Here is a 218,130-nt window from a genome sequence, read left to right as displayed (position 1 = left end):
AAACTGGTACATGGCGTTGAAGGCATCAACTGCAACTTTTTTCCCACGAAGGTTTTCCAGCTCTATCTCCTTCCTCGGCACGAGCTCACCGATCTGAACTCCCATGCTCACCACCGAAAAAGATAGGGAAGGGAAGTATTTAGCCTTTGCCTCAGCCTACCGGATTGCTCCTCACCGCTCGGGGAGGGGAAGGCTCATCATCGGTTTAGCCCGTGCTCTACGATGAACTTCTCCTCTTCCGAAACCCTCCGCCTTTCCTGGACGTATATCCAGCCAAGGACGAATATCAGGGCGGCCATTCCAAGCATGACTTCCCAGCCGAGGGATTTATAGTCAACGGTTATCACGAGCTTCCTCACCAGGGCAACGACGCCCAGCTCGGCCACACGGCGCATGCTCACGTGGTGCTCCTTTATGTAGAGGGTGAGAAGCTCAAACAGCTCGAGGAGTATTATGACGAGAAGAAACTCATGAAGCGCCCCCTCGACGTCAAAACCATGAAACATGATTCCAACGAGGTCGCATATCGCATAAACCACATACGCCATCGTGAGAAGGGCCAATACTATCACAACGAAGTCAAAGGAAAGGTTCATCCACTTAAGAGCCATGCTCTCGAGCGGCGTTGGCTCTTTCTTTGGCTCGGGTAGTATTGCCACTAGACCACCCTAATTTTTTTGCCGGTTTGCTTTTAAAGATTTTCCTGCGCCTGGCTCTCCGGATTATCGGGGGCAGCCCAACTGATTTCAGTAGGCTAAAACTCATCTTCAGTGTTTTAACGTCTGCCGAACCTTCAATCGGCAAAAAGGGAAGAGAAAGGTTTTAACTGCATTTTACAGACGTAAAAGCGCGAATGTCATCAGGGGTGATAACAATGGCTGACCCGAAAATCGAAGCCCTTTTCAGGCCGAGAAGCGTCGCAGTTATAGGCGCTTCAGATAAGCCGGGGAAGATAGGCTATGCCATCATGAAGAACCTCGTCGAGTACGGCTATGAGGGGAAGATATACGCCGTCAACATTAATGGCGGCGAGATGGAGATCAGCGGAAGGAAGTTCACCGTCTACAGGAGCATCCTCGAAGTTCCAGATGAGGTTGACATGGCCGTCATAGTTGTCCCAGCTAAGTTCGTGCCGCAGGTCGTTGAGGAGTGCGGACAGAAGGGCGTTAAAGTTCTCCCGATCATCAGCTCGGGCTTTGGTGAGCTTGGTGAGGAAGGCAAGAAGGTGGAAGAGCAGCTCGTCGAGACGGCCCGCAAGTACGGGATGAGGATCCTTGGCCCGAACATCTTCGGTGTAGTTTACACCCCCCAGAAGCTCAACGCAACCTTTGGCCCAACGGACGTTCTCCCTGGGCCGCTTGCTCTGATCAGCCAGAGCGGAGCCCTGGGAATAGCCCTCATGGGCTGGACGATACTTGAGAAGGTCGGCCTCTCCGCAGTTGTTAGCATCGGAAACAAGAGCGACATCGACGACGCCGACCTGCTCGAATACTTCGAGGAGGACGAGAATACCAAGGCCATCCTCATCTACATGGAGGGCGTCAAGGACGGGAGGAAGTTCATGGAGACTGCAAAGAAGGTCAGCAAGAAGAAGCCCATCATCATAATAAAGGCCGGAAGGAGCGAGCGCGGTGCAAAGGCCGCCGCAAGCCACACCGGAAGCCTTGCTGGAGCTGACAGCATTTACACCGCGGCATTCAAGCAGAGCGGTGTTCTCAGGGCCTTGACAATTGGGGAAGCCTTCGACTGGGCCAGAACGCTCAGCAACCTGCCAGAGCCAGAGGGCGAGAACGTCGTCATCCTCACCAACGGCGGTGGGATAGGCGTTATGGCAACCGACGCCGCTGAAGAGGCTGGCTTGCACCTCTACGACAACCTGGAGGAGCTCAAGGTCTTTGCAAAACACATGCCGCCCTTCGGTTCCTACAAGAACCCGGTCGATCTTACCGGTATGGCGGGAGCTCAGAGCTACGAGGGGGCCCTCAGGGACGCTCTGGCCAACCCGAACATGCACAGCATAGCCGTCCTCTACTGCCAGACGGCCGTTCTCGACCCGCGTGACCTGGCCAACATCGTCATCCGCGAGTACAACGGGAGCGGAAGGAAGAAACCGCTAGTGGTAGCTATCGTCGGTGGAATAGAGGCCAAGGAAGCCATCGACAGGCTCAACGAAGAGGGCATTCCTGCCTATCCGGAGCCGGAAAGGGCGATAAAGGCCCTGGCGGCGCTCTACAGATGGAGCAACTGGAAGGCAAAGCAGAAGGGGAAGTGAGCCCCTCCCTTCCCTCTTTTCATTCGCTGGTTCTCACAGGTAAGTGTTTTAACATAGGCTTCCCATACGGTTTTGGGAAGTGCCATGATCATCGCCCTAATCTCTGACATCCACTCCAACCTTGAGGCCCTTCAAGCTGTGTGGAAAGAGATCAAGAAAGCGGATGCAATCCTCTGCATGGGGGATTTGGTTGGCTACGGCGCTTCTCCAAACGAGGTCGTTGAGTTCGTGAAGAAAGAGATGGAGAAAAGGACTTTCCTCTGCGTTCGCGGAAACCACGACAACGCCGTTGCTTTCGGTGCCAACTGGGGCTTCAACCCTTATGCGAGGGAAGCTGTGAGGTGGCACCAGCGGGTAATGAGCACCGAGAACCTTGAATTCCTGAGGAGGCTCCCCGTGAGGCAACTCTTCACCGACGACACCGGGAGGAGTTACCTTCTCATCCACGGCTCACCGAGGGCGCCCCTTGATGAGTATCTCTTCCCCTGGCTCCCGGATAGCGAGTTCCAGGCCGTTCTCAACTACATCACGCAGGACGACCTGCTGGTGGGCCACACCCACGTACCGATGCTGAAGGTGATGGTGAAGAGAGTAATAAACCCCGGAAGTATCGGCCAGCCCCGCGACGGCGACTGGAGGGCGGCGTACGCTGTTATAGACACCGAAGAAGAGCCCCCTAACAACGTTGAATTCCACCGCGTTGAATACGACGTTGAAAAAGCGGCGAGAAAAATAATCGAGGCGGGCCTGCCAAGGTTTCTGGCCGAGAGGCTTTTCGAAGGTTATTAAGGAGTTTTGAGTTCAACTCAAAATTTTTAAAGCCCATGATTAAGGACGGAATGATAACCGTAGAGCCGGTTATAGTCGCGTGGGTGGGAAGTTCGAAGAAGACGCAGTCAGAGATTTTGGATAATTTTCATAAAATTGGAAAAATTTTTAGTGAATATTAAAAATCCCACAATTTTCGGGAAAAAGCTTATATACGATGAAATCAAAAATCCAGCGGGTGGGTGGCACCCCCGTCTTGAATATGGAGGTTAAATCACCCCGCTGTAAATAAGGTCCGACCCTCCGGGAGAACTGAGTGGAAGGGGATGTGCATTTTGTGCCACTTTCTTTCATAATTGTTACTGTGAAGATGGGAGACAAAAGTTTTAAAAGAACAAAAATAATAAAACAGGGGGTTACCTAAATGCCAGAGCTCGACTTTGAAATACCAGTGCATTCACTAAACCCGGCAATGAACCTCCTGGTTGAGAAGGGGATTTTTATTCGCTGGCTCTTTCTAAACGAAGATAGGGGCACTTTTTCAATCAGACTTGTAGTCCCCAATGTTGGAATGGAGGAAATCCTCCTCGATCTTGCCAGAATTCTCAACGAGAACGTTGAAATAAGCATAGTCCACATAGTTTACGGCGAGAAACACTTAGAAAAAATTGATCAGGCTTTTCTGGTTCCCCTCGAGATTGGAGACTCAAAGTACCCCGTTGTTGTTTTTATGGAGTTTGACTTCAACCCGAGGGTTCCCTCAAAGGTTGTTATCATAACAGAAAAGGAGTGCTCAGAGGACATCATCAAAGCTATCCTGAGATCTCAAATTGGCCCCTTTACCCTGGAAGACCCCTCGAACATCAAGATAGTTAATGACTCCAACATGGTTAAGATAATCGTAAAGTCCTCCCCGAGAGCACAGCCAGTTCAGAGTAGGTTTTAAATGTTCCTTTCCACACTCTTCTATGGTGGTACCATGTTACACCACGTCAAACTCATACATGCCTCTAAGAGCAGAAAGCTGGTTGGAAAAAAGATAGTGCTTGCAATTTCTGGGAGCATAGCGGCAGTTGAATGCGTTAAGCTAGCAAGGGAGCTAATAAGGCACGGTGCTGAGGTTCACGCAGTCATGAGTCCAAACGCAACCAAGATAATACATCCCTATGCCATGGAGTTTGCAACTGGAAATCCCGTTGTTACAGAGATAACCGGGTTTATCGAACATGTAGAACTGGCCGGAGAGCATGAGAACAAAGCCGACCTAATCCTCGTCTGTCCCGCAACGGCAAACACGATCTCAAAGATAGCCAGCGGAATAGACGACACACCCGTTACAACCGTTGTGACAACGGCTTTTTCCCACACGCCGATAATGATAGCCCCCGCGATGCACTCCACAATGTACGACCATCCCATAATAAAAGAGAACATTGAAAAGCTCAAGAAACTTGGCATCGAATTCATAGGGCCGCGTTTTGAGGAGGGAAAAGCAAAGGTTGCGTCAGTAGACGAGATAGTCTACAGAGTCATCAAAAAGCTCCACCCAAAACCCCTGAAGGGAAAACGCGTCCTCGTCACGGCTGGAGCAACAAGAGAGTACATTGACCCCATAAGGTTCATAACGAACTCGAGCAGCGGCAAAATGGGCGTTGCCATAGCGGAGGAGGCCGAACTGAGGGGGGCAGAGGTAACGCTGATAAGAACCAGAAGCAGCGTTCCAAGCTTCGTCGAGAGGCAAATAGAAGTGGACACAGTCGAGGAAATGATGAGCGCCATAGAATCCGAGCTCGGCTCAAGGAAGTACAATGTCGTTGTTATGGCTGCAGCGGTCAGCGATTTTAGGGTTAAGGAGAAAAGCAAGGTAAAGATCAAGAGCGACCAGGCTCTAACCCTTGAACTTGAACCGGCCCCCAAAATCATCAGCAGGATAAAGGAACTCCAGCCAGAGGTTTTCCTGGTAGGGTTCAAGGCGGAGGCTGGGTTAAATGAAGAAGAGCTGATCAGTGAGGCCCGGAAACAGATATCCAGGGCAGGAAGTGATTTAGTTGTGGCCAACACCCTCAAGGCCTTTGGGAGCGATGAAAACGAAGTTATCCTCGTCGACAGGGACATCCACAAGAGACTCCCAAGAATGAGCAAGAGGGAGCTCGCAGAAAGACTCTGGGAGGAGATAGAGAATCTACTGAGTGCGGGAATATAAAAGAAAAAGCTCAGTAGGAGAGGTTTCTCCCCTTTCTCCATTTGTGGGACCAGCTGTATTTTCTCATCCTTCTGCTCCTGCCGAAGCCGCAGGAGGCGCAGTAGCCCTTCCTGACGTTGAAGGCCTTCCTACCGCAGCGCCTGCACCTTATGTGGGTCGGAGTTTTATTGCGCTTGCCCTTTGCTGCCGTCCCCGCTCCCATGGTATCACCTCACGAGGGTTCACTCAATGTCAACCGGGGAAATTGCCAGAACGTTGTCTCCCCTAACGACAATTTTACCGTACCTTTTAACGACCTCGCCGTCCTGAATGTAATCGGCATCGGCGAGGACAACATTCAGGTGGATGTCATAACCGATGAGCTTCCCCCTGAACTCCCCTCCTTTCTTTAGGAGCACGAGCACGTCCCTGTCGAGGGACCTGTGGATAATGTCGAGTGGTCTTTCCGCCATTTTCACGCACCTCCAAACAATCAAAGCTCATAGCGATAACGAGGAGAACGGTTTATAACTCTTTCCGTTCTTCCCCCATTTTCGGAACTCCTAGGTCTGAGAGGGTACAAGTCTGTATCACCGGGGGTGTAAAGAACGGCAAGATAATCTTTTCTCGCGCTGGGGTGAGTCTCTCCGCCAGTTCCCAATTTCCTTGACAAACTGACGATAGCGTTCCCAAAAGCTTTTTATGAACTGGCCATACTCCAGTCTCAGGTGGTGAGCGATGGGAGAAAAGCCTGACAAATACGAGGTTCTGCAGGATTTGATGAGGAGGAGAGGCTTCGCCTGGAGTAGCTTTGAGATATACGGTGGTTCACGCGGATTCTATGACTACGGCCCGCTTGGTGCGACGATAAAGCGTAAAATCGAGCAGAAAATCAGGGAAGCCTTCCAGAGGGAGGGCTTCTTCGAGGTTGAAACTCCCGATATAACACCTGAAAAGGTCTTCATAGCGAGTGGCCACGTTGAGAAGTTTGTTGACCCCCTGGTTGAGTGCAAGAAGTGCGGGACAAGGTTCAGGGCCGACCACGTCGTTGAAGAGGCCTTGGGCATAGACACCGAGGGCCTCTCCGCGGAGCACCTCACCCGGCTCATCAGGGAGCACGACATCCGCTGCCCCGAGTGCGGGGGCGAGCTTTCCGACGTCTGGTACTTCAACCTCATGTTCGAGACAAAGATAGGCCCCTACGGGGACCAGAAGGGCTATCTAAGGCCCGAGACTGCCCAGGGCATCTTCGTCAACTTCAGACGCTTAAACGCCTTCGCGAGAGACAGGCTCCCCTTCGGCGTCTTCCAGATTGGAAAGGCCTATCGCAACGAGATTTCTCCGAGACAGGGAATGCTTCGCCTCAGGGAGTTCACACAGGCTGAAGCTGAGATATTCTTCAACCCAAACGAAACGGAGCACCCACACTTCGACGAGGTTAAAGACGAGGTTCTCAGGCTCTACCCGATAGAGCACCAGCGCAAGAACCTTGGAATGGTGGAGATTACAGCGGAGGAGGCCGTCAGGAAGGGCTACATCATGAATACCTTCTTTGCTTACTACATGGTCATGGTCAAGCGGGTTCTCTTGGATATCGGCATTCCGGAGGAGAAGATAAGGTTCCGCCAGCAGCTTCCAGAGGAGAGGGCCCACTACTCGCGCGACACCTGGGATGCAGAAATTCACAGCGAGCGCTTCGGCTGGGTGGAGTGCGTTGGAATAGCCAACCGCGGCGACTACGACCTCAGCAGGCACATGCGCGAGAGCGGGACTGACTTAACGGTTCTCATCCACTACGACGAGCCAAAAATCGTGAAGAGACTCGAAGTGGGCCTCAACATGAAGCGCGTCGGGCCGAAGCTCAAGAATGACGCCAAGAGGATAAGCGACCTTATACTGGGCTGGGGCAAGGAGAAGAAGCGCGAGCTTGTGGAGCTCCTTGAGAGGGAGGGCAGGGTTACAATCGAGGGCTACGAGCTTGAGCGGGAAGACTTCATAATCAGGGAGGTCGAGGAGACGATAACAGGGGAGAAAATAGTCCCGCACGTCCTTGAGCCGAGTTTCGGCATAGACAGGCCCTTCTACCTGCTCCTGGAGAACAGCCTCGTCATCGAGGAGGACAGGACTTACCTCCGGCTCAAGAAGGACATGGCGCCGATTGAGGTTGCCGTGCTTCCTCTCGTTGCTAAAGAGCCGCTCAAGAGCATAGCCTACGAGATCTTCAGAACCCTCCAGAAGGCCGGCTTTATAGCTATATACGACGAGAAGGACACGATAGGGAGGCGCTATCTCCGCTACGACGAGATAGGAACACCTTACTGTGTAACGGTGGACAACCAGACTCCCGAGGACGGCACCGTTACAATCCGCGACCGCGACACAAGGGAGCAGATGAGGGTGAAGGTCGAGGAGCTTCCTGAAAAGCTGAGGGAGCTGATCTTCGGGAGCTAGCCCTCCTTCCCGATGATTTTCTCAATTCCCTCTTCGATTAGGCATGACCAAATCCTCCTTAAGTGTTCTCACGGCCCTTTCCTGCCATGGTGGCGTTTTTGCAATTAACTCTACGAGCATAGCCCTGTATCAATGGAAAAAACACCGGCATCCTTCCTGCCGTGAAGACGAAGCCCCCAAGAGGAGAAATACCAACCGAGGCGGGCAAAAACGCCATTGTTAAACTCAATCAGCCAGCTTTTTAACCCCAGCTGTCTACTTAAATTGGAGTCCAATGACGGCCAAAATCCACCTCGTCTACAAACGCATCCCCAACCGCATCCTCGAGCGGGACGATGAAGTAATAGCAGATCTTGGAACCATAATCGTCGCCAGATCCCGCTTTGAGGGCATGCTCGCGCCTTTGAAAGTGAAGGGCGTTAAAGTTATAGACAACGGCTATGGAATGGTCTACTTCGCATTCATCGGGGAGAACTATGACATCCTCAAGGTCTACGATGAAGAGGGGAACTTTAAGGGGCTCTACATTGACATTTTGGTGTACACAAAACGCGAAGGGAACACCTTAGAGATGCTCGACCTTTTCCTCGACATCTTCGTCTTTTCTGACGGAGAAGCTTTCCTCCTCGATGAAGACGAGCTTGAGATGGCCCTGAACTACGGGTTAATAGACAAGGGAACCTTCGACCTCGCCCGCTCAGCTGCTCAGGGAATCCTCGAGAGGCTCAAGCGGAGGGAGTTTCCACCGGAGATCGTCTGGAGGTATTAGGGAGGATTTGGAAGGGAGTCGAGGAAGATGTTTACGTAGGCAACGACGTGCGACGCGAGGTAACTTTTTCTCCCAACGCTTACCCTCTCGGCTATGCCTTCCAAAAAGGCCTCGTCTTCCCTGCTCAAGCCATTATGGTCGCCAAGGACGAAGGCAACGTTCTGGGGGAAGCTCAACTCACCTATTGACCTTCCCTCCTCGTGGAGGTAATAGAGCGCGGAGTTCTTCACGGTCAGTCGTATCACGTCTTCAAAGGTTCTGTTGCTCACGGAGAGGCCGGGGTAAACCTCAACCTCTTTTCCAGGTTCTCTGAGGTCTTCACCGGCTTTCAATGCCTTCATTATCAGCTTGGCCGTGCTACCCTCGTCCGGGTTGAGGCGGACCCTTAGCTTAGGCCCATCAAACCGTATCGCCTTGGGAGGATCCGGCGGGCCGTAGAGGAGAAGCCAGACCCTAACGTTCCTTCTGAAGCCGTGGGAAAGGAGAAAGGCAGAGTTCAGAACCCTGCAGAGGAGGTCGATCCTCCCGCTTGTCCCGGGAAGGTCATCTAACCTGAAATCCGCCCTCGTATGGGCCTCTTTCGCCTTGATTATGAAAGTCCTCATGGAGGAAGCTAAGGTAAAGGGGTTTAAAGGGCTTAACCTACCCGGGAGTGGTGATGAGATGAAGTTCCTGAAGGAGGGAAAGGATGGGACTCTACTCTTCATCCACGTCCAGCCGAATGCAAAGGAGAACGCTATCGAAGGGGTAGACGAGTGGCGCGGTCGCCTGAAGGTCAAAATCAAAGCTCCACCCGTTGAGGGGAAGGCGAACAGAGAGGTAGTGAAGTTCTTCTCGAGGCTTCTTGGGGCAGAGATCGAGCTCGTGAAGGGCGAAGCGAGCAGGGAGAAGGACTTGCTCGCGAAGGGTTTGAGCGAGGAAGAGGTGAGAAAGAAGCTCGGGCTTTAGCGCTTGTGATCCAACGGATAGGTTTGTTTCTGGGGTGATTTTTCGAAAGTAGGGGGTGTAATGCATTACAACCTGCTTAAAACTTATTCCTTTAGACCGTTGCTTTATTTACTGTTCGAAATGCGTAAAGCTTATAAGCTTTGTTACGTACAATTAATGCCTGCAATCCTGTAGGGGGAAGACGAATGGGGAAGAGAAACTATCTGGCCGTGTTGTTCCTCGGGTTTGTTGTTTTAGGACTCATAAGCCCGGTGGTGTCTGCAGGAATCCCCGGCAGCGTGACCCTGAAGATACAGCAGAAAACGTGGTTTGCTGAGGCATATGTGTACGCCACTATTAACTATTATGTCCAAATAAACCAGTATGGAGTCGCAAAGTTCGATCCGCTTGGAAGCCCCTACAACTACATCCACCTTGGAAGCCACTCGGGAACCGGTAGCAATGCTTACTGGAAATCTGTGGATACCTCAACTTCAAATTATGCTCTCGAGGTATCAGGTTGGTGGCATGTAGATGCACTTTGGAACTCCAGAGACGGCACTATGAAACTTTCAGTGGGCATTGCATATGAAGGTCCTTCCCCACTCATTAACAAGGAAATCGGAGTTCAATCCATAGGAAGACCATACCTGCTGGTTAGGTACGCTGTGGACGATTCCGGGGGAAACCAGCTCGCAAATGAACTGAAAAACATTGCGATAGGTGCAATTGAGAGTTATCTTGTTTCAGCATGAAAATGAAGGGTGATCAGAATGAAAGCCAAACGGAAGACATACCTCATCGTTGCCCTTTTCTTTTTAGTTCTCACTGCCGTGATAACCCTCTATCCGGTGATTTCTTATGCGGCAGTCTACTTCTCATCCCCCCACAAACTTTCGGAAGCAAATGTTACGTATGCGGGGGACATACCTGGGTCAGGCTACGTGTTTGTTTACCATTTTGAGACCCTTGAAAATGGAAGTTACAATTTCACAGGAATCCTGTATTTTGTAAAATCAGCCTCGTGGGGCCTTTATTCTAGGGACTCGGCTCCATCGAACTGGAGAATACCATTTAAAAAGGCTGAGGGCCTTAAGAAAGTCGATGAGGTCAACCTGATACTATCACCCAATGAGACCCTGGTGGAATTTTTCTTTCCACGGGAGAGCGTTTATCTCTTAAACGAGACCCGTCCTCTTGTTCCTATTGCGGACTACAATGAAAGTGGGACTCCTAATTGGTATTTCTTACCAGGATACTTTGGCTTTCCTCACCTGTATGCACCCAGGGGTTTGGATGCATACAACCGCAGTCTGGCCATAGAACTCAATGATAGTGCTTACTTCCCCGCGGCCAGATATCTGAGGGCAGAGGATGGTTACTACCTCTTCAGTGCAGCAGTCGACACAAAAACTGACATTGATAAATTTGAGTTCGATAGATTCTTCCCCCGGTATGTTAACACGTCCATACTCAAGGAGTTCTATCAGGTGGTGCATGGTACTGTCACACTCCAGATAACAAACATCCAGCCGCTGTCTCAGGATTGGATCAGGGCCATAAAGCACAGCTACACTGATTATAACGCTCCAATAACGTATGTCTTCACCCTAACATCCATAATCCTCCTGATTTTAGCGGGGAGGGCAGGGGGATGAAGGTTGAGGCGAAAAACCTCGGCGTAAGCTATGGCACTGTGTGGGGTATAAGGGGCGTGACCTTCAGCGCTGAGGCAGAGAGACTGGCCATTGTCGGTCACAACGGGAGCGGAAAGACCACTCTCCTCTCTGTTCTCTCCGGTCTCAGGAAACCAACCGAGGGCGAGGCGAGGGTCAATGGAAAAGAGCCCTACGTAAGGGACGACAAGTGGGTCGCGATAAGGTATTCCTTTGAGAAGCCCCAGTTTTCGATACCCGTCAGGGTTAGGGATCTCGTGGAGACCCTCCGCGCTAACCCCCATTGCCAGAGGGTTGATGAGCTCGTTGAGGGGCTTGGAATAAAGGAGTTCCTAGACCACCGGCTTGATGGCCTCTCCAGCGGCCAGGCCCAGCTCTGCAATCTTCTGATGGCGCTGTCCTGCGACGCCGAACTGGTCATTCTCGACGAGCCCACGGCCCACCTCGACTCCTACAGGGCTGGCGTTATAGACGACATGATATCGCGGCTGAAGGGGCTCATAATAGCGACCCATGATCCTGAAGAGGGTGAGGCCGTAGCTGACTACTTCATCATAATGAAGGAGGGAAGAATAGTGTGGCAGGGCGGCAGAAGGGATCTGTTCTCCAAAGGAGTCTACGAGATTACCCTCTTTGATAAAGAATCCGAGCTTCCCACGGGTCTCGATATTCTCCACAGCCTCGGGGCGATTGTGATAGCTAGAGCAGACGAGGAGTTTCTGAGCGACCTCTTCAGGAAGGGACTGATAGCAGGCTTCAAAAGGGCTGGGTTGCGTTATGCTTATGCGGAAAGCCGTTAAATGGTACTCAAGGGGCCTCTTCCCGCCTGCGGCAACAACGGTGCTCCTGCTGCTGACCTTCCTCGCGGCAGAGACCTCAATAAGCGCAATAAAGACCGACGGGCCGAGCCAGTTCATATCCCTTATGGAGTACATATTCTTCCCCGTCTACGGGATACTCATAGGTTCCCACGTCTTCAGGGACTCTAGGACGACGATCTTCGAGCTCAGCATTTTCAACGGTCCCAGAACCGTCTTCATGGCCAGAACCACCATCGTCGCACTCGGCCTTATCCCCGGCATAGGTGGTGTGGCCCTGCTGGCGTGGTGGAAGGGTCATCCTGAATTCGTCGTGCCAACCCTTATTAAGATCCCGCTTTACACGGCCTTCATAACGGCCCTCATGGTTTACCTCGACTCTCTCGCCGGAACCCTGACCCTGTTCATCATCACCTCAGCGATCCCAATGTCCTTCAGCGTTCTCCTCGGAAAGCCCGGCGAAGGGCCCGTAAACGTCCCCATGACGGCCCTGGCCTATGTGTTTTCCCCGATGCTCTGCGTCAGATATGAAAAGGTTCTCTCGTTTAGCAGTATAGAAGGTTCAATACTCGGCTTACTTGTCTCGGCTGGGCTTTTCCTGTGGGGCTACTGGGCCTTCTCAAGGAGGGAATTCACCCCCTGACCTTTTTTCATCTGTACTTCAGAAACGCCATGTAGAAGAACGCCCCACCCGTTAGAGAGAGCCCCGCGGCGAAGGCGTAGATATAGTGAACCCCCTTGTAACGGATCTCGACGGTGTAGCAGTTCCCGTCTTCGGAGTAGGTGTAATCCAGCCACACCTTTCTGAGGATGAGCATATCTTTCCATGCGACGAAAACATCGCCGCTCTGGGAGGAGACCCTCAGGTAGCCGCTGGAAACGCTCACCAGGTAGTCGCCGAGCCTTCCGGACTGCCCATCGCAAAACGTTCCGCTGAGCTGCTGGCCCGGCATTAAAAGGGTGGCGAGCGCGATGGCGATACCAGCTACCATAAGTAACTCTTCGGCGTCCATATTCCTCATCAGAAAAAAAAGGATAAGGGGTTTTAACCTTTTCAATCCTCACTTCAAAATTCCAAGGGAGCGGTTGGTCTTTCTTATGCTCTCCCACTTCTCTGCCAGCTCGAACATGGCCCTTATTGCATCGACGTTCTCAGGAACCACGTCGCTCTCCTGGTGCACCGCCTGGATGTAGAAGAGCCTCTTACCCTTCACGCTGACGCTCTCCCTCCAAACAGCGATCTCATAGAGGTTGTTCCACTCGCGGTGTAAATCCCTGGCGAACTCTATGATCTGCGCCGTGCTTTCAAAGCCCTTCTCTTTCTCGAAGAGGAGAACCCTGGTGGTGTTCTCGAAGATGTCAATGACGTCCTTCTCGGTCAGCGGCTTCTTCAGCTCAACCATTATGCTGTGGACGTGCATCAGAGTCGTCGGCACGACGAAGGCGGAGGTTTCGATGTTTATTGGAATGACCGTCTGCACATCGGGCCCGTGATGCGAGGGAACTGTCACGCTCGGCGTTATCGCGTCCACCGGGCCGCGCTTGGAGTCGTTCGGGTCTGCTGCACGGCGTATCATCACGGCATAAACGTAGTCTATGTACTCCTGTAGGGCAGAGAGCGTTCTGGTTAAGCCGGTCGTGTTGCAGGAGACTACCCGAACGTAGTCTTTTCCGAGGGCCTTCTCGTAGTTGGCCTGAGCGACAAAGGAAACCTCAGCAACGCTCGCCTTTTCACCGCCCTGGAAGATAGCTTTAACGCCGGCCTTCTCGTAGAGCGCTTTATTCTTGGCCCCCATTCCCTCGGGCGTTGCATCAACGATGACGTCAACCTTCTCCAGGAGGTCGTTGAGAGTTCCGGCAACCTCAAAGCCGGCGTTCTCAAACGTTGGCAGGAACTCCTCGCCCGCGGCGTAAACCGGGATTGCCCTCTCTTTAGCCAGATAAGCTTCAAAGTCCGGCTTCGTCTTTGTTATCCCAACGAGCTCCATATCGTCCTGCTTTGAGACCGCGTAGGCAACGCGCTTTCCAATGGTTCCGTAACCGTTGACACCGACCTTAACTCTCATGCTCCCACCGGAAATTTTATGGCGATAAAATACTTAAGCCTTGTTTTCACTGGCGGTGAAATAAACCCCCGTTCACCAAGGAAAAAGTGATAAACCGGACATCCAACTTATCGAGGTGTTCGGACATGCTGCCCGACGAGGTCAAAATGATAATAGAGGAGATGAAGGCCGAGAGGATACAGGGTGCCAGCTGGCTCGCCAGGAAGGGTGCTGAAGCCTATCGCCTTTTAGCGGAAACGATGGAAGGGGACGAACTTAAGAAGGCCCTGGAGGAAATCGGAGAGGAGATAATCAACGTCAACAGGACGATGGCCTCACTCTACAACCTAACCAGGTTCATCCCGATAACGGGCAATCCTGCCATCGTAAAATCCAAGGCCGAAGAATTCATACGGCTCTCCGAAGAAGCGAAGCGGGAGATCGGGAACATAGGAAGCGAGCTCATCGACGAGAACGAAGTGATAATAACCCACTCGTTTTCATCCGCTGTTTTAGAGATACTGAAATCGGCCAGGAGAAAAGGAAAGGGGTTCCGGGTTATCCTGACGGAGAGCAGCCCGGACTACGAAGGAATCGCCCTTGCCAGAGAACTGGAAAAGCTCGATGTTCCCTTTGAAGTTATAACCGATGCCCAGGTTGGGCTGTTTTCAAAGAGGGCAACCCTCGCTTTAGTGGGGGCTGACACCATCACCCGGGATGGAGCGCTGATAAACAAGGCCGGGACGTACCCTCTGGCGCTGGCGTGTCACGACAACTCGGTACCGTTTTACGGGGCCGCCGAAAGCTTCAAAATCCACCCGGAACTGGAAAGCGAAGAGGTCGATATTACGGAAAGATCTTACACCCGGCAGGGCTTCCGGATTAGGAACTACCTCTTCGATATAACCCCCTGGAAATACATCAGGGGGATAATAACGGAATTCGGAGTTCTGATCCCACCAAAAGAGATATAACTCAACCCGCCAAACGCTGCTTTAGCAGGCCTTTGAACCGCCTCGCATCGTTGCACATACTTGAGTTGTTGAACAGGACAAAGCTCTCCTCCCTGTTCCATCCAAGGACCCTTTCGAGGGCCTTTTCAAGCTCCTCATCCGTGTAGGTGTGATTGTAAATGATCCTGCCGTTCTCATACCTCCCGTGGAGACGGTAGTAGTTAACGTTCCCCCTGTGAAGGGGCACCCTCACCAGAGGATCGGTGACGTCTATCACATCAAATTCCCTAACAAAGCGTTTTACTCCCCTTTCACTCCACCCCCTGAGTTCAACCCCTATTTCAAAACCTCCCCTGTCGATCGTGCTGAAGAACCTTTCCGCGTTGGCAAAGCTCTCTTCGGTCTCCTTAAAACTTCCGGGAAGCTGTATCAGAACAAACCTGGCCCCAAGGACTTCCGCTTCCCTCAGCGTCAATCTCCAGAAATGAAGAACCGTTGAGTTCGGCCTCAAAAGACCAACATCCCGCGAGGGCCTTACGTTACTCCTTCTCCAGGTCGGGCTGGTGGAAGGGTGTGTCACCCCCTGAAACGCTTTTACGGAGAAAACGAAGTCCTCAGGAGCTTCCCTTTTCCAGTTTCCCAGGGTTTTCTCATCAATGAGACGGTAGAAAGTCTGCTGAACTTCAACGACATCGAAATCGAGGAAGTATCGTTTCTTAGCCTCGCAGAAGCCGCAGGTTCCAACCCTTATCATGCCACCACCAAAAGCTTTTAGAGACAGGGTCTAAAACGCTATCGGTGGGAACAACCGGCAAGTTGATGGCCCGATGAAGATCTACTCCCGTCTGACCGGTGATGAGCCACCTACCGACAGAGGGCTAAAATCTTTTTAACGAATAAGTATACCAGTTCTGGAGGGAAATCGATGAGCTGGAGGAGGGGAGCGTATCCCGAATTCACCCTCGAAGACTTCATAGCGTCGATATTCATGCTGATGGAACCGGTTGGCAGAAAGACAATGGCAGAGACCCTGGATCTCGGGGAGGGCAGTGTAAGGACGCTTCTTAAGAAGCTCGAGGGTATAGGCATCATAGAATCCGCCCAGAGGGGACATTTACTGAACAGAAAGGGAATTGAACTCGTGAAAAAACTGAAAGAACTCTTTTCAGAAGCCCACTTTGTGGGTGAAGTGGAGAACATGCCGGCATATGCCCTGGTCGTGAAGAACGCCCCCGAATTCAAGAGTATAGACCTGAGAGACGAAGCCATCAGATTCTTTGCAAGGGGTGCCATGATACTCAGGGTAAAAGGAGAGGAAATAGTATTCCCCGAGGACAACAGGCCTCTGAAAGAGACCATGGGGGAGCTTGCGGGGAGAATCGAAGAAGTTCTGGATTTTTCGGAGGGCGATACAGTGGTTGTAACCTGGGCAGAGAATCCTGCAGATGCCATCAAAAGTGCCTATCACGTCGCGGTTGTCCTCAGGGGAGAGGAGATCCCTGAAGAGATCAAATCGCTGGTGAGGTGAACACATGAAGCGACTTGTTTTAGCCCTCGATGTGTACGAGAGGGAGAGAGCGCTTGAAATAGCCAGAGAAACCTCAGAATACCTGTGGGCAATAAAGGTGAACTGGCCCCTCATTCTGGGGGCGGGAGTGGGCATCATCAAAGAGCTGAAAGAGACGGCAAACTTACCCCTAATAGCTGACCTCAAGCTGGCCGATATTCCCAACACCAACAGGCTTGTAGCGGGTAAAGTCTTTGAGGCCGGGGCCGACTATGTGATAGTTCACGGTTTTACGGGAAGAGATAGCGTAAATGCCGTGAAAGAACTCGGAGAAGTGATAATTGTAGTGGAGATGAGCCATCCCGGTGCCGGGGAATTCATTCAGCCAGCTGTGGACGGGCTCATCAAGCTGGCCAACGACGTCAGGCCATTCGGAGTAATAGCCCCGGCCACACGGCCCGAGAGAATATCATACATCCGCTCAAAGCTTAGGGGCGAAATAAAAATCCTAACACCGGGTGTTGGGGCGCAGGGAGGAAGCGCAAAAAAGGCCCTTGAGGCCGGGGCCGATTACGTAATAGTCGGCCGTTCAGTATACGAGAGCAGGAATCCGCGTGAAAAAGCCAGAGAATTACATGAAGAGCTAATGGGGGCGATATAATGGAGCTCAAGGTCAAACACCCCCTCAGCAAGAAGGAGGTAAGGGAAATCCTCAAAGAGATGAGCGAGATATTCGGTGAGGAGATAGCTGAGAAGATGTTAAACAGGAAGGATAATGTGGAGGTCGCCGAGTTCGATAAAACAACCGAGATACTCCTGGTAAACGGGAAACCATTCTTCATAAGACGAAAAGACCTGGTGTTCCCCCTGGTGATAGCGCTCTATGAGCTCTCCGGCCAGGACGACCTAAGGAAGTGGCCGAGGCGTGTAGTGGTTGACGAAGGTGCCGTTCGGCATATCCTCAATGGAGCCGACGTTATGGCCGCGGGAATAACGGACGCAGATGAGAACATAAAGGAGGGAGACTTTGTATTCGTGGTCGAAGAGAACTACGGAAGGCCACTTGCCATTGGAATAGCGCTGATGGACGGAAAGACCATGAAAGAAAAGCCCAAGGGAAAGGCCGTCAAGAACATCCACCACGCGAAGGACAAGATCTGGGAGCTCACGGTGGGATGAAATGGAGGAAATGAAAGAGAACGAAAGAAAAAAGATACGGGTCCTTGTGGGCGGAGTATTTGACATCCTCCACGTTGGCCATATTCATTTTCTGAAACATGCGAAGGAACTCGGGGACGAACTCATTGTTATAGTTGCCCACGACGAGACTGTCAGAGCGCAGAAGAGGCGCGATCCTGTAAACCCCGCCGAGGACAGGGCAGAACTTCTCAGGGCGATTAGATACGTGGACGAGGTCTACATAGGAACCCCCGGCACGATAGACCTGAGCCTCGTCAAGAAGATAAACCCAGACGTCATAGCAATCGGCCCGGACCAGAACTTCGATAGCGAGAGACTGAAGGAGGAGCTCAGGAAAAACGGAATCAAGGCAGAAGTAATAAGGATACCCTACCTCTACAAGAGCGATAGGGCAAAGACGAGCAAGATAATCGAGAGAATAATAGAAGAGTTCTGCGAATAATCAAAAATCAGGTGCGGAAACGCCCCATATAATCTCGGAGGAACTCGGGGTCTTCCCTCCTAACAGCGCTCATGAGCTCATCAAACTTCTTTTCGCCCAGGGCCTTCTTAAGGTAGTAGTAGAGGTTAACTGCGTCCTCCACTATTATGCTCTGCCTCCTCCCCTCCTCGCCGTACAGCTCAATCAGCTTTCTGTTGATGTCAAGGCTTATATAGAGGGTTTTCTGCTTCTTCTGATTCTTGAGATCGTCGCTTTCTTTCTCCTTCCGGGGTTTAGATGGCCTGGTCAGGTCGTTAACCGACCCAGCAAAAAGCCTGGGGATCTTACCTTCACTCTCCTTCGACAATGGAGATCACCTCACTGGTAAGCTTCTCAAACGCACGGGCAGCCCTTCCTCCAGGTTCGTAATCAAATATACTAACCCCCTCCCCCTGGGCTTTCTCCAGGGATATGGCCCTCGGGATCGTTGTGAGTATGGGAGCATCTGGATACGTTTTCCTGAGTTCCTTAAGCCTGGCCTGGGGAACCTTGGTCTGGCGAGTGAACTTGTTGGGGACGAGACCCATAAGGGTTAGGTTCTCATTGGTCTCCTCCCGGATCATTGCCATCAGGCCAAACATGAGCTGCATGCCTATAACGCCGAAATAGCTGAGCTCCAGGGGAATTAGAACGTAGTCAGAGACCGTCAGCGAGTTAACGAGGAATATCCCCATGCTCGGGGGATTGTCTATGAGGACATAGTCGTAGTCGGGGAGAACGGGGCTTATAGCCTTTTCAAGCCTTCTCTCGCGGTTGTAAGCATTGATTATCTCTATCTCCTTGGCAGACAAATTGAGATGACTGGGAATGAGGTGGAGGTTTTCGGTAATCTCGACTATCGTTTCTTCCACGTTGCTCTCCTTTGTCATCAGCGTTCCAACGTTGTTAGTCTCGTAGTTTAGGACGTCCATTCCAATGAGCCCAAAAGTTAAGTTGAACTGGGGATCCACGTCTATCAGAAGGACTTTCCTGCCAGTCCTTGCAAGCCCGTAACCGAGGTTTAAGGTCAGAGTTGTTTTTCCAACGCCGCCCTTCTGATTGGCAACACTGATCACAGCTGCCATCCTACCACCCGACCTTCGGGACTGATTCCTTTGAAGGTTAGTGTAGAGGCAAAGGGAACAAAAAGGCGAAAAGAATCAGAACTCGTAAGGCTCAAAGAGCTTATTTAATCTCCTTCTGGTTTCAGCCTCAGGATTAGAGCCGGCTGGATTTTCCTGCCTTGAGATGATCCTGTATATATCATCGGAGGTCGCTTTCTTTTCAAAGGGAATGGGCCCGGATTTCGGGACGATTACGTTGGACTCAGTCTGAAGTGCATTCTGCCCGCTGAGTATGTGCGGGCTCTCAACACCTGTCATTATGACCATTGCCCTGACGACCTTACCCATGTCCTCGTCTACCCTGGCACCCCACTTTATTTCGGACTTGGCGCCGAGGTTGCTGTAGACTACCTCCATTGCCTCGTTGATCTCCCCGAGGTTAACGTCCGGACCAACGGTGAAGTGAACCAGGGCCTTGTTACCGCTTCCAAACTTAACGTCGAGCATCTTGTTCTCAAGGGCGGCCTTGACGGCCTCAACAGCTCTGTTCTTGGAGTCGCTCTCGCCGATTCCTATGAGGGCAGCACCACCTTCCTTCATGACGCTGTAAACATCGGCAAAGTCAATGTTCACCATGGAGGGGAGCTTTATGGTCTCGGTTATGCCCTTGACCATTCTGGCTATTATCTCGTCGGCAAAGCGGAAGGCGGCGTTTATCGGAAGATTCGGCACGAGCTTGAGAAGTTTGTCATTCTCAATTATAACAACGGTGTCCGAGTAGTGGAGGAGAGCCTTTATACCGGCCCTTGCCTTTTCCACCCTGACGGTTCCTTCCGTCTTGAATGGGAACGTGACGACACTGACAACCAGAGGCTCCCTGAAACGGCCGTTGTGTCTGGCACGTTCCTTTATCACCTTTGCGACGACTGGGGCGGCTCCGGTCCCAGTACCGTTGCCCATTCCGGCAGTGATGAAAACAAGATCCGCATCACCGATAGTTTCAGCTACCTCATGGGCACTCGCTTCAGCAGCCCTGTAGCCGACCTCTGGATCGCCGCCGGATCCCTTACCCTGGGTTATTTCCTTTCCGAGGAGAAGCTTCTTGTGGGCCTTAGCGTGCCTGAGGGCCTGGGCATCAGTATTCATCGCTATTAACTCCGCCCCCTCAACACCCAACTCATAAAGCCTCGTTATGGTGTTGTTTCCGGAGCCACCGACACCCACAATTGAAATCTTTATGAGGTCCTCATCAAACTCCTCACCAGCGAAATCCTGCTTCTTCTCTACCTTTTTTTCATCCTCCAAATCAAGTTTAATCCCGGCCTGTTCCAGGAGTTTAAACACCATCCTCTCTACCCCCTCCAGATCTAAAGACGGAAGTTCACTTTATGATGTATCCGGGAACCTCGTCCTCTGGGATCTCTGAGTTGAGCTCTCTCTTGAGGAATTCCCGGAGGGCCGTGCGAATCACCTCGCTTCTATTGGGGTAAAGCCCCCTCCTTACGAGCTGGTCCATGGCATTTATGTAACTCTGGGGGAGCTGAACGCTTATTATGCGCATTTTTGGCATGAGATGTATCACCCTGTGGAGCAGTCACTACTTTAGTTGGTGGTTTAATTAGTTAAATACTTTGCGGTCGCATGGTAATATGCCAATAATATGTTTCTTAAAAACCTTTTAAATATATGTGGCTAGCTCAAAAGTTATTTTAGAACCAAGGGAGGCAAGGATTATAACATAGCCGCACACGGAAACAGAAAATAGGGTGATTCAATGGAGGAAGTAGTACCCGGGATAGTCGTGACTGCGGTCTATGTTGATGAAGTTGAGAAGCTAATACCTCATCTTGGATCCGAAATTCAGGCAGTGAGCGGGCCCTGCTTTGAAGCAGTTGCACACTCGGCTATATTGGCGAAGAGATCCTTCGAAAGGGGAACAAACCGTGCAAAAACTCCTGGAGGAGAACTCCTGATACGGCTCGCCGGATCACCCCAGATAAAGGAAGCGATAAAAAAAGTGGGGCTCACAAAAGGCGTTAACTACCTCGTTTTCTTTGGATCAAAGGGAGAACTCAAGGAAATACTGGAGAAGCTGGGATTAAAAGAAGCACCCATGCAGAACTGCGACCCCGAAAGGGCGAAAAAATACTTTGAGATTTCCGCCCTTGTTGAAGCCCTTTAGTCCAAATCGCAGACAAACTGACAATTAATCGGGTTAAGTTTATAAAAGTGCTCCAAGAGCTTTGTTACACCGGGGTGGTATCCGTGAAGTATAAAAAGCGGAAATACTTCCTGGTCGACAGGATAAACTTGATTCAGCGCTCCAAGATACGCGAACTCTTCGAAAAGGCAAGAAAAATGGAGAACGTGATCTCCCTCGGGATTGGAGAGCCCGATTTTGACACTCCTCAGGTAATAAAAGACGCCGCCAAAAGGGCTCTTGACGAAGGCTACACCCATTACACTCCGAACGCAGGGATACCCGAATTACGGGAGGCAATTGCGGAATATTACAGGGAATTCTACCAGGTTGATGTCGACCCCAACAACGTAATAGTCACGGCCGGTGCTTACGAAGCCACATATCTGGCCTTCGAATCCCTTCTGGAGCCGGGGGATGATGTCATAATCCCGGATCCGGCTTTCGTCTGTTACGTTGAGGATGCAAAGATTTCAGAGGCTGGAATCCTTCGCATCCCCCTGAGGGAAGAAAACGACTTCATGATAAACCCCGATGAGCTCGTTGAGACGATAACCAAAAGGACCAGAATGATAGTCATGAACTATCCAAACAACCCGACCGGTGCCATCCTTGACAAGAAAACGGCCAAAGCGATTGGGCAGATAGCGGAGGATTATAACATATACGTCCTGAGCGATGAACCCTACGAACATTTCCTCTACGATGATGCAAAGCATTATCCAATGATAAAATACGCCCCGGACAACACAATCCTCGCGAACAGTTTCTCCAAGACCTTCGCAATGACGGGATGGAGACTTGGCTTTACCATAGCACCGGAGCAGGTCATAAATGGTATGACAAAGCTCCACGCGTACATAATTGGAAACGTGACATCTTTTGTCCAGATGGCGGGCGTAACAGCCCTCCGCGATAAGAGAAGCTGGGAAGCCGTTGAAAATATGAAGAAGACCTATGCCGAAAGGAGAAATCTGGCCTTAAGGCACCTATCCGAGATACCTCACCTGAAAGTCTTCAAACCGAAGGGAGCGTTCTACATATGGGCAAAGATCGACCCTGAGCTAAACATGACGAGTGAGGACTTCGCCAACTGGCTCCTGGAGGAGGCAAGGGTGGTGGTGATACCGGGAACTGCCTTCGGAAAACAGGGAGAGGGCTGGATAAGGATAAGCTACGCCACAAAAGAGGAACTCCTAACCGAGGCCTTTGAAAGAATAAAGAGGGCAATGGAAAAGCTGTGAGGTGGTCGGGATTGAAAAGTGCAATCCTTTTGGTTTTTGTTACTGTCTTTCTTGCGGAAATGGGGGACAAGACGCAGATAACAACCATGCTTTTTGCAACAAAGTACGGATGGGAAAAAGCTTTTATCGGATCCGCACTCGCTCTCGTCCTGGTCAACCTTATTGGGGCATTAATCGGGGAGAAAGTTGGACATATAATTCCCCACGGGCTTCTCCAGAAGGCGGCGGGGGCTATTTTCATAGCCTTTGGGATACTCCTTATAAGCGGGAAAATATGAAGGGTGATCCCGATGAAAGCCATAGGAGCCAAACATGCGGTTTTCCTCTCATTTCTCATGATTTCGACATACTTTGGCGGAATAACTGCGCTCTCAATAAACGATAGACTGCAACTTGCAGGGGGTGTGTTTATTACATCCCTCCACCTGCTGGTACTGATCGGGCTCTGGAAAGGGACGGAATGGTCTCTATCAGCGGGGAAATATCTGATTTTTCTTGATCTTCTGTTTTCGATACTGTGGATGATGCTGGGTGTTCTGGCCCAGGGGGCAACGCTCTTTGCGCTCTCCTCCCTCGTACTGCTACTCCTCTCAGATCCTGAAGTTGAGGTGCAGATACTGGGGAGGACTTAACCGTAGGACCCTTCAATGGCCACCAAAACAGAAATTCTGGCGGGCCGGGCGGGATTCGAACCCGCGACCTTCGGCTCCGGAGGCCGACGCCCCATCCTGGCTAGGCCACCGGCCCAGCCCGGAATCAGTAGGGAAGAGCGTTTAAAAATCTAACTAGCGGCTAAGTTTTTAAGACTGGTGTACAAATTCGATGGAGGTGGATTGAATGGCAATAGTCGACGTTAGGATTCTCGTGGAAGGGGCGAGCGACGTTGAAGTCATCAGCAAGGCCCTCCAGGGGCTGGCCCTCGGGAGTGAGTACAACATAACGGTCTCTTCGATAATCCCTACGACCAACGTTGAGATAGCCAAGAGCGCCGCCGCCGGGGCCGACCTCCTCATAATAGCCACTGACGCAGACAGGGTCGGTAGGGATCTCGCCGAGGCGCTCTTCAACGAACTCGGCCAGATGGTTGGTCACATAGAGAGAATGAAGCTTCCCCTCGGGCACGATCTTGAAAACATAGACGTCGAGCTGGTCAGAAAAGAGCTCAGGAATACCCTCGTGAGGGCCGGGCTCAAGAGCCTCCAGGTTCTCCCTGAGTACATGGAGCTAAGGAAAGAGCTCCTGGACGTCAGGGGAAGCTATAACAACCTCGCCAGCCAGTACGAGGCCCTCAAGAAGGACTACGAGGAACTCAGGAAGAGGTACGAGGACCTCAGAAGTGAATACCTCAGGATAAGGCAGGAGAATGAGAGCCTCAAGGCGCTCCTTGAGAAGAGAACGAGGCCCGTGAAGATAGAGGAAGCATGGAGGGCCCTCTTCCCGGCCGAACCGGTTCCACCGGAGGAGTACATTGCCATGGCAGTCGATAAGCTCGGCCTAAATGGGAAGATACTCGTGGGGCAGGGATTCATATACGCAGAGGAAGAGGAGGCCATTAACGAGCTCCTCAAGACGGTCTACCTGGGCATCGCGATCTCAGAGAAGCTCGCTGGGAAAAGAGAGGAAACGGGAGAAGAAACAATCCTAAGTGCCGGCAGAGAGGGCTGAGCTAGCTTATGTCAAATGGGGAAATCGACGCGATAGTTGAGGAGTTCGCAACCTATCTTGACCTCGAGGGAAAGAGCGGGCACACGGTTAGGATGTACTCCTACTACGTGAAGCGCTATTTGGAGTGGGGTGGAGAGCTAAAGGCCCGCTCCGCCCTCAGGTTTTTAGCGTCCCTGAGGAGGGAGGGTTATTCTAACAGAAGTCTAAATCTTGTTGTGCAGGCCTTACGGGCATACTTTCGCTTTGAGGGGGAAGAAGAGGAGGCGGAGAAGCTGAAGCCCCCAAAGGTTCCGAGAAGCCTTCCGAAGGCCCTCAACAGGGATGAAGTCAGAAAAATCCTCTCGGTTATCCCCCCAACGAGGAAGAGGGACCGGGTGATCTTTCTCCTCCTTTACGGTGCCGGTTTGCGCGTCAGCGAGGTCTGCAACCTTAAGAAGAAGGACGTTGACTTCGAGAGGGGATTCATAGTCGTCAGAGGCGGCAAGGGGGCTAAGGACAGGGTTGTTCCGGTTCCCCAGTCCCTTCTTGACGAGGTAAAAGCTTACCTCTCCACCAGAACGGACGACAGTGAGTACCTGATCGTCGAGCTCAGGAGGGGGAAGAGGGACAGGCTGTCATCAAAGACCGTCTGGTACCTCCTGAAGCGCTACGGTGAGAAGGCTGGGGTCAGGGTCACGCCCCACATGCTCCGCCACAGCTTTGCCACCCACATGCTTGAGAGCGGTGTGGACATAAGGGCCATCCAGGAGCTCCTGGGCCATTCCAACCTCTCGACGACCCAGATTTACACAAAAGTTACCGTGGAGCACTTAAGAAAGGCGCAGGAGAAGGCAAGACTGCTAGAAAATTTAAAAGAAGTATAGCTCAGTCTTCCCAGGGCTCCGTGTACTTGAGGGCCCAGCCGAACTCCTCTCTAAGAATGTCTATGGCCGCGTAGGGCGGGATTATGCCGCGCTCTGTTATTATGACGTCCACGTATTCAGGAGGAGTAACATCGAAGGCAGGGTTCCAGACTTCTATGTTCTTCGGCCAGGTTTTTAGCTCCTCCTCGGGAATGACCTCCGTAGGATCGCGCATCTCTATCTCCACCAGCTGGCCGAGCATCGTCTCCGGGTGGAACTTGTAGGTTTCAGCCGCTATCATCGTCCAAACCCTGTGCTCTTTGGCTGCCAGGGCTATGAGGGCTGTCCCAATCTTGTTTATCACAGCCCCGTTTACGGTTATGCTGTCGGCGCCCATAACTACTTTATCGGTCATCTTCATGTAGTGCCTTGCCGCTGAATCCACAACATAGATTACCGGGATGCCGTGGTCGGCGAGCTCCCTCGCCGTTATCTTGCCCTGCCATTTGGGCCTAGTTTCAGTGACTATGACCTTTATGTCCTTTCCCTGCTCAAATGCCGTCTTCATGACGCTTATTGCAGCCTTGCTGTGGCAGTGGGTCATTATAACATCCCCGTCCTCTATCCTCTTCGCGCCAAACTCTCCTATCCTCTCAACGGCCTTCTCGGAGTTGTAGGCGAACTCCTTGGCCGCGTTGATGACCACGAACCTCAACTGTTCAAGATCCACTCCGCTGGAGTACGCAATCTTTCCCCTGTGCATAACGTAACGCAGAGCGTTGGGAAGGGAAACCGCCGTCGGTCTGGTCTCGTAGAGAATCCTTGCCGCTCTTTTGAGCTCATCCCACAGTTCATCGGACGTTTGCGCCTTACTTTTCTCCGCTTGAAGCTGGAGCGCATACGCAGCAGATCTGGCGATCTTACCAGCACCGCGGATCTCCATGTTTTTGATTTTTTTCGCTATCTCAAGGACATCCCTGATTACCTCACCCATGGTCACTCCCCCCTACTGGTAATCCGGATGTTCCCCGGCCAAGTTTATATCATTTGCGCAGGGGAAGATTTTTAAACCGCCCACTGAACTTGTGGCGGGAAAGGGCTGGGCCCAATGAATCCCGCTGATGAATGGAGGTGGGAGGAAATGGCGACTTTCAAGCTTGTGCTCTCAAACCCAAAGAACGGGATAGCGAAGCAGATAGAGATAACGGGTGAAGTGGCCGAGAAGTTCATTGGGAAGAGGATAGGAGACGAGATCCCGGTGGGCGAGCTCGGCATGAACCTCAACGAGATCTTCGGAGAAGAGATACCGGGAAACGCGAAGATAAAGATCAGGGGCGGTACCGACAAGGACGGCTTCCCCATGAGGCCTGACATACACGGGCCAAAGAGGGTTAAGATCCTCCTTTCAACGGGCCCGGGTTTCAGGCCCAAGGAGAGGGGCGAGAGGAGAAAGAAGACCGTCCGTGGAAACACGATAAGCCCCGAGATAGTGCAGATAAACGCGGTCCTCGTCTTCTGATGCTCCCCTCTTTCCTCTCAATATTCTTCGGTTGTATTTCATTAAAACTCCCATAAGTATCCGAAAACCCTATCCGGAGAGGGCTTTACCTTATGAACCAGTTGAGAGGGGAAAGGCGCGGCTGCAGACAGGTATAAATAGGTGCACAACAAAGAACTAATCATGGAAGTCCATCCCCTGCTGAAGGCCCTCTCAAATGAGACGAACCTCCAGATACTCACCCTACTCGGATCGGGATCGTTCCACCCGAGGGAACTCGCCAGGCTACTCCAGAAGGATGAGACTGACGTTTCTCGGAGGTTAAAACAGCTTGAGAAGCTCGGGCTTGTGGCAGGACGCTGGGTTCGCGTCGGGGACAGGAACGTTAGGGTGTACTCCCTCCAGGCGGGCGAGATAAGGGTTGAGCTGAAGCCCGGGGAGATCAGGATCCACACAGGGGAAGAAGAGTTCGATGAGACCCTCCTGAGGCCCAAAAGAATGCCCCAGGTAGAAAACTTCGTGGGGAGAAAGGAAGAGCTCGACCTCCTCCTGGGCTCTAAGGGGGTAGTGGTGATATACGGAATGGCCGGCATAGGGAAAACTTCTCTCGCGGCCAGGGCCTTCCCCTCGGCCTGCTGGTATTCCTTCACCGGCCTCGAGGACTTTTACTACCTGACCTGGCAGTTCGGTCTTTTTCTGAACTCCCTTGGGTGGGATGAACTGACCGAGTACCTGAGGGGCGGGGGAAGGAGTGAGGTGGACGTTTTTGAGCTGATAACCGAGGGACTTGAGGCCACCAGGGGCACCGTCGTCCTGGATGACCTCCACAAGTGCGAGGACGAGAGAGTTCTCAGAATGCTCACCTACCTTGCCCCCAGACTTAGGGAGGGAAGGGTTGTTGTTACAACGAGGGTAAAGCCAAACCTTGGGGCGGACGGGGTTACGTACCTCGAGCTTAAGGGGCTGAAGCCGGAGGAAGCTTACGAGCTCGTGAGGATGAAAGGGGAGAAAATAGAATTGGAAGAGTTCGCGGGTCTCTACGGGCTGACTCTGGGACATCCTTTAGCGTTAAACCTCCTCCTGGAAGGCCAGATCAGGGAAAAGAGGCAGGAAAACCTATTCGACTTCCTCTTCGGGGAGGTCTACAAGGAGCTGGGTGAGGACGAAAGACTGATGCTTTCCATCCTGGCCCTCTTTGACGAACCTGTGGAATACGAGGCCATTAAAGCCCTCTACAGGAAGAAAAACGCGTTTTCCGTCCTGTATTCTCTCCTGAGGCGGGGGTTGATCGAGAGGAAAGGGGACGGGTATTCAATCCACGAGCTCCTGAGGGGCTTCTTGAGGGAGGTCTCAAACCTGGAGAGCGCGCAGTACTACGGGGCTTACTCCGACTATCTTGCAGGGAAAGAAACTCCAGCCGACTTCCTCAGGGCAATGAAGTACGCCATCGCCTCCGGAGATCGCGAGAGGGTCAGGAAGCTCGTGGCCTTTAGGATAACGAAGATGAAACTTTTAATAACCGACTTCCCAACGGCGTACCTTCGGATCCTCTCCCCCCTGTCGGGAGAGCCCACCGTGAAGCTCGAGATGGGCATGGTGTACTTCCAGAAGGGTCTCTACGAAAAGGCAAAGAAACTGTGGCTTGAGGCCGAGCCGGGGCTTGAGGGAGTGTTTAAAGCCGAGGTTGAATCCCTTTTGGCTGACCTCTCAATTGAGCTCGGCGACATGGAAAGTGCCGGAGAATACCTGGAAAAAACGAGGAAGCTGGCGGAAGAGCTGAATGATTTGTACACATGGCTCTCCTACTACATGGAGAAGACAAAGTATGACTACCGCAGGGGAGACGTTGAAGGGGCCCTGAAAAGCGCCTTCAAAGAGCTCGAAATTGTGAGGGAGCTGAAGGACGTCCAGGAGGAACCACTGGTCCTGCTCCACATAGGGGACATATACACTGGTATGGAGAGCTATGAGAGGGCGGTAACTTACTACGGGGAAGCACTGGAGCTTTCAAAGGCCTATGGAATACGTTTCCTGGAGCACGCCACCTATATGGAGCTCGCCAAGGCCTACTACGGACTTGAGGACTACGAAAAGGCGGTGGAATACGCCACGAAGGCCGCGGAGTACTTCCTGAAGTTGAGGAACTACAGGAGGGCCGCGGATTCAATAGCCTACAGGTGCGTGTCTTACCTTGCCCTCGGTGAGCTTGAAAAGGCCAGAACAGACGCCTGGGAGCTCGTGCGCATCGCGGAGAGCACCAACTACCCCCTCGGCTGGGCCGGTTACCTCTTCCTCGGCGCCGTTGAGAGGCTTGAAGGAAGGGAGGGAGAGGAGTACTTTGGTATGGGGAGGGAAAAGCTCAGGGGAAACGAGCGGCTCTACGATGCTGTCCTTGGAGAGCTGGAGAAAATTTTGACAAGTAAGGTTAATAAGGTACCACCGGGAAGTCCACCGGGCGATGAAGATATTCATCCCTCCTGACGGGACTGCTCCCCCGGGATGAAGAGGCGGTCCCCCCTCGAGCCCTTCTGGGAGGTGGAGGAGGTGAAGGAGCCCCCGCGCGAGCTTGTGCCTGTTGAGATTCCTCCCCACACGGTAATGCTCCTCGGAATCGCGTGGGACTCCAACCTTTACTTCGTGCGGGACAAGGGAGAGGCGCTGATAATCGACACCGGCACCGGGGTGAACTGGCACGTCTATACCAGGATCTGGGAGAGTTACCTTGATGGAATAAAGAGGGCGATCATTTTCAACACCCACGAGCACTTCGACCATGTGGGGGGAAACGGGCCTCTGAGGGAGTGGCTTGAAGGAAAAGGCATAGAAGTCCTCTTCGCGGCCCACGAGATAACGGCGGAAACGCTGGAGAAAGGAGACGATTACGTTATCCTTGCCTATTACTACGGGCGAAAGTTTGAGCCGCAGAGGGTGGATTTAAGGCTAAAAGACGGAGACAAGGTCAGAATCGGCTCTCTGGAGCTCGAGCTTATCCACACCCCCGGCCACACCGCCGGAAGCTCCTGCCTCTACCTGGACGATGGAGAGGCAAGGCTCATGTTCACGGGGGACACGGTCTTCAAAGGTACCGCCGGGAGAACCGACCTCCCCACGGGAAACGGCCGGGAACTGAAGGAGAGCCTTGAGAGACTTTCAGAGTTCGATGTTGATTTTGGCCTCCCCGGCCACGGAAATTACATAGACGACTGGAAGAGGAACCTCGCGGAGATACTGGGGTGGTTCCAGTGAGGAAGGGCTCCGTCAAGGAGGTTTTGGCTAAGATCAAGTACGACCCACGGGAGAATGAGGGCGATTACTACATCCTCATCGAGCACAGGGGAGCTTACGGGGACGTCAAGAGGATCCCCGTTGAGATGATAGAACTCGGACACGGATACTTCTTCGTTGGAGAAGCCCAGATACCCTACCACAGGATTCTGAAGGTCGTAAGGAAAGACGGAAGGGTGATCTGGGAGACGCGGAAGATCTGAGCTATTCTATTACTTCAAGCTCCGACTCCAGTATGGCCCATTCCCTCCTGGAGAGGGCGTTCTTCTTGGCGTGAACGAGAAGGTAAGAGCCCGAAACCATGGCCACGTCCCTGAGGATGGAGACGAGTTCAAGGGCCTTGGGGAACCCCTCACTTGCGACTATTGCCTCAAAGTTTTCAATCAGAATGATGGCTTTTTCCTCCCTCATGATCTCCGCCAGGCTTTCCTTGGAGTTGACGAGGGATTTGGGGGTCATTGCTCCCTTAACGGGCGCTGGGCTTACCCAGACCGCGTTTATATCACCGCGCTTGAACCACTCAAGGAGCTTCTTCGGAGGATCCCTGCTGAAGACGTAGGGCTTAAGTCCTTTTCCGATCAGGTCAAGGAGCATGTAGCGGGCCTTAATTTTGTCTGGAAAGAGGTATCCCCCAGGCGAAATGTCCTCAGGAAGCATCTTTTTGGCTTTGAAGCTGGAAAGCAGGCCATAGGCCTTTTTTAGGCGTTTGTAGTGGTTGTTCTCGATGCTCGCGAGCTGGGCAAAGAAGACTTTCGACTCCTCGTGTGTTGCCTTCTGGGCAAGAATCGCGTAGGTTTCCTCGGCGAACAGCTCGCTCTGCATGCAGTACTCCAGGGCCTCGAGGTAGTCATCCACAGTCTCGAACTTCGGGTAGAAGGGGGCTACCTCAACGGGCGGGGCATCAACTTTCACCGGCTCCTCTTCCGGGTAAAGCTTTTTAAAAAGCGAGTAGAGCTCGTCGTGGTGCCTCTGGCTCTCGTCGGCCATCTGGGTGAATAACACCTTCACACTCTCCCTGCCCGCCCGCTCCGCGAGCTTGCGGTAGTATTCAACCTCCTCTTTCTCATTGAAGATGGCGTAGCTCAGCACCTCCTTAACGGGCCTATCACGGAGGGCCTCGATGACCTTCTCCATGTATTTCTTGAGTTCAGGCGGTATGCTTGACATTGTACTCCCCCAATGAATATGCCACTTCGCCAGAAAAGCTTTTCTACCCTCTACCAAACTCGCCACCATGATAGACGCCCACGCCCACGTTGAGATGTTCAAGGGAGAGGCCGGAGAAGTCGTGGAGGAGAGCAGGAAGCGCCTTAAAGCGGTCGTCGATTCCATAACCGAATACCGGAAGTTCCACGTCTGGAAGAGCTGGGAGCTCCTGGAGCCTTACTTCGGGTTTATTTTCCCAACACTAGGCTACGCGCCGAACGAAGCGAGGAGGGGGAACTGGGAAAAGGTCAGGAACGTTGAAGCCTTCATCCGCGAGCATGCGGGAGAAATAGTCGCCCTCGGGGAAATAGGGTTAGATTTTTACTACGCGGAGAGTGAGGAGGAAAGGAGGAATCAGAGGGAAATTTTCCACCACTTCCTCAGCCTCGCCGTCGAGCTGGATCTCCCGGTCGTTCTCCACGCGAGGGAAGCGGAGCGGGAGGTTTTTGAAGCCATTCAAAGGGCCGGCGTTAGGGCCTATTTCCACTCGTATAGTGGACCAAGGGATTTGGCCCTCGAGATAGCGGAAAACGGCCACATGATCGGCATAAACACGGGAATAGACTACATTCCTGCCGTTAAGGAGGCGGCCGAGGCCCTGCCGCTTGAGAGCATCGTCGTGGAAACCGATTCCCCTTACATGAGCCCGTACAGGGGCGAGAAGAACTACCCGTGGAACGTCGAGTACGTTGTTAAAAGGATAGCGGAGCTTAAGGGGCTGGAGCCGGAGGAAGTTGAGAGGGCAACGGAGAGGAACGCTATAAAGTTCTTCGGGCTTAAACTATAGGGGGTGACGAAATGGCCGTTGACGTTCCGGAAGTTGAAGAAGTCAGGAAACTGCTCGAAGAGCTGAATGAGAAAGCCCTCGTCGCGAGGCTCGACTCCTTTTTGAGGCTAAACGAAGGCCTGGAAAGCAAGAAAGGAAAGGACTTCATAGAGGTCTCTGTACTCGGCTTCCTCGAGGGCGTCCTGACGGTTCTCAGGGCCAAATATCCAGGAAAAGAGAAGGTGGAAGCGCTATACGTGAGGGTCAAAAGCAGGAGGGAAGAACTGGACGAACAGTTCAGGAAGCCGGGGATACCACTGGAAGAGGAGTAAAACCACCCGGCGTTTCCTCAGAGACGTTTTTTTATTCTATTCTCAACTCCAGTAGAACTCCCCGAACAGCTCGGCCTCTTGAGCATAGCTCCTCCTCAACTTCAGGGCGGTCTTAGCCTTCTCCAGCTCGCGGCCAAGGTAAAAAGCATGCCTCGGGCTTATCCCGAAGTGCTCCAAAATCGTGTCTATTATCGCGTTAGGCTCCTCCCCGGTTACGGTGAGCACTGTCTCGGCACTGCGGTATGCGTTTACCCAGATTTTTCCTTTTTCCACCCATATCCGGAAGTAAACCGGCTCAAGCTGGACGGGCCTTTCCTTTGCTTCGATAATGTTCTCAGCCGGCTCAAACCTCCACTCGCTCTCGCGCTTCTCCTTGAGGAGCAAAAGGTCGAAGCCGAGGTCTTTTGGCATGTCGAAGAGGTTCATATCTATCGCCCTTCTAAGCTCCCTCACCGAGCCCTTCGCCTTTGCGCTGACCTCTGTGGTGAGGAGCAGGCTTATGGAAAGTTCCTTCGCGATTCCAGCAAGGAGGGCGTTCATTCCAGCACTGTCAGCATCATAGAGCTCAACCACGTTGCCAGCGCCCGCGAGCAGGACATCGTCGGGGTTCCTCTCGCGGTAGAGCTGGAAAGCGGTTATGGAGCGCGCGAGATTGGGCACGTGCTCGAGGATTGGGTCAATGATAACCCTTTTGTAGCCCAGATTCAGGGCCTTCTCCTTGAGTTTTTCTAAAAACTCGACGCGTTCTCCAGGCTTTGTCGGAAAGAAGCCCTCCCTCTGGTTCGTCGGGATTAGAACGACGGGCTTTTCAGTTATTAGCTCCTCGAGGTTTCCAGCATCAACGCTGAGGAACAGATCAGCGTGGTTCAAGGCCTTCTCAATCTCGGCGGTGTTGAGAGAGTCGAAGCTTATCGGGACGTCGAAGCCTTTCTCCTTGAGTTGCTCCCTGATCTCCGGGATTTCCTCAATGAAGTCGAGGTTGGTCTCTCCAGAAACCATGCCGATGTCGACTATATCGGCCCCTTCGCGGAGGTAGTAGAGGGCCCTCTCGACGGTCTTTTCAACGCCGAGCTTTGGGGAATCAACAACTTCACCGAGTATCCTGGCCGGAAAGTCCCTGCCGGCGGGAAGGTTGCCTATGAGAATATTCCAGGGCCTCTTCAGGGCTTCCTCAATGTAGGCCCTGTTCCGGGTTCTGTTCCTTATGTCTTCAACCTTCTTGAGCGCATCGACCGAGAAAAGCTCATCCGCTGGTTTTTCCTTGCTCAGCCTGAAGCCCTCGCTTAATGCCTTGAGGGTCTGCGGCAAGTCCATCGCGTTCCTCGGCCCCTTGAATGCAGGGATTCCGAGCTCGTCTTCAATGATCTGGGCAGAACCGCGGACGAGGCCGGGGATTAAGATTAAGTCGTAGTCCTCACTCCTGATCCCGGCCTTTTTGAGGTAGTGAGCTATAAGCTCCGGCGTGAGGAAGGCCGCAACGCTGACCGGGGTTACAAAGACGTCGCAACCTTTACCGTACTTCCTCACGAGCGGCTCGGCAAGCCTGCCCGTGACGAGGAGGATTCTTCTGGCAGTCTCCATGGTGAGGTTTTGGGTATTGAACCTTAAATGCCCTCCGCTGGTAGTTGGCCAGGATCATTGAATCCAGCCACCTGAGAAGCCTTTCAAGAAAAGAGAAAGGGGCAGGTTCAGACCCCTTCCCCAGGTTCCAGTGTGTGCATATGGATCTTTTCCGTGTGCACTCCATGCCATAACCGGCTCCGGATTGCAGCGGTAGTGCCACACATCCCGCCGGAGGTTCTCCCGGTGGCCCTGGGGAGCATATCCCTGAGGCCCTCGAATATATTGAAGTAGACGCCCCAGTAGGACCTCGGAGAGCTCGCCTCAGTATTCGACCCGCTGTCTTTCTTCATCAGGATCTTGACCACCGACTCCCCGTAGGTGACGACGTAGACGTAGTCCCCCAGAATTCCGTAGTATCCAACACTCCTGTTCGGGTTGGTGTCTAACGGATATGAAGTGCCTTCCTTCCAGACGAGAACACCGGCAACCTTCATGCCTCTTCTCGGAACCATGAGTACTGCGTATCCGTCTTCCTCGCCCTTTATCTTCGCCCTCACCAGCCGAATTACAGAGCGTTCACCTGCGTCGTTTATGTCCCTTGATATATCCTCGACCCGTTCAAGTTCGGCCGAACTTCTGACCAGGAGCCATGGCCTATCAAAGATTCTCTCATCGATGAAGAGTCTCTGGCTCTTCGGCAAATTAAACACTGCCCTCCATCCGGCTCCAACAACCGTGACTGTGACGGTCTCGTTTGATACCTGGACGTCGCTCTCAAGTTCGCCCGGTATAGTGATAACCTCAGTTCCGTTGATGTACTGTACCCTGATGCTGGTGTTCACCGTGAAGTTAAGGCTCGCCTTTCCAACGTTGCCCCAGACGTCCGAGGCCATAACAATGAGTTCGTGCCACCCCTCGCCTATGCTCACTTTGGCGACCCAAACTCCATCAACGAATGCCAAGCTGTAGGGAATGCCGTCTATCTCGGCCCTAACCCAGGCTATCTCCGATTCATCCGTCACGTTGACCCTTATCTCAGTAACGTTCGACCCGTATACCGTGGCCTTTGGATAGAGTATGGTTATCTTCGGCGGTTCTGAGTCATGGATGTGGCCCGCATGGGCGAACAGGTTAACGACCTGGTGGAGATAGAGGGTCGTCATGTTGTAGCCAATGAGGCCCCTTATCACAACCGTCCTCAAGTAGGTCGCGTTTATCCAGCCCGTCTGCGAGCCTATTGCAAGATCCTCGCTCCAGCTTAGGAGGCTCCAGTTCCCCAAGCTAACGCTGAACACCTCGTCAAAGCCCTCCGTTGAGACGCTTACCGTGGAGAGAATCTCCGTGCTCCACTCTTCGAAGTCTCTCCTGAATGGCTCCCATGAGGTTGTGTTGTAGAAGCCAAAGTCCCTGCTGAAAGCATAGCTCTCGTTTTTGGCAAAGCTCACGTTGAGGTAGCCCCTAACGACTGCGCTAAGGTTGTTCACTCTGATGGTGTGCTCGCCGGCCCCGTTTATCCCCAGGGTAAAGGCGAAGAGTCTGCTCTCACCCGGTTCGATCACCGAAACGCTCCATGCCACCGGGCTCCCGTCGAGGTAGAGGGTGGCGTTGTAGGTTCCCGGAGCATCACCGAGGTTGGTCACGTTGAGGTAAACGGAGACGTTGAAGGGTATCACTCCCCACTCCGGGCTTATTCTCAGGCTAACTGCAAAGGAAGCCCCTCCGTAGACCCTGATCTGCCTGGTTACCGAGGCGTTGGCCCCTTCATCGTCCCATACAGTTAGGGTGACGTTGTAGACGCCTGGCTCTGTGAAGGTGTAGTCGACCCTAACACCATCAAAGGTCTCGTTGCCTATGCGCCAGAGGTACCTCACGACCTTTCCGTCGGGGTCGTAGCTCAGAGACCCGTCAAAGCTCACAGTCCCGTTCACCACGAGTGGCTCGCTGTAGCTTATCACCGGCACTGGCTTCCTGTTGCTCTTCAGGACGTAGAAGTCCGCCGTTCCGAGGTCGAGGATGTGGAGCTTTTCGCCCTCGATCCACTGGGCCACGGGCTCCTTCCCGTCGCTCCTCATAGCTCTCGTGTATCCCGTCACCGGGACGCTCATGTAAATCCAGCCAGAGCTTCTGATAAGCGGGATTACCTTTACAAAGCCCCTGCCTGTCTCGTTCGTGAAGTTAACCGACAGAACTGTGTAGTCCTCTCCGCTGGAGTCGAGTATCTTCTCCGGTATTCCATCCCTGTCGTCGTCAACCAGGAAGTCGAGCATGCCGTCGTCGTTGGCCGTGTTGTTGAAGGCCTTCAGGAGGAAGTGCGTCCTGACCTCCCTAATAAGAGACGTCTCGTTGCCGCCAAGCTCGTCGCTGTGCCTGAAGGTGGCGTTGTAGTAGGTGAAGTCGCCGGTTACCTCAACGCTCATTATCCAGGCAGCCGTTGAGCTCTCTCCGGGCCTTAAGTCGCCGAAGTTAATTGTGAGGCTGTTCGGAACCTTCCTGCCGTTAACGAGGGTTCCAAGTATCCTGAAGTCGATGTAGACGCCAGGATAGCTTGCCTTCTCTATCCTCGGCTGGGCCGAGGCTATGCGGAGGTTCTTGGCTACGCCGTAGCCGATGTTCTTGACCCTGACACCGAAGACGAAGGGAACCGGTGGTTCTTTCTCCGGCGTGTAGGGGTCATCACCGTAGACCTTCGGCGGGATAACGTAATCAAGCTCAAGCTGAGGAACGGGTTCGACCTCTATCAAAACGGGCCACGTCTCGTAGACGAGCGTCGTGTTGCCAACTTTAGCTGTTATGTTGGCCATAACGTAGTAGCGCGTCCTGAACTTCTCCGCCGCACCGACCTTCGGAATTATCAGCCACCTCATCTTCGCCTGCCCCTGGGGCGGCAGTGTGTCGCCGGTTAAACCGCTCTCCTCGTCGAGTCTGACAAAGAACCTGTCGTTGGCCGGCTTGCCCCCGCTGTCGAAGAAGAGCACGCTGACGTTGACGTTGCTAAGGCTGTAGTTGGCGTTGGTGTTCGTGAACTTCAGCGAGGCCCTGAAGGCCTGCCTCTCGAAGGTGAGCCTCTGCTCGATGGTTATGACGAGGTCAACGCACATGTGCAGTGTGTTCCCAGGATCGTCTCCGCCTCCGCCGTCGGTTAAGGCCCCCTCCTCACCAAGCTGAACGGCCCTGCATACCCTCCCTCCTGCCACGCTTCCGGCCTTCTCAAAGGCCTGGATGGAACAGGACGGACAGCTCTGCGTGCTTGAACCCCCGCCTGAGCTCCCGGGACTTCCCCCGCGGACGGTTGGTAGGCCTTCACACGTGAACCTGCCGACGCTGATCCCTCCTCCACCGTCGCCACCAACTCCAGGAGAGACATAGCTGTAGCCACCGAGGGAGCCGTAGTAGATGAGCTGCGCAACGCTGGGTTCCCCACTCTGCGGAGGTGCACAGTTGTTGTGCAACAGACAGACCCCGCAGTTTATGCCCGCCTGCGCCAGGTAGGGAGTCATGTCGCTCACGACCTTGTCTATGAGCTGGAAGATGTCAAGTGCTCCAACGACGCTTGACCCAACGCTTCCGAGCTTTGAAAGCACTCCCGAGACCAGGCTGGTCGCTATAGAAGTTACCTTCTCCCAGTCAACCGTTACCTGCCCGTCCGTCACGCTCACCGTTCCCATGGCGTAGACGTAGGTCGGGTTCTTAGTTATGGTCATTCCAAAGCCGACGATGTTGCCGCTGGAGTCCTTAACTACTGTGAGCTGGAAGGAGGATATCCGGTTGTAGACCTCCTGATACAGCAACGGGTCCGTGGCGAAGGGGGACGCCAGGAGCTGGGCGAGGTTGTTCTTGACTGAGTTGAATGTCTCAACGAAGTTCTCGTAGTTTTCTGGTGTGGGGTTCATGACCAGCCCGGCGTAGGCGTCGTAGAGGCTCTCCAGGTTATCCTGTGCCTCACCAGCTATGGTGTTGGCCAAGTTTGTGTCGTCTATCTCACCGAGGATGTCCCCTATAGCCTGGCCCAGGACAAGGAACCCTACCTTCCCCCCAACCAGTGCCAGGGACTTCAAGCAACCCTCACAGGTGGGCTTGACAACTATCTGGTGAACCTTCTGGGCCTCCAGGGTTATCTTTCCGGCCTCTTCAACGCATATAACTCCAGCTTTGAGCTTGAGCACGGTGGTCTCGTGGAAGCAGGGGTTCATCGGCGGCGAGCGCTGGTAGTAGATCCTCACAACGTAGGGAACGACGACGCTCTCCCCGGGCTTCAGCTCGTCTATCCTATCTACCGCGAACTCGACATCGATGTAGTGGCTCCCGCTGCTCTCAAAGGTGACGTTGAAGACCGAGACGTATGGGTGGGTGTTCGTAACTATGAGCTGGCCGCGGAGCTCCACAAAGCCTGCCTCTGCGAGCTTCTTGTAGTCCACGTAGACCTCAAGGTCGCCACCGGAGCTCGTTATCTCCGGCGCCGGGACGTGGGTGGAGTAGCCTATCTCGTGCCTGATTATGTAGACGTCCTCTATCGTTACTGGCACTACCTCCCACTCGACCTGGAGGATTGAGGGCATCAGCACAGCCGTTACGTTCTTCTCAGAGCCGGCCTCGACGGTTACCTTCCTGCTCACCGTGTAATAGCCCTCCTTCGAGACGAAGAGGGTGTAGTCACCTATCGGGACGTCGGTGAAAGTTATCGTGCCCTTCTCATCGGTATCTCCCTCGAAGTGGGCGTAGCCGTTGTAGAGGACAACTTTTGCACCGCCGAGCCTCGTGGCGTTGGGATCCATAGCTATGACTGTGACAGCTCCGGTGGCGTTCGGCGTCACTGTGATCCTGAGCGGAATGATAACATCGCGGTAGTTGGAGGAGCCCACCTTTATTCTGCCCTCGAAAGTTCCAGTTAAGTTCGAGGGTGGCACTATGTAGAGGGCTATGCTCTCGGCTCCCTTAGGAGCAAGCTGAGCGAAGTTGCTCGTTACTTTAACCCAGCTGATGGAGCTCTCAACGGTAACGTTCCTAAGCGTCTCGAAGCCGACGTTCTTTATGGTTATGCTCCTGCTCGCGGTCTCTCCAGTGACTACTCCAACCTCAAGGGCCCCCGGCTCAACGACGATTATCGGTTCGGGCGGGAGAACGATAAAGTTCAGCGTGAGGTTCCTCTCTATGGTCAGGCCGAGCTGGGTCGTTCTGAAAGTTATCGTCGCCGTTCCGTTCACGGCGTTATTGCTCGAGAGGGCAACCTCAACCATGTTAACGCCGGGCCTCAGGGTCAGGATCGATGGGATGGTGAGGTTTAGCCATGCCGGAGCGCTCACGGAAACGGAGACGTTGGACTCTTCCCAGTAGTTCACGAGGGTTATCTCGATCTTCCCGCTGAACTCCCTCGTGACCCTGAGGGCGTAGACGTCCGGTCTCACGCTTATGCCCACTATGTCGAACTCGGCGTCCCTCTCAAGGGTCAGGACTCTCGGGTGTGTCGCGCTCACGACGAAGTGGCCCGCTTCCCCTGGATAGGGCCTGAAGGTCAGTCTGAAGTGGCCGGTTCCGTCTGTCATGACGGCGTACTCCCTCACGAAGTCGCCCCTCGCTATTGCAACTCTCACCGTAACGTTCGGGAGCAGTCCACTGGCGTTGTAGGCGAAGCCTTCGATGGTGATCTCTTCACCGGCCTCAAAGACCCTACCAACGGTGACGTTGGCGTTGTAGGGAGGCTCTTCCGTTGAAACGGTGGCTACCCTCGTGAAGTCTCCAACGTCGGTTCTGACCGTTGCTTTGATGGCCATCTCCTTCGGCGCGTCGGCCGGGACAACGTAGTCGAAGGAAGCGGAGAAGGAAAGGTTCGGCGGGACGGTTATTGAGAAGCTCCTCTCCATCCCGAGAACGCTAACGGCCCTGACGGTAAGTGGAGCAGTTCCCGTGTTCCTGAATGTTACGTAGACCTTTGCCCTTCCACCCTTGACAAAGCCCTCGGTGGAGAGCATTACTGGGTTCGCCACGGGGTCCCTGACCTGGATCTCTTTAATGGTAACTATTCCACCAAGCCTGAAGGTCAGGTTGTAGGTTCCCCTTCCCCCAGGAACGACCCGGTAGCTCAGGGTCGCGCTCTTGCCTGGCATTAGAACTGGCAACAGCGAAATGGGCTCCCCTGTGGCGTTCCCGAGCTTTAGCGTTGCAGTTGAAGTATCGAGCGGTGCCGAGCCGTGGTTGGTCAGCTTTACCTCCACCAGCGTCGGGAGACCGGTTCTCGGGCTGTGCACGGTGATCTCTGGGGCCCCGGCCTCGGTCGGTCCCACGGGGAGGAGCACCTCGGTCGAAGAGCCGCGGACGGTAAGCGAAGCCCTCAGAGAGCCGAGGCCCTCTGGAACGGTCGCAACAAAGGTCTCGGTGGTGTTGCCAGGTAAGAGTTCGACCCCCCTCTCAAGCCGCTCAATAACGTTTCCGAAGGTATCCACCAGCTCAAGGGCCAGCCTTCCGGTGGCGGCGCCGTCGTAGTTCTCAACTGTGACTTTGATGGAAGCGGGATAGCTGGTCACGAGCTTTCCAGGCGTTATGGTCAGCCTCGCCGGGAAGAGGTAGGCTGGCTCGCTCTCGAAGCCGGCGAAGTCGACCGCGGTTACGCTGTAGTTGAGGCTTCCCGAGTAGAGGTCGCGGAAGCGGGTAACCTCAACGGGCTCGTCGTTTAACCTGACTCCATCGCGGTAGACGTAGTAACCAGCTATGTCGGAATCCCCGCTGGGGAGCCAGCTCAACTCGACGTAGGAGCCGTTGAGCCTGACCGTTAAACCGCCCGGCGGGTGCGGGATGCCATTAACTGTGAAGGTAACCCTCAGCTCGGCTTTGTTGCCGGCCTTATCCACCGCCTTAACCTCGAGAGTGTAAGTTCCGTCCACCTGTATGGCCTTTCCAGTGAAGGGCCTTCCGTTGACCGTTACCGTGTAGTTCTCCAGGTTCTCGTCAATGACCTCAACGCCCGGAACCACTCTCCCGTTGTAAGGCGCTCCATCCGTGACGTTCGTCCTTATCTCCGGTGCCTTCCTGTCGAGGACGAAGCTCCAGGCGTAGGTCCTGTAGTTCCCTGCCCCATCGTATGCCGTGGCCACCGCCGTGTAGTTCCCGTCCTGGAGAGGCGTCGAGTTCTGGAAGACCAGCCAGCCGTAAATGAAGGCTGATGAGCCGTTGACCGGGTTCCCGTTGAGGTAGAGCCCGAGCTCGCTCCTGAGCAGGTCAACCCCTGAACCGTCGTCCCATAGGAGAATTCCAACGGCGGGCTCGTTGGTGAAGCTCCCGTTGGCCGGGTAAAACTGGACAGGGTAGGGGGCTTTCTCGTCGATTATCGTCACTGATACGTTCTTCTCGTTGTTGGTCTCGTCCAGTTCGCTGACCTCCTTGAATGGATCAGCAACCGCCCTCAGGGTGTAGGTGCCATAGCGGGCCTTCCAGGCGTTGGTGAAGGTCAGGGTTACGTTTTCCCCTCCACCCAAGCCGCGGACGAGTTCCACGGCGACGAGCGTGCCGTTTGCGTATATCCCGACGTGGAAGGGAAGCATCGTTGTGCTTCCCATGTTCTTGATGGTAACCGTGAAGTTGATGTAAGCCCCAACGACCTCGCTTCCTGAGTAGGCGAATGAAGTAACGACCAGATCCGGAGCAGGGACGGTGACCTGGACGGCAACCTCGTTGTTCGTCTCGTCCCACTCGCGGATGACATCTTCCGGATCAGCCACCGCCGTGAGGTTGTAGCTTCCGGAGTCGGTCGTCCATGCCACAGTGACGTTCTTCTCTTCGCCGGGGGCTATGCTCGGGGCGTAGGCCCTCCCGAGGATTTTTACTCCATTGCGAATCACAATAAAGAACGCTCCTGTCTCGTAGTCGCCGGTGTTCCTGAGGGTAACCGTTGCGCTGGCCGTTTCACCGGAGTAAGTGAAGTTCCCCGGCGAGAGCGAGACTACCTTTATGTCCGGCGCCCTAACGTGGACAGAAATAGAGTACTCGTTGTTGGTCTCGTTGACCTCTACAACGTAGTTCCCCGAGTCTGCAATGGCCTTCAGCGTTGAATCGCCCGGATAGGGCCTTATCCAGACGGTAACGTTCGCCTCGCCTCCGGCGGGGAGAGAGCCAACCCATGCCCATCCGAGATATCTGCCGTCCTGGTAGACCACAACCGGGAAGCCCCTCCCGATGTCCTGGTTTCCGACGTTTCTAACGGTTATGTTTACCAGGAAGAAAGCATTGGCGTGCATCTCCGGGGTGCTTATGGAGGTAACCACGATGTCGGGCAGTTCGATAGTAACTTCAGTGTTGACCTCGTTGTTCGTTTCGTCGCTCTCCGGGATGTAGTTCCAGGGATCAACGACGAGCTTCACCTCGTGGGTTCCGCCGACGTTGAAGCGCCAGGAGATTGTTTTTTCAACGGTCTTGCTATCCATAAGCGAGCTGACCCAGACCTCCCCCTTGAACTCCCCGTCTACATAGAGGGCCACGTAGAAGCCCCTATAGGTGTCTCCGGCGAGGTTCGTGACGTTCACGCGGTAGGTGAGGTAGCCCTTCGCCAAATCAGCCTGAACCCACTCGTAGGAGCTTATCGTTAAGTCGGGGGGCTCGATGTAATAGCTGCAGGAAACCTCGTTGTTGCTCTCGTCGGATTCTATTATCCCGTTGCCCGGATCGGCCTTTACGGTAATCAATACCTCCCCAACTCTATCGGCGTACCACCTGAAGTTCAGCCCAACTGACCCGTTTGCGCCGATGCCGTAGACGGTTCTGTAGTAGAGTTCCCCGCTGATGTTGAAGAGCACGCTGAAGGGCCTGTAGAGGGCCTGGCCGAGGTTCCTTAGAGTGACGTTTACGTCGACCCACTTTCCGTAGGCGAGCTCACCGACGCTCAGGTTCTCGAGCTCGAAGTCCGGCGTCCCGATCGAGCCTAAGTATGCCGTGTACTCGTTGTTGCTCTCGTTGAGCTCGGGAATGTCGTTGTAATAGTCCACGATTACCTTAACCGTCAGGTTGCCTGGCCTGGCGTTGTACCACGTCCACGTGAGGGTCTTTGTGGCGTTTGGGTCAAAATACCAGTCGGATGGATACGCCCAGCCGTAGGCTATCCTGCTCGTTCCGTTCCAGATCTCTAACCTCGTCGAGAAGCTCCTGTAGAAGGCCTGCCCGAGGTTCGTGGTGTAGACCGTAAACCTGACGTTCTCACCCGAGGTGAAGTTGTAGGGTTCCCACGTCACGCCGAGGGGCTGGAGTTCCGGCAGTCCAAAGGACGTCTGGAAGGTTCTCCTGTTGTTATCCTCGCGGCCCTCGGCCCACCAGTTGGATCCGTCGACAATGACCGTTACGTCGTGGCTTCCCGGGTCGGGGTAGTAGTAGAGGGTCACGGTTTTGGTCTCACCCCTAGCAAGACCACTTATCAAGTCTGAGGACTCGTAATGGTCATCCTCGTAGAGGAAAACGGCGAGTGTGCCTCCGAAGTCCCCACCGAGGTTTGTCACGTTCACCCTTATCTCGTAACCCTTCCAGAGGTAGGCCGAGCCGTTGAGAACCTCACCGGGAACAGAGAGTCCCGTTATCGCGAAGTCGGGCTTCTCAAGGGTGAAGCTCACCGAGTCAACGTTGTTGCTCTCGTTCAGCTCCGCCCAGGTGTTTGAGTGGTCGAGTTTTACTGTTATGGTGTTCAGGCCGCCCTGGGCATTGATCGTTGCCGTCCTTGTCAGGTTTCCTCCCGGTGGAATCAGCCCATAAAGGGTGAAGTACGATTGAGATCCCCCAACCTCCGTCGTGTGATTCAGGTGCACGGACAGTCCTGGGCCCCCAGTGCCGTTGAAGGTGGCGTTTCCCCTGTTGAACACCACCACCGTTACGATAACGTTATCCCCAGCTTTAAAGCCCTCGGAGAGGATCAGCCCTGGCACGAAGTCGGGATAGCCGGTGGTGTAGTTGAAGACCTTGGAGTTATCCGAAGAGGCCTCGGCTATTCTGCCATTCGAGTTCACCGTAACGTTAACTGTGCCCCCGGGCGGGTACACAACCACGGAGAACTGCAGTAAAGCGCTCTCCCCGCTCTCAAAGAGGTTCCCAACGGTGTACCTGTTGATGTAGCTGGTGTAAGTGCCCCATGGCAGTTTGAAGAGGACCGGTACGGAATATTGCGTAACGTTGTATGGCGCCCCCAGGTTTGTAATGTTCACTTTAAAGATAACGTAGCCAACGGTGTTGGTGGGCATGCTCACGTTTGTTACAACAAAATCAGGAAGGGGCACGCCGATGGGGAATTTGTACTCGTTGTTGCTCTCGTTCAGCTCGGGAATGTAGCTGTAAACGTCCGCCTTGAACGTGAGGTTGTAGCTGCCACCGTTGAGGATCGGCCTAAGGATCACCCACTTGCTCTCGTTTTCGGCAAGGCCGCCTGAGATATACTCAGAATCATCACCCAGCGCCCCCCTTGTTCCAACGTAGAAGCCCCCTGTGAAGGACTTCCCCATGTTCTTCACCGTTACGTTGAAGGTGGCTTCGCTTCCTGCAATCCCATCGAAGTTCAAAAGCGTGACCTTCGTTATCACTAAGTCTGGACCGCTCACAAAAACGGTCTTTGTCAGCTCGTTGTTGTCCTCGTTCAGCTCGGGAATGTAGTTGTACGGGTCAACGATAACCGTTAGGTTTATCTCACTGACATAAGAAGGCGTCCACCCAAGAGAAACCCTGGTGGAACCGTTGACCGTCGTGTAGGCGTAGCTCTCGTAATAGTCGTTCTCGTAGAGGTTCACCCTGACGTTTCCGGCATAGCAGCCGCCGAGGTTTTCGATGGTGGCATTCACTTGGTAGGTGTTTCCGGTGGAGACGTTCGCCGGGACTTCAATGGATGAGACTGTGAAATCAGGTTTTTCGTAGGTTCTTGATACGGGAACTGTGAGGGAGTTGTCGCTCTCATTTGACTCCACGACTTTTTCGTAGGGGTCAATCTCTATCCTGACTCCCGTAACGTTGCCCGGCTTCACATCTAAGCCCAGGGTTACCTCTTTAGTCTCTCCAGCGTTCAGCGAGATCGTCTTGAGGTAGCTCACCGTTGTGTTGTCCCCGTAGAGAACCGAGGCCCTTACATCAACCCAGCTCCAGTTAGCCCCTCCATCGTTGGTGACGTTGACCAGAATGAGCGCCCTCTCACCGAGACAATCGGGGAGTCTGATCGTGTAGTTAGCTATCCTGAAGTTGGGCAGTGGGAGGTTGTATTCCCCGAGGAAATAGGCGTTGTTCGTTTCGTTGATGTCCAAGTCTGCCCTCACAACAAGTGCGAGGTTATAGTTCCCTCCTTGGGCGAACCAGCTTACCCTTCCAGAGGCGGTACCGTTTTTGAAATCCTTCCCGTAAAGATTCCACCGTCCCTCGACCTTTCCGTCCCGCAGGAGCTCAACCACTGCGCGGGGGTTCTTCGATGTGCTCCTGACCGTGAAGTTGATATCCACCCACTTGCCAGGCGTGACCTCTCCGATGGTCGCGCTCTCCACCCAGTAGTCCCCTGGCCATATCCCGAGCTCCGCTATGTTATCACCCCTGTAGGGGTCGTCAAGAACTTCCTCATCGTCCGCTATGATCTTCACATAGTACTCCCCCAGGGGGAGGGTAACCGAGACGTTTGTGCTTCCCCCCTCAGGCATTCCCGAGACCTCAACACGTTTTACCGTCGGAGAACCAGAGGGAACCTTCAGCTCGAAGCTTTTGCCCGCGGCCTTTTCGAAGCCGACGGTCTCCCCGGTGACCTTGGAGTAGTAGCCGGTGAAGAGGTCATAGCTATATGAGGAATACTCAAGCAGGCGGTAGCTCCACCTTATTGTCCCGTTGGCGAAGATGACCACCTGGAAGTTCAGGGGGTTTGAGAGGGAGTTCCTGTCCCGGTATGTTGAACCGAACCACTCAACCACCACCCTGTCAGGAAAGCCGACCACGAGCAGATAGCCGTTCCTGGTATCGAGGTCGTCATCGAGGGCGAATATGATGTCGCTCGTGGAGTAGTCTGCATCCATGTGCACACCAAAGGCTCCACCAAAATTCGGTTCCTCCCACTTGCCGAGCAGCTCAATGTAGCCGTTTGTACTGACCGAGATGTTGGTTATGCTCCTCCCGAAGAAGTTCAGCTTGAACGGAAGTTTGTAGATTAAGTAGCTGTCGTCACACCTTAGAACCGCGCTCCCGTTCTCGATGTAGTCCCCGTCATCTGCAACCACCGCATCTTTGAGGTACTCCGTGATGTTTACCCACTTGAAAGACACCTCCACTGCAGGAGGTGGGCCCATGGGGGTGAAAACCTCGAATGTGACGTTGAAAGGCCCGCTGGCCCCTCCATAGTTTTTCAGCGTGGCGTTGATGATGATGTCCCCCCCTGAAACCTTATAAGCGGTATCCACGATCCCAACATCCGCGGCCTCTTCAGCCTGAGCGTGGACCATTCTCACCTTAACGGCCCAGGGAGGCACCATTGATGTCAGCAGGACAACAAGGAGGAGAAGGGCCATCGTTCTTTTCAACTTTCCTCCCTCCCGCTCCTCTCATTTTTGAGGCTTTTCTCGACCTGCATGACAAAGAAGGACTCCTCGGCTTGGAGAGCCTTAATTATGGTCTCCCTGTCAATGCCCGTCGTTTCATGTATGTACTCCACGAGCTCGCGTCTTATCTCCCTGAGCATTACAACACCCCCGGTGAGTGCCTCAGGGAGAAAGCCAGTTCATAGCTTGGTCGTGTTAGAAAAGTTTCATCTGCTCCAAACTCCCCTCCAAAGTAACCCGGCCCCCTGGAGGGGGCAGTGTTGGGATCTCCCATCAATACCACCAGAGAAGAATACTCCAAACCTCTACTTACCATTTCGGTTTGACAAAAATTATCAAAGCCGACATCCAGTCGAGCATCGGTCACTTCACAGTGAAGCCAGAGAAGCTACGTGCAACCGGCGAGCGAGCAGGTAAGCTGAGCGATATTGCTCATTTAGGAGCAAAAAAGGGAAAGACACGGGGATTCACCTTTTCCACCAAGGCCTTCCAGGGAGTGACTCCCTTTAAAGGGCTATCGGGAGAAAAAGTAAAGGCCTTCAAAGCCACCTTGGCTTGAGCCCTGCCCAGGTGCGCATCTTTTCATAGGCAATGATGCGCGGTATGTTCCTGGCCTCCTTCGGCCCCGGGTTCTTCATGTAGAAGGCGTTGACCTCGTAAACCGTTCCAAACTCCTTCCTGTCAACGGCCATCTTTCCAAGCCTGACGAGGTCGACGAGGAGACCGGCCAAAGCCGGGCTGTCGTTTATCCTCCCGGTTACGACGAGCTCGTCGTGGGCACCGTTGAAGGAGACGTATTCAATGTGCATCGCTATGAACTTCTTATCGTCGAGCGGCTCAAGGTAACCGGTGGGCTTGATGTAGTGCGGGGCGTTGTAACCGAGCAGATCCTCAACAACGCTCGACTTCGTGAACTCCTTGCTCCTGTTCCTCTCCTGGTCTGTCAGGGCGAGGAAGTCCTGGTTTCCGCCGATGTTGAACTGCGCTATATCTAAGACGTAGCGGTTCCTCTGGGCGAGGTGGCTGAGTATGTCAGCTGTGAGCGGCGTTGCACCGGTCGCTCCATCGTCACCGAAGACAACGAGGTTGCTCTCCTTCGCGAGCTCAACGTAGACGGGGTCGTTGGCTATTAAAGTGGGAATCGCGTTGACGAAGGCCGCCCCTCCAACCTCCCTGGCGTACTTTGCCGCAGCATAGACATAAACCTGAGTTGCCGTGAGCCTGTCCTTTCTGTCCCCGGCAATGGCCTTCTCGAGCTCTTCCCTGCTATTGAAGGGGACAAAAGCCTCGGTGGTGCAGACGTTGACGAAGACGTCAGGCCTGAGCTCCTTCCACTCGCTGACGAGCCTCTCAACGGCCTCCTCGAGGGTCATCTCGTCGTCGAGGCCTGTAGCTTTGAGCGGGAGGTTTCTCAGGCTCCTCAGGTGGACGCCCTTCCTGACGGTTATCCCCCTGAGGCTCTCCGGGGCTTCCGGGTCGTAGGCTTTAACAACTTCGTAGAGGTCTTTTCCTACTTTACTCGCGTCTACGTCGTAGGAGCCCACTATCTCTATGTCCTTGATTTTAATCGGCAGCTCATCGGTAAGTGGCACACCGTAGGGCTCAATCTTTCCTGCCTTTATCTTCTCCAGCCCGCTCGCGAAGATGCTGGCAACGTAACCCTGTCCGAGTATGACAACCCTGACCATTCCCTACACCTCCTTTATTGGGGTAGGATATTTTACAGTGGTTAAATAGTTTTCGCTCATGAAACTTTTTTGCTATCAGATAACGGGCAGGAGGACCAGGTTCGCCGGAATTGCGAGTATCATCGCCTCCCCAACATCACCTTTTTAAGCGCGTTTTAAGTCCGTGTTACGGTGGCCACGGGATGCGCGTCGCTGTGCTGTATTCGGGGGGAAAAGATTCCAACTACGCCCTCTACTGGGCGCTCAAGCATGGGTTTGAGGTTAAGTACCTTGTCAGCATGGTGAGCGAGAGGGAGGACAGCTACATGTACCACGTCCCGAACATCCACCTCACCGAGCTCCAGGCCAAAGCCATAGGGATCCCCCTCGTCAAGGGCTTCACGAGAGGCGAGAAAGAGAAAGAGGTAGAGGACATGAGAGCGGTTCTCGAGGGGTTAAAAATTGATGGCGTCGTTTCAGGGGCCCTGGCGAGCGAGTATCAGAAGGAAAGGGTTGATAAGGTTGCTGAAGAACTTGGCCTTGAGAGCTTTGCACCCGCATGGCACCGCGATCCCGTTAGTTACATGCGCGAGCTCGTTGGGATTTTTGACATTGTTATGGTCGGTACCGCCGCCTACGGCCTCGACGAAAGCTGGCTCGGGAGGAGAATTGACGATAAAGCCTTGGGAGAGCTGATCAAACTCCACGAGAAGTATGGAATTCACATAGCTGGGGAAGGCGGAGAATTCGAGACCTTCGTGAGGGATGCTCCCTTCTTCAAGGCGAGGATAGTCTTTGACGAAGTCGAGATGAAGTGGAACGGGTGCAACTACTCGGGCGTTTTGGAGGTAAAGAGGGCGCACCTGGAGCCTAAGTAACCGAGCAATGAAGAGATTCCGGGCAGGATCGGGAGTAACCGATAGTTCCGCTCTAACTTTTGGCACCCTCCTCTTCTCCCGCGAAGAGGGCCCAGAACGTTGCCATTGAAATGCCGTAGAGGGCACCAGTCAGCAGGAAGGGCAGGGTAAGAGAGCGGTCGAATATGAGGCCTCCGAGGTATTGACCGAGCCCGAAGGTGGCGGTCCATGCGAGATCCCTAAGGGCTAAGGCGTTGGAGCGCTCCTCCGTTGAGAAGAACCTCATCAGGAAGGCGTCCCATATGGGGTTGACGATGTTCATGAGGATTGTCCTGACCATGTATACCAGCGCCGCTAAGGGAAAGGTCGGGAGGAAGGGCATCCCAGCTATGAGGAGCGTTGCACCCCCGTTGAAACCCACTATGGTCTTCACGCTCCCCATCCTATCCGCTACAGCCGGAAGGAGGAACATCCCGAGCCCCATGACGAACTGCTGGATTGCAAAGAGGCTCCCGATGCTCTCAAGGCCGGTGCCAAAGCGTTTGTTAAACCACAGGCCCACGTAGGGAATGGTCACTCCCGCGCCAAGGCCGATGAGGGCGTTCGGAAGGGAAAACCTGAGGATCTTTACGGCAGTTTCTCTCATGAAAGCTATCCTCTTTCCCTCCCTTTTGATTATCGGGCGAACGAGCGATATTAGGCCCATCTGTATGAATATGAACGCCGTGGAGAGGAGCAACGTCTCCTTGTAAGGGGAACCACCGCTGAAAACTCCCGGTAAGAAACCACCCAGGAGGGTTCCGAAGGCCGCCCCGAAAGTCCCCACGGCGGAGTTAAGGGAAAAGAGGTAGTGTCTGTTCTCATTGCTCGCTTCCTCGCTCAGGAGGGAGATCAGGGCTGGCCCCTCGAGGGCCGTGGCAACGCCGAGGAGGACCGAGGCCACCATTAAGAATCCCAGCTCGGGCAGGAAGACCTGGATGAGCCTTCCGGAGGCGAAGAGGGAGAGCGCCAGCAGGATGCTCCGCCTGTGCCCGATCCTGACGATTATGGATCCGGAGAACAGGAGCAGCGCAGCCTGGGCGGCTGTTGAGACCGAGAAAATGAAGCCCATCCTTGAGTAGTCCATTCCCAGGGATTTGAAGTAAAACGGGACTATGAATCCGGCCATATTGCCCCCTAACCAGCCAAAAAAGGAGTAAATCACGATTAGATAAGCGTCGCGGCCGAAGGAAGCGTAGGATCTCATGGTTCCCCGTGGGGAGAGTCCGTTTATAAACTTGTCGAAACGCTCAGATCCGCGGCAGCGACAGCTATTTATTCTTTCTCACAAAATTTCCGCGGGTGGTCCCATGAGGAACTCCCATCTTTTGGCGGGAATTCTAGCTCCAATTGTGGGGTTGGGTGGCGTTTTTGCGGCCATCGTGATAAACCGCAGCTGGTGGAGGCTCACGGAGAACGCGATAAGCGATATGGGGAGGGTTGGCCTGAAGTACAACTGGGTGATGAACGCCTCCCTGGTTCTGGCCGCGCTTCTCGGCATATACTACGCGACCTGGCTTATCAAGAGGAGCAGAAACGCCCTGGAAAGGGCCGGGATTGTAATCTTTGCCATCGGCCTGGCTTTTCTTACAGCTATAGGAGTCTTCCCGGAGGGGACTTCGCCCCACTACTACGTCAGCTGGGCCTTCTTTCTGACGGCAAGCCTCGGACTGCTCATGGCTGGAGCTGGCATGGGAATTGCTGGAAACAGGGAAATCCTCTACTCCACAATAGCGATATTTGCACTCGCATGGATCCTCGCCCTCTGGGCCAGGAGACACTTCAGGGGCGTTGCCGTGGCTGAGTTCATAGGGGTTTTCGCGATAGTCTGCTGGCACTACCTGGTGATGTTGAGAGTCGCGTCTGCGGAAGCGACAGCGTAAGCTTCAAAAAGAGAGCCGTCAGGCCCTTTCCAGCGTTACTTCGGCATGGCTCCTCGGGTCTTCCCATACTCTGACCTTTATCTTTCTTACGTTTTCCCCGGCCTTCTCAGCTATTCTTTCTGCAAACCACTCGGCAATGTACTCCGCAGTAACGTTTGGCCTGTTGAGGACGACTACCTCATTTTCCGGAAGCTCTATCCTCTTCCCGTTCTTCTCTATTATAAGCTTTCCTTCTCCCCTCTGGGAGACCCACTCCTCGCTTACCAGGATTCTGTGATCGAGGAGCTTCACGAGGTTGCTGAGGTGGTTGAAGTCGAATATCATGCCGTTCTCGTTTAGCTCGCCCCATATTTCCACGTCAACGTTGTAGGTGTGGCCGTGTATGCGGAGGCACTTGCTCTCGTAGGGCAGGGCAAGAAAGTGAGAACTATCAAAGTCCTTGTGCCAGCTTATCTTCCTCTCGCTCACTTTGAAGGCCATCTTCCCCACCGGGAGGACTTGGGCCAGGTCATTATAACTCTTACTGCACAAAAATGGTTCAGCAGGTAACGTGGAATATCGCCAGAACCCTTTTCTTCCCGCTCTCCTCGCTGAAAACCTTCACCGCTTCGCCAGTCGGGAGTTCTATGACCTCCTTCCCCTCAGCCAGCTTTCTGCTCTCGGGGAGAAGGGAAAGCTTCCCGTACATGCCGGTTCCAACGAGCAGCAAGTCGAAATCCTCGGTAAGGTATTCCTTTAGCTCCTCTGGATCAAGTCTGTGGCTGGTACCGTGTTTCTCCTTGCTTACCCACTTCTTCCGTCTTTCAACTCTCCCGCTTGGATAAACCACAATATCGTGACCATAGGCGTCTCCTTCCACGGTTATCCTGCCAAAGGAGGGGTACTCAACCCTCAAGGCCAATCCCTCCAAGGGCATCCCTCAGAATTTCTCCGTGATCAAAGGCCAGGGGGAGCTTCAAAGCCTCATCCACGGGAAACACAAAGACTTCCCCGGCATCGTCACCGGCCTTCAGTTCTCCTTCTCCAACGCAGAGAAAGGCCACGGTAACTGTGTGTCCCCGGGGATCCCTTTTCGGATCGGAGTAAACCCCAACCAGCTTAATTGGCCTAACGTTCAAACCTATCTCCTCTCTGGCCTCCCGCACAACCGCCTGCTCCACGGTTTCTCCGTACTCCACGAAGCCCCCGGGGAGGGCATAGTGACCTTTGAAGGGCTCGTTCTTTCTTTTAATGAGAACGATGCCGTTGTTGTAGATTATGACGGCATCAACGGTGAGACCAATGCAGCGGTGAAGCTCTGCCCTGAAGCCATGCCTTTCGGCAAGCCGCTTAACTTCCTCGGCGAAGGGCCCTATCTCGGCACCGTCCGGTGCCTTGACGACCAGGACGTGTCTTTCCATATCAACCACCTCGGGGAAGTCCCTTCTCATCACCGTTCAGCGTGCTGACGTCTCCTCATCGGTGTATTGGATTAAGCTTTGGGCTTTATACCCTTTTCACCTCAACCTCCAGGGCGAGTTCATTGACTTCATCCAGGGCAAAGTCAGCGCTTCTCCTCTCCAGGAAGAGCGCCGTAAAGGCAACAGCCCTCTTCAGCGACTGGACAAAGGGACAGCTAAGATAGAACCCGGTAAAAGAGCCCAGAAAAACGTCTCCCGCCCCAGTCGATTCGTCCACTTTTCTGGGAAGCGGACGGAAGGAATGCTCTTTCCCCCGCAAGAAAGCCCGTTCCGCCCTGGGACCATCGGAAATCAGGAGAACCTCCACATCTGCAGGGGAGAAGTTCCTGAGGTAACTGAACTCCACGGCGTCTGAGTGCAGTATTGAGAGCCCTCTAAAGACCGAGCCATCAACGGGCGTATAACTAACCGGCCCGGGATCTGGCAGGCGTACGAACCCCTGCAGGTCAGCAGCCACGAGAGAAAAGCGCTCCCTTGCGAGGGTAACCACATCGGGAGAAATCTCGGAGGCAACGGGGTTCAGCAGAACAACATCATAACGCTTTGAGGGCAATTCTTCCAAAGGGGAAGCCCTGTCAAGGAGTTTAAGTCTCCTGGTGTTCCCGTCCAGGTAAGTGAGCTCGTAAGTTGTTGTGGAATCGGATGGAACAACCCTGAGCTTTCCTATTGACTCCAGCTGGTCCACCCATTCCTCAGGTAGGTCAGCAAAGGAAGTCAGTATCTCAACGTCACAGAACTTAGAGAGGGCAAGGGCGGAGTAGTAGGCACCGCCGCCAAGTCGTTCGAGGGTCTTTCCTCCTTTTCTGATGATGTCTCTGACGACGTGACCTGCGACCAGGCACTCCATGTCCACCACCGCTCAGGCATGATCCAGTCCATCAACTTCCGGCGGGAGACCTTGAAATTTCCGGAGGAGTTAAAAGGAACTCAGCCAAAGCCCGGCTTTCTTACCTTTACCACCTCCCTGTTCACGAGCGTCGGCGGAACCTGGCCGTTCTTGAATGCTATGAGGTTTTTAGCGACGAGCTCGGCCATCCCCTCCCTTGCTCCATAGGTGGCGCTTCCAAGGTGCGGGGCCAAAACCACGTTTTTTAGTCCAAACAGCTCCCCGTTGTAGTAGGGCTCCTCCTCGAAGACATCCAGGCCAGCGCCGGCTATCCAGCCCTCCTTCAGGGCCTTGACGAGCGCCCCGGTGTCCACCACCTTCCCGCGCGCTATGTTAACCAGTATCGCGCTCTGCTTCATGAGCTTAAGCCTCTCCTCGTTTATCATGTGGTAGCTCTCCTCCGTGAGCGGGACCGCGAGGACAACGAAGTCGCTCTCCCTGAGCAGTTCCTCCAGTGGTCTAAACTCTGCGCCAAGCTCCCTCTCAGCTTCGGGCTTTCTTGTGCGGGAGTTGTAGAGTATCCTCATGCCAAAGCCCTTTGCCCTCTTCGCTATGGCCTGCCCTATCCTCCCAAAGCCGACTATTCCGATGGTTTTACAGCAGACATCGTAGCCGAGGAACATGAGCGGGTGCCAGGCAACGCCTTTCCGCTTCCATTCCCCGGAGCGGACGAATTTATCCGCCTCAACCAGCCTCCGTGCCGTCCCCAAAAGAAGCGCCCATGCGAAGTCGGCTGTAGCGTTCGTGAGCACATCGGGTGTGTTGGTGACGTAAATCCCCCTTTTGGTCGCCCCTTCAACGTCTATGTTGTCATAACCGACGGCGTAGTTGGCAACGATTCTAAGCCTCGGCGCGCTGTCAAAGACCTTCTTATCGACCCTCTCGCTCAGCATAGTAACCAGAGCGTCAGCGTCGCGAACCTTTTCGAGGAAGAGCTCCCTCGGTATTTCATGCTCCTCCTCCCAGACCTCCACCTCGAAGTGCTCCCGGAGAAGGCTTATGCCGTTTTCCGGAATCCTGCGCGTTATGAAAACCTTTGGCTTCATCCAACCACCGGAGAAAAGTAGAAACGAAAATTTAAGGGTTATCACTCAGTCGAAGTCCCATATCGTCCTCCCCTCGTAGAAGAGCATGACGTAGCCGCAGTTCTTGCAGATGACTACCCTGACCCTGTGGGCTGTAAAACCCCACTTGCTGTCGAGCTTGCCCTCCTCGACCTGAAACTCTGTTCCACCGCAGAGGGGACACGTGAGCTGGCGCTTTTCCACGGTTACCACCATGTTTAGTAGAAGCTGAGATATAAAAGCCTTTTGCCGGGAAAAGTTTCTTAAAAACCTCCCCCAAGCTGGGGACATGAGCCCGAAAGGTAGGGTTGCAGGCATCAGCGACGACGGCCTCGGCGTGCTCGAGGTTAGCGGGAGAAGATTCTACGTCCCTTTTGCCTATCCCGGCGACTTTGTGGAAGTTAAGAAGAAAAAACACCGCTTTGAAAGGAGACTGGCGCTCGATTTTGAGCTTATCGAGGGGTCTCCCCTGAGAGGGGGGGCGAGATGCACCCACTTTGGAACCTGCGGCGGTTGCCTCTGGCAGGGGTTGAAGTATAAGGAGCAGCTCAGGCTAAAGGCGGAGCTTTTTGAGAGGATCACCGGGATAAAAGCCGAAATCAGGGGCTCGCCGAAGATCTGGGGTTTTAGGAATCTCAGCAATTTCATCGTGACCGATGGAGGGACTGGCCTCAAGGAGTACGGGAATCCTTTGGGCGTCGTCAACCTGAGGGAGTGCCCCGTCTTCTCGAAGAGAACCATGGAGTACCTCCGTTCTTTACGCGAATTTCTCGAGGAAACATACCTCAAGCCCTGGGATTTAAGCGGGAAAAGCGGGGACATTCACTATCTCCAGGTGAGGGAAGGCAAGTTCACGGGCGAGGTCATGGCGAACCTCATTGCCCACTTGAAGCCTTCGGAAGAAGTTTTAGAGGCTTTCAGGGGCCATTTCTCCTTCGCAGATTCGCTTTACTGGAGCCTGAAGAGGGATACAAGGGACGACCCGCGGGGCGAGGCGGAGCTCGTTGCCGGGGAACCTTACCTGCGCGAGAAAATCGGGGACGTCATCTATCTCATTCACCCCAACAGCTTCTTCCAGACGAACAGCTACGCTTTACCACTCCTCCTCAAGGCCGTTGAAGGCTTTACGGACGGAGAGAGGGTTCTCGACCTCTATTCAGGCGTTGGCACCTTTGGGGTGTGGCTTGCGAGGAAAGGGTTCAGGGTTGAAGGCCTCGAGCTGAACCCCTTTGCAGTGGAGATGGCGAACAGAAACGCAGACCTCAACGGTGTCGATGCCGTCTTTAGGGTTGGGAAAGCAGAGGAGACGCAGATAGGGGATTACGATACCGTCATCGTCGACCCGCCGAGGAAGGGGCTGAAGGAAGCGGCCGGGCTTCTCGTGAAAAGCGGCGTTGAGAAAATCGTCTACGTCTCCTGCAACCCCAAAGCGTTCAAACTCGACTACGAGAAGCATTTGAAGAGGGCTTACAGCGTTGAAAACGCCGTTCTCATCGATATGTTCCCGCACACGCCACACGTGGAGGCCGTTGTGGAGCTCGTGGGGAGAGACCGAGGACATCGCTCCCGCAACTTTCATTGACAGAAAACGCGAACCGGAGTTTCTTGAGAGGACATACATGAGAGAGCAGAGTTCCCCGTGGTCTATGGCAGGAAGAGGACAGGCAATTGGAGACATAGACGAACTCCTCGTGGCGTTTGCCGAAAGGATCGGGGACAAGTGGAGAGACCTGAGCGAAAGAGGGACGAAGAGAATTTTGGGGGACTTGGAGAGAAAGAGCGAGCTCGCGGGTTTAGGGGGCTTAGCCGATCTTATTTCCTCCGGAGGAAAATTTGAAGTGAGGCCGCTCAAACCGCCCTCCAGAACGGGTCCTCCTTTTCCTTAACCTTCGCCGTCATCTTGAGGGCCTTTATGTCGGTCTCCTCCAGCTCGCCCCTGAGCTGCTTGGCGAGCAAAATGACGTCGTTTTTGCTGAGGTCAACGTAAAGGGTCTCGCCCGGGTGGATGTGCCTGCCCACTATGGCCTCTTCGATTGCTATAGCTACTGCCTCTCCCTTCTTCGCCTCCTGCACGAAGTCGTTCTTGTTCTTGATGGACTTTATCGTTCCAACCCTCTCGCCGGTTTCCTTGATGAGCGTAACCCCGGGCTTTATCCTGCCCTCGAGGACTTCGACGCCAACTATGGCCGGCTTGCTCCTCCTGAAGACGTAGCGCTCGTCCGGGTAGAGGCGGATAACCCCCGGGAAGGTAACGTTCTTCAAAAGCTCGCGCTTCTTCCTTTCTTCCTCAGCCCTGACCCAGGCCTCGTAGTCCTCGATGAGCTTGTAGATGATGTTGCCGACGAAGATGGGAACGCCCCTGGCCTTCGCTACCTCCTCGGCGTCCTCGTTCACCTTCACGTTGAAACCAAGAATAACTCCGTATTTTTCGTCCTCGTCCCTGACGCTCAATGCCTCCATGACATCCGTTTTACTGATGTTCCCGACGTCGGCCTTTCTTATCGGGATGTTCTTCCCGCTCAGCTCCTTGCTCAGGGCCTCGAGGGAGCCGAGGGTGTCGGCCTTAACTATGACCCCAACCTTTCCGGTGTTTATGACGACGCTCTGTATCTGGTTGAGGATCTCCTGCCTGGCCTTCTCTATTTCCTCCTCCGAGCGGGCCGCTATCACCGGTGAACCTGCCAGAGCTTCCTCAAGACCGGGTGCGGCTATCTTAACACCCGCCGCCGCAACAACCTCATCAACCTGGTCAAAGCGGAAGCGCGGGTCTCTGATCTCGTCGAGGGGCTTGGGCTTGAGCAGGGCGCGGATTTTGGTGACTATCGCCTTGTCCTTTCCGCCAACCACTATCATGTCGTCCTTTCTGAGTGTTCCGTCGTAGATTATGACGTCTATGGTTGTTCCAAGGCCAAGCTCCTCCCTGACCTCAAGTATCGTTCCCCTCGCCGGCCCCTCGACCTCTACCTTGAGCTTCTCCTCGAGGTACTTCTGGGAAAGACCGGCTATGAGGACGAGGAGCTCCGGGATACCGATTCCGTATTTGGCCGATATCGGGACTATTGCCAGTTCCCGCGTGAAGTTCTGAACCCTGTCAAACCTGTTAGCCTGGAAGCCCATCTCGTAGAACTTCCCTATAAGCTCCCAGAGCTTCGTCTCGAGCTCCTGCACGGCCCTCTGGTTCTGTTTCTTGATGTTCACCAGAAACGGCTCGTCTTCCCCAATCTTCCAGTCCTTTATCCTGTCTATCTTGTTGGCCGCAACTACGAAGGGCGTCCTGTACCTCCTCAGGATTTCGATGCTCTCTATCGTCTGCGGCTGGAAGCCCTCGTTGATGTCCACCACGAGAACCGCGAGATCAGCGAGGCTTCCTCCCCTCGCGCGCAGGCTCGTGAAGGCCTCGTGGCCCGGGGTGTCAATGAAGAGCAGTCCTGGAAGCTTTATCTCTCCCTTCCAGAGCTGGATGAGCGGTCCGGCAAGCTGCTTGACCACATCTATCGGAACCTCTGTCGCACCGATGTGCTGGGTTATTCCACCCGCTTCCTTTCCTGTTACGTTCGTGTGCCTGATGTGGTCGAGGAGCGTCGTGTTGTGAACGAGTATTCCATTAGCCACGAAGTTGTGGGTTTCTGTCGTTAAATCGTAGACGTAGCCGTCGTATTCCTCTTCCTCAACAGCCTCGACCGGGATGAAAACGAAGTTCTCGGCTATGTTGCGGAGGTATTCCACATCGCTGGAGTCGAACTCCCTGTTGCGCCAGACCTCGAGAAGCTCCCTTCCGAGCTCAGTCAGCCTTCCATCCCTGATCAGGCCCTCCTTTTCAAGGGCCCTCAGGTGGCTGTGATCCCCTGAACCCTGAAGGGCCGCCAACTTGTGCTGAAGTGCTGGTGAGCCTTTCTCTATGGCATCGAGTATTCTCATCAGCGTCTCGTAGCTGGGTGCTTCTTTGCCCTCATATTTGCTGTAGAAGGGCACAAACGAGTTGAGCTCTGCCCTCGTAAACCCGAAGAGCAGTCTAAGCCTCCTGAGTTCCTCAAAGACTGGATAAGGCTCGCTATTTTTGCTCTTCTCTATGGCGCGCTTAAGCCTCTCGGCTTTCTCCCTCACAGTAAAGCCGACGTGCTCCTCAAAGGCCAGCAGGTTTCTCCTTCCGGAGATCACCAACGTGGTGTATTCAGAGCGGTGTATCTTTGAAACGATGCCGTAGCGAAGGAGGACGAGCGAGAGACCCTCAATGAACCCCCTGGAGGCACTGGTAACCTCGATTCTTGCGTCCTTCAGGCTCACGTGGCCATCGGCGTCAAAGTAGCCCCTCAGGAACTCGGCGGCGTATTCCCTCGGTGCCATGAAGAGGACGTTGGGCACCCTTGTCCCGCTGGCCTTCTCCCCTGGAAACTCGAAGAGGTGCCTGAGAAGACTTAGAAGGGCGTTTTTGCTCTTCCTTAACTCTATCCCCCATGATGTTTCCCTTCTAATGCGCTTAAGCTCGACTCCGAGGGCCTCAAGCTTCCTAAGCCTCTCAAAGACTTCAACGTCGTTGTTCGCTATCTTCTGAGTGCCACCACCGAAAATAAGCCCTGCAAAGTAAAAGAGGGCCTTCCACTCCTCATCCGTCCCGGGGAGCTTTAAGCCTTCTCCATCGGGCTTTGCCACGGGCCACTCCCTTGGAACCTTTGAAGATACGTAGGAAAGAAAGACCTCCCTGTCTTCGTTCCCATGGATGAACCTCGGAACGGCAACGTAGTCTCCAGGCCTTAGCTGGTCAGCCCTCACCCATCCCCTCGTGGTCAAAAACGGGTGCTCTGGTGTTACGCCAACGCCGTGCCAGTTTTTAAGCCTGACCCTTAAGATTTTGCCCCTGTGTCTCACCCTCCAGACGTAGGGGCTCTCAAGGAGGGAGAGCCTTCCGTCCCCGACCGCCCCAACAACAACCTGCCTGAGAAGCCTTACCTCCTTCTCCCCGTCCTTTTCAACGACTCCTTTGCCCATTTCAAAGAGGTCCTTGAGCGTGACAATTCCGGTGCTTGGGAGCACTACCCTCTCCTCCGGAAGCAGGCACTTGCCGTGGTCAACGTGACCCAGAACCGCGATGATTGGCTGCCTGATCCTCTTGGTCATTTTCCTCACCTCTGAGCCTAACTCCTTCGAGTGCTTTTAAAGGGTTCGGCGTTTCGTGGTGGGGAGGAACCAATCGAGAAGAGGTCTTGAGGAAAAGATGAAAGAAAGTTCAGCGCTCCAGGCAGTTCGTGCTGTCCAGATATTCTTTCTTTGCCCTTGCGTGGGTGTGGTAGAACCAGTCCGAGACCTTGCAGTACTCAAAAAGCTCCTCAGGCCTGAAGTAAAGGTTTATCTCCCTCTCCGCACTTTCGGGGCTGTCCGAGGCGTGAATGACGTTGTAGATCGCATTGCCAACGTCGAGGCCGTAGTCGCCCCTTATGCTCCCGGGCTCCGCATCCTTCGGGTCAGTTGATCCAGCCATCTTTCTAACGACGCTTACCGCGTATCTGCCCTCGACGACCATGACGACGCTCGGGGCCTTTGTGATGTAATCTATCAGGCCCTCAAAGAAGGGCTTGCCCCTGTGCTCCTCGTAGTGCTTCTCGGCAAGCTCCCTGTCAATCCATACCATCTTCATTCCGACGATTTTAAGGCCCCTCCTCTCAAAGCGGGAGATTATCTCCCCTATCAGGCCCCTAACTACTGCGTCCGGCTTCAGAATAACGAGGGTCCTTTCAATCTTTCTGTCGGCCATCGGGAACACCTAAGTTAGTCCGAGCGGAATTTAAAAAAGGTTTAGGTGAGGGCATCCATCCAGGTGAGATACTTCTTAGCGACATCCACATTGTAAGGCCCGTCGTAAGTTAACTTGCCTCCCTCTAGAACGACCATCTGGTCTATACCGAGGCCAAGGGGAATGTGGCTCGCTATAATAAGACTAATGTTGTTGGGAAAATTGGAGAGGGCCTTTGCTATTATCACCCTGCTCTCAGCATCGAGGCCGCTGAGGGGCTCATCCATCATGATTAGCTCAGCCTTGCTGGACAATGGTTCTATCATTGAAACCCTGCGTCTTAAACCCTTTGAAAGCTCCCCAATACGCTTGAAGAGATGCTCCTCCAGCCCCAGGGTCTTAACTGCCTTTTCAACTCTATCGCTCCCATAGACATCGGAGAGTAGCTCCACGACTGTCGAAACCCTCATCATGTACGGTAAATCCTCAATATCCCTCACATAGAGCACTCTGGAGTAAAGCTCTGAGGGCTCTTTAAAGGGATCCAAACCGAGAACCTCAACTGAGCCTTCAGTTGGCCTGCGGAGCCCGGAAAGAACCCTCATCAACGTGGTCTTGCCGCTACCGTTGGAGCCAAGCAGAAGAGTTCTTCCCCTGTTTATCTCTAGGTTCAAGTTATCCAGGGCCACGTTGTAGCGGAACTTTACCGTGAGATTGCTGGTCCTGACCACAACGTCATTTAACTTTGGCATCTATCACCACCACCGGATCGTTTTTGCCAGGAAGAACAGTACACGAGCTGGGGAGGTTGAGGTGGACGTGGAAGTATAAGAAAGGATCCTTCCTCTCGATGTCAAACTCAACCCGTCCGCTCCCCTCAAGTTGTCTCCCATTCATTGTGACAACTGTTATCTTATAGTTCTCATTGTTGCATGCTATGCCTTCAATGTGCAGGCTCAAAGAGGTTAAGCCGGGCTTCATGGGCCAGAAGAGGTCAAAGTCGTAGGTTACGTTTTTGTTCACTGCATTTCCGAACTTCAGGAGAGACTCCGCGTTGTCAAGCCTTATTTCAGCGTGCATATCCGGTCTAAGCGAGCTCCAGTAGGATATGCCCACTGAGGCAACCAGGGCAGAGGAAAGGAGAGACAACAGAAAAATTAAGGCTAGGGTCTTAGACCACCTCATACGCTCATCAACCTCCTCTGGAGTACGACTACCATAACGACAACTAAGCCCACTGAAGTCGCCAGGTAAATCCACACTGTCTTCCAAGCGAAGGAAAGCTTGCCCGAGAGGCCGAAGGCCAGCAGCAGAGTGAAGACAAGGGAAAGGTCAAGCCTCCCCCAAAGGATGTAGGTTGAGTAAATAGAGACCGAGAGCATGAGTAGAAGGGCCCACAAAATCCCGTTGAGGAGGATTACCGACGAAAGGCTTACCCCAGAGAGCCAGTTCCTGGCGACCAGCACGAGGGGAAAAGATGCTGATAGGAAGAGGGGGAGTAAGAGAAGCAAGGCCAGCAAAAGACCGGTTAGGCCGAGCTTAATGGGCCCAGAGCGTTCTCTGAACAGCAAGGGCACGAAGGAAGTCCTGAGCCTGTAGACGAAGGGAAAGAGGGCCACCATAGCGGCTATTCCAAAAACTGAGGATAACAACCCGGAGTTGGACCAGACGAGGGAACCGAATATCCCAGTTATGCGCTCTTTTATCTCCATGTAGCGTTGGGCATAGTAGGAGGGAGCCTTCTCTTCTCCTTGGCCTGAGAGCTGTCCGGGGGCACCCATGATCGGTGTTATCGAGCCCCCGATTATGGAAGCCTTGTATATCGAATCCGCCGAAACGTAGGCCGTTACTGCACCCACTATCACAGCGGCCAAAACGACCGCCACTATCTCAACCCAAAGGTAATCGGAGAGGGAGTTCTTTAACAGGGCCTTCATTTTTTCAGCCTCCTCATTAGCGGAACCGTCGAGAGAGCTAGAAGCAGGGCGGGGCCGCAGATGCCTTTGTTATTTTTCTCTCTTTCTGACGTATTGCTCAGAGTTGAATTTGTTGAACTGTCCACTGGGTTAGAACTGGAAGCAGTTGGGTGGGAGTTCTCTTCAGTTAGATTGAAGCCACAGTTTCTGAGCTGGGACTCAACGTCTGAATATATTTTTTCGAGTGCCGAAGTGTTTACACCGGTCTCTTCAAACTTTGCGAACGTGTTCATAAAATCGTTTATCAGAGTTTGACGAATCAGCCCGCTGCAGGCCCCGACCTTTCCCCATCCTCCTAGAAGTTTTTCTGGAGTGTAGAGAGTGGGATCGTACTTGATGACGATGGTGTCGTTGTTTATCCATACAAAATTTAGCATCAGGTATGAGGCGTTGAAGGCCTTGGCGTAGTCAGTTGGAAGAGGAAGGATCAGAAGCTTGGAACCTGTAGACGGCGGAAGCATGAAGTCTATGGCCACAATTTTGTCACGCCATCCGGCATACAAAACGGGTAGATAACCCTCCCCATGGAAGATGTCCATCAGTATGAGTTCCCTGAGTTCGCTCTCGTTCTTTGTCTTTAAGTAGTCCATGAGCACTTTTCCCACGTATTCGCCTGCAGACATGTTGTTTATCCTGGTAGGTAAATTCGGGCTCCCAGTCACGTAAGTCCTTATCAGGTAAGTGTCATTTACGGGCATTATGAAGTTCGGGCGGCTTGTGTAGTAGTCCAGGAACATCGTTCTGCCCAAGTAGGTGAAACTGGAGCGCATAACACTTTCGGTTATATTCATGGCCAGGGAGCTTATTAACTCCAGGGACTCTCTCACATCCTTAGACAACTTGGCCCTCTGGATGACGTTTTCCACTGCCCATGGGTTGGATTCGATCTGGTTCAGAACGTCCCTGAGGTTGTGCAACACGGATTTGGGAAAATACTCGGGGTTCATTAGCGGATGCCAGAACGGAGTTATTCCGACGTACTTCTTCGTCCCGTTGTCGAGGAGGTAGCCCTCCCCAGTAAGCCTGTTTATGAGGAGCCTTATCGTCATATTCGCCGGAAAGCCGTAGTCAAGGGGGTTGAGGCTGTGGTAGATGTAGTCTTCAATCCCATAAGACCAGTACATCTCCATTCCTCTTATCTCCACCGTGACAATCTCGTGGGTTTCGTTGTATCTCTCGTAGTCTATTGTTATCCCCCTCGTCATCAGACCAAGTGGCCAGTACTCCTTCTGTCCAGTTTTGACGGTGGCGTTTATTACGGTAACGGTGTACTCGGGGTAAGTGAAGTTCTCAACACCGCGTATCTCGACTGTCACGTTATCAACTCCAGGACAGCCGATCAGTATGGGGCCGTTCACGCCTATCCAGTAGGTGTCGTTCACTTGATAGACGAGCATTCGGATCAAGTCTATTTGAGCGCACTCCGGCAGGGGGTAGGGTATCATCTTGAAGTCATCTGTGAGGGGGTAAACGTTCACCTGGGCAGAGGCATAGTTTGAGGTTATCAGGAGGGCGAAAAATAAAAGGAGGAGGGGCTTTTTCATCCCTTCACCTCCTCAAAGTTGAGGGGAATTACATAATCCCCGAGTCCATAAACGGTTTCTGACCCGATAAAGAAGAGCATCCCACTGCTGAGGTCAAAGTCACGGAAGTAAGTGTAATGATAGGTTAATTCCGGTGCGAATGTTTTACTTTCAATCGAGGGGGTCGGTTTCGCCGAGAGCGGGCAGAATCTAAGGTTGCACTTTTGTAAAACGGTTCTCGTAAGGTTTCCGTTGAACTCAATTTCGGCGTAGTAGACGTGCCTGTGGAACGTTACCTCGACGCCATACGTGTAAGATTGGGATGTCTTGTAGACGTTAGTTATCGAGTAATCAACTCCAGCCTCAAGGCTGAAGAGTCCCTCTACTACAGGAACCGATGCCCCGAGTGATGCCTCAACCTTCTGTTCGGCCTCGTACTCGCTGGAGGCCGTGACAATGTACACGACTTTGTAATCAACGGTTCCGGCTTTTCCGGCAGTATAATAATGTTTATTGAGCTGAACTCCGTACCTTTCGTATCCGCTGACCATGGGGTCGCTGAACTCTTCGTAAACTCCCCTTCCATAGTCTGTTGCCCCGATTTTTGTTACTACCATGAACTTCTTCCCGGATTGCTCTGTGAGGTCATAGACAGGACCGTGCACAAGGATGCCGGCACTTATAACGTCCAGACCGTCCCAGGGGATGGTCATTCCTATCGGCCCTATAGTCTCGGAGCCAACAAGAGGTGTTAGTGGCTCGTATATGCTTTTCTGATCAAGTCCGCTCCAGCTCTGGCTCTTAAAGTACATCACTGTATCTACAGTAGGTACCCCAGTTGCACTCACTGCCGGCATTGCTGTCGTTACTAACAATAATACCCCTAGCAATGCCAGGAGTTTCTTCATGGCCACACCCCTTAGGAGTTTGCAATTTTATCTCGTGCCTTAGACTTATAAAGTTTTCTATCTTTGAGGTGTATCACGAAACCAACCAGGAAAAGTTACTGAGCAAAATATTAAAAAATTCTACCAGCCAAAACGGGTGTTATCCCCGCCTCTTCACCATGAGAGTAAACAAACTCAACACCACGAGGAAGGCGGGACCGCAGATGCCTTTCTTTGTGTTTGTTTTCGGTGTTTCAGTTGGACTCCTGCCTAGTGAACCGTTCCCCGGGTTAAAGCTGGAAGTCAGTGTATGCAAGTTCCCTTCAGCTAGGTTGAAACCACACTCTCTGAGCTTCCCCTCGACAAAGGGGTAGAGGGTTTCAAAGGAGGATGCGTTGAACGTTTCCACTGTGGAAACGTTGTTCAGGATGTTCAGGATTTTGGATAAAATCTCCGATCGGAGGTAGGGCATGCACTGGCCGAGAGTTTTCCATCTTTCGCTGATGTTTTCCGGGCGATAAAGGGAGGAGTCATAGTTAACGTGAAGGAAAGGTTCTGAGCCATTTATGAATGGTTTTATGAGAATGTATGACCCGTTGAAACCCGATGGAAGAGGAAGCGTTAAAATTCCTCCTGTGCTCGGGGGTATATAAAAGTCAACAATTGCGAATCCCTCACCAATTTCGTATGCAAGGCCTGGATTAACAGTGTGTTTCAAGGCATTTTTTAAAATTAGGTCTTTCAGAGGATCGGGGTTTCCGTTTTCTAAGTACTCTCGGAGAACCTCCCTGGCCACACTCCGGTTAACCACCATGGGACCACCCGTAAGTGTGGCAACGCCGTAAGGCCCCCTCACCCAGGACACAAAATCCAGGACAACGGTGATACTGTTTGAACTGTCTTTAGGGTAACCAAAAACAACAACTGCTGGATTGCCGAGGTAGCTGTAGCGCGGAGTAAGTATGTTTGTTGTAACGTTCATGGCGAACCCCTGAAAGTATTCATTGACCTTTAACGGATCGGTCTCCACCTTGGCCTTGTTGAGAATCTCTTCAACGACCCAGGGGTTTGCTTCCACGGTTGAAATGAACTCGCGAGTTCTCTTTAGGATGCTCTCAACGTAACTTTCTGGTGAAAAATACGGTGCAGGGAAAAGCGGGAAGAGTCCGAGGTACTTCCTTTCACTGTTTTCCAGGAAGTAGCCCTCACCGGTAACCTTATCGACTAAAAACTTCAGATGGAGCTCTCTTGGCCAGCCAACGACGCCGGGATCAGACGTCTTGAGTACCGCTGATGATTGTGGCCCTAAGGTGATATTGGAAATATCCACAAGAACGAGCTCGTAGGTTGAGTTGTAAGGCCGGTAGGTGATTGTCATGTTGGTGGTTTTAAGGTCGAGGGCTATTCTGTAGGGTTCCGGGGTATAGTAAGCGACTTTTATACTTTTGAATGTTCCATCTACCCCATTAAATGTCATGTTGAAAGACTGTACCCCAAGAATCTTAACTGCTGGGCTTGAAACGTTTGAACAGCCGGTGTAAGCCGTAGCGGAGATCAGGGCGTAGGTTTTGTCTTCGATCTCAACCGGTTGCAGTCCAAAATAGAGGGGATAGCAGTGGGGAGCCATTACAGGGATCATCGAGAAGTTCTCCTCCATCGGCCAGAAAAATATCGGAATTGGAGTATAATCCTGAGCCGAGGAGACTCCAATTATGGGGGAGAAAGACAAAACAAGAAAAAGGAAAATAACCAGGGAAACTCTCTTCATTTGTTCACCTCCTCGTAGACTATTGGAAGTTCCCCAAGTCCAAGGCTGTTGTAGTCTACCCCACTTGGAAAGCTCCAGAAGATGAAAACAAGGTTTAACTCAAAAGGCTTGGTTTCTATCTTTGTGTAAATGTTATCCGAAGGCAACTCACTGAAGCTGGCAGAGACTGGGCAGAAGAACTTGCACTTTTCATTTAGAGTGTGGGTTAGATATCCCTGGTACCCAACTTCAAAGCGGTACTGTGCCTGTGTGAAGCTCACTTCAACAACAAATTCTTTAGTTTCACTGATGCGTTCAACGACCTCTGCGGATAATGAGATAGAATTCTCAATGCCAGAACCCAGAAGCTCCAGTCCGGCCTTAACTTTCATCTCAGCTTCAGCCTTTGCTGAGGCTTCGTCAGTTGCTGAAACGGTAACGCGGATTGTCGAGGTCGAAGTTCCACCGGTGGGACCTGCGTAAACATTGTGCTTACTATAACCGTCCTCCGGGAAAAAAACTGAGTAGCGTTCCCATCCCGTAGCAATAAGATTGATCTGGGTGTATGTGCCCCTGTTGTAGTCAGTTGCTCCAATGGCAGTTACATAAAAGAGGTCTTTTCCATCGTCTGTGTGAAAAACTAAATCGTGGGTTAGTATCTCGTCGCTTGCAACTACGTGGTCATCCCACGGCAGGTAAATGCGGACATCCTGTACATAGCCACCTGCGATTGTGTCCATGTTTTTAGGTACGACATCAGAGGCATTAAACCAGTTTACTGAGCCAATGTATTCTACCCTGTCAACCAGACTTGCACTAAGGGCGCTCACTGCCGGCATTGCTGTCGTTACTAACAATAATACCCCTAGCAATGCCAGGAGTTTCTTCATGGCCACACCCTTTAGGAGTTTGCAATTTTATCTCATGCTTTAGACTTATAAGATTTTCTATTATCAAGTGCATCACAAAACCGACTGGCAGAAGTTATCGGGCAAAATATTAAAAAATTCTACCAGCCAAAACAGGTGTTATCCCCGCCTCTTCACCGCGAGAGTAAACAAACTCAACACCACGAGGAAGGCGGGACCGCAGATGCCTGTCTTATTGTGTGCAGATGTCTCATGAGGAGCTACTGGAGTTGAACTGGAGCCTGCCGTTCCCTGAGGGGTAGTGTTCTCTTGCGGTAGAGAACCCCCGCCAATCTCAGAATCATTCTGACCGAGACATTTGTTTACATCCTCCTTGACTGTCAGGTAAACATTATCAAGCTTGGTCTGGTTTATCTTCCCCGTTGTAAATGCGTCGTTCATGAAGTCTGAGAGGCTCCGGAAGAGGTCGCTCTCCATGAGTGGAACGCAGGAGCCGTATCTCTTCCACCCTTCCTCTGCCTTCTGAGGGTCAAGGACTCTGGGGTCGTACTTAACGTGAAGGTACTGACCTGAGCCCAAAGTAATGCGGAACAGAATGTAGGATGCGTTCAATTGCTCTTCGTACTCTCTACTCAGAGGCAGAACAATAATGTCCCCCGGTTTCGGTGGAATGTAAGTAGCAATTAAATGGTTTGTGAATAAACTCGGTAAATACAACTTTTTCAGGTACAGAGTACGTCTTATTGAACTCTCAAGCGCGTCGGAATTTCCCGTTTCGATATATTTTATGATGGCCTCTTTCGTGTCGTTGCTGAGTATATTGCTTATGTCCACCCATGGAGTGGGCATGGTTACCCAGAAGTTAACCATGGGTGCATAGACAGAGAACCCGTTTCCCTCTGCAGCCAGTTCTATTGGTAGCCCAAGGTAGATGCCCTTAACGCTGAATATCCTGTATGTGAAGTTTAACGTCGCATTGGATATTATCGTCGATGATGTAGTCGGGTCAGAGCTCATCTTCGCCTTGTTTATTATGTTCTCAATCACCCAGGGGTTAGCCTTCACCTCCTGAACAAAATCCCATGCGTTTTTAACCGCACTGTTGAGGTAGTTCACGATATCAAACTGGGGCATCAGAAGCGGGAGGGTTCCAACGTACCTCTTCGAACCGTTATCAATCAGGTAGGAGTCACCGTTGTTCCTGTTCACGAGAAACGAGAGTTTTATCTCCCGTGGCCACCCGTATTGGGCCGGATCGAAAGAGCCGAATACCCGCCCTATGTCCGGAGAGACCGTTAAGTTGGAAAAAGTTACCTCTACAAGGGCATAACTCTCGTTGTAATAGTCGTATTCTATTGTCAGATTTTCGGAGAGGAGTTCTTCAATCTCCGGGAACGGCGTGTTCATATAAATGTTGAGCATTACCGTTGTCGTTGTGTAGTTGTCTTCTGTTTCACTTTCTCTTCCCGCCATGGCAATGCTGAGGTCGGTGACATTTTTGCAGTTAACGTAGATGTTTCCCTTAACAGAGACCGCTGAAGTTGAGTTGATAGTATCCCCTAAGGTTCTGTTTTCCCGATATAGAACGCAACCGTCTACGTGGTATGGTACCGCTTTGAAGCTTTCGTTCAACGGCCAGATAACGACTGGGAACGTTATATTCCCGTTTTGGTCGGTATCTTGAGCCGAGACAAAAGCTGGGGCAGTTAAGAACGTCTGAATAAAAAGAAGGAAAAGGAGAGAAATAGTGGCAAAACCTCTTTCCATTCTCATGTGTAACACCCCATTAACTTACCATTTCTCCAGTTATGCCCTGGGTTTCCATATCAACATCCTCATAGCTGTATATATAGCCCATCTCCTGAAAGTCAAAGGGTTTTTCTCTATACATGTCGTATGATGTTGTTCCTGATACCCCAACTTGCTTTGAGAGTGCGATTGGGCCGGGGTTTGGATTAGTTATATGATACAAGAAATTGAGAGATCCTACGTACTCAGTATCCCAGTAGTGCTGGTAGACTGTTGCTGTAACGGTTACAGTATACTCCACTTTCTCCCCCACTTTGACCGAGGTTATGGCAGAGACCGATGCCTCGATCCCAAGTTCATCAAAACCTGCTTTTATCTCTGCCTTCGCTTCTTCCTCGGACTGTGCATACACCGAAATAGTGTATGTCCTGCTTATCTGAGTGGTACCATGTCCTCCGTAGAACACCATTCTACTGGGAGTTACCCAGAACTTCTCATATCCGTATCCGGTGGGATCTGAGAAGGCATGATAGCTACCCTCCCCGAAAAATGCAGACCCAATAGCCTCAATAAAGTGCTCTGTATCTCCTGTGTTGGTTTTTATGTCTCTGCTGTGTGCCATCACAAAGAGTTCCGCGACTGCCAGCCCATCCCAATCAACTGTCACTGAAACGTTAACCACTGTACCACCCGCAGTTGTGCTTAGAGTCCTGAATAGAGTATAGTAATTTGCCCCGGACCAGGAGGTATTCTGGCTTATCACTACATAGTCTGACAACTTAGTGCTTACGTTTGTTGCTCCGACTGCTGGTGTTACTATGGTAGGTACTAACAATAATACTCCCAGCAATGCCAGGAGTTTCTTCATGGCCACACACCTTAGGAGTTTGCAATTTTATCTCGTGCCTTAGACTTATAAAGTTTTCTATCATCAAGTGCATCACAAAACCGACTGGCAGAAGTTACTGAGCAAAATATTAAAAAATTCTACCAGCCAAAACAGGTGTTATCCCCGCCTCTTCACCGCGAGAGTAAACAAACTCAACACCGAGAAGGCTGACCGTAGACGTTTAAGGCTCCAACCTCAGGGCAGGTTTTAAGCCCTCTCCCTTCAACAACTGGAGAAATCTTTTAACGAAAACGGGAAAGTTGCCCAAGTAAAAAAGAAATCACTCCCCCTTGGCCCTCTGGATGCGGGCCTCCTGGAAGGCCTTGGTCCACTTGAGCTTTCTCGGGTTCCTGCCCATAAAGTAGAGCTTCTCGCACTTGCTGGAGCAGAAGAACAGGACTCTGCCGTCGTTCCTGACGAACATTTTCCCAGTTCCCGGCTCGAATTCCTTTCCGCAGTAGGAGCAGACGTTCCAGCGGGCCATGTTTACCTCCTCCCTTTGATCTCTCTTGCCTCACGCTCGGTTTCTCTGAGGATGACTATGTCGCCGACGCGGACCGGGCCTTTGACGTTTCTCCTTATGACCCTGCCCTTGTCGCGCCCCTCAAGGACCCTAACCTTGACCTGAGTAACTCCGCCGGTGACGCCGGTTCTTCCAATGATCTCTATTACCTCGGAAGGGAAGACTTCCCCGTCGCTCATATCTCACACCCCTAAACTCAAAACTCTCCGCGCTAAAGGTCACCTTAAACATCTTTAAGTGAATGAAGGGAAAGGAGCTCACTTCATGAGCTCCCTGACCTTCGTGGCAATGTCATCGACGAGCTCGCGGGCCTTGCCGGGCTCAACTATGGCAACGCTGGCAGCTGGAACCTCAAGCCCGGCAGCAGCGCCGAGTTCCTTCTTGCTCGGGACGTAGATGTACGGGATCTCCTTCTCCTCGCACAGCGGCGGGAGGTGGGCAACTATCTCCTCTGGGTCAACGTCCTCAGCGATGACAACGAGCTTTGCCTGACCCCTCTCGATGGCCTTGGTGGTCTCGTTCGTGCCCTTCCTTATCTTTCCGGTGTCGCGAGCGAGCTCAACGGCCTCAAGGGCCTTCTCAGCAAGCTCGCTTGGAACCTCAAACTTCACGTAGCTCGGCTTCGCCATCCTTCATCCCTCCGAAACCTCATCGTTCATCCGGTTGTCAAGTTAGGGAAGCGGATTCCGTTTTTAAACCTTTCCTTCAGTGGTCCTTCATGATCTCTCTCAGTACGCTGGTGGCGTAAACACCCTTGGGGAGGAAGAAACGAAGGCACATGCCCTTCCCCGGAACGTAGCCGTAGGTCAGCCCTAAAGGCCTAATCAGGAGTTCCCGCCTTCCCCCCGGCTCTGCCATCTGCTTCGGGAGCCTTTTGAAGTCCTCGAGTGAAAGCCCCTCCTCTTCAAGTATTTCCCCTTCGAGTCTTCCGGGTAGTCCCCTGGCCCTCCTCATGGCAAAGCCGAAGAGGGGGCCTGAAACCATGGCCTGGTGTTTCCTTATCTTCTCATTGACAAGATCAACGTTTGTCTCGGTTACACGGTAGGTTCTGTCGCGGTAGGGAATTCCCCCTTTCACCTGGACAACGATATCCCCAACCAGTGCCTCGTTTAGGGGCAACCCCTCCTCAATGCGCCTCGAAATGTAGAGGTTGAAGAGGTAGCTCTGGTAAGAGTGAATAAAGATGCGCATTATCGGGAGAGGAAGGCCCAGGAAGGCCCTCTTCCAGCTCCCCGTTTCCTTGTAGCGGTGAAGCATAGCCCTCTCGTACCTCAGGAAGTTCGGGAACTCCTCAAGCGCTCTGTCCACATCACCGGTCTCCCAGAAACGTCTTCTGGCCTCATCCCCCTCCATTTCACCTTCGTGGGCGCCGAGGAAGAGCCTTGCCGCCCCTTCGAAGTCCCCCTGAAGGAGTAGCTTTCCTATTAGATGGTTGGTAACGCGCCTTTCCCCGAAGCGCTGGTGGCCAAAATAGTTGGGGAAACCGCCTTTTTCCCTGAGTTCCCTCACTATTTCCCGGGTTCTCTCAAAGGCTTCCCCATTAACGTCGCGGACTATTATCCTGAAGCGGTTTCCCACGAGGTAGCCGAGCTTGATGAACTTCCCGTAGGAGACGAACCTTAGCTCAATATCCCTTATTTGAACGCCCTCAACTTTCTCCCTGGCCTGTGCGGGCACGCTTATGTACTGATAGGTCACGGCGTGTCTGTCCTTTGTTCCGGCGAAGCCAATGTCGCTGTGCCTTATTCCAGCACGCTTGGCTATCTCCTTTACCGCAGCCATGGTTTCCCAGTTGCGCTTTTTGAGGAGGAATATGGCATGCTTGCCCCCCTCAAATATCTGGGGGAGCGGTTCCTCAACTACCACAAAATCCTCGGGGAAAACCTTAATCCTGCCACCGATTCCAGGCTTCTCGCTTAAGTATTGGAACTGGGAAAAGAACTCGCGGTAGTCCATTCTACTCCCCCACGATTTTCAGGAATTCCCGGAATGATTTGCAGTTATTTCTCAGCTTATTGAAGTCAAGCTTGTCCACGTACTCGGGTAGCTTATGTTTGGCGTATCCTTCACGTCGTTTTAGCTCGTCAGAGGGTTTGATTGTCCAGTTATAGCCTAAGCTCCTGCACACCCACCTCCCAATTTCATACTCAAAGAGAAGGATTTTGACAGGTGTTTCGATGCTGTGTGGGATGTGTTTCTCCACGTCTTGTTTCCGAGATGCGTAGTTCGATGGGCCATCTCCATCGTATACGAGGAGTATAAAATCCGGTTTGGAAAGCTCGGATGCACGGAGGATTTTTTCCAGCTTTGAGTTGCATAGATAAGGGGCGTGAATAGGGTTTCTCCTCCCCGAAAGCTTTTTCAACTCAATATTCGCTAACCCCTCCTTTTTTAGCCGGTCTATGAGCCTCTTAAAGAACTCCCCTCCATATGTGTCTTCGGTTACTATGACGACCTCCCGGTTCATAGCCATCACTGTTCATCGCTATTAATCAACGAGCCGTATAACCAGCCCTCGCTCAGGGTAATGCCCTTTTCGTTAAGGAACTTCTTGATTTTCTCGGGATCTTTGACCCTCATGAACCTGCTTTCTCCCCCAACTTTATCCACCAATATCAGGTCAGAAGGCTCGGTCATATCAATGACCACAGGGGAGTGAGTTGTTATTATGACCTGGCTCTCACTCTCACGGAGAACATCCAAAATTAACTCCAGGGTCTCCGGATGGAGGGAGTTCTCTATCTCATCTATCACCAGGAGGGGAGGCTTGAGATAAGCAGCGGTGAGGATAGCGAGGGTTTTATAGAAACCATCGGAGATGCCCGGAGGAGCAAGCTCAAGGTCTCCCTCAAAGACCTTCATCATGACCCGTCCATCTTCAGTCAGCTGGAAGAAAACCCTGCTGTGGGGAAAAGCCATAGAGAGGGGGTTTACTATCTCATCCGGCAGTCTTCCTTCACGAAGCCAGATGTTGTAGAGGAGGGGGACAAGGTTGGAGGCGTCCTCTGAGAGGGTTGTTTCTTTACGGGAGAACTTTGGCTCCTTCACATTTTGAACATAAACCTGCCTCAGGACAAGGGTTGAAAGCATTGTTTTGCGGAGTAACCCTCCTAACTCCAATGCAAGGGGTGTAGGACCCCATTCATCCTGAACCATGGGGGAAATTAAAGGCAAAATGGGTTTACCATCTTTTGTTTGCGTTATTATGTATGCCGTTTCATAGGTTTCATCGGAAGTTACTAATGCTCTCCATGGCCATGAGAGAGCTATCCACGGCCACGAGAGAAGCGTCTCTCCGGCATAGTCTGGAGGCAACTGTGCCTCAAGGTACAACAACTCCTCCGTGTCAAGTTTAACGAAATAGTCGTATGCTTCGGTAAGTCCCTTGGGGGTCTTAACAGTTTTAAGCTTTGGAAGGGCTCTTTTTATAAACTCGGCGTCGTGAAAAACCCTGAGTGTACGTCCTTCTTTTTCTATTCTGAGATATCCCCTAACCTCCAGAACCTCCCGGAGGATCCTGAAGCTCCCGCCCGTCCCGGTGAAGGTCGTCTCAAAATAGACATCGTATCTGTCAACATCGAAGAGCATTCCGACGGCTATGAGAAGCTCTTCCTTTCTGCCCCATACCACATTGTTGTAGCCCCACCACTCGAGGAAGGGATTGGTGTCATTCTCAAAGTATATTTTCCTCAGAAGTTTGAATGCCTCAATAAGGTTGGTTTTCCCGGAGGCATTCGGGCCAACAAGAACGTTGAACTTACCAAGCTCGACCTCACAGGTTCTAAGGCTCTTGAAGTTCTTAACCACAAGCTTTTTCAGTCTCAAGCTCCCACCGAAAACGGAAAACGGCAAACCGATTAAAAAGGATTTCTCCTCACACCAGCTTCAGATGTCCCGTAACCTTGTCAACAAGCTCCTCCGGGCCGGGCCCTATTGCAAGGACAGTGATAGTCCCGGGAGGAATCTCGGTTAATCCGGCGTCCTGTATCAGGGCCGTTGGGAGGCCAAGTTTTTCTGCCTCGGCCTTGAGCCTGAAGAGCTCCTCGAGGTTCTCCGCCTTAACAACGACCTTCTTCTGCCCCTCGTGGAACCAGGCTTTAAACCACTCCGGCTTCTCCTTCTGGGCCTTTATTGCCGCCGTAACGGCTCCGTGGGCTACTTGGACCGCAAACTTGCCCTTGCTGAGCTTTAGGTCTTTTCTGGACACTATAACCTGCTTGAACTTGAACATCACAGCCCAAACCCCCTCCAAGAATTTTAGTGGGGCCTTTAAAAATTTTAAACGAGATCAGAGCTCAGAGCCTTCCCCAGATGGGAGGTTCTCCTTCACTTTCTCGAGTCTCAGTTCCCCCAACAGACTCTCAAGCTCGTCCCTGCTCCACTTCTTGGGCAATCCCCCTGTCTTATACTTCCTCTTCCTGAAGAGAACCCTTCTGAAGGTCCTGACCTCCCGGTAGTAGCCCACGGCAAGGTACGCGAGAATCAGAGTGAGTAAAAGGAGTATTGCCACCGAAACCTTCAGGTATTTAACGGTCTTCTCGGTCTCCAGATAGGGGGATATAACAGCATAAACGCTTTCGGCAACCTTTTTTGGCTCCTTGGAATTCTCAAGAGTGTTCTCAAGCACCTGGGGAACCTGCTCCTCGGTTGGAATTACGGGAACCTTCTTGACGACTACCCTAGGCGGAGTAGAATCAACTACCAAGGCCGTGCCGAGCTCCAGATCATGGCTGTTCCCCAGGGGGTCCTCGTACTTGAGAACGGCCCCAATAGGATATATTCCCTCGCCGTTGATTTTTATCTCGATGGCCTTGTCCACTGACTGGCCGGCTTTTATGGTGCCAAAGTAAACTTTCTCTATGCCGGTTACTTCATCGGGGTACTTCAGCTCGACGCTGACGTCCTTTGCGAATTCAAAGTTTGGATCTCCCTGGCTGGCGGAAACGGTTATGAAGACGTAAGCAGAAGAACCATTTTTGGACACCACGTACTTCTGAGGAACCTTTACCTGAGTCGAGTTTGTCCCTCCGATGCTGACAGTGAGTCCTGGAGAAGTGTAGGCCTTTATCGTAAGGGGCTCGCTCACCGTCGTAACCCTGGATAGGGACTCATTGTAGTAGGTAACCCTTACCGAAACGTTAAACTCGCCGGGCCTCGTGGGGGTCAGGAGGAACACCACGGGAGAAGCCGAACTGTAACCGGACAACGTTTCAATTGTCCCACTTCCCGAAGTTCCGGTTAACTTCAATCCCTGTATTGAGGGCATTTCGATGGTCACGTTCCTTATCTCACCGGGGCCAAGGTTTTTCACTTCCACTTTTACAGGTATCACCTGCCCCACGACTGCATCCGGGACAGTTGTGTTCAGATAAACCTTCACCTTTGGCGGGTTCCTTGGGGGAGTAATAAGCACGCCGTTCTGGGAGTAGACGTCGATGTAAGCAACTTTGTCATCCGCCTTAAGCGACTTGAGTGAGACGGCGATATGAATCTGAGGAATATCCCTGAACTCCCCAGGGGAGAGGGTCAGATCAGTTGACACGTTGATCGAGACGACCCTGAGAACCAGTGAAGCAGAAGTAACGTCCTTCACAGTGAGGGTTATAACCTCAGCTGTTGTCCCAACTTTAAGGACCTGCCCTTTAAGGACGTAGCCGGAATATATGAGCTTTAGAGAACCTGTTTCTTCGGCCCCTTGAGTATATCCAGCGGCTCCGTACAGGGAGAGAACTATTAGAAATACGGTCAAAGCCGTTAAAGGCTTTTTCATCTTCTTCCACCTCCGGGTACTGTTTCAAGAAACCGGTGGGTAAAAATGGTATAAAGAGGTTTTGGTCATGGCGTCAGCCTTTTCCTGTCCCTCGGGAAGAGTATGACCTCACGGATGTTGTCGAGGTTTAGCATCTGCTTTACCAACCTCTCTGCCCCGAGGCCGAAGCCGCCGTGGGGCGGCATGCCGTACCGGAAGGCCCTGAGGTAAAACTCGAAGCTCTCCGGGTTCAGCCCCTTCTCTTTAATCTGCTCCACTAAAACGTCGTGCCTGTGCTCCCTCTGGCCGCCGGAGGTTATCTCAACTCCCCTGTACTCGAGGTCGAAGGCGCGGCAGATCTCAGGCTTGTCATCGTATCTCATTATGTAGAACGGCTTGGCTTTGCTCGGGTACTGGTAGAGGAAGTAGAGCGGTGCTCCCTCGTTCTCCAGCATGTACTTCCCGAGGAGCTTCTCGCCCTCGGTGTCTATGTCCTCTCCCCATGGAATCTCCTTGCCGAGGTCTGAGAGGATTTCAAGGGCCTTGCTGTAGGTAACGCGCGGGAAGGGCAGTTTGGGCTCCTCGAGCTCGAAGTTCAGGAGTTTAAGCTCCTTCACGTTGTGCTCGCGGACGTAGTTGATGGCGTAAGCCACCAGCCTCTCGAGGAGGTTCATTACCTCTTCCTCGCTTTCTATGAAGGCCATCTCCGCGTCGATGCTCCAGGCCTCGTTCAGGTGCCTTGTCGTGTTGTGCTCTTCAGCCCTAAAAATCGGCGCTATCTCGTAGACCCTGTCCAAGCCGGAAGCCATCATTATCTGCTTGTAGAGCTGGGGACTCTGGGCCAGAAAGGCGTCCTTCTCGAAGTACTTCATGGGGAAGAGCTCGGTTCCGCCCTCTGTCGCTGTGGCGATTATCTTCGGCGTGTGGATCTCTATGAAGCCCTCGCTGTGGAAGAATTCCCTGACTGCCTTAAAAACGCTCGAGCGTATCCTGAATATCGCCATTACCTCGGGCCTTCTAAGATCCATGAAGCGGTTGTCCAGGCGGGTGTCGAGTTCCGCCTTAACCTTCCCTGTGGGGTCGAGGGGGAGCGGGGTTTCAGCCCTGTTGAGGATTTCAAGCTTCTCGGGCAGGATTTCAAAGCCGAGGTTCGCCTTTGGCGTGAAGTTGACGATGCCTTCAACGGCAACAACGTCTTCACTGTTGAGCTTCGGGATGAGCTCGAAGAGCTCTGGATTGACCCTCTTCTTCGGGGCAGTTATCTGGACTATGCCCTCCCTGTCCCTTATCCAGAGGAACTTTATTCCGCCCAGATCCTTGATCTCCCACACCCAGCCCGCAACTCTAACGCGATGGCCATTGAGCTCCTCCGTAATCTCGTTTGAATAGTGGGTTCTATACATGGTCATCCCCAGAAGAAGTTGGGGCAGGCTTTTAAAGGTATTCGATGGAAAAACAAAATCAGACAAACACTATCCTAACTTCCTTTCCAGTGATCTGGGAAAGGACGCTTTCCAGGATCTCAGGCTTTTCAGGAAGCCTCTTCTGTTCCTTTCCAAGAACCAGAACCTTGTAGGTGTACTCACCATTGGGCCTGTAGACAACGTTGACTCCGAACACGGTGACAGGATAAAACAGGTCAGTCGCCAGTTTCTTGATGTCCTCCACTGTGTCAGCTTCCAAACCTTCTATGACCCTCACGCGCTTTCCGAGCTCTTTGACGAGGGTCTTTATGTTCTTGCCCCCTTTACCCACGACTATCGGAACGTCGCCCTTCCCAACGACTATAACAACGAGATCGCCAGACTCGACGGCCTTTCTAAACTCGACCTCAACATCACCGAGAAGCTTGTAAAGCAACCTGGCGATCTTGACATCCAGCTCCGTTATTATCCCATCCTGGAGCTTTTTCTCATCAGCCGGGCAGAGAATGTCATCCGTCTTCAGACACACCTCGCAGATCGGCGCTTTCATTCGCTCACCTCCTCCAGAATGACCATGAAAGGGCTAGACTAAATTCAGGAAGGCATTTAAAAACCTTATTATTTGAGGAAAAACCGGCAAAAATATCAGAGTTCCCCCTCTATTTCAAGCCTTAACCGGCGCAGGAACTCCTCAGTAAAGCGATGCCTCCCCTCGGCTATTTTTCTGGCCGTTTCAGTGTACATCAAGTCCTTTAGCTTCAATATTTTCTCCTCAAAGTGCCTCATCGAAGCTTCTATATCCCTTCCATGCTCACCGGAGTACATAAAGACCCTCGCTATGCCCACAGCCCCGATGGCGTCGAGCTTGTCAGCGTCGCTGAGGATTTTGGCTTCGAGCGTTCCGGGTTCCGGCCCGCGGGAGAAGCGGTGAGCTTCTATGGCGTGGGCAACTGCCTCCACTTTCTCATCGGGATAGCCGAGACCTTTGAGATACCTCCTGGCGATTCTGGCTCCTTCGGCGGCGTGATCCTCAACTTTCCCCGCATCTTCCAGGGGCCTGGCTATGTCGTGGAGAAGGGCCGCTAAGGCCAGAACCTCCAGATCAGCACCCTCTTCTCTCCCGATGTGGAGGCACAGGTTAAACACCCTCTCCACGTGGCTGAAGCCGTGGGTTCCGTCCTTTTCAAAGAAGCTCCTGGCAAAGTTTCTAACGGACTCTATGAGCTGCCTGGATTGAGGGTTGGATATGAACTCCTCCAGCTTCATTCAATCACCGGGCATCGTTCACTATAGCTTTTAAAAGCTCTACTACTTTCTCGTGAACCTCAAGGCCAATACCATCAACGCTCAAACAAGCTCTTTTTCTAACACCGTCGATTATTCCCCCGGCTTTAAGGGCGGCGAGGACTTTCCTTTCGTCCCAGCCCAGGAGAAGATTCCTGCCAGCCATCAGGGACGCCTGAGCCACGAGCCCGTAGGCACCCCAGTTCGAGACTCCCGAGGTTATCAGATGATCCGCCTCGACAACGCTGGCTATTTTTCTCCCCAGCGGGATGTAGCGCTCAATAAGTTCCCTGATATTGCCCATTCCAGCCTCGTTGCCACCGTCACCGATGGCTATCGTGGGTATTCCGTATTCCCTGGCCTCGAGAAAAATACCGTCGAAGGCTTCTCTGATTATCTCGGCACCGCTCATCGAGTAGTATTTTCCATCGGAGGCCCTTCCAGGGGTCTCGATAGCTATAATAAGGGAGTAATTTGAGACCTCTACATCTCTGGCGACATTGACGCCAAACCCCTTGATGGCCTCCAGAACCTCCGGATAGCTGAGAACCTCCGCGCTACCGCCGAGGTCTTCCACAGCCCGGACAAGGGCAAGAGCCCCCGGCGGACCGTCAGTTTCAGGAACCATAGAAGGGGGTATAGGAAACCCTGTTATTACAAGCGTTTTATCCAGATTGTCAAGGAAAGTTTCGGTGGCTTTCTCCATAAAATTAAAGCTGGAAAGCCTGTATTCCAGGTAAACTCTTCCTATTCCCCTGTCGCCAGCGTCGGTATTTATGAGGTGTGCTATCACTTTTCCCCGCTCTCCCCAAGTTCATAGACCACAACCCTAACCCTCTTGCCCTTGAGGGCCTCCTTCAGTTCCCACCACAGCTCAGTCGGGTTTTCCGATCTGTGGACGATCTCGTGCCCGTTTTCCAGCTTTACGGGTTTTTCCTCATACCTTACAAAAACACCCTCCTTACTGAATATCTCCCTCATGGCAACACCCCCACTATCTTTCTAAGCTCGTAGAATGTCTTTATCCTGAAGTCGGCAAAATGGTAATCGCTATCGTTTCCGGAGCGATTTATCCAGGCAGTCTTCATGCCAACGTTCTTCCCGCCGTAGACGTCCTGCCAGAGGGAATCTCCCACCATAACAGCATTCTCGGGGTTTACTTCCAAGGTTTCAAGGGCGTAGAGAAAAATTTTTGGACTCGGCTTTATCTCACCGACGTCCTCCCGAATAACCACGACATCAAAATAGCGATCCAGACCGGTTATTTTCAGCTTCACCTTCTGATATTCTGGACCGCTGGTAACCACTCCCAGGAGATAACCTTCCTCCTTAAGCCACTCGAGAACGGGGGGAACGTCAGGGTAGACGGTTATCCTGTGGGGATATCTCTCAATCAGCTCCTCGTACTTCATGTCGAGATCAAAGAGCCTGAAAAAGAAATTCCAATCATGCCACTCGTAGGTGTCTTTCCTTGAAAATATCTCCGATAGGAACCTGTTTCTGGCCTCCTCCTTGTTTACTCCCAGCTTTTTTGCAAGTTTCCCGTAAACCTGGGGGAGAAAAAGCTGTATAAGCGGCATTTCGGTGAGTAAGGTGTAGTCCACGTCAAAGAGCAGTGCCTGTACCATTTTACTCCCCCCATTTCCTGACGAGCAGTGTGAGAGTCTCAATCCCTGTCCCCGCGGTTTTTCTTGAGACCAGCCCCCATATTATGTCCTTCTCCTTCAAAAGGTCATGAAACCTCTGGAGGACGGCATGGGCATCCCTGAGAGCTACCCCTTCGTCCACTATAGTTATAACTATCCCCCTGTCCCACACTCCCCAGTGCCAGTCGAAGTCAATCCTGCTCAGGAGGCGCAGAATTCCAACGTTGCCGCCTCTGACAGTTGAAAAGAAATCGGCATAATCAACGTTTATGACCATCTGCCCCTCAAGGCTCCTGTGGAGCAGGGTAAGGGCCCGGGAAATAACCACCGAGGCCTCTTCATACGCCTCAAGCAGGGGAACGTCCCTTTTCAGGAACTCCCACAGGGAGTCGTAGAAGACCGTCTCAAAATTTTTGGCCCAGGAAGGCTTACTCTCCTCAAAAAGCTCCCTGGAGGGGGTAAAGACGTAGGCCAGGCCCATCGTGCCTTCGGGGAGGTTTTCGGATATGAGCCCAACTATCTCAACGTTCACCGGCTTGTCCTCAAAAACTATCCACACCAGGGAGTTCTCCGGAAGCCTGGAAAAAAAGGAAGCTATTTTCTCAGAGTAAGTCCCGGTACGAAGAATATAGTAGCCTGGATTTATCCGAACCTTAACAACGTCGCTCTCTATTCCATCCACAACGCTTCCGCCGGCTTTCCCTATTCCAACGAAAACGTGGGTAAAGTTAAGCATGCCCTTTTCCCCAAAAGGGTAATGAGGAGAAACTAATAAACCTTTCACTCGAGCGTTGCGTGCTTCCTCTTCATGTCCTTTTCGGTCTTCTGGAAGGTCGCCATGAGGAGGGCGATTACACCGTCCAGGAAGATCATCGTGGAATCCTCGAAGAGCGTTCCCATCGGGGCTATCCACTTGTACTTTGTGAGCATCTGTCTGGCTATGTAGTCCGTGGGCACGTCCTCCTTCGTTCTGCCGGGTATCTCAACGACGACATCTGCGAGCTTTCCGAGGGTCGAGTTCGAGTAGGAGGTTATCGCGACGACCTTTCCACCTACATTTTTGGCTATTTTTGCCGCGTCAACGATGCTCGTGGTTTCACCGGAACCGCTGATCGCTATGAGAAGGTCCCCCCGCTCGAAGGCCGGTGTTATAGTCTCGCCAACGACGTAGACGTTGAAGTCAAGGTGCATGAGGCGCATCGCGAAGGCTTTTCCAACGAGCCCGCTCCTTCCGGCGCCGTAGATGAATATCTTGTTCGCCCCTATCATGGCATCGACGAAGCCGCGAACCTGCTCGAGCATCAGGCTTTCAGCGACGTTGTCGACGTGCTCCACGATGTCCTTCATGGCCTTCTTGATCGTCTGCATGTACTCTCCCCAGAAGAGGTCTATTATCTTTCTGGTGGCCTCCTCCGGGTCTTTTGCCTTCGTTATGGCGCTACCGACGATTATTATCGTGGCACCGAGCTCTATAACCTTTGGAATCGTTTCGAGGTTAAGCCCGCCAGCAACCGCAACCGGGACGTTAACGGCCTTGACGACCTTCTCAAGGTCTTCGAGGGGGCTTTTTCCTTGCACCTGCTCGTCTATCCCCGTATGAACGAGTATGTAGTGAACTCCCATCTTCTCAAGCTCTTTGGCGCGCTCCACCTTGTCTTTGACGCCTATGAGGTCGACCATCACCTTTACCCCATAGCGTCTTGCGACTTCAACCGCGTCCTTTATCGTCTTGTCGTCAGCAACGCCAAGGATTGAGACGACGTCTGCGCCGTGCCTGGCCGCCATTTCAACTTCAAGTGCCCCAGTGTCCATGGTTTTGAGGTCAGCAACGATTTTCCTGTCGGGGAAGCGTCTCTTCAGAAGTTCAACGGCGCGCATGCCCTCCTTCTTGATGAGAGGGGTCCCAACCTCAAGCCAGTGAGCGCCACCGCGGGCGGCTTTTTCCGCTATAGAAATGGCCTGCTCAATATCGGTCAAATCGAGTGCCACCTGGAGTATCATAGTAAAACCTCCGGAAAGTTCTTCAGTTGAAACTTGGATGGCCGCTTTTAAAGCTTTCTCGGATAATTTTGACATTCTAATGTAAAAGTGAAAAGCTCTCAGACGCAGAACACTACCCAGTCGTAGGCCACGGTAATTCCTTTATCAAGTCTCGTCAACTATCGCCGGCCTCAGTGAGGCTATGCTCTCCAAAACGGCCACCACGCCTAAAAAAGCCCTCCCTCACTCGACCTTTACGGGGGTCACCTTGAGAACTTCAACGTAATGCCTGAAGCCCTCCTCATTAACTATATGGAACTCAAAGGGGTGATAGTAGGGGAGGTTTATTTCTCACCTTTATCGGCAGATCAACGTCGCTCCCGGCTGTGAACTTCCCGGTTAAGACGCTTCCGACTGCCTCCCTCGAACTCATCAGCCAGACCCCCCACGACTTCTCCGTAGTGCATCCCACCACCGGAAACACTTTAACCCATAGGACTAATACCTTTCGATGCCCATGCGCTTTATAGCCGACATGATGCTCGGCCGGCTGGCAAGGTGGTTGAGGCTCTACGGCTACGACACCCTTTATGGAATAGAGGACGATGACGAGATAGTCAAGATAACACTTAGAGAGGGCAGAATACTCCTGACGAGAGATTCAGGTTTGGCCGGGAGGGCTGAAAAGTTCGGCGCCAGAGTTTTCCTCCTCTCATCGAACTCCCTTGAAGAGCAGGTGAGGGAGCTTAAAAGCCTCGGCATAGAGTTTAAAGAGCTCTTTCCGCCCAACGCCCGCTGTCCCAAGTGCAACGGCCCGATAAGGCGTGCCTCGAGGGAAGAAGTCCTGGAAAAGGTTCCCCCCACAGTTTACGAGAGGTATGACGAGTTTTATATCTGCGAGGACTGCGGTCAGATATACTGGCCCGGGAGGCAGTGGGAGGAGATGCTTAAGATGGACAAAAAGCTGAGGGATGGGAAATGAACTGGGAGGAGTGGAAGCCCTTCTACCTTCGAATAGCCCAAGAGATGGGGTATTCGATCGAAAAGGACAGGGAAGCCGCTCAAATCCTCCGTGCCCTGCTCCTTGAAGGTGACGAGTACATACTAAAGGAGGAGCTTGAGGCAGTTATTGAGAAAAAAGCCTACGTCTTCGGCGCCGGCCCGAGCCTTGAGAAAGCTTTAAAGGAGCTCAACTTCTCGGGCGGAACGCTCATAGCGGCAGATGGCGCAACTTCAGCGCTCCTCGATGCCGGTCTGGTTCCAGACGTAATCGTGACGGACCTGGACGGAAGGATTCCCGACCTCAGGATAGCAAACGGCAGGGGTGCGTTTATGGTTATTCACGCCCACGGTGATAACGTTGACAAACTGACGGCTTATGTTCCGCTCTTCTCCAGAATCCTCGGAACCTGTCAGACTAAACCGCTGGACATCGTCTACAACTTCGGCGGCTTCACCGACGGCGACAGAGCCGCTTTTCTGGCGGAAGCCCTCGGTGCGAGGGAGATAGTCCTGGTTGGCTTCGATTTCGGTGATGTAGTTGGAAAGTGGAGCAAGCCCTCCCTGGGGGAGCACTCCCCGGTATGGGAGAGCAAGAGGAAGAAGTTCGCCTTCGCTCAGGAGCTCCTCAAATGGCTGGAAGAAAACGGGAGGGCGAGGCTGAGGTACCTTCACCCCTGAGGGGAGTGTTTATAAACTGGTTTCCCGTAGTTAATTAGGTGACCCAAATGAAGACAGAGCGCGCGAAGGAGATACTCCTTCAGCTTTTGAGGATACCCTCCCCTTCTGGAGAGGAAGACAGGATAATGCTCCACATCATGGAGTTTCTCCACAGGCTTGACTACGACGTCCACATCGAGAGCGACGGGGAGATAATAGACCTCGTCGTCAACCCGAATGTGGAGCTTTTCTACGAGGTTCACGTTGATACGATTCCCGTTAGAGCGGAACCCTTCGTCAGGGGCAACATAATCTACGGAACCGGCTCGAGCGACGCAAAGGGCGGCGCCGCCGCGGTACTCCTCATGATGGAGAGCCTGAAGAAGGAAGGAAAAGACCTCAACGTTGGCGTTGTTTTCGTCAGCGACGAGGAGCTCGGGGGGAGGGGGAGCGCACTCTTCATGGAGCGTTATAGACCAAAGATGGCCGTAGTTCTGGAGCCGACTGACCTGGAAGTCCACATTGCACATGCCGGCAATATCGAGGCCTACTTTGAGGTCGGCGGGAAAGAAGCCCACGGGGCCTGTCCCGAAAGCGGGGTCAACGCCATAGAGGAAACCTACAAGATGCTGGAGGAGCTAAAGGCCCTCGAGCCCTTCAAGCAGAAGGGCAGGTACTTCGACCCCCACATTGGGATACAGGAGCTCGTCTGCGAGAACCCTGTTTATCTCATCCCGGCCATGTGCAGGGGAAGGCTTGAGGCGAGGCTTCTGCCAGATCAGGAAGTGGAGGAAGTTCTCGACCTCATGGACCCGATACTCGATGAGTACACGCTGAAATACGAGTACACCGAGATATGGGACGGCTACGAGCTGAGCGAGGACGAGGAAATCGTTAAACTGGCAAAAGTGGCTATGGACAGAGTAGGCCTCGACGAGTTCGGCGGCATGAGGAGCTGGACGGATGCTATAAACTTCATGTACAACGGGACGAAAACCATAGTCTTCGGCCCAGGTAACCTTGACATCTCGCACACGAAGAACGAGCACATAGACGTGAGGGATGTTGTAACCGCCAGCGAGTTCCTCAGGGTACTAAACGAGGTGTACGCGGAAGAGGCGGCGGAGGGGGAGCTCGAGTCTACCTCGGAGCGATGAAAACTTGATGGACAGAGTTGTTCATCAAATCCGTGTTCGCCTCTGTCCTTCCTTTTTATGTCCTTAGCTGTTCTCTAATCCCTTTTGCTGGAAACCGGAGGTTAAGGAAAGCTTTAAAATGGCATAAGCGATTTCTCCTTTCAGTTTGGGGGTGCAAACATGAAAACAAAGGTTGCCATAATAGGCGCCGGGATAAGCGGCGCGAGCATAGCACGCGTTCTGAGTAAATACGAGAACCTTGAGGTTCACCTCATAGAAAAGGCCCCCGATGTCGGCTGGGGCGTGAGCAAGGCCAACACTGCCCTAATCCACGGGGGCTATGACGATGACCCCGATAAGTACCCGGTGAGGGCGAGGCTGTGCATAAAGGGAAACCGGCTGTGGCATCAATGGGTTAAAGAGCTCCAGATATCCCACGTCTGGAACGGGGCGCTAATAGTTGCTCTCCAGGAGGAAGACTTCGACGAGCTTGAGAGGCTCCTTGAACGCGGAAGGAAGAACGGCGTGCCGGAGATGAAAATGGTTGAAAAGGAGGAGCTCTTCCACCTTGAGCCTGGCCTCACAAAGGAAGCCATCGGTGCCCTCTGGGTTCCCATAGTCGGCCAGATAGCGCCGATTCCAGCTGTTATAGCGCTCGTTGAAAACGCAGTTGCAAACGGGGTAAAGACCCACCTTGAGACAGAAGTGAAGGGAATAAAAGTCGAAAACGGCGAGGTTAGAGGAGTTGAGACCAGCGACGGCTTCATAGAGGCTGACGTAGTCATCAACGCGGCCGGCCTTTACGCCGATGAAATAGCGAGGATGGCTGGAATAGAATACTTCGAGATTCACCCGAGGAAGGGTGAATACTTCCTCTTCGACGACGATGTTCCCGGTCCGAGGAGGGTTCTCTTCCCGACGCCCACTCCAATAAGCAAGGGGATCGTCGTTACGACCGAGATAAGCGGACACCTGATGATAGGGCCTAACGCCCAGGATTTGCCCCCTGAAGAGAAGGATAACCTCGCCACAACGAGGGAAGGGCTCGAAGAGGTCTGGGAAGGTGCCAAAAAGCTCTGGCCCCAGTTACCTCCAAGGAGCAAAGTCATCAGAACCTTCGCCGGCCTGAGGCCCGAGCCAACGGGTGGGGATTTCATAATCAAAGCGGAAGAAGAGGTCTGGGGCTTCATAAACGTAGCTGGAATCCGCTCGCCCGGCCTTACCAGCGCTCCGGCGATAGCCTACGAGGTTGCAGGGATAATCCAGCGCGACCTCGGAATCAGGCTAATCGAGAAATCCAGCTGGAACCCCTACAGGAGGGAAATCACGCACTTCTTCATGCTCCCACCTGAGAAGGCCAACGAGATTGCAAAAAGAAACCCCGCCTATGGAAAGATAATCTGCAGGTGCAACAACGTGAGCGAGGGAGACATCTTGGAGGCCATCGAGAGGATGAAGTTCATAGGCGTCAAAACGCCGAGCGTCGATTCCATCAAGTTCAGAACGAAAGCAACAACCGGAACGTGCCAGGGGAGCTTCTGCAGGCCGAGGATAATCCAGCTCCTGGCGAGGGAATACTGTGTGGAGCCCTGGAGAGTCACGCTGAAGGGTAAAGGAAGCGAGATTGGAATAGGCGACGTTAAAGCCCTCCTCAGGGGTGAGGAGTGATGGTGCCTTCGGAAATCCCGATGCTCAGCTACGATGTTGTCGTCATCGGGGGCGGGCCAGCGGGGATGGCGGCAGCTGCCAGAGCCAGGGAGCTCGGTTTAAGCGTTCTCCTTCTGGAAGAAAACGACTACCTCGGGGGAATCCTCCCCCAGTGCATCCACCCCGGCTTTGGGATACACTACTTCAGAGAAGAGCTTACAGGACCAGAGTTTGCCTCGAGGCTTGCGAAGAGGCTCGTTGAGCTCGGAGTGGAGTACAAGACAGCCGCCCGTGTGATTGAGATAGAGAACTACTCTGACCTGGAGAAGGTGGTGGTCTTCGCCTCTCCGGGCGGTGTTTACCAGGTCTGGACGAAGGCCATAATTTATGCGGCGGGAGCGAGGGAAAGGCACGCCTTCGAGATAGGCATAGCTGGCGATAGAGTTTCAGGCATTTACACGGCCGGGGAGGCGCAGACGCTGATGGACATCTACGGCGTTCTTCCAGGGAAAGAAATCGTCATAGTGGGCTCCGGCGACGTTGGCCTCATCATGGCGCGCCGCTTTGCCCTCGAGGGGGCAAAAGTGAAGGCCGTTGTTGAGCTCATGCCCTATCCAGGAGGTTTAGCAAGGAACGTGATGATCCTGAGGGACTTCAACATTCCGCTCTACCTGAGCCATAAAGTCGTTGAGGTGCGCGGAAAGGGCCGCGTCCAGCGCGTTAAGGTGGTCAAGGTTGACGAGAACTTCCAGGAAGTCCCCGGAAGCGAGTTCTGGATAGAGGCTGACACCCTGATAATCTCAGCTGGCCTCATTCCTTCAGTTAAGCCCCTCAGGAAGATCGGCGTCGAGATTGACCCCGCAACGGGGGGACCGGTGGTCAACGACAGGCTCGAGACGAGCGTTCCGGGGATATTCGTCGCCGGGAATTCACTGGTAATCAACGACCTCGTGGACTACGTTGCAGAGCAAGGTGAACTTGCCGCCGAGGGGGCAAAGGAGTTCATAGAAAACGGTGGAATCGGGAGCAGGAAGTGGGTGAAAGTGGAGAAAGGCTCCAACGTCCGCCTTGTTTTACCCCACTACCTGAGCGGGGAGAGGGACGTCTACCTATACCTCCGCGTTGCAAAACCGATGGAAGACGTTGAGCTGAGGATTCCCGAGATAGGCAAGAGGCTCAGGCTCCCGGTGGTGAAACCAGCGGAGATGATAAGGCTCAAGCTGAAGGCGGGTGAGACCCAGAGGGCCGAGGGAAAGCTGACCGTGGAGGTGGTCAAGGCATGACCACATACCGCTTCACCTGCATCGTCTGTCCCTTGGGCTGTGCCATCGAAGTTGATCTTAAGGAAGGAAAAGTCCTCGGGGTCAGGGGACACACCTGCCCGCGCGGTAAGGAGTGGGCCATCCAGGAGGTCATGAATCCAAAAAGGGTCGTCATGAGTGTCGTTCCCGTTGAAGGGGGCGCCCTTCCAACGGTGAGCATCAAAACGGCAGAGCCTGTCCCGAAGGAGAGGATTCCCGAGCTGATGAAGTTCCTCGCCAGGATAAAGCTAAAGGCGCCAGTGAAAATTGGGGACGTTGTGGCGGAGTGGGAGGGGATAAAAATAGTGGCCACGAGGGGCGCTTAGCCCCGCAATATTTCCCCCGCTCGTTGTTGGCCGAATTAGAGGGCCTCGAACTTCTGGAGGAATATCCTGATGTCGGTCTTGAAGGGTTCTTCCGCCCTCTTGAGCTCCTCGTTCAGGAGACGGAGGAAATCCTGCATATTCCCCGACTTTCTCCAGAGGCTTCTCACGAGGCCTTCAAGCCTGTCGTAGTACTCAACGTAGGGCCTGGCTTCGAAGAGTGCCTCTTTTATAAGCTTTTCAGCGTTATCCACACTTCATCACCCCCACATTCTCCTCAAAAGGTAATACCAGGCCTTCTGCTCGTCCTCGGCACGTCCCATGATCAGGAGATACCTCAGAAGGGCGACGTTAACGAAGAGCAGGAGGATCAGTATGATGTCGTACGCCGGAACGGCAATGCTCAGGAAAGCGAAATAGTCCCAGAGGAAGTGAAGAAACATAGCAGTCAGGAGAAATCCCCCGACGGAATCCCCCTTTCCCTCGGCCACCAGCCCGTAGCCGACGCCAACTATGGCGCTCCAGGTTCCGTGGACAAAGGGTGTTAAGAGCGCCCTGAATACCGTGACCTGAAGCCCGTAACCGAGCCCGTAGAGGAAGTTCTCGGTCGCCGCAAAGCCGAGGCCAGCCGCAACGCCATAGACAACGCCATCCATTATGCCGTCCATCTGGCTTGCCCTGAAGGGGAGGAGCATTGCCAAGGCCTTGGAGGGCTCCTCAACGACCCCCGCGACCAGGGCCATGTAGAATGCTCCAGCGGGCAGTAGATAACCCCCGATACCCCATCTGGGCGTTAGCAGTGCCTCCACTACAAAAGCCACGCCAACCGAGAGCGTTGCCCCGAGAAAGAACGTCCCTATCACGTATTTCTTGGGTTCCGGCTCCAGCTTATCCTCATGGTAAAAGTACCAGAGGAGGATGAGAACTGGTACATAGGCGAAGAAAACCAACCATTCGAGCGTACCCATGGCACCACCTTCAGTTCATTAGGCTTCCAGGTTTTTTAAGGTTTGCATGGCCTTTATTACTTCATAAAGTAGTAACTACCTGCACAAAAGCTATATCTAAGGAACTTCGAAGTAAGAAGGGTGGTGTGATGGACAGAAAAGTTGTCCTCATCGCGCTGGCGTCCTTCATGGCTGTGTTGATAGTGGGAATATTCTGGGGAAGCATCCTGGAAAGGGCAAACCCGTCACCCCCGAAGCTCATCTCGCTGGAGCTCCAAAGGGGCAATCCAACGCAGGGAGAAACGGAAGGGGCCTATTCCATTGTGGGCAATATACTCTCGGATTGCTCGAGGGCGCTTACGTACCAGACCCCGAAGGCAGTGGAGGTGCAGATCTACGAACTCGACGACAAAATGTACAGCCTCCTAACCGAAAAGAAAGAAGAAAACACCACCTGCTCTAAGGAGCTTGTCAAGGGGACTCTAACCCTCCAGTTTGACCGGAAACTGGAAGGGCTCTCGGTCGAGATCTGGGTGGGAGAAACCGCCAGCGACGGGCAACATGTCTACTTCCGGTTAATAGGGACGTGGCAGTTTACGGGGAACTCAACAGCCCCCCTCTACCTGGCCCCGTCTCCGGATAAGGATTACAAGCTGATGAAGCTCGAGGAGCTCAAAACCCTGGTGAAAGAGAACGGGATTCACGTGATAAAAGGGTAAGCTCCAGCGCCCACCTCAGACATCGCAACCCTTAAAAACCCAGCCTCCAACTCGGCTCGACTCGGCGGGTTCAGCCCGCGGGATGTTCCCGGAAGGGAGAACCACAAACGGGGAAGAGGTGTGAAAGATGGGAATGTACAAGTACATTAGGGAAGCCTGGAAGAGCCCCAAGAAGAGCTACGTCGGCGAGCTCCTCAGGAAGAGGATGATCCAGTGGAGGAGGGACCCGGTAGTTACGAGGATCGAGAGGCCGACGAGGCTCGACCGCGCCCGCTCTCTCGGCTATCAGGCGAAGCAGGGCTATGTTGTAGTCCGCGTCAGGGTCAGGCGCGGAGGAAGGAAGAGGCCGAGGTGGAAGGGCGGAAGGAAGCCGAGCAAGATGGGTATGGTCAGGTACTCACCGAAGAAGAGCCTCCAGTGGATCGCCGAGGAGAAGGCCGCGAGAAAGTTCCCCAACCTTGAGGTCCTCAACTCCTACTGGGTCGGGGAAGATGGCATGTACAAGTGGTTCGAGGTCATTCTCGTTGACCCGCACCACCCGGTCATAAAGAGCGACCCGAAGATAGCCTGGATAGCTGGCAAGGCCCACAAGGGCAGGGTCTTCAGAGGACTCACAAGCGCCGGAAAGAGGAGCCGCGGCCTGCTGAACAAGGGCAAAGGCGCTGAAAAGGTCAGGCCCAGCATAAGGGCCAACGATGGCAGGGGCAAGTGAAGGCCCCTTCCAATTATATTATAAGCGAGAGCGCCAGAAGGGCAAAAGAGGCGCCGATCATCAAGACCTCACCCGGGCCGATTCTGTACTCGTAGGGCGCTCCCAGCACGCCGGAATAGCCTCTGGCCTCAATTGAGTCCCCCATGTCCATCGCGAATAGAACGGAGCGGACCAGCAGGGGAACCGCGACTGCCTTAGCAGCGCCGAGACCACCTTTCATGCCCCTCGCCTTCTGGGCATCCTGTATTTCGGACGAAAACCTCGCCAGAGCCTCAATTTGACTGAGGGCTATTCCAGCGGCGAGGGCAAAATCGGAGGGCAAGCGAAGCCTCCTAAGGGCCAGTACTACGTCCCAGCTCCCCGTTGTCGAGATCAAAAGCTCCCCCAAAAGGAGAAGGGCGAGAACCCTGAGGAAATAGCCGAAACCCATGGGAAGGGACAGCAGGGCAACCGGGAGGCCAGCCGGAAACTTTCGGGCCTTAAGAAGGGCCAGTGCCGAGAAGAGGGTCACACCTAACGGAACGGCTGGACTGGAGGATACCATCACCCCCAAACCCAAAAAGACCGTTGAAACGATTTTAGCCCTCGGATCTTTTCCCATAGCAATCCCCGAGGAGAGGTGTCCTCAAACCGTAGGCCGAAAGGTCAACGTCGAAGAGCTCACCTGTGCGACCACTCACCGAGATCTTTCCGTCCGAGAGGATTACAAACCTGTCAGCCAACGCGTAAGCCAGCTCAACGTCGTGGGTTATGAGGAGCACGCCCTTTCCCGTATCCTTCAGGCCCCTCACGGTCTCAACGACCGCTTTAATGCCATGACCATCGAGATTGCTGAAGGGCTCGTCCAGTATCACGTAGTCCGTCCCCATGGCAAGAACGCACGCCACGGCGAGCTTTCTCTTTTCGCCGCCGCTGAGGCTCAGCGGCTTCCTGTCACGGTAGTCCCACAGACCCACCCCCCTGAGTGCCCGTTCCACCAGTCTCTCGACCTCCGAAAGGCCCAGGTTCGAGGGGCCAAAGGCAACCTCGTCAAAGACCCTGCCAGTGAAGAACATTCTTTCTGGTTCCTGAAAGACGTAGCCAACTTTTCTGCTGAGCTCACTCGTTTTGGCCTTCCTAACATCGATTCCGTCCACGAGGATCGTCCCTTCGTCCGGTTTCACTAGCCCGATTATCATCTTGGCCAGCGTGGTCTTCCCGCTCCCGTTCGGCCCCAGGAGAGCGAGGACTTCACCGCGGTGAAGGTCGAAGCTGACTCCCCTCAGAAGCTCCCTCCCGCCAACTTTGTGCCTAACGTTCCTCACCTCTATCATGGAGCTCCCCCGCTATGGCTTCCGTTACCAGCTTAGCCACCGCGACGAGGCTGACGTTTTCCCCGAGCTCCATTGAGAGGGAGGTGGCACCCTCTGGAACGGGGTTTCTGACGTTCAGCCCGATTCCAGCAACCACCTTCGGCCTCTCCGGTTCACCGAGAACCTCAACGAGAACCCCGCCGATCTTCTTTCCTCCCACAAAGAGCCCGTTTTCAACAGCTTCAACTTCCAAAAGCTCTGAAAGGGATTCTGCCACGACTTCAGCCATTTCCTCTCTAAGGGCCGGGGGATCCCGATCCCTCGTCACGACGGACAGATAAAGCCCGCCGGGGGGCGAGACCCACGTCCTCCCAAACCTGCCCCTCCCTGAAACCTGCTCCCCGGCCAGCACGAAGACATCGTAAACCCCTCTCCAGGCCAGTTTAAGGGCCTCCTCCATTGTACTTCCAGTTTTCGGGAAGTAAACGCTCCTCCCGCTCAGTTCCCAGGGATAGGGGACATCGGGCTCTTTCAAAAGCCTGTAGCCCCGTTCAGCCCTTATCAAATAGCCCAGGGAGTTGAGTTCCCTTATGTACTTCCACACCCCGACCCTGGACATCCCCAGCTCCCTGGCGAGGCTCTCCCCGCTCACCTTTCCCTCCCTGAGCCGGGAAAGAATGTGCCTCTTAGCAGGGCTATCCTTTATGGGCCTCATCGGATTTCGTTAACCAAAAGAATTTTAAGGTTTACGCAATTGCCCCCCGGGTGATCGAATGGAGCCAGGGGAGATAGCAGAGATATCGCTCTTCGCGGCCCTGACTGCCGTGGGGGCCATGATAAGCATCCCCATAGGCCCCGTTCCCATAACCCTGCAGGTTCTCTTCGTGCTCCTTTCGGGGCTCCTGCTGGGGCCGAGGCTCGGCTTTTTAAGCCAGGTTCTCTACCTCACCATTGGAGCCATGGGGTTTCCCGTATTCTCCCGCTTTTCAGGCGGAGTTGCAGTTCTCTACGGACCAACGGCTGGTTATCTCTGGGCCTTTCCTCTGGCCGCGTTGGTTGCGGGGCTTTTTAGAAAAAGGACTGGTTTGGCCCTAGCTGGCTCTCTCATCGGCGTGGGGATAATCTACCTTCTCGGGTGGTTCAGGCTGAGCCTCCTCATTGGAGAAGCCAGAGCCTTTGAGGTCGGTGTCTTACCCTTCGTCCCCTCTGATGCCCTTAAGGCCATCGCTGCAGTGTGGATAGCAAAGGAGGTCAGGGCCCTCCTCCCGGAGGACGCCCTCTAAACCTTTTAAAGCTGGCCTTCCAATTCATTCCGGTGGGGAAGATGGAGAAGCTTAGGGCGCACCACGTCAGACTTACCACCTTTATCCAGGCGACTGAAGACGAGGACAAGGTCCTCGACGCGATAGCGACCTTTATTCCCGAGGAGACAGACGAGGATGACTTAATCTTCGACGTCGTTGAGACCGAAGGCTACTTCGGCAACCCGATCAAGGTGGTTAACGTTGAGATACAAAAAAGCAGGGCCGTGAGGCAGTTCCTCGACTACTTCAAGGAACTCCTGAGCGAGGAGGATAAGCGCTACATCCTCGAGAACCTCGAGGAGAATGTTGATGAAGAGGGAACCCTCTACGTCCGCTTCAACAAGCAGAAGGCTTATCTGGGTGATGTCGAGATAGATGAGGGAGCCGACGTCATCCAGGTCAGGATAAAGGTCAAGGCTTTCCCCATGAGGAAAGAAGCCGTTGTCAAAGCCATCAGGGAGTGGCTGGAGGAATGAGCGAGGAGCTTTCCTTCTCGCGGGACTATTTCATAGAGATGGACGTGAGGAGCGATGAAGCATATCAGCTCGCGAGCGAGTGGTTTGACGAGGTGGTGTTCACAAAAAAGCTCGTCCTTGAAAGCTCCCCCGACTGGGGCGCGCTTAGGGAGGAGCTGAAAGCCCTCCGCGGGGCCTACGGCAAAGTTGCCCTCCTGCTCGTCACAAAAAAGCCGAGCCTCATCCGGGAAGTCAAAAACCGCAGTCCAAAAGCCTTAATCTACGTCCAGGGAGGGGACATGCGGGTGAACCGCGCCGCCCTCGAGGCAGGCGTCGATGCCCTGATAAGCCCCTGGCTCGGGAGGAAGGATCCAGGCTTCGACCACATATTGGCAGGAATAGCCGCAAAGAACGGGGTCGCGGTGGGGTTTTCCCTCTCCCCACTCCTCCGAGTTAGCCCCTACGAGAGGGTTCAGCTCCTCCTCTTCATGGCCAAGACATGGCAGCTCGTGAGGAAATACGACGTCCCGCGCTTTATAACGAGCTCCGCAGAGGGCAGATGGGAAGTGAGAGGACCGAGGGACCTGATGAGCCTCGGGATAAACCTCGGAATGGAAATCCCGGAAGCGAGGGCGAGCCTGAACTTCCACCCGCGCTCCCTTCTCCTGCGACTTTGACTATTCTCTGTCTTTTTCAGGAGAATTTTTAGTGATAATTGGCGTTTGCATGTTAAAAATCTGCCCGAATAAAGCCAGTTCCTTTCCCTTTCACAACTACAAAAAGTTGTATAACTGTAAAGAATATCTAACATCAAAAAATATGTCGAAAATTATATAAACACGGATCCCTACCTGCTGTCGGTGATGGCATGAAGCCCCTCCATGAACCAGTCTACGTTACAATCGCGTTCAGACAAACAGGAAATCCGGAACTCTCGGACAGGGGCTTCGACCTCAAATACTCCCGCGAAGAAAACCCGACCGTCAGGGAGCTGGAGCGCAGTCTCTCCGCTCTAGAAAGTGGAAGAGACTCATTAGCCTTTAACAGCGGAATGGGGGCCATAAGCTGTCTCTATTTATCCCAGCTCTCGGCCGGCGATGAGGTTGTCCTCCCCATGGAAGGCTACGGAACGAGCATCCAGCTGGCGGAGGAACTGGGAAAGTTCGGGGTCAAAGTTAAGCTCGCCTATCCCGATGCCAGCTCGCTTGTAGAAGCGATAAGCGAGGAGACGAGGCTTGTGTTCCTTGAGACCATCACCAACCCGACGCTAAAGGTCATAGACGTTCCAGAGGTGATAAAGAAGGCCAAGGAAGTTGGGGCGAAGGTCGTCGTAGACAACACGTTCTCGCCCCTGGTGTTTAAGCCCCTCAAACACGGCGCCAGTGGGGTTGTCCATAGTCTCAGCAAGTACATAGCAGGCCACAACGACGTCCTTGGAGGTGCAATAATCCTGGGCGATCTGGACATAGAAGAACTCTGGCACTGGAGGAGGAGACTCGGTTCAATAATCCAGCCGATTGAGGCGTGGCTTGTTCTGAGGGGTATAAAGACCCTGGAAGTCCGCTTTGAGAGGATGAGCGGGACAGCCAAGGCCGTGGCCGAGTTCCTGAGTGAGCATCCGAAGGTCAGGACAGTCCACTACCCTGGCCTGAAGGACAATCCCCACCACGAAACCGCGAGGAGGCTCTTCGAGAAGCCCCTCTTTGGGGGAGTCGTCTCCTTTGACCTCGGAAGCGAGAGAGAAGCGGAGAGATTTCTCTCCTCTCTGAGGAGAATCTTTCCCTCACCGTCTCTTGGAGGAACTGAGAGCCTGGCAACCTATCCATCGAAGAGCGCCGCGAAGACGATGCCTCGGGAGAGGAGGGAGAAACTTGGGATAACACCGGGCTTAATACGCCTCTCCGTCGGGCTTGAACCGGTAGAGGAGCTCATCGAGGACATAGACAGGGCCCTGGGGGGTGGTTGAGATCAGGGCAACGACGTGCCCGAGGGGACTGTTGAACGGCCCCTGCGGTGGGGCGCTCAACGGGAAGTGCGATGTTGACGGTAAGGAATGCCCCTGGTTCAGCATAGTGGAGAGGTTCAACGTTGATCCCTCGACCCTCTTTGAGGAGCACCCACTGCTCCTCGAGATGGAGGATCTCGTGGAAAGGGACTCAGCTCCGAGGGCCTCAGCATTCTGGAGGAACATCGAGAGGGGAAAAGCCTTTAGCGTCGAGTTTCCGGTGGCGGCCGTAAAGGGGACTGAAGATTCACTGGAGATCCTTGAAATGGTCGAAGCTGACATGATTGCCATTCCAGATAACCCCCTCGGTTACCCCCACTACGACCCAGTGGCTGTTGCATGCTATCTCAAGTCCCTCGGCCTGAAGACCGGGGTCATGCCTCACATCACAGCAAAGGACAGGAACCTGAGCGCCCTTACGTCGGAACTCAGAACGGCACAGGTGTTTGGATGCGAGTTCGTTCTCGTGACGACCGGCGATTGGCCCGGCTTTGCCATACCGAGCAGGCCCGTATTCGACCTGGACTCGGCCAACCTGGTAAGGCTGGCAAGGCTCGTGTTCGCCGGGGTAATGCCCACCAAGGAGGTCGTTGAGGTTACCTCGAGGCCGAGGGTGGCAACCACAATGAACCCACACTACGGGCCAAAGGTTGAAGCCAAAAGGCTCGCGAGGAAGCTCATAGCTGGAGGTGAAGTCTTCTTCACCCAAGTGGTTGCATCCACCGAGAGCGTGAGAAACATTGAGGGGACACTAAAGGAGCTCGAAAGGTACGCTGACGTTGACGTTCCCGTTGTCGTTTCGCTGCTCTACCCCCTCAGGGAGGAAATGAAACCGTTTCTCAAGGGCATGAGGATTCCAGTCGGAAACGAGTCCTTTGAGGAGCTCCTGGAGGAGCTCAAGGCCGTTGATGCCGTCAGGGGGATAAACCTGATCGTAAGCTCCCGGGAAATCGGGGAGTGGTTTGGACTCTTGGAAGTTGCCAGGGAGAAGGTTAAGGAGGTGTTCGGATGATAGTTCCGGCCTTAATTGGTAGTCTTCCGAGACCGGTTTCGCTGGCCAAGGCGATAGAGCAGTACTCGATAGGAAGGCTGAGCCAGGAGAAGCTTGAAAAGGCATATAGGGAGCACACGGAGAGGGCCTTCTTAAAACTTAGGGAAGCCGGCATAAAGGTAATTACCGACGGTCTGTACCGCTGGGACGACATTTTCAATCCGCTGATAAGGTTCATAGACGGCGTTGAGGTCAATGGACTCTTCAAGTTCTACGAGAACAACTTCTTCTACCGCTCGCCCGTCGTTAGGGATGAACTATCGCTGAGGGAGAACCCCATTCCAGAGTGGGTGAACATCGCCCTCGAGATCAAGGAGAGAGTCTACCCTGAAGCGACTCTCAAGGCCGTCCTTCCGGGGCCAGTTACCCTCGCCTACCACTCAATAAACGAGGCCTACGAAAGCCTGGACGAACTGGCAGAGGCTTACGCCGGAGTTATTGGGGAGCTAATGAAGGAATTCCCCGTTGAACTGGTCGAACTCCAGGAGCCAGCCCTGGCGGCCGAACTCTCAAGGGCAACAATGGAGAACAGAGAGCACGTCTCTCCGGGGAGGGCAAAGGAACTCATAGAGCGGCTTGTGAGGATAAGAAAACTCTGGGTTGTCACGTACTTTGGCACCCCGAGGGTTCTTCCGGAGGGGGTCATCCTCAACGTTGACATCCTAAGCGGCACGGTTCCGGAGAACTACAGCGGAAGGCTCGGCCTTGGGGTGATTGATGCCAGGGAGACGAAGATGGAAAGAAGGGACCGGCTGATCGACAAGCTTAGGCCTTACCTGAGGAGATGGGGAGAGCTCTACGTTACCCCGAACACGCTCCTTGACTTTCTGCCCGAGAGTGTTGCCTGGAAAAAGTTGAAACTCCTCGGAAGACTGGGGGGTGAGTGAGATGGAGCTTCCGATACTTCCAACAAGCGTAATCGGCAGTTACCCAAAGCCAAGATGGCTTTTGAGGGCGTACAGCCTTTACAAGCTCGGCAAACTGCCCGAGGAGGACTTTAGGGAGGCAGTTAAAGATGCCAGCGTCGCGGTACTCAGGGAACACGAGAGGGCTGGCGTTGACATCCCGTGGGACGGTGAGATGGGAAGGAGCGAGATGACCGAGCACTTCACAGCCAAGATATCCGGCTTCAAGTTCTACGGACCGGTCAGGGTTTGGGGCAACGCTTACTTCAACAAGGCCTCAGTTGTCTCAAAGCTCGAGTACCGCGAACCGCTCGTTCTTGACGAGTTCCGCTGGGTAAAGGAGAATACAACGAGGGAAATCATCAAAGTCCCAATAACGGGGCCCTACACGATAGCCGAGTGGAGCTTCAACGAGTACTACTCAAGCAAGGAGGAGCTGGCCTTTGAACTTGCCAATATACTCAACAGGGAGTTCAGGCTCCTGGAGAAAGAAGGGGCCAGCTTCATCCAGATAGACGAGCCTGCCATGCTGAACCATCCGGACGAGGTCCCAATAGCGGTGGAAGCCATAAACCGGGCCGTAAAGGGGGTTAGAGTGAAATTCGGCCTCCACGTCTGCTACTCCAACTACTACCTCCTCGCAGACTACTTCGATGACCTAAACGTCTCTCAGTTCGCCCTTGAGTTTGCCAACAGAAACTTCAGGGACATGGAATACCTCAAGAAGCTCACCCACCAGGAGCTCGGCTTTGGCGTTGTTGACGTCCACAACCCGCGCGTCGAGAGCCCGGAAGAGGTGGCGAAGGCCATAAGGAAGGTCTTTACTTATATTGAGCCTGAGAGGCTTTACGTCAACCCTGACTGCGGGTTAAAGCTCCTCGACAGGAGAATAGCATACCAGAAGCTCGTTAACATGGTGAAGGGCGTTGAGATCGTGAGGAAGGAGCTGGCCAGGGAAGGGAAGGAGAGTATACCCTTCAGGGGGTCTGTGTGATGCTCTACCCTGGCTGGACGCTCGTCGTTAAGTTCGGAGGGACTTCAGTCAGGGACGACTTCAGGGATGCGGTCTCATTCGTTTCCCGCCTCTCGGATGAAAACGAGGTCATTGTCGTCGTCTCAGCCCTCAAGGGGGTTACGGACGCACTGATAGATTTAGCCAGTGGGAAGGGAAATCTGGCGGAGATAGTGAGCTTCCACATTGACTTCATCCGCAGGCATAACCTCCCGCTGGAGCCCTTTAGGGGAGTCTTTGAAGAGCTGAAAGACGTCTTAGGGAGAAGGGACGAATTCCCGTCAGAGGAAGCCTTCAGGGATCAGGTGCTATCATTCGGGGAGTGGATCTCCGGGATAGCGTTTACAGAAGCTTTAAAGCGTGAGGGTATTTCCGTTGAGCTCTTCGAGCCCTGGGAAATTATAGCAACGACAGGAGACTTCGGCAACGCCAGAGTAAACATTGTGGAGACTTCCCGCAGGGTTTTCCCCCTCAAAAGGGCCCTCAGGGAAGGGAAAATCGCCGTAGTTCCTGGCTTTGTTGGGGGATTCAAGGGCTATCGCACGACGCTCGGGAGAAACGGGAGCGATTACACAGCAACAGTCCTCGGTAAGGCTCTGGACGCTAAGGCAGTCCTCATAATGCGCGAGGTTGACGGCATCTACACCGCCGATCCGGGGAGGGTTCCAAGCGCGAGGCTCATACCCTTCCTCTCCTACGACAAGCTCTACTTAGCGGCAAAGGCGGGAATGAGGGCAATCCACCCTGGAGCAGTAGATGTTGCAAAGGGAACCCCATTAATTTTCGGCAGGACGAGGGACTGGAACGTCGGGACGGTTGTGGGTTACGAGTCCTCGAGTCTGCCGATAATAGCCCACAGGGTCGTCGGCGACACCGCGGAGATAACCGTCATAGGAACCACCGAAGTCCCAGGTTTTGAAACGGAGACAGGTTCTGAGAGGGGAATCCCCTGGGCCAGGCTAAGGGTTCCAACGGCGAGACTCGGGAGCACGCTCAACAGGATCCACTGGCTCATAGTGGAGAGAAACACACCGAGGCCGAGGACGTTGTCCCTCCTCTCAGCTCCGATGGGAGAAGGGTGCTTAACGGCATTCAGGGGGGATGTGGATGAGGGTGCGGGTTCCCGCAACGGTGGCCAACTTTGGGCCAGGATTTGACGTCTTCGGCGTTGGAATCGGTGAGCCTCACGACGAGCTTCGCTTTAGGGAATCGGATGAGTGGAGCATAAACGTCAGGGGCTTTCCGGTTCCTGCAGATGGTTCGAACGTTGCCGTGGTGGCAGCCAAGACCCTGGCCTCAATGGTCGGCGAGGAGGTGGCGCTGAGAATGGAACTGAAGAAGGGCATAAGGCCCAGGAGCGGACTCGGCAGTTCGGGAGCTTCATCCCTTGCAGGCTCCCTGGCAATGGCGAAGGTTCTGGGTGTGGAAGATGAGGAGCTAATACTCAAGGCGGCTATGGAAGGTGAAAGGGCGGCATGTGGAAGTGCCCACGGCGACAACGTTGTCCCGGCTTACTACGGCGACTTTACAGTCATAGAGTCCTTGAATCCCTTGAGGGTTCACAGGATTCCCGTTGATTTTCACGTTGTGGTAGTCCTCCCATCGGTCGAGATTCCAACAAGAGAAGCAAGGAAAGTCCTTCCTGAAAAGGTACCCCTTAAGGATGCTGTCAAAAACGTCGCCCTGGCTTCCTCACTCGTTAAGGCCCTTCAGGAGGGAGACCTGAAAACCGTGGGGAGGCTCCTTGATGACAGGTTAGCCTTCCCCTACAGGAGGAGACTCTACCCATGGTGGGAGACCGCTAAGAAGGCTGCAATTGAAGCTGGAGCATACGGTGTCTCAATCTCGGGCTCGGGGCCCGCCGTTTTTGCCATAGGTGAGGACGTTACCGAGATAGGAAAAGCCATCGCTGAGGCGTTTAATCGGATGGATATCGAGGCAGAAGCTTACATTACCGTTGCCGGGAGGGGTTTTGAGTGGTTCTAAAGCCTTTAAGGGGGTGATAGAATGAGGGTCGCCGTCCTCGGGGCAACGGGAACTGTGGGAAGAACCTTCGTGAGGCTCCTCTCCGGACATCCCTGGTTTGAGCTCTCTAAGGTGGTCGCATCTGAGAAGAGCGCCGGAAAGGCCTATGGGGAAGTCGTTGAAGACTCACCGGAAGAGTTTGAGGAGCTTGAAATCGTTTCGCTCAGCGATTTTATTAAGGATCCTGACGTTGACCTAGTCTTCAACGCATTGCCGGCTTCCCTCTCGCTGGAGATTGAAGAAAGGCTCGCCGAAAAAATCCCGGTCTTCACAAACGCCAGGGTGCACAGATATGACGATGACGTCCCCATCCTTGTCCCTGAGGTCAACGGGGAACATCTGGAGCTCATAGAAGTTCAGAGAGCCAGGCGGAACTGGGAGGGTTTCATAGTAACCACCCCTAACTGCTCCACCGCGATTTTAACGGTTTCCCTTGCCCCCCTCAGGGAGTTTGGAATCAAAAGGATAAACGTCGCCACTATGCAGGCCATAAGCGGGGCCGGTTTCTCAGGTCTCTCGGCACTGGCAATACAGGACAACGTGATTCCCCTGATAGACGGCGAGGAGTGGAAGATAGAGAACGAGAGCAGAAAGATACTTGGAAAACTCAGGGGAGAAAGGATAGAACCTGCTTCGTTTAGTATCTCCGCCATAGCAACTCGCGTCCCCGTTTTGCATGGGCACACCGAGGCTGTCTTCCTGGAGCTCGAAAGAGGAGACGTTGATGATATAAAGGAAGCCTTCGACTCCTTCGATCCCCTGAGAAAGCTCGACCTTCCGAGCTACGAGAAGCCCCTTGTTTACACGGACGTTCCACAGCCGAGGCTCCACAGGAACAGGGGTAAGGGGTTAACGGTAACGGTTGGGAGAGTGGAAAAAGGAGAAAACGGCTTTAAATACGTAGTAACCGGCCACAACCTCGTCCGGGGAGCAGCCGGGGGATCCATCCTCAACGCGGAGCTCGCCTACAGGCTCGGATACCTAAAATGAAAAAAATCACCCCTCCAGGGCCGGGAAGTGTTCCGGCTCGTAATCTTCAAGCTTTCCATCTAAATGATCCTCGTAGCCCCGGAGGTCGAGGAAACCGTGCCCGCTGAGGTTGAAGAGTATGACCTCTTCTTTCCCTTCCTCCTTTGCCTTCAGCGCCCTGTCTATTGCTCCTTTTATGGCGTGGGCACTTTCTGGGGCAGGAACTATGCCCTCCGTCCTGGCAAACAGCTCGGCCGCCCGGAAGACCTCGGTCTGGTGGTAGGCAACCGGCTTAACTATCCTATGGTTTATCAGGACGCTCAGCGTAGGGGCCAGGCCGTGATAGCGTAAACCGCCCGCGTGTATCGGCGGGACGTAGTAGGTGTGCCCTAAAGTGTGCATCTTCATCTTTGGGGTGTAGCCACCTGAATCGCCGAAATCATACTTATAAACGCCGCGCGTCATGCTCGGTACCGCCCTTGGTTCAACGGCTATGAACTCGTAGTCGGCTCTGCCGTCGAGGACGTCCTTCACAAAGGGATAAGCCAGGCCGGCAAAGTTGCTTCCGCCACCAACGCAGCCGATTATAACGTCCGGCTCTTCGAACTCCTTCATCTGCTCTTTGGCTTCGAGGCCTATCACGGTCTGGTGCATGAGGACGTGATTTAAAACGCTTCCGAGGGCGTAGCGGGCCTTCTCGTCCCCCAAAACGTCTTCAATGGCCTCGCTTATCGCTATTCCCAATCCGCCCGGGTGGTTGGGGTTCTCAGCTAAGAACTTCCGCCCGATTTCTGTCCTGTCACTCGGGCTCGGGTAGATTTCGGCACCGTAGAGGCGCATTATCGTCTTCCTGTAGGGCTTCTGCTGGTAGCTGGCGCGCGCCATGTAGACCCTGACTTTCAACCCAAGGAGCGCTCCCGCCAAGCTCAGGGCAGTCCCCCACTGGCCGGCTCCCGTCTCCGTGACGAGCCTCTCGATTCCCTCCTCTTTGGCGTAATAGGCCTGAGCCAGCGCCGTGTTTATCTTGTGGCTTCCAGTTACCGTTGCGCCCTCGTACTTGAAGTAGACCTTCGCCGGCGTGTCCAGAGCCTTCTCAAGGTTCGTCGCCCGGAAGAGCGGCGTCGGCCTTCCAATCTTGGCGTAAAGTTCCCTGACCTTCTTTGGAATCTCGACGTAGCGCTCGTTGCTCATTTCCTGCTTAACCAACTCAGCCGCAAAAATTCTCAGGAGTTTCTCCGGCTCAATCGGCCCGTCCGTCTCCGGGTCGAGGGGCGGCTCCAAAGGTTCTGGAAGATCCGGCAGGATGTTGTACCACTTCCTTGGTATCCTCGAATCGGGAAGAACGGCTTTCATTCTACCACCTCCGAAGCTGTTGGAAAAAAAAGTCCCAAAAGCGAGGGAATAATGAGCGTGAGGACTAAGCGGGGATCTTTAAGCTGGAGAGAAAGCTGACCAAAAACTGTCCCCCCGTTTAATCATGCCAAAAACAATCCCGCCCTGGAATTAATGGGCTAACCCTCTCGGGGAAATCACAATAGCCAAAGACGATCACTCCTGTCGATCATGGCGCATCAGGGCATAAGACACCGGGGGGTTTAAGTGCCTTTCGGTTGCAAGGTTGGCGAATTTCCAGAAAATCCCCGCAGGTTTCATAGTTTTTTTGACCTTTAACCAGAAACGCCACTTGTTTAATGACAAAATGCCAAAACCAAGAGGGAGAAATCAGGCCCCTCAGGCAACCTCTGTCTGGTCGTGGACAGGTCTGCCGCTCACATGTCTCATGAGGACGTCGTAGAGGAACTCCTTCAGCTGGGGGCTCATCTCGTCGTATATTATCCTCGGCCCCGGAAGGTTCTCCTCCTTAACGGCCCTGATGAGATTCCTGACCCCTGGCAAGGAGATGGTTACGAGTTCCTCCACAAGCTCCGGGTACTCGTCCTCATCGATTTCCTCCCCGCTTTCAAAAGCGAGGTAAACAACGGTGTCCCCGATTTGGAGCATCAGGACTATCTCATTCCCGGTAACGTCAAAGAGGGAGAAGTTGTAAGCCGGCCTCCGCTCACGGGCCACGAGTACGCCGACTAACCTGAGACCGGTCTCTTCTGGATCCAGAGCCGAGAGCAGTCCCATGAGTGCCTCCTGGACTTTTTTCATATGCCCACCGGGGGAATGAAAATGCCGGCCAATAAAAGTGTTTTGGGTGTAAAACGAGTTTCCTGTGCACCGGCTAAAACTCCAGGGCTTAGTATTTCTCTCAAAGATTAAACGAGTAACGCTCCAGCCGAAAAGCTCATAAACGGCCCGGTAAAGCTGAATTGAGATTTAGTAAAGGGGTGAGGGAATGAAACCCGTGCCGTTCCTGGCAGCGCTCCTGGTCATCGTTGCCATGACGATGCCATGGTTCACCCCCGGGTCAAAGAGCCCCGAGATAAGGATGTTCCTGGCGACCTCGCCTGAAAAGGGGCCCGCAGAGGGGGGTCAGGGGCTGAGTTTTGTCGACATGGCCAAGGGCATCTACCTCAAAAAGGACGCCCTCAAGCAGGATCTTATACTCAACGGGGGTGCAAAAACGCTTAATATACTCCTACCGCTGGTTGCGTTTCCCCTAATCGTACTGGGGGCTTTTATGGGCCTGTTCAATGGTAAATTCGGCCATGCTATAGGCCTGATCGGAATGGTAATCCTCACGCTCTCCCTCGTTTACGGGGGCAGCGATGGGGGGAGCCTTAGAATAGGATCCGGCTACCTGTTCGCATGGGTCGGCTTTTCACTGGGGCTGGTGTCCTCGGTACTCTCAAAATAAAAAGAAAGGGCGAATCACTCTTCAACGGTGTAGACTGGCACCTTTCCGTGTGGAATGCCATACTTCTTACCGTACCACTCGCTGAGGAAGTACCAGGCGGCCACCAGGAGGACTACTCCAAGGGAGAGGAGAATGGCCCAGTTCCTGACTCCTATGCCAAAGAGCACGTAGAGGACGAAGCTAACGCCCGCCGCAGTTACGGCGTAGGGAATCTGCGTCTTAACGTGGTCTATGTGGTCGGAGCCGCTGAACATGGAGCTCATGATTGTGGTGTCGCTTATCGGGGAGCAGTGGTCGCCGAAGATACCCCCGGCGAAGACTGCACCTATGCTCGCGAAGACCTCCGGCCCAACGTTGCCGGTGACACTGTAGGCGAGCGGTATCGCTATTGGCATCATTATTCCGAAGGTTCCCCAGCTCGTTCCGGTCGTGAAGGAGATGAACATCGCCGCGAGGAACACTATGAGCGGAACCCATCCACCGCTCAGTCCCGAACTCTTGGCAAGGCCAACAACGTAGTCAGCCGTTCCAACGGCGGAGGTTGCGCTCTTGATGCTCCATGCTAAGAGCAGGATGGTGTTGGCTATGACCATCTGCTTCATGCCGCGGACTATGGCATCCTCAGCCTCCTCGATGGTCATCTTCTTCATCGCAAGGACGAGGGCAAAGGCAACGACGACCATGGCGAAGCTTCCCCAGAGAAGGGATAAGGCCGAGTCGGAGTTTCCAAGAACCTCCATCAGACCACCCTTTGCGTAGGCCTCGCCTCCGCCTCCCGTGTACCACATGCCGTAGAGGGTGACGAAGATTAGCGTCAGTATCGGCCAGATGAAGATGTGGACGCTTCCCCCTTCCTTGGGCATACCGAGGTCGACTTCAGTCGTCATCAAAGGCCTCGCCCCGTCGCGGAGGACCTTTCCTGTCGTCCTGGCGCGGTACTCTGCGTGGAGCATGGCACCGAAGTGCCTGTGGGTGTAGGCGACGATGAAGACGAGGATTATCGCCAGTATCGAGTAGAAGGTGTAGGGAACGCTGTGGAGCCAGGCAACGTAGGCGCCGTAGTCAACCTTGAGCCCCTGAAAGGCCTTTCCAATGAGACCTATCTCATAACCTATCCAGGTGGAGACGAGGGCTATGCCCGCAACCGGGGCCGCGGTAGAGTCGTCTATGTAAGCGAGCATCTCGCGCGAGACCCTCGTCCTGTCTGTTATCGGCCTCATCGTGTTTCCGACGATGATGGTGTTGGTGTAGTCATCGAAGAAGACCAGGACTCCCATGAGCCAGCCCATTACGGCCGCACTCCTGCTCGTGCGAACCTTGTTTGCGAGCGCCCTCCCGATGGCTGAGGCACCTCCTGACTTGTATATCAACCCAACGCCCGCCCCGATCAGGAAGTCGAAGAGGAGTATCTTGACGTTCCAGTCGTCCATGGCGTTCTCCACAATCCAGTCGAGGGTCTGTGTCGTTCCAGTCACCGGGTTCCAGCCGGCCACCATAACTCCACCAATCCAGACTCCGGAGAACAGGGCCAGTATGACCCTCTTCGTCCAAATCGCCAGGATGATGGCCACCAGCGGCGGTAGCAGGGAGAGTACACCGAAGTCCGACACGGTTTCACCTCCAGGGGATTTCACCCCAACAACAATCGGCATTATATAAGTTTTTCTGAAACAATTTTGGCGTTTTTGCGATTCTTCGAAAATGCTGTTGCCCTACCACGCATTTTGCTGACCCAATTTCTGCGTTGCTGTGTACAGTTATGTCCTGCCACACTAATAGGTACCCTCAAGTACAATAACGCTCACCACCATAAAAACCTTTCCCAGAAAAGCTCCAGACGGATCCGATTGGGGCTTAAAAAACGTCAAAGGCTTTTTCACACACCCAGAAGAGTAATTGAAACGTGAGGGGAAGTTCAGGAGAAAGAGCTTATGAGCTCCCTGAGCTTCATGAAGTCCTTCTGGAGCTCCTCCCTTATCGGCGGATTGTAGAGGGCAGCTGCTGGGTGATAGGTTGGCATAATGACGACTTTCCCGAAGAGGGTGTAGGCTTCGAAGGTCTTCCCGTGGATCTTGCTTATCGGCTCCGGTTCAAACCCGAACTTTCTCAGGATGTAGCCCATCGAATGCCTTCCGAGCGGAACGATCACCTTTGGCCGGATTATGTCAATCTGGCTGTCTAAGTAAGGTGCACAGGCCCTGATTTCCTCCTCCGTGGGATCTCTGTTTTCAGGCGGGCGGCACTTGACTATGTTGGTTATGTAGACCTCCTCCCTGCTCAGGCCTATCGTCTCCAAAAGCCCGTCGAGGATTTTCCCTGCCCTGCCGACGAAGGGAAGGCCCTCCTGATCTTCCCAGTAGCCGGGGGCTTCGCCGACGAACATCACCTTGGCGTTGTAGCTCCCGGAGCCCGGAACCGCGTTGGTTCTGAGCTGGCCCAGCGGACATCTCTGGCAAGCCCTTATGCGCTCTTCGAGCTTTCTCATGAGTTCTTCCTTCATTGGACATCACTCAAAGTCTTCTGGCTGAGGTAGGCCCTGAGAAATTCCACCCAGGCGGTGTAGTAGCCCTTCTCGTATTCGTCCCTGAATTCCTGGGCTGCCAGTTCGGAGTAAAGGTCCAGAAGTTCCTTTGTCCTCTCCCTGTCGTTGCGGTTAAGGAGCTGGACTATGAGGGAGTCAGTATCGTTGTCATTTATAGCGCTTATTATCCCTTCAATGGCCCTCGAGTAGCCCCTTCCCCACTTGTCGTCACCGGCAATTTTAATGAGCTTCTCAGCGTGCCCCTTTGCCTTGGCCAGGTCCCTCCTCATAATTGCCCTGGCAAACATCTCCACCCTCATGTCCCTCGCTGACATTCGACCACCGGCAATACTTTTCCAGCTCCCTTTTAACCTTAACCTGCCGGTTCCCACTTTTGTCCCATGCCTATGAAGGAAAATCTTCATATTTACGCAAAAGCTTTTATACTCCCGAATGGAACCGCTTCCGGAAGCAGAAGTTGGTGATAAAGGTGATGCATCATGGCTGAGAACCTCGGTGAAATCCCCAGCGGGGAGAAAGAGTTCGCGGAATCAACTAAGAGAATCAGGGATATCGTTGAGTTCCCCGAAATAAGCGAGGAGGAATTCTACTCACTTCTCGAGAAAGCGAGCAGGAGCTACGGCGGTGATCTCCCCCACAGGACGTACTCCCTCTGCCCCGAGACGAGGAGAGTCGTTCCTGCCCTTGTGTGGGAAAAGGATGGCAAGGTCTGGATAACCAAGAAGTGCCCGGAGGGAATGATAACCGACCTTTACTATGAAGACGTTGAGCTCTATCACCGCTTCTCCGAGTGGCGCTGGGAAAAGAAGGAGCTTTACAGCACCAACGTCGAGAACAGCGGAATGAACTGCCCGCTCGACTGCGGCCTCTGCCCGAGGCACCGCTCCCACACGAACCTTCTGAACATAGTTTTGACCAATAGATGTAACCTATCGTGCTGGTATTGTCTCCCAAGGGACGAGGAGGTTCTCTTCCGGATCCATGGGAAGCCGCTGATAGCTAAGATGGAGGACGTAGCCAGCCTCGTGGAGTTCAAATACCGTGTTGAAATAGACGGCTTCTCGGGCGAGTACGGAACCCCGGACTGGCTTGAGGTGCTCACCTTCAGGGACGGAAAGGCAGAGTGGGCAAGGGTGACCAAATTCCTGAGGAGGAAGCACGAAGGCAAGGTTTACAGGATAGTAACCCACACAGGCAGAACCATAAGAACCACCCCGGAGCACAAGTTCCTCGTTTACTCCGGCGGCGAACTCGTGAAGAAGAGGGCCGACGAGCTTGAACCGGGCGACGAGCTGGTTATCCTCTGGAGCTTTAACGAAGAAGGGGAGAGGTTTGAAATAGACCTCTTGGAGGCGTTTAAGGAACTTCCGGACGAGGAAAAGAGGAAGATTTACGTCAGGGGGATCAGCGGGCTGGATCTTTCTCCGCTCAGGGAAGAGTACGGCGATGCCGTTTACAGGTGGAGGGACGGCGACTCCATACCATTAAATGCGTTCTATAAACTCAACGCAGATGGCAACTTCAGGCTCGGAAGAGATGGAACTTCCCATGAGCTTCCATCCCGACTCGAGGTTACCCCGGAACTGGCAAAGTTAATCGGCTACTTCATCGCGGACGGTCATTACACCGACAATGATCTCAGGATAACAGTTGCCCACGAGGACGTTGAGAGGGAGATAACCGGAATCCTCGAAAGACTCGGCCTACCGTACAGCTCCCTCGAGTTGGAGGGCAAGGCGAAGCAGATAGTGATCGACAGCGGGCTCATGAGGCTCGTATTTAAGTACGCCCTGGGAATCCCCGAGAAGGCCGAGAAGAAGAGGCTCCCGAGGAACTTCCTGAGGTTCCCCTTCGAGGCCAGGGTTGCCCTCCTGAGCGGGCTCTTCAACGGCGACGGGTATGTAGTTAGAGGAAAGAAGCACCTTAACATAGGCTACGCCAGCGTTTCAAGGGAGCTAATCAGAGACATGCTTTACCTCCTGGCTTCCCTCGGAGTTTTCGCGAAGGTTTACACGGTTCCAAAGGAGAAAATGAAAGGGGCCAACCACGACCTCCACAGGCTCTACATAGCAGGTCAGGATATGGTGAAACTGCTCGAACTCCTCGAACTCAGGGAGGGCCGCAGGGGACGGCTCGGCGAAATTGGAAAGAGGGATTCCGCGAGGGTTGGGGACTTCTTCGTGGACACCGTGGAGAGGATCGAAACCGAGGAATACAGCGGCTACGTTTACGACCTCGAGGTCGACGCGGAGGAGCACGCTTTCGTCGCTGGCGATGGAGTGCTCATAAGCAACTGCTTCTTCTACGCCAAAGAGGGCCAGCCGATTTACGAGCCAACCCTTGAGCAGATACGCACCATGCTCAGAAACGCCAAGAAGGAGCACCCGATCGGGGCCAACGCAGTCCAGTTTACCGGCGGAGAGCCTACCCTTAGGGAGGATCTCATCGAGATAATCAAAATCGCCAAGGAGGAAGGCTACGACCACGTCCAACTAAACACCGACGGTATAAAGCTCGCCTTCGAGCCCGAGCTCGTCAAGAAAATCCGCGAGGCCGGGGTTAACACCCTCTATTTGAGCTACGATGGAATGACGCCACAGACCAACTGGAAGAACCACTGGGAAGTCCCCCTCATCTTTAAGAACGTGAGGAAAGCCAATGGGCCTGGAATAGTGCTCGTGCCAACAACCATAAGGAACGTCAACGACCACGAGCTTGGGGCGATAATCAACTTCGGCCTCAACCACCTTGATATAGTCAGGGGAGTCAACTTCCAGCCCATTTCCCAGGTCGGAAGGGTTCCCAAGACGGAGCGCCAGCGCTTCAGGATAACGATACCCGGCGCCATAAAGAGGATTGAGGAGCAGACGAACGGCGCAATAGCCAAGGAAGACTGGTACCCGATACCGATAGCGGGTCACATAGCGAGGTTCTTCGAGGCCTTTACGGGCTCACGCTACTACATGACGAGCCACTTCGCCTGTGGGGCCGCAACCTACGTCTTCCTTGACAGGGAGAACAGGCGCGTCGTTCCGATACCGAGGTTTATAGACGTCGAGGGCTTCGTGGAGTTCCTCGAGGAGAAGGCGGAAGAGATAGAGCAGTGGAAGACCATGGGCAGGCTCAGGAAGCTCAAGCTCGGCGCAGAAATATTCATGAAGTTCCGCTCCTTCTACGACGAGAAATACGCGCCCAGGGGGCTGAGCGTCCTTGACCTCATAAAGAACGCATTCATGCACGGCAACTACGACGCCCTCGGAAAGTTCCACGAGAACGCGCTCTTCATAGGTATGATGCACTTCATGGACGAGTACAACTACGACGTGGAGAGGGTCGAGCGCTGCGTCATACACTACGCGATGCCCGACGGAAGGATTGTACCATTCTGTACATTCAACGTGATTCCTGAGCTCTACCGCGACAAAGTCCAGGCCCAGTTCAGCTACACCTGGGACGAGTGGAAGGCCCTCCACCCCGACTGGGACTACAAGAAGGATAAGTACTTCAGGAACAAGGAGTTCGTGGAGAAAATGAGGAACAGCGAGCTCTACAGGAAGACCTACATCGACATCGAGAACTATTTCGGCCAGAGGGAGTGAGGTGAGGGGCATGAGCGTCAGGCCCGATAAGGAGCTCGTGAGGCTCGACCTCAAGTTTGGGAACATCGACTGGGAGAAGGCCACGGTAAAGCAGTACGAGCTTGAGAAGGAGCTCGGCATCTGGAGGATTTTCCTCAACGGCTACACCAGGAAGGGCTTCGTGGTTTTCGACGAAGAAGCCATGCCCCGGGAGAAGCTCCTGGAGATCCTAAAGGAGCTGGAGCCGGAAGTAGTGGAGGAAAAGAAACTCACGGCGAGCGAGCTTGCGGAGACCAGCTATTCGTGGAACAACATCTTGGGAAAAACAGAATCATGAAAGAGCTCAGCGGAGCTCCACCCTTATTTTCCCCTTCTTTTCGGGTTTCTCCAGCTCGAAGCTCACGATTCCACTGAAGGAGCTTAAGTCCAGGATGTTCTTGCCCGCCCTGAGCTCAAAGGTCTCAGCCGTCGCTTCTCCCGCCGGGAGCGAGAGGTCGTACTCGTAAACGGTCAGTCTGTTGTCCCCGCTGAGGTAGAAGAGGGCCCTCGGCTCGCGGTAGCCGTCGAGTGGAATGCCCCCAAACGTGCCGCCCCCCAGGGCTCTGGCCACGCTCGGCAGTGCCAGCGGGAGCGAGAAGCTCACCGCGGGGGGCCGTTCTTGGAGCACTTTCTCATCGAGGAGAACTATATCTCTGTTGCCGGTGTCGAAGGGCGTCGCCTCAGTAGCGCCGGTGTTTGGTGCGCTGTTTGTAGCTATGAGCAGCTTTCCATTCATCTTCTCGATGCTTGTCACCCTCGCCCCAAAGGCCCCGACTATCTTAACCACCGGCGGGGCGATGTAGACCAGAACACTTGGGCCAGCCATCGTGTTAGTGCTTGTCCAGCCGATTCCAGAATCGCCCGAATTCGGCCTGTAAACAGCGTCGTGGTGGGCGTTGAACGCCGTTAAAATTCCACCGCCGACGTTGATAGCGTTCACCCTGAAGGGCGCGTAGAAGGTGTAGAAGTCAAAGAGGCGGTAAAAGCTGAACTCTTCACCCATGAAGGGGTTTCCTGCGAAGATTCCCCCGCGGACGAAGGCAAAGGCGCGGTTGTAGGCTGAGGCCATAGCCCCAAGCTCCGGCCGTATGTAGGGCCTTCCATCGACACTCTTCCCAGGTTTAAAGGCCTCCCACCTTCCGCTTATTAAATCCAGCGCTCCAAACTCCCTCAGCCCTTCCGTGAAGTTGTTCCCGATTCCGAAGAAGGCAGTATCGTGCACCCTGGTCCCCTTTGGGGAGGGTTCGCGGACTAATGCCTCTGCCCTCCCGCTTCTCCTGTCGAGGGAGTAAACGCCAAGGTTCGCGTGCCCGTCCTCCCTCGCGAGCAGGAGCCTGTCACCGTAGGGGTCATAGATTATATCGCTCACCTCGCCTGCCCAGTCGGTCTCGTGGTGAATGGAGTCCTTCCAGAGGAGCTTTACCGAGCCTTCTTCGGTGTCGTAGGCATGCACGTGGGAGTACTTGTTGTTGAAGAGTATCCTCCGGTCTTCCCTGTAAACGGCCGGAGCGTGAACCCAGCCGCCGAAGTATATGAACCCGTCAACCGTCTCGACCGCGTTGTAGGTGTCGCCGCCGCTCGTTGGGGCCCCACCGAGGAGCGTGAAGTCGTAGGTTTTCTCTTCACCACTCTTAACGTCGATGAAATAGGCTTTTGCCTCGAAGGCGAGAGTAAAGTAGAGCGTCCCGTTGTGGTATCTCAGCCCGAATATTCCCCCGCTGCCCCACTCGGGGCCGTATCTGCCTGGAAAGCGGTAGTTCCTGAGGAGCATGACACCACCACGGGTTTTACGTGCTCGTGGTTTATTGCCTTTTCGGGAGGAAACTTTTATATTTCCCGGCATAACTGGAATCATGAAGCCATACAGGGGACTGGCAATAATTTTTGGCTTCTATGCCCTGGGCGAGTTCACAAGCTCTACTTTAGACCTTCCCATTCCGGGGAGTGTGCTGGGGATGCTCTACCTGCTCACAGCTCTGCTCGGCGGCGCGGTGAAGCTCGACTGGGTGGAAAGCGAGGCGGAACTCTTCGTGAAGAATATGAGCATCATGTTCGTGCCGCCTGGGGTGGGGATAATGGTCTACATCAGCCTGCTGAAGAGCCAGGCCGTTCCCATCTTCGGCGCGCTTACAATCAGCTTCCTGATAACGCTCCTCATCACGGCGAAGACCGTTGAGCTGCTCAGGAGGGGTGAAGAATGAACCCCTACGGGATAGCGCTAACCCTGGTGGTCTTCTACGCCTTCTCAGAGATTAATCAAAGGAAAAAGGCCTTCTACACGAACCCGGTTCTGCTCTCGATAATCACGATAGCGGCCCTTCTTTGGGCGGGGGGTTTCACCTACGGGTCCTACATGGAGAGCGCGGTTATACTCAAGTTCCTCCTCGGGCCAGCGGTGGTGAGCCTAGCGGTTCCCGTCTACAAGGGTAGGGAGACGATAAAAGCCTACGCGCGCGAGATAACCGCCGGCATAGTCATCGGCGGAACGGTCGCGATTCTGAGCGCATTCTACACCGCGAAGCTCCTGGGAGGAAGTGAGGAAGTCCTCCTCAGCATAACACCCAAGAGCGTTACAACGGCGATAGCGATAGGGGTGAGCGAAAAAATAGGAGGAATCCCGGAGCTGACGGCAGTTCTGGTCGTCCTGACAGGGATACTCGGCAACGCGGTCGGTGTTGAGCTCCTGAACGTGACGGGGATCAAGAACAGAATAGCGAGGGGGCTGGCGATGGGCGTTACTTCCCACGGCCTCGGGACTGCAAGGATAATCCTTGAGGATGAACTTGCGGGAGCGGTGAGCGGTTTAGCCATGGCCCTGAATGGAATCTTTACCTCAATTGTCCTTCCCTTCCTTATCGAAGTCCTCAAGTAGGCACTCGCTTATCCTGAGCTTATCCCTGGCGTCGAGGAAGAGCGTGAAGTCCCTTTTGGCAAGCCTTTCCTCAATGGGCGCGTTTTCAACGAGGAACGCTATAACCTCGGCCGTGCTGTAGGGAACCTTAACACCGAGCTCGTCGGCTTTCCTGAAGAGCTTTTCAGGTACGGTGAAGATGTCCTCACCGGCCCTAACTTCAACGCTTATCTTCGAGTTTATCTGCTCCCAGAGGAGGAGCGTGTTCTTAGCTTTCTCTATCTTCTCAAGCGCACGCCTCTCGAGGATGCTCACGTTCGCCCTGCTCGTTCCCAGCATCTCGGCTATCTCGCTCTGCTTCAGCCCCCTCGCGCGGAGGCGGAGGATTTTAATCTGCTCGTCGGTGAGAAAACTCTTCGACCCCATATTAAACACCGGAATTTAACAAGGAGTCAAGCATTAAAACCTTTTTGGAAGGGCCGAAAGATTTATATTTTCACCCGTCTTCTTGAAACCGTGCCCCGGTAGCCTAGCCTGGCGGGGCGGCGGACTTGTAATCCGCAGGCCGCGGGTTCAAATCCCGCCCGGGGCTCCAGCCAAAACTATTTTAACCCGATAAGCTCTACCGTTCTTGTCCGATGATTGGAACGAGAGTGAGCTGAAGCGTGATGACCGACTTCTCGCTGAGGACGTCACCTTCCCATTTAATTACTTTGGTGCTCTTTTATGGGCTTTGATGTATAAAAAATCCTCAATGCACATCGCTCCTTTTGGCCAAATATCCGCGAAGAGCGGTTCTTTTTTCCGAAAGTTTCAGTAGTTCACGTTTTGTTTAAAACAGGCGGTTCTCCTGCCTGTTTACCGAAAGGTTTATATATGTAAACTCCCAAGATGTAGCGCAAATTACCGAAACCCGAGGTGGGAAAATGGTCGAGCTTGACCCCTTTGAGATGGCTGTTCAGCAGCTCGAGAGGGCTGCCCAGTTCATGGACATAAGCGAAGAGGCCCTCGAGTGGCTCAAGAGGCCCATGAGGATTGTGGAGGTTAGCGTTCCAGTAGAGATGGACGACGGTTCTGTCAAGGTTTTCACCGGTTTCCGCGTTCAGCACAACTGGGCCCGCGGTCCGACCAAGGGTGGTATAAGGTGGCACCCAGCCGAGACCCTCAGCACCGTTAAGGCTCTGGCAACCTGGATGACCTGGAAGGTTGCCGTCGTTGACCTCCCCTACGGTGGAGGTAAGGGTGGCATCATCGTTGACCCGAAGAAGCTCTCCGAGAGGGAGCAGGAGAGGCTCGCCCGCTCATACATAAGGGCCGTTTACGATGTCATCGGCCCATGGAGCGACATCCCTGCCCCGGACGTTTACACCAACCCGAAGATCATGGGCTGGATGATGGACGAGTACGAGACCATAATGAGGCGCACGGGCCCGGCCTTCGGTGTCATCACCGGAAAGCCGCTCAGCATCGGCGGTTCACTTGGCAGGGGCACCGCCACAGCCCAGGGTGCCATCTTCACCATCAGGGAAGCCGCTAAGGCCCTCGGCATCGACCTCAAGGGCAAGACCATCGCCGTCCAGGGCTATGGTAACGCCGGCTACTACACCGCCAAGCTCGCCAAGGAGCAGCTCGGCATGAAGGTCGTCGCTGTAAGCGACAGCCAGGGCGGCATTTACAACCCGAACGGCCTTGACCCGGACGAGGTTCTCAAGTGGAAGAACGAAACCGGCTCAGTTAAGGACTTCCCAGGGGCCACCAACATCAGCAACGAGGAGCTCCTCGAGCTTGAAGTTGAGGTACTCGCCCCGGCGGCAATAGAGGGAGTCATCACCGAGAAGAACGCCGATGGAGTCAAGGCCAAGATCGTTGCCGAAGTCGCCAACGGTCCTGTTACTCCGGAGGCCGACGAGATCCTCCGCGAGAAGGGCATCCTCCAGATTCCGGACTTCCTGTGCAACGCCGGTGGTGTCACCGTCAGCTACTTCGAGTGGGTCCAGAACATCAACGGCTACTACTGGACCGAGGAGGAGGTCCGCGAGAAGCTCGACAAGAAGATGACCAAGGCCTTCTGGGACGTCTACAACACCGCCAAGGAGAAGAACATCCACATGCGCGACGGTGCCTACGTCGTTGCCGTCAGCAAGGTCTATCAGGCCATGAAAGACCGCGGATGGGTGAAGAAGTGATTTCCTCTCTTTTCTGTTTTGATTTAGTTTCAGTTGCTGAAGAGGGCTAACGTTTTATACCCCAGATGCATTCCCGCTGTGGGTGTTTACCTTGTTTTTGGTCCAATTTCCCCCAGGAGGGATTACTACGGGAGGCTTCTTGCGTATATCTACCTTCAGAACGGTACGGACTTTACAGAGGAACTAGTGAGGCTCGGCTACGCCAGGGTTTACATCGAAGGGAAATTCGAAAAAAAGGAGGCCTACCTTGAAGAGCAAGAACGCGCCATGGGAAAGGGACTGGGACTGTGGGTCTGCATGCCCGGACAGGCCACGAAATCAATAATCATCCTAACGGTCGTCTACGATGCACCCGGGGATGACTCCACGAACTTAAACGGCGAGTACGTTGTTCTGAAAAACATCGGAAAGACACCGGTCAATCTAAAAGGATGGAAAATAGAGGACTCCGATGGAAATGCATACACATTTCCGGACATCCTCCTTGAGCCAGGAGGAAAAATAAAGCTGTATTCTGGCGGGGGAATGAACAATTCCACGGACCTGTACTGGGGCTCTGAAGTACCGGTATGGGACAACGACGGCGATACTGTGTATCTCTACAACGAAAAGGGAAACCTCGTGGACAGCTACTCCTGGGGTTAGGCCTTCGTCCAGTATTCTTTCTCCTCCACCATCGCCCTTATCATTTCGTCCTCATCCTTGAACATAGTCCTTCTGGAGGGGTTCTGCATGCCGTAGAACTCCATGAAAGGACTCGGCCGCCTCTTGAATGGGTAGTAGAGGTATATTGCCGCCAAAGTCCTGTAAGCCTCGGCCATTTCACTGATTACCCCCGCTGAAACGCCCTCTGCGTAGTGGTAAACAGCTACTGCCTTGCTGACGTTTACCAGGTTAAAGTCCCTCTCAACAAGCTGTCTTCTAAGGATGTCCGTGGCCTGTTCTATGTCTTCCCTGTCAAGCTCCTCAACGGCATCACCGTCGAGCAGGTGCTTTATCCGGATCTTTTTGACTTCCGGGTTCTGGTTGACCTGGCCATCGTATTCAGCAACAACCCACCAGTCGTCCAAGGCTCCGGGGTCAAGAACCGCAAAGTGCTGGCTCAGCTTGGTGTAGAAGTCCCTAACGCGGTGGTAGTACTCCTCCTCGTGACCCGTCATAGGATAGCTGAGGTAGACGAGAGGCTTTTCCTTTTCGCGGAATATCAGGTCAAGAAAAACTTCCGGGGGATGCCTTATGCCGAACTGAAGGATGTAGCGGACGTTGATTCCCTCTTTCTTGAGCTCGTGAACGAGAGTTTTGACGTGGTTTATAGCGTCTTCGCGCCACATCACCAAAGTTGTAAGCTTTATGTTGTCGGGGTCCATTCCAAAGCGCTCAAACCATTCGGGATCGTTGATTATCCTCCTCCTGACGGAGAGGACATCGTCAAGAACAATGATGACCCTGTCAGGTTTCAAAAGCTTGAGGTTGCTGAGGGTAAAGCCAATGACGCTACCACTTCCCCATCTGAAGAGACTTGGAGTCGAAACAAGGTGAAACTTCCTGTTGCTTTTGTCTATTTCCTGCCTGATCCTCTCGAAGGCCTCATCCCGGATCTCGTTCATTATATCCTGATGGCTTATGGCAAAGTCTAAAACGTTCTTCCTCGTTATTTTGACACCTCTCTCCTTTCCGACCTCTCTGATGTAGTCAAAAACGTGGTAATAATTATACTCCTTCTCATCCACCCCTGCTAAGGCTTGAGTTATGTACTCGTCCCTCCCGTTGAGCGGGGGGCCAGTTAGCAGGATAACTTCCCTTTCCATGCCAACCACCTACCCCCCTAACATAACTCTCCTTAATAACGTTGCCGGAAAAGTTTTATACGGTGACACCGACAATTACATCAAGCTATAAAAGCTGGGGTGAATAAAATGGTGAGGATACTCGCCTCAAAGCTCAGGGACGTTGAGCTGATAACCGACACCGGGGTAAGACTCGGATGGGTTTACGACCTTAGCTTCGACGAAAAAAGTGGTGAATTACTTGTTATTGTGGCAGAGCCAGATGAAGACCTCGACAAAAGCGATTTCGTAGTGGATCACGAGGGACTCCTTCTGATTCCCGTGAGCGCTGTTAGAAGCATTGGAGAAGTAATAATTGTAGACTCCAAGAAGCTGGCAGTCAAGTCCAAGCTGAAGGGGATACGGAGAAAAACTACCTGATTCCTACCCATTCTTTCTAAATTGAGGCAGTGTCGTATCCTTTCCTCAAATCGGGATGAGCCAGCGGTTCTTGGCAAGCATCCAGAAAGCTGTATTACCCGGACGGTTAAGTGCTCTGCAGATCGGGCAATCCACGTCCCGGAGAGCTTCAATACCATAGCTCCCACGAACCTACCCATGAACTCCTCAACCGCCAGCTGGAGATACCGAGCTCCAAAGAACGCCTGAAGCCGCCATCGGGGTTCTGAAGCTAGCGTATGAACCTAACATGCCTCCCTTTCCTCCTTTGAAAAATCATACCCGATGGCCCTGAAGGCTTTGACGACCCAGTAAGTAGCTTCGAAGGATGTAGCCGTTCCGAACTCCTCACTACCACCAGGACTGATGGCGAACTTGCCTTCCACAGTTGTCTCATCCGCCAGCCACTGGCATATTTAAAAATCCTTCGGGGAAGAAGAAACGGTGGGTGATGTATGGTCACGTTTATACCTTTTGGCGAAAAGCCAAATAGGGAAGGCGTGGAATATGCCGCCAGACTCTTAATCCGGGAGGGGCTAGTGAAAGAGTCAGAAGTCAAAGCTGTAGAGGGTAACAAGCTGGAGACCATAGCCGGAAAAATAACTCCCGACTGTTGCTACATCACGGGCGAACATCTCGTTACCTACGCCATCCTCGAAAAGCTCAGGCCTGCTTCATTAATAAGCCTCGATGCCCATACGGATCTTCTCCATGATTACCTGGATCACGGCTCCTGGCTGGCATACGCCCTGGAGGAGAGAAAGGTTCACCGAGCGGCTGTAGTCGGACCTGTGCTGATGATACCAACCAGCAAAAGGACGAAGCTGTGGACGAGGAGGGTAAGGATATACCCCGCCCTTCCCAGAACGCGGAGGTCCGAGCAAGGCTGGGAAAGCTATCTAAACCTCACAAACCACGACGCTGAGGAAGTACTTGAGGACGTAAAAAGATACTTAGGAAAAGAGGTATATCTAACCGTAGATCTGGACGTATTGAGACCAGAATACCGGATCGCAAGGTTTCAGCACGGGGAACTAACGCTTGACCGGCTTCTGGATGTAATTGAAGGGATCAAAGAAAAGTTCAGAGTTCTGAGTTTCGACATTACCGAGGTTTCAGACAGGATAAAGCGCTCTAAAGCTGGCAAGAAAGCGGTAATCGAAGTCTTCTCAGCGCTGAGGGGGTGATCACTTGAGGGAACCAACGGAAGAGGAAATCAAAAACGTGATAATGCCCCTGATGCTCTCGGGGGCAAAGATGCTTGATAGACACTGTCCGAAATGCGGTTCACCCCTCTTTGAGAAGGACGGGAGAGTTTTTTGCCCCGTATGTGAGTACAGGGCAAAGAAACAGATGGGGGAGGTAGATGACGTAAAAGGGATCCTCATGAAAAAACTCGTGGAGATAGCAAATTCCCTTCCGGGCGATCCGGAGGAGATGGAGAAACACTTAAGAGTTATGGAGAGAATAATAGATGTCCTGAGGAAGTACAAAGAACTGGAGGGGTGAGGATGAAGAACAGAATGGTCCTTGAGGCCCTAAAAGATCGGCCCCTAACAGTTGAGGAAATATCCGAGAAGACAGGCCTCCCCGCCATGGAAGTGAGGAGGTACCTACTTCGCTTTGCTGAACAGGGGAAAGTCGAAAGCTTTGAAGAAGACGGGAAAATCTACTGGAAGATCAAGGGAAAGGACGAACTGGAAGAAGAGTTTAAATATGTTTAAAAAAATTAAAGGGCAATTAGACCGCCTTAGCCTTTTCCCAGTACTCGTTGAACTTGGCCTCAAAGAGGGCCCTAACCCTGAAGTCCTTGATCCAGACCTGGGTCTCATAGTTGAAGTAGCGAGCCGCCATGTCCTCAAGGGCAAAGAAGACCTCGTCGTCGCAGATGAGCATCGGCAGGTCGAACTTGTCCAGGGTTCTCAGCTCAAGCTTTCCGTTCCTGGCATACTCGAGGAGCTTTGATTCCCTGAGCCTCGGGAGAAGGCTCTCCGCCACTATGATCTTTGCCTTAACGCCCCTGTCGACCGCCGAAATTATGTCGCTCTCCAAGTTGACTGCGACGTAGCCGCTGTCAACCAGGAGTATCCTCTCCGTAACTTCCTCGAACATCTCCCTTGTCTTAAGGGTGGCATTCCGTATCCCGCGGACTACCCAGACCCTCTCAACACCGTACTTTGGAATCTCCGTCTCGATAAGGGGAGTCATTAGCTCTATAAGTTCCTCTTTGGCCTTCTTCTTTGCCTCGAGTTCCACCTTGACGCGCTCCTGCCACTCCTCGATGAACTTCTCGAGGATGTTCTCCGGGTGGACGGGCCTGTACTTGTTGACCTTTCCCGGCTGGCTTATGGCGAAGCCCTTCTTCTCAAGGCTCCTCAGCACGTCGTAGGTTCTCGGGGCGGGAACCTCGGAGACGCTGGCCAGCTCAGCCGGCGTAAGTACGCCAAAGCCAACGAGTGCCACGTACGCCCTTGCCTCGTAGAGGTTCAACTCAAAGTGCTCCTGGAGGAGGTCTACCATCCTGTCCTTAACCATCTTTACCACCACCATATTCTTGTCAATGGTATATCGATTTTAGACCATATAAATTTTTTCCTCCCTTATTATGTCGAATCAATTAGAGGGCCGAATATAAGGTGAATAACTTTCGAAAATCCTACAGGAAATGCATGATCATGCAAACTCATTACTACCGGCTCGATATTTAAAACCTTCGGTGCCACCACAAAAGCAGAAACAAAGATTGAGGGAAGAAAAAACGATGTCCTACATGCTCAAGCTTTACCTATGAATTCCGTTATCTCCGAGTAGAGCCCGTTAAGAACTTCCTGGCAGTCAGCTTTGCCCTCTTCTATCCTGTCCATTACCTCCTCAAGTTCCCTTGTCCTTTCCTCGCTGACGAGGCCGCGGTATTTGCTGACGAGGTAGTGGTAGACCTTTATGCCCTTTTCAGTGGGTACAAGCTTCTTCCTGCCCTTGGTCTCAAGGACGTATCCCCTCCTGAGCAGGGTCTCGACTATTTTTGCATAAGTTGAGGGCCTTCCTATTTTCCTCTCCTTCATGAGTGCTATTATGTCACCCTGGCCGTAGAGCGAGACCTTGGGGGCCTTCCACTTTTTGGCCTCGATAACCTTCAGTCTCGCGCCTTTTTCAAGCCTCGGCACCCCTTTGAGCGGCGGGTTCCTGAGCCTCGTCCAGCCGTCCTCAAGGATTTCAACGTAGCCTTCAAGCTCAACCTTTCCAACCCCGGCGTTTATGATTGCCTTCTCGTAGAGTATCTTCGCGGGAACCATCTGGCTTGTCATGAAACGCCTGAATATCATGTCGTAGAGACGGTAGTGGTTCTTGGTGAGGTTCTTGGGAAGCTGGATTACTCCGTCTCTGACCAGCTGCATGAGCCTGCCGGTGTCAATCGGCCTCGTCGGCCTTATGGCCTCATGGGTTCCTTCTTCGCCCCACGGCCTCGGCTTGAAGTACTCCTCACCTATCTCCTGGGTTATGTATTCCTTCGCCACCTCTATTCCGGTGTTGCTGACATGGCTTGAGTCCGTTCTGTGGTATGTGCAGTTGTGAGAAACGATGCCGTTTGAGAGGAAGTTCTCCGTCGTTGTTGTGAAGTCGTAGAGCTTTCCTGTGTAGTGTTCTTCTCCGACCTCTATGACGGGAACCCAGGTAACGTTTGCCTCGACTAGAGGGCGGAGGTAATCCTTAGCGGGCCTATCTTCAGCGTATTCAAGGACTTTGGCGAGTTTGTCTCTGGGCACGCTACCCGGTTTCTTCAGCCAGTTCCAGACGTCTATTCCCGTTTCTCTGAGGATCTTTGCCCTGGAGCCATCAGGGAACACTAATTCCCCCACAAGCTCACCAACAGGTATCAGGTCAGACTCCATTGGCTTTCTCGTTCCCCTGTAAGCCGAATAAGCTTCTTCGAACTGCTTCCTCCTAATTCTGAGGTATGGATAAATCTTCTTCCTGAAAACCTCGAGACTGCGGTTGCTTATTATTAGGTCCCAGACTCCAGTCCTTTTGTCCTCTTTCAGGCAGTTCAGAATGCCAATCTGGTGGAGGTAAACACTGATCTTTTTGAGCACTTCAGAGCGCTTGGAAGTTAGGATTGCCCTAAGGTTAACGCCTTTCTTGTCGTGGAGAAGTGAGAAGGTTCCGTTGGTGTCAAAGTAGCCCGCTATCATTGCGTTTATCATCTCTTCCTGCAGGGTGAAGACTATTGGGTGGAGCTCTCCCGAACGGCTACCGAGCCTCCTGAAGAGCTCTACGAGTATCGAGTTTGAGAAGCCCACCTGGTTTGTGGTCTCGAATACGTGGAGGAACGGGAACGTCTCCTCGAGTATCTCCTTAACCTGCTTGGGAGGTGTCTGGGATATGAGAACCTTGCCATCCCTTAGTTTTCCATCACCGAGAACCAGACCGAAGACGTACCAGAACTTTTCGTCAAGCTCGAAGTTTGGAATCCTCTTGCTTCCTGCTCTCTGGCGGTAGAGGGATTTGACGTGATGCTCAAAATCTTTAACACCCCATTCAAGGAGCTTTTTGAGGGGGGCTACCTTGTTTCTTAGGTATTTGTATTTGGTGCTCGTCCGGACTTTTGCCTTCACAATGGGAGCGATGGTGCTATCAAAGTAGTCTCTGTCAAGTTCAACCATAACGTCCGTGATGCCAAGCTCAATGAGCACCCGAAGGAGCGAGTACTTCTTTTTCCCAGGGTGTCCCGTGTTGTAGGCAAAGGCAACGTAGTCACCGGGCCGTATGTTCTTCGCCGAGACCCAGCCGAGTTTTCCGTCCCTGATAACAAGTAGCCCGTGGTCTGGAGTAGCCCTTATTTCGTGGCCGTTCTTCAGTTTGACGACCTTCAGCGGCCCGTCCCACTCGATCTCCCAGAACTTGGTAGCTTTAGCTTCTTTGGCCTTCAGCCCGTTAACGGCAAGAAGGTTCCCTTCCTCAGATTTAACGGCCTCTTCAATCTTCATCAGCCTTCCATCGGCGAGGGTCACCAGCGTATCGGGAGTGACACATAGACCCGCCTCGAAGAGATCCTGAGCTAATCTCATCGTCTCCGGTGCGGAAAGCTTCAGGAAGGTTGAGGCATCCTTCAGCATTGCATCGGTCGTGTAAGGTGGAGATGGATTGAGCTCCCTCTCCTCGAGCTGAACTTCCTCAACCGTGACGTACTCCGGCGGTTCCACGTTCTTCCCGTCGTTCCCTATCTCTACTGTCACTTGCAGGCCGTTCTCAAGGGTCAGGCCAAGGAAATAGGTCTCGCTCTCGCTGAACTCCTTATAGCGCTCGATTATCCAGCCTAAAACGGGCGTCTGAACTCTCCCCGCGGAGAGGTTCCTGTTCTCAAAGACGCGCTGGAGTTCCTGGCTCAGCTCGAAGCCTATCCACCTGTCTTCTATTCTTCTGACTATCTGGGCCTCAACGCGGTTCTCGTTTACGTCCCTTGCCTCTTCGATTGCCTTCAGTATGGCCGGCCTCGTAACTTCGTGGAACTCTATGCGCTTGATGTTCGGTGTGTATGGGCTCAGCACGTTCCTTATGTCCCAGGCTATCTTCTCACCCTCGGTGTCAGGGTCTGTCGCGATGAGAATCTCGTCAACTTCCTGCGCCAGCTCGCGCATGGCTACAACGTTCTCCAGGGCATCGTGCACGTTTGTGCCCCCACAGCGCGGGCAGACGCCTTTATTCTCCCAGTCGACGAACTGGTGGCCACAATCGCGGCAGCGCTTTATGGTGTCGTAGACTGGGATAAACTTCATCACATCATCTTTTTTCTCTATCAAAACGCCGTGGTAGCCTTCGTTCGTCACAAGGTCGAACATGTGCCCTCCGCTGGCTAAAATCGTTAACACTCTGTTCCCTATGCTCACCTCGTAGGCAACCAGATCGCCTATCCTCGTCTTGCTCGGCTGGCCGAAGAAGTTTGCTATGGTTCTTGCCTTGTTGGGGCTCTCGACTATCATGAGCGAGGACTTGACCAAATCCTTTACCTTGGTGCTTATCTTGCCCCCCATGACAAGGCGAACCTTTTCTCTGTCCTCGTCGATCTGCCTGAGGACCTCGCGGAGGTTCAGCTCCTCGAAGGCAAGCATCTTGAACTCCATGAAGCGCCAGCGCATCTGCCTCACTAAGCCGTTGAAGACCTTCTCGTTGTCAACCAGGAGAACGCTGAGACCTTTGGTGATGCCACCGGCGAAGAGCCTGCTGGTTCTTCCAGTTGCCTGGATGTAGGTTCTAACGTCGGGTATCTCGATGAACCACTTGCCGCCCTCTTCGGTGAGGCTCACGAATGGGTCTTCGGCGAGTTTCTTCAGAACCTCCTCCTTGCGGAGCGCCTTCCTGAGGAATTCAACCAGCTCGCGGAAAACCCCCAAAACATGGTTGTGGAACTCGTTCTCAATGGGAAGGCCCTCAGCTAAGGCCTCTTCTATCCTCAGCAGTTCAAACTGAGGTATGTTCCTTATGAGCCTCCCCAGCCTCGAGTACAGCCTCTCGGCGGTTCTCTTGTCCTCATCGCCCAGGAAGTCCATGACCTCACTTAGAAGGCCCAGGGCCCTGTAGATGGTCGGCCTCTCGAGGTCTATGCTAAACCTGAACTTGGGCACACCGGTGAAGACGGCGTAGCGTATGAGGTGTGGCAAGTCAAGGCCTCTCACTATTGAGCCATAATAGGTTGCGACGCCGACGAGGTAATCTGCCTCCCCGTTTTCAAACCTCTCGACGGCTTTTCTGTTCTTTGAGCTCGCGAGTTCTACCCTGAAACCGCGCTCGCGAAGGTATTTAACAAGCTCTTCGGCGTAGCCAAGGCCCCGGTCGATGGGGACGAAAATCAGCCCGCCCCTGCCGAGCTTTTCCAGTAGCTCTGCCACCTGTTCCCTGACGTCCCCGCCCGGCTTAAGATAGCTGTCGATGACGTTCCTGAGGGCACTCTTCCCGCTCCCCACTTCAAAGCCGAGAAGCTCGCGGTAGAGCTTTATCCTGTCGCCCCTGGCACTACCGGTGGCGGAAGCGATTATCATGACGCCTACCCTGTTCTCCCGCTTGTAGGACTCTATCTCCCTCTGGATTTTCTCAATCTCCTCTTCCAGCTCTCTGAGCTTCCCGTTTTTGTCCTCCGAGTTCCCGTTGAGGTAGCGGCTCATACCTTTCTTGAGCCTCACTATCTCCCAGGCCTTCTGAATAACCTCCTCGTTGAAGCCGAGCAGATAGAGGGAGCGGTCTATGTTCTTGCTCGCCTTCAGAAAAGCGTCAACGTCATCGACGAAGATGAAGTCAAAGTGCCTCCCCTTCAGCCTGTCCTCGAAGTTTCTTGCTAACCACTGGGCGCTCGTTACGAGGATATCGTACTCTCCCGAGTCTATGAGGGCGAGCATCTCCTCTTTTTCCTTCCTGTTGAGGTTGCCGTGGTAGTAGGCGAGCTTGACGCTTAGCCCGAGCCTCTCGCCCATTGAATTTATCTTCTTGACCGTCTGAATAACCAGGGGCGTCGTCGGGACGATTAGGTAGCTCTTCTTGCCCTTGGTGGCATGCCAGAGGGCCATGAAGGCTCCAAAGGTGCTCTTCCCCATGCCGGTAGGGGCTATTATCGAAAAGCTCCTTCCCTTTAAAAGGCGCTTTACCCAGGTTCTCTGAGCACTCCAGAATGTAAAGCCAGTGGCCTTCTTAAAGAGCTCCTCGACTTCTCTAACCTGGCTTTCAAGCCTGTATATCCTCTCCCACTCTCTCAGGGTCCCCTTAAGATTAAGGGCGCTTCTCACGGCAGAAACGAGTTGAAAATAGGAATCAGCTTGGACGGGTTCGTCAAGACATTCTGCACAGGGATTTTTCATCACAAGCCTGTCATCGGATATTCTACCTGCACAGTTCGGGCACATCTCCCTGTAGATCGCCTTCATCTTTATCCTCCCCGTTATTCCCGGGCCTTTGTTAACTCACTTTTCAAAAGCCTGAATTCGGATTTAAGCCTTTCTGTAAGCGGATAATCAGGAAATAGACGGGCGTATTCATCGAGCAACTCCTGGAGAACGGGCAATTTTCTTGGGTCTCTAAGCTTTCTTTCGAGATTCAGGGACAGCATGAAAAAGTAAGCGGCCTTACTACCACTTTCATCCGTCTGAAGCTCATATCTAAGCATCTTAATGGAGTACTCAAGCGCGAGGGCGGGTACCTCCTCCATCATTGAAAGCGCACATGCTTCGGGAAAGACGTCAGTGTTACATTCGAAGTAAAATCCCCTCTCAAGGGCGATCTTAACAGCGTCTACGTGTTCGCAGGAACCGCCCTTTGGACACGTGCAAAAAGAGGAACCCGTGGAGAGGTCGATTTTTACCCTGTAGGAATAATCACCCAGAACTTCCCCGTAGACCGCACTGGGGGTCTTTACAACCCAGGTGACTCCGCCGGAAAAATAGAGGGCCTCCCCACCCATGGTGACCACTCATAATTGTAAAAAATCAGAGGTTAAAAACCTGTCGTCAGAGTTGAAGGCTGAGCCTTCTAACGACCATGTTCTCTGCCTCCTCCGGGCTGATCTCCTCAATGCTCTCTATCCATATTTTGGTTCTTGGAACCACGTGCTTGCTTCCTATCTCGGAATAAACAAGCTCCTTAACGTGCTCCTCATTCAAAGCCCTGTACTCCTTAGTGAAGGACTGCTTCTTTCCGAGCCTTTCGAAGGTACCCCTGACGCGGAAGACCTTAACCTCCATTCTTCACACCCCCTCAGTCAAGGAATCCCAAAGCTTCTTCAATTTTCACTATCTCGGGCCCAGTGGTCAGGTGGCCCACAACAACACCATTGGAGTTGGCCAGCATGCACGAACCGACGAAGGGCACACCCATGTTGGCAGTGCCAACGTATATGTCAACCCCGAAGAGACCCCTAAGCCATTCAAGCTCCTCATCAGTCGCTTCAGGATGAACCAGTCCGCCTTTATTCGTAACAACGCCGGCACTGCCGACCGCATGATAGTCCGCTATCACTCCCCTCTCAACCTCGACGCCGAGTATGTCTTCGAGCTTCTTTGCCTCTTCCCGGGTGAACTTTGAGCTAATCAGAGCGGCCCTGTCGTTTGCCAGGATCAGGTTCCCAAGTGCCGTCAGCGTGCTCTTAAAGGGGACTATTTCTGTGTCAACTCCGCTCTCCCTAAAGGAGTTCCTTATGTGCTCCAGCTCAGCATCCCATACGTACCACGGGACCAGTATGGCGTTCGAGTTGCCGGCGGTAAAAATTCCCACTATGCGCGACTTCATAACGCTCGTCTCAACTATCGGAACTTTAAGGACTTCCCGGAGAACGTTGAGCTTCTTCTCATTAAGGCCTTCCCTAACAAGGACTACCTTATCGGTCGCAACGCCGTAAACGCCGAGATACGGTGAGTTCTCAAAATCAAGCCTTTCTATGTGCATAATTATCCCTCGCGGCAAAAGTAAAGATTCAGGCGAGGGAGACCCTGGCAATTCTCTTGCCTTCGTTCTCCTCGACAACGACCTTGACGCGGAGCTTGTTGGGCGGCTTCTCAGCGCCGCGCTCCCAGATCTTCCCGTTGACGTCGGTACCGATGACGACCTCGTCGGCCTTGGCGTGCCTTGCTATCCACTCGCGGAGGAAGCGAGCCGCCCTCGGCGCCCTCTTCCAGCGTGGAACGCGCTTCTTTATCTTCTTGATGGGGACAACGAATATGACCTCTTCACCTGGCTTTATCGGCATTTAGATCACCTCACTCCTTAAGCTTGGTCCTCCTCCAGTGCCTCCTCTTAGGGTGAGTCATAACCTTCCTGTTGGTCTTAACGATAACCCAAACCGGAACGCGCCTGTTCTGCTTTGCTGCCTTAGCGAGCCTCAGCTTCTTTGCGAGTGGCTTGTTCCTCGCCATGACCACACCTCCGAATAATCGCGAATGCCTAACCCACCTTCAGCCATCCGTTTTTAAGCTTTTTTGTAGAATCCCAGAACTCAAAAAGTGAAAGGATCAGAACACCAGCGGTGCCCTGTACTCACCCCATATCTCCCTCAGGACGTCGGTGACCTCCCCGAGGGTAGCGAGGTGCCTGTGGGCTTCAAGGATGTAGGGCATGAGGTTCTCGTCCTCGGTTTCGGCCGCTTTTCTCAGCTTGTCCAGGGCCTCCTCGACCTTCCTGCTGTCGCGCTCGCTCCTCAGCTTCCTGAGCCTCTCGATCTGCTTCTCCCTGATGCTCGGGTCGACCTTGAGGATCTCCACATCAAGCGGTTCGTCAACTATGAACTCGTTGACGCCGACGATGATGCGCTTCTTCTCCTCTATTTCCTTCTGGTACTTGTAGGCCGCATCCGCTATCTCCTTCTGGACGTAACCGCGCTCAATGGCCCTCATCATCCCGCCCATCTTCTGGATCTTCTCGATGTACTTCAAAGCCTCTTCATAGATGTGGTCAGTGAGCCACTCGATGTAGTAGCTTCCTCCGAGCGGATCAACGGTATCAACGACGCCGCTCTCGTAGGCGATTATCTGTTGCGTCCTTAAAGCTATCCTGACGCTCTTCTCGGTGGGCAGGCTCAGGGCCTCGTCGTAGGAGTTTGTGTGCAGGCTCTGGGTTCCTCCGAGAACTGCCGCCAAGGCCTGGATTGCAACCCTGACGATGTTGTTCTCGGGCTGCTGAGCTGTCAAAGTTGAACCTGCCGTCTGGGTGTGGAAGCGGAGCATCATGGATTCAGGGTTCTTGGCGTTGAACCACTCCTTCATGATGTGGGCCCAGAGCCTTCTTGCAGCTCTAAACTTGGCGATCTCCTCGAGGAAGTTGTTGTGGGCGTTGAAGAAGAAGCTCAGCCTCGGGGCGAACTTGTCGACGTCCATGCCCCTCTCTATGACGGCCTTAACGTACTCTATACCATCAGCCAGAGTGAAGGCAACCTCCTGGACGGCGTTTGCTCCAGCCTCGCGGATGTGGTAGCCGCTTATGCTTATCGGGTTCCACTTGGGAACTTTCTCGGCACAGTACATGATGATATCGGTTGTAAGGCGCATACTCGGCTGGGGCGGGAAGATGTAGGTGCCCCTGGCAATGTACTCCTTGAGGATATCGTTCTGAACCGTTCCGCGGAGTTTGTTCTGGGTTACTCCCTGCTTCTCGGCAACGAGGATGTACATGGCGAGAAGGTTTGCGGCGGTGGAGTTTATCGTCATGCTTGTGGAAACCTTGTCGAGGGGAATTCCATCGAAGAGTATCTCCATGTCCCGGAGGGAATCGATGGCAACTCCAACCTTACCGACCTCGCCCTCGGCCATCGGGTGGTCGGAGTCGTAGCCGAGCTGGGTCGGCAAATCGAAGGCAACGCTCAGACCGGTCTGCCCCTGCTCGAGGAGGTATTTGTAGCGCTTGTTGCTCTCCTCAGCTGTTCCAAAGCCAGCGTACTGCCTCATTGTCCAGAAACGGCCGCGATACATCGTCGCGTAGACACCTCTCGTGAAGGGGTATTCACCGGGAAAGCCGAGCTTTTCGGTGTACTCCCAATCTTCGCCGAGGTCCGCTGGGGTGTAAACGCGCTTTATCTCAAAACCATCCTCCGTCGTGAACTTCTCCTTTCTCTCCGGAGCACTCTGGAGAAACTTCTTGACGGTAGTTTCCTCCCAGCGCTTCTCCTCCTCGCGAATCTTGGCGAGCTTATCCTTATCGAAGGTCATGCCTACCACCTGTCCCTACTTGGGCGCCGGCCTATAAAAAGCTTTTACATAGCTCAAGCTCTCCCTTTGCATTGGATAAAAAATCCATCAATCGGGGAACTCCCTCCTTTCGAGAGCGGCCCACGTTAGTACCGGCAGGAGGACTGTCGAAGACAGGAAAAAGAGAGCCGTGTATTCTGGACTTCCCTGGAACCTTGATAGATCAACCTCGCGGAACCCGCCCCTGAGGAGGAGAACCGCCCTGTAGCCAAGGGTGTAGCTCCCGGGGTTGCTGATGTAGGGAATCTGGGGGATGAGAAACTGTAGCAGGAAGGTGAGACCAAAGGTTGCGAGGGAAGCGTATAGGGGACGGCTTATAACCACTGACAGGAGCATCGAGAGGGCTCCTATGCTGGCCATCAGAAGGGCCGTTACACCGAGGACGTAGAGGAGGTCGCTGAAGCCTTCCCAGAGCCCATCAACTCCCGCCCCGTAAACGACGGGATTGTAGAGCCAGATCACCGCGTAGGGGATTCCAAACAGGAGCAACAGAGTGCCCAATCCTGTGAGGAACTTGGCCGCCACGAGCTCCGAGAGGCAAAGGGGCTTCGCGATTAGGAGCCGTATGGTGCCCCTGTCGATCTCCCCCGCGAGAAGGTCGCTCATGAGGATTATGACTATAAGTTGGCCTATTATCCCGAGCCAGTAGTTAGGAAGCAGGTCGAGCATCAGCGTCTGGAAGGCTTTTCTCATGCCCTCCACTCCGCTTCCCGAAGGATTTGGACTGAGGAGGTAAATCACCGACGGGAACAGGGTTATAGCCAGAAGAACCTTGAACTTCCTCGAACGGAGCAGCTTTATGATTTCAGTGGAAAAGACGACCCACAGAGGGGACGAAAACAGTTTATCAACTTTCAACTTCATTCGTTCCACCCCGTGTTGAAGCGCTTCATGAGGATCCTTTCAAGGGGACTTGTGTGGGGTTTGAAGAGCTTGAGGGCCTGGTTTTCACCTGCTATAAACTTAGGAACCTCAAGGAAAAAGCTTTCAGAGAACCTCTCATCGAGCACGACCCTCACAACGCCTTCCTCCTCCCAGACCTCCCTGACGTAGATCCTGTCTCTGAGGAAGCCAATGAGCTTTGAGTTGTCCGAGACCACAATGTCGTAGTCGTTGCTATCCATGTTCACGAGATCCCTAATGCGGCCCTGCTCGATGAGCTGGCCGTCCTTTATGAGACCAACGTAGTTGCAGGTTCGCTCTATCTCGCTAACAATATGCGAGCTTATGAATATAGTCTTCCCTGACCTGGCCAGCTCAAGCACTTTGCCGATGAACTCCATCCTCCCGACGGGATCGAGGTTGCTTGTTGGCTCGTCCAAAATGAGGAGCTCCGGGTTGCCGAGGAGGGAAGCCGCGAATATGGCCCTCTGCCTCTGCCCACTGGAGAGCTCTTTTACCCTGTGGAATGCCAGCTTTCCGACCCCGGTATAGGCCATGAGCTCCCTTGCCTGCCTTATGGCCTCTTCCTTTTTGAGCCCGAGAAGGCGCCCCACATAGGTCAAAAACTCGAAGACAGTCATATCTTCGTAAGCTATGGGCTTTTCGGGCATGTAGCCAACCTTTTTCATTATTTCAACCCTCCTGCGCGGCATCTCCATGCCAAAAATCCTTATCTCACCGTAGGTGGGCTTCAGGGCGCCGGTGAGCATCTTAATGGTCGTCGTCTTTCCGGCTCCGTTCGGCCCGAGGAAGCCGTAGACCACGCCCTTCGGCACCCTGAGATTCAGGTGATAGACGACGTTCCTCTTGCCGAAGAACTTGGTGAGATCCTTGGTCTCGATGACGCAGGTCTCCGTCTCAACACCCAGAGTACTATCAACGTAATTAAGGGTTTCGAGCGGGAAGGTTATATTGGCCGGAGTGTATTCAGTAACGATGATAATCGGGAAAGTCGGTCTCGACAGCTCGGCGCGCTTCACCTTCCAGAGCCACGCCCACACCGACCACTTCGTCAGCGGCGAGATTATTTTCGCGACCAGGGCAACGAAATACCTCAGCCACCTCCGGAAAGGCGGCTTTTACAGGGAGGTTGATTTCGGGAAGAAGCTCTACATTGGGGACTTCAAGGCCAAACTCTACCCTGCCGGCCACATGCTCGGCTCGGCTGGAATAAAGCTCTGGCTCGAGGGCGGGACGCTCTTCTACACCGGGGATACAAAGTGGTTCAGGCTAAGAACCGCTGAAAAGAGCCGCTTTCCGGGGGCTGACTTCCTGATAATCGAGGCCACCTTCGGCGTCCCGAGCTTCACCTTTCCAGCGCCGAGGGAAGCCGAGAAAAAGCTGGTAGCCTTTGTTGAGGAGGCCCTTGACAGGGGAAAGAGGCCGGTTCTTTACGTTAATCAAACGGGAAAAGCCCAGGAGGTCATGAAAATACTCGAAGTCCACGGTTACACAGTCAGGCCAAGCGGGACGATGCTGAAGGTCGCTAAGGTTTACTCCAAGTTCGGGGTCGAGTTCGGGAACATTGATAAAGAAGGGGAAGTTGTGCTCCGCTCATACCGCTCGCCAAATGTGGAGAACTCGCTTTCTCAATGGGAGCTTACCGTCTCGGGCTTCGGGGAGCTGAAGCTGAGCAACCACGCCGATTTTTGGGAGCTGATGAGGATTGTGGAGAAGGTTAACCCGGAGAAAATCTTCACAGTCTACGGCTTCGCTGAGGAGTTTGCGAGGATTCTCAGGGGACTTGGTTACAATGCCCTCCCCATCAAATCCGGCTTCATGTTGAAGCTATAGCCGGGTCGATTTTAGTCACCACCGCATACTAAAATCGAAAAGTTTATAAAGGGTGACGTTTTTAGTAACTAACGGTAATCAAAAAAGGTGTCGGGAGGTGGTGGGGTATGGCCTGGAGGAGGGACCGCTACTGGGACCCCTTCGACCTGATGAGGGAGATACAGGAGGAGATCGACGCCATATTCAGGGACATGATGCGCGGCCCGAGGCTCTGGAGCTGGCGCGAGCCCGAGGAGAGCATTACTACTAGCGAGACCTGGAGGGAGCCCTTTGCTGATATCTTCGACCGCGGCGATAAGTTCGTCATTACAGTAGAGCTCCCGGGAGTCCGCAAGGAGGACATCAAGCTCAGGGTTACAGAGGACACCGTCTACATTGAGGCCCAGATGAAGCGCGAGAAGGAGCTTGAGCGCGAAGGTGCAATAAGGATCGAGCGCTACTACAGCGGCTATAGGAGGGTCATCAGGCTACCAGAGGAGGTCATTCCAGAGAAGGCCAAGGCCCGCTACAACAACGGCGTCCTTGAGATCGAGGTGCCCAAGAAGAATCCCACCAAGCCAGAGACGGAGGGCTTCGAGGTTAAGATCGAGTGACGGCTTTTTGATTTTTATGATTTGCGGGTAAAATCAGTCAGTTTAACTGTCATCGGTCATGAAAAGCTGGAGGTGGTGAAAAATGACCGGAAGGAGAGAGGTTAAGTTGAAGGTGGCTTCCGCTTACCAGCGCGACGTTGGTAGGGGGATAGTCAGGATAGACAGGAAAGCCATGCGCGAGATTGGCGTGCAAAGCGGCGACATAATCGAGATCATCGGAACCAAGAACACCGCCGCGGTGGTCTGGCCCGCTTACCCAGAAGACGAGGGTCTGGGCGTCATCAGGATGGACGGAACCCTCAGGAAGAACGCGGGAGTTGGACTCGGCGACGAGGTAACTATAAGGAAGGCAGAGGTCAAGGAGGCCAAAAAGGTCATCGTCGCCCCGACTGAGCCAATACGCTTTGGCGGGGACTTCGTTGAGTGGCTCCACAGCAGGCTCGTCGGCAGGCCCGTCGTCAGGGGCGACTACATAAAGGTTGGTATTCTCGGCCAGGAGCTGACCTTCGTCGTCACGGCGACAACCCCTGCTGGGGTAGTCCAGATCACCGAGTTCACCGAATTCCAGGTCAGTGAGAAGCCCGTTACCGAGGTCAGCAAGACCACTACACTGGGTGTCACCTACGAGGACATCGGCGGACTTAAGGACGTCATCCAGAAGGTCAGGGAGATGATAGAGCTCCCGCTCAAGCACCCGGAGATATTCGAGAAGCTCGGCATTGAGCCGCCGAAGGGTGTTCTCCTTTATGGTCCTCCCGGAACGGGTAAGACGCTCTTAGCTAAGGCTGTAGCCAACGAGGCTAATGCTCACTTCATAGCTATCAACGGGCCCGAGATAATGAGCAAGTACTACGGTGAGAGCGAGGAGAGGCTGAGGGAAGTCTTCAAAGAAGCGGAAGAGAACGCTCCTGCGATAATCTTCATCGACGAAATTGATGCCATTGCGCCGAAGAGGGAAGAGGTCAGCGGCGAGGTTGAGAAGCGCGTTGTGAGCCAGCTGCTTACCCTGATGGACGGCCTGAAGAGCAGGGGCAAGGTCATAGTCATAGGTGCCACCAACAGGCCTGATGCGATCGATCCGGCGTTGAGGAGGCCGGGAAGGTTTGACAGGGAGCTCGAAGTCGGCGTTCCAGACAAGCAGGGAAGAAGGGAGATACTCCAGATACACACCAGGGGAATGCCCATCGAGCCAGAGTTCAGGAAGAGCAAGGTAATAGAGATACTCGAGGAGCTTGAGAGGAGCGAGACCTACAGGGATGCCGCTGAGAAGGCCCTGATGAAGATCAAGAAGGCCGAGAGCGAGGAGGAAATAAAGAAGGCACTGCGCGAGACAGACGAGAGGCTCTACGATGAGGTCAAGGCAAAGCTTATCGATGCCCTGCTCGACGAGCTGGCAGAGGTTACTCACGGCTTCGTCGGTGCCGACTTAGCGGCGCTCGCGAGAGAAGCGGCAATGGCCGCCCTCAGGAGGCTCATCCAGGAGGGCAAGATAGACTTCGAGGCCGAGCAAATACCCAGGGAGGTGCTTGAAGAGCTCAAGGTGACCAGGAAGGACTTCTATGAGGCGCTGAAGATGGTCGAGCCTTCGGCCCTCAGGGAGGTCCTCATTGAGGTTCCCAACGTCCGCTGGGACGACATTGGAGGACTTGAAGAGGTGAAGCAGGAGCTCAGGGAGGCAGTCGAGTGGCCGCTGAAGTATCCGGAGGCATTCATGGGTCTTGGCATCACACCGCCGAAGGGTATACTCCTCTACGGCCCACCTGGAACCGGTAAGACGCTCTTAGCTAAGGCCGTAGCTAACGAGAGTGAGGCCAACTTCATAGCGATTAAGGGGCCAGAAGTGCTGAGCAAGTGGGTCGGTGAGAGCGAGAAGAACGTCCGCGAGATATTCAGGAAGGCCCGTCAGGCGGCCCCGACGGTGATATTCATCGACGAGATAGACGCGATAGCCCCGCGCAGGGGAACAGATGTTAACAGGGTCACGGACAGGCTCATCAACCAGCTGCTCACAGAGATGGACGGAATCCAGGAGAACAGCGGGGTTGTCGTCATAGGCGCCACAAACAGGCCTGACATCATTGACCCGGCCCTGCTCAGACCGGGGAGGTTTGACAGGTTAATCCTTGTCCCGGCGCCGGACGAGAAGGCAAGGTTAGAGATATTCAAGGTGCACACGAGGAAGGTTCCGCTTGCTGAAGACGTCAGCCTCGAGGAGCTGGCGAAGAGAACAGAAGGCTACACCGGCGCCGACATCGAGGCAGTGGTCAGGGAGGCCGCGATGCTCGCGATGAGAAAGGCACTCCAGGAGGACATCATAAGGCCCGGCATGAAGGCCGACGAGATAAGGCAGAAGGTCAAGGTAACGATGAAGGACTTCGAGGAGGCGCTGAAGAAGATTGGCCCGAGCGTGAGCAGGGAGACGATGGAGTACTACAGAAGGATACAGGAGCAGTTCAAGCAGTCACGCGGAGCGTGACCCAGCGAACGGATGTTCGCGCGGTCGGGGGCTGATGTCCCCAATTTTCCATTCCCAAGGAGGTGAGGGGATGATTTACGGGGTTCTGCTGAGCATTCCTGAAAAGTTGGTTCCCAAGTATGAGGATGAAGTCAGAAAGGCAATAGGCTACGGGATAGCAAGGGGAGACGTGATAAGCTTCACCGAGGCGAGGTACAGGGGCGACGTTGCCTTCGTCATGCTCGCCCGTTCAAACCGGGCCGCGGAGAGAATGGTGTCCGAGCTCCAGAACATGCCAATTTACATCAAAGTTATAGAGATAGAGGGAGAGAGCTGAGCTCTCCCATTTATTTTAGCCTAGCTTATTGGAGGAGGGGAGGAGAATTAAGCTATGAGTTCAATCTCGTAGTCAACCGCCCTGAACTCGCGCATCTTTTTCCTGGCGAGTTCTTCGGCCCGGGCAATGTCGTTAGCCGGAACCACAATCTCCCAGGGCATCTCCTTGTCGCGGTAGTAGAGGATCCTGGCGAGCATACTTTCACCCCCATGTATCACTCCAAGTGAAATGCAATGAGAACTCTTTAAAACCCTTACCGCTATCTTTTGATCATCAATGCTCGCAAAATTTTAGGATTAAATGGGCAGAAATGAACATAAAACCCCACGATGCATTTAAGCGTCCATTTCAATACTGAAGGCGCGGAAGGGGCGCTGGGCTCAGCTTATTCGTCCCTTATCACGATCTCTATCCTCTTCCCCCCGCGGTAGCCCTTCATTGCTGAAAGCATGCCCTTTATCGTCTTCTCAACCAGCTCCTGCACCCAGTCCTTCATGGGAAGAACCTGACCGTCAACTTTGACCGTTACTTTTGGCTTTGAGCTGAGCACAACACAGTCCTGGAGGGTTTTCTCGCCCCCGACTATCATCCTCGCCATCTCGGCGCACTTAAAGCCGCATAGGCCACAGTCTATGTTGGGCAGCATGAAGGCGTGCTTTTCCACCAGGTCAGCAAGCTTCTCAGGCTCTTTTGTGGCATCTATAACCGGGAGGCCGTTGATCTCATTAACTCCGCTTCCAGCTATGACCCCGCTAACCGCTATCGCAAGTCCGTCGTTTAGTTCTGTAACCTCCTCCCCGTCCCTGGCGCAGATGACTTTGGGGACGTGCTGGATTGATTTAAACCCCTCCAAAAGGAGAAAATCCGCGTTGACCATCGAGAAGAGCGCGTTGATGTCTTTAGCCTTAAAAAGCAGGGCGTCGGTGTCGTTAGCCCTCACAAGGACAGAATCGGCTACCCGAGAGAAACGCCAGGTGTCACTTCCTTCCCTATCGAACTCGGAGTGCATGCTTTTAGCTACCGCCACCCGGTGGCCGCGCTCCTTCAAAACCCTCGCGACTGCCTCAACGGTGGTAGTTTTCCCGCTCTTCTTGAAGCCCACAAAAGCTATTGCCCTCATGGGCGGCACCTCACAGGAGAGTTATCCAGTTTATATCCTCTATCTTGGCGATGAGCTCCCTGGTCTTGTTGCCAGTGTAGTCCGTGACGTCCTTGATGAGAACAACCTCCTCGTCGAAGTCCACGAGCGTGCCCGAAAAGCTCGTTTCGCCTCCCAGACCTATCGCCACCCTCTTGCCTTTCCAGCGCTCCAGGGTTCTGTCCAGGAGGTACTGCTTTTCCTCGTGGCCCATCGTCCCACCCCACGAGCAAAAGCCTAAAAGGTTTTTTAGCCTTTCCGCCACAGGTGGAAGGTATGAGGGTTGCAACCAAAAGTCCGGCAATAAAGGAAGCCCTCCTTAGTGAGTTTAAGGGAAAGGGAATCTCCTTTGAGACGAGGGAAAGACAGTCCTACGAAGCCTTCGTGGGGTATGCAATCGAAGGTACCCTGGAGGAGATAAGGGCAAAGATAGAGGCCATGGAAAGCGTTGAAAAAGAGGAGATTCTGAAGGGATTCAACGCCTTTAAAGAGAACCTGGATCACCTGTCGGACCACTTGAAGGAAGGAGAGAAAGTGGACGAAATCCTAGCCGAAGGGCCGTGGGTGGCTGAGGTTCTTGACCAGCTCTTCAGAGCGGGAGCGCTGGAGTATTCCAACGGCACTGTAAAACTCAGGGATGGATTCGATGTGTCATCCGTCAGGTTCCACTTTAAGTTTCCCTTCGAACTCGTCCACGACCCAGAAAAGGCTGAAAGGGTAGCGAAGCAGTTCGTGTTCACGGATCTCGTTGAAGAGTACGAATTTGAAATAGGCGAACTTGATATAAGCAGGATCAATGAATTAGCCCAGATAATCGGGAGGTACTTCCCGGAGGAGCAGGTGCTAAAACTTTACTTTGGGCTAATAGGCAGGGCCATACTGTCCTCGGAGCTTCTCCGTGTTATAGGGGAACAAAAGATCGAAGAGGATGTGCTAAAAACAATGTTCTTGCAGGCCATGCCGATGGAGATACCGACGGAAAGGGGAACACTCGTTATAAACGCCTCCAGGGAGTTCCTTGAAGACCTTCTTCGCTTTCTGGAAAAGAAAGGCTATATAGACAGGAAGGCCGGAAAGGTTAAGAAGCTCCGAGACCTTTGAGTTCTCCACATTTTTGGACACCAAAAAGCTGTGGTGGGCCCGGGGGGCTTCGAACCCCCGACCACGCGGTTATGAGCCGCGCGCTCTGACCAGGCTGAGCTACGGGCCCACGGCTGGCGCCGCCGCCCGGGCTCGAACCGGGGACCGCCGGATTAACAGTCCGGCGCTCTACCAACTGAGCTACGGCGGCACGACCCAATGTAGGGAATACCAGGGGCATTTATAAATCTTGCGGTCTTGGTGGAGAAACGTATCAACTCCCTGTGAAGCGAGAGGAATCCAGGGAAGGTTTTTAACTCCAGGGGATAGAGAAGGGCGGTGATCGACTTGCGCATCGAAAAGTTTGTTTCCCTGATCCGGGAGAGGGGCTTTGAAGGGGCCCTCATAAGCCCTGGCGCCAATTTCTACTACCTCACGGGACTTAATCTTCACGAAGTCGGCGAGAGGCCCACCTTCCTGGTGGTAAACGCCGATGGAAACTACCACCTCCTCGCCCCCAGCCTCTACGAGAACGCCATAGAGGACTTTCCCGTCACCTTCTGGAGGGACGGCGAGAACCCCTACCACAAGCTCGCCCTGATCCTCGGGGAGCTGGAGCTCTCGGGGGGTAAACTGCTCGTCGAGGACACCATGAGGGCAGACTGGCTTCTAAATATCCTGCGCACTGGAAACCGCGCCTTTGAGCCCTACCCCTTGAGCCCCGTGATGGGGGAGCTCCGCATGAGGAAAGAGCCCGACGAGATCGAGGCGATGGAGCAGGCCGCTAAGGTAGTAGACCGCGTTTTTGAAGAGGTGTTAAGCTGGGACATCCCCGGGATGCGCGAGAAGGAGCTTGCGCTTAAAATCGAGCTCAGGATCAGGGAGCTCTCGGACGGCATCTCCTTCGAGCCGATAGTGGCGAGCGGTGAAAACGCGGCCAACCCGCACCACACCCCCGGGGACAGGAGGATACGCAAAGGGGACATAGTAATCCTTGACTACGGCGCAAAGGTTAGGGGCTACTGCTCCGACATAACGAGAACGATAGCGGTAGGTCAGCCCGACGAGAAGCTGGTTGAGATATACGACGTCGTCAAAGAGGCCCAGGAGAACGCTTACAGGGCCGTTAGAGAAGGGGTGAAGGCCAAGGAAGTCGACAGAAGCGCGAGGGAGACGATAGCGAAGGCGGGCTACGGTGAATACTTCACCCACAGGACGGGCCACGGCCTCGGGCTGGAGATCCATGAAGAGCCCTACATAAGTCCAGAAGGCGAGGTAACCCTTGAGGATGGCATGACCTTCACGATAGAGCCGGGGATCTACATCCCAGGGGTCGGGGGAGTTAGGATAGAGGACGACGTCCTCGTGGACAGGGGCAGAGGAAAGAGGCTGACGAGGGCCAAGGGGGAGCTCGTGGTGCTCTGACCTAATCCAAAAACCTTAAATACCCAAAGCCTTTACCGCTTCCGATGCCGATGAGGGGGGAATGTCTTCTCCACCGCGATCTCAGCGGCAACTGATTTCACCTATAACCCCCCTATTTTGGAGTTTCGCACTTTTGAAGCTGGCAGCTCCCTTTTGGCGGTGAAAATCGAAGCTAAAGGAGGTTTTAGCCATGGCTGAGCTTGACTTCAGGGCCATTGAGGAGAAGTGGCAAAAGCGCTGGATTGAGGCGAGGGTCTTCGAGCCCCAGAGGGATGCAAAGCCAAAGGACAAGAAGTTCTACATAACGGTGGCCTTCCCGTACCTCTCCGGTCACCTCCACATCGGCCACGCGAGGACCTACACGATTCCGGATGTAATAGCGCGCTTCAAGAGAATGCAGGGTTACAACGTCCTCTTCCCGATGGCGTGGCACATCACCGGCGCGCCGATAGTAGGAATAGCGGAGCGCATAAAGAACCGCGACTCAAAGACGATACAGATCTACCGCGACATCTACAAGGTTCCGGAGGATGTGCTCTGGAAATTCGAAGACCCGAAGGAAATTGTAAAATACTTCATGAGGGCCGCCAAGGAGACCTTCATAAGGGCAGGTTTTAGCGTCGACTGGACGAGGGAGTTCTACACAACGAGCCTTTTCCCACCTTTCAGCAAGTTCATAGAGTGGCAGTTCTGGACGCTCAAGGACATGGGGCTTGTCATCAAGGGTGCCCACCGCGTCCGCTGGGATCCAGTGGTCGAGACGCCGCTCGGCGACCACGACATAATGGAAGGAGAGGACATCCAGATTCTTGACTACGTCATAATCAAGTTCATCATCGAGGAGGACGGCGAGGTTATCTATCTCCCCGCAGCAACGCTCAGGCCAGAGACCGTCTACGGCGTCACCAACATGTGGCTGAACCCCGGCGCGACATACGTCAAGGCGAAGGTCAGGAGGGGCGAGAGGGAGGAGACCTGGATAGTCAGCAAGGAGGCCGCCTACAAGCTCTCCTTCCAAGATAGGGAAATCGAAGTCATCGAGGAGTTCAGGGGCGAGAGGCTGATAGGGAAATACGTCAAGAACCCCGTCACAGGGGACGAGGTCATAATCCTTCCAGCCGAGTTCGTTGACCCGGACAACGCGACCGGAGTTGTTATGAGCGTGCCAGCACACGCGCCCTTTGACCACATCGCCCTGGAAGACCTGAAGAAAGAGGCCGAGATACTCCTCAAATACGATATAGATCCCAGAGTTGTCGAGGGGATAAGCTACATCTCGCTGATCAAGCTGGAAGGCTATGGCGAGTTCCCGGCAGTTGAAGAAGCCCAGAGGCTCGGGGTGAAGAGCCAGAAGGACAGGGAGAAGCTTGAGGAAGCCACAAGGAACATCTACAAGGCCGAGTACCACAAGGGAATTTTCAAGGTGGAGCCGTACGCCGGGAAGCCGGTTCAGGAGGTAAAGGATATCATAGCGAAGGAGCTCCAGGAGAGGGGTATTGCTGAGGTGATGTATGAGTTTGCGGATAAGCCGGTCATAAGCCGCTTTGGGAACAGGGCGGTAATCAAGATAATCCACGACCAGTGGTTCATAGATTATGGAAATCTAGAGTGGAAGGGGAAGGCGAGGGAAGCTCTGGCTAACATGAGGATTTACCCGGAGAGCAGGAGGGCCCAGTTCGAGAGTATAATAGACTGGCTCGATGAAAAGGCCTGTGCGAGGAAGGTTGGCCTTGGAACGCCGCTTCCTTGGGATCCCGACTGGGTAATCGAGAGCCTGAGCGACTCAACAATATACATGGCCTACTACACCATAAGCAGGCACATCAACCAGCTCAGGGACGAAGGCAAGCTCGACCCGGAGAAGCTCGACAGGGAGTTCTTCGACTACATATTCAGGGAGGACTTTGACGAGGAAAAGGAGAGAAAGCTCGCCGAGAAGACCGGAATACCGGCGGAGACCATTCGCGATATGAAGGAGGAGTTTGAGTACTGGTATCCGCTCGACTGGCGCTGCTCCGCCAAAGACCTCATCCCAAACCACCTGACGTTCTTCATATTCAACCACGTGGCGATATTCAGGAGAGAACACTGGCCGAAGGGCATAGCGGTAAACGGCTTCGGGACGCTCGAGGGCGAGAAGATGAGCAAGAGCAAGGGCAACGTGCTGAACTTCATTGACGCAATCGAGGAGAATGGGGCAGACGTTGTGAGGCTCTACATAATGGGACTGGCGGAGCACGACAGCGACTTTGACTGGCGCAGGAAGGACGTGGGCAAGCTCCGCAAGCAGGTTGAGAGGTTCTACGAGCTCGTAAGCGAGTTCGCAAGCTATGAGGCCAGAGAGGGAGTTGAGCTCAGGGACATCGACCGCTGGATGCTCCACCGCCTGAACAAGGCCATCGAGGAAACAACCAATGCCCTCGAGGAGTTCAAGACTAGAACGGCAGTGCAGTGGGCGTTTTACGCAGTTCTTAACGACCTGCGCTTGTACATGCACAGAACTGAAGGCAGGGACGACGAGGCAAAGCGCTACGTGCTGAGGAAGCTCGCTGAAGTCTGGGTCAGGCTCATGGCGCCCTTCACACCCCACATAAGCGAAGAACTCTGGGAGAAGCTCGGGGGGGAGGGCTTCGTCAGCCTGGCGAAGTGGCCCGAGCCGGTTCCAGAGTGGTGGAACGAGATGGTTGAGAGAGAGGAGCAGTTCGTCCAGTCAGTCATCGAGGACATCAAGGAGATAATAAGGGTTGCCAGGCTCGAAAATGCAAAGAAGGCTTACATTTACACCGCTCCGGAGTGGAAGTGGAAGGTAGTCGAAGTCGTTGCAGAGAAGAAGGACTTCAAGTCAGCGATGGCAGAGCTGATGAAGGAGCCGGAGATGAGGGAGCGGGGCAAGGAGGTGAGCAAACTGATACAGAACCTCATCCAGGAGCGCGCCTTTGAAGTGAAGCGCATAGATGAGGAGAAAGCGCTGAGAGAAGCCAAGGACTTCTTGGAGAAGGAGCTTGGTCTGGAGATAATCATCAACGCTGAAGAAGACAAGGGCGGAAAGAAGAAGCAGGCCATGCCGCTGAAGCCTGCGGTGTTTGTGGAGTGAGTTTTTACTTTATTTTGGAAAATTAGTGAAACCTAATCCATGTCAAGAGCAGCAATGCTCCAATAACAAGTGCCCACCAAGCTTCATCTCTTTTTCGTTTTATTGCCAGAATTCCCACGCCCAAAAAATAAAATAGGAATGAGGCTCCTATTATGAAACCAATCGCATCCATGTTATCACCTCAAATTAATTGTGCCATATAATCACAGGCCCTCCAAAATATTGTGTGATATATATGCCTTTGTGTCCACCAATTGCATCCACGGTATATACATATGCCCCTGCAGCTAAAAGCGCCACCGCAACTATCCCAACGATCTCGGGTGCTACTCCAAGGGCAGCTAATAATGACGCCAGTTCCTCTTTTGCTATTGCCCTCGCAGCACTAGATACCCCACCCCAAAGAAGAAGTATCTGTATTATGTCCTGCGTTTCTTGCTCAGTAAATTTTACTTTCCATCCATACCAATGGCTCTCAAAAGTAGCATCAGGAGTTACTGCATGTTTTATCTGGGTAGAAACTGAAGAGTAGTATTCTATTTTTCCAAACGCAGTTCTAAATTTCTCAAGCTGGTTTGCGGAGTATTCGTGTGTATGAACCTTTCCGTTAGTTATAGTTTGAACGACTGTTGTAGTCCTGGTTTTGCTCATAACTTTTGAAAGGGCCACCGAATTACCATCATAGATTCCTGTTATTGCTCCCTTAGAAGTGTCTATAGTGAAGACGGAGTATGAGCCAGCCTTGTATCCATGGATGTTCCCTAAAGAGAGTTCGTCTTTTGATATTCCAAATGCCCCAATCTCGTTCAAGACTAAGGATCGTATCTTTATCATATCATGAACGGACAATGGGGATACCCTCACCTGAAGGGGCGCAAGGTTGTCATTTAAAACCATAGCCGTTGCACTTGCACTTCCAGCCGTTACTCCAAGCATCAGCAGTCCCAGCAGGACTGCAAACAAGGGCTTCCACCTCATAGGGTTTCCTCCGGCAGTTTTGCACTCAATTTTAGATCAAGCCCCTTTATAAGTTTTACTATTTGGCTTAGTGTTCAACGATGCTGTTGAAGTAATCCCATTAACACTACTTTGCCTCCAACTTTTTGAGAAAATAGAACAGAGTAAAGAGCTACATGGTTGTGCCGTCAATAGGAAACAGGATTAATATTCCTGGCTTTCAGCTCTCCTTTCTCATAGGCCGATGATACACGCGATTGAAGTTCACTATCACTTCAAGTTCCGCACAAATCAAGGTAAAACTCTTTCCCTTACCTTTGCCGTATATTCCACCCTCCGAGCAGTTTCCTCTGGATGAACTCTTCGGGGAATACTGGCTCTATACGCATTGGCTCCTTTCCGCTTCGTATGAGTTCCACTAATCTGTTGATGTCATTTTCAACTACCTCATCCGGGAACACGGCCCGAAAGCCACCCAAGGTTTTCGCCTCATTGCCAAAGACGTTCATGATCACCTGCCCTCCGTGGAGGAGCACCAGGGAGTCTACATCCTTCAGACCCGCGAGAACGTGGGAAACTATGACGATGTCAATCTTTTTCCTGAGCTCAAAGAATGCCTCGACCAGCTCGATTTTTGCTATTATGTCGACGTTGCTGAAGGGCTCATCGAGGAAGACCACCTTAGGGCCCCCCGCAAAAGCCATGGCCGCTATGAACCTCCGCTTGTATCCTTGGGACAGCTCCCTAAATCTTTTTGTTCTGTGCTTCCCAAGCCCGAAGATCTCGATGATATCATCAACGTTGTCTTCTCCTCTAAGCTCCGCCACTGCCCTGAGGTAGCCCTCAACCCTGACGTTGGGAGGAAGTATCGTTTTTTCAAAGGCAAACCCTATGTCGCTGCGGGGCACTTCGAAGTAGTTCTTCCCGAGCAGTTTGAGAGTGCCTCCGTCTGGCTTTGTTATCCCAGCCAGGATCTTTATCAGGGTCGTCTTACCGCTTCCGTTGGGGCCCAAGATCAACGAAAGTCCCCTGGACAGTGAAAAGGTAACCCCTTTAAGAGCCTGCACGTCGCCATAGGATTTACTCAAATTTGAACACTCCAAAAGCATAACCGATCACACCTCCCAGCAGTAGGAGGATTATGGGGGAAGATGGCAAGCTTCCCTCAGGGGTCAGCCTTACGGTAACGTCTGTTGTCTGGTTCAGGATCACTATCCTCAGTGCCCTGTTTGATACCGAGATTCTCTCCGGGTTTCTTGTGAGTCCCTCAGCTGTTTGGATATAGAGCGTGCAGTTTCCGGTAAAGGACACGCGGTATGTACCCGCCACTGGAAGGACGACTTCTTTGTACGCTACTTGGCGTTCTTCGATGCCTGAACCTTTCATCCCTGGAGGCAGGAAAATCTGGTATTTGACCGTAAACGTCAGTGGTTGCTCGGTCTGATAAAGCTTAAACCCGAAGAAGGCTCCGGAGATCAGGGCTGTCAAGAGCACGATGTGGAGAATTTTTGCCTTAATAAAAATCACCCCCCTTAAACAGGCACATCAATATGAAGGGCGTTGTGCCATACATTAGTAAGCCAGCATACACGTATCTGTCAAGGTGGAACTTTGTGTCCCAGAGGAAGTAAGTGAGTCTCTCAAAGGGAAGTATAACAGAACCGATCTGATGCGCGGTGCCAGAGAGGATCACAGCAAGGAACAGCATTCCCAGTGGAATGATGGATTCACGGGAGAGAACGGAGAGGAGAGATACCAGAACGAACCCTGCAAGCGTGGAAAGTATAAGGGTCCCGAACAGGACGAGGAAAAACCTTGATTCAAGTGAGATTCCCGAAACTTCGGCAACGCCACTGAACACTACCACCGCCGTTGAGATTAAGAAGATACTGTAAAGGAAACCAAAAATCAGCCTGCCCGAGAGGGCCTTGTCCCTGCCCAGGAAAGCTATGTCGTTTATTATCGTTCCTCTGTAGATGGGTTCGGCAATTAAAAAAGCTGCCAGAAGCCCACCGAGGAGAAAAACCGCCTGGTGTATCCTCGAAACAGCGACAAAGAGGGAGGAAATCTGGGAGGATACAGCGCTTTCAAATAGATCCATCCTCGAGGTAACGTTATTGAGGTACTGTAAATCCATGTCGGGAATCATTGCCGTGATTTCACTATTCACTGTTATTCCGTTAAGTTTTGGAAGGTAAGCCCATATCACGTACTGGATTATCAGGGGGGATACTATTAAAAATGCCAAGAGTTGGGGGCTTGATTTTATCTCCTCCCCGATAGTCTTAAAGGACAACATTTTTATCGCCTCCTTTTAACTACCAAGACCAATACAAGGGCAATGACTCCTCCCCCAAGGAGGTAGATGGCCGGGGAAGTGTTCGACGGCGGAGAGATCGATTTGACATTCCTCAGAAACTCTCTCGTCTCCGGTGTATCCTTAAGATTGATGGTCATTACGATGGCCCCATTGATTATTCCAAAAGGATCCTCCGGAAGGTACGTGGCTCCGTCTACTAAGTATGGGCCCCTAAATGTTAGATCGATTGTGAAATTCTCGTAGGTTTCCTCTATGCATCGAGGCACGTCGTTGGTGTTCTCAGGAAGGCTCCATCCCTTGCACCTGAGTACCCTTATTGGTCCTCCCTGGAGGGACACCGACCAGCCGATGTGGTTTTCGGGGCTCTTATTTTTCAGATACAGGTCTATCGGGATGGGTTTAAGTTCAATTCCACTGGTGTAGACAGAACCATTTGTCGAGAACTCAGGCCAGTACTGAAAGAAAAAAGCCGACTTTCTACCTAACATGAAAGTGTTGGTGTCTCTCTTGACCTCAAACGTCACGTTCTTCTTTTCAACTGGACAGCCCACAACAGGGGTTCCATTTTTATAGAGAACGCATTCATAGAAAGAAACGGTTTCGTGGACTATGTAGTAGTTCCCCCTGTCGTCTACAGTCATGTTCTCTATTCTGAATTTATAATGGGAGGAGTCCTGCTTCCCCCCTGCTGCGATAATACGTCCCTCCCACGCCAGGGGCACGCTTACGGCTGTGGCAAACTGGGAGCCCAACAGAAAGATAAAAAGCAGGAGGAAGATGGTAGCCCTTAACATCGCACTCCTCCGCACTGACTTCCCCCCTTAGACGATGTATTCAGGACTTGGTATGAAATAGGACACACACTCCCCAAAGTCCACTATCTTTTCTATTTTTGGGTGGTCCCAGAACCATTTGTCTGTCTTTTTGTAAACTATGACATGGTAGTATGTTTTGATGTAGTATAGCATTCCATCCTTGGATCTATATGCGAAAGGCTCTCCGACGTCTAAGCTGACTGAGTAATCTATCTTTGTGTAACCAATTATGGGAGTACTATAGCCTTTTGTCTGATACGTGCTACCTGCATAGAACCCTATATATTTGTTAATCGAATCATCATAGTTAGCCCATTGCCATACACCCCAAGCTGCACCATGGTGGTCATTCCAAGAAACACTGAAGGAGACTTCCACGCCCCTATATGAGACACCGAACGTTAGACGAGGCTGTATTCCGTCCTCAGTAGCCCCTGTTCTTGAACCTGCTGGGGTACCCCATACCGTAGCACTTGCACTCCCTGCCGTCACTCCAAGCATCAGCAGCCCTATCAGGGCTGCGAACAAGGGCTTCCACTTCATGGGATTCACCTTCAGCAGTTTTGTACTGAATTTTAGATCAAGCCCTTTATAAGTTTTACTATTTGGCTTAGTGCTCCATGATACTGTTGAAGTAATTCCATTAACACCACTTCGCCTCGAGCGTTTTGAGAGAAATGAAGGCGGAGTAAAGAAGTTGCATGGCCATGCAATCAGCGGGAAAAGCCAAGAAAAAGTCCTTCGGAATTTTCGGTGGCAGCAGAAAGGCTATCACTGCGAAGACCTTTAGAAGTGACGAAACCCAGACCGGGTAAGGTCTCGGCATCTCCTCTGCTGAACGGAGCACAATCCCGTCATCGAAAATCTCTGCATCCCCGGGCATTCTCAGGAGAACAAGGGCAGTAACAAAGTCCCCGGCCATGCCGGCCGTGTTGAAGGTATAAAAACCCAGAAGGCCGAGTGGAGGAGCCAGGCCAGGCTCAGGGCCACAAGCAATGGCCGTGTATGGCGCTAAAATAAGTCTGCCAATCGTTGTAACTCCGAATCGAACCCTACCCCCATGAGCCTGGCGGTAAGGGCGTGAAGTCCCTCATGGAGCGGAATCAACAGAACCCAGGGCAGGAGACCGATGTAGAAGGCATCCCACGGAGAACTCGCGGAAATCTCGACCCGGGGGACTGCCATGAGAGAAAATAATAGCACAGAAGGGAGAGAATAACGAGGTCGGAAGGGTAATTGGAGAGTTTAAGCTCTCCCATCAAAACTCCCTCTCAACTAAAAACTCGGCCAAAAGCTCCAAATCCTTTCTGGCTTCGCTCTCGGGGAGGACTTTGAGGGCTTCATTGGCTTCCTTAACGAGGTTCTTGGCGTACTGGGCGGCATAGTCTATGCTGCCGTACTTTCTGAGGAGCTCGATGGCTTTGGCGACCTCTTCTTTAACCTTCTCGTCGTGTATGAGCGCGTCGCCCTTCGCATCCCCCGCGTATTTACCAAAGACCTTGAGGAACTCGGCCTTATCTTTTTTGCTGGCCTTGCTGAAGAAGTGGCTGACTATGAGGGTCTTCTTGCCTTTCCTTATGTCGCTTCCAACTGGCTTGCCCAGCTTCTCCTCGTCCGCTATGAGGTCGAGCACGTCGTCCCATATCTGGAAGGCCATTCCAACGTTCATGCCCCACTTCGACAGAGCCTGAATGTACTCCTCGTTGTCTGTCCCGACTATGGCTCCTATTTCGGCCGAACCCTGGAACAGTGCGCCGGTCTTTCCGCTTATCATCCGGAGGTATTCCTCGACGGTAACTTCCTCCCTCTTCTCGAACTCTATGTCGAGCGCCTGGCCTTCACAGAGCATGTTGGAAGTCCTGACGAGGACATCCAGGATTCTGGCCTTCTTTTCGGGGGAAACACTGGCCTTGGCTATCGCCTCGAAGGCCTTGCTGAAGAGCAGGTCTCCAGCCAAAATCGCCATGTTAACTCCCCACAGCCTGTGCACGGTCGGCCTCCCGCGCCTCAGCTCGTCCATGTCCATTATATCATCGTGAACGAGGGAGTAGTTGTGTATGAACTCGACCGATGCTGCTGGATAAAGGGCCTCCTCCGGGTTGCCGCCGACCGCTTCAGCCGCGCGGAGAACGACGAAGGGGCGGACCCTCTTTCCCCCCGCGAGCGGGTAATGCCTGGCGGCGTCGTAAAGGGTTTTTGGATCCTTCTCCGGGACTAACTCGAAAATAACTCCCTCAACGTCCCTCGTGATGATTTTGATCCGCGCAAACAGTTCATCGTAATTGCCCATTGTATCACCCCTTAACCTTAAGCCGAGAGGGAAAGGGCGAACACCTTTATCAGTTTTTTGCCTCACTGGAGAGCTTCGCCACCCCATCACCTATCTCAACGGTATAACCGTTCCTCGAAACGAAGACGTCCCTGCCAATGAGGTAGCCCTCTTCCTCGGCCAGTTCGGCGTAGTGGGTCAGCATCCTGAACTCGCCGTGGGCGGGAACGATGTTCTCTGGATTGAGCATCCTTATGAGGTAACGGTGGTCTTCCCTGCTGGCGTGGCCGCTTACGTGGAGGCCCGTTATCATCCTGACGCCCTTCATCCTGAGCTTTGTCTCCAAAACGTAGCGCTGGGCCATGTTGAGCGGGTTCGGTATCGTTCCGGCTGAAAAGACAACGGTGTCGTCCTTTCCCAGGTCATAGAGCTCACCGTTTGCCATTCTCGTGAGAACGGCCCCGGGTTCGCCCTGGTGGCCGGTAACGACGAGGAGGTAGTTCTCCCTTGCACTTGAGACCTCCGAGAGGACTTTTCCTATCGCGTTCGGGCTCTTAACGGCCCTGGCACCTTTCATCTTTATCAGCCCGAGCTGCTTCGCTATACCCGTGTACTTGGCCAGCGAGCGGCCCACAAAAACCGCCTGCCTGTTCATTTTATTGGCTATCCAGATGAGCTCCTGAAGGCGGGCTATGTGGGAAGCGAAGGTCGTCGCTATTAAACCCTTCTCGTCAACCCCCTCGTAGAGGAAGAAGTCCTCGAGGAGCATCTGGGCGACGGCTTCACTGGGGGTTTTAGTCGGCTCGGCAACGCGGGTTGATTCCGCGATCAGGACTTTAACGCCCTCCTTTCCGAGCTCCTTCAGCCTTTTGTAGTCGGGCCTCTCGCCGAGCGGGTTGTTGTTGTCGAACTTAAAATCTCCGGTGTGGACCACCGCCCCTTCAGGCGTGTGGACGACAACCATGGCCGCCTGCGGTATCGAGTGGGTTGTCCGGACAAACTCTATGGCGAGGTTCTCGCTGACCTGGACTATTTCGCCGAACTGGGTCTCGTACATCGGGTTTTTGACCTCGAAGTACTCCTCGCTCTTGACCTCGCTTTTGGCGAGCTTTACAGTGTAGGGCGTGCCGTAGATCGGGACGTCGGGATAGTGGGGGGCCAGCTTTGCGACGGCACCTATGTGGTCGAGGTGGCCGTGGGTAAGGGCTATTGCCACTACCTTTTTATCCCTGAGGATCGAGTCGTCCGGGATGGCCCCGAGCTTCTGGAGCTCCTTCGTCGGGAACTGCTGGATGTTAACGTCCTCGTGGATGAGAACGCGATCGAGGCGAATGCCCATGTCGATTATAACGACCTCCTCCCTGCCTCCGTCACTGTAGCCTACAGCCGTCATGTTCTTGCCAACTTCCTCGTAACCGCTGATCGTGTAGATTTTTATCATCCCTCTTCCTCCTCACGCCCCCAGGCCTCTCATGAGGCGTGGGGCTGCGCTGGTTTTAGTTTGGCTCAGGGGTTTAAAAATGTGTGCGCCAATTGTTCTCATTCCAAAGCCAGGAGATAGGGGATTAAAACTAAGCGCAAAGCCCCGATGAAATCCACGCGTCACCTGTGCCTCAGGTATTCCCTCAGATCAATCCTCTGCTCCAGCCACTCCCTCGTGAAGCCCGTGATCACGAGCGGGACTTTCCTCAGCTCTTCCATATTTTTAGCTCCGACGAGGAACATGGCGTTCCTTATCTCCTCGATGTAGCGCCTCAGGATTTTGATCACTCCCTCTACGTCGCCCTTTACAGCTGGCCTGAGGAGCGGGAGGGCCACACCGGCGAAGGTGGCGCCCATTGCCAGGGCCTTGGCCATGGTTATTCCGTCCCTCATCCCGCCGGTCGCTATTATTGGAAGATCGGTCGAATAGCGCACTTCGGCAACGCTTATGGCCGTCTTGATCCCCCAGTCCCAGAAGCGCAAGGCCAGGGCTTTTCCAATCTCGTTTTTCGCCCTGTAGTACTCAACTGCGCTCCAGCTCGTCCCTCCGAGGCCGCCGACGTCTATCGCGTCAATCCCTATGCTCTCAAGCCTTATGGCAACTTCCTTCGAAACTCCTGCACCGGTTTCCTTCGCTATTATCGGGTAAGGAAACTCGGCTTTGAGCTCTGCCAGGGCCTTCAGAACACCCCTGTAATGCGTGTCTCCCTCGGGCTGGACGCTCTCCTGGAGGGGGTTCATGTGGATTGCTAAAGCGTCGGCCTGAATAGTCTCAACTGCCTTCAAGGCCTCTTCAAGGCCATAGCGCTCGGGTATTGTCTCGGAGAACTGGGGGGCGCCGAGGTTACCGACGAGGAATACATCCGGGGCAACATCCCTCACGTAGTAGCTCTCCCAGGTTTCTGGCTTTCTTATCATCGCCCTCTGGCTCCCAACGCCCATCGGGATGTTCAGCTCCTGGGCGGCTTTGGCCAGGGTCTTATTTATCCTTCCGGCGAGCTGGGAGCCCTTCGTTCCGCCGGTCATTCCCGCTATGAAAATCGGGTAGTCAAAGCGTCTTCCCAGGAACTCGACGCTGAGGTCGATTTCATCCTTATCGATCTCGGGGAGGCTCATGTGGACGAAGTGAACGTCCTCGAACCCGTTGGAAACGTGCGCCTGCACGTTCCTATTGAGGCAGTGCTCTATGTGCTCGAACTTCCTGATGAGCGTAAGTTCCTCCCTGTCAAAGGCCTGCATTCACACCACCTGGGGGAGAAGGGCGGGGAAAGTTAAGAGGTTTTGGGTGCCTGTCATGGTTCCCACAATAACCCTCTCCCTGGGCAGCAACAACGGAATACTGATGACCTTCAACGTCAGGCTGTTTCCAGAGAACATCATGGAGCTCGTAAACAGCTTCTCACTGAGCGTCTTCAGACTTGGCGTTAAGGTTGAAGGTGAGAGCTTAAAGAGGGTTCTGACCATCGTCAGAAGCCCGTTCCTTGAGTACAACCTCAAGTCCTGGAGCTATATAGTGACCAAAGGCGGGCTCATTTTCACGCCCGAGAAAGAGCCGTATTAAGGCTTTTTTCTGCAGGCCACGCCCTTCGGAAGAGGGTTTCGAGTTGTGGGCTGTGAAAACTAAAGGAGAAAAGCTTGATGGTCAGAGCTTCCACCTTTCCAGCCGGATCCCCTTTTCCTCCAGAAAGCGGGCGGCCTTTTCTGCTTCCTCCTCGCTCCCGGCGAAGATTATCAGGCCTATGTACTTCCCGAAGCCCTTCGGCGAGGAGTGGATTCTGACGTTGAAGCGCTCCAGGGCCTCTTTCAATAGGGGCGCGAGCTTGCTCTCGTCGGTTATCCCGGCGAGAAACTTAAGCTGGACGAACTTTCTCTCGCCAAGTCTGGGCAGGACTTCGTTTTCTAAGATAGCTTTCATCTCCCGCGGCATTCCGGGGAGGACGAAGATTTTAACGCCATTGTGCTCGATATAAGCACCTGGGGCCGCCCCCTCGCTGTTCTCCAGCGGCTCCGCCCCCTCCGGCAGGTAGGCCATCTTCATCCTCCCTTCGTTCAGAGCCGGATCGTCTATGTAGCCCTCCCTGTAAAGGCGCTCGTAGAAGGCCTTAATTTTCTCGAGGCATTCCTCGCAGAGAACGAGCCTCCTCCCCAGGGCTTCGGCGACGGCTAACATGGTGACATCATCGTGGGTCGGGCCCAACCCACCGGAGATAACGAGGACATCGGGCTTCCTCTCGAGGATCTCGTTGATTGCCTTCTTTATCTCCCCAACGTCGTCTCCAACGGTGGTTATCCTCCTCACCCAGTAGCCCCTCTCGGTCAGCCTCTTCGCTATGAAAGCGGAGTTGCTGTCAACGGTGTTCCCCGTGAGGAGCTCATCACCTACCGTCATAACTTCAGCCAGCAAGTTCTCACCCCCTCACCCTCGTCCCGAAGCCATCCCCCCTTATCGCCCCGCTCAACCTTCCGGGGACTTTTCCGTTCACGAACCAGACTTCAGAGTAACCTGCTATCTTTTTTGCCTCCCTGAGCTTGTTGCATATTCCCCCGGTAACGTCTGTTCCAGAGGCAGTGCAGTGGAACCCCTCGAGCAGGGCGTCGATTTCATCCCTTGAGAGGTTCTGGATCAGCCCCCCCTCCCCGGGCTTTCCGTAATAAATGCCGTCTACATCCATTAGGAAGATCACCTTCTTTGGCTGAAGCATCCTGGCGAGGTAGGTTATTACCTGGTCGCCGGAAAGGATGTCTATCCCCTTTGCAAGGTCGAGGGAGACGTCGCCGAAGAGCACCGGGATGAACTTCAGTTCCAGTAACCTTTCAATGACCTCAAGGTCGCCGTAGGCCACTTCCCCGTTCTCGGTTATGAAGATGGAAGAGGTAGAGACAGAGAAAGCGGGCAGGTTCTCGGCGACAAAGGCCTCTATGAACCTCGCGTTTGCCCTCAGCATCGCCTGGTGGGTCAGAGTAAAGCCGACCCTTTTGAGGCTTGCCGACTCCCAGTCCCCGGGCAGGCCTTCCCTTATGCCGTACTTTTTCGCCTCGGGGTGGCCGAAGCTGCCCCCGCCGTGGACTACGATAAAGTCTTCCCCGGGATAAAAGTTCGCCATCTCCCTCGCTATCGTCCTGACGGTTTCCATGTCAAAGTTCTCTGGGTTGCCTCTCTTGTCGCTGAAGACGCTTCCGCCGATTTTGACGATTATCATGGCAGAACCTCCTCTATACGGAGTCCTTCGCGACTTATCTCGGTTATAATTGGCGTTCCTCCTGCTATCGTTATGGCCGTTGCCACTTCGCTCTGCTTCTCAGGAGCTAAAGCATACATACAGCCGCCTCCCCCGGCTCCGGTTATCTTCGCCCCCAGGGCGCCGGCGGTTCTCGCGGCGTAGACAAGCTCGCTGAGCTTCTTGGTGGAAACACCAAGGGCGTCCAAAAGGCCGTGGTTGATGTTCATGAGCCTGCCGAGGCGGGCGAGCTTCATCCCCTCCTCGAGCTCAGATAATAATGTCTCAATCGCCTCCTCCACGACCTTACCCATTGAAGTCAGGATCGGCTCGACTATCTCGGGCATCTCCTCGTAGGTTCTCCTCACCATCGCCACCAGCTCTTTGGTTGGGCCGCTCGAGCCCGTGTAACCAACGACTATCGGCAACTCCACGAAGGGGAGGTGCTCGAACTTGCCCTTCTCGTAGTGGATTATCCCCCCTATGGCTGAAATCGTCGGATCTACCCCGCTTGAAGCACCCTGAACCAGGAGCTCAACGCGGTGGCCGAGTTTGGCTATCTCCTCGCGGGTGAGCTCGAGGCCGAGGAGCTTCGAGACCGCCCCAATGGTTGCAACGGCAACGGCAGCGGAGCTTCCAAGTCCCGCCCCAACGGGAATCTGAGAAGTTATTGAGACCGTTACCCCTTTCCCGTTTGCATCAGCCTCCTCCATGACGAGCTCTATCGCCTGGCGGACATAGCTTAGAACCTCGGCGGCCTTTCCGTAGTCGCTCTCGAAGTATATCTCGTTCTCTGAGAAGGAAACTATCAAGCCGGGCGTCTTTATGTCGTGGGCCTCGATCTTTATCCTTTTGGAGTCGTTGAACTCGGCCCTGACGTAGGTTCGGAGATTTATGGCGGCCGCTATTGCCGGCTTTCCGTAAACCACGCTGTGCTCCCCGAAGAGGATGATTTTAGCGGGAGCAGAGGCCAGAACCCTCATCTTTGACCCTCCAGAGTACTTTTTAAGCGGAATTCAACCTCATCCAGGTCGTTTTCATTCCGAAAACAATGCAAGTTCTTTTTGAGCGCCCTCCGGTTACCGAGGATCCCTATCACCCTTTCGCTCACTTCCTCATCACTATGCTCGCGTAGCCAACCACGGCGTCGGTCGAGCGGCTCACCTCAAAGCTCGTGGTGTAGTGGAGCAGCTCGGCCTCAACCGCACCAGCCAGGCGGGAGTAAACTATCGCGGTCCCAACGCCACCGGGCCCGCACATCGTGTGGTCGAGCTTTCTAACCTCGTTGAACATCCCATCAACGTCAAAGTCAAGTATGTGCCTTATCACCTGAAAGTCCCACTCCTTTATCCTGTGGGGAAGCTCGTCAGCCCTGGCCCTGAACGGCACGTAGCCGTAAACTACCCCATAGTGGGTGAAGTCGGTGCTGGCAATAACGACAACGTCCCTCCCGAGCCCCTTAGAGGCCTCAAAGATGGCTTTTCCAAGGTCCCGGGCAACTTCTTCGTCCTGGATTCCGAGGGTTATGGGGACGATTTTTACGTCCTTTCCGGCCTGCTCAGCGATGTACTGGATGAAGGGCACCTGCACCTCTATAGAGTGTTCGTAAGTGTGCGCCCGCTTGTCGAGATCCGCTATTCCCGAGAGCCTCGCTATCGCCTTGGCCATCTCGGAATCGACTTCTACGCCTCCAAGCGGGGTTAGCCACTCACCCTCCGGGTAGACGGCTATGGGTGAGCCCAGTCCGGTGTGGTTGGGCCCGAGTATCACGAAGGTTTCAGGCAAGCCGTCCTCAAATATCGCCTTGTAGGTTCTGCTGGCTGTGTAACCTGAGAAAACGTAGCCGGCGTGCGGTGCAACGCCTGCAGTGATTTTCCTCTTGTTTCCCTCCTCGCCCAAATCTCTGAAGAACCTCTCGAGCATCCCCAAGAGAGTCTCGTCATCGGGATAGAAGCTACCCGCGACCGCAGGATACCTGACTTCCATTCTCCCACCCCCAACATTCTCGTCATCGAAGTTTAAATCCCTTCGGTCAGCTTGAGGCCCGAGCCCGTCAGGGGTAGCAGAACCCTTGAGCCCTCAGCTATTTCCCCGGTCTCGACCAGCTTCCACATTGCCGCAAGAACAACGGCAGAGGTGGGCTCAACGAGGAAGCCCGCCCCTTTAAGCCAGCCCAGTGCCCTCCTGGTTTCAGTTTCGTCAACGCTCACGCAGAGGCCGTTCGTCTCTTTTAGGGCCCGCTTCATCTCCCCAAGGCGGGGTGGCCTGGGAATCGCTATTCCATCGGCGAGGCTGTTCTTTACGGGCGAGCGATTACACAGGCTCTCGTAACCAGCCGCTTGAACAGCAACGAAGACCGGGAGCTCTGCTATCTCATCCATCATCTCAAGCTCTTTAAAGCCCTTCCAGAGGCCGAGGAACAGAGTCCCGCTCCCCGTGGGGACCAAAACGTAGTCCAGGACCCCAACCTGCTCGTAAACCTCAAAGGCGGCCGTTTTTGTTCCTTCGATGAAGTAGGGGTTAAGCCAGTGGGAGACGTATGTTAGGCCTTCCCTCTCGGCGAACTCCTTAGCCCTCTCGTGAACGGCCATTCTGTCCCCTTCGACGAAGTGGACAATCGCACCGAGTCTCTGGAGGAGGGAGAGCTTTTCTGGAAGGGTATCGTAGGAGACGAAGACGTGGGCCTTTATACCGGCGGGAGGTGAGTAGAGGGCCATGCTTAGGGCGGCGTTTCCGGAGCTGTCGAGGACTACCTCGCTTATCCCTTCCTCCATCAGCTTTGCCACGGTTACCCATGTCCCTCTATCCTTGAAAGAGCCGCTCGGCTGGAGGTAGTCGAGCTTGAAGAGGGCAAAGACCGACCCTATCTGAACTGAAGCGGTTGGCGTTATAGCCGGTATCGCGGGGGGAAGGTAGTTGCCCCCGATGGGGAGGAAGCTGAGGTATCTCCTGATGTCCAGGTAGGGCAGGAGGCTTCCGGAGAAGTCGTAATAGTCCCTTTCAACGAGTAGCGTCCCACCGCAGTCGCATCCCATCCTGAATGTCTCGGGATAAGTCCTGCCGCACCTCGTGCACCTGAGCATGCTTTCAACCCCAAAGGCTTTTTAGTTCCAGCGCTGATCATAGCGCAAAGGAGCATAAAAAGGTGGTTGTCATGGGGGAGAAGTTCATCTCGGCCGAGAGGCCTCAAACAGAGGAGGGCTACCAGTACCACATAGCCTGCAAGCCCGGTGACGTTGCGCGCTACGTTCTCCTTCCAGGAGACCCTGGGAGGGTTCCTAAGATAAGCTCGCTCTGGGATGAGGCGAGGGAGATAGCCTTCCACCGCGAGTACAGGACGCACACCGGGAAATACAGGGGCGTTCCGATAAGCGTCACATCAACGGGCATAGGCGGGCCGTCGACAGCCATAGCCGTTGAAGAGTTAGCGGCGATAGGTGCCGACACCTTCATCCGCGTTGGCTCGACCGGTGCGATACAGCCCGGGATAGAGATAGGGGACTTAATCATTGCGAAGGCCGCTGTGAGGCTCGAGGGAACTTCAAAGCAGTACGTAAGGATTGAATACCCTGCCGTTGCCGATTTGGAGGTCACGATGGCCTTGATTGAAGCGGCCGAGAGTTTAGGCGTCAGGTACCACGTGGGTATAGCAGCTTCAACGGACAGCTTCTACCTCGGGCAGGGCAGGCCGGGCTTAAACGGCTACTTCCCGAGCTTTGCCAGGAACATCCTCGACGACCTCAGGCAGGCAAGGGTTACCAACTTTGAGATGGAGGCCGCTACCCTCTACACGCTGGCGAACATCTACGGCCTCAGAGCGGGTTGCATCTGCGCCGTCTTTGCCAACAGGATCACCAACGAGTTTGGCAAGGCGGGAGAGAAAGAAGCGGCCCTGGTAGCGAGCGAGGCTGTAAGGATACTCCACGAGTGGGATGAGGAGAAGGAGAAAGCCGGGAAAAAGGTCTGGTTCCCGGGGCTCAGGTCTAAGGGTGCGCGGTGAGGGGCTTGGACGAAAGGTTGATTGAGATAAAGAGGCTCCTAAACGGGGGGAACCCCGGCGCGGCCCTGGCTTTAGCCGGGAATATAAAGGATACCTACTGGAGGGACTACGCCCTGAAATGGATAGCTGAAGCTTACGCCATGGAGAGACCCGAGAAGGCCTTGGAAGTGGCGGAGAGCATCTCAACGGAGTCCCTCCGTGACGAGACGCTCAGGGACATCTCATACGTTTTTTCCAAGAGCGGGCTCTTCAGGCAGGCAATCCTGGCGGCCAGTAAGATAAAAAGCGAATTCACGCGTAAAAAGGCCCTCAAAGCTGTCTCTGCCATGTTGGCCAGGGCGATAGTTGAGAAGCACAACACCGGGGTAAGCCTGAGCGAGCTGGGTCTGGACGAGGGGGACATAGAGCTCCTTAAACCCCTGCCGCAGTGGATAAGCCTCAAGGACGGCAAGCTAATGCCGGGTTCGGAGCTTCTGAGGATGAAAGGGGAGTTCAGGAACGCCGTTGTTCCGCAGGGTGAGACCCCCGGGCGGTTCCCCCAAGGCCAGAGGTGGGGGCACCGGGAAAGGGGCGGAAGGAATACCTCATCGAGTACTTTGAGATTCCGATCTGGAGCGCCAACGTTGAGGAGCTTGAGTACTGGGCTGGGTTGCTTGAAGAACCCTTGAGGAGCCGCCTCCTTGAGGAAGCTGGAGTCATATACCTGAAAGCGGGGAACTTTGAGAGGGCAGAGGAGCTTTGGGAAAGAGCTTCCAGTGCAAGCGAGCTCAGCTATCTCCTGGCCCTCCACGCGCTCGATGAAGGCGACTTTGAAAAAGCCTCGGAGTTTGCCAGAAAGATTTTGAGCCCGGTTAAAAAGCTCCTGCTTCTGCAAAAAATGCTGGAGATGGACGTTTTAGACGAGGATATCCTCCGAAAGATGGTGAATGCCAAAAGCGACTACCTCCTTGCGAGGGCCCTCAAGTCCTTCGCCTTTGAGCTCCTCGGGGAAGCGGAAGCGAGGAACGACCCCGGGCTCAGGGCCCTTTCTAAGAGGGTTTTTGACCTGGGAGTAAAGATCCAAAGGGAGTTCGAGGCAAGGGCCCTCGGCCTGTTCTAAACTCACTTGAGCTTTTCCAGGATTATCGCCGGGCAGACCTTGGTAACTCCGCTGATCTTGCCGATTTTGTTGGAGATTATGTCCGAGAGGTCATTCCCGTCCCTGGCCCATATCTCGGCCATTATCATGTGGTCTCCGCTCGTAAGGTAGACAGCCTTCACGAACTCAAACTCCCTGAGCTTCTGGGCCACTTCAAAGATCTTCTCCGGGAGTGTGTCCACCCCGGTTATGCTGACCAGGTTGTAGTCCAGCTTTGAGGGATCCACGACTATCGTGTACTGCTTTATAACCCCCGCCTCTTCGAGGGCCTTGACGCGTTTCCTTACGGCGGTCTCGCTTATGCCCAGAACCTTGGCTATCTCGGTGAACGGTGTCCTGGCGTCTTTGGTCAACATTTCGATGATGATCTTATCCCTCTCGTCCAGCACTTTCCATCACCCCTTCACTTCTAAATCCAAACTATAACGGAATTGTATATCAACTTATTGGTTCCGGTTCAGGCCCAGCTTAACGGCAACCTCCACGTGGGGAGTGTGGGGGAACATATCAAGCCCCATGGCATCCAACACGGAGTATTTTTTCGAAAGCTGATTGAGATCCCTGACGAGCGTCTCCGGATTGCAGGAAACGTAGATAAGGTTTTCGGGTTCATCCTTTAGAATTCTCTCAACGAGCTTCGGATGGAGCCCCGCCCGGGGCGGGTCAACAACAACGGTGTCGTAACGTGAGAGACCCTCCACGTCGCGGTCGGAGCCAACTTTAAAGTCCGCCTCAACGCCGTTGATTTGCGCGTTTCTCCTGGCCATCTCCACCGCGAAGGGGTTGACCTCAATCCCCTCAACTTCAAAGCCCCGCCTGGCGAGATAAACACCGAAGGTGCCCACACCCGAGTAAAGATCGAGAACCCGCCCGCCCTCGGAGAACCCGCTCACTGCCTCAACGAGGTTGAAGGCCTGGTAGCTGTTCGTCTGGAAAAAGCTGTTTGGATGGATTAGATAGACCACATCCCCGAGCTTTTCTTTTATGTACTCCTCCCCCCAGAACCTTTTGATTTCCCCGTAGGAGACATCGCTCGGCGTTCTATTGACGCTCCAGTATACTGAATCTGCGTAGTCGAAGTAGTTTGGGAACTCCTGCGGCAGTTCCCCGGGTGATGTAACCAGGTTCACCATGAGCTCCCCCGTGAACTTGCCTTCCCGGATAACGATGTAGCGGAGAAAACCTTCGTTTTTTTGGAGCTCATAAAGGGTAACCCTGTGATCCTCGATGAATTCCCTCAAAGAGGAGAGAACCCTTCCGGATGAATCCCCGAAGATGGGGCAGTGATCTATCTCCACTGCATCCCACCAGGTTCCATAGCGCCTGAACCCGATACCTTTTGTCGAAATGACAACGTCGATTCTGTTTCTGTGGCCAAAAATTTTGGGGGAAGGGATAACTTTAATGTCCATCCCGAGAAGCCGCCCGAGTTTTGCCTCTTTAAAGCGTATTTGTTCATCGTAGGGGAGGTGCTGGAGAAGACAGCCCCCGCATTTTCCCGCGTAGGGGCACGCGGGATTAACAACGAGATCAGACCGCCTTAAAAACTCGAATTCTTCTGCAAGGATTTTTCTCTTTTTTCCGCGTGTTTTGTAAACTCTGACCAAATCCCCCGGAGCAGAAAAGGGAACGTAGACCTTCTTCTTGCCCAGAAGACCAACCCCAAGGCCTTCGTCGCTCAGGCTTTTGATCTCAATTTCGAATGGCATGGGTTGGCTGTGGGGGGAGAGGTTTATAAATTATGCCGGTTGCCGCATTGCCCAAATTTTTTCAGCAAAGTTTATTTATAGGGAGTGGTATACTACACTGGTGTTCGGTGGATGTTGAGGCGCAGGAAAGAGATTGTGTATAAGGTTCTGGTAACGAAGAAAAAGGCCGTTGCCCTCCAGCACCTGAGCGCCGAGCTCGAAACATCCCGCCCGGAGCTTCTCTCAACGCTGAAAGAACTTGAATCCGACGGTTTAGTTGAGCTCTTCTACGGAAAGGACAAGGCCAGCATCTTTGTAAAGGCGAAAACTCTCGCCGATTACGTTAAAGTTTAATCCCCTTTACCCCCATTTTGTTTTGGGCCGTACAGAAAACTATTTCTACCCGTAAGGTTGTAGATGAGTATGGTAGACACAATGCCGGGCATTATTATCACCGGGAGGGGAGGTGCGGGGAAAACAACAATAGCCAGCAACCTTGGCGTGTATTTTACCCGGGAAGAGGGACTGGACACCGTTGTAATTGACGGGGATCTGTTCTTACCCAAACTCGCGTTTCATTTCGGGATATACAACCCGGCGGTGAACCTGCACTCTATTCTCAAAGACCCCAGGGCAAATCCCTTCAGCGCCGTTTATAGAGATCCAAAGACAGGAGTCTACGTAGTTCCGGGAAGCTCCAACATATACGAATCTAGACCCGAGAAACCTGGCCAGGGTAGTTTCTGAATACAGGGAGAGATACAACATGACAATAGTGGATTCCCCCGTTGGGGTGCCCTTCGACACACTATCGACGTTCAACCTTGTGGAATACCAGCTGATAGTTTTGGAGCTGGAAAGATCACCGATATACAGCTTCAGGAGAATGCTGGAAAACGAGCTAATAAAGCTGAAAGCCCTGGGGAGAGTTCGATCTGAAGGTGGGCATCGTCATCAACAAGGTCCGGGAAGCCAAAGGGGATCTGGACGAGGTTGTAGGTTTTATTGAGGACGTCGTTAAAGCACCCGTTCTGGGCGTTATATCCCTTGACAGCAACGTTCCCTTAGCTTCGAACTACGGAACACCGGTTCTTGCAAAGTTCCCCAGGATTCAGGCTTCCAAAGATCTTCTGGAACTCGGAGAAAACCTGGCCACCTGGATTTTCGGAAAAAAGCATCACAAAAAGTCAAAATGGAGCGAATACGGGCATTCGATCCGGGAGGCCCTCCACGGGATCATCCACTGGAGTTAGATCCCAGCAACTCCGATACCCGGAGGACTGGCAAGAACCTGTATCCGTTCCCCCTTATGTTCTCATCCGCCCCTTCCTCGCGGTCAACAACAACCGATATGGCAGCTATCTTAGCCCCGAGAGACTCGAGAACCCTAGCGGCATTCAGAACACTTCCCCCGGTCGTTGTGACGTCCTCAACGAGCAGAATCCTTTCTCCCTCCCTAACTTCCCCCTCGACCTGACTTCCGGTTCCGTAGTCTTTGGGCTTCTTCCGGACTATGACGAGGGGCTTTCCGGTTTCGAGGGATAAAGCGGTCGCAATTGGCACCGCACCGAGCTCCGGGCCTGCCACCCTGTCGAACTCAATCCCCTCCGATTGAGCCTTTTCGGCCATCAGGCGGGCTATGAGCTTCAAGGCCTCCGGGTCGGTGACCACTTTCTTGACGTTGATGTAATAGTTGCTCTCCTTTCCCGAGGCCAGAACAAAGTGGCCGAAGAGAATGGCCTTTGCCTCGAACATCTTCTCGATGAGCCTCTCCTTCTCGCTCATTTGACACACCCGTTTAAACTTTTCAAAGCTCAGCTGAAGGAATCAGCAGAAAAAAGTTTAAAAATGTAGCGGCCTCACTATCTCTTTCCCTCTTCCATGACCTTTTTCGCGGCCTCGCTGACCTCGGCAAGGCTCTTGAATAGCTTGAGCATCTCCATCGGAAGGGGCAGTACTATGACGTTGCTCTTGTCGTTCGCGACGTCGCTTATTGTTTGAAGCGTTCTGAGCTGCAGGGCCATTGGATGCTCGCTTATGATCTCAGCCGCCTCCCTGAGCTTCTCGGCGGCCTGCCTCTCTGCCTCGGCCAGGGTTATCCTTGCCCTCCTCTCACGCTCGGCCTCTGCCTGCCTTGCCATGGCCTTCTGCATTCCCGCTGGTAGTTCAACGTCCTTTATCTCCACCGTGGAGACCTTTATTCCCCAGGGATCGGTTGCCTCGTCTATGATCTTCTGGAGCTCCATGTTGAGCTTCTCCCTCTCGCTGAGGAGTTCATCGAGGTGGGCCTGGCCTATGACGCTCCTCAGAGTTGTCTGGGCTATCTGGCTGGTCGCCATTATATAGTTGGCCACCTGGGTCACAGTCTTGACCGGATCGACGACGCGGAAGTAGACGACGGCGTTCACCTTAACGGGCACGTTGTCCTTGGTTATGGTCTCCTGAACCGGGACGTCGAGAACCCTGGTTCTTAAGTCCACTATGTAGGCCTTTTCGAATAGTGGAATAATGAAGAACAGTCCCGGGCCTCTGGCGCCGACGACCCTGCCGAGCCTGAAAATCACTGCCCTCTCGTACTCCTTGACTATCTTTATTGCGCTTGCCAGGAAAATCAAAACAAAAAGCAACACTATGGCCAAAACCAAACTTCCCACACCTGCCATTCACTGCACCTCCTTTTCTTGAACTTTCTCAACAATAAGAGTCAGACCATTCATCCCAACAACCCTGACGACCTCCCCGGCCTTTATTGTTTCCCCGTTCCTGCTCACTGCCTTCCAGAGCTCGCCCCTTATTTTCACCATTCCCTCGGGGCTGAGATCCTGGACGACCTTTCCGGTTTCACCTATCATTTCCTCCCTGCCAGTCTGGGCTTTCTTTTTCCTGTCCCTCACGACGGCAGTAACACCGAAGGCGAAGAACAGGCCAAGGAGCAGGGCTATTGTTATGATGACCATTCTCAGCGTCGAGAACGTTGAACCCTGTATCAAATACTCGTCTCCACCCCCGAAGAGGAGAACTCCGCCGATTACCATGGTTATTACCCCCGCAACGGTAAAGAGGCCGAAGGTCGGTGTCAGCGCCTCGGCTATGAAGAAGATTATCGAGAGCCCGATGAGGAGCAGGCCCGCGCTGTTGTAGCCAAAGTAACCCAGGCCTATGACCCCAAGGACAAGGAGTATTGCCCCCACTGTCTCGGGAACGTGCCAGCCGGGTGTTAAGAAGCCGAAGATGAGGCCGAGGATGCCGATGTTTATGAGGATATAAGCCACCGTTGGGTCAGATATGTACCTGACTACTTCGTCTTTGAGTGATGGCCCAACCTTTACAATCCGAGCATCTGTGAAGTTCAGGGTTACGTAACCTTTTCCAGCAACGGGAATCTTGGTTCTCATCCCGTTCGCCTTCTGGAGGAGGTCATTGACGTCATCAGCTACAACCTCTATAACGTGGCTCTTCAGAGCTTCCTCTGGCGTGAGGCTTAAGTCTTCCGTAATAAACAGCTCTGCTATTGTTTCGTTTCTCCCGCTTGCCTGGGCCAGGCTTTTGATGTAGGCTATGTAGAAGTTCCTGATCTTCTCGGGGGCCCTCACTATGCTTCCGTTTGAGGAGTAGCCAAGTATCGGCTCGCAGGCACCTATACTTGTCCCCGGCGCCATGGCTATTAGATGGGAGCTGAGGGCTATGTAAGTACCGGCCGATGCCGCTATTGCCCCCCTTGGAGAGACGTAGATTATCACCGGCACTTTTGACTCCTGGATCCTCTGGATGATCTCCTGCATTGCATCTCCCCTGCCTCCAGGGGTGTCGAGTTCTATTACCAGGGCTTCGGCGTGATTGGACTCTGCAATCTCGATGTATCGTGAAAATTGGTCAACAGAATAGCTGGTTATCACTCCCTCAAAAGTGGCAACGTAAACCACCCTGGTCTCAGCAGCAGAAGCGCTAGCTGAGGAGAGAACTAAAAGGGAAACCAGAAAGATGAGGCCGACCAGTGTTCCCACTCTCATCTTCATCGCCATTGCTTAGTACTCATGAAAGTTTAAAAAGTTTGCACCCATCCCGTTTTTAAGCAGTTGGGTGGGGTTTTATAATCCCTGACGAGGAAACAATCCTCATGACGGGGGCAAAAGACGCCAAAATAAAACGCGCCTGGAAAATCGTCAGAGAGGCCTCGATGTACTCACCATCGGGCAACTTCTGGGAGGAAGTCAAAAAGGCCGGTCTAAATGAGGGTGAGATAAAGAACGCGCTGGTTCTTCTCGAGGAGGCGGGGGAGATAAGAATAAGGAGAGGCCAGGATGGGAGGAAGCTCTACGTCCTCACCCTCAGGGACATCAGAAGGAACCCGGTAAAGCTTGATAAGTGGCTGGCTAAAAGGTAAGCCTCTCAAGGAGGGCGTATTCCCTCTCAGTCCATGCCGAAGGGTCCGTCACGAGGTAAACCTTCCCGCCGTGGAGGATGGCATAGTCCCGGAGGGTATTCAGGAACTTTAGCAGGCTTTCAAAACCGTTGTGGAGTGCCAGATACTCAAGGCATTCTACAACCACCGGAACATCGGGGTTCTCCTGCAGGTGTGAGATGAGCACGTGCAAAAGCCTGGGGAGCTCCCGGGGGCCCACAAAGCCGGGGAGGGAGCTGACAAAAATGGCATCGCCCTCCAAAGGGGCCCCCGGTCTGCCAATGGTAAGAACCTTTGGCTCTCTCACCTGCCCCCGGGAGCGTACTATCTCAACAGGGGTCGGGTGGGCATGGTAGGTCTGGAGTGGGATTGACACTGAAAAAAGCTGACCAATGAGGGCGACCAAGCTCCTGATCGGCAGCATTTTTCCACCACATGTTTAAACGCCTGAAAATTTAAAGGCCTTTTTCGCAGGTGGTTGTGTAGGTGCCTATGTAAAAATGAATCCCCTCAGACAAGACCGATGTCATCACGGCTCAGCCGGTTGATCCGTCATCATCGGGCGAAGAAGGAAAGGTGGAGGGGTTAAAAACCTTCAGAACAGCTCTTCGAGCTTGACGTCTATCCTGTCCGGGTTGAAGGGGAGGACGTGCCTGGTGGTCTTTGGAGAGAAGACCTCACCCCTCTTGACGAGCTCCATAACTTCCTCCTTGCTCGGGGCTTTTCTGATGAAGACGTAGTCGACCTCGCCCCTGGCCATGTCTTCCCTCGCGTCTTCCTTGAGGCCGTAGTAGATGAGCTCTATCCTCCCCTCAACGCTCATCTCGTCGAGCACTTTACTTACTTTCTTCTGCTCCTCCAGCGAGCCGGGGATGGCGAAGCTCTTCTCTCCAACGAGGGCGAAGGCTATCTCTCCCTTCTCTGCTTTCTCCTCCGCCTTTGGATTCTCGATTACCTTAAGGCCTGCCTTCTTTAGCCTCTCAATGACCTCGTTGAGGTCTCCCTTGAAGGCCGGGTACCATGTGTAAACTTTGACTTCATCGCTGAAGTAGTCGAGTATCACTGCGGGGGCCCTCTTCGCCCCAAGCTTCTGCAATCCAGCCCAGCGGTGGTGACCGTCAACTATAAGGTAGGCATCCTCGCCCGGAACCTTCGCGAGGAGCATTGGCCTCCAGAAGATGCCGCTTCCGGTGACGCTCTCGATGAAGGCCTCGAGCTCCTTCTGGACGAGCTGTTCGTGGGGCTTCATCTTGTCGAGCTCGATAAAAACGTAGTCAACCTTCTTGGTCGGAATGTCGTACTTCGGAACCTTTTCAACTCCCATCTCCAACCCTCCGTGAGCGTTAAACCTTCAGACCCCTCTCGAAACGGGGGGTAAAAAGGCTTTCCCTTCTATGCACACAACATCCTCCGGGCATTTTGCGGAAAAGCACGGAAAATCCCGAGGATTTTAAGGGACAACCGTTAAAACACCAAAGGCCCAAATAACTCCGATGAGGAACGTCGCTGACCTGCCCCTCCACGGCGGACATGTCCCGGCCTGGCTCGCCCGGCGGATGAGGAAGCTCACCCGGTTAGTCCTCATCCTGGCAGTCGAGGAATACGGCACGAGGGGCCTCCTCGAGAGGCTCTCCGACCCGGTGTGGTTTCAGGCATTCAACAACGTTATTGGAATGGACTGGGACAGCAGTGGCTCGACAACTGTAACGGCCGGCATGATAAAGGACGCCCTCTGGGAGGAAGAGCTTGGGGTAAAAGCGGCCGGAGGGAAGGGGAAGAAGAGCCGGGCAACTCCCGAGGAGCTGAAGAAGATAGCCGAGCTCTACGAGCTCGACCCCGAGCCCTACGTCAGAACCTCCCGGCTCGTTGCCAAGGTTGATACGGTTGCACTCCAGACCGGTTACCAGCTCTACCATCACGTTTTCTTCCTCGATGAGAAGGGCAACTGGGCAGTGATTCAGCAGGGCATGAACGGGAGGGAAAGGCTCGCGAGGCGCTTCCACTGGTTCGACGCTGAAACATTCACCCTCGACCCCCACAAAGCCATATCTGGCCTTAAAAGGGAGTTCGCCCTCAACACGGTATCGAAGGAAGCGGAAGAGTATCAGAAAACCCTCCTCGACGTCATCCAGGAAAATCCAGTTAAGATAGAGCGCGAACTTGAGGGCTTGAAGGCCATGGCGAAGGGATATATGCCCCTCGTCTATTACAGGCCCCGCGAGCCCGGGGAAAAAGAGGTTCTCAGGCGTTACGAGAGTCTTGGAAAGTTTGAGCTGAACAAAAAAGCCCTGGAGTTCGCCCGCGAGCTGGGCGTGAACAACTACGAGGAGTTTCTTCTTGTGAAGGGCCTCGGACCGAGCACCCTGAGGGCTCTCTCGCTCGTCCTCGAGCTGGTTTACGACGTCCACCCGAGCTGGAAGGATCCTGTAACCCACCCGCCGGATCCCTTCAAGTTCAGCTACGCCGTCGGCGGCAAGGATCGCGTTCCCTTCCCGATTGACAGGCCTGCATACGATGGGCTGATTTCCTTCCTGGAAGAGCTCGTCTCAAGGCATCCGGAGGAGAGGGCCCTCGTAAGGAACGTAACGAGGATAACTAAGAACTGGAAATTCCCGGAGGGGGAGAAGAGGGCAACTTAATGGATTGTTGCATTTTCGGAGCTCACAAAGCACCGGGGCCCCTGAGTGTTGGTGATCTTCGGGTGATTTTGCCCAAGGCAGTCCCCCCCCACGAACAGGACAAAAACACCTTTTCACTATGTTCGGTTAATCCCCCGGCCACCCAACTGTAACCCTTTTAACTATCGTGGTGTTAGCATACTACCGGGGTGTTAGTTTGTACTTCGACGAGAGGCCCAAGAGCAGAAGGGAGGACCTGTACGATAGGGAGGGGGAACTTGAGGAGATACTCACCTCCATTGAATCCCGTAAACCGCTGGTGGTTCTCAAGGGAATCCGCAGACTCGGGAAGACCTCTCTCCTGAAGGTTGCCCTCAACGAAGCCAGGGTTCCGCACGTGATAGTAGACCTCCGCGGGGTGAACCCGAACTCAAGGCGCGACCTCTACCTCCGCTTTCAGGCGGCGCTAAATGAGTATCTCTCAGAGAACGCCCCCCTCTTTGCGAGGCTGAAGGAGAAGATAAAACTCATAGAAGGCGTGAACCTTTCGAGAATCGGCGTCTCGCTCTCGTGGAAGAACCCAGAAACGCTTTACTCCCTGATTTCGGCGCTCGAAGGCGAGGGCTTTGTTATAGCTTTCGATGAAGTCCAGGAAGCGAGAGGGCCGGCTGGAAAAGAACTTGCCTCTCTGATAGCCCACTTCTACGACTACGGGGAGACAACATTCATCCTGACCGGTTCAGAAATTGGCCTCCTATACGACTTCCTCGGCGTTGAGAATCCCGATGCCCCCCTCTACGGGAGGGCCTTCCAAGAGATAGAGCTTTTAAGATTTTCAAGGGAGCAGAGCCTGGACTTCCTCAGGAAGGGCTTTGAGCAAGCTGGCATTGATGCCCCGGAGGAAGTTCTTGAGAATGCCATTGACAGGCTCGACGGAATAGTGGGCTGGCTCGTGAAGTTCGGCGTGGTTTCGCTCAGGGAAGGTTTTCGGGGGGAGGTTATCCATAAGGTTCTTGAAGAAGCATCCAGGCTCGCTTTAGCAGAGCTCGAGCGCTTCCTTGAAAAGCGCCCCCTTGCGAGAAGGCGCTATCTGACCGTTCTCCGGGCGATAGCCTCGGGCAAGAACACATGGGGTGAGCTAAAGAGAGAGCTCGAAAGAAAGGAGAAGAGGGAGATCGAAGATGCCGCACTGGCGAGGCTCCTCAACGCGCTCCTGAAAGCTTCCTTCGTAGAAAAGAGGGTCGAGGGAAGAAACGTAACCTACGGCATAGCCGACCCCGTGCTTGAGTTCGCCCTTCTCCATTAACCCCGCAAACACACCATGCTCCCCTGCGGCACCCCGAGTTCCCTCGCTATTGGCCTGCATTTCGCTTTTAGCAGGTAGAAAACTCTGCCATCCTTCACTCCGCCGAGGGTTTCAAAAGGACTTTTTGAGCGCCCTTACAAAGAGCCTGTCAGGAGGGTTTTGGCTTTCCCCAGCCTCTCGAAGAGCTCATTGAAGTGGTCAACGTAGGGCTCCTCCTTGAGCATCGCCTCAACGTCCTCCCCGATCCTCTCCGGGGAGTAGCCGACGGCGAAATCTATCACGTTGCCGATTATGGCGAGCTTTAGCGCGGTCTTAAGGTCCATTTCTTTCCCCTCGAGGTCTGAGACCATCTTCCCGGCCAGCCTGTTCGAGAGCTCCTTGTACTCCTTAAACGGGTCGTCGTTGCTTACTATTTTATAAACGCCGAGAAATATTTCGCTCCCGAAAACCGCCGGAACGGAATCTTCGCTTATCCCAGCCATGAGCTTCGCCGTCTCGATGACGCCTTTCTTTCTGAGCTCAAGGTCATCAGTGCCCATCTCGACGATTTTCTGGCACTGGTTGGCGATGCAGGCGAAGCACTCGTAGTGGGCCTTCATTTTTATCCCGGGGGTGAACGGGTTTGGCCTTTTAACTCAATCGGCAGGGTTCAAGAATCCCAGAAAAAGCACCTTTCCAGTCCCTTGGGGTTTGTGGTGCGGGGGCGGGGATTTGAACCCCGGAACCCCTACGGGACGGGACCCTGAATCCCGCGCCTTTGACCAGGCTCGGCAACCCCCGCGCCGCCAGAGAGAGAAGATTAAAGCCACCTTATAAACTTAACGTTCCAGCTTTCTAACCCCCTGAGGCGTCCCAACGAGGACTATATCCGCTATATCCGCGAATATGCCGTTCTCAACAACGCCGGGAATGGTTTTGAGCTCTATTTCCATATCCAGTGGGTCGTCGATCCTCTCGAACTTAACGTCCAGTATGAAGTTGCCGTTGTCCGTTATCACTGGCCCATCTTTTTTGGCCGCCATCCTGAGTTCAGCCCTAGCGTTGAAGACCTCTATCTCTTCAGCTATGGCCCTCCAGGCAGCCGGGATCACCTCAACCGGGACGGGCATCTTCTCCCCCAGTCTATTCACCAGTTTGCTCTCGTCAACGAGGACGATGAAGGTTCCAGCCCGGTATTCGATGATCTTCTCCATAGTGAGCGCGGCTCCGCGCCCCTTTATGAGGTTGAGCTGAGGATCGACCTCATCCGCCCCGTCAACGGCAATATCTATGGCATCAACCTCGTCGAGGGCCCGAATCGGTATCCCATATTCAAGGGCCAGAAGCCTTGACTGGTAGGATGTTGGAACGCCGTATATCTCAAGCTCTTCCTCCCGGATCCTCTCGCCTAAGAACTTTAGGAAATAAGAAGTCGTTGAGCCCGTACCGAGGCCAATAACCATGTCGTCTTCAACGAATGACAGCGCTTCCCTTGCGACGGTTTTTTTCAGTTCTTCCAAATCCATACTACCACCTCACCGTCCGGTTCCATTCATCATCTTTGAGAGGAGGCTCTGGTTGCTGTAAGCCTTCGGCTCAAACCCTATTCCAATGGTGTAGACAAGCATAGTGAAGTACAGCCAGAACAGTAACCATCCCCAGAAAGCCCTCCTCAGGATAGCCTTCCGCCTCCTATCCTCGGGAAGATCCTTTATGTCTCGGGGCAAATCTTCCCCCAGGAGCAATTTTACAAAGAGATCCGTTGCCAGGAACATAAGGGCGCCAACAACCCATGCGGGGCGGTAGTAAGTTGAAAGCAATCCGCTAATGACCCCGGTTATTGACCCCCAGAGATACATGATGAGTGCAAATTTGTTGTCTGGCCTCACTTTTTCACCCACCCATCTGCTTTTTTCACATCTTTTAAAAGTTTGCTGGGCCTTGAGAGGGCTTTTTATGTACACGCCCAACCACAAAAGATAAAAGTCGTTTCGCTTTAAAGAGCTTAGGTTACTCGAAGCCACGTGATGATATATCCAACAGGAGGTGCCGGCTTTGGAAGGTAGATCCATAGTTTTCGCCTCTGGAAAGGGTGGTACCGGTAAAACCACGATGGTTGCAAATTTAGGTGTGGCACTGGCTCAATTCGGAAAGGAAGTGATTCTCATTGACGCAGACATAACGATGGCAAACCTGAGCCTCGTCCTCGGAATGGAGGACATACCCATAACGCTCCACGACGTTTTAGCAAAGGAAGCAGACCTCAAGGATGCAATCTACGAAGGGCCCGCCGGAGTAAAAGTTATCCCCGGTGGACTCAGCCTGGAGAAGGTCAAGAAGGCCAAGCCCGAAAGACTAAAGGAGGTCATAAGGGAAATCAGCCAGATGGCAGATTTCATCCTCATCGATGCCCCGGCAGGTCTTGAGATGACATCCGTTACTGCCCTGCTCATCGGTAAGGAGCTCATAATAGTCACGAACCCCGAGATATCGGCCATAACGGACTCCCTCAAGACCAAGCTCATAGCTGAAAAGCTCGGAACGCTTCCCCTGGGTGCAGTGCTCAACAGGGTCACCAACGAGAAGACCGAGCTAACGCAGGAGGAAATAGAGGCCATCCTCGAAGTTCCAGTTTTAGCTGTCATCCCTGAGGATCCGGAGGTTAAGAGGGCCAGTGCCTACGGTGTTCCCCTCGTCATAAAGAACCCGACGAGCCCGGCCGCAATAGCGATCAAACAGCTTGCCGCAAAGCTGACTGGAACCAAGTGGCAGCCACCCGAGCCAGAGAGCCCGATCAAGAGGGTCTTCAAGGCAATATTCGGCGGAAAGAGGTGATTGGGATGGTCAACGGACTCTACGCGGCACTACTTATAGTCCTTATTTTCACGAACTTAATAGTCCTCCTGTTGTACCTCTCGGCCAAGAGGAACCCTTACTACGTTGTCTACGATGAGGAAACTAAGAGCGCCCTCAAAAGACGTGTCACAAACCTTAAAGAGGAACTCGAAGAGGAGCTGGTTGACTTCGATGTGGAGGAGTGGGAAAAAGAACTCGAAAGCAGTATAGAGGAAGAAGTCAGAAACCTGTGAGCTGCCTTTTTAAATTTCCAACTTCTCGCCCCCTATTTCTCATAGTCGCCCCGCTAACTTTTTAAATTACCCATTGTTTCTAATTCTGGTGATGGCCATGATCCGGCTGGGATACCCAGACCGGATCGTGGAGATTAGGAAGAATCGGGTGTACCTCTTTAAGAAGAGGCTCTACTCAGCCGACGTTTCGGACGTTATACGGGCAATGTACGACCCCACGTTTCCCATACCCAGAGTATTCCTTGAAGTTGCCGAGGACGTTGCCCAGGTTCTAGAAAGGTTCAGATCTCCCCCAAGATCGTATCCCCAAGTATTACAGGACACCCCCACTTACTGAACTCCTCCTTTTTTGTTCACACCAGCGAAGACGTTAAAAAGAGTTTTATCGTATTGCTGAGATACCCATCTTCAGGAGGGAGTGACGATGAGGGCAACCGTGAAGATAGTGGATGCGTATACGGACAGGTATTCCATCTTCATACACCCCGAGGATGCAAAAGCAGCGAAGCTACACCCAGATGACCTCGTTAAAATAGAATACGGCAAAAGGAGCATCTACGGCAGCCTGGTGATAAGCAGCTTTGTTCAGCCGGGGGAAGTGGGTGTCAGTAGGGATGTCCTGCAACTCCACAATCTTTCAGACGGCGAAGTTGTCGAGGTCGTGCCGGCAGGAACTCCCGAGAGCGTTCGCTACATAAAGAAGAAGATGAATGGCGAGAAGCTCAGGAAAGTGGAGATTGAGGCTATTGTAAGGGACATCGTGGATAGGAAGCTCAGGGACATAGAGATAAGTTCCTTTGTGACTGCACTCGAGATAAACGGCCTTGACATGGACGAGACAGCCGCTCTGACAATAGCAATGGCTGAAACCGGGGACATGCTCGACATCGACAGGAAGCCCATCATGGACGTTCACAGCATCGGGGGAGTTCCGGGAAACAAAACCAACATCCTCGTCGTGCCGATAGTTGCCGCCGCCGGACTGACCATACCCAAGACAAGCTCAAGGGCCATAACCAGCGCCGCGGGAACAGCGGACGTTGTTGAGGTCTTCGCGAACGTGACGTTCTCCCTCGACGAAATCAAGAGCATAGTGGAAAAAGTCGGTGCATGCCTTGTGTGGGGAGGAGCCCTAAACTTTGCCCCAGCGGACGACCTAACGATAAAGGCCGAGCGTGCCCTGAGCATCGATCCAACCGGACTCATGCTGGCGAGCATAATGTCAAAGAAGTACGCCATTGGCAGCCAGTACATCCTCATCGACATACCCACTGGAAAGGGGGTCAAAGTCGAAACCGTCGATCAAGCAAGGGCTCTAGCCAAGGACTTCATAGAGCTCGGCAAGAGGCTCGGCCAGTACGTTGAAGTTGCGATAACCTACGGTGGCCAGCCGATAGGACACACCGTGGGACCGGCTCTCGAAGCTAAAGAGGCCCTTTTAGCCCTGATGACCGGCAAAGGTCCCGGAAGCCTGATAGAGAAAGCCACTGGACTGGCAGGGATACTGCTCGAAATGGGTGGAGTTGCCCCTCCAGGGGCTGGAAAGAGGATGGCTAAAGAGATACTTGACAGCGGCAAAGCCTGGGAGAAGATGAAGGAAATCATAGAAGCCCAGGGAGGAGACCCCAACATCAAGCCGGAAGATATACCGGTGGGGGACAAAACATACACCTTCGTCGCTCCCACGAGTGGATACGTCACCTCCATTGACAACCGCGCGATAACGGGAATAGCCAGGGCCGCAGGGGCACCCGAGGACAAAGGGGCTGGAGTGGAGCTCTACGTCAAGGTGGGCGAGAAGGTCAAGGAGGGCGATCCCCTCTTCAAGATTCACGCCGGGAGCGAGACCAGACTGGAGCAGGCTATAGTCTACGCCAGGAGAACGGAGCCAATAAGAATAGAGGGCATGGTTCTCCAGAGGATTGGGAACATCTGATTTTCCCACTTTTTGTTTGTTGCCACCGCAAAATTTATAAACCCGCCCAGATAGGTGATTACGGCTTTCGGGTGGGCCGGTAGCTCAGCCTGGTATGAGCGCCGCCTTGGCAAGGCGGAGGCCCCGGGTTCAAATCCCGGCCGGTCCACCAACATTTGGGCCGGGCCCGTAGTCTAGACTGGTTATGACGCCACCCTGACACGGTGGAGGTCCGGGGTTCGAATCCCCGCGGGCCCACCAGCAAAACCCTCTCTGCTGACTTACAAACTCCGCTGAGGGGGCGTTTTGGGCCAGCTTTCCAAAATTGTTCGCAGGAAAAGAAGAACAGCGAGTTTAAGTCTTTTTAAGGATCTCTTCCTCTATAAGGCCCACTATGTCGTTGTGTATATCTTCAATGCTGTTCTGGGCGTTGACTATACGCATTTCCGGGAACATTTCGACCAGCTTAAGATAATTCTCCCTAACCTTCCGTTGCAGTACAGCAATTTTATCAAACTCGCTCTTCAAGCTTCTCCGGTTTATCCTCCTCATGCTCTCCTTTACGGGAAGGTCAAGGAGAACCGCCAAGTCAGGCCTGATGGCGAACCTGTTGAGGTCTATGAGCCATTCCAGGTCAAGACCCCTTGCCCACTGATAGGCAAGAGAGGAGTAAAAGTACCTGTCCGAGATAACGACTTTTCCAGCCTCGAGAGAGGGACATATGAGCTTGTCCACGTGCTCTGCTCTATCCGCAGCGAAGAGAAGCGCTTCCGCCTCATGGCTTATCCTTGCCCCATCTATGATACCCTCCCTGCCGCCCGTCAGGACGAGCCTTCTGATGAGCTTTCCAAAGGCGGTGTCAGTCGGTTCTTTCGTCAGAACAACTTCGTAGCCCCTTTTTTCAAACCATTCTGCCAGCATTTTAGCCTGAGTGGATTTTCCAGCGCCATCAATGCCCTCCAGGACAATGAATATCCCCACAGACTTCACCTCCCACCGGGGAGGATAATCCCAACGGCCTTTAATAGTTTTGTGAGCAGAAAAGTGAGGAAACGGAATCAAAAGATCTTCTTAATGTGATCCAGCAGAGCCCACATGCTTCCAAATTCAACCTCTTCCTCCCCAGTGTGGAGTTCAACGTGTCCATCCGGCCTGAACCGTAGTCCAAAGTTGTAACCCTCTTTCTTTAGCTTATGGAGAAAGACCTCCTTTGGTTTCGGGGGAAGGTAGCTGCTCATCATGTCATTCATTATCTCAACTTCGATTCCAAGAGCCTCCGAAAGGCGCGGGAAGAAGAGCACCGCTGGAGTGTTCATTGCATCAACCAGGACTTTCATTCCGAGGCTCATGTGATACTTCTTGAGGATGTCGTTCATGAAATCGTCAAGGGCGTTGGGATAGTAAACCGTCGCGCCGATATCGCTCGGATGGGCCTCAATAAAACTCCTGGTCTGGAGTATTGTTTCTATTTCCTCAGCGTCGAGACCGCTGACCTCGACCCTCACCCCCTCATGGTAGTAGACGTACGCCAGGGGAAGACCCTTTTTGTGGGCGAAGTCCTTCAGGGCAATGAGGGGAATGAGGCGGACGTCCATTATGGTTGATCCTGTGCTCACAATACCGACAACCATGGCCCTCTTGCCATATCTTGAGAGAGCCCTTCCATCCCTTCCCACTATGGTTGTCCCGTGGGCAACCGTACCCACTGCACGTCCCAACAGCGCCAGCTCCTCCGGCTTGAACTTTTCTGAATAGTACAGCTCCATACTATCACCCCCTTGTATCACCAGGAGTGTTATTCTTTTTCAAGTTTTTCCCCCAATATAAACGGCGCCCTTGTGATAAACTTTGTGGTTCGATGGACTTAAATATCCTGCGCAGTACCGGTTGTCTCAGATAAACTATTTAATACATTACCCCGAGGAGTTCAGGAGGTGGCATCATGGAACCCCTTGAGAGGCTTGAAAAGCTCCTCGATAAAGAGCAGTTTGAAAAGATAAAGGCTATAGACAATCCCCAGCTACACGCTTTTTTAGCGGATTGGATCGAGTGGCTCGAGCCTGATAGGGTCTTCGTCTGCACCGACAGCGAAGAGGACGAGAGATACGTCAAATGGAAGGCCCTCTACTATGGGGAAGAAAAGATGCTCGAAACCCCGAACCACACGGTCCACTACGACAACTACTATGACCAGGCCAGGGACAAGGCCAACACGGCCGTCCTGGTTCCCAAAGGGAAGAAGCTGCCCTACGTTGACACCAAAGACAGGGAAGAAAGCCTGAAGGAGATACGCGAGCTCATGAAGGGTGTTATGAAGGGTAAGGAGCTTTTCGTCTGCTTCTTCGTTCTCGGGCCTAAAAACTCGATCTTCACGATTCCGGCCGTTCAGCTCACCGATTCCGCTTACGTTGCCCATTCCGAGTTCCTCCTTTACAGGAAAGGCTACGAGGATTTCAAGAGGCTTGGAAGGAACACGAGGTTCCTCCGCTTCATCCACTCGGCAGGGGAGCTCGATGAGAGAAAGACGAGCAAGAACCTCGACAAGAGGAGGGTCTACATCGACGTCGAGGGCGATACCGTTTATTCAGTCAACACCCAGTACGGCGGGAACACTATAGGTCTCAAGAAGCTCGCCTTCAGGCTTACAATCAAGAGGGCCGTCGAAGAGGGCTGGCTCAGCGAACACATGTTCCTGATGAGGGTGAACGGCCCGCACGGCAGAAAAACCTACTTCACCGGTGCCTACCCGAGCATGTGCGGAAAAACGTCAACCGCCATGATAAGCTGGGAGAACATAGTTGGCGACGACCTAACGTTCATTCTCCCGGTCAATGGAATAGCGAGAGGAGCGAACGTCGAGAAAGGTGTTTTCGGCATCATCGAGGGAATCAATCCCGAGGATGACCCGATAATATGGCAGGTACTCCACTCTCCGGTCGAGATAATCTTCTCCAACGTTTTAGTAAAAGACGGGAAGCCCTACTGGAACGGGATGGGCATTGAAATTCCCGATGAGGGGGAGAACCACAGCGGAAAGTGGTGGAAAGGCAAGAAGGACAAGGAGGGCAAGGAAATACCCCCGAGCCACAAGAACGCCCGCTTCACCGTTTCGCTTGAACACTTCCCCAACGCGGATTTAGAGGCCCTCGAGAACCCGTGCGGTGTCGAAATCGGAGGCATGATATTCGGTGGTAGGGACAAGGACACATGGCCGCCCGTGAGGGAAGCCTTCAACTGGGAGCACGGCGTCATAACGATGGGTGCCTCCCTCGAGAGCGAAACGACCGCGGCAACGCTCGGCAAGGAGGGCATCAGAGAATTCAACCCCATGGCAATCCTCGACTTCATGAGCGTTCACCTCGGAGATTACATAAGGAACTACCTCGAATTCGGCAGAAAGCTGAAGAAGACCCCTAAGATTTTCGCCGTCAACTACTTCCTCCGCGACGAAAAGGGCAACTGGCTCAACCACAAGCTCGACAAGGCAGTCTGGCTAAAGTGGATGGAGCTGAGGGTTCACGGCGATGCTGATGCAATAGAAACGCCGATAGGCTACATACCGAAGTACGAGGATTTAAGAAGGCTCTTCAAGGAAGTCCTGAACAAAGAATACACGAGGGAGGCCTACGAGAAGCAGTTCACGATAAGGGTTCCGGAGCTTCTGGCAAAAATAGAGCGCATTGAAGAAATCTACAGGAAGCTCGAGGACGTTCCTAAAGAGCTGTTCCAGGTTCTTGAGGAAGAGCGGAAGCGCCTCCTTGAGGCCAGGGAGAAGTACGGCGACTACATAAGCCCCTTTGCTTTTGAGGGGTCTTGACACTTTTCTACTTTTTCGTCATCCGACGAGAGGCAGGCTTTTTAAGGTTGAGGTCAATCTGGTATCACCGTCGATGATATAAGGTGGTTGCCATGGCGGACGTTTCCCACACGGTTGAGAATTTAATAAGGGCGAAGCTCCCCTACCCGCTGGAGAATCTCGCAGAACTGGCCTATAACTACTGGTGGAGCTGGAACAGACGTGCCACCCGGCTCTGGGAGTACATAGACTCCGAACACTGGCGTGAGTACAAGAACCCGGTTAAACTCCTCCTGGACACGCCCGAAGAGAGATTCAGAGAGCTCCTCAAGGATGACGACTTCATGAACCTCTACGAGCTCGTTATGGACCAGTTTACTGCATACATGAACCCGAAATCAACGTGGTTCTCGACCAACTACCCCCAATGGGATAAACCGATAGTCTATCTCTGCATGGAGTACGGCATTAGCAAGAGCCTCCCGATTTACTCCGGTGGCCTCGGAATCCTCGCCGGGGATCACCTCAAAACCGCGAGTGACCTCGACCTTCCCTTCATAGCTATAGGCCTCCTCTACAAGCACGGATACTTCAGGCAGGAGATAGACAGGGACGGAAGGCAGAGGGAGATATTCCCGGAATACAGGCCAGAGGAAATGCCGATAAAGCCTGTTCTAAGCAAAGACGGAAAACCCCTCCTCGTTGAGGTTCCTATTGAGGACAGGATCGTCTACGCGAGGGCCTTTGAGGTCAGCGTCGGCAGGGCCAAGCTCTACCTCCTTGACACAGATGTGCCCGAGAACAGCCCGGAGGATAGAGCGATCTGCGACTACCTCTACAACGCCGAGATGGACAAGAGAATAAAACAGGAGATCCTCCTCGGAATAGGCGGAATGAGGCTCCTAAGGGCCCTCGGCATCGAGCCCGGTGTGGTTCACCTCAACGAGGGGCATCCCGCCTTTGCCAACCTCCAGAGGATAGCCTGGTACATGGAAAAAGGCCTCACCTTCACGGAAGCTTTGGGCATCGTCAGGGGAACCACAGTTTTCACCACCCACACGCCGGTTCCGGCAGGCCACGACAGGTTCCCGATTGAGGAAGTTAGGAAGAGGCTTTCAAAATTCCTTGAAGGAAGAGAAGAGCTCCTCGAACTCGGCCGCGAGGGGGACCAGCTCAACATGACTCTGCTTGCGATAAGAACTTCGAGCTACGTCAACGGCGTAAGCCAGCTCCACGCCGAGGTAAGCAAGCTCATGTGGAAAGACCTCTGGCCCGGAGTTCCCCTCAACGAGATCCCGATAGAGGGCATCACAAACGGCGTCCACACAATGACGTGGGTTCACGACGAGATGAGGAAGCTCTTCGACCGCTACATCGGCAAGGTCTGGAGGGAGCACACCAACATAGAGGGCATCTGGTACGCCGTGGAAAGGATTCCGGATGAAGAGCTCTGGGAGGCCCACCTCGAGGCCAAGAGACAGCTCATAGAGTTCCTCAGGGAGAAGACAATGGAGAGGAACAGGAGGCTCGGAACCGATGACCCGATACCTGAGATAGACGAGAACGCCCTCATAATCGGCTTCGCCAGACGCTTTGCGACCTACAAGAGGGCAACTCTCATCCTGAGCGACCTCGAGAGGCTGAAGAAAATCCTCAACAACCCAGAAAGGCCGGTTTACATAATCTTTGGCGGGAAGGCCCATCCGCGCGACGAGGCTGGAAAGGAGTTCCTGAGGAGGGTTTATGAGGTCAGCCGGATGCCAGAGTTCAGGGGCAAGATATTCGTCCTCGAGAACTACGACATGGGAAGCGCGAGGCTCATGGTCGCTGGAGTCGACGTCTGGCTCAACAACCCACGCAGACCACTTGAAGCAAGCGGGACGAGCGGCATGAAGGCCGGTCTCAACGGTGTCCTCAACGCGAGCATCTTCGACGGATGGTGGGTTGAAGGCTACAATGGGAAAAACGGCTGGGTCATTGGAGAGGAGACAACCAAGCCGGAGAGCGAAGAGGACGACGCAAAGGACGCTGAGAGCCTCTACACCCTACTCGAGAAGGAGATAATCCCCACCTACTACGAGAACAGGAGCCGCTGGATATACATGATGAAGGAGAGCATAAAGAGCATAGCCCCGCGCTTCAGCACGCACAGGATGGTCAAGGAGTACATGGACAGGTTCTACTCCAAGGCCATGAGCAACTACATCTGGCTCACGAGGGAGAACTACAAGGGAGCCAGGGAAATAGCGGCCTGGAAGGAGAGAGCTGCCTCATCCTGGGGCAACGTGGAGATAAGGGAGGCCAAGGTCCAGGGCAAGAGGCTCGAGCTCAGGGTTTACCTTGACGGACTCAGGCCTGAAGACGTTGAGGTCGAACTTTACTACGGTGTCAGGGCTCAGGGCTACGAAATAGAGAAGCCCCACATAGTCGAGCTCAGGCATCCCCAGGAAGTCGGGGAGAGCGAGTGGCTCTACGTTTACGAAGGCAACGCCCTCAGGCATCTCGGCGACCCCTGCTGGCACTACGCTGTGAGGATTCACCCCCACCACGAAAAGCTCCCACACAGGTTCCTCCTGGGGTTAGTGAAGTGGAAGGGGCTGGAGTAATGCCCCTTTGTTCGGTTTTCATTTTCTCGCGATGGCCGAAAATCTATTAAATAAACCCGCCAACGGCTGTTGGAGATATTCGCCAGGGGGATAAAATGGACGACGTCAAGAAATGGACCTTCTACCTGATAATGCTCGTGGCCGGTTTTGCCACGGGGATAGGAACAATAGGCCTGTTCCCGCAGATGTGGCTGAAGTACGGCATCACTGGGCTCGTTATCCACGTGGTTGCGTTGGTCATCCTGACGGTTCTCGCCATAAACGAGGCAGAGACCGTCATGAGGTCAGGGTACTATTTCGCCGAGCTCTACTACAAGGTCCGGAGAAAGCCGGGAATGATGATAGCCTTCCTGACCATCGGGGTGATGTTCCTCTCCTACTACACCGGCAACGTTGGCCTCTCCCTGCTCTCGCCCTTCCTCGGAACGGGCACCTTTGCAAGGCTCGTTGCCAAAGTTATCCTCATAACCATAATCTTCGTCGTTATCTCCCGCGCAAAGGAGAAGACCTTCACAATAATGGCCCTGGGATCGCTCTTTCTCGTGCTGATAATCCCTGCTTTGACCATACTTTCGATGAGCCAGATCCCCAAGAACGCGGAGGCCATTTCCAGCGCGTGGAGAATGCTCTTCAGTTCCCACCCCATAACCTTCAGCCTGCTTAGGGAGGTCACTGACAGGGCCATTTACGCTGTTGGGCTTGGGTTCGGCTTTTACATAATGCTCGGGAGCTTCCTGAACGAGAGGTTCAACCCAAAGGTCATCATAGGAACGGGCGTCTTCATCCAGTTCATTCTTGGAATCCTCTCCACGATAGCCATTATTTACATAGCTGCACCGACTGACCCCAGTGCGTTTAACGAGTATGTAGCAGGGGGTGAAGAGGCCGCGATAGCTCTCCTCGGAAAGCTGCCGGATATGCTCGCAAACCACACCCTCGTCCTCTACGCAATCGGACTGACCATATTCATGGCGGGGCTGACCAGCATTCTGCCGAATTCCGAGGTGGCCCTCCAGATACTCCAGTACCTCCTCAAGACGAGCAGAAACAGGGCCGCCATTTACCTCATGGGCCTTGTCCTCCTCGTGGGTGTGCTCGACTCCCCACCAAGCGTTGCCAACATGATGCTCAGAGCAGTCAGTACGGCGCTCTTCGTTACGGCAATATTCGAGATGTATCCGATAGTCTCAAGAAAAGAGGGCATGACCCCAGTCCAGCTCGGCGTGGTCTTGATATCGGGAGCCCTGTTTATTGTGGGATTCCTCACCCAGCTCGGCCACGACATCAACCTGGGTGGCATATACTATGCCTCTGCATTCCTGGCCTTGATAGTGGTACTGGTCGGCCTCTTTGGCGAGGCCCTGATGCCCGAAACAAAAGAAGGGGCCTGAGCTTTTTTCTTTTAAAAATTAAAAAGAGGTCACTTGTGGGTGAATATCGCCACGACCTTCTCCTTCTTTACCTCGTCGATTCTGACGAAGCCAAAGCGCTCGAACTGGACGATATCATCGACCTTAACCTCTGCATCGGCTTCAAGCAGGCCCTTTCTGAGAAGAAGCTCTTCTCCCTCCGGAACGAGAACCTCGCAGGGCCTGCCCTCGGTTACCCAGTGCACCATCTTCCAGCGGTTTTCCTTCGCTGTCTCGTAGTCAACGCTGTGGAATTTTGCCTTGATGCCTTCTTCGCTGGCTTCAACTATTTGAACGTTGAAGAGGTCCTTCAGGCGGACGAAGTTGCCCGGCTTGAACAGCTCCATGTCGTCCCTGGAAACGTAAACCGGCTTACCCGGCTCGAACCTGAGCCTTCTAACTCCCCTTTCAGGGTGATCCGGGTGGAGTGGTATCTCGGCGACGAACTCCCCGGCACCTTCAACGTACATAGGAACGGGATCGGCGACGAAGAAGTAGCGGTTGGCTACCGGTTCCACTATCTTCCTGTTTATGGCCGCCAGGTTGTCCCAGCTTATTGTAGCATCGCTCCTCTTGAGGCCGACCTCGAGGATTAGCTCCCTTATTGCCTCGGGCCTTATACCGCGCCTCCTGAGTGCCCTGATGGTTCCAAGCCTCGGGTCGTCCCAGCCGAGGTATTTGCCTTCCATAATGCCCTTTCTCGTTTTGGACTTGCTGAGGATAACCCCCTCGATGCTCAGCCTGCCGTGGTGCACCGTCACTGGATACTCCCAGCCAAAGTAATCGTAGATATACCTCTGCCTTGTCTCGTTTTCCGCATGTTCCTGCCCGCGGAATATGTGGGTAACTCCTAACTCGTGATCATCTATGGCCGAGGCAAAGTTGTAGAGCGGCCAGACGCGGTACTTGTTGCCCGTCCTCGGGTGGTCCGGGTCGTCTATGATTCTCAAAGCCGGCCAGTCGCGAACGGCTGGATTTGGATGCTTGAGGTCGGTCTTTATCCTGACCACTGCCTCACCTTCCTTATACTCGCCGTTGAGCATCTTCCTCCAGCGCTCGAGCTGAACCTCGACCGGCTCTTCCCTGTGGGGGCAGGCAATTCCTCTGTCTCTGAGCTCGCTGAACTCCTCCGGCTGGCAGGTGCAGACGTAGGCCTTGCCCATCCTAATGAGCTTCTCTGCGTAGTCGTAGTAGATTTCAAGCCTGTCGCTGGCCGAGTGTATCTCGTCAATCTTAAAGCCGAGCCACTCAAGGTCCTCCTTAATCCACTCATAAAAGATGGGCTCGGGCCTCTTGACCTTTGGGTCAGTATCATCAAAGCGGAGGATGAACTTGCCGTCGTACATGCGCGCATACTCATGGCTCAGAATAGCCGCCCTCGCGTTCCCGAGGTGGAAGGCGCCATCCGGGTTAGGAGCAAAGCGGGTAACCACTTTCCCCTTCTCTGCCTTCGGAAGCGGCGGGAGGCCCTTCTTTTCCTCCCTCTTTTCCTTCTTCCCCTCAAAGAACTCGGGATAAAGCTCCTTTAGCTTTGCCTCCTGTTCCCCAAGGCTGAGGGAGTTCACCTTCCCAACTATCTCGTTCACGAGCGGGATTATCTCCTTAGCTTTCCCCCTTAGTTCGGGGTTCTCGCCGAGAACCTTGCCCACAACTGCCTTGGGTTCGGCCTTCCCTCCGTGCTGGTATGCGTTGATGAGTGCATACTTCCAGATTAGTGTCTCAACTTCCATTTTCACCACCTGGGAGAGAAGAAAAGGAAGGAGTTATAAAGTTAGCCACATCACTCGGCAAAAGTGATTATCTTCAGGTCTATTGGCCTTCTGACAACGTTGGCCTTTCTGGCCCCGAGCAAGTACTTGACACCCTTCTCGCTGACGATGTCTATAAGCCTCTGGGTGATTATACCGTTGAATATTATAGCGTAAATGCCGTCCCTGTTGCTTATCGTCGTCAGCAAGTCTCTGACGGGGATCTCCGCTATGATGTTCTTGTCTTTGTCGAGCAGGAGAGCAGTCTGTTCCTTTTTAACTCTCTCTATGAAGTCCGCAAACTCTTCCAGCTCGGAGGCCTTCTTTGGCTGCTGCTGAATGGGTTTGATTATCCTGGCCTCCTCTGCCTTGGTCTCAACCTTCACTTCCTCTTCCTGTGTTTTCTCAGGGATTTTCTCAGTTAGTTGAGCCTCCATCTCAGGTTTCTTCTCTACTTTCACCTCGGGTTGAACATCGAGGCTTTCCGCGGGTTTTGCCTCTGCGGCCTTTTCCCTCTCCTTAATTATGTCGTAGAAGCTTTTTCCCTTGTAAAACACCTCGGTTATGACCTGCTCCGCGGGTATCTTGCTCCTGAGCGCCTTCACGATCTCCTTCTTTGTAAGCTCCTCGACTTCCTTGCCCTCCGGTGCCCTGGCAACGTAGTCCACATCTGCAACCTGGAGGAGCTCCTTAAGTATAAGCTCCCCGCCGCGGTCGCCGTCGGTGAAGGCGGTAACGATTCTCTCCTTGCTGAGCTTGATTATTGTCTCGGGAATAGAGGTTCCTTCAACGGCTATCGCGTTCTTTATGCCGTGCTTGAGAAGGTTGAGAACGTCCGCCCTGCCCTCAACGACTATGATTGAATCCGAGAAGGGCACATGGGGCCCCGCGGGAAGCTTTTCTGGCCCGTATTCAATCAGCTCCTTGGCACGGACAGCCTTTTTAACTTCCTCTGTGAGCTCCTGCGTTTCGGGAATCTCTTCCTCCACGAGGGTCTCAAGTATCTCCTTGGCCCTCTCGATTATGTACTTTCTTTTGGTTGCCCTCACGTCCTCGATGCGGAGAACCTTTATCTGGGCCTCTGCCGGACCAACCCTGTCTATCGTCTCCAGAGCGGCTGCAAGGATCGCGGTTTCAACCCTGTCGAGGCTCGATGGGACTGTTATCGTTCCGTAGGTTTTCCCGGCCTTCGTGTGAACCTCAACCCTGATCCTTCCAATCCTCCCGGTCTTCTGAAGCTCCCTGAGGTCGAGATCGTCCCCAAGAAGACCTTCAGTCTGACCAAAGATTGCACCAACGACGTCGGGCCTTTCGACAACGCCGTTTGCCTCAAACTCAGCGTAGATGATATATTTAGTCGTTCCGAATTCGTCTTTGGCTGACATATCATCACCCCTTACCGTTTCTACCCTTTTCTTTTCGGACAAAATATGCTGGAGGACGTGCTTCTCCCTTTTCATTGAAACCCCTCCAAATGGGGGCCAGAAACGGAGAGGTAGAGCTCGTAGAGCTCCTCAACACCTTTTATATCCTTCTTCAGGATTTTCCTGAGCTCTCTGCGGGTCTCTGCATCGACTCTGCAGGAGTAACCCTCCAGGTACGAGAGGAGCTTTTTAGCAAGTTCCTCGCCCTTTTTGTCGAAGTCTGTAAGGATCATGACGTCGCGATACCGTGATGCAACGAGCGCTATTTCAACGAGCGGTAAGCGTGAGAGCCGTATTATCTCCGCTCTGACCCCCAAATTTCTCAGAGCTACCTCGTCTCGCGGGCCCTCAACTATGATGGCCCCCTCAAACTCTCGCAGTTTGTCTATAAGCTCCAGGAACCTTTTATAGTTTTCGGCGTACATTTCGCCGTCGTTCTGATGGCAAGGAGATGTGGTTATAAGCTTATTGGCCAGTATTCAGAGCTTATACCCGAAGCCGAAAACCGACCAGGGGAGGTAGTTGCTTTTCTTTCCGTGATGCAGGGCCGGAAATGCTCCAATAAACGGCAGGGCCATGAGTACCACTGATTTCCGGCTGGTTGCGTTAGTCCAAGACCACCAAAAGCCCGCCAGGGAACCTATGAAGAGTAAAAGATCATCCAAGCCCACCCCGGGTTTGACGCCGAGAGGGGATCGAACAAGAGGCCCGAGCTATCCAATACAAGCATGATAAAACTTTTTCATTAGCAGGCGTTCCTCACCGGGACCGTGTGGCTCATGGGCTCCTCGTAGAACTCATCCATTAACCTCTGGAGCTTTCTGGAGAGCTCCACCTGGTTGCTCCACGAGCCTTCTATCCTGCCTTCTGCCGCCATCCTTCCCAAAAACCTCTTCATCTCCTCGCTCAGGGGGGAGGACTTACAGCGCGCCCACGGTGTTCCGGGCAGGGGCATGAAGTAATGGGCGCGAACCGTTCCACCCTTCCTCATAATCCACTTCATAAGCTCAATGCTCATCCTCTGGCTCTCCTCGGTCTCATTTGGCAGGCCAACTATGAAGTCCACGACGGGCTCGAAGCCGTATTCTACCATGTACTCCACGGCCCGTTTGACGTGTTCAACCTTGTGAAGCCTGTGCATTGCTTTGAGCATCGCATCATCCCCGCTCTGGGCCCCGATGGCGAGCCTCCTGTTGTCCGCGTAGTCAATGAGGAGTTCCAGAGTCTCAGGCAAAACGAACTCCGGTCTTACCTCGCTCGGGAAAGTTCCATAGAAGAGCCGTCTACCTTCCTTCCTCAGTGGCTGGAGCGCCTTCAGGAGGGCCTCAAGCTTGTCCAGCTTCAGCACTGCCCCAGGAGAACCGTAGGCGAAGGCGTTTGGGGTGATGTAGCGCATGTCCTTCATTCTGCGCGAGTACTTCACTATCTGGTCTATGGGCCTATGCCTCATGCGGAACCCTTTGATGTAAGGCGTCTGGCAGTAGTAGCAGCCGAAGGGACAGCCGCGTGTTATCTCTATCGGGGATATCAACCGAAGGCTCTCCGGATAAGGAGGAAAGCGCCAGAAGTCCTCAACCTTTGCAAAGCCAGTGAAAACAAACTCGCCGTTGAGATAGAAGGCGAGACCTTTAATATCAGCCAGCTCAGGTGTTATTTTGTACCCGGTTTTCTTCAGCTTTGTCAAGAGCTGGAACAGAACCTCTTCCCCCTCGCCGATGACTGCAATATCAAAACCGAGCTTTAGCGTGTGCTTTGGCATGGCTATCGCGTGGTAGCCGCCCGCTATCAAGAGCGTCCCCTTCTCCTTGAGGAGCTTGACTTCCATCGGAAGGGGACCCCAGATCTCTTCGGTGAAAAAGGAATACAGCACAACCTTTGGCCGCGCCTTTAGAATCTCGTTAAAATCCTTGGTTATGAGAAGTTCGCCCAGATCGAAACCTTGGCTCTCCAGGGCACCCAGGAGGTGAACAAAGGCGTTGTGATTGCGCTTTGTCATTCTGACCGCTATTTCCGGCATGTTTTAAGGCTCGAGAAGGGAGCTTAAAACGGTAACGGTCTGGAAATGGAAGAGAAAAGCTAAAAGACTTCAGGCCTTAACGGCAAGCCTGACGTCTTCGGCCTTAACGGTCTTCCTGCCGGCGTGTCTGGCGAACTCAGTGGCCTTCTTACCGACCTCTATGGCGTACTCCTCGAGGTACTCGGCGAGGACCTTGGCGGCATCCTCGCTGACCCTTTCGGCACCGGCCTTCCTTATAAGCCTGTCAATTGGGGCAATCGGCAACTCAGCCATTCCCAACACCTCCTTAAAGGGTTCTTCGTTATTTTTTAGCGAATTGGAGATATATAAAGCTTTCGGTAATTGGAGGGTTTGGGCAGGAGATATCGCCGCAAAACTCCCCTAAAAAGAATTCCCGCTCAAAATATCAGGACGCGATAGCCAGTTTTGAGAGGGCGGAAAAGATGTTCCCCCAATTGACTGATGAGGACAGAACTTTTGAAAGTTCACAATTCCAGAAGTCTCCCGACAGCGATTTTTCCTGAAAGTCCCGTCCTCTGGGAAGAGCTCAGAGACGGAGAACGAGACTGGTGCGGGGGCGGGGATTTGAACCCCGGAACCCCTACGGGACGGGACCCTCAATCCCGCGCCTTTGACCAGGCTCGGCAACCCCCGCGCCGCCAGAATATAACGCCCTGGGAGCCTTTATAAAGTTTTCTCTCGGGAGACGAACTGGCCAACCAAAAAATTTATAAAGCAGCTTCCACTCTATGATTTCGGGTCGTGGGCCGGTAGCTCAGCATGGTTAGAGCGCGGGACTCTTAATCCCGTGGTCGGGGGTTCGAATCCCCCTCGGCCCGCCAGATCGCGTTTCTTCTCAACGCGTTCCGTTTGAGAAGGAATGCGTTTGAGCAACGTAAGGAGTTAGGAAAATGAGCTTTGAAAAACTGGGCTTATCAGAGGCCACTTTAGTGGCGGTAAGGCAAAAAGGCTTCTCACAGCCAACAGACATCCAGAGGGAGGTCATACCGCGTTTTTTGAACGGAGAGACGGATATAATCGGCCAGTCACAGACCGGAACTGGAAAGACAGCCGCCTTTGCGCTTCCGATAATAGAGGCCATAGACCCCGGGGAGAAAAGCGTCCAGGCGATAATCCTCACACCTACAAGGGAATTAGCTCTCCAGGTGGCGGAGGAAATCAAGAGCCTCCGCGGGAGGAAGAGGGTCCACGTCTACGCCCTCTACGGCGGCCAGCCGATGGGCCCGCAGGTGAGGGCCCTCGAGAGGGGCACGCACATCGTCGTCGGAACCCCCGGAAGGGTTCTCGACCACATAAGGCGCGGCACCCTTGATCTCAGCGGTGTTAAGTTCTTCGTCCTCGACGAGGCCGACAGGATGCTTGACATGGGCTTCATAGAGGACATAGAGACCATAATGAAGAGTACACCCCGGGAAAAGCGCATTCTTATGTTCTCCGCAACGATGCCGGGGGAAGTCCTCCTGCTCGCCAAGAAGTACATGAGGAACCCGGAGGTCATCACAGTCAGCGGGGATGAGCTCGTCCCGGGGATGGTCGAGCAGGAGTACGTCGAGGTATCACCGGCCAGAAAATACAGGAAGCTGAAGGAGATTCTCACCGAGGACTTTTACGGCATAGTCTTCTGTCAGACCAAAACGGAGACCAGAAAGCTGAGCGACAGGCTCAGGGAGGACGGCTACAACGCGGAGGCCCTAAACGGGGACATGAGCCAAGCTTCTAGAGAGAGGACTTTCAAGAGGTTCAAGGACAGAAAAACCTGAATCCTCGTGGCCACGGATGTAGCTGCGAGAGGCCTTGACGTACAGGACATAAGCCACGTGGTCAACTACTCCATTCCGATGAACCCCGAGCAGTACATCCACAGGATAGGGAGGACAGGAAGGATGGGCAAGAAGGGGAAGGCGATAACCTTCCTCCAGCCAGGGGAGGTCAGGAGGTTCCGCTATATAACCAGAGACGCAGGGGTTGAAGTCCGGAGGTCACCCCTGAGCGAGAAAGCCCCCTCGGAGGAAGAGAGGGAGCTTGAGAACGGATACCCCCGGAGACGGGGCGGAAGAAGGTTTTAGCCGGCTTTCCGGCTTCTTTTTGAACAGCTAAAAACTGGAGCCGGGGGAGGGATTTGAACCCCCGTAAAGCGGATCTGCAGTCCGCCGCCTTGCCTCTAGGCTACCCCGGCGTTTGGCCCGAAGAAAATTTGGCGCCGCGGCGGGGATTTGAACCCCGGTGGGCACCGCCCACCGGCTTAGCAGGCCGGCGCCCTACCAGGCTAGGCTACCGCGGCACTCCAGTGCTCAAGCTATATGGGCCCGCGAGGGTTTTTAAGCTTTTTGGCGATTAAAAGGAACTCGCAGACTGCAAAAACAACGGGAAATAAAAGAATTATGCCTTTAAGAAAATCTTTTAAGCGTGAAGAAATAAACCACAGTGGTGAGCGAGGTGGTCTATTATACTCACGGGACCAGTCCTGTAACTTTTGGGGCCCTGCTGGTTCTTTACTACTTCTCAATACCACTCGCCGTAATCTTCTGGTACGCAAAGTATGTGAGCTACATAAAAAAGCGTGACTTCAAGTTGAAAAAGCTGGGCATCTATCTCATCGTTGCGATTTTCATAACTTCCATTTCAGCCTACGAATTAGCCGGGATATACTTTTACATTCACTCCCCCGCGGAGGGGATAACCTGCTACACCTCCTCATGTGTGCTCTCTTCTGAATTACTCAAGAGGTACAAGGTAAATACCACAGAGCTGGAGAGATTAGGGCTGCCTAAAATTGGCCCAATGGCGGTTTATAGGGTATATGACACCGGAAGGGATCCGGAGACTTTTCTACCAAAGAAAATGGACTATCTGGTAATAGTGAAACCCCTCATTATCGTCCCTGCTGCGAGGGTTTACGTGTACCACGTGGGGTCCGGTGAAAACTCATGGAAAAAGAGCTTCACCATAGTATGGCCACTTCAACCCGGTTCGGTCATAACAGAGAACCTAAAAACCGAGTTCACAGTAATAATAGTGACGGGAGGAGAAGGATCAGGAGTCTGATCAGAAGAACTTCCCGAAGTTGTGCTGCGGAATGGGACACTGCACTATTCTCCTGGCCCACAGGCAGTCGGCGCAGCTCGGCTCGTTGCCCCAGCAATCTATATCGCTCGTCTTGACGAAGTCGCAGGCGTCAACGAGGGAGCAGTCTGTACACGAGGGGTACATGTAGTTCTTCATGGTGAAGCGGAACCAGGTGTACTTTTCGCTCGTCCATATCTCGGCGAGGCTCTTCTCCCTCACGTTGCCGAAGGAGTAGGCGTTAACCTTTTTCTTCCTGCCGAAGATGTACTCGTAATAACTGTGAAGGAAGCGGTAGCAGGGGGCAACTTCCCCATCCCAGCGGACGACGGCGACGTTGTTCTCGTCGAAGTCGCAGCTCCTCTCGGTCTTCAGCTCGAACTTGGGTAGCTTTATGTAGAGGCCGTTGTGGGCTATCTTATAGAGCTCATCAAGGATTGGCACCATGTCAACGCTGCCGTCGTAGATTATGTCACCGACCTGTTCCTGTGTCAGCGGAAGGAGGTTCGAGACGAGCATGGAATCAACGCCGAGGTCAAGCAGGAAGCGTGCCATTTCGGGCAGCTGTTTGTAGTTCTCTTTGGTAGCAACGACCTCAACGCCGATGCTCGGCCTGTGCGTCCCGTACTCCCCGCGGTATTTAACGAGCCTCTTTATCCTGTCGGCGGTCGCGGCAGCGGCAAGGTGCCCAAGGGTTATGGCATTCTGAGCCGTTGGAACCGTGTCCATGGAGAAGTATATCAGGTCAACGCCAAGCTTTGCGAACTCGCGGAGCATGTCGTCGGTCATGAGGGTTCCATTGCTGCTCATTCCTAAGGCGAAGCCCCTCCCCTTAACTTCTCTCACCATGTCCATGAAGCGCGGATGAACGGTCGGCTCTCCGATACCACCGAAGTAAATCATCTTGAGCTCCGGGAACTGCTCGGCGTCGTCAAGTATCTTGAGAAAGAGCTCCCAGTCCATGTCCCCCTCTTTATCTTCCCAGTGTTGCTTGAAGCACATCTCGCACTTCAGGTTACAGCGGCTCGTTATTTCAATGTAGAGGTACTTCATGTCGAGCTTCGGCCTGACTATAACCTTCCCGTCCCAGAGGGAGAAGGTGTACTCCTTTGGGCTGAATTCTATGCCCATCTCAACCACCCCCGGCTGGAGGGAATATGCTCACGGTGTCTTCGTCCGAGAGGGGCGTATCGAGGCCCCGAAGGTGTTCGATGTTCTTCCCGTTCACCAGGATCAGGTATCCCCTCTCAAGCTCCTTTTTAAAGCCGGGGAACATTCGATCCAGCTCTTCTAAGAGCTCCCCGACTGTTTTCGGGCCGCTTATTTCCAGCTTCCTCTTTCCGGTGAACTCAATGAGCGTCGCGAAGAGCTTAACCAGCACAAAGATCACCTTAACTAAGTTCTTCTCGGGGGAACATAAAAAAGTTGCTGGACAAAAATGGGAAAAGAATCAGAGGAACTCGGCTATGCCGAGCTCTTCCGCCTTCTCCTTCGGGACCCTTCCGTCCTCGGTCCAGCCGCGGAGAGCATAGTAGCGCGGGAGCATCTCCTTCAGGCGGACGGTGTAGCCCTTGTTCGGCCCCTCGGGCATAGGCTCCTCGAGGAAGCGCTTCGGCAGGGTATCTTCTTTGAGCGGGTCAAGGCCAGCCTTGAGGTTGAAAATCCTCTCGGCGTTCCAGATGCGCTCCCCAATCCTGAGGTAGTCCTCGGTTGAGAAGTTCCAGCCCAAAGCGGCATTCAGCATGTCGCGGTAGTCGTCCGCTCCAAGGCCGAAGGTCGTGAAGAGGCACAATCCAGCGGCGTCGATGAGGGCCGTCAAATCCTGGAAGATTATGAGCATCTTCACCTTCTCGTCGCTTATGTCGTGGGGATCCATCTTGTAGGGATAGCCCAGGATCTCGGGGCTTATCATGTAGTTCTTGATGTGGCAGCCGCCACGGTTGTTGGTGGCGTAGCCAAGGCCATGTCCCTCTGCACCGCGCGGGTCGTAGGCAGGAAGCTCGAGCTTCTTGACGCTCATCGAGAACTCTGGATGGCCATAGCTCTCGGCGAAGCGGTAGCCACCCTCTGCAAGTTTGTCGCCGATGCCCTTCCTGTAGGCTATCTTCTCTATGTAGTAGTGCAGAACCTCAGTGTTCCCCCACCTGAACGGTGGCGCATCGCCCAGCTCTTCGTCAGTCAAGTAACCCTTCTCATAGAGCTCCATGGCCGTGGCGAGCGTTCCGCCGGTTGAGATGGTGTCGAGACCGAACTCGTCGCACTGATGGTTGGCCTCTATTATGCTGGCCAAATCGTTTATGCCGAGGTTTGCTCCAAAGGTCCAGACGCTCTCGTACTCCGGCCCCTCGGTTACACCAACGGTGGGGAGCTTGTTGACCCTTCCGCAGCCTATCGGGCAGGCGTAGCACGGCTGGTTCCTTATGAGGTACTTCTTTGCCATCGCCTCACCGCTCTGCTCGTAGGCGTGCTTATAAACTCCAGTCTGGAAGTTCCTCACCGGGTAAAGGCCGTTCTCGTTGATTATGTTGACCAGAACGGCTGTACCGTACTTCGGGAGCCCGCCTCCGGCGACCGGGTCGTTCTTGAGTTTGTTTATCTTCTCTCTAACTGTGAGCATGAACTTCTGTTTGTCCGCTATCGGAACCTGTTTGCTTCCCTCAACGGCTATCGCCTTGAGGTTCTTGCTGCCCATGACGGCTCCAACTCCGGCCCTTCCGGCCGCCCTGTGGCCGTCGTTCATTACGGATGCAAACTTGACGAGGTTCTCGCCCGCCGGCCCGATGAGTGCTATCCTCACCTTTTTGCTCCCTACCTCCTTTCTGATGGCCTCCTCGGTCTCGCTCACGACCTTGCCCCAGAGGTGGCCCGCGTCGCGGATCTCGACGTTGTCGTCCTTTATGTAGATGTATACGGGCTTTTCGGCCTTGCCCTCAACGATTATGCCATCCCAGCCGGCGAACTTCAGCTCGGCACCAAAGTAGCCGCCGGAGTTGGCCATGGTTATAAAGCCTGTCAGGGGGCTCTTGGTAACGACGTTGTACCTCCCACCGGTTGGGGCGCTCGTTCCGCTCAGCGGGCCCGGGGTGATTATCAGCTTGTTCTCTGGGCTTAGAGGGTCGGCCTTCGGGTCCATCTCCTTGAGGAGGAAGTATATGGCCAGTCCCCTGCTTCCGAGCCACTTCCTGGCGAGCTCTTCACTGTACTCCTCAACCTTTACCTCCCCGGTGGAGAGGTTCACGCGCAGGAACCTTCCCCAGTTGCCATACATAAAAACACCTCGTGACAGAATAGTACATCAAAGTATATAAGGGTTTAGGAAAACACCGTCGTGCACAAAAATCCATTCTGTTAGCCAGGAATGTTTACGGGCGTTCAGTCTTCGGAGAAAGCCATAAATATCACGGCCTAATGAGTAAATCCGATGAACGCGCCGGTCTTTAACTCGAAACTCTGTGCGGTCTGCAAGGGCAGAAAGCTCCTCTGCGGGAGACCAACCTGTCCAATCCTTGAGCGCTTCAGGGTAGCTCAGAGTGTGGAGCAGAAGCTGAACAAGAGGCACCTCTTCGGCTCATCGCCCCCGGCCATCTTCGTCGGTGAGTACGGTTACCCAAAGGTCAGGGTCGGCCCCCTCGTCCCGCCGATGGAGGGAGACACAAGCTACCTCGATAATCCCCTCAAATGGGAGGACAAAACGATACGCGATGTCCTCTACTACCGCTCCCTTCTCGTTATGGGCGAGGTTGAGGCGGATGTGAACGTGAGGAAGAGCGGCAGGATACTTAGCCAAGTTCAGGAGCTGGCGATGAGCGTTAAGCCAGTTGACAGCGAAATCCTGCTCAAGAGCAAGCCGGTTCTCAAGGTCATCCCGAGCGAGTTTGCCCCTCCGATAGGGCCCAAGGCTGAACTCCTCGACTTTGAGCTGACGGAAAATCCAAAAATCCCGCAAAGGACTGAATACGTTGTGGACGACGAGCTTAAGGCGGAAGAAGCGATAATGAGGCTCTACAACTGGGGCTTTGACGAGTACTACATCATAAGACTCCTCTCAGCCGGGCTTCTCGGCGTGGACAGGAAGCTCGTTCCCACCAGGTGGAGCATCACGGCCGTGCAGGACACGATAGGGAACAACCTGAGGGGAGAGATTCTTCATTATCCGCCCATCGGCGATTACGAGGTCTACTTCTACCGCTTCCTCGGTAACAGATACGCTGTTCTTCTGATGCCGGAGAGCTATGCCTTCGAGCTTTTGGAGGTCTGGCTTAAAGGTTCACTCTTTGGCGCTTCGGAGCCGGAAGTCATCCACGACTATGAAGATTTCCGCGGCAGAAAGGAATACGTCAAGGAAACGGCTGGAGCCTACTACGCGGCCCGCTTGAGCGTCCTTGAGAACCTGCGGAAAAGGAAAAGACAGGCGAGGGCTGTGGTCTTTCGCGAGGTTACCCCTGAGTACTACGCCCCCGTTGGCGTGTGGCAGATAAGGCTCGGAGTGAAGAAGGCGATGGACAATCCCATAGGGCGCTTCGGGACGCTAAACGAAGCATTAGAGGCCATTAAGGGACGCCTTGAGCACCCGTTCGAGAAATACCTCGAGAGGAGCTACATCCTCGGCCACCTCGCAAAGCAGAAAACTTTAGACCAGTGGCTGGGAAAGGTTTTAACGTGACCGCCCAAACCGGGATGATGAGCCCCATCCCGCTGAACGGTGATAACTGCACGTCAGGCTGACACCGAGTGGAGGTGATAGTGTGGAGGGGGTTGACCTCGTTAGGGAGCTCGTGAGGATTGAGAAGAAACTTGAGGACATAGAAAAACTCCTGAACGAACTGCTTGAGCGGGAGGAGAGTTATGCCCTAATGAAAATCTCGGAGGAATCTCTAAGGGAGTTCCTCGCAGACGAACCGGACATCTACTCTGAGGAAGACCCTAAGGTGAGATACAGATGCGACAGTCCAGAAGGATATTCTACTCGGCGAACTTGGCGAGATTGGCCCGGTTCTCAGAAAAGAAATAAGCCAAGAGATATGCTCACTCCTGGGGTTTGAGCCATGAAAAAGAAGCTCGCCCTCATAAGCCTCGACGGGAACGGTGTGTACAACCTCAGGCACATGCCCTTCCTGAGCGAGCTCGCGGAGAGCGGGGCCTTTGAGGTAGTTGATTCGATCTTCCCCACGCTGACCGATTTAGTGCACGCGAGCGTCATGACAGGGATATGGCCGAAGGATCACGGCGTCGTCGAGAACGGCTATTATGACAGGCTGAATGATAGAAAGGTCAACTTCTACGAGTACGAGGTGGCCTTCAATCCCCATAAGGTCATAAAGGCGCCGACCATCGTCGATATCCTCAGGGGAAAGGGCATAAAGACCGGTTCAGTCAGCGGCTACACGATGCCGCCCTTCAGCGGAACAGACATCAGGATTTTCCCACCCTTCTTCGCGGACAACGGGCTTTACAGGGAACACGGCAGGGACTGGAAGAAAGATGTATGGGTGTTGAATTCAGCCCTCTACATCTACGAGGAATGCAAGCCTGACCTGCTCCTCGTCCACTTCGCATCAATAGATGGCATGAGCCACGACCACGGGCCCCTGAGCGAGGGCGCGCTTAAGGCTGTGGAAACCGTCGATACAGCCGTTGGAACCCTCTGGGAGCGCCTTAAAGATGAGTACGCATTCATAATCTTCGCAGACCACGGGCAGGAGGATGTCCACACCTGGGTGAACCTCAAGGAACTCCTGGTTGACAGCGGAATAGGAGTTAAAAGGGTCTCTTCCGGCGGCGGCGTTCACGTTTACCTGAGAAACCCGGGCGAAGCAGAGGATGCCTTTGAGATTCTCAGAAAAGCGCCGGGCGTTAAAGAAGTTTTCTTCCGCGATGAACTTCCCCACCTTGACAGCCCGAACAGCGGCGAGCTCATAGTTTCTGCAAAACCCGGCTACTGGTTCTGCTCCCACGGGATGTGCAAGGGAATAAAGGGCGTGAGCCACTGGACCAAAGGAATGCACGGCTCCAACAACGATCCCGTTGTGAAGGTTCCGCTCATCCTCTGGGGCTTTGAGAACGCCAACATAGAAAACGCCTCGCTCATGGACATAGCCCCCACAATCCTGGACTTCTTCGGCGTTGAGAAGCCCTCCAACATGGTGGGGAGGAGTTTGATAAGGGGATAACTGGAGTGAGCACTCGCGGAGGATGTGGCCTTTGCCCGTGGTGAGTAACTCAACTCCCTCATCCACCTCGCCAAGATAGAAAGGCTCGAACTTCTCATGGAGTTTTTTGGTGACTTGTGCCACGTATAGTATTGAAAGCAGAAGGCCAGAGGGTTGCCCTAAACACTACCTACGTTAAGGTAAGGCCCCTTCTTCATGTTTCTCAGCCGCCTGAAGTATTCGTCCTCCTCGAGCCACTCCTCTATAAGGTCGTCGAGCCTCATGGTGAGAGAATTCGGCGTTGTTGTCGCGTATATGACTTCCCTAAAGCCGAGGGACTTCATCTTCCTTAGGATATCCTTTATCTCCTCGTTGCCCAGGTCGTGCATCAGGAAGAACTTCCTCCCGTGCCAGTTTCCACTGCCCTTCAGCGAGCCGGCCTTTTCGATGATCTCACTCAGAACCCAGCCCCTGCACTCCGCGGGAATCTCGTACACGGGAACGTTCCCAAAAGCGTCCCTTACGAGCCTAACTTCCTCCTCTGAAAACCCTATGAGGAATATCATGACGCCACACCATAACAAGTAGGTGCCGAGGTTAAAAAGTTCACCCAAAAACAACGGAGAAAAGCGGAAGACGAGACCAGCCCTCAACGTGAGGACTGGGCAATCCTCTCGATCTCTTCCTTCTTGCTGTAGGCGAAGCTCTTGGGATCGGCGTTGGCGGCGGCAATTATCTCCTCAGCGAGAGCCTGGGCGTAAGAGGTCTTGTTGCGGTAGCACTTTATGCTTGCTCCAAGGGCGATGTTCCTGAGGGCAAAGTCGAGCCTCCTGAGCGGGGAGACGTCAACTGAGACGTGGTAGCGGATTCCACCGAAGGATATGGTCGTCGTATCCTCCCTGTGGGCGGAGTTCTCAATTGCCCTGACGAGAACCTGGATCGGGTTCTGCTTCGTCCTTTTCTCGATGATCACGAAGGCCTCCTTAACGATATCGTAGGCCTTCATCTTCTTGCTCATCAGCGAGCGATGTTCCCTCCTCATGAAGTGGCCGCCGGCCTTGTAGTGGCTGGCACCGCTCCTCATTACCTTGTTGATGAGCCTCTCAACGATGTGGACGTTGGCCTTGCCGAAGGGCTTCTTGGCGTGCCTTCCGTGGTTGTGCGGGAGCAGTCTCGGCTCAAGGTTTATGTAGGGCTTGAGCGACACGTCGTTGACGACAACGTCCTCAACGCTCCACCTGCCCATGACCTTGAGCTCCTTTGGGAGGTAAAACCTCTCCGTTAGTGCCTTGGCCATTCACTTCACCTCCTCGGCTTCTCCTTCCTGCCCTTGACGAGCTCCTTGAGGGAAACCCTGTTCACCTTGACGACTTTGTACCTGATTCCCGGGATGTCACCCACAGAACCTCCCATAGGGCCACCGATTCCCTCGATGATGACCTCGTCGTGTTCGTCTATGTGGTTGATGGCACCGGTACCAGGGGTGAAAGCCGTGACGACCTTACCGTTCTTGATGAGCTGAACCCTAACTGCCTTACGCATGGCAGAGTTAGGCTGCTTTGCCTCAACGGCTATCTTCTCGAGGACAATTCCCCTTGCCTGAGGAGCGCCCTCGAGCGGGTCGCTCTTCTCCTTGAGGTGGAGAACCCTTCTCTTGTACCTTATGTCGCTCCAGCGGAACTTCTTCCTCTTGAGCTTGAGCTTTCTTCCCGCGAATTCTCCATAGGGAGCTTTCTTTCCAGCCATGATCATCACCTCAGATTACGACCACATCAACAATACCGTGGTGTCTCTCCATCAACTCTTTCACGAGGTTGATGTTCTGGCCGCCCTTTCCAATGGCCCTCGGCTTGTCCTGCGGGCCAACGTCAAGGAGGGCGACCTTTTTACCGTCACGCTTCTCAGTGATGTGGATCTTTTTAACCTTAACCCCGAGGCTTTTATAAATGTTCCTCAGGAACTCCTCGGGATTTTCGGAGTGCTCTATGAGGTCTACCTCCTTTCCGAGCATGCTCTGAACGCGCTTGACGTTAGCTCCCTTCTTTCCGAGGGCAAGGCCCATCTCGCCCTTCTTGACGACGAAGATGAGCCTGTTCCTCTCGGCGTCTATGAGGCAGTCGAGGGCAGTCGCTCCGGTCATGCTCTCGAAGAGGGCTATGTACTTGATCTGGTCAGTGTTGAGCTTGAGCGGCATCACTCCTTACCTCCAGCCAAGGCGAGTATGTTGCTCTCGCCAGGGTTAACTACTGCCAGGGAAGCCACTACAAAGGGCTTACCCAGCAAGGTACCCAGTTCGACACTCGTCCCCTCGAACTCGTAAACGGGTATCCCGCTCAGCTTCGCGTAGTAGTAGATGTCCCCCTTTATCTCGGCGGGGGCGTTTTTAGCCACTATAATGAGCTTGGCTTCACCGGTTTTTGCGAGCTGTATTGTCCTCCTTGAACCGAATACTGCCTTTCCGGTTTCCATTACCTTTCTCAGTTCAAACGCAAGATCCATACTTCACACCTCCCTACTCCCTTTCGGTCTCAGGGGAAGGCCCATCTTCAGGCTGACTACCCCGGTTCCAACGGGGACTGGCTGGCCGATGAGGACGTTCTCAACCACGCCGTTGAGGGGATCAACCTCTCCCCTCTCGGCTGCTTCGAATAGGTGCGTGGTAGTTATCTCAAAGGAAGCCCTTGCCAGGACGCTCGCCTTTTCTCCGACCACACCATGTCTCCCTATCGGACGGATTACTCCGTCCAGAGTCATCATGTCCGCGACGAGCATGATGTGTCTTATATCAACCTCCAGACCCTGTTCACGCATTGTGCTCACTATTTCCTCTATTATGGCGTTCCTTGCCGCTTCAATGCCGAGCACTTCCGCGATCTCCCAGATGTTGTTAGTTCTCGTCCTGGTTGGATCGACGCCGGGAACCCTTAGTACCTGTTTGAAGTTCGAGCCCTCGGTGTATATCACGTACTCGTCGCCTTCCTTCCTTATGATGGTCTTTCCGACGCCAGAGAGACCCTTAAGGCGGTGCTTTTTAACCTTTTCGGCAAGCCTCCTCAGGTCTGAGAGCCTGCCGACCTTTTGGGGCCTGACGATGATCCTGTAACCATCAGCCTCAAACTCAACGTTCTTAAAAGAGCCGGACAGCTTTTTCAGAATCTTTTCCATGTCAAGGCCTGTCTTTTCGAGCCTCTCGGGATCAATCTCAACTATGTACTCAAAGTTGAGGATGTCTATCGTCTCCTCCCTGGCGAGGTTTTCAAGGGTGGTCCCCTCTATTCTCCTGGCGACTTCAAGGGCCTTGGCCATGTCCTGCCTGTGCTCCTCGTCAAGATAAACCGTCATGATGGGCGTTGATGGGTTCTTCCTGGCATCGACAATTTCAATGATTCTTGGCAAACCGAGGGTAACGTTTATCTCAGCGACACCCGCGTAGTGGAAGGTGTTGAGGGTCATCTGGGTTGAGGGCTCACCTATAGACTGTGCCGCAACGGTACCGACGGGTTCCCCCGGCTCAACGAGAGCCCTCTCGTACTCCTTCACGACTTCCTCCACGATGGCCTCTATCTCGGCCTTTGTGAGCTTGTACTTCTTGGTGTACTTGATGAGCTTGGTGTAGAGCTCTTCCTTAACCGCCTCGGGGAGGGGCGTCCCCTCAACTAAAGATTTAATGGCACTGGCCGCCACCATTTTTCCACCTCACGCCTTTCCGTTCCCCCTCACCTTGAGGAGGGTTCTCAGGATGACTCTATTAACGTCAACCGTCTTGCCCTGCCAGCTCTTCATTGGATCGACACCGTCTTCACCGTACTTGAACTGGACTATGATTCCCGTTGGATCTCTGACGGTTCCATCGTAGTCCACCTTAAGATCCTGGAGGGCGTTTATCAATCTCCTCTGCATGTAACCGCTCTGTGCCGTCCTGACCGCGGTGTCGACGAGGCCTTCTCTACCACCCATGGCATGGAAGAAGTACTCCTGTGGTGTTAAACCGCTCTTGTAGGAGTTCGTGACGAATCCCCTGGCCCTGGCCCCGAGGTCGCCGGGCTTGAAGTGGGTCAGAACCCTTCCGCGATAGCCACGGTAGAGACGCTTTCCACGTATTGACTGCTGGCCGAGCATTGCCGCCATCTGGGTGATGTTGAGTATCTTACCCCTTGCCCCGGTCTTGGCCATTATCACCGCGTGGTTGCCCATACCGAGGTATCTCTCCGCAACCTTACCCGCGCTGTCACGGGCCTCTGCTAAAACGGCCATTATCTTGCTCTCGAGAGTTTCTTCAAGCGTCTTACCCGGGAGGGGCTCAAGTTCGCCCCTCTTATAAGCCTCGATGAGTTTCTGAACCTTTTCCTCGGCCTCGCGGATTATCTCCTTAATTCTGTCCAGGGCCTCCTCCGGGAGGTCTTCATCGTCTATGGCAGTGGTGAAGCCCCTGTGGGTTATGACCCAGATTGTAAGCTTGGTGACCTGGTCAAGGAACTGCCTGGCCCTCTCGACGCCGTATTCCCTCACGATAACGTCGAGAAGCTTTCCGTCCTCCCTGCCGTAGACCGTCTTGTCTATTGCACCGCTGAGTAACCTCCCGTTCTGGATGTAGACGAAGCCATCGCAGGCTAACTTTCTGACCTCCTCTGGATCAGGGAGGAGTTTCTCCTCGATTAGTTTCTCTAAGGCTTCACATCTCTCCGGTTCATCACAGAGCTTGTTGCGGTACCATATGGTGAGATCGCTTGGCAAAAGGAGTGAAAACACCGTCTTTCCGCTCCAGAGAGGCTGGCCGTTTTCAAACTTGTCAGGCTTGGGCAGTTCGTCCACATCAATGCCCGCGAAGGCGATCATCTGCTCAACCTCAAGGCGGGTGAAGTAGGCTCCCTCCCTCGTAAGGAGATAACCGCCTGAGATGTGGTCCTGTATTCCCGCAATGATCGGACCACCGTAACGCGGTGAGATTATGTGGTTCTGGACTTCCATGAGTATCTTTGCCTCCGCCTGGGCCTCCTCGGTCTGAGGAACGTGAAGATTCATCTCGTCACCGTCGAAGTCCGCGTTGTAGGGCGGGCATACTGACAGGTTAAGTCTAAAGGTTCTATAGGGCATAACACGAACGCGGTGGGCCATAATGGACATCCTGTGAAGCGACGGCTGTCTGTTGAAGAGGACTATATCACCATCCTCAAGGTGCCTCTCGACGGTCCAGCCGATGTCTAGCTTTTCCGCGATTATCTCCAGGTTGCTCTCCATGAGCCTTATCCTTTTGCCCTCCGGGTCAATGACGTAGTTGGCGCCAGGATACTTCTCGGGGCCGTTGAGAACCCTCTGCTTGAGCTTCTCAAAGTTGAACTCCGTGACCTTCTCGGGAACGGTGAGCTCCATCGCTATGGCCACAGGAACGCCGACCTCGTTAATGCTTATCATGGGGTCAGGGCTGATGACGGTTCTCGCTGAGAAGTTGACACGCTTACCGCTGAGGTTGCCCCTGAAGCGCCCCTCCTTACCTTTAAGCCTCTGAGCGAGCGTTTTAAGCGGCCTTCCGCTCTTGTGCTTGGCAGGGGGGACACCGGACGTCTCGTTGTTGATGTATGTGGTGACGTGGTACTGGAGGAGGTCCCAGAGGTCTTCTATAATCAGCTGGGGTGCACCGGCCTCTATGTTGGACTTGAGCCTGTTGTTGATGCGGATTATATCTACCAGCTTGTGAGTGAGGTCATCCTCGGCGCGAATGCCGCTCTCAAGGGTGATGGATGGCCTCATCGTGACCGGCGGAACTGGGAGAACTGTAAGGACCATCCACTCAGGCCTGGAATTCTCCGGGTGCAGGCCGAGGAGGGGCAGATCCCCGTCAGGGATCCTCTCAAGCCTGTCCCTTATCTCGTTTGGCATCATTCTGTGCCTGTAGTCGTTGCCTTCCTCGTCCTTCCTGAGCTCCCAGTATACGGTCGGTCTCTCGAACTTAAGCGGGAATTGTGGGGCACCGCAGTGGGGGCAGACCATTCTTTCCTTGGCCTTTTTATGAATCTCCCTGATCAGATCATCCCTGGCCTTCTTCCTGTCGCCAATTACTTCAAACTTCTTCATGTACCCCTCTATTTCCTCATCGGTGAGCTTTATCCTGCCACACTCCCTGCAGGTGCTCTCGAGGACCCTGAGGATAGTTTTGGCAAAGCCAACGTGGACAACAGGCCTGGCCAGCTCGATGTGGCCAAAGTGACCGGGGCATTCACCGGCTTTTGCCCCGCAGGTCTCACATCTCAGCCCCGGATCGATAACACCGAGCCTCTTGTCCATGAGGCCGCCCTCTATGGGGTAACCGTCCTCGTCGTAGGTGTCCGGAACGGTTATCTCCGCCGCGCTCATCTTTCTGATTTCCTGCGGTGAGAGTATGCCAAACTCAATACTGCCGATAACCTTCCTCATCGAGTTCATGGCTCTCACACCCTATCCTCCAGCCTGAGGGAAGGCCTAATCATCATCGCCTTCAGCTCGTCGAGGAGCAACTTAAATGCGTAGCTTATCTCAACTTTGCTTATTCTCTCCTCTTCACCACAGACCGGACAGTAGACCCTGTCTCTGCGTTTGTCCTCAAGGGCTATATGCCCGCAGTTCTCGCAGACCCAGACTTCGGTCTTGTCACTTTCCTCGAGGAGACGCTCGATCAGGAGCATCGCGGCGCCATGTCCGATGAGGACGTCACGCTCCATCTCACCGAACCTGAGGCCACCCTCCCTTGCCCTTCCCTCGGTTGGTTGCTTGGTGAGAACCTGAACGGGACCGCGTGAACGGGCGTGCATCTTGTCAGCGACCATGTGGTGGAGCCTCTGGTAGTAGATGACGCCAACGAATATCTCCGCCTCAAGCCTTCTTCCGGTTATTCCGTCGTAGAGGATCTCCCTGCCGTTGTGTTTGAAGCCGAGCTCTTCGAGCTCCCTCCTGAGCTTCTCCTCTGGCTCACCGATGAAGGCCGTTCCATCTACGCGTCTGCCCTTGAGGGAAGCCACCTTTCCGCCGATGGCCTCAATGAGCTGTCCGACGGTCATACGGCTCGGGATACCGTGCGGGTTGACGATCAGATCCGGAACGATACCGCTCTCCGTCCAGGGCATGTCCTCCTGCGGGACGATTAAACCGACGACGCCCTTCTGACCGTGCCTGCTCGCGAACTTGTCGCCTAACTCTGGAATGCGGAGATCCCTAACCGTAACCTTGACGAGCTTTGTTCCATCGCCGGTCTCGGTGATTATCACCTTGTCGACTATGCCCTCTTCACTCGGCCTGGCTGCAACACTGGTTTCCCTCCTCTCCTGAAGGGCGATTCCGCCAAGGCGACCCTGCTCTTCAAGGAACCTGGGTGGGGAAGTTCTTCCAACGAGAACGTCTTTTCCTTCGACCCTTGACTCGGGGAAGATTATACCGTCCTCATCGAGATTGCGGTAGTATCTATCCCCGAGATAACCCTTAATCGTTGGATCAGGCTTTTCGAAGCGGTCCGTCTGGCCGCCGAGGTAGCGCTTCTCCTCTGCCTCATAGGTTCTGAAGAAGGTGCTCCTTCCAAGGCCGCGCTCTATCGATGCCTTGTTAATGATTACAGCATCCTCCATGTTGTATCCGTAGTAGCTAAGAACCGCAACGACAAAGTTCTGGCCCGCTGGCCTCTCCTCGAAACCAACTGCCTTCATTATGCGTGAGTTGACGAGCGGAACCTGCGGATAGTGCAGGAGATGACCACGCGTATCAATGCGAAGCCTGAAGTTAGCAGCCCCAAGACCGAGGCTCTGCTTGGCCATACCGGCTCCATAGGTGTTACGCGGGGCAGCGTTGTACTCCGGGTAGGGGACAAGGGAAGCAGGAATACCGAGTATCGCGGCAGGCATGAGTTCGAGGTGGGTGTGCTCCTCGCTCACTTCCCACGGCCATGTTGCCACGTAGGCGTTCTCCTCTTCTTCAGCATCAAGGTACTCAATGACGCCCATCCTTACGAGGTCACTCCATGTGAGAGTGCCGTTCTTTATGCCCTCGACGTGCTCCCTCGTGAGCTTCGGCTTTCCGTTTTCTACTATGATGAGCGGCCTCCTGACCCTGCCATCGTCGCTGTTTATGTAAATCTCCCTAACGTCTCCCTCCTCATAGAGGGCCACGTTGATTACGTCGCTTATCCTGCCCGCTCTTCTGTCAGTTTTTATTCTCTCAACGAGCTCGCGTCCTTTCTCGACTGTGCCTACAAGAACACCGTTGAGGTAAACTCTGTAAAGACCCGGGGCAGGTCTTCTCTCCTCAATGGGGACTATGCCAAGTCTCTCCAGATAAACCCTTACCTCTTCCTCCGGGAGCCCCGTGGTGATCTGGGCCATCAGGGCGAGGTTCTTAACGAGACCACAGTTTGGACCTTCAGGCGTTTCCGTTGGGCATATCCTGCCCCAATGGGTTCCGTGAAGGTCACGCGCCTCGAAGTGCGGCTGTTCCCTGTCAAGGGGGGAAGTTACACGCCTGAGGTGGGAGAGGGTTGACATGTAGTTCGTTCTGTCGAGGAGCTGGCTGACGCCCGTCCTTCCTCCCGGCCACGAACCGGTCGCCAGGGCGTGCTCTATCCTCTCGCTCAGCACATCAGGCCTTATCGAGTTCCTTACAAAGCGCTGTATGTTCTGGAAGGTGTACCTTTCCCCCTTCCTCTGGTAAGTCTTGGTCATCTGGTACTCCATGTCCTTGACGAGCTGACCAAAGGCAACGCGGAAGAGGTCTTTGAGCAGATCCCCTGCGAGCTTGAGCCTTTTGTTGGCATAGTGATCCTTATCGTCCTCACCGCGGAGGCCAAGTGAGAGCTCGAGAACCTTGAGTGCCATCATGCCGAGGTAGTAGGCCTTGGCCTTCCTGTTCTCAGGCCCAACGCCCATATGTGGCAGGAGGTTGTTGTCGATGATGTGCTCGGCCCTTCTAAGCCTGTACTCCTTTGGCTGTCCCGGGAGGGAGAGCTTGCCTATGTAATCGAGCGCATCTTCCTGCGTTCTTATATCGCTGGCATCCTCCAGGTTGTCGAGGAGGATCTGCTGGATCCTCGGGTCGTCGCTGACCGCTTCCACTATCTCCCTATCGCTGAGAAGACCGAGGGCACGCATTACGTAAACGAACTTGACCGGTTTGGACACATTCGGAATCGTAACGTACAGAATCCCGTCTTTTCTCCTTTCAACGGTTATAAGTGCGCGGTAACCGTGTCTGTATGAGAAGACCTTGGCAATTACTCTTTCCTGCCTTTCGTCTCTTTCGACGAGAGTCCTGTTGGGGGCAAGATCCTCGATAGAAACGATAACCCTCTCGGAGCCGTTGATGATGAAATATCCTCCCGGATCCTTTGGATCCTCGCCGAGCTTCACGAGCTCTTCATCGCTGAGGCCGTGAAGCCTGCATATCCTGGACTTGAGCATTATCGGGAGCTCCCCAATTCTCGCCTCAACGGGTTCCTGCTCAATTCCGTTGACGACTGGAATGAGTTCCAGAAACAGAGGCGCGGAATACGTAAGATTCCTTATCCTGGCGTCCATTGGATAAAGCAGCCTTCTCTGTCCCTGAGCCTCCTGAAATACCGGTTCCCCTACCCTTATTTTCCCGAACTTGACCTCTAAGTTGGGTATGTCCGGCTTAACCCCACCAAACTCGTCAATTACCTCCTGAAGACCATAGTCAACGAAGGCGTTGTAAGAGTCGAGGTGCTGTCTAACGAGTCCCTTCTCCTTCCAGTAGGATTCCATAACGAGCCAGAGGTCGTCGGGGGTAACCTCAACAAGAGTGGGTCCTCTCACGCTCATGCTCTCACCTCAAAATCAGCCTTCAACAACGAGCCTGTAGTAATAGGAAGTGCCCACGGGGCTCTTTCTCTTGATTTCAATAACGTCACCGGGCTTCGCCCCCAGTTCCACCACTGCCGGATCAGAAGCCAGTATCTGGGGGAGCTGAGAGATTTTGATCCTGTACTTCCTGAGGAGCTCCTCCTTCTCCTCCTCGCTAAGTATCCTGTGTTCCGGAACCAGTTCGTGCATAAACACACTAAATTCCTTTTTCGCCGTCACCGAGAAATGCCCCCTTACAGTTTTTTAAGAATGACCGCCACTACCCACCCGTTCAGGTTCACCTATATAAGCTTTTCGAGATAGGGGTGAGGTGAAGGGTTTATAGGCCTTACGAAAAGTTTAAGAGAGGTTTCGCGCCCAAAAAGAACCTCCAATGAACTACTCTGTCTATCCCAGTCCGCGTAAAATTTTTAAACTTCCCCCCCATAATGGGGACGCGCGGTGGTAGTCTAGCCTGGTCCAGGACACCGGCCTCCCAAGCCGGTAACCCGGGTTCGAATCCCGGCCACCGCACCAGTATAACCTTTTCTAACGAAAGCGTCCACGGAAGATAGCTATTCTGCAAAGCCTTTATGAGCTGTGAGAACCCCCGCACTCCCAGGGTACAGACATAAGTGGGGGAGAAAAGGGGACATCACTCACCGGTCGCGCCCTTGAGGGCGTCCTTGCACGGACACCTCCTCTCCTTAGGGATGTACTTGATTGCGCCCATCAGGAGCAGCTTGAGTTCGTTGCCCTTTTTCTCCATGAGCTCCATCACTTCAGTGTGGGTCAGCTTTTCCCTGCTTATTCCTGCGGCGTAGTTAGTAACTATAGCAACGCTGGCGTAGCACATCTCAAGTTCCCTCGCCAGAACTGCCTCCGGGCACTGGGTCATTCCAACGACATCTGCACCGAGTACCTTAAGTGCCCTTATCTCCGCCCGGGTTTCAAACCTCGGGCCCTCCATACAGGCGTAGGTGCCGGTTGGATGATAGTTAAAGCCCAGCTCCTTGGCCGCACTCATGAGGGCCTTTCTGAGCTCCGGACAGTATGGCTCCGTAAAGTCCACGTGAGCGACGAATTTCCTACCGTGGGGGCTGTCCTCGCCATCGTAGAAGGTGTAATGCCTCGTTTTGGTGAAGTCCATCAGCTGGTCGAGTATAACGAAATCACCGGGCTTCATATCAAGGTTCAGGGAGCCGACGGCGGAGGTGGCGAGGATTCTCTCAACACCGAGCTCATAAAGGGCCCACATGTTGGCGTGGTAGTTTATCTTATGCGGCGGAACGCTGTGCTTTTCGCCGTGTCTTGGAAGGAAGGCTATTTCTTCGCCTTCGTACTCACCAATTTTCAGCTTAACCTTGCCGTAAGGCGTTTCAACGGCCTGTTCCCGGACGTTTGAGAGCAGAGAAGGGTCGTAAACTCCGGAACCGCCTATTATCGCTATCCTCGGCATGCGCACCACCCAAAACAATCAGCCCGAATTCATTAAAAAGGTTTAGGAGCCAATATCCTCCCTCCACTTTTTGTGCTTCTGAGCCCTCTCGCTCAACTCTTCCTCAGCGTTCTCCCCTACGGAGCTTTCAACTACCTTGACGAGTATTTCCCCCATCAACCACGATCCCCAGTCCCTGTCACGAACTTCGGCAGCCGCTTCGATGGCACTATCGATGTCCCCCTTCTTGAGATGGGCAAGCGCTATGGCCCCGAACGCCAGGGACCTTAAATACGGGTCGGCAATCTGTTCTGCAAAAGTTCTGGCCTCTTCAGGATAGCCGATCTTTGAAAGGTAAGTGGAAACTTTAACGAGGACAGCCATATCCTCAGTTCTCCGTCCTATAATCAGGGCAACCCCCCGGTAAGCGGGCGACACCGGCCCCTTTAACAGCTCGTCCATTACAGCGCGTGCAAGGGGATCAAACTCCTCAGGCGGAAGAGACAGCTCGCGGATAAATTCCTCAAGATTCCCGGGGCTGGAGATGAGGGTTATAGCTATTTTCTTTGCAACCTCGGCCCGGGGGAAATCGGTCAAGGAGTTTAGAACTTTAGTCACAAACCCGACCTTCCTTCTAAGAGAGAGCCCGATTAGAAACGTTGTCAAATAATCCCTCCCCGAGGACATGGAAAGCTCCTTTATGGCCTCAACAAACTTCCAGTAGACATCCTCGGAAGCACCTTCCTCACTGAGCTTCCTGGCGATCTCATCGATGGAGGAATCCATCCAGTAGTAAACCCCTATTTTGGGAAGAATTCTCAGGGCGCTCGCAAATTCCCCCCTTCTAAGATGCTCCTTAAAAAGCTCAAAGGAAATCCTTGACTTTACATCCTCCGAAGACACCCCATCCAGGAGGGATGACACCCTTCTCAGATCACCCTTTTTGATATAAAACTGAAAGATTTCCGCCATAATCAGGTCCCGCTTTTGGGCGTCTTGAACGTCAGTCGAGTAGAGAAGAGCTTCATCGGGCATTCCGATAACCAGGGCTCCCCTTGCTATATCCAGGAGAACCACATCCTTTGCAGGGCCTTTTAGAAGGAGAGAACCCTCATGGGCGCTTCTCAGTAAGTCTCTTGCCTTCTCTTCCATTCCAGAGAGGTAAAGATACCTGGAAACGTCCACCATGGCCTTCAGAACAACGATTGGATTATCGATATCATTGATGGCAGAGAGGGCAAGGGAAAAAGCCTTCCCGTAGTTGGCGTCACCAGCAAGATAAAGCCTGTGACCAATCCTGGCAAGGGTTACGGCCCGCACGTAAGGATCGGGGATCTCCCGGGCGGCATTTATAACCTGGGAGTGTAGTTTTACTCGCTCTGGGGAACCTGTATTCACAGTACCACCCATTAGTTCTTTAAGGAGTCAGTGTTATATAACTTTTCCGGGAAAATCCAGCTAAAAACTTATTTTAGTTGGAGAATTTTAGCGTGCACAGATATCAGCTTATATCGTCGTAGACGACGCTTACGGTTTCGCCGTCGTCAAGAACTACAAAGGCAACCTTTGCTCTTTTTCCGGTCTTTGGATCAACAACCAGGAAATCAGGATCGACCAGGTACTGACTGTCCGGGAGCTTCCAGACATCGTTGTAGTATTCTCTAAGCTCTTTCAAAAACAGATGGGGGCTTCTTTTAATAACAGTTGTCATGGTACTCACCACTGATTACTACAACTTCAAAGTATAAAAAGGTTTCGGAAAGTCAATCGTTAAAATGGATATCGTCAAATGACGATATCACTGAAGGAGTGCCTCAACGTACTCCATTTCCTCTGGTATGAGTTTCTTTCTGCGGCGCTCCGTATCAGCCAGATATTTGTAATTATAAAGTGCAACCAGCCACTCCATTTTCTCACCTCCTCTCGCCCGCTCCGGGAAAGAATAGTGGTTTTAGGTTTAAAAAAGTTTTTAGCCCTGTTTTCTTCGTTAATGCTCGTCTCAGAATAGGGATTAAACCCAAAGAGGAGGATTGCCCCAAGTTTTGCTGCGATGTACACAATTGGAAAAATTTAACGGCTTAAAACAGAGTTTAATCTAAAGTTATGAGCATCAAACTCGCAAAGAACACAAGAAGGGTTATAAAGATGGCGGCACACTTAACCCCGGAGGGTTGACAATGGCTCTAGAGAGGCTGGGGAAGGCACTGAACAGCGCACTGAGAAAACTCGCGAGGGCTGGCACAATCGACGAAGCCCTGATAAAAGAAGTCGTGAGGGACATACAGAGGGCATTAATCCAGTCGGACGTGAACGTTAGGCTGGTTCTCCAGCTCACCAGAAGGATAGAGGAAAGGGCACTAAAAGAGAAACCACCTGCCGGGATGAGCCCAAAGGAGCACGTTATCCGGATAGTTTACGAGGAACTCACGGATCTCCTCGGTAAGGAAGCAGTGCCCCTCGAGATAAAGAAGAAACCCACGGTTCTACTCACGGTCGGAATTCAGGGCTCGGGAAAAACCACGACCATAGCCAAACTTGCAAGGTATCTCCAAAAGAGAGGTTACAAGGTCGGTCTTGTGTGCACAGACACTTGGCGTCCAGGTGCCTACTCCCAGCTCAAACAGCTCGTTGAACCCCTTGGGATGGGGGTGTTTGGAAATCCCGAGGAGAGGGACGCAATAAAGCTGGCCAGAGAAGGAGTCGAGTACTTTAAGGATAAGGGTGTGGACGTTATAATAGTCGACACCGCCGGCAGGCACAAGGAAGAAGCCAGCCTGATAGAGGAGATGAAGCAGATAAGCTCAGCAATACAGCCCGATGAAGTCATACTGGTCATAGACGGTACAATCGGCCAGCAGGCTTACAATCAAGCCCTGGCTTTCAAAGAGGCCACACCAATAGGCTCGATAATAGTCACGAAGCTGGACGGAAGCGCCAAGGGTGGGGGTGCTCTTTCGGCAGTCGCTGCAACCGGAGCACCCATAAAGTTCATAGGTACAGGAGAGAAGATAGACGACTTGGAACCCTTTGACCCCAAGAGGTTCGTCTCCAGGCTTCTTGGACTGGGTGATATAGAGAGCCTCCTCGAGAAGTTCGAGGAACTGACCCAGGAGCAGGAAATCAGGGAAGAAGATTTAGAGAAGTTCCTCAAGGGTAAGTTCAACTTAAAGGACATGTACGCACAACTGGAGGCCATGCAGAAGATGGGGCCCCTCCAGAAAGTACTCCAGATGATCCCCGGTTTGGGCTACTCCCTACCGGACGAGGCCATCAGAGTCAGGGAAGAAAAACTCAAGCGCTACAGGGTCATAATGGACTCCATGACAGAGGAAGAACTCGAAAACCCGGACATCATAAACTACTCCCGGATAAAGAGAATTGCCAGGGGATCGGGGACCTCAACAAAGGAGGTAAAAGAGTTATTAGCCCAATACAACCAGATGAGAAGGATGTTCAAAAACCTTGACAAGAGAAAGCTCGCGAAGATGGCGAAGAATTTTGGAGGGTTAGGGGGGTTGGGGATATGATCGAGGCTATAATCCTTATAGTTACGAGACCCGGGGCGGAGAAAAAGGTTTACGACCAGCTTAAAAACCACCCCAAAGTAAAGGAAGTCCACAAAGTGTACGGAGAGTACGATCTCATCGCCCGGGTGGAAGTCGAAGACATAAGGGATCTTGATGAGTTCCATGATAACGTCCTCAGAAAAATAAAAGAGATCGAGGTAACCGAGACACTGATAGCCAGTACCTACGGGATCAAGGAGTGAAGGCCATGACCCTCGAAACGAGGCTCGTGGCTGCAATAGACCTGAAGACCCTGGAGGTTACAATTCACTCCAGTGAAGTTTAAATGTGTTGAGAACTGCGGAAAATGTTGCCAAGAGCTGGAGATACCCCTCAGAGACGAGGATATAGCGAGAATAGAAGAACTCGGATACAACGCATGGGAATTCGTGGATTATGAAAAACTGTTCTACCGGGGAGACAAATTCCTGGGTTATGGCCTTAAAAAGAGGCCCTTCGATGATTCATGTGTTTTTCTGGATCCCGAGACGAAAAGATGCAGAATATACGGGCATAGACCCCTAGCCTGCCGGCTTTATCCCTTTGTCTTCATAAAGAAAGGCGACAGGATGGAAGTTCACATCAAGCTTGATTCTTTCTGCCCCGGAATAGACCATCCGGAGGGAGAACCCGTAACTGCTGACTTCATACTGCGGGAATACAGCGAGGTGATTGAAGAATGCCGCACCAAAGCCACGACAGAGTCAGGACACTCGCTGAGCGAAAGTGAAGCAACACCGAAACATATTTATACATTTTCTTGTTAAATGCGGGGCACCGGAGGTGATAGCGTGAGTCAGCTGAAGTCAGTCAAGGAAAAACTGAGACTTATCGCCCTGCTCAGGCTCCTGAAGAAAAGCTACACCTACGAGGAGCTTTCGGAGATAACCGGACTCCCGATAACCGTCCTCAACAGATACGTAAGGGGAAAGGTCCTTCCCAACAGTGAGAGAACCAGGGAGCTCACCCAGCTGCTGTCCCAGTACGTGAACCTTGAAAACGAGGTAAGGAAGAGGCTCCGTTTTGACAGCAGGGGCTTTTTCGACAGCATGTCAGTGCTCGGCGACACATCGCTTATGACCCTCCTATCCGAGGAGATAGCGAGTAGGCTTAAGGAGGTTGAAATCGAAAAGATACTGACGGCGGCCACCGACGGTATTCCGCTGGCAGTTCACCTTGGGAGAGAGCTCAACGTTGACGTTGTCTACGCCAAGAAGAAAAAAGAGGTCGGTGTGGAGAAGTTTTACGAGGTCAACTATGTCCCGAGCGCCTCGGGGAGCATAACAACCCTATATCTCCCATCGTGGGCGCTGTCGAAGGGGGAGAAAGTCCTAATCGTTGACGACGTCGTCAGGAGCGGAGAGACCCAGAGAGCACTCGTTGACCTCTGCAGGCAGGCGGGTGCCGAACCCGTCGGGATGGTGTTTCTGGTGAGCGTGGGGGACATAATTGATAGGCTCAGGGAAGAGTACGGAATCCCCGTAGAGAGCATCCTGGTTCTGGAGAGATGAATTATGGCAAAGTTCATGATTTACAACACGGCCGGCCTCACACTGCCGGTGGAAGCTGAAGTCGGTTCCCCCTTTTATTTTGAGTGTCCCGAAGAAGAATGCGGCAAGAAGGTTGTCATCGAGGGGGTAATCATCGAAGTCTCCGAGGTGGAGTTCAATAAAGCCCTGGAAAGCACTATAGAGGAAGATCCAAGCTTCAAACCAATCGAAAAGATAGAAGTGAGAAAGTACCTGTTCAGGGGAAAGGTAAACGGCAGGGGAGTCGAACTCCCAGCCGAAAGCTTGGTGGACTTTGCAAAGAGGTTCCTGGAAAACCAGAATAACCTTATTCTTCTGTGAGCAGGGGGATTGCAAACTTTTCTTTAACTATGTCCATGACGACGCTGGTGTTCGTCTTTTCTACCCCCTCCAGGGAAAGCAGCCATTTAACGAATTTATTCATGTCCGCTCTGTCCCTGAACTTGGCAACAACGATTATGTCGTACTCGCCGGTAACGTCGTACACCTGCATTATCCTCGAACTCTTTGAGATTTCTTTCTCTATTCTTACTATGTCCTTCCCCCTAGCCTTTATCCCGATAACCGCAGTAAGGCCAAAACCAAGCTTTTCGTAGTCCACATCAACGCAGAAGCCCCTGATAACTCCCTCATCTTCCAGCTTTTTTATTCGGTTGTAAACAGTGCCGACAGCAATGCCGAGTTCCTTGGCTATCTCCCGATAGGAATACCTGGCGTTCTCCTGAAGGAGTTTGAGTATCTTTAAGTCCAAGTCATCCATATTCACCACCCCGTACAGTTTACCGTAAACTTTAAATACTCTCCGCTGAAGGGAAGAAACGGGTCTGGACCGGTAGCCTAGCCAGGATAGGGCGGCGGCCTCCTAAGCCGCAGGTCCGGGGTTCGAAGCCCCGCCGGTCCGCCACAATTCTGTTAACGCTTCCGTTTAGCAAAACTGATTTATATGCTCACGTTCTATCTCTCCCGGTGATATCATGGCTTTCCTCAAGGTAGTCCCGCTGGAAGAGGCTTTAAGAATCGTGGACTCGTTCAACCTCAAGCCCCGGGTCGAAGAAATACCAATAGACGAAGCCCTCGGACGGGTTCTTGCGGAGAACATCGTTTCTCCGATAGACGTTCCCCCCTTCGATAGGGCCACTGTGGACGGTTACGCTGTAAGGGCCCAGGACACATTTATGGCGAGCGAAAGCAACCCCGTTGAACTGAAGGTAATAGGAGAAGTTCAGGCAGGGGAAGAACCCAGAATCAAGCTTGCCCCGGGTACAGCTATCTACGTCTCAACAGGTGCCCCGCTCCCCGAAGGGGCAGACGCGGTAATCCAGTTTGAGGATGTTGACAGGAAGGACGATGAGATAATAGTCTACGAACCAGCATACCCGAGCCTGGGCGTCATGAAAGCCGGGGCCGATATTCCCAGGGGGAAACTGGTTCTCGAAGCCGGCACAAGACTGGGGTTTAAAGAAACCGCCCTGCTGTCTGCCCTGGGATTCAACACGGTAAAAGTCTACTCAAAGCCAAAGGTTGCGGTGATAAGCACGGGGAACGAGATAGTTCCGCCGGGGGAGGAACTCAGGCCAGGAAAAATCTATGACATAAACGGAAGGGCGATAACCGACGCCGTGAGGGAGCTTGGCGGGGAAGCGGTGTTCCTGGGAATAGCGAGGGATGACGAGAAGAGTCTCGCGGATCTGGTGATAAAAGGAGTTGCCGAGTGCGACATGGTATTGATAAGCGGCGGCGCAAGCGGTGGAAGGAAGGATCTCACAAGTTCGGTAATAGAAAAACTCGGGAGGGTCTACATACACGGCATAGCGATCCAGCCAGGAAAGCCGACGATAATAGGCGTCGTGGACGGAAAGCCAGTCTTTGGTCTTCCAGGTTACCCAACCAGCTGTCTCACCAACTTCACCCTTCTCGTCGCGCCCCTCCTGAGGAGGCTCCTCGGAAGGGAGAGCGAGGTAAGGAAAGTCAAGAAGAGGCTTGCCCACAAGGTCTTCTCCGTCAAGGGGAGAAGGCAGTTCCTCCCGGTTAAGATTGAAGGCGAAAAGGCCGTGCCGATAATGAAGGGGAGCGGGGCTGTGACGAGCTTCGTCGAGGCCAACGGCTTCATTGAGATTCCCGAGACGGTGGAGATACTTGAGGCAGGGGAAGAAGTCGAGGTAACGTTATTCGGCTGATTTCGTCGCCCTTCCAATCCACTCATCAAAACCTTTTTTAAACTCCTTACCGTTCCATCCCCCGGTGAAGACTATGCTGGACATAAAGCTCATCCGCGAAAACCCCGACCTCGTCAGGGGCGACCTCATCAAGCGCGGCGAGCTTGAGAAGCTCAAGTGGATAGATGAAATCCTCGAACTCGACGCCAGGTGGCGCGAGAACCTCAGAAAGATAAACCAGCTCAAGAAGGAGCGCAACCAGCTGGCGATAGAGATAGGAAAGCGCAAGAACGCCGGAGAGCCAGTGGAAGATTTACTCGCGAGGAGCGACGAAATAGCGAAGCAGATTGAAGGACTCGAGAAGGAAGTCGAGGAGCTCAGAGAGAAAATCAACTACTACCTCTGGAGGCTCCCGAACATCACCCACGAGAGCGTTCCGGTTGGCAAGAGCGACGAGGACAACGTCCCGATAAGGTTCTGGGGTAAAGCAAAGGTCTGGGAGGGCTTTCTCGAAAGCTTTAAGGAGCAGAGCCTCGGGAAAATGGAGTATGAACTTCTGAGCTGGAGGCCGAGGATTCACCTCGACATGCTCGAACTTTTGAAGGGGGCCGACCTTGAGAGGGCCGCGAAGGTGAGCGGAGCAAGGTTCTATTACCTCCTCAACGAGCTGGTTATACTCGATTTGGCTTTGATACGCTTCGCCCTGGACAAACTCATAGAGAAGGGCTTTACCCCGGTGATTCCGCCCTACATGGTGAGGCGCTTCGTGGAAGAGGGAGCAACTACCTTTGGGGACTTCGAGGACGTAATCTACAAGGTTGAGGGCGAAGACCTCTACCTCATCCCCACCGCGGAGCACCCGCTTGCAGGCCTTCACGCCGACGAAATCCTCGACGGAAATGAATTACCACTCCTCTACGTAGGAGTTAGCCCCTGCTTCAGGAAGGAGGCAGGAACTGCAGGAAAAGACACCAAGGGGATCTTCCGCGTTCACCAGTTCCACAAGGTTGAGCAGTTTGTTTATTCCCGCCCGGAGGAGAGCTGGGAGTGGCACGAGAAGATCATAGCCAACGCGGAGGAGATATTCCAGGCTTTGGAGGTTCCCTACAGAGTGGTAAACATCTGCACCGGTGACCTCGGTTACGTTGCCGCCAAGAAGTACGACATCGAAGCCTGGATGGCGGGCCAGGGCAAGTTCAGGGAGGTCGTTTCAGCAAGCAACTGCACAGAGTGGCAGGCGAGACGCCTGAACATCCGCTTCAGGGATAAGACCAACGAGAAGCCGCGCTTCGTCCACACGCTCAACTCGACTGCCATAGCCACCTCGAGGGCTATAGTGGCCATCCTCGAAAACCACCAGACGGAGGAAGGTGTTGTCAAGCTCCCGAAGGCCCTCTGGAAGTATACCGGTTTTAAGGAAATCCTGCCGGCGAGCATGAAGGAGAAGTGTTGCCAGGATTGATTTTTCTTCTTCCCGAATCTCCCAGGGCATTGTTCTGCACAGGGGCCTGTGCCTCCTAAACCCCTCCCCTTTCCCTGACCTTCTTCCTCACGTTGGGGTCGCGGTCGGAGATGATTTTCAGGGCCTCCTCAAAGCTCATCCAGTCGGGCACTTCCTCGTTGAGATAAATTCCCGTCCTCCCTATTCTGTCCCTCCTCGTGAGGACGTGGACGCGTTCAGTGACTATGTCGATGCTCACTCCAAGGAGCTTTGCCACCTCACTCTCCCTGCCGACGACTTCCCTTTCAATGTGCCCCCTCTCGGTCGGGATTATTAGGATGAGCTTCTTGTTCACCCCGGGAACGCGCTCTCTGGTTTTGACCCCCCACATGTCAATCGTTCCTCCCCAGCGGTAAAACTCAAGCTCCCTATCAGTTGGCTCAATTAGGGGAAACGTAACCGCCGTTTCCTCGTCTATCTCAATGACGCCCTTTATGAGGTGCCATGGCGTTGCCATCACTATCTTTCTCCTCCTCACGAGGCCCTCAAAGGCTAACTCGATGAGGTAACTGGGAACCTTTATCGGGATGAATATGTCTATGTCGCTGTCTCTCCTAACGTCTCCTCTGGCTACACTGCCGTAGAGCTGCGGGTCGAACTGGGAAAGGCGTTCCATTATCCCAAGGGCTTTCTCCCTCTTTTCCCACAGGTAGCGCCATCTCTTCGGCGAATAAACTACCTCTCTCTCGTCCCAGACGCGGACGACCTTTTCCCTCGGCATAACTTTAGCTATCCCTTTAACTTTTTAAAGCCTCTCCAAAAAAGGTCTAAGGTGGGGAAAATGCCGGTTATAGGCATAAACATCACAAGGATAGAGTTTGAAAAGAAAATCCAGCCCTTTTTCGGCGGCAGAATAGAAGTGAACTTGAGCCCCAAAGTTAAGGATATGAGGCTCGGCGAGATAAGGACTCCCACTGGAGAGACGCAGGGTATTGAGATCCTGTTCAAGTACGAGATAGCCTACAGGCCCGAGATAGCTGAGGGCTTCATCGAGGGGGCCGTGATGTACCTCCCCCAGAGAAGTGAGGAAATCGATGAGATCCTGGACACGTGGGAAAGCGAGAGAAAAGTCAAACCCGAGGTCTTTGCAGAGGTCGTCAACTTTATAACTCACTCCGCGGCGCCGATGCTCTTCGTAATAGCCAAGGAGATGGGCCTGCCCTACCACGTGCCCCTGCCGAGGGTTGACGTAAAAGGGCACAATCCCGGTGATATGGTATGACGATAGTGATCCCGATGTGGGAAGGAGTCCAGAGGGATAAATTGAGCGTAGCGGCGGGGATACTTAAGAGAGGTGGCCTGGTCGCTTTTCCAACCGAGACAGTTTATGGCCTCGGCGCTGATGCCCTCAACGAAAGTGCTACCAGAAGGATTTTTGAGGCCAAGGGAAGGCCCGCTGATAACCCCCTGATAGTTCACATAGCGGAGGTAGAGTGGCTCGAAAAACTGGCAAAGGAAGTTCCTGAAAAAGCATGGGAACTGGCCGAAAAGTTCTGGCCGGGACCCCTGACAATCGTCCTGCCCGCGAGGGATACCGTGCCGAGAACCACGACTGGGGGCTTAGACACCGTTGCCGTGAGAATGCCTGCCCACCCAATAGCACTGGAGCTCATAAGGCTCAGCGACGTTCCAGTTGCCGCCCCTTCGGCAAACATAAGCGGCAGACCGAGCCCAACGTCCGCAGACCACGTCATTGAAGACTTCTACGGGAAGATAGATTGCATAGTGGACGGAGGGGAAACTCCGATTGGGGTTGAGTCAACCGTTGTAGACCTCACGTCCGAAGTGCCCGTACTTCTTCGCCCGGGGGGACTCCCCGTTGAAGAGCTCAGTAAAGTACTCGGAGAGGTTCTCATCCATCCGGCCCTGAAGGGAGAGAAAGTGGACATAGCGAGGTCCCCGGGGATGAAGTACAAGCACTACTCCCCTAACGCACAGGTGATAGTGGTAGAAGGCAATAGAGAAAAAGTCGGGGAGAAGATAGACGAGCTCGTTGAAGAGTACAGAAAAAAAGGATTTAGAGTTGGAGTAATGGCCACGGAAGAACATGACGCCGATGAATTTTTCTACCTTGGGGACAGCGTTGAAGAAGTTGCAAGGAACCTGTTCAAAGCCCTGAGGGAACTGGACAGAAGGGGAGTAAACATCATAATCGCGGAAGGTGTCGATGAGAGGGGCCTTGGCATGGCCGTGATGAACCGACTCAGAAAAGCGGCCGGTTACAGGGTTGTCAAAGTATAGGATAAGCTTAAATAGAAAGGGCCGTATCAAACTTTAGGGATTGAAGCTTTAAATCACGGGGTGAGCAAATTGGCCATCCTTCCAGACCTCGCCTCACCCGAGGACCTCGAGGGGATAGGATTCAAAAAGCTTCAAGAAGGGGAGATAAAGGAAGGG

Annotated in this window: 225 protein-coding genes, 13 tRNA genes and 3 pseudogenes (2 of these 241 running past the window's edge); 105 read left to right on the top strand and 136 right to left on the bottom strand. The window is 53.5% G+C overall.

What is annotated here, in order from left to right:
• A protein-coding gene (gene fen, locus ACZ47M_RS03050; RefSeq protein WP_315340933.1) for a flap endonuclease-1 crosses the window boundary here: on the bottom strand, positions 1–105 show its beginning. Its footprint begins 918 nt before the window's first position; the window shows 105 of its 1,023 coding nt (coding positions 1–105); it begins with the start codon at positions 103–105; its stop codon lies beyond the left edge, outside the window.
• Between the two features lie 92 nt (positions 106–197).
• The gene (locus tag ACZ47M_RS03045; RefSeq protein WP_315339927.1) at positions 198–659 is read right to left on the bottom strand and encodes a phosphate-starvation-inducible PsiE family protein; all 462 of its coding nucleotides are present in this window, start codon (positions 657–659) and stop codon (positions 198–200) included.
• Between the two features lie 215 nt (positions 660–874).
• On the opposite strand from ACZ47M_RS03045, the gene acs reads away from it, so the two are divergent.
• The 4 genes from acs to coaBC all read left to right on the top strand — a co-directional run bounded on the left by acs (position 875) and on the right by coaBC (position 5,243).
• Positions 875–2,272, top strand: a complete 1,398-nt coding sequence (acs, locus tag ACZ47M_RS03040; protein WP_315340930.1) for an acetate--CoA ligase alpha subunit — start codon at positions 875–877, stop codon at positions 2,270–2,272.
• A gap of 84 nt (positions 2,273–2,356) precedes the next feature.
• The gene (locus ACZ47M_RS03035) at positions 2,357–3,061 is read left to right on the top strand and encodes a metallophosphoesterase family protein (RefSeq protein ID WP_315339925.1); all 705 of its coding nucleotides are present in this window, start codon (positions 2,357–2,359) and stop codon (positions 3,059–3,061) included.
• 403 nt (positions 3,062–3,464) lie between these two features.
• Positions 3,465–3,986 carry a hypothetical protein gene (locus tag ACZ47M_RS03030; protein WP_315339922.1) on the top strand — a complete coding sequence of 174 codons (522 nt, stop codon included), beginning with the start codon at positions 3,465–3,467 and terminating at the stop codon, positions 3,984–3,986.
• Positions 3,987–4,019: 33 nt separating this feature from the next.
• Positions 4,020–5,243, top strand: coding sequence for a bifunctional phosphopantothenoylcysteine decarboxylase/phosphopantothenate--cysteine ligase CoaBC (coaBC, locus tag ACZ47M_RS03025; protein ID WP_315339920.1), 1,224 nt, complete (start codon positions 4,020–4,022; stop codon positions 5,241–5,243).
• 10 nt (positions 5,244–5,253) lie between these two features.
• Here coaBC and ACZ47M_RS03020 read toward each other — a convergent pair whose 3' ends face one another.
• Positions 5,254–5,445 carry a 50S ribosomal protein L37e gene (locus tag ACZ47M_RS03020; RefSeq protein WP_315339918.1) on the bottom strand — a complete coding sequence of 64 codons (192 nt, stop codon included), beginning with the start codon at positions 5,443–5,445 and terminating at the stop codon, positions 5,254–5,256.
• 19 nt (positions 5,446–5,464) lie between these two features.
• Positions 5,465–5,695 carry an LSm family protein gene (locus ACZ47M_RS03015; protein ID WP_010477410.1) on the bottom strand — a complete coding sequence of 77 codons (231 nt, stop codon included), beginning with the start codon at positions 5,693–5,695 and terminating at the stop codon, positions 5,465–5,467.
• A gap of 265 nt (positions 5,696–5,960) precedes the next feature.
• On the opposite strand from ACZ47M_RS03015, the gene glyS reads away from it, so the two are divergent.
• Positions 5,961–7,673: a glycine--tRNA ligase gene (gene glyS, locus ACZ47M_RS03010; RefSeq protein WP_315339914.1), complete on the top strand. Its 1,713-nt coding sequence runs from the start codon at positions 5,961–5,963 to the stop codon at positions 7,671–7,673.
• A 274-nt stretch (positions 7,674–7,947) separates the two neighbouring features.
• On the top strand, positions 7,948–8,442 hold the full coding sequence (locus ACZ47M_RS03005) for a ribonuclease FAU-1 family protein (protein ID WP_315339913.1): 495 nt from the start codon (positions 7,948–7,950) through the stop codon (positions 8,440–8,442).
• On the opposite strand, the gene trmY is transcribed toward ACZ47M_RS03005, so the two are convergent.
• Positions 8,439–9,047, bottom strand: coding sequence for a tRNA (pseudouridine(54)-N(1))-methyltransferase TrmY (gene trmY, locus ACZ47M_RS03000; RefSeq protein ID WP_315339910.1), 609 nt, complete (start codon positions 9,045–9,047; stop codon positions 8,439–8,441). The genes ACZ47M_RS03005 and trmY overlap by 4 nt on opposite strands.
• Positions 9,048–9,105: 58 nt before the next feature.
• Here trmY and ACZ47M_RS02995 point away from each other — a divergent pair, with 58 nt between their 5' ends.
• The 5 genes from ACZ47M_RS02995 to ACZ47M_RS02975 all read left to right on the top strand — a co-directional run bounded on the left by ACZ47M_RS02995 (position 9,106) and on the right by ACZ47M_RS02975 (position 12,506).
• Positions 9,106–9,390: a DUF167 domain-containing protein gene (locus ACZ47M_RS02995; protein ID WP_315339907.1), complete on the top strand. Its 285-nt coding sequence runs from the start codon at positions 9,106–9,108 to the stop codon at positions 9,388–9,390.
• 185 nt (positions 9,391–9,575) lie between these two features.
• Positions 9,576–10,124, top strand: a complete 549-nt coding sequence (locus tag ACZ47M_RS02990; RefSeq protein WP_315339905.1) for a hypothetical protein — start codon at positions 9,576–9,578, stop codon at positions 10,122–10,124.
• Positions 10,125–10,133: 9 nt separating this feature from the next.
• Positions 10,134–11,027, top strand: a complete 894-nt coding sequence (locus tag ACZ47M_RS02985; protein WP_464883405.1) for a hypothetical protein — start codon at positions 10,134–10,136, stop codon at positions 11,025–11,027.
• Positions 11,024–11,845: an ABC transporter ATP-binding protein gene (locus ACZ47M_RS02980; RefSeq protein WP_315339900.1), complete on the top strand. Its 822-nt coding sequence runs from the start codon at positions 11,024–11,026 to the stop codon at positions 11,843–11,845. Before ACZ47M_RS02985 ends, ACZ47M_RS02980 begins: the two co-directional genes overlap by 4 nt.
• A complete protein-coding gene (locus ACZ47M_RS02975; protein WP_315339898.1) occupies positions 11,829–12,506 on the top strand; it encodes a hypothetical protein in 678 nt (225 codons plus the stop codon). Before ACZ47M_RS02980 ends, ACZ47M_RS02975 begins: the two co-directional genes overlap by 17 nt.
• Positions 12,507–12,513: 7 nt before the next feature.
• Here ACZ47M_RS02975 and ACZ47M_RS02970 read toward each other — a convergent pair whose 3' ends face one another.
• Together ACZ47M_RS02970 and ACZ47M_RS02965 are read right to left on the bottom strand one after the other, a co-directional pair.
• Positions 12,514–12,885, bottom strand: a complete 372-nt coding sequence (locus ACZ47M_RS02970; RefSeq protein ID WP_315339896.1) for a hypothetical protein — start codon at positions 12,883–12,885, stop codon at positions 12,514–12,516.
• 39 nt (positions 12,886–12,924) lie between these two features.
• A complete protein-coding gene (locus ACZ47M_RS02965) occupies positions 12,925–13,929 on the bottom strand; it encodes a phosphorylating glyceraldehyde-3-phosphate dehydrogenase (RefSeq protein ID WP_315339894.1) in 1,005 nt (334 codons plus the stop codon).
• A 125-nt stretch (positions 13,930–14,054) separates the two neighbouring features.
• Here ACZ47M_RS02965 and ACZ47M_RS02960 point away from each other — a divergent pair, with 125 nt between their 5' ends.
• A complete protein-coding gene (locus tag ACZ47M_RS02960; RefSeq protein WP_315339893.1) occupies positions 14,055–14,882 on the top strand; it encodes a translation initiation factor eIF-2B alpha/beta/delta subunit family protein in 828 nt (275 codons plus the stop codon).
• 1 nt (position 14,883) lies between these two features.
• Here ACZ47M_RS02960 and ACZ47M_RS02955 read toward each other — a convergent pair whose 3' ends face one another.
• Positions 14,884–15,615 carry a DUF72 domain-containing protein gene (locus ACZ47M_RS02955; protein ID WP_315339890.1) on the bottom strand — a complete coding sequence of 244 codons (732 nt, stop codon included), beginning with the start codon at positions 15,613–15,615 and terminating at the stop codon, positions 14,884–14,886.
• A 171-nt stretch (positions 15,616–15,786) separates the two neighbouring features.
• Here ACZ47M_RS02955 and ACZ47M_RS02950 point away from each other — a divergent pair, with 171 nt between their 5' ends.
• Genes ACZ47M_RS02950 through ACZ47M_RS02935 form a run of 4 tightly spaced genes read left to right on the top strand, consistent with a single transcriptional unit; the run spans position 15,787 to position 18,010 of the window.
• Positions 15,787–16,389, top strand: coding sequence for a DUF4443 domain-containing protein (locus tag ACZ47M_RS02950; RefSeq protein WP_315339888.1), 603 nt, complete (start codon positions 15,787–15,789; stop codon positions 16,387–16,389).
• 4 nt (positions 16,390–16,393) lie between these two features.
• Complete coding sequence (gene pyrF / locus ACZ47M_RS02945) at positions 16,394–17,029, top strand: orotidine-5'-phosphate decarboxylase (RefSeq protein WP_315339885.1); 636 nt, start codon at positions 16,394–16,396, stop codon at positions 17,027–17,029.
• Positions 17,029–17,547: an RNA-binding protein gene (locus ACZ47M_RS02940; RefSeq protein ID WP_315339882.1), complete on the top strand. Its 519-nt coding sequence runs from the start codon at positions 17,029–17,031 to the stop codon at positions 17,545–17,547. Before pyrF ends, ACZ47M_RS02940 begins: the two co-directional genes overlap by 1 nt.
• Positions 17,548–17,557: 10 nt before the next feature.
• Complete coding sequence (locus ACZ47M_RS02935; protein ID WP_315340929.1) at positions 17,558–18,010, top strand: FAD synthase family protein; 453 nt, start codon at positions 17,558–17,560, stop codon at positions 18,008–18,010.
• Between the two features lie 7 nt (positions 18,011–18,017).
• On the opposite strand, the gene ACZ47M_RS02930 is transcribed toward ACZ47M_RS02935, so the two are convergent.
• The 4 genes from ACZ47M_RS02930 to ACZ47M_RS02915 form a co-directional block, all read right to left on the bottom strand.
• On the bottom strand, positions 18,018–18,356 hold the full coding sequence (locus ACZ47M_RS02930) for a CopG family transcriptional regulator (RefSeq protein ID WP_315339879.1): 339 nt from the start codon (positions 18,354–18,356) through the stop codon (positions 18,018–18,020).
• Entirely contained in the window at positions 18,340–19,113 is a 774-nt protein-coding gene (locus tag ACZ47M_RS02925) for a ParA family protein (RefSeq protein ID WP_315339877.1), read from the bottom strand. The genes ACZ47M_RS02930 and ACZ47M_RS02925 overlap by 17 nt, the downstream gene beginning before the upstream one ends.
• Before the next feature lie 75 nt (positions 19,114–19,188).
• Positions 19,189–20,439, bottom strand: a complete 1,251-nt coding sequence (gene ftsZ / locus ACZ47M_RS02920; RefSeq protein WP_315339874.1) for a cell division protein FtsZ — start codon at positions 20,437–20,439, stop codon at positions 19,189–19,191.
• Positions 20,440–20,473: 34 nt separating this feature from the next.
• Entirely contained in the window at positions 20,474–20,662 is a 189-nt protein-coding gene (locus ACZ47M_RS02915; protein ID WP_010477379.1) for a ribbon-helix-helix domain-containing protein, read from the bottom strand.
• Between the two features lie 204 nt (positions 20,663–20,866).
• On the opposite strand from ACZ47M_RS02915, the gene cgi121 reads away from it, so the two are divergent.
• The 4 genes from cgi121 to ACZ47M_RS02895 all read left to right on the top strand — a co-directional run bounded on the left by cgi121 (position 20,867) and on the right by ACZ47M_RS02895 (position 23,168).
• Positions 20,867–21,274 carry a KEOPS complex subunit Cgi121 gene (gene cgi121 / locus ACZ47M_RS02910; RefSeq protein WP_315339869.1) on the top strand — a complete coding sequence of 136 codons (408 nt, stop codon included), beginning with the start codon at positions 20,867–20,869 and terminating at the stop codon, positions 21,272–21,274.
• Between the two features lie 83 nt (positions 21,275–21,357).
• A complete protein-coding gene (locus ACZ47M_RS02905) occupies positions 21,358–22,536 on the top strand; it encodes an aminotransferase class I/II-fold pyridoxal phosphate-dependent enzyme (RefSeq protein ID WP_315340926.1) in 1,179 nt (392 codons plus the stop codon).
• Between the two features lie 11 nt (positions 22,537–22,547).
• Positions 22,548–22,814, top strand: a complete 267-nt coding sequence (locus ACZ47M_RS02900) for a TMEM165/GDT1 family protein (protein WP_315339866.1) — start codon at positions 22,548–22,550, stop codon at positions 22,812–22,814.
• Between the two features lie 12 nt (positions 22,815–22,826).
• Positions 22,827–23,168, top strand: coding sequence for a hypothetical protein (locus tag ACZ47M_RS02895; protein WP_315339864.1), 342 nt, complete (start codon positions 22,827–22,829; stop codon positions 23,166–23,168).
• Between the two features lie 37 nt (positions 23,169–23,205).
• On the opposite strand, the gene ACZ47M_RS02890 is transcribed toward ACZ47M_RS02895, so the two are convergent.
• Positions 23,206–23,283: transfer RNA gene (locus ACZ47M_RS02890), tRNA-Arg, on the bottom strand.
• A gap of 90 nt (positions 23,284–23,373) precedes the next feature.
• Between ACZ47M_RS02890 and ACZ47M_RS02885 the strand changes: the two genes are divergently transcribed.
• Together ACZ47M_RS02885 and xerA are read left to right on the top strand one after the other, a co-directional pair.
• Complete coding sequence (locus tag ACZ47M_RS02885) at positions 23,374–24,201, top strand: toprim domain-containing protein (protein ID WP_315339861.1); 828 nt, start codon at positions 23,374–23,376, stop codon at positions 24,199–24,201.
• Between the two features lie 8 nt (positions 24,202–24,209).
• Entirely contained in the window at positions 24,210–25,064 is an 855-nt protein-coding gene (gene xerA, locus ACZ47M_RS02880; protein WP_315339858.1) for a site-specific tyrosine recombinase/integron integrase, read from the top strand.
• A gap of 1 nt (position 25,065) precedes the next feature.
• Here xerA and ACZ47M_RS02875 read toward each other — a convergent pair whose 3' ends face one another.
• On the bottom strand, positions 25,066–26,037 hold the full coding sequence (locus tag ACZ47M_RS02875) for a ribose 1,5-bisphosphate isomerase (protein ID WP_315339856.1): 972 nt from the start codon (positions 26,035–26,037) through the stop codon (positions 25,066–25,068).
• A 147-nt stretch (positions 26,038–26,184) separates the two neighbouring features.
• Here ACZ47M_RS02875 and ACZ47M_RS02870 point away from each other — a divergent pair, with 147 nt between their 5' ends.
• The 4 genes from ACZ47M_RS02870 (at position 26,185) to ACZ47M_RS02855 (ending at position 30,029) form a co-directional block, all read left to right on the top strand.
• On the top strand, positions 26,185–26,562 hold the full coding sequence (locus ACZ47M_RS02870; RefSeq protein WP_315339853.1) for a 30S ribosomal protein S6e: 378 nt from the start codon (positions 26,185–26,187) through the stop codon (positions 26,560–26,562).
• Between the two features lie 162 nt (positions 26,563–26,724).
• Complete coding sequence (locus ACZ47M_RS02865) at positions 26,725–29,022, top strand: NB-ARC domain-containing protein (protein ID WP_315339851.1); 2,298 nt, start codon at positions 26,725–26,727, stop codon at positions 29,020–29,022.
• 63 nt (positions 29,023–29,085) lie between these two features.
• Complete coding sequence (locus tag ACZ47M_RS02860; protein ID WP_464883404.1) at positions 29,086–29,787, top strand: MBL fold metallo-hydrolase; 702 nt, start codon at positions 29,086–29,088, stop codon at positions 29,785–29,787.
• Complete coding sequence (locus tag ACZ47M_RS02855) at positions 29,784–30,029, top strand: DUF504 domain-containing protein (protein WP_315339848.1); 246 nt, start codon at positions 29,784–29,786, stop codon at positions 30,027–30,029. The genes ACZ47M_RS02860 and ACZ47M_RS02855 overlap by 4 nt, the downstream gene beginning before the upstream one ends.
• A gap of 1 nt (position 30,030) precedes the next feature.
• Here ACZ47M_RS02855 and ACZ47M_RS02850 read toward each other — a convergent pair whose 3' ends face one another.
• A complete protein-coding gene (locus ACZ47M_RS02850) occupies positions 30,031–30,993 on the bottom strand; it encodes a DUF835 domain-containing protein (RefSeq protein WP_315339846.1) in 963 nt (320 codons plus the stop codon).
• 67 nt (positions 30,994–31,060) lie between these two features.
• Between ACZ47M_RS02850 and ACZ47M_RS02845 the strand changes: the two genes are divergently transcribed.
• Both ACZ47M_RS02845 and ACZ47M_RS02840 read left to right on the top strand, forming a co-directional pair.
• Complete coding sequence (locus tag ACZ47M_RS02845; RefSeq protein WP_315339843.1) at positions 31,061–31,819, top strand: YchF/TatD family DNA exonuclease; 759 nt, start codon at positions 31,061–31,063, stop codon at positions 31,817–31,819.
• An 11-nt stretch (positions 31,820–31,830) separates the two neighbouring features.
• Positions 31,831–32,130 carry a DUF3216 domain-containing protein gene (locus ACZ47M_RS02840; protein ID WP_315339840.1) on the top strand — a complete coding sequence of 100 codons (300 nt, stop codon included), beginning with the start codon at positions 31,831–31,833 and terminating at the stop codon, positions 32,128–32,130.
• Between the two features lie 42 nt (positions 32,131–32,172).
• Here ACZ47M_RS02840 and ACZ47M_RS02835 read toward each other — a convergent pair whose 3' ends face one another.
• From ACZ47M_RS02835 to ACZ47M_RS02820, 4 genes are all read right to left on the bottom strand, one after another.
• Positions 32,173–33,711 carry a dihydropteroate synthase-like protein gene (locus ACZ47M_RS02835; RefSeq protein ID WP_315339838.1) on the bottom strand — a complete coding sequence of 513 codons (1,539 nt, stop codon included), beginning with the start codon at positions 33,709–33,711 and terminating at the stop codon, positions 32,173–32,175.
• A gap of 107 nt (positions 33,712–33,818) precedes the next feature.
• Positions 33,819–46,193 carry a CARDB domain-containing protein gene (locus tag ACZ47M_RS02830; protein WP_315339836.1) on the bottom strand — a complete coding sequence of 4,125 codons (12,375 nt, stop codon included), beginning with the start codon at positions 46,191–46,193 and terminating at the stop codon, positions 33,819–33,821.
• Positions 46,190–46,351, bottom strand: coding sequence for a hypothetical protein (locus tag ACZ47M_RS02825; RefSeq protein ID WP_315339833.1), 162 nt, complete (start codon positions 46,349–46,351; stop codon positions 46,190–46,192). Before ACZ47M_RS02825 ends, ACZ47M_RS02830 begins: the two co-directional genes overlap by 4 nt.
• A gap of 399 nt (positions 46,352–46,750) precedes the next feature.
• Positions 46,751–47,899 (bottom strand): inositol-3-phosphate synthase, encoded by a 1,149-nt coding sequence (locus tag ACZ47M_RS02820; protein ID WP_315339831.1) that lies wholly within the window; start codon positions 47,897–47,899, stop codon positions 46,751–46,753.
• Positions 47,900–48,081: 182 nt separating this feature from the next.
• Here ACZ47M_RS02820 and ACZ47M_RS02815 point away from each other — a divergent pair, with 182 nt between their 5' ends.
• Positions 48,082–48,756 (top strand): diphthine--ammonia ligase, encoded by a 675-nt coding sequence (locus tag ACZ47M_RS02815; RefSeq protein WP_315339827.1) that lies wholly within the window; start codon positions 48,082–48,084, stop codon positions 48,754–48,756.
• A gap of 52 nt (positions 48,757–48,808) precedes the next feature.
• On the opposite strand, the gene ACZ47M_RS02810 is transcribed toward ACZ47M_RS02815, so the two are convergent.
• Positions 48,809–49,981 carry an MFS transporter gene (locus ACZ47M_RS02810; protein WP_315339824.1) on the bottom strand — a complete coding sequence of 391 codons (1,173 nt, stop codon included), beginning with the start codon at positions 49,979–49,981 and terminating at the stop codon, positions 48,809–48,811.
• 103 nt (positions 49,982–50,084) lie between these two features.
• Between ACZ47M_RS02810 and ACZ47M_RS02805 the strand changes: the two genes are divergently transcribed.
• Positions 50,085–50,657, top strand: coding sequence for a DUF998 domain-containing protein (locus tag ACZ47M_RS02805; protein WP_315339822.1), 573 nt, complete (start codon positions 50,085–50,087; stop codon positions 50,655–50,657).
• A gap of 18 nt (positions 50,658–50,675) precedes the next feature.
• Here the strand turns inward: ACZ47M_RS02805 and ACZ47M_RS02800 are convergent, their stop codons facing one another.
• From ACZ47M_RS02800 to ACZ47M_RS02775, 6 genes are all read right to left on the bottom strand, one after another.
• Positions 50,676–51,137: a 6-carboxytetrahydropterin synthase gene (locus ACZ47M_RS02800; RefSeq protein ID WP_315340920.1), complete on the bottom strand. Its 462-nt coding sequence runs from the start codon at positions 51,135–51,137 to the stop codon at positions 50,676–50,678.
• A 58-nt stretch (positions 51,138–51,195) separates the two neighbouring features.
• On the bottom strand, positions 51,196–51,552 hold the full coding sequence (locus tag ACZ47M_RS02795; protein WP_315339819.1) for an Mth938-like domain-containing protein: 357 nt from the start codon (positions 51,550–51,552) through the stop codon (positions 51,196–51,198).
• Positions 51,542–52,087 (bottom strand): NUDIX domain-containing protein, encoded by a 546-nt coding sequence (locus ACZ47M_RS02790; protein ID WP_394356270.1) that lies wholly within the window; start codon positions 52,085–52,087, stop codon positions 51,542–51,544. The genes ACZ47M_RS02795 and ACZ47M_RS02790 overlap by 11 nt, the downstream gene beginning before the upstream one ends.
• Before the next feature lie 55 nt (positions 52,088–52,142).
• Positions 52,143–52,964 carry a PfkB family carbohydrate kinase gene (locus tag ACZ47M_RS02785; RefSeq protein ID WP_315340915.1) on the bottom strand — a complete coding sequence of 274 codons (822 nt, stop codon included), beginning with the start codon at positions 52,962–52,964 and terminating at the stop codon, positions 52,143–52,145.
• An 80-nt stretch (positions 52,965–53,044) separates the two neighbouring features.
• Positions 53,045–54,049: a glyoxylate reductase gene (gene gyaR / locus ACZ47M_RS02780; protein ID WP_315339816.1), complete on the bottom strand. Its 1,005-nt coding sequence runs from the start codon at positions 54,047–54,049 to the stop codon at positions 53,045–53,047.
• Positions 54,050–54,094: 45 nt separating this feature from the next.
• Positions 54,095–54,271, bottom strand: coding sequence for a zinc ribbon domain-containing protein (locus ACZ47M_RS02775; RefSeq protein ID WP_464883409.1), 177 nt, complete (start codon positions 54,269–54,271; stop codon positions 54,095–54,097).
• An 85-nt stretch (positions 54,272–54,356) separates the two neighbouring features.
• On the opposite strand from ACZ47M_RS02775, the gene rlmD (ACZ47M_RS02770) reads away from it, so the two are divergent.
• Entirely contained in the window at positions 54,357–55,649 is a 1,293-nt protein-coding gene (rlmD, locus tag ACZ47M_RS02770) for a 23S rRNA (uracil(1939)-C(5))-methyltransferase RlmD (RefSeq protein ID WP_315339813.1), read from the top strand.
• 266 nt (positions 55,650–55,915) lie between these two features.
• On the opposite strand, the gene infB is transcribed toward rlmD (ACZ47M_RS02770), so the two are convergent.
• The 27 genes from infB to hxlAB form a co-directional block, all read right to left on the bottom strand.
• Positions 55,916–59,182 (bottom strand): intein-containing translation initiation factor aIF-2, encoded by a 3,267-nt coding sequence (gene infB, locus ACZ47M_RS02765; protein ID WP_315340912.1) that lies wholly within the window; start codon positions 59,180–59,182, stop codon positions 55,916–55,918.
• Positions 59,183–59,291: 109 nt separating this feature from the next.
• Positions 59,292–59,816, bottom strand: a complete 525-nt coding sequence (gene ndk / locus ACZ47M_RS02760) for a nucleoside-diphosphate kinase (RefSeq protein WP_315340910.1) — start codon at positions 59,814–59,816, stop codon at positions 59,292–59,294.
• 41 nt (positions 59,817–59,857) lie between these two features.
• Positions 59,858–60,547, bottom strand: coding sequence for an ABC transporter ATP-binding protein (locus ACZ47M_RS02755; protein WP_315339810.1), 690 nt, complete (start codon positions 60,545–60,547; stop codon positions 59,858–59,860).
• On the bottom strand, positions 60,531–60,980 hold the full coding sequence (locus tag ACZ47M_RS02750) for a hypothetical protein (protein ID WP_315339807.1): 450 nt from the start codon (positions 60,978–60,980) through the stop codon (positions 60,531–60,533). Before ACZ47M_RS02750 ends, ACZ47M_RS02755 begins: the two co-directional genes overlap by 17 nt.
• Positions 60,977–61,732 (bottom strand): hypothetical protein, encoded by a 756-nt coding sequence (locus ACZ47M_RS02745; protein ID WP_315339804.1) that lies wholly within the window; start codon positions 61,730–61,732, stop codon positions 60,977–60,979. The genes ACZ47M_RS02750 and ACZ47M_RS02745 overlap by 4 nt, the downstream gene beginning before the upstream one ends.
• Entirely contained in the window at positions 61,729–63,315 is a 1,587-nt protein-coding gene (locus ACZ47M_RS02740; RefSeq protein ID WP_315339802.1) for a hypothetical protein, read from the bottom strand. Before ACZ47M_RS02740 ends, ACZ47M_RS02745 begins: the two co-directional genes overlap by 4 nt.
• Entirely contained in the window at positions 63,312–64,202 is an 891-nt protein-coding gene (locus ACZ47M_RS02735; protein ID WP_315339801.1) for a hypothetical protein, read from the bottom strand. The genes ACZ47M_RS02740 and ACZ47M_RS02735 overlap by 4 nt, the downstream gene beginning before the upstream one ends.
• Positions 64,203–64,341: 139 nt before the next feature.
• Positions 64,342–65,949, bottom strand: a complete 1,608-nt coding sequence (locus ACZ47M_RS02730) for a CGP-CTERM sorting domain-containing protein (RefSeq protein WP_315339799.1) — start codon at positions 65,947–65,949, stop codon at positions 64,342–64,344.
• Complete coding sequence (locus tag ACZ47M_RS02725; protein ID WP_315339797.1) at positions 65,946–66,818, bottom strand: hypothetical protein; 873 nt, start codon at positions 66,816–66,818, stop codon at positions 65,946–65,948. The genes ACZ47M_RS02730 and ACZ47M_RS02725 overlap by 4 nt, the downstream gene beginning before the upstream one ends.
• A 138-nt stretch (positions 66,819–66,956) precedes the next feature.
• Positions 66,957–68,570 (bottom strand): CGP-CTERM sorting domain-containing protein, encoded by a 1,614-nt coding sequence (locus ACZ47M_RS02720; protein WP_315339796.1) that lies wholly within the window; start codon positions 68,568–68,570, stop codon positions 66,957–66,959.
• 13 nt (positions 68,571–68,583) lie between these two features.
• Positions 68,584–69,414: a hypothetical protein gene (locus tag ACZ47M_RS02715; RefSeq protein WP_315339795.1), complete on the bottom strand. Its 831-nt coding sequence runs from the start codon at positions 69,412–69,414 to the stop codon at positions 68,584–68,586.
• Positions 69,415–69,715: 301 nt separating this feature from the next.
• Complete coding sequence (locus ACZ47M_RS02710; RefSeq protein WP_315339794.1) at positions 69,716–69,919, bottom strand: 50S ribosomal protein L24e; 204 nt, start codon at positions 69,917–69,919, stop codon at positions 69,716–69,718.
• A 2-nt stretch (positions 69,920–69,921) separates the two neighbouring features.
• A complete protein-coding gene (locus ACZ47M_RS02705) occupies positions 69,922–70,137 on the bottom strand; it encodes a 30S ribosomal protein S28e (RefSeq protein WP_315339791.1) in 216 nt (71 codons plus the stop codon).
• Between the two features lie 78 nt (positions 70,138–70,215).
• Positions 70,216–70,587 carry a 50S ribosomal protein L7Ae gene (gene rpl7ae, locus ACZ47M_RS02700; RefSeq protein ID WP_010477285.1) on the bottom strand — a complete coding sequence of 124 codons (372 nt, stop codon included), beginning with the start codon at positions 70,585–70,587 and terminating at the stop codon, positions 70,216–70,218.
• A 76-nt stretch (positions 70,588–70,663) separates the two neighbouring features.
• Positions 70,664–71,914 carry a tRNA pseudouridine(13) synthase TruD gene (truD, locus tag ACZ47M_RS02695; protein ID WP_315339788.1) on the bottom strand — a complete coding sequence of 417 codons (1,251 nt, stop codon included), beginning with the start codon at positions 71,912–71,914 and terminating at the stop codon, positions 70,664–70,666.
• Between the two features lies 1 nt (position 71,915).
• The gene (locus ACZ47M_RS02690; RefSeq protein ID WP_315339785.1) at positions 71,916–72,425 is read right to left on the bottom strand and encodes a hypothetical protein; all 510 of its coding nucleotides are present in this window, start codon (positions 72,423–72,425) and stop codon (positions 71,916–71,918) included.
• A gap of 5 nt (positions 72,426–72,430) precedes the next feature.
• Positions 72,431–73,783, bottom strand: coding sequence for an AAA family ATPase (locus tag ACZ47M_RS02685; protein ID WP_315339780.1), 1,353 nt, complete (start codon positions 73,781–73,783; stop codon positions 72,431–72,433).
• 49 nt (positions 73,784–73,832) lie between these two features.
• Positions 73,833–74,189: a peptidyl-tRNA hydrolase Pth2 gene (gene pth2 / locus ACZ47M_RS02680; RefSeq protein WP_315340908.1), complete on the bottom strand. Its 357-nt coding sequence runs from the start codon at positions 74,187–74,189 to the stop codon at positions 73,833–73,835.
• 57 nt (positions 74,190–74,246) lie between these two features.
• A complete protein-coding gene (locus ACZ47M_RS02675; RefSeq protein ID WP_315339778.1) occupies positions 74,247–75,728 on the bottom strand; it encodes a COG1361 family protein in 1,482 nt (493 codons plus the stop codon).
• 65 nt (positions 75,729–75,793) lie between these two features.
• Positions 75,794–77,110, bottom strand: coding sequence for an aspartate--tRNA(Asn) ligase (aspS, locus tag ACZ47M_RS02670; RefSeq protein ID WP_315340906.1), 1,317 nt, complete (start codon positions 77,108–77,110; stop codon positions 75,794–75,796).
• Between the two features lie 58 nt (positions 77,111–77,168).
• A complete protein-coding gene (locus tag ACZ47M_RS02665) occupies positions 77,169–77,681 on the bottom strand; it encodes a KH domain-containing protein (RefSeq protein WP_315339776.1) in 513 nt (170 codons plus the stop codon).
• A 95-nt stretch (positions 77,682–77,776) separates the two neighbouring features.
• Positions 77,777–78,397, bottom strand: a complete 621-nt coding sequence (locus ACZ47M_RS02660) for an HD domain-containing protein (RefSeq protein WP_315339773.1) — start codon at positions 78,395–78,397, stop codon at positions 77,777–77,779.
• 4 nt (positions 78,398–78,401) lie between these two features.
• A complete protein-coding gene (locus ACZ47M_RS02655; protein WP_315339769.1) occupies positions 78,402–79,208 on the bottom strand; it encodes a glutamate cyclase domain-containing protein in 807 nt (268 codons plus the stop codon).
• Entirely contained in the window at positions 79,205–79,396 is a 192-nt protein-coding gene (locus ACZ47M_RS02650; protein ID WP_315339767.1) for a hypothetical protein, read from the bottom strand. The genes ACZ47M_RS02655 and ACZ47M_RS02650 overlap by 4 nt, the downstream gene beginning before the upstream one ends.
• A complete protein-coding gene (locus tag ACZ47M_RS02645) occupies positions 79,393–80,043 on the bottom strand; it encodes a TIGR02253 family HAD-type hydrolase (RefSeq protein WP_315339765.1) in 651 nt (216 codons plus the stop codon). Before ACZ47M_RS02645 ends, ACZ47M_RS02650 begins: the two co-directional genes overlap by 4 nt.
• Position 80,044: 1 nt before the next feature.
• Positions 80,045–80,797: a hypothetical protein gene (locus ACZ47M_RS02640; RefSeq protein WP_315339763.1), complete on the bottom strand. Its 753-nt coding sequence runs from the start codon at positions 80,795–80,797 to the stop codon at positions 80,045–80,047.
• Between the two features lie 44 nt (positions 80,798–80,841).
• A complete protein-coding gene (gene hxlAB / locus ACZ47M_RS02635) occupies positions 80,842–82,062 on the bottom strand; it encodes a bifunctional 3-hexulose-6-phosphate synthase/6-phospho-3-hexuloisomerase (protein ID WP_315339761.1) in 1,221 nt (406 codons plus the stop codon).
• A 496-nt stretch (positions 82,063–82,558) separates the two neighbouring features.
• On the opposite strand from hxlAB, the gene ACZ47M_RS02630 reads away from it, so the two are divergent.
• From ACZ47M_RS02630 to ACZ47M_RS02605, 6 genes are all read left to right on the top strand, one after another.
• The gene (locus tag ACZ47M_RS02630) at positions 82,559–83,023 is read left to right on the top strand and encodes a Mut7-C RNAse domain-containing protein (RefSeq protein WP_315340903.1); all 465 of its coding nucleotides are present in this window, start codon (positions 82,559–82,561) and stop codon (positions 83,021–83,023) included.
• Positions 83,020–83,721, top strand: coding sequence for a 6-hydroxymethylpterin diphosphokinase MptE-like protein (locus tag ACZ47M_RS02625; RefSeq protein ID WP_315339759.1), 702 nt, complete (start codon positions 83,020–83,022; stop codon positions 83,719–83,721). Before ACZ47M_RS02630 ends, ACZ47M_RS02625 begins: the two co-directional genes overlap by 4 nt.
• A gap of 47 nt (positions 83,722–83,768) precedes the next feature.
• Positions 83,769–84,857: a M20/M25/M40 family metallo-hydrolase gene (locus ACZ47M_RS02620; RefSeq protein WP_315339757.1), complete on the top strand. Its 1,089-nt coding sequence runs from the start codon at positions 83,769–83,771 to the stop codon at positions 84,855–84,857.
• 159 nt (positions 84,858–85,016) lie between these two features.
• Positions 85,017–86,504, top strand: coding sequence for an NAD(P)/FAD-dependent oxidoreductase (locus ACZ47M_RS02615; protein ID WP_315339755.1), 1,488 nt, complete (start codon positions 85,017–85,019; stop codon positions 86,502–86,504).
• Positions 86,504–87,766 (top strand): NAD(P)/FAD-dependent oxidoreductase, encoded by a 1,263-nt coding sequence (locus tag ACZ47M_RS02610; protein ID WP_315339752.1) that lies wholly within the window; start codon positions 86,504–86,506, stop codon positions 87,764–87,766. The genes ACZ47M_RS02615 and ACZ47M_RS02610 overlap by 1 nt, the downstream gene beginning before the upstream one ends.
• The gene (locus ACZ47M_RS02605) at positions 87,763–88,110 is read left to right on the top strand and encodes a DUF1667 domain-containing protein (RefSeq protein WP_315339749.1); all 348 of its coding nucleotides are present in this window, start codon (positions 87,763–87,765) and stop codon (positions 88,108–88,110) included. The genes ACZ47M_RS02610 and ACZ47M_RS02605 overlap by 4 nt, the downstream gene beginning before the upstream one ends.
• Before the next feature lie 35 nt (positions 88,111–88,145).
• Here the strand turns inward: ACZ47M_RS02605 and ACZ47M_RS02600 are convergent, their stop codons facing one another.
• Positions 88,146–88,361: a hypothetical protein gene (locus tag ACZ47M_RS02600; RefSeq protein WP_315339747.1), complete on the bottom strand. Its 216-nt coding sequence runs from the start codon at positions 88,359–88,361 to the stop codon at positions 88,146–88,148.
• 6 nt (positions 88,362–88,367) lie between these two features.
• Positions 88,368–89,075: a PrsW family intramembrane metalloprotease gene (locus ACZ47M_RS02595; protein WP_315339746.1), complete on the bottom strand. Its 708-nt coding sequence runs from the start codon at positions 89,073–89,075 to the stop codon at positions 88,368–88,370.
• A 128-nt stretch (positions 89,076–89,203) separates the two neighbouring features.
• Here ACZ47M_RS02595 and ACZ47M_RS02590 point away from each other — a divergent pair, with 128 nt between their 5' ends.
• Both ACZ47M_RS02590 and ACZ47M_RS02585 read left to right on the top strand, forming a co-directional pair.
• A complete protein-coding gene (locus tag ACZ47M_RS02590; RefSeq protein WP_315339744.1) occupies positions 89,204–89,773 on the top strand; it encodes a hypothetical protein in 570 nt (189 codons plus the stop codon).
• 127 nt (positions 89,774–89,900) lie between these two features.
• Positions 89,901–90,485, top strand: coding sequence for a 50S ribosomal protein L15e (locus tag ACZ47M_RS02585; RefSeq protein WP_010477241.1), 585 nt, complete (start codon positions 89,901–89,903; stop codon positions 90,483–90,485).
• 13 nt (positions 90,486–90,498) lie between these two features.
• On the opposite strand, the gene ACZ47M_RS02580 is transcribed toward ACZ47M_RS02585, so the two are convergent.
• Genes ACZ47M_RS02580 through ACZ47M_RS02570 form a run of 3 tightly spaced genes read right to left on the bottom strand, consistent with a single transcriptional unit; the run spans position 90,499 to position 92,492 of the window.
• On the bottom strand, positions 90,499–91,029 hold the full coding sequence (locus ACZ47M_RS02580) for an energy-coupling factor transporter transmembrane component T (RefSeq protein ID WP_315339741.1): 531 nt from the start codon (positions 91,027–91,029) through the stop codon (positions 90,499–90,501).
• Positions 91,030–91,063: 34 nt separating this feature from the next.
• Positions 91,064–91,798, bottom strand: coding sequence for an energy-coupling factor ABC transporter ATP-binding protein (locus ACZ47M_RS02575; RefSeq protein WP_315339740.1), 735 nt, complete (start codon positions 91,796–91,798; stop codon positions 91,064–91,066).
• Positions 91,776–92,492, bottom strand: a complete 717-nt coding sequence (locus ACZ47M_RS02570; RefSeq protein ID WP_315339738.1) for an HTH domain-containing protein — start codon at positions 92,490–92,492, stop codon at positions 91,776–91,778. Before ACZ47M_RS02570 ends, ACZ47M_RS02575 begins: the two co-directional genes overlap by 23 nt.
• 58 nt (positions 92,493–92,550) lie before the next feature.
• Here ACZ47M_RS02570 and ACZ47M_RS02565 point away from each other — a divergent pair, with 58 nt between their 5' ends.
• The 10 genes from ACZ47M_RS02565 (at position 92,551) to asd (ending at position 101,524) form a co-directional block, all read left to right on the top strand.
• The gene (locus tag ACZ47M_RS02565) at positions 92,551–93,060 is read left to right on the top strand and encodes a biotin transporter BioY (protein ID WP_315339736.1); all 510 of its coding nucleotides are present in this window, start codon (positions 92,551–92,553) and stop codon (positions 93,058–93,060) included.
• A gap of 41 nt (positions 93,061–93,101) precedes the next feature.
• Entirely contained in the window at positions 93,102–93,557 is a 456-nt protein-coding gene (locus ACZ47M_RS02560; RefSeq protein WP_315340901.1) for an RNA-binding protein, read from the top strand.
• Positions 93,554–94,213, top strand: a complete 660-nt coding sequence (locus tag ACZ47M_RS02555) for a Ribonuclease P protein component 3 (protein ID WP_315339734.1) — start codon at positions 93,554–93,556, stop codon at positions 94,211–94,213. The genes ACZ47M_RS02560 and ACZ47M_RS02555 overlap by 4 nt, the downstream gene beginning before the upstream one ends.
• 191 nt (positions 94,214–94,404) lie before the next feature.
• Entirely contained in the window at positions 94,405–95,502 is a 1,098-nt protein-coding gene (locus tag ACZ47M_RS02550; RefSeq protein ID WP_315339732.1) for a cystathionine gamma-synthase family protein, read from the top strand.
• The gene (locus ACZ47M_RS02545; protein ID WP_315339731.1) at positions 95,495–96,553 is read left to right on the top strand and encodes a methylenetetrahydrofolate reductase C-terminal domain-containing protein; all 1,059 of its coding nucleotides are present in this window, start codon (positions 95,495–95,497) and stop codon (positions 96,551–96,553) included. The genes ACZ47M_RS02550 and ACZ47M_RS02545 overlap by 8 nt, the downstream gene beginning before the upstream one ends.
• Positions 96,550–97,479, top strand: coding sequence for a uroporphyrinogen decarboxylase/cobalamine-independent methonine synthase family protein (locus tag ACZ47M_RS02540; protein ID WP_315339729.1), 930 nt, complete (start codon positions 96,550–96,552; stop codon positions 97,477–97,479). Before ACZ47M_RS02545 ends, ACZ47M_RS02540 begins: the two co-directional genes overlap by 4 nt.
• A 1-nt stretch (position 97,480) precedes the next feature.
• On the top strand, positions 97,481–98,491 hold the full coding sequence (locus tag ACZ47M_RS02535; RefSeq protein ID WP_315339728.1) for a methionine synthase: 1,011 nt from the start codon (positions 97,481–97,483) through the stop codon (positions 98,489–98,491).
• Positions 98,491–99,666, top strand: a complete 1,176-nt coding sequence (locus ACZ47M_RS02530) for an aspartate kinase (protein ID WP_315340898.1) — start codon at positions 98,491–98,493, stop codon at positions 99,664–99,666. Before ACZ47M_RS02535 ends, ACZ47M_RS02530 begins: the two co-directional genes overlap by 1 nt.
• The gene (locus tag ACZ47M_RS02525; RefSeq protein WP_315340895.1) at positions 99,617–100,495 is read left to right on the top strand and encodes a homoserine kinase; all 879 of its coding nucleotides are present in this window, start codon (positions 99,617–99,619) and stop codon (positions 100,493–100,495) included. Before ACZ47M_RS02530 ends, ACZ47M_RS02525 begins: the two co-directional genes overlap by 50 nt.
• Before the next feature lie 21 nt (positions 100,496–100,516).
• A complete protein-coding gene (gene asd / locus ACZ47M_RS02520; RefSeq protein WP_315339726.1) occupies positions 100,517–101,524 on the top strand; it encodes an aspartate-semialdehyde dehydrogenase in 1,008 nt (335 codons plus the stop codon).
• A 6-nt stretch (positions 101,525–101,530) separates the two neighbouring features.
• On the opposite strand, the gene ACZ47M_RS02515 is transcribed toward asd, so the two are convergent.
• Together ACZ47M_RS02515 and ACZ47M_RS02510 are read right to left on the bottom strand one after the other, a co-directional pair.
• A complete protein-coding gene (locus ACZ47M_RS02515) occupies positions 101,531–102,856 on the bottom strand; it encodes a TrpB-like pyridoxal phosphate-dependent enzyme (protein WP_315339723.1) in 1,326 nt (441 codons plus the stop codon).
• 378 nt (positions 102,857–103,234) lie between these two features.
• Positions 103,235–103,657, bottom strand: coding sequence for a hypothetical protein (locus ACZ47M_RS02510; RefSeq protein WP_315339720.1), 423 nt, complete (start codon positions 103,655–103,657; stop codon positions 103,235–103,237).
• A gap of 187 nt (positions 103,658–103,844) precedes the next feature.
• Between ACZ47M_RS02510 and ACZ47M_RS02505 the strand changes: the two genes are divergently transcribed.
• Entirely contained in the window at positions 103,845–104,306 is a 462-nt protein-coding gene (locus tag ACZ47M_RS02505) for a LuxR family transcriptional regulator (protein ID WP_315339717.1), read from the top strand.
• Between the two features lie 14 nt (positions 104,307–104,320).
• Here ACZ47M_RS02505 and ACZ47M_RS02500 read toward each other — a convergent pair whose 3' ends face one another.
• The 3 genes from ACZ47M_RS02500 to ACZ47M_RS02490 form a co-directional block, all read right to left on the bottom strand.
• A complete protein-coding gene (locus tag ACZ47M_RS02500; RefSeq protein WP_315339715.1) occupies positions 104,321–105,916 on the bottom strand; it encodes a Na+/H+ antiporter NhaC family protein in 1,596 nt (531 codons plus the stop codon).
• Positions 105,917–106,221: 305 nt separating this feature from the next.
• Positions 106,222–106,806, bottom strand: coding sequence for a type-4 uracil-DNA glycosylase (udg, locus tag ACZ47M_RS02495; RefSeq protein ID WP_315339712.1), 585 nt, complete (start codon positions 106,804–106,806; stop codon positions 106,222–106,224).
• Complete coding sequence (locus ACZ47M_RS02490) at positions 106,803–107,162, bottom strand: hypothetical protein (RefSeq protein WP_315339709.1); 360 nt, start codon at positions 107,160–107,162, stop codon at positions 106,803–106,805. Before ACZ47M_RS02490 ends, udg begins: the two co-directional genes overlap by 4 nt.
• 165 nt (positions 107,163–107,327) lie before the next feature.
• Here ACZ47M_RS02490 and tes-int point away from each other — a divergent pair, with 165 nt between their 5' ends.
• Positions 107,328–110,447, top strand: a complete 3,120-nt coding sequence (gene tes-int / locus ACZ47M_RS02485; RefSeq protein ID WP_315339706.1) for a tetraether lipid synthase Tes, intein-containing — start codon at positions 107,328–107,330, stop codon at positions 110,445–110,447.
• Positions 110,448–110,457: 10 nt separating this feature from the next.
• Entirely contained in the window at positions 110,458–110,763 is a 306-nt protein-coding gene (locus tag ACZ47M_RS02480) for a DUF3213 domain-containing protein (protein WP_315339702.1), read from the top strand.
• Between the two features lie 6 nt (positions 110,764–110,769).
• Here ACZ47M_RS02480 and ACZ47M_RS02475 read toward each other — a convergent pair whose 3' ends face one another.
• Positions 110,770–112,236, bottom strand: coding sequence for a DUF2139 domain-containing protein (locus ACZ47M_RS02475; protein WP_315339699.1), 1,467 nt, complete (start codon positions 112,234–112,236; stop codon positions 110,770–110,772).
• Positions 112,237–112,318: 82 nt separating this feature from the next.
• On the opposite strand from ACZ47M_RS02475, the gene ACZ47M_RS02470 reads away from it, so the two are divergent.
• Both ACZ47M_RS02470 and ACZ47M_RS02465 read left to right on the top strand, forming a co-directional pair.
• On the top strand, positions 112,319–112,666 hold the full coding sequence (locus tag ACZ47M_RS02470) for a CidA/LrgA family protein (RefSeq protein ID WP_315339697.1): 348 nt from the start codon (positions 112,319–112,321) through the stop codon (positions 112,664–112,666).
• Positions 112,663–113,337, top strand: a complete 675-nt coding sequence (locus ACZ47M_RS02465; RefSeq protein WP_315339696.1) for a CidB/LrgB family autolysis modulator — start codon at positions 112,663–112,665, stop codon at positions 113,335–113,337. The genes ACZ47M_RS02470 and ACZ47M_RS02465 overlap by 4 nt, the downstream gene beginning before the upstream one ends.
• On the opposite strand, the gene enfR is transcribed toward ACZ47M_RS02465, so the two are convergent.
• On the bottom strand, positions 113,299–113,742 hold the full coding sequence (enfR, locus tag ACZ47M_RS02460; RefSeq protein WP_315340892.1) for a transcriptional factor EnfR: 444 nt from the start codon (positions 113,740–113,742) through the stop codon (positions 113,299–113,301). The two genes, ACZ47M_RS02465 and enfR, sit on opposite strands and share 39 nt — an antisense overlap.
• A 92-nt stretch (positions 113,743–113,834) precedes the next feature.
• On the opposite strand from enfR, the gene ACZ47M_RS02455 reads away from it, so the two are divergent.
• The 3 genes from ACZ47M_RS02455 (at position 113,835) to ACZ47M_RS02445 (ending at position 116,147) form a co-directional block, all read left to right on the top strand.
• Positions 113,835–113,911, top strand: a tRNA-Thr gene (locus tag ACZ47M_RS02455).
• 331 nt (positions 113,912–114,242) lie between these two features.
• Positions 114,243–115,502 carry a glutamate dehydrogenase gene (gene gdhA, locus ACZ47M_RS02450; RefSeq protein WP_315339694.1) on the top strand — a complete coding sequence of 420 codons (1,260 nt, stop codon included), beginning with the start codon at positions 114,243–114,245 and terminating at the stop codon, positions 115,500–115,502.
• A 78-nt stretch (positions 115,503–115,580) separates the two neighbouring features.
• Complete coding sequence (locus ACZ47M_RS02445; RefSeq protein ID WP_315339692.1) at positions 115,581–116,147, top strand: lamin tail domain-containing protein; 567 nt, start codon at positions 115,581–115,583, stop codon at positions 116,145–116,147.
• Here the strand turns inward: ACZ47M_RS02445 and ACZ47M_RS02440 are convergent.
• Positions 116,144–117,310, bottom strand: coding sequence for a hypothetical protein (locus ACZ47M_RS02440; RefSeq protein WP_315340889.1), 1,167 nt, complete (start codon positions 117,308–117,310; stop codon positions 116,144–116,146). The genes ACZ47M_RS02445 and ACZ47M_RS02440 overlap by 4 nt on opposite strands.
• 108 nt (positions 117,311–117,418) lie before the next feature.
• Between ACZ47M_RS02440 and ACZ47M_RS02435 the strand changes: the two genes are divergently transcribed.
• Positions 117,419–117,709, top strand: a complete 291-nt coding sequence (locus ACZ47M_RS02435; protein ID WP_315339690.1) for a PRC-barrel domain-containing protein — start codon at positions 117,419–117,421, stop codon at positions 117,707–117,709.
• Between the two features lie 269 nt (positions 117,710–117,978).
• Here ACZ47M_RS02435 and ACZ47M_RS02430 read toward each other — a convergent pair.
• Positions 117,979–118,113, bottom strand: a pseudogene (locus ACZ47M_RS02430) (prenyltransferase/squalene oxidase repeat-containing protein); the annotation flags it as partial.
• A gap of 69 nt (positions 118,114–118,182) precedes the next feature.
• Here ACZ47M_RS02430 and ACZ47M_RS02425 point away from each other — a divergent pair.
• Genes ACZ47M_RS02425 through ACZ47M_RS02415 form a run of 3 tightly spaced genes read left to right on the top strand, consistent with a single transcriptional unit; the run spans position 118,183 to position 119,451 of the window.
• Entirely contained in the window at positions 118,183–118,914 is a 732-nt protein-coding gene (locus ACZ47M_RS02425) for an arginase family protein (RefSeq protein ID WP_315339688.1), read from the top strand.
• Positions 118,915–118,918: 4 nt separating this feature from the next.
• Positions 118,919–119,236 (top strand): Sjogren's syndrome/scleroderma autoantigen 1 family protein, encoded by a 318-nt coding sequence (locus tag ACZ47M_RS02420; RefSeq protein WP_315339685.1) that lies wholly within the window; start codon positions 118,919–118,921, stop codon positions 119,234–119,236.
• 2 nt (positions 119,237–119,238) lie between these two features.
• Positions 119,239–119,451, top strand: coding sequence for a winged helix-turn-helix domain-containing protein (locus tag ACZ47M_RS02415; protein WP_315340887.1), 213 nt, complete (start codon positions 119,239–119,241; stop codon positions 119,449–119,451).
• A gap of 16 nt (positions 119,452–119,467) precedes the next feature.
• On the opposite strand, the gene trmBL2 is transcribed toward ACZ47M_RS02415, so the two are convergent.
• The 10 genes from trmBL2 to ACZ47M_RS02365 all read right to left on the bottom strand — a co-directional run bounded on the left by trmBL2 (position 119,468) and on the right by ACZ47M_RS02365 (position 131,363).
• Complete coding sequence (trmBL2, locus tag ACZ47M_RS02410; protein WP_315340884.1) at positions 119,468–120,262, bottom strand: HTH-type transcriptional regulator TrmBL2; 795 nt, start codon at positions 120,260–120,262, stop codon at positions 119,468–119,470.
• A gap of 239 nt (positions 120,263–120,501) precedes the next feature.
• Positions 120,502–125,637, bottom strand: coding sequence for a reverse gyrase (rgy, locus tag ACZ47M_RS02405; protein ID WP_315339682.1), 5,136 nt, complete (start codon positions 125,635–125,637; stop codon positions 120,502–120,504).
• 14 nt (positions 125,638–125,651) lie between these two features.
• Complete coding sequence (locus tag ACZ47M_RS02400) at positions 125,652–126,170, bottom strand: SWIM zinc finger family protein (protein WP_315340881.1); 519 nt, start codon at positions 126,168–126,170, stop codon at positions 125,652–125,654.
• Positions 126,171–126,216: 46 nt separating this feature from the next.
• Positions 126,217–126,450, bottom strand: a complete 234-nt coding sequence (gene rpl18a, locus ACZ47M_RS02395) for a 50S ribosomal protein L18Ae (RefSeq protein ID WP_315339679.1) — start codon at positions 126,448–126,450, stop codon at positions 126,217–126,219.
• Between the two features lie 13 nt (positions 126,451–126,463).
• Positions 126,464–127,150, bottom strand: coding sequence for a translation initiation factor IF-6 (locus ACZ47M_RS02390; RefSeq protein ID WP_315339676.1), 687 nt, complete (start codon positions 127,148–127,150; stop codon positions 126,464–126,466).
• Positions 127,151–127,178: 28 nt separating this feature from the next.
• Positions 127,179–127,451: a 50S ribosomal protein L31e gene (locus tag ACZ47M_RS02385; protein WP_010477183.1), complete on the bottom strand. Its 273-nt coding sequence runs from the start codon at positions 127,449–127,451 to the stop codon at positions 127,179–127,181.
• Between the two features lie 10 nt (positions 127,452–127,461).
• Positions 127,462–127,617, bottom strand: coding sequence for a 50S ribosomal protein L39e (locus ACZ47M_RS02380; RefSeq protein WP_010477181.1), 156 nt, complete (start codon positions 127,615–127,617; stop codon positions 127,462–127,464).
• A gap of 96 nt (positions 127,618–127,713) precedes the next feature.
• Positions 127,714–129,402, bottom strand: a complete 1,689-nt coding sequence (locus tag ACZ47M_RS02375; RefSeq protein ID WP_315340879.1) for an acyl-CoA mutase large subunit family protein — start codon at positions 129,400–129,402, stop codon at positions 127,714–127,716.
• An 87-nt stretch (positions 129,403–129,489) separates the two neighbouring features.
• Positions 129,490–130,305, bottom strand: a complete 816-nt coding sequence (locus tag ACZ47M_RS02370; protein ID WP_315339665.1) for an ABC transporter permease — start codon at positions 130,303–130,305, stop codon at positions 129,490–129,492.
• Positions 130,302–131,363, bottom strand: a complete 1,062-nt coding sequence (locus ACZ47M_RS02365; RefSeq protein WP_315339664.1) for an ABC transporter ATP-binding protein — start codon at positions 131,361–131,363, stop codon at positions 130,302–130,304. The genes ACZ47M_RS02370 and ACZ47M_RS02365 overlap by 4 nt, the downstream gene beginning before the upstream one ends.
• On the opposite strand from ACZ47M_RS02365, the gene ACZ47M_RS02360 reads away from it, so the two are divergent.
• From ACZ47M_RS02360 to ACZ47M_RS02345, 4 genes are all read left to right on the top strand, one after another.
• A complete protein-coding gene (locus ACZ47M_RS02360; protein WP_315339661.1) occupies positions 131,320–132,177 on the top strand; it encodes an MBL fold metallo-hydrolase in 858 nt (285 codons plus the stop codon). The two genes, ACZ47M_RS02365 and ACZ47M_RS02360, sit on opposite strands and share 44 nt — an antisense overlap.
• Positions 132,178–132,284: 107 nt before the next feature.
• Positions 132,285–132,770 (top strand): Hsp20/alpha crystallin family protein, encoded by a 486-nt coding sequence (locus ACZ47M_RS02355; protein ID WP_315339658.1) that lies wholly within the window; start codon positions 132,285–132,287, stop codon positions 132,768–132,770.
• Between the two features lie 82 nt (positions 132,771–132,852).
• Positions 132,853–135,246 carry a CDC48 family AAA ATPase gene (locus tag ACZ47M_RS02350; RefSeq protein ID WP_315339656.1) on the top strand — a complete coding sequence of 798 codons (2,394 nt, stop codon included), beginning with the start codon at positions 132,853–132,855 and terminating at the stop codon, positions 135,244–135,246.
• 70 nt (positions 135,247–135,316) lie between these two features.
• Entirely contained in the window at positions 135,317–135,562 is a 246-nt protein-coding gene (locus ACZ47M_RS02345; RefSeq protein ID WP_010477162.1) for a hypothetical protein, read from the top strand.
• 47 nt (positions 135,563–135,609) lie between these two features.
• Here the strand turns inward: ACZ47M_RS02345 and ACZ47M_RS02340 are convergent, their stop codons facing one another.
• From ACZ47M_RS02340 to ACZ47M_RS02330, 3 genes are all read right to left on the bottom strand, one after another.
• A complete protein-coding gene (locus ACZ47M_RS02340; RefSeq protein ID WP_315339652.1) occupies positions 135,610–135,780 on the bottom strand; it encodes a hypothetical protein in 171 nt (56 codons plus the stop codon).
• A gap of 167 nt (positions 135,781–135,947) precedes the next feature.
• Positions 135,948–136,682 (bottom strand): molybdopterin-guanine dinucleotide biosynthesis protein MobB, encoded by a 735-nt coding sequence (locus ACZ47M_RS02335; protein ID WP_315339650.1) that lies wholly within the window; start codon positions 136,680–136,682, stop codon positions 135,948–135,950.
• A gap of 10 nt (positions 136,683–136,692) precedes the next feature.
• Positions 136,693–136,914 (bottom strand): LSm family protein, encoded by a 222-nt coding sequence (locus ACZ47M_RS02330; RefSeq protein WP_315339648.1) that lies wholly within the window; start codon positions 136,912–136,914, stop codon positions 136,693–136,695.
• A 62-nt stretch (positions 136,915–136,976) separates the two neighbouring features.
• Between ACZ47M_RS02330 and ACZ47M_RS02325 the strand changes: the two genes are divergently transcribed.
• Complete coding sequence (locus tag ACZ47M_RS02325) at positions 136,977–137,801, top strand: hypothetical protein (protein ID WP_315339647.1); 825 nt, start codon at positions 136,977–136,979, stop codon at positions 137,799–137,801.
• Positions 137,802–137,832: 31 nt separating this feature from the next.
• Here ACZ47M_RS02325 and ACZ47M_RS02320 read toward each other — a convergent pair.
• Positions 137,833–137,910 (bottom strand) — tRNA-Ile (locus tag ACZ47M_RS02320).
• Positions 137,911–137,915: 5 nt separating this feature from the next.
• A tRNA-Asn gene (locus ACZ47M_RS02315) sits at positions 137,916–137,991 on the bottom strand.
• Positions 137,992–138,128: 137 nt separating this feature from the next.
• Between ACZ47M_RS02315 and ACZ47M_RS02310 the strand changes: the two genes are divergently transcribed.
• The gene (locus ACZ47M_RS02310; RefSeq protein ID WP_315340876.1) at positions 138,129–139,205 is read left to right on the top strand and encodes a M24 family metallopeptidase; all 1,077 of its coding nucleotides are present in this window, start codon (positions 138,129–138,131) and stop codon (positions 139,203–139,205) included.
• A 190-nt stretch (positions 139,206–139,395) separates the two neighbouring features.
• Entirely contained in the window at positions 139,396–142,299 is a 2,904-nt protein-coding gene (leuS, locus tag ACZ47M_RS02305; RefSeq protein WP_315339645.1) for a leucine--tRNA ligase, read from the top strand.
• A gap of 22 nt (positions 142,300–142,321) precedes the next feature.
• On the opposite strand, the gene ACZ47M_RS02300 is transcribed toward leuS, so the two are convergent.
• From ACZ47M_RS02300 to fni, 11 genes are all read right to left on the bottom strand, one after another.
• A complete protein-coding gene (locus ACZ47M_RS02300) occupies positions 142,322–142,471 on the bottom strand; it encodes a hypothetical protein (protein WP_315339643.1) in 150 nt (49 codons plus the stop codon).
• Positions 142,472–142,485: 14 nt separating this feature from the next.
• Positions 142,486–143,262 carry a hypothetical protein gene (locus ACZ47M_RS02295; RefSeq protein WP_315339642.1) on the bottom strand — a complete coding sequence of 259 codons (777 nt, stop codon included), beginning with the start codon at positions 143,260–143,262 and terminating at the stop codon, positions 142,486–142,488.
• 305 nt (positions 143,263–143,567) lie between these two features.
• A complete protein-coding gene (locus ACZ47M_RS02290; RefSeq protein ID WP_315339641.1) occupies positions 143,568–144,365 on the bottom strand; it encodes an ABC transporter ATP-binding protein in 798 nt (265 codons plus the stop codon).
• Entirely contained in the window at positions 144,337–144,783 is a 447-nt protein-coding gene (locus ACZ47M_RS02285) for a hypothetical protein (RefSeq protein ID WP_315339639.1), read from the bottom strand. Before ACZ47M_RS02285 ends, ACZ47M_RS02290 begins: the two co-directional genes overlap by 29 nt.
• The gene (locus ACZ47M_RS02280) at positions 144,770–145,555 is read right to left on the bottom strand and encodes a hypothetical protein (RefSeq protein ID WP_315339638.1); all 786 of its coding nucleotides are present in this window, start codon (positions 145,553–145,555) and stop codon (positions 144,770–144,772) included. The genes ACZ47M_RS02285 and ACZ47M_RS02280 overlap by 14 nt, the downstream gene beginning before the upstream one ends.
• A gap of 2 nt (positions 145,556–145,557) precedes the next feature.
• Positions 145,558–146,385, bottom strand: a complete 828-nt coding sequence (locus tag ACZ47M_RS02275; protein ID WP_315339636.1) for a hypothetical protein — start codon at positions 146,383–146,385, stop codon at positions 145,558–145,560.
• 12 nt (positions 146,386–146,397) lie between these two features.
• Complete coding sequence (locus ACZ47M_RS02270; RefSeq protein ID WP_315339634.1) at positions 146,398–146,934, bottom strand: hypothetical protein; 537 nt, start codon at positions 146,932–146,934, stop codon at positions 146,398–146,400.
• Between the two features lie 100 nt (positions 146,935–147,034).
• A complete protein-coding gene (locus ACZ47M_RS02265) occupies positions 147,035–147,313 on the bottom strand; it encodes a hypothetical protein (RefSeq protein ID WP_315339632.1) in 279 nt (92 codons plus the stop codon).
• A 336-nt stretch (positions 147,314–147,649) separates the two neighbouring features.
• Positions 147,650–148,681: a polyprenyl synthetase family protein gene (locus ACZ47M_RS02260; protein WP_315339630.1), complete on the bottom strand. Its 1,032-nt coding sequence runs from the start codon at positions 148,679–148,681 to the stop codon at positions 147,650–147,652.
• A 49-nt stretch (positions 148,682–148,730) separates the two neighbouring features.
• A complete protein-coding gene (locus tag ACZ47M_RS02255) occupies positions 148,731–150,101 on the bottom strand; it encodes an RNase J family beta-CASP ribonuclease (protein ID WP_315339628.1) in 1,371 nt (456 codons plus the stop codon).
• A 161-nt stretch (positions 150,102–150,262) separates the two neighbouring features.
• Positions 150,263–151,381, bottom strand: a complete 1,119-nt coding sequence (gene fni, locus ACZ47M_RS02250; RefSeq protein WP_315339626.1) for a type 2 isopentenyl-diphosphate Delta-isomerase — start codon at positions 151,379–151,381, stop codon at positions 150,263–150,265.
• A 55-nt stretch (positions 151,382–151,436) separates the two neighbouring features.
• On the opposite strand from fni, the gene ACZ47M_RS02245 reads away from it, so the two are divergent.
• Positions 151,437–151,703, top strand: coding sequence for a hypothetical protein (locus ACZ47M_RS02245; RefSeq protein WP_315339625.1), 267 nt, complete (start codon positions 151,437–151,439; stop codon positions 151,701–151,703).
• A gap of 81 nt (positions 151,704–151,784) precedes the next feature.
• On the opposite strand, the gene ACZ47M_RS02240 is transcribed toward ACZ47M_RS02245, so the two are convergent.
• The 5 genes from ACZ47M_RS02240 to ACZ47M_RS02220 form a co-directional block, all read right to left on the bottom strand.
• Positions 151,785–152,546, bottom strand: a complete 762-nt coding sequence (locus ACZ47M_RS02240) for a molybdopterin-binding protein (RefSeq protein WP_315339623.1) — start codon at positions 152,544–152,546, stop codon at positions 151,785–151,787.
• Positions 152,547–152,550: 4 nt separating this feature from the next.
• Positions 152,551–153,342, bottom strand: coding sequence for an isopentenyl phosphate kinase (locus ACZ47M_RS02235; protein WP_315339621.1), 792 nt, complete (start codon positions 153,340–153,342; stop codon positions 152,551–152,553).
• The gene (locus ACZ47M_RS02230) at positions 153,339–154,343 is read right to left on the bottom strand and encodes a mevalonate kinase (protein WP_315339619.1); all 1,005 of its coding nucleotides are present in this window, start codon (positions 154,341–154,343) and stop codon (positions 153,339–153,341) included. Before ACZ47M_RS02230 ends, ACZ47M_RS02235 begins: the two co-directional genes overlap by 4 nt.
• A gap of 124 nt (positions 154,344–154,467) precedes the next feature.
• The gene (locus ACZ47M_RS02225) at positions 154,468–155,346 is read right to left on the bottom strand and encodes an MEMO1 family protein (RefSeq protein ID WP_315339617.1); all 879 of its coding nucleotides are present in this window, start codon (positions 155,344–155,346) and stop codon (positions 154,468–154,470) included.
• 32 nt (positions 155,347–155,378) lie between these two features.
• On the bottom strand, positions 155,379–156,443 hold the full coding sequence (locus tag ACZ47M_RS02220) for a pyridoxal-phosphate dependent enzyme (RefSeq protein ID WP_315339616.1): 1,065 nt from the start codon (positions 156,441–156,443) through the stop codon (positions 155,379–155,381).
• Between the two features lie 71 nt (positions 156,444–156,514).
• Here ACZ47M_RS02220 and udp point away from each other — a divergent pair, with 71 nt between their 5' ends.
• Genes udp through ACZ47M_RS02205 form a run of 3 tightly spaced genes read left to right on the top strand, consistent with a single transcriptional unit; the run spans position 156,515 to position 158,459 of the window.
• On the top strand, positions 156,515–157,360 hold the full coding sequence (gene udp / locus ACZ47M_RS02215) for a uridine phosphorylase (protein ID WP_315339614.1): 846 nt from the start codon (positions 156,515–156,517) through the stop codon (positions 157,358–157,360).
• A 5-nt stretch (positions 157,361–157,365) separates the two neighbouring features.
• A complete protein-coding gene (locus ACZ47M_RS02210) occupies positions 157,366–158,028 on the top strand; it encodes a hypothetical protein (protein WP_315339613.1) in 663 nt (220 codons plus the stop codon).
• Positions 158,025–158,459, top strand: a complete 435-nt coding sequence (locus tag ACZ47M_RS02205) for a tetratricopeptide repeat protein (protein ID WP_315339612.1) — start codon at positions 158,025–158,027, stop codon at positions 158,457–158,459. Before ACZ47M_RS02210 ends, ACZ47M_RS02205 begins: the two co-directional genes overlap by 4 nt.
• Positions 158,460–158,461: 2 nt before the next feature.
• Here ACZ47M_RS02205 and lrpA read toward each other — a convergent pair whose 3' ends face one another.
• Both lrpA and rlmD (ACZ47M_RS02195) read right to left on the bottom strand, forming a co-directional pair.
• Positions 158,462–158,887, bottom strand: coding sequence for an HTH-type transcriptional regulator LrpA (gene lrpA, locus ACZ47M_RS02200; RefSeq protein WP_315339610.1), 426 nt, complete (start codon positions 158,885–158,887; stop codon positions 158,462–158,464).
• 54 nt (positions 158,888–158,941) lie between these two features.
• Positions 158,942–160,207, bottom strand: a complete 1,266-nt coding sequence (gene rlmD / locus ACZ47M_RS02195) for a 23S rRNA (uracil(1939)-C(5))-methyltransferase RlmD (protein ID WP_315339608.1) — start codon at positions 160,205–160,207, stop codon at positions 158,942–158,944.
• A 111-nt stretch (positions 160,208–160,318) separates the two neighbouring features.
• Here rlmD (ACZ47M_RS02195) and ACZ47M_RS02190 point away from each other — a divergent pair, with 111 nt between their 5' ends.
• From ACZ47M_RS02190 to ACZ47M_RS02180, 3 genes are all read left to right on the top strand, one after another.
• A complete protein-coding gene (locus ACZ47M_RS02190; protein ID WP_315340874.1) occupies positions 160,319–160,540 on the top strand; it encodes an ArsR family transcriptional regulator in 222 nt (73 codons plus the stop codon).
• 69 nt (positions 160,541–160,609) lie between these two features.
• Positions 160,610–160,933, top strand: coding sequence for a nucleotide-binding protein (locus ACZ47M_RS02185; protein ID WP_315339607.1), 324 nt, complete (start codon positions 160,610–160,612; stop codon positions 160,931–160,933).
• Positions 160,934–161,127: 194 nt separating this feature from the next.
• The gene (locus tag ACZ47M_RS02180; RefSeq protein WP_315339604.1) at positions 161,128–161,439 is read left to right on the top strand and encodes a MinD/ParA family ATP-binding protein; all 312 of its coding nucleotides are present in this window, start codon (positions 161,128–161,130) and stop codon (positions 161,437–161,439) included.
• Here ACZ47M_RS02180 and pyrE read toward each other — a convergent pair.
• From pyrE to ACZ47M_RS02165, 3 genes are all read right to left on the bottom strand, one after another.
• Positions 161,423–161,971: an orotate phosphoribosyltransferase gene (gene pyrE / locus ACZ47M_RS02175; protein WP_315339602.1), complete on the bottom strand. Its 549-nt coding sequence runs from the start codon at positions 161,969–161,971 to the stop codon at positions 161,423–161,425. The two genes, ACZ47M_RS02180 and pyrE, sit on opposite strands and share 17 nt — an antisense overlap.
• Before the next feature lie 77 nt (positions 161,972–162,048).
• Entirely contained in the window at positions 162,049–162,849 is an 801-nt protein-coding gene (locus ACZ47M_RS02170; RefSeq protein ID WP_315339600.1) for a slipin family protein, read from the bottom strand.
• Positions 162,850–164,202 carry an NfeD family protein gene (locus ACZ47M_RS02165; RefSeq protein ID WP_315339599.1) on the bottom strand — a complete coding sequence of 451 codons (1,353 nt, stop codon included), beginning with the start codon at positions 164,200–164,202 and terminating at the stop codon, positions 162,850–162,852. It abuts the gene before it with no gap.
• Positions 164,203–164,303: 101 nt separating this feature from the next.
• On the opposite strand from ACZ47M_RS02165, the gene ACZ47M_RS02160 reads away from it, so the two are divergent.
• A complete protein-coding gene (locus ACZ47M_RS02160; protein ID WP_315339598.1) occupies positions 164,304–164,570 on the top strand; it encodes a hypothetical protein in 267 nt (88 codons plus the stop codon).
• On the opposite strand, the gene ACZ47M_RS02155 is transcribed toward ACZ47M_RS02160, so the two are convergent.
• Together ACZ47M_RS02155 and serK are read right to left on the bottom strand one after the other, a co-directional pair.
• A complete protein-coding gene (locus ACZ47M_RS02155; protein ID WP_315339597.1) occupies positions 164,560–165,012 on the bottom strand; it encodes a DUF835 domain-containing protein in 453 nt (150 codons plus the stop codon). The two genes, ACZ47M_RS02160 and ACZ47M_RS02155, sit on opposite strands and share 11 nt — an antisense overlap.
• Positions 165,013–165,183: 171 nt before the next feature.
• On the bottom strand, positions 165,184–165,912 hold the full coding sequence (serK, locus tag ACZ47M_RS02150) for an L-serine kinase SerK (protein ID WP_315339596.1): 729 nt from the start codon (positions 165,910–165,912) through the stop codon (positions 165,184–165,186).
• A gap of 169 nt (positions 165,913–166,081) precedes the next feature.
• Here serK and ACZ47M_RS02145 point away from each other — a divergent pair, with 169 nt between their 5' ends.
• Positions 166,082–167,227, top strand: coding sequence for a DUF763 domain-containing protein (locus tag ACZ47M_RS02145; RefSeq protein ID WP_315339594.1), 1,146 nt, complete (start codon positions 166,082–166,084; stop codon positions 167,225–167,227).
• Between the two features lie 196 nt (positions 167,228–167,423).
• Positions 167,424–168,512: an AAA family ATPase gene (locus ACZ47M_RS02140; RefSeq protein ID WP_315340873.1), complete on the top strand. Its 1,089-nt coding sequence runs from the start codon at positions 167,424–167,426 to the stop codon at positions 168,510–168,512.
• A 134-nt stretch (positions 168,513–168,646) separates the two neighbouring features.
• Here the strand turns inward: ACZ47M_RS02140 and ACZ47M_RS02135 are convergent, their stop codons facing one another.
• From ACZ47M_RS02135 to ACZ47M_RS02120, 4 genes are all read right to left on the bottom strand, one after another.
• A complete protein-coding gene (locus tag ACZ47M_RS02135; protein ID WP_315339592.1) occupies positions 168,647–169,111 on the bottom strand; it encodes an ARMT1-like domain-containing protein in 465 nt (154 codons plus the stop codon).
• Between the two features lie 94 nt (positions 169,112–169,205).
• Positions 169,206–169,293 (bottom strand) — tRNA-Leu (locus tag ACZ47M_RS02130).
• Between the two features lie 37 nt (positions 169,294–169,330).
• Positions 169,331–170,017, bottom strand: coding sequence for a ribose-5-phosphate isomerase RpiA (gene rpiA / locus ACZ47M_RS02125; protein WP_315339590.1), 687 nt, complete (start codon positions 170,015–170,017; stop codon positions 169,331–169,333).
• A 9-nt stretch (positions 170,018–170,026) separates the two neighbouring features.
• Positions 170,027–170,455 carry a hypothetical protein gene (locus ACZ47M_RS02120; protein ID WP_315340872.1) on the bottom strand — a complete coding sequence of 143 codons (429 nt, stop codon included), beginning with the start codon at positions 170,453–170,455 and terminating at the stop codon, positions 170,027–170,029.
• 91 nt (positions 170,456–170,546) lie between these two features.
• On the opposite strand from ACZ47M_RS02120, the gene minD reads away from it, so the two are divergent.
• The 6 genes from minD (at position 170,547) to ACZ47M_RS02090 (ending at position 173,756) form a co-directional block, all read left to right on the top strand.
• The gene (gene minD / locus ACZ47M_RS02115; RefSeq protein WP_315339589.1) at positions 170,547–171,326 is read left to right on the top strand and encodes a septum site-determining protein MinD; all 780 of its coding nucleotides are present in this window, start codon (positions 170,547–170,549) and stop codon (positions 171,324–171,326) included.
• A 5-nt stretch (positions 171,327–171,331) separates the two neighbouring features.
• Complete coding sequence (locus ACZ47M_RS02110; RefSeq protein ID WP_315339588.1) at positions 171,332–171,580, top strand: hypothetical protein; 249 nt, start codon at positions 171,332–171,334, stop codon at positions 171,578–171,580.
• Between the two features lie 88 nt (positions 171,581–171,668).
• Complete coding sequence (locus tag ACZ47M_RS02105; protein ID WP_315339587.1) at positions 171,669–171,917, top strand: hypothetical protein; 249 nt, start codon at positions 171,669–171,671, stop codon at positions 171,915–171,917.
• Positions 171,918–172,004: 87 nt separating this feature from the next.
• Positions 172,005–173,516, top strand: a complete 1,512-nt coding sequence (locus ACZ47M_RS02100) for an AMP phosphorylase (protein WP_315339586.1) — start codon at positions 172,005–172,007, stop codon at positions 173,514–173,516.
• Positions 173,517–173,589: 73 nt separating this feature from the next.
• Positions 173,590–173,667, top strand: a tRNA-Ala gene (locus tag ACZ47M_RS02095).
• Positions 173,668–173,678: 11 nt separating this feature from the next.
• Positions 173,679–173,756: transfer RNA gene (locus ACZ47M_RS02090), tRNA-Val, on the top strand.
• A 93-nt stretch (positions 173,757–173,849) separates the two neighbouring features.
• Here ACZ47M_RS02090 and tmk read toward each other — a convergent pair.
• Together tmk and ACZ47M_RS02080 are read right to left on the bottom strand one after the other, a co-directional pair.
• Positions 173,850–174,476 (bottom strand): dTMP kinase, encoded by a 627-nt coding sequence (gene tmk, locus ACZ47M_RS02085; RefSeq protein ID WP_315339585.1) that lies wholly within the window; start codon positions 174,474–174,476, stop codon positions 173,850–173,852.
• Between the two features lie 77 nt (positions 174,477–174,553).
• Positions 174,554–175,261, bottom strand: a complete 708-nt coding sequence (locus ACZ47M_RS02080; protein WP_010477088.1) for a phosphohexomutase domain-containing protein — start codon at positions 175,259–175,261, stop codon at positions 174,554–174,556.
• 176 nt (positions 175,262–175,437) lie between these two features.
• On the opposite strand from ACZ47M_RS02080, the gene ACZ47M_RS02075 reads away from it, so the two are divergent.
• From ACZ47M_RS02075 to ACZ47M_RS02065, 3 genes are all read left to right on the top strand, one after another.
• The gene (locus ACZ47M_RS02075; RefSeq protein WP_315339583.1) at positions 175,438–177,312 is read left to right on the top strand and encodes a phosphoenolpyruvate carboxykinase (GTP); all 1,875 of its coding nucleotides are present in this window, start codon (positions 175,438–175,440) and stop codon (positions 177,310–177,312) included.
• Positions 177,313–177,404: 92 nt separating this feature from the next.
• Positions 177,405–179,897 (top strand): maltodextrin phosphorylase, encoded by a 2,493-nt coding sequence (gene malP, locus ACZ47M_RS02070; RefSeq protein WP_315339581.1) that lies wholly within the window; start codon positions 177,405–177,407, stop codon positions 179,895–179,897.
• Between the two features lie 95 nt (positions 179,898–179,992).
• Positions 179,993–181,288 (top strand): sodium-dependent transporter, encoded by a 1,296-nt coding sequence (locus ACZ47M_RS02065; RefSeq protein WP_315339579.1) that lies wholly within the window; start codon positions 179,993–179,995, stop codon positions 181,286–181,288.
• Between the two features lie 29 nt (positions 181,289–181,317).
• On the opposite strand, the gene ACZ47M_RS02060 is transcribed toward ACZ47M_RS02065, so the two are convergent.
• From ACZ47M_RS02060 to ACZ47M_RS02035, 6 genes are all read right to left on the bottom strand, one after another.
• Positions 181,318–183,036 carry a glutamate--tRNA ligase gene (locus ACZ47M_RS02060; protein WP_315340870.1) on the bottom strand — a complete coding sequence of 573 codons (1,719 nt, stop codon included), beginning with the start codon at positions 183,034–183,036 and terminating at the stop codon, positions 181,318–181,320.
• 50 nt (positions 183,037–183,086) lie between these two features.
• Positions 183,087–184,514 carry a DNA primase DnaG gene (gene dnaG, locus ACZ47M_RS02055; RefSeq protein ID WP_315339578.1) on the bottom strand — a complete coding sequence of 476 codons (1,428 nt, stop codon included), beginning with the start codon at positions 184,512–184,514 and terminating at the stop codon, positions 183,087–183,089.
• Positions 184,511–184,903 (bottom strand): toprim domain-containing protein, encoded by a 393-nt coding sequence (locus tag ACZ47M_RS02050; protein ID WP_315339577.1) that lies wholly within the window; start codon positions 184,901–184,903, stop codon positions 184,511–184,513. Before ACZ47M_RS02050 ends, dnaG begins: the two co-directional genes overlap by 4 nt.
• Positions 184,904–185,223: 320 nt before the next feature.
• Positions 185,224–186,495 (bottom strand): TIGR04013 family B12-binding domain/radical SAM domain-containing protein, encoded by a 1,272-nt coding sequence (locus ACZ47M_RS02045; RefSeq protein ID WP_315339575.1) that lies wholly within the window; start codon positions 186,493–186,495, stop codon positions 185,224–185,226.
• Positions 186,496–186,564: 69 nt separating this feature from the next.
• Complete coding sequence (hpkA, locus tag ACZ47M_RS02040) at positions 186,565–186,768, bottom strand: archaeal histone HpkA (RefSeq protein WP_315339573.1); 204 nt, start codon at positions 186,766–186,768, stop codon at positions 186,565–186,567.
• Between the two features lie 294 nt (positions 186,769–187,062).
• A tRNA-Leu gene (locus ACZ47M_RS02035) sits at positions 187,063–187,150 on the bottom strand.
• Positions 187,151–187,259: 109 nt separating this feature from the next.
• On the opposite strand from ACZ47M_RS02035, the gene ACZ47M_RS02030 reads away from it, so the two are divergent.
• Together ACZ47M_RS02030 and ACZ47M_RS02025 are read left to right on the top strand one after the other, a co-directional pair.
• Positions 187,260–187,337: transfer RNA gene (locus ACZ47M_RS02030), tRNA-Lys, on the top strand.
• Between the two features lie 69 nt (positions 187,338–187,406).
• A pseudogene (locus tag ACZ47M_RS02025) lies at positions 187,407–188,582 on the top strand (DEAD/DEAH box helicase).
• 35 nt (positions 188,583–188,617) lie between these two features.
• On the opposite strand, the gene ACZ47M_RS02020 reads toward ACZ47M_RS02025, so the two are convergent.
• Positions 188,618–188,692, bottom strand: a tRNA-Cys gene (locus ACZ47M_RS02020).
• Positions 188,693–188,711: 19 nt separating this feature from the next.
• Positions 188,712–188,797 (bottom strand) — tRNA-Ser (locus ACZ47M_RS02015).
• Between the two features lie 146 nt (positions 188,798–188,943).
• Here ACZ47M_RS02015 and ACZ47M_RS02010 point away from each other — a divergent pair.
• Entirely contained in the window at positions 188,944–189,561 is a 618-nt protein-coding gene (locus tag ACZ47M_RS02010) for a hypothetical protein (protein ID WP_315339571.1), read from the top strand.
• Here the strand turns inward: ACZ47M_RS02010 and ACZ47M_RS02005 are convergent, their stop codons facing one another.
• From ACZ47M_RS02005 to aor, 3 genes are all read right to left on the bottom strand, one after another.
• Entirely contained in the window at positions 189,562–190,710 is a 1,149-nt protein-coding gene (locus ACZ47M_RS02005) for a tungsten cofactor oxidoreductase radical SAM maturase (protein ID WP_315339569.1), read from the bottom strand.
• Position 190,711: 1 nt separating this feature from the next.
• A complete protein-coding gene (locus tag ACZ47M_RS02000) occupies positions 190,712–190,960 on the bottom strand; it encodes a MoaD/ThiS family protein (RefSeq protein WP_315340868.1) in 249 nt (82 codons plus the stop codon).
• A 69-nt stretch (positions 190,961–191,029) separates the two neighbouring features.
• On the bottom strand, positions 191,030–192,847 hold the full coding sequence (gene aor / locus ACZ47M_RS01995) for an aldehyde ferredoxin oxidoreductase (protein WP_315339567.1): 1,818 nt from the start codon (positions 192,845–192,847) through the stop codon (positions 191,030–191,032).
• A 153-nt stretch (positions 192,848–193,000) separates the two neighbouring features.
• Between aor and ACZ47M_RS01990 the strand changes: the two genes are divergently transcribed.
• The 3 genes from ACZ47M_RS01990 (at position 193,001) to ACZ47M_RS01980 (ending at position 195,749) form a co-directional block, all read left to right on the top strand.
• On the top strand, positions 193,001–194,242 hold the full coding sequence (locus ACZ47M_RS01990; protein ID WP_315339565.1) for an Nre family DNA repair protein: 1,242 nt from the start codon (positions 193,001–193,003) through the stop codon (positions 194,240–194,242).
• A gap of 82 nt (positions 194,243–194,324) precedes the next feature.
• Complete coding sequence (locus tag ACZ47M_RS01985) at positions 194,325–194,621, top strand: hypothetical protein (protein ID WP_315339563.1); 297 nt, start codon at positions 194,325–194,327, stop codon at positions 194,619–194,621.
• Positions 194,622–194,624: 3 nt separating this feature from the next.
• Positions 194,625–195,749, top strand: coding sequence for an alkaline phosphatase family protein (locus tag ACZ47M_RS01980; protein WP_315339562.1), 1,125 nt, complete (start codon positions 194,625–194,627; stop codon positions 195,747–195,749).
• 158 nt (positions 195,750–195,907) lie between these two features.
• Here ACZ47M_RS01980 and ACZ47M_RS01975 read toward each other — a convergent pair whose 3' ends face one another.
• The 9 genes from ACZ47M_RS01975 to ACZ47M_RS01935 form a co-directional block, all read right to left on the bottom strand.
• Entirely contained in the window at positions 195,908–196,294 is a 387-nt protein-coding gene (locus tag ACZ47M_RS01975; RefSeq protein WP_315339559.1) for a DUF3783 domain-containing protein, read from the bottom strand.
• A gap of 83 nt (positions 196,295–196,377) precedes the next feature.
• Entirely contained in the window at positions 196,378–197,025 is a 648-nt protein-coding gene (gene rpsG / locus ACZ47M_RS01970; protein WP_315339557.1) for a 30S ribosomal protein S7, read from the bottom strand.
• 5 nt (positions 197,026–197,030) lie between these two features.
• Complete coding sequence (locus ACZ47M_RS01965) at positions 197,031–197,474, bottom strand: 30S ribosomal protein S12 (protein WP_010477052.1); 444 nt, start codon at positions 197,472–197,474, stop codon at positions 197,031–197,033.
• A gap of 10 nt (positions 197,475–197,484) precedes the next feature.
• On the bottom strand, positions 197,485–197,922 hold the full coding sequence (locus ACZ47M_RS01960) for a NusA-like transcription termination signal-binding factor (protein WP_315339555.1): 438 nt from the start codon (positions 197,920–197,922) through the stop codon (positions 197,485–197,487).
• A complete protein-coding gene (locus ACZ47M_RS01955) occupies positions 197,922–198,227 on the bottom strand; it encodes a 50S ribosomal protein L30e (protein ID WP_315339553.1) in 306 nt (101 codons plus the stop codon). The genes ACZ47M_RS01960 and ACZ47M_RS01955 overlap by 1 nt, the downstream gene beginning before the upstream one ends.
• 3 nt (positions 198,228–198,230) lie before the next feature.
• Positions 198,231–199,415: a DNA-directed RNA polymerase subunit A'' gene (gene rpoA2, locus ACZ47M_RS01950; RefSeq protein WP_315339552.1), complete on the bottom strand. Its 1,185-nt coding sequence runs from the start codon at positions 199,413–199,415 to the stop codon at positions 198,231–198,233.
• 9 nt (positions 199,416–199,424) lie between these two features.
• The gene (locus tag ACZ47M_RS01945) at positions 199,425–202,148 is read right to left on the bottom strand and encodes a DNA-directed RNA polymerase subunit A' (protein ID WP_315339551.1); all 2,724 of its coding nucleotides are present in this window, start codon (positions 202,146–202,148) and stop codon (positions 199,425–199,427) included.
• Between the two features lie 5 nt (positions 202,149–202,153).
• Positions 202,154–205,516, bottom strand: coding sequence for a DNA-directed RNA polymerase subunit B (locus ACZ47M_RS01940; protein ID WP_394356284.1), 3,363 nt, complete (start codon positions 205,514–205,516; stop codon positions 202,154–202,156).
• Between the two features lie 21 nt (positions 205,517–205,537).
• Entirely contained in the window at positions 205,538–205,783 is a 246-nt protein-coding gene (locus ACZ47M_RS01935) for a DNA-directed RNA polymerase subunit H (protein WP_010477041.1), read from the bottom strand.
• 219 nt (positions 205,784–206,002) lie between these two features.
• Here ACZ47M_RS01935 and ACZ47M_RS01930 point away from each other — a divergent pair.
• Positions 206,003–206,080, top strand: a tRNA-Gly gene (locus ACZ47M_RS01930).
• A 118-nt stretch (positions 206,081–206,198) separates the two neighbouring features.
• Here the strand turns inward: ACZ47M_RS01930 and mtnP are convergent.
• From mtnP to ACZ47M_RS01915, 3 genes are all read right to left on the bottom strand, one after another.
• Positions 206,199–207,002 (bottom strand): S-methyl-5'-thioadenosine phosphorylase, encoded by an 804-nt coding sequence (gene mtnP, locus ACZ47M_RS01925; protein WP_315340863.1) that lies wholly within the window; start codon positions 207,000–207,002, stop codon positions 206,199–206,201.
• Positions 207,003–207,044: 42 nt separating this feature from the next.
• Positions 207,045–208,391 carry a hypothetical protein gene (locus ACZ47M_RS01920; protein WP_315339547.1) on the bottom strand — a complete coding sequence of 449 codons (1,347 nt, stop codon included), beginning with the start codon at positions 208,389–208,391 and terminating at the stop codon, positions 207,045–207,047.
• Between the two features lie 91 nt (positions 208,392–208,482).
• Positions 208,483–208,692, bottom strand: coding sequence for a hypothetical protein (locus tag ACZ47M_RS01915; protein WP_315340860.1), 210 nt, complete (start codon positions 208,690–208,692; stop codon positions 208,483–208,485).
• A 466-nt stretch (positions 208,693–209,158) separates the two neighbouring features.
• On the opposite strand from ACZ47M_RS01915, the gene ACZ47M_RS01910 reads away from it, so the two are divergent.
• The 5 genes and pseudogenes from ACZ47M_RS01910 to ACZ47M_RS01890 all read left to right on the top strand — a co-directional run bounded on the left by ACZ47M_RS01910 (position 209,159) and on the right by ACZ47M_RS01890 (position 212,397).
• Positions 209,159–210,508, top strand: coding sequence for a signal recognition particle protein Srp54 (locus tag ACZ47M_RS01910; protein ID WP_315340857.1), 1,350 nt, complete (start codon positions 209,159–209,161; stop codon positions 210,506–210,508).
• The gene (locus ACZ47M_RS01905; RefSeq protein WP_315339546.1) at positions 210,505–210,750 is read left to right on the top strand and encodes an Lrp/AsnC ligand binding domain-containing protein; all 246 of its coding nucleotides are present in this window, start codon (positions 210,505–210,507) and stop codon (positions 210,748–210,750) included. The genes ACZ47M_RS01910 and ACZ47M_RS01905 overlap by 4 nt, the downstream gene beginning before the upstream one ends.
• Positions 210,751–210,755: 5 nt before the next feature.
• Positions 210,756–211,314, top strand: a pseudogene (locus ACZ47M_RS01900) (YkgJ family cysteine cluster protein).
• Between the two features lie 24 nt (positions 211,315–211,338).
• Complete coding sequence (locus tag ACZ47M_RS01895; RefSeq protein WP_315339545.1) at positions 211,339–212,058, top strand: phosphoribosyltransferase family protein; 720 nt, start codon at positions 211,339–211,341, stop codon at positions 212,056–212,058.
• A gap of 3 nt (positions 212,059–212,061) precedes the next feature.
• Entirely contained in the window at positions 212,062–212,397 is a 336-nt protein-coding gene (locus ACZ47M_RS01890) for a hypothetical protein (RefSeq protein ID WP_315339544.1), read from the top strand.
• Here ACZ47M_RS01890 and ACZ47M_RS01885 read toward each other — a convergent pair.
• The gene (locus tag ACZ47M_RS01885) at positions 212,384–212,842 is read right to left on the bottom strand and encodes an Lrp/AsnC family transcriptional regulator (RefSeq protein WP_315339543.1); all 459 of its coding nucleotides are present in this window, start codon (positions 212,840–212,842) and stop codon (positions 212,384–212,386) included. The two genes, ACZ47M_RS01890 and ACZ47M_RS01885, sit on opposite strands and share 14 nt — an antisense overlap.
• A 60-nt stretch (positions 212,843–212,902) precedes the next feature.
• On the opposite strand from ACZ47M_RS01885, the gene ACZ47M_RS01880 reads away from it, so the two are divergent.
• The 3 genes from ACZ47M_RS01880 to serS all read left to right on the top strand — a co-directional run bounded on the left by ACZ47M_RS01880 (position 212,903) and on the right by serS (position 215,694).
• A tRNA-Arg gene (locus ACZ47M_RS01880) sits at positions 212,903–212,980 on the top strand.
• A gap of 70 nt (positions 212,981–213,050) precedes the next feature.
• Positions 213,051–214,253 (top strand): molybdenum cofactor synthesis domain-containing protein, encoded by a 1,203-nt coding sequence (locus ACZ47M_RS01875; RefSeq protein WP_315339542.1) that lies wholly within the window; start codon positions 213,051–213,053, stop codon positions 214,251–214,253.
• A 73-nt stretch (positions 214,254–214,326) separates the two neighbouring features.
• Positions 214,327–215,694, top strand: coding sequence for a serine--tRNA ligase (serS, locus tag ACZ47M_RS01870; RefSeq protein ID WP_315340855.1), 1,368 nt, complete (start codon positions 214,327–214,329; stop codon positions 215,692–215,694).
• Positions 215,695–215,749: 55 nt separating this feature from the next.
• On the opposite strand, the gene ACZ47M_RS01865 is transcribed toward serS, so the two are convergent.
• The gene (locus ACZ47M_RS01865; RefSeq protein WP_315339541.1) at positions 215,750–216,454 is read right to left on the bottom strand and encodes a nucleotidyltransferase domain-containing protein; all 705 of its coding nucleotides are present in this window, start codon (positions 216,452–216,454) and stop codon (positions 215,750–215,752) included.
• A gap of 60 nt (positions 216,455–216,514) precedes the next feature.
• Between ACZ47M_RS01865 and ACZ47M_RS01860 the strand changes: the two genes are divergently transcribed.
• The 3 genes in view from ACZ47M_RS01860 to ACZ47M_RS01850 are tightly spaced (at most 60 nt apart) and all read left to right on the top strand, a layout consistent with a single transcriptional unit that may run on beyond the window.
• Complete coding sequence (locus ACZ47M_RS01860; RefSeq protein ID WP_315340853.1) at positions 216,515–216,955, top strand: hypothetical protein; 441 nt, start codon at positions 216,515–216,517, stop codon at positions 216,953–216,955.
• On the top strand, positions 216,952–217,974 hold the full coding sequence (locus tag ACZ47M_RS01855) for an L-threonylcarbamoyladenylate synthase (RefSeq protein ID WP_315339540.1): 1,023 nt from the start codon (positions 216,952–216,954) through the stop codon (positions 217,972–217,974). The genes ACZ47M_RS01860 and ACZ47M_RS01855 overlap by 4 nt, the downstream gene beginning before the upstream one ends.
• A 60-nt stretch (positions 217,975–218,034) precedes the next feature.
• A protein-coding gene (locus tag ACZ47M_RS01850; protein ID WP_315339538.1) for a hypothetical protein crosses the window boundary here: on the top strand, positions 218,035–218,130 show its 5' portion. The gene runs 1,104 nt beyond the window's last position; 96 of the gene's 1,200 nt are visible here — the first part of the coding sequence; it begins with the start codon at positions 218,035–218,037; its stop codon lies beyond the right edge, outside the window.

It is taken from the genome of Thermococcus waiotapuensis (assembly GCF_055384795.1).
This window is presented reverse-complemented; position numbering and strand designations above follow the sequence as displayed.

What these genes read in the sequence shown, in the direction of transcription:
- ACZ47M_RS03035 (WP_315339925.1), top strand. Translation starts at nt 2,357, where the DNA reads ATGATCATCGCCCTAATCTCTGACATCCACTCCAACCTTGAGGCCCTT.
- ACZ47M_RS03020 (WP_315339918.1), bottom strand. Translation starts at nt 5,445, where the DNA reads ATGGGAGCGGGGACGGCAGCAAAGGGCAAGCGCAATAAAACTCCGACC.
- ACZ47M_RS02235 (WP_315339621.1), bottom strand. Translation starts at nt 153,342, where the DNA reads ATGATAATCGTCAAAATCGGCGGAAGCGTCTTCAGCGACAAGAGAGGC.
- ftsZ (WP_315339874.1), bottom strand. Translation starts at nt 20,439, where the DNA reads ATGGTGTTTAAACTCCTGGAACAGGCCGGGATTAAACTTGATTTGGAG.
- ACZ47M_RS02590 (WP_315339744.1), top strand. Translation starts at nt 89,204, where the DNA reads ATGGACAGAAAAGTTGTCCTCATCGCGCTGGCGTCCTTCATGGCTGTG.
- ACZ47M_RS02155 (WP_315339597.1), bottom strand. Translation starts at nt 165,012, where the DNA reads ATGCTGCCGATCAGGAGCTTGGTCGCCCTCATTGGTCAGCTTTTTTCA.
- ACZ47M_RS02615 (WP_315339755.1), top strand. Translation starts at nt 85,017, where the DNA reads ATGAAAACAAAGGTTGCCATAATAGGCGCCGGGATAAGCGGCGCGAGC.
- ACZ47M_RS02160 (WP_315339598.1), top strand. Translation starts at nt 164,304, where the DNA reads ATGACGGGGGCAAAAGACGCCAAAATAAAACGCGCCTGGAAAATCGTC.
- enfR (WP_315340892.1), bottom strand. Translation starts at nt 113,742, where the DNA reads ATGGGGTCGAAGAGTTTTCTCACCGACGAGCAGATTAAAATCCTCCGC.
- ACZ47M_RS02555 (WP_315339734.1), top strand. Translation starts at nt 93,554, where the DNA reads ATGAGCGAGGAGCTTTCCTTCTCGCGGGACTATTTCATAGAGATGGAC.
- ACZ47M_RS02675 (WP_315339778.1), bottom strand. Translation starts at nt 75,728, where the DNA reads ATGAAAAAGCCTTTAACGGCTTTGACCGTATTTCTAATAGTTCTCTCC.
- ACZ47M_RS02740 (WP_315339802.1), bottom strand. Translation starts at nt 63,315, where the DNA reads ATGAAAAAGCCCCTCCTCCTTTTATTTTTCGCCCTCCTGATAACCTCA.
- ACZ47M_RS02750 (WP_315339807.1), bottom strand. Translation starts at nt 60,980, where the DNA reads ATGAGGTGGTCTAAGACCCTAGCCTTAATTTTTCTGTTGTCTCTCCTT.
- ACZ47M_RS02280 (WP_315339638.1), bottom strand. Translation starts at nt 145,555, where the DNA reads ATGTTGTCCTTTAAGACTATCGGGGAGGAGATAAAATCAAGCCCCCAA.
- ACZ47M_RS02400 (WP_315340881.1), bottom strand. Translation starts at nt 126,170, where the DNA reads ATGGGTGGGGAGGCCCTCTATTTTTCCGGCGGAGTCACCTGGGTTGTA.
- ACZ47M_RS02190 (WP_315340874.1), top strand. Translation starts at nt 160,319, where the DNA reads ATGTTGAGGCGCAGGAAAGAGATTGTGTATAAGGTTCTGGTAACGAAG.
- ACZ47M_RS02660 (WP_315339773.1), bottom strand. Translation starts at nt 78,397, where the DNA reads ATGAAGCTGGAGGAGTTCATATCCAACCCTCAATCCAGGCAGCTCATA.
- ACZ47M_RS02080 (WP_010477088.1), bottom strand. Translation starts at nt 175,261, where the DNA reads ATGGAGCTGTACTATTCAGAAAAGTTCAAGCCGGAGGAGCTGGCGCTG.
- ACZ47M_RS02510 (WP_315339720.1), bottom strand. Translation starts at nt 103,657, where the DNA reads ATGAAAAAAGTCCAGGAGGCACTCATGGGACTGCTCTCGGCTCTGGAT.
- ACZ47M_RS02840 (WP_315339840.1), top strand. Translation starts at nt 31,831, where the DNA reads ATGGCCGTTGACGTTCCGGAAGTTGAAGAAGTCAGGAAACTGCTCGAA.
- trmY (WP_315339910.1), bottom strand. Translation starts at nt 9,047, where the DNA reads ATGAGGACTTTCATAATCAAGGCGAAAGAGGCCCATACGAGGGCGGAT.
- ACZ47M_RS02355 (WP_315339658.1), top strand. Translation starts at nt 132,285, where the DNA reads ATGGCCTGGAGGAGGGACCGCTACTGGGACCCCTTCGACCTGATGAGG.
- ACZ47M_RS02480 (WP_315339702.1), top strand. Translation starts at nt 110,458, where the DNA reads ATGAGCGTCAGGCCCGATAAGGAGCTCGTGAGGCTCGACCTCAAGTTT.
- rpsG (WP_315339557.1), bottom strand. Translation starts at nt 197,025, where the DNA reads ATGGCCAAGGCACTAACGGAGAGGTTTTACCTCCCAAAGGAGCTCAAG.
- ACZ47M_RS01945 (WP_315339551.1), bottom strand. Translation starts at nt 202,148, where the DNA reads ATGAACTCGATGAGGAAGGTTATCGGCAGTATTGAGTTTGGCATACTC.
- ACZ47M_RS02745 (WP_315339804.1), bottom strand. Translation starts at nt 61,732, where the DNA reads ATGAAGGCCCTGTTAAAGAACTCCCTCTCCGATTACCTTTGGGTTGAG.
- ACZ47M_RS02550 (WP_315339732.1), top strand. Translation starts at nt 94,405, where the DNA reads ATGAAGCCCCTCCATGAACCAGTCTACGTTACAATCGCGTTCAGACAA.
- ACZ47M_RS02050 (WP_315339577.1), bottom strand. Translation starts at nt 184,903, where the DNA reads ATGTACGCCGAAAACTATAAAAGGTTCCTGGAGCTTATAGACAAACTG.
- ACZ47M_RS02810 (WP_315339824.1), bottom strand. Translation starts at nt 49,981, where the DNA reads ATGAGATCCTACGCTTCCTTCGGCCGCGACGCTTATCTAATCGTGATT.
- ACZ47M_RS02540 (WP_315339729.1), top strand. Translation starts at nt 96,550, where the DNA reads ATGATAGTTCCGGCCTTAATTGGTAGTCTTCCGAGACCGGTTTCGCTG.
- rlmD (WP_315339608.1), bottom strand. Translation starts at nt 160,207, where the DNA reads ATGCCATTCGAAATTGAGATCAAAAGCCTGAGCGACGAAGGCCTTGGG.
- fni (WP_315339626.1), bottom strand. Translation starts at nt 151,381, where the DNA reads ATGCAGGCCTTTGACAGGGAGGAACTTACGCTCATCAGGAAGTTCGAG.
- ACZ47M_RS02005 (WP_315339569.1), bottom strand. Translation starts at nt 190,710, where the DNA reads ATGGGCATAGAATTCAGCCCAAAGGAGTACACCTTCTCCCTCTGGGAC.
- ACZ47M_RS02335 (WP_315339650.1), bottom strand. Translation starts at nt 136,682, where the DNA reads ATGAGGGCAATAGCTTTTGTGGGCTTCAAGAAGAGCGGGAAAACTACC.
- ACZ47M_RS02245 (WP_315339625.1), top strand. Translation starts at nt 151,437, where the DNA reads ATGGTTCCCACAATAACCCTCTCCCTGGGCAGCAACAACGGAATACTG.
- ACZ47M_RS02755 (WP_315339810.1), bottom strand. Translation starts at nt 60,547, where the DNA reads ATGCCAAAGTTAAATGACGTTGTGGTCAGGACCAGCAATCTCACGGTA.
- udp (WP_315339614.1), top strand. Translation starts at nt 156,515, where the DNA reads ATGGGGGAGAAGTTCATCTCGGCCGAGAGGCCTCAAACAGAGGAGGGC.
- ACZ47M_RS02995 (WP_315339907.1), top strand. Translation starts at nt 9,106, where the DNA reads ATGAAGTTCCTGAAGGAGGGAAAGGATGGGACTCTACTCTTCATCCAC.
- serS (WP_315340855.1), top strand. Translation starts at nt 214,327, where the DNA reads ATGCTGGACATAAAGCTCATCCGCGAAAACCCCGACCTCGTCAGGGGC.
- ACZ47M_RS02610 (WP_315339752.1), top strand. Translation starts at nt 86,504, where the DNA reads ATGGTGCCTTCGGAAATCCCGATGCTCAGCTACGATGTTGTCGTCATC.
- ACZ47M_RS02065 (WP_315339579.1), top strand. Translation starts at nt 179,993, where the DNA reads ATGGACGACGTCAAGAAATGGACCTTCTACCTGATAATGCTCGTGGCC.
- pyrE (WP_315339602.1), bottom strand. Translation starts at nt 161,971, where the DNA reads ATGAGCGAGAAGGAGAGGCTCATCGAGAAGATGTTCGAGGCAAAGGCC.
- ACZ47M_RS01920 (WP_315339547.1), bottom strand. Translation starts at nt 208,391, where the DNA reads ATGGGTGGTACTGTGAATACAGGTTCCCCAGAGCGAGTAAAACTACAC.
- ACZ47M_RS02390 (WP_315339676.1), bottom strand. Translation starts at nt 127,150, where the DNA reads ATGCACATAGAAAGGCTTGATTTTGAGAACTCACCGTATCTCGGCGTT.
- ACZ47M_RS02725 (WP_315339797.1), bottom strand. Translation starts at nt 66,818, where the DNA reads ATGAAGAAACTCCTGGCATTGCTAGGGGTATTATTGTTAGTAACGACA.
- ACZ47M_RS02875 (WP_315339856.1), bottom strand. Translation starts at nt 26,037, where the DNA reads ATGGGTGAGGTAATCAGGGATGTCCTTGAGATAGCGAAAAAAATCAAA.
- ACZ47M_RS02975 (WP_315339898.1), top strand. Translation starts at nt 11,829, where the DNA reads ATGCGGAAAGCCGTTAAATGGTACTCAAGGGGCCTCTTCCCGCCTGCG.
- rlmD (WP_315339813.1), top strand. Translation starts at nt 54,357, where the DNA reads ATGAGCCCGAAAGGTAGGGTTGCAGGCATCAGCGACGACGGCCTCGGC.
- ACZ47M_RS01855 (WP_315339540.1), top strand. Translation starts at nt 216,952, where the DNA reads ATGACGATAGTGATCCCGATGTGGGAAGGAGTCCAGAGGGATAAATTG.
- ACZ47M_RS02270 (WP_315339634.1), bottom strand. Translation starts at nt 146,934, where the DNA reads ATGAAGTGGAAGCCCTTGTTCGCAGCCCTGATAGGGCTGCTGATGCTT.
- ACZ47M_RS02715 (WP_315339795.1), bottom strand. Translation starts at nt 69,414, where the DNA reads ATGAAGAAACTCCTGGCATTGCTGGGAGTATTATTGTTAGTACCTACC.
- malP (WP_315339581.1), top strand. Translation starts at nt 177,405, where the DNA reads ATGGCGGACGTTTCCCACACGGTTGAGAATTTAATAAGGGCGAAGCTC.
- ACZ47M_RS02465 (WP_315339696.1), top strand. Translation starts at nt 112,663, where the DNA reads ATGAACCCCTACGGGATAGCGCTAACCCTGGTGGTCTTCTACGCCTTC.
- rpoA2 (WP_315339552.1), bottom strand. Translation starts at nt 199,415, where the DNA reads ATGGTGGCGGCCAGTGCCATTAAATCTTTAGTTGAGGGGACGCCCCTC.
- hxlAB (WP_315339761.1), bottom strand. Translation starts at nt 82,062, where the DNA reads ATGATACTCCAGGTGGCACTCGATTTGACCGATATTGAGCAGGCCATT.
- ACZ47M_RS01890 (WP_315339544.1), top strand. Translation starts at nt 212,062, where the DNA reads ATGGCAAAGTTCATGATTTACAACACGGCCGGCCTCACACTGCCGGTG.
- ACZ47M_RS03015 (WP_010477410.1), bottom strand. Translation starts at nt 5,695, where the DNA reads ATGGCGGAAAGACCACTCGACATTATCCACAGGTCCCTCGACAGGGAC.
- ACZ47M_RS02385 (WP_010477183.1), bottom strand. Translation starts at nt 127,451, where the DNA reads ATGCCGATAAAGCCAGGTGAAGAGGTCATATTCGTTGTCCCCATCAAG.
- ACZ47M_RS02825 (WP_315339833.1), bottom strand. Translation starts at nt 46,351, where the DNA reads ATGCTCAGGGAGATAAGACGCGAGCTCGTGGAGTACATACATGAAACG.
- ACZ47M_RS02255 (WP_315339628.1), bottom strand. Translation starts at nt 150,101, where the DNA reads ATGATAAAAATCTACACGATCAGCGGTTACGAGGAAGTTGGCAAGAAC.
- ACZ47M_RS02425 (WP_315339688.1), top strand. Translation starts at nt 118,183, where the DNA reads ATGGTCACGTTTATACCTTTTGGCGAAAAGCCAAATAGGGAAGGCGTG.
- aspS (WP_315340906.1), bottom strand. Translation starts at nt 77,110, where the DNA reads ATGTATAGAACCCACTATTCAAACGAGATTACGGAGGAGCTCAATGGC.
- ACZ47M_RS02925 (WP_315339877.1), bottom strand. Translation starts at nt 19,113, where the DNA reads ATGGCAGCTGTGATCAGTGTTGCCAATCAGAAGGGCGGCGTTGGAAAA.
- ACZ47M_RS02260 (WP_315339630.1), bottom strand. Translation starts at nt 148,681, where the DNA reads ATGGGCAATTACGATGAACTGTTTGCGCGGATCAAAATCATCACGAGG.
- ACZ47M_RS02580 (WP_315339741.1), bottom strand. Translation starts at nt 91,029, where the DNA reads ATGGTATCCTCCAGTCCAGCCGTTCCGTTAGGTGTGACCCTCTTCTCG.
- ACZ47M_RS02560 (WP_315340901.1), top strand. Translation starts at nt 93,102, where the DNA reads ATGGAGAAGCTTAGGGCGCACCACGTCAGACTTACCACCTTTATCCAG.
- ACZ47M_RS02885 (WP_315339861.1), top strand. Translation starts at nt 23,374, where the DNA reads ATGGCAATAGTCGACGTTAGGATTCTCGTGGAAGGGGCGAGCGACGTT.
- gyaR (WP_315339816.1), bottom strand. Translation starts at nt 54,049, where the DNA reads ATGAAGCCAAAGGTTTTCATAACGCGCAGGATTCCGGAAAACGGCATA.
- ACZ47M_RS02585 (WP_010477241.1), top strand. Translation starts at nt 89,901, where the DNA reads ATGGGAATGTACAAGTACATTAGGGAAGCCTGGAAGAGCCCCAAGAAG.
- ACZ47M_RS02345 (WP_010477162.1), top strand. Translation starts at nt 135,317, where the DNA reads ATGATTTACGGGGTTCTGCTGAGCATTCCTGAAAAGTTGGTTCCCAAG.
- ACZ47M_RS02075 (WP_315339583.1), top strand. Translation starts at nt 175,438, where the DNA reads ATGGAACCCCTTGAGAGGCTTGAAAAGCTCCTCGATAAAGAGCAGTTT.
- asd (WP_315339726.1), top strand. Translation starts at nt 100,517, where the DNA reads ATGAGGGTCGCCGTCCTCGGGGCAACGGGAACTGTGGGAAGAACCTTC.
- ACZ47M_RS02265 (WP_315339632.1), bottom strand. Translation starts at nt 147,313, where the DNA reads ATGGCCGGGGACTTTGTTACTGCCCTTGTTCTCCTGAGAATGCCCGGG.
- ACZ47M_RS02980 (WP_315339900.1), top strand. Translation starts at nt 11,024, where the DNA reads ATGAAGGTTGAGGCGAAAAACCTCGGCGTAAGCTATGGCACTGTGTGG.
- rpl18a (WP_315339679.1), bottom strand. Translation starts at nt 126,450, where the DNA reads ATGGAGGTTAAGGTCTTCCGCGTCAGGGGTACCTTCGAAAGGCTCGGA.
- ACZ47M_RS02805 (WP_315339822.1), top strand. Translation starts at nt 50,085, where the DNA reads ATGAGGAACTCCCATCTTTTGGCGGGAATTCTAGCTCCAATTGTGGGG.
- acs (WP_315340930.1), top strand. Translation starts at nt 875, where the DNA reads ATGGCTGACCCGAAAATCGAAGCCCTTTTCAGGCCGAGAAGCGTCGCA.
- ACZ47M_RS02815 (WP_315339827.1), top strand. Translation starts at nt 48,082, where the DNA reads ATGCGCGTCGCTGTGCTGTATTCGGGGGGAAAAGATTCCAACTACGCC.
- ACZ47M_RS01990 (WP_315339565.1), top strand. Translation starts at nt 193,001, where the DNA reads ATGAACGCGCCGGTCTTTAACTCGAAACTCTGTGCGGTCTGCAAGGGC.
- ACZ47M_RS02845 (WP_315339843.1), top strand. Translation starts at nt 31,061, where the DNA reads ATGATAGACGCCCACGCCCACGTTGAGATGTTCAAGGGAGAGGCCGGA.
- hpkA (WP_315339573.1), bottom strand. Translation starts at nt 186,768, where the DNA reads ATGGCTGAGTTGCCGATTGCCCCAATTGACAGGCTTATAAGGAAGGCC.
- ACZ47M_RS02935 (WP_315340929.1), top strand. Translation starts at nt 17,558, where the DNA reads ATGAAAGAGAACGAAAGAAAAAAGATACGGGTCCTTGTGGGCGGAGTA.
- ACZ47M_RS02230 (WP_315339619.1), bottom strand. Translation starts at nt 154,343, where the DNA reads ATGAGGGTTCTGGCCTCTGCTCCCGCTAAAATCATCCTCTTCGGGGAG.
- ACZ47M_RS02605 (WP_315339749.1), top strand. Translation starts at nt 87,763, where the DNA reads ATGACCACATACCGCTTCACCTGCATCGTCTGTCCCTTGGGCTGTGCC.
- ACZ47M_RS02360 (WP_315339661.1), top strand. Translation starts at nt 131,320, where the DNA reads ATGATAATCGGGAAAGTCGGTCTCGACAGCTCGGCGCGCTTCACCTTC.
- pth2 (WP_315340908.1), bottom strand. Translation starts at nt 74,189, where the DNA reads ATGTTCAAGTTCAAGCAGGTTATAGTGTCCAGAAAAGACCTAAAGCTC.
- ACZ47M_RS03030 (WP_315339922.1), top strand. Translation starts at nt 3,465, where the DNA reads ATGCCAGAGCTCGACTTTGAAATACCAGTGCATTCACTAAACCCGGCA.
- ACZ47M_RS02375 (WP_315340879.1), bottom strand. Translation starts at nt 129,402, where the DNA reads ATGACCTTCGATAAGGATAAGCTCGCCAAGATTCGCGAGGAGGAGAAG.
- ACZ47M_RS02440 (WP_315340889.1), bottom strand. Translation starts at nt 117,310, where the DNA reads ATGGAAAGGGAAGTTATCCTGCTAACTGGCCCCCCGCTCAACGGGAGG.
- ACZ47M_RS02630 (WP_315340903.1), top strand. Translation starts at nt 82,559, where the DNA reads ATGCGCTTTATAGCCGACATGATGCTCGGCCGGCTGGCAAGGTGGTTG.
- ACZ47M_RS02415 (WP_315340887.1), top strand. Translation starts at nt 119,239, where the DNA reads ATGAAGAACAGAATGGTCCTTGAGGCCCTAAAAGATCGGCCCCTAACA.
- ACZ47M_RS02565 (WP_315339736.1), top strand. Translation starts at nt 92,551, where the DNA reads ATGGAGCCAGGGGAGATAGCAGAGATATCGCTCTTCGCGGCCCTGACT.
- ACZ47M_RS02960 (WP_315339893.1), top strand. Translation starts at nt 14,055, where the DNA reads ATGCTGCCCGACGAGGTCAAAATGATAATAGAGGAGATGAAGGCCGAG.
- ACZ47M_RS02965 (WP_315339894.1), bottom strand. Translation starts at nt 13,929, where the DNA reads ATGAGAGTTAAGGTCGGTGTCAACGGTTACGGAACCATTGGAAAGCGC.
- ACZ47M_RS02710 (WP_315339794.1), bottom strand. Translation starts at nt 69,919, where the DNA reads ATGGCCCGCTGGAACGTCTGCTCCTACTGCGGAAAGGAATTCGAGCCG.
- ACZ47M_RS02640 (WP_315339763.1), bottom strand. Translation starts at nt 80,797, where the DNA reads ATGCTTAACTTTACCCACGTTTTCGTTGGAATAGGGAAAGCCGGCGGA.
- trmBL2 (WP_315340884.1), bottom strand. Translation starts at nt 120,262, where the DNA reads ATGGTTAAGGACAGGATGGTAGACCTCCTCCAGGAGCACTTTGAGTTG.
- udg (WP_315339712.1), bottom strand. Translation starts at nt 106,806, where the DNA reads ATGAAGGAAGAACTCATGAGAAAGCTCGAAGAGCGCATAAGGGCTTGC.
- ACZ47M_RS02505 (WP_315339717.1), top strand. Translation starts at nt 103,845, where the DNA reads ATGAAACCCGTGCCGTTCCTGGCAGCGCTCCTGGTCATCGTTGCCATG.
- ACZ47M_RS01915 (WP_315340860.1), bottom strand. Translation starts at nt 208,692, where the DNA reads ATGACAACTGTTATTAAAAGAAGCCCCCATCTGTTTTTGAAAGAGCTT.
- ACZ47M_RS02325 (WP_315339647.1), top strand. Translation starts at nt 136,977, where the DNA reads ATGAGGGTTGCAACCAAAAGTCCGGCAATAAAGGAAGCCCTCCTTAGT.
- ACZ47M_RS01865 (WP_315339541.1), bottom strand. Translation starts at nt 216,454, where the DNA reads ATGCCGAGGGAAAAGGTCGTCCGCGTCTGGGACGAGAGAGAGGTAGTT.
- rpiA (WP_315339590.1), bottom strand. Translation starts at nt 170,017, where the DNA reads ATGGATTTGGAAGAACTGAAAAAAACCGTCGCAAGGGAAGCGCTGTCA.
- ACZ47M_RS02895 (WP_315339864.1), top strand. Translation starts at nt 22,827, where the DNA reads ATGAAAGCCATAGGAGCCAAACATGCGGTTTTCCTCTCATTTCTCATG.
- serK (WP_315339596.1), bottom strand. Translation starts at nt 165,912, where the DNA reads ATGGGAGTTGAAAAGGTTCCGAAGTACGACATTCCGACCAAGAAGGTT.
- ACZ47M_RS01980 (WP_315339562.1), top strand. Translation starts at nt 194,625, where the DNA reads ATGAAAAAGAAGCTCGCCCTCATAAGCCTCGACGGGAACGGTGTGTAC.
- ACZ47M_RS01910 (WP_315340857.1), top strand. Translation starts at nt 209,159, where the DNA reads ATGGCTCTAGAGAGGCTGGGGAAGGCACTGAACAGCGCACTGAGAAAA.
- ACZ47M_RS02225 (WP_315339617.1), bottom strand. Translation starts at nt 155,346, where the DNA reads ATGGAAGTCAGGTATCCTGCGGTCGCGGGTAGCTTCTATCCCGATGAC.
- ACZ47M_RS02970 (WP_315339896.1), bottom strand. Translation starts at nt 12,885, where the DNA reads ATGAGGAATATGGACGCCGAAGAGTTACTTATGGTAGCTGGTATCGCC.
- infB (WP_315340912.1), bottom strand. Translation starts at nt 59,182, where the DNA reads ATGACCAAGAGGATCAGGCAGCCAATCATCGCGGTTCTGGGTCACGTT.
- mtnP (WP_315340863.1), bottom strand. Translation starts at nt 207,002, where the DNA reads ATGCCGAGGATAGCGATAATAGGCGGTTCCGGAGTTTACGACCCTTCT.
- ACZ47M_RS01905 (WP_315339546.1), top strand. Translation starts at nt 210,505, where the DNA reads ATGATCGAGGCTATAATCCTTATAGTTACGAGACCCGGGGCGGAGAAA.
- ACZ47M_RS02790 (WP_394356270.1), bottom strand. Translation starts at nt 52,087, where the DNA reads ATGAGAAGGGACTTCCCCGAGGTGGTTGATATGGAAAGACACGTCCTG.
- ACZ47M_RS02570 (WP_315339738.1), bottom strand. Translation starts at nt 92,492, where the DNA reads ATGAGGCCCATAAAGGATAGCCCTGCTAAGAGGCACATTCTTTCCCGG.
- ACZ47M_RS02530 (WP_315340898.1), top strand. Translation starts at nt 98,491, where the DNA reads ATGCTCTACCCTGGCTGGACGCTCGTCGTTAAGTTCGGAGGGACTTCA.
- glyS (WP_315339914.1), top strand. Translation starts at nt 5,961, where the DNA reads ATGGGAGAAAAGCCTGACAAATACGAGGTTCTGCAGGATTTGATGAGG.
- aor (WP_315339567.1), bottom strand. Translation starts at nt 192,847, where the DNA reads ATGTATGGCAACTGGGGAAGGTTCCTGCGCGTGAACCTCTCCACCGGG.
- ACZ47M_RS02370 (WP_315339665.1), bottom strand. Translation starts at nt 130,305, where the DNA reads ATGAAGTTGAAAGTTGATAAACTGTTTTCGTCCCCTCTGTGGGTCGTC.
- ACZ47M_RS03005 (WP_315339913.1), top strand. Translation starts at nt 7,948, where the DNA reads ATGACGGCCAAAATCCACCTCGTCTACAAACGCATCCCCAACCGCATC.
- ACZ47M_RS02575 (WP_315339740.1), bottom strand. Translation starts at nt 91,798, where the DNA reads ATGATAGAGGTGAGGAACGTTAGGCACAAAGTTGGCGGGAGGGAGCTT.
- ACZ47M_RS02300 (WP_315339643.1), bottom strand. Translation starts at nt 142,471, where the DNA reads ATGGATGCGATTGGTTTCATAATAGGAGCCTCATTCCTATTTTATTTT.
- ACZ47M_RS02735 (WP_315339801.1), bottom strand. Translation starts at nt 64,202, where the DNA reads ATGAAGAAACTCCTGGCATTGCTAGGGGTATTATTGTTAGTAACGACA.
- ACZ47M_RS02475 (WP_315339699.1), bottom strand. Translation starts at nt 112,236, where the DNA reads ATGCTCCTCAGGAACTACCGCTTTCCAGGCAGATACGGCCCCGAGTGG.
- tes-int (WP_315339706.1), top strand. Translation starts at nt 107,328, where the DNA reads ATGGCTGAGAACCTCGGTGAAATCCCCAGCGGGGAGAAAGAGTTCGCG.
- ACZ47M_RS02525 (WP_315340895.1), top strand. Translation starts at nt 99,617, where the DNA reads ATGAGGGTGCGGGTTCCCGCAACGGTGGCCAACTTTGGGCCAGGATTT.
- ACZ47M_RS02060 (WP_315340870.1), bottom strand. Translation starts at nt 183,036, where the DNA reads ATGGAAGTTGAGACACTAATCTGGAAGTATGCACTCATCAACGCATAC.
- ACZ47M_RS02720 (WP_315339796.1), bottom strand. Translation starts at nt 68,570, where the DNA reads ATGAGAATGGAAAGAGGTTTTGCCACTATTTCTCTCCTTTTCCTTCTT.
- dnaG (WP_315339578.1), bottom strand. Translation starts at nt 184,514, where the DNA reads ATGAAAAGGGAGAAGCACGTCCTCCAGCATATTTTGTCCGAAAAGAAA.
- xerA (WP_315339858.1), top strand. Translation starts at nt 24,210, where the DNA reads ATGTCAAATGGGGAAATCGACGCGATAGTTGAGGAGTTCGCAACCTAT.
- ACZ47M_RS02645 (WP_315339765.1), bottom strand. Translation starts at nt 80,043, where the DNA reads ATGGTACAGGCACTGCTCTTTGACGTGGACTACACCTTACTCACCGAA.
- ACZ47M_RS02350 (WP_315339656.1), top strand. Translation starts at nt 132,853, where the DNA reads ATGACCGGAAGGAGAGAGGTTAAGTTGAAGGTGGCTTCCGCTTACCAG.
- ACZ47M_RS02220 (WP_315339616.1), bottom strand. Translation starts at nt 156,443, where the DNA reads ATGCTCAGGTGCACGAGGTGCGGCAGGACTTATCCCGAGACATTCAGG.
- ACZ47M_RS02835 (WP_315339838.1), bottom strand. Translation starts at nt 33,711, where the DNA reads ATGGAGACTGCCAGAAGAATCCTCCTCGTCACGGGCAGGCTTGCCGAG.
- ACZ47M_RS02940 (WP_315339882.1), top strand. Translation starts at nt 17,029, where the DNA reads ATGGAGCTCAAGGTCAAACACCCCCTCAGCAAGAAGGAGGTAAGGGAA.
- ndk (WP_315340910.1), bottom strand. Translation starts at nt 59,816, where the DNA reads ATGGCCGACAGAAAGATTGAAAGGACCCTCGTTATTCTGAAGCCGGAC.
- ACZ47M_RS02515 (WP_315339723.1), bottom strand. Translation starts at nt 102,856, where the DNA reads ATGAAAGCCGTTCTTCCCGATTCGAGGATACCAAGGAAGTGGTACAAC.
- ACZ47M_RS02595 (WP_315339746.1), bottom strand. Translation starts at nt 89,075, where the DNA reads ATGGGTACGCTCGAATGGTTGGTTTTCTTCGCCTATGTACCAGTTCTC.
- ACZ47M_RS02290 (WP_315339641.1), bottom strand. Translation starts at nt 144,365, where the DNA reads ATGCTTTTGGAGTGTTCAAATTTGAGTAAATCCTATGGCGACGTGCAG.
- ACZ47M_RS01860 (WP_315340853.1), top strand. Translation starts at nt 216,515, where the DNA reads ATGCCGGTTATAGGCATAAACATCACAAGGATAGAGTTTGAAAAGAAA.
- leuS (WP_315339645.1), top strand. Translation starts at nt 139,396, where the DNA reads ATGGCTGAGCTTGACTTCAGGGCCATTGAGGAGAAGTGGCAAAAGCGC.
- ACZ47M_RS02535 (WP_315339728.1), top strand. Translation starts at nt 97,481, where the DNA reads ATGGAGCTTCCGATACTTCCAACAAGCGTAATCGGCAGTTACCCAAAG.
- ACZ47M_RS02690 (WP_315339785.1), bottom strand. Translation starts at nt 72,425, where the DNA reads ATGAACCGGGAGGTCGTCATAGTAACCGAAGACACATATGGAGGGGAG.
- ACZ47M_RS02470 (WP_315339697.1), top strand. Translation starts at nt 112,319, where the DNA reads ATGAAGCCATACAGGGGACTGGCAATAATTTTTGGCTTCTATGCCCTG.
- rpl7ae (WP_010477285.1), bottom strand. Translation starts at nt 70,587, where the DNA reads ATGGCGAAGCCGAGCTACGTGAAGTTTGAGGTTCCAAGCGAGCTTGCT.
- ACZ47M_RS02990 (WP_315339905.1), top strand. Translation starts at nt 9,576, where the DNA reads ATGGGGAAGAGAAACTATCTGGCCGTGTTGTTCCTCGGGTTTGTTGTT.
- ACZ47M_RS01960 (WP_315339555.1), bottom strand. Translation starts at nt 197,922, where the DNA reads ATGCCGCTCAAGCTCAACACTGACCAGATCAAGTACATAGCCCTCTTC.
- ACZ47M_RS02620 (WP_315339757.1), top strand. Translation starts at nt 83,769, where the DNA reads ATGAAGACAGAGCGCGCGAAGGAGATACTCCTTCAGCTTTTGAGGATA.
- ACZ47M_RS02915 (WP_010477379.1), bottom strand. Translation starts at nt 20,662, where the DNA reads ATGCCAAAAATGCGCATAATAAGCGTTCAGCTCCCCCAGAGTTACATA.
- ACZ47M_RS02170 (WP_315339600.1), bottom strand. Translation starts at nt 162,849, where the DNA reads ATGGCAGGTGTGGGAAGTTTGGTTTTGGCCATAGTGTTGCTTTTTGTT.
- ACZ47M_RS02950 (WP_315339888.1), top strand. Translation starts at nt 15,787, where the DNA reads ATGAGCTGGAGGAGGGGAGCGTATCCCGAATTCACCCTCGAAGACTTC.
- ACZ47M_RS02820 (WP_315339831.1), bottom strand. Translation starts at nt 47,899, where the DNA reads ATGGTCAGGGTTGTCATACTCGGACAGGGTTACGTTGCCAGCATCTTC.
- ACZ47M_RS01955 (WP_315339553.1), bottom strand. Translation starts at nt 198,227, where the DNA reads ATGGATCTTGCGTTTGAACTGAGAAAGGTAATGGAAACCGGAAAGGCA.
- ACZ47M_RS02330 (WP_315339648.1), bottom strand. Translation starts at nt 136,914, where the DNA reads ATGGGCCACGAGGAAAAGCAGTACCTCCTGGACAGAACCCTGGAGCGC.
- ACZ47M_RS01975 (WP_315339559.1), bottom strand. Translation starts at nt 196,294, where the DNA reads ATGATATTCCTCATAGGGTTTTCAGAGGAGGAAGTTAGGCTCGTAAGG.
- ACZ47M_RS02380 (WP_010477181.1), bottom strand. Translation starts at nt 127,617, where the DNA reads ATGGCGAGGAACAAGCCACTCGCAAAGAAGCTGAGGCTCGCTAAGGCA.
- ACZ47M_RS02165 (WP_315339599.1), bottom strand. Translation starts at nt 164,202, where the DNA reads ATGAAGATGAGAGTGGGAACACTGGTCGGCCTCATCTTTCTGGTTTCC.
- ACZ47M_RS02650 (WP_315339767.1), bottom strand. Translation starts at nt 79,396, where the DNA reads ATGAGGGAGATATTCAGTAAGGAGGGTGTTTTTGTAAGGTATGAGGAA.
- ACZ47M_RS01965 (WP_010477052.1), bottom strand. Translation starts at nt 197,474, where the DNA reads ATGGCTGGAAAGAAAGCTCCCTATGGAGAATTCGCGGGAAGAAAGCTC.
- ACZ47M_RS02185 (WP_315339607.1), top strand. Translation starts at nt 160,610, where the DNA reads ATGGTAGACACAATGCCGGGCATTATTATCACCGGGAGGGGAGGTGCG.
- ACZ47M_RS02435 (WP_315339690.1), top strand. Translation starts at nt 117,419, where the DNA reads ATGGTGAGGATACTCGCCTCAAAGCTCAGGGACGTTGAGCTGATAACC.
- ACZ47M_RS02800 (WP_315340920.1), bottom strand. Translation starts at nt 51,137, where the DNA reads ATGGCCTTCAAAGTGAGCGAGAGGAAGATAAGCTGGCACAAGGACTTT.
- ACZ47M_RS02730 (WP_315339799.1), bottom strand. Translation starts at nt 65,949, where the DNA reads ATGAAGAGAGTTTCCCTGGTTATTTTCCTTTTTCTTGTTTTGTCTTTC.
- ACZ47M_RS01875 (WP_315339542.1), top strand. Translation starts at nt 213,051, where the DNA reads ATGGCTTTCCTCAAGGTAGTCCCGCTGGAAGAGGCTTTAAGAATCGTG.
- ACZ47M_RS02490 (WP_315339709.1), bottom strand. Translation starts at nt 107,162, where the DNA reads ATGTCAGCGAGGGACATGAGGGTGGAGATGTTTGCCAGGGCAATTATG.
- ACZ47M_RS02665 (WP_315339776.1), bottom strand. Translation starts at nt 77,681, where the DNA reads ATGAAAGCGCCGATCTGCGAGGTGTGTCTGAAGACGGATGACATTCTC.
- ACZ47M_RS02145 (WP_315339594.1), top strand. Translation starts at nt 166,082, where the DNA reads ATGAGGAACGTCGCTGACCTGCCCCTCCACGGCGGACATGTCCCGGCC.
- ACZ47M_RS02865 (WP_315339851.1), top strand. Translation starts at nt 26,725, where the DNA reads ATGGAAGTCCATCCCCTGCTGAAGGCCCTCTCAAATGAGACGAACCTC.
- coaBC (WP_315339920.1), top strand. Translation starts at nt 4,020, where the DNA reads ATGTTACACCACGTCAAACTCATACATGCCTCTAAGAGCAGAAAGCTG.
- ACZ47M_RS02135 (WP_315339592.1), bottom strand. Translation starts at nt 169,111, where the DNA reads ATGAAGGCCCACTACGAGTGCTTCGCCTGCATCGCCAACCAGTGCCAG.
- ACZ47M_RS02110 (WP_315339588.1), top strand. Translation starts at nt 171,332, where the DNA reads ATGGTCAACGGACTCTACGCGGCACTACTTATAGTCCTTATTTTCACG.
- ACZ47M_RS02705 (WP_315339791.1), bottom strand. Translation starts at nt 70,137, where the DNA reads ATGAGCGACGGGGAAGTCTTCCCTTCCGAGGTAATAGAGATCATTGGA.
- ACZ47M_RS02785 (WP_315340915.1), bottom strand. Translation starts at nt 52,964, where the DNA reads ATGGAGTGCCTGGTCGCAGGTCACGTCGTCAGAGACATCATCAGAAAA.
- pyrF (WP_315339885.1), top strand. Translation starts at nt 16,394, where the DNA reads ATGAAGCGACTTGTTTTAGCCCTCGATGTGTACGAGAGGGAGAGAGCG.
- rgy (WP_315339682.1), bottom strand. Translation starts at nt 125,637, where the DNA reads ATGAAGGCGATCTACAGGGAGATGTGCCCGAACTGTGCAGGTAGAATA.
- ACZ47M_RS02625 (WP_315339759.1), top strand. Translation starts at nt 83,020, where the DNA reads ATGAACTGGGAGGAGTGGAAGCCCTTCTACCTTCGAATAGCCCAAGAG.
- ACZ47M_RS02100 (WP_315339586.1), top strand. Translation starts at nt 172,005, where the DNA reads ATGAGGGCAACCGTGAAGATAGTGGATGCGTATACGGACAGGTATTCC.
- truD (WP_315339788.1), bottom strand. Translation starts at nt 71,914, where the DNA reads ATGGACTACCGCGAGTTCTTTTCCCAGTTCCAATACTTAAGCGAGAAG.
- ACZ47M_RS02045 (WP_315339575.1), bottom strand. Translation starts at nt 186,495, where the DNA reads ATGCCGGAAATAGCGGTCAGAATGACAAAGCGCAATCACAACGCCTTT.
- ACZ47M_RS02850 (WP_315339846.1), bottom strand. Translation starts at nt 30,993, where the DNA reads ATGTCAAGCATACCGCCTGAACTCAAGAAATACATGGAGAAGGTCATC.
- ACZ47M_RS02870 (WP_315339853.1), top strand. Translation starts at nt 26,185, where the DNA reads ATGGCGACTTTCAAGCTTGTGCTCTCAAACCCAAAGAACGGGATAGCG.
- gdhA (WP_315339694.1), top strand. Translation starts at nt 114,243, where the DNA reads ATGGTCGAGCTTGACCCCTTTGAGATGGCTGTTCAGCAGCTCGAGAGG.
- ACZ47M_RS02955 (WP_315339890.1), bottom strand. Translation starts at nt 15,615, where the DNA reads ATGATAAGGGTTGGAACCTGCGGCTTCTGCGAGGCTAAGAAACGATAC.
- cgi121 (WP_315339869.1), top strand. Translation starts at nt 20,867, where the DNA reads ATGGAGGAAGTAGTACCCGGGATAGTCGTGACTGCGGTCTATGTTGAT.